Origin of the sequence: Sneathiella sp. HT1-7 (genome assembly GCF_020731145.1) — a bacterium.
Lineage (GTDB): Bacteria > Pseudomonadota > Alphaproteobacteria > Sneathiellales > Sneathiellaceae > Sneathiella.
In genome coordinates this window covers 344,069-573,013 of record NZ_JAJFZN010000001.1, presented here as the reverse complement: position 1 = coordinate 573,013, position 228,945 = coordinate 344,069, and the positions used below count along the sequence as shown (strand labels likewise).

The 228,945-nt window shown below is 51.1% G+C and carries 226 protein-coding genes, 3 tRNA genes, 1 other RNA gene and 1 riboswitch (1 of these 231 running past the window's edge); of the genes, 128 read left to right on the top strand and 102 right to left on the bottom strand.

Going from position 1 to position 228,945, the window contains the following annotated elements:
- From LKE13_RS02790 to LKE13_RS02745, 10 genes are all read right to left on the bottom strand, one after another.
- Window positions 1-849, bottom strand: the 5' portion of a protein-coding gene (locus tag LKE13_RS02790; protein WP_227948172.1) for an adenylate/guanylate cyclase domain-containing protein. 390 nt of this gene lie to the left of the window's left edge; 849 of the gene's 1,239 nt are visible here — the first part of the coding sequence; it begins with the start codon at window positions 847-849; its stop codon lies beyond the left edge, outside the window.
- Window positions 850-902: 53 nt separating this feature from the next.
- Window positions 903-1,715, bottom strand: a complete 813-nt coding sequence (xth, locus tag LKE13_RS02785) for an exodeoxyribonuclease III (protein WP_227948171.1) — start codon at window positions 1,713-1,715, stop codon at window positions 903-905.
- 22 nt (window positions 1,716-1,737) lie between these two features.
- Window positions 1,738-2,331 carry a hypothetical protein gene (locus tag LKE13_RS02780; RefSeq protein ID WP_227948170.1) on the bottom strand — a complete coding sequence of 198 codons (594 nt, stop codon included), beginning with the start codon at window positions 2,329-2,331 and terminating at the stop codon, window positions 1,738-1,740.
- Between the two features lie 63 nt (window positions 2,332-2,394).
- On the bottom strand, window positions 2,395-3,012 hold the full coding sequence (locus LKE13_RS02775) for a LolA family protein (RefSeq protein ID WP_227948169.1): 618 nt from the start codon (window positions 3,010-3,012) through the stop codon (window positions 2,395-2,397).
- A 91-nt stretch (window positions 3,013-3,103) separates the two neighbouring features.
- A complete protein-coding gene (locus LKE13_RS02770) occupies window positions 3,104-5,476 on the bottom strand; it encodes a DNA translocase FtsK (RefSeq protein ID WP_415776491.1) in 2,373 nt (790 codons plus the stop codon).
- A 12-nt stretch (window positions 5,477-5,488) separates the two neighbouring features.
- A complete protein-coding gene (locus LKE13_RS02765; protein ID WP_227948167.1) occupies window positions 5,489-6,682 on the bottom strand; it encodes an aminotransferase class I/II-fold pyridoxal phosphate-dependent enzyme in 1,194 nt (397 codons plus the stop codon).
- A gap of 147 nt (window positions 6,683-6,829) precedes the next feature.
- Window positions 6,830-8,059, bottom strand: coding sequence for an ammonium transporter (locus LKE13_RS02760; protein WP_227948166.1), 1,230 nt, complete (start codon window positions 8,057-8,059; stop codon window positions 6,830-6,832).
- A 213-nt stretch (window positions 8,060-8,272) separates the two neighbouring features.
- The gene (locus LKE13_RS02755; RefSeq protein WP_227948165.1) at window positions 8,273-9,598 is read right to left on the bottom strand and encodes an ammonium transporter; all 1,326 of its coding nucleotides are present in this window, start codon (window positions 9,596-9,598) and stop codon (window positions 8,273-8,275) included.
- 10 nt (window positions 9,599-9,608) lie between these two features.
- A complete protein-coding gene (locus LKE13_RS02750) occupies window positions 9,609-9,947 on the bottom strand; it encodes a P-II family nitrogen regulator (protein ID WP_207041894.1) in 339 nt (112 codons plus the stop codon).
- Between the two features lie 203 nt (window positions 9,948-10,150).
- On the bottom strand, window positions 10,151-11,497 hold the full coding sequence (locus tag LKE13_RS02745; protein WP_227948164.1) for an amidase: 1,347 nt from the start codon (window positions 11,495-11,497) through the stop codon (window positions 10,151-10,153).
- A gap of 91 nt (window positions 11,498-11,588) precedes the next feature.
- Here LKE13_RS02745 and LKE13_RS02740 point away from each other — a divergent pair, with 91 nt between their 5' ends.
- Entirely contained in the window at window positions 11,589-12,806 is a 1,218-nt protein-coding gene (locus LKE13_RS02740) for a UbiH/UbiF/VisC/COQ6 family ubiquinone biosynthesis hydroxylase (protein WP_227948163.1), read from the top strand.
- A gap of 7 nt (window positions 12,807-12,813) precedes the next feature.
- On the opposite strand, the gene LKE13_RS02735 is transcribed toward LKE13_RS02740, so the two are convergent.
- From LKE13_RS02735 to LKE13_RS02715, 5 genes are all read right to left on the bottom strand, one after another.
- Entirely contained in the window at window positions 12,814-13,197 is a 384-nt protein-coding gene (locus LKE13_RS02735; protein WP_227948162.1) for a gamma-butyrobetaine hydroxylase-like domain-containing protein, read from the bottom strand.
- Window positions 13,197-13,397, bottom strand: coding sequence for a Trm112 family protein (locus LKE13_RS02730; RefSeq protein WP_227948161.1), 201 nt, complete (start codon window positions 13,395-13,397; stop codon window positions 13,197-13,199). Before LKE13_RS02730 ends, LKE13_RS02735 begins: the two co-directional genes overlap by 1 nt.
- Window positions 13,398-13,418: 21 nt before the next feature.
- Window positions 13,419-14,078: an LON peptidase substrate-binding domain-containing protein gene (locus LKE13_RS02725; protein WP_227948160.1), complete on the bottom strand. Its 660-nt coding sequence runs from the start codon at window positions 14,076-14,078 to the stop codon at window positions 13,419-13,421.
- On the bottom strand, window positions 14,075-14,980 hold the full coding sequence (gene trxA / locus LKE13_RS02720; protein WP_227948159.1) for a thioredoxin: 906 nt from the start codon (window positions 14,978-14,980) through the stop codon (window positions 14,075-14,077). Before trxA ends, LKE13_RS02725 begins: the two co-directional genes overlap by 4 nt.
- 156 nt (window positions 14,981-15,136) lie before the next feature.
- A complete protein-coding gene (locus tag LKE13_RS02715) occupies window positions 15,137-15,637 on the bottom strand; it encodes a prolyl-tRNA synthetase associated domain-containing protein (RefSeq protein ID WP_227948158.1) in 501 nt (166 codons plus the stop codon).
- A 158-nt stretch (window positions 15,638-15,795) separates the two neighbouring features.
- Between LKE13_RS02715 and LKE13_RS02710 the strand changes: the two genes are divergently transcribed.
- A tRNA-Gly gene (locus LKE13_RS02710) sits at window positions 15,796-15,870 on the top strand.
- 289 nt (window positions 15,871-16,159) lie between these two features.
- Window positions 16,160-17,734, top strand: coding sequence for a hypothetical protein (locus LKE13_RS02705; protein ID WP_227948157.1), 1,575 nt, complete (start codon window positions 16,160-16,162; stop codon window positions 17,732-17,734).
- A gap of 193 nt (window positions 17,735-17,927) precedes the next feature.
- On the opposite strand, the gene LKE13_RS02700 is transcribed toward LKE13_RS02705, so the two are convergent.
- From LKE13_RS02700 to LKE13_RS02680, 5 genes are all read right to left on the bottom strand, one after another.
- A complete protein-coding gene (locus LKE13_RS02700) occupies window positions 17,928-19,385 on the bottom strand; it encodes a hypothetical protein (protein WP_227948156.1) in 1,458 nt (485 codons plus the stop codon).
- Between the two features lie 681 nt (window positions 19,386-20,066).
- Complete coding sequence (locus LKE13_RS02695) at window positions 20,067-22,487, bottom strand: DUF4062 domain-containing protein (RefSeq protein ID WP_227948155.1); 2,421 nt, start codon at window positions 22,485-22,487, stop codon at window positions 20,067-20,069.
- Window positions 22,488-22,690: 203 nt separating this feature from the next.
- On the bottom strand, window positions 22,691-23,668 hold the full coding sequence (locus LKE13_RS02690) for a tyrosine-type recombinase/integrase (RefSeq protein WP_227948154.1): 978 nt from the start codon (window positions 23,666-23,668) through the stop codon (window positions 22,691-22,693).
- A gap of 208 nt (window positions 23,669-23,876) precedes the next feature.
- Window positions 23,877-24,755 (bottom strand): amidohydrolase family protein, encoded by an 879-nt coding sequence (locus tag LKE13_RS02685; RefSeq protein ID WP_227948153.1) that lies wholly within the window; start codon window positions 24,753-24,755, stop codon window positions 23,877-23,879.
- Window positions 24,756-25,010: 255 nt separating this feature from the next.
- Window positions 25,011-25,436 (bottom strand): PaaI family thioesterase, encoded by a 426-nt coding sequence (locus LKE13_RS02680; RefSeq protein WP_227948152.1) that lies wholly within the window; start codon window positions 25,434-25,436, stop codon window positions 25,011-25,013.
- A gap of 120 nt (window positions 25,437-25,556) precedes the next feature.
- Here LKE13_RS02680 and LKE13_RS02675 point away from each other — a divergent pair, with 120 nt between their 5' ends.
- Both LKE13_RS02675 and LKE13_RS02670 read left to right on the top strand, forming a co-directional pair.
- On the top strand, window positions 25,557-26,351 hold the full coding sequence (locus LKE13_RS02675) for an enoyl-CoA hydratase/isomerase family protein (RefSeq protein ID WP_227948151.1): 795 nt from the start codon (window positions 25,557-25,559) through the stop codon (window positions 26,349-26,351).
- A gap of 56 nt (window positions 26,352-26,407) precedes the next feature.
- Complete coding sequence (locus LKE13_RS02670; RefSeq protein WP_227948150.1) at window positions 26,408-28,075, top strand: AMP-binding protein; 1,668 nt, start codon at window positions 26,408-26,410, stop codon at window positions 28,073-28,075.
- Here LKE13_RS02670 and LKE13_RS02665 read toward each other — a convergent pair.
- Complete coding sequence (locus LKE13_RS02665; RefSeq protein WP_227948149.1) at window positions 28,038-28,973, bottom strand: winged helix-turn-helix transcriptional regulator; 936 nt, start codon at window positions 28,971-28,973, stop codon at window positions 28,038-28,040. The genes LKE13_RS02670 and LKE13_RS02665 overlap by 38 nt on opposite strands.
- Before the next feature lie 108 nt (window positions 28,974-29,081).
- Here LKE13_RS02665 and LKE13_RS02660 point away from each other — a divergent pair, with 108 nt between their 5' ends.
- On the top strand, window positions 29,082-30,056 hold the full coding sequence (locus LKE13_RS02660; protein WP_227948148.1) for an NADPH:quinone oxidoreductase family protein: 975 nt from the start codon (window positions 29,082-29,084) through the stop codon (window positions 30,054-30,056).
- Here the strand turns inward: LKE13_RS02660 and LKE13_RS02655 are convergent.
- Complete coding sequence (locus tag LKE13_RS02655) at window positions 30,049-30,501, bottom strand: hypothetical protein (RefSeq protein WP_227948147.1); 453 nt, start codon at window positions 30,499-30,501, stop codon at window positions 30,049-30,051. The genes LKE13_RS02660 and LKE13_RS02655 overlap by 8 nt on opposite strands.
- A 226-nt stretch (window positions 30,502-30,727) precedes the next feature.
- Between LKE13_RS02655 and LKE13_RS02650 the strand changes: the two genes are divergently transcribed.
- Window positions 30,728-30,961 (top strand): YdcH family protein, encoded by a 234-nt coding sequence (locus LKE13_RS02650; RefSeq protein WP_227948146.1) that lies wholly within the window; start codon window positions 30,728-30,730, stop codon window positions 30,959-30,961.
- A gap of 12 nt (window positions 30,962-30,973) precedes the next feature.
- Here LKE13_RS02650 and LKE13_RS02645 read toward each other — a convergent pair whose 3' ends face one another.
- Window positions 30,974-31,777, bottom strand: a complete 804-nt coding sequence (locus LKE13_RS02645) for a formate/nitrite transporter family protein (RefSeq protein WP_227948145.1) — start codon at window positions 31,775-31,777, stop codon at window positions 30,974-30,976.
- Between the two features lie 133 nt (window positions 31,778-31,910).
- Between LKE13_RS02645 and arfB the strand changes: the two genes are divergently transcribed.
- Window positions 31,911-32,330 (top strand): alternative ribosome rescue aminoacyl-tRNA hydrolase ArfB, encoded by a 420-nt coding sequence (arfB, locus tag LKE13_RS02640; RefSeq protein ID WP_227948144.1) that lies wholly within the window; start codon window positions 31,911-31,913, stop codon window positions 32,328-32,330.
- Here the strand turns inward: arfB and LKE13_RS02635 are convergent.
- Window positions 32,327-32,770 carry a hypothetical protein gene (locus LKE13_RS02635; protein WP_227948143.1) on the bottom strand — a complete coding sequence of 148 codons (444 nt, stop codon included), beginning with the start codon at window positions 32,768-32,770 and terminating at the stop codon, window positions 32,327-32,329. The two genes, arfB and LKE13_RS02635, sit on opposite strands and share 4 nt — an antisense overlap.
- A gap of 373 nt (window positions 32,771-33,143) precedes the next feature.
- Here LKE13_RS02635 and LKE13_RS02630 point away from each other — a divergent pair, with 373 nt between their 5' ends.
- Window positions 33,144-33,350 carry a cold-shock protein gene (locus LKE13_RS02630; RefSeq protein ID WP_227948142.1) on the top strand — a complete coding sequence of 69 codons (207 nt, stop codon included), beginning with the start codon at window positions 33,144-33,146 and terminating at the stop codon, window positions 33,348-33,350.
- Window positions 33,351-33,432: 82 nt separating this feature from the next.
- Here LKE13_RS02630 and LKE13_RS02625 read toward each other — a convergent pair whose 3' ends face one another.
- Complete coding sequence (locus tag LKE13_RS02625) at window positions 33,433-34,743, bottom strand: alpha/beta hydrolase family protein (RefSeq protein WP_227948141.1); 1,311 nt, start codon at window positions 34,741-34,743, stop codon at window positions 33,433-33,435.
- Window positions 34,744-35,097: 354 nt separating this feature from the next.
- On the opposite strand from LKE13_RS02625, the gene urtA reads away from it, so the two are divergent.
- The 17 genes from urtA to LKE13_RS02540 all read left to right on the top strand — a co-directional run bounded on the left by urtA (window position 35,098) and on the right by LKE13_RS02540 (window position 49,944).
- Window positions 35,098-36,384, top strand: a complete 1,287-nt coding sequence (urtA, locus tag LKE13_RS02620; RefSeq protein ID WP_227948140.1) for an urea ABC transporter substrate-binding protein — start codon at window positions 35,098-35,100, stop codon at window positions 36,382-36,384.
- An 85-nt stretch (window positions 36,385-36,469) separates the two neighbouring features.
- Window positions 36,470-38,107: an urea ABC transporter permease subunit UrtB gene (urtB, locus tag LKE13_RS02615; protein WP_227948139.1), complete on the top strand. Its 1,638-nt coding sequence runs from the start codon at window positions 36,470-36,472 to the stop codon at window positions 38,105-38,107.
- 51 nt (window positions 38,108-38,158) lie between these two features.
- On the top strand, window positions 38,159-39,289 hold the full coding sequence (gene urtC / locus LKE13_RS02610; RefSeq protein ID WP_415776490.1) for an urea ABC transporter permease subunit UrtC: 1,131 nt from the start codon (window positions 38,159-38,161) through the stop codon (window positions 39,287-39,289).
- A complete protein-coding gene (urtD, locus tag LKE13_RS02605; RefSeq protein WP_227948137.1) occupies window positions 39,286-40,062 on the top strand; it encodes an urea ABC transporter ATP-binding protein UrtD in 777 nt (258 codons plus the stop codon). Before urtC ends, urtD begins: the two co-directional genes overlap by 4 nt.
- Window positions 40,063-40,064: 2 nt before the next feature.
- The gene (gene urtE, locus LKE13_RS02600) at window positions 40,065-40,760 is read left to right on the top strand and encodes an urea ABC transporter ATP-binding subunit UrtE (RefSeq protein ID WP_227948136.1); all 696 of its coding nucleotides are present in this window, start codon (window positions 40,065-40,067) and stop codon (window positions 40,758-40,760) included.
- Window positions 40,732-41,598, top strand: a complete 867-nt coding sequence (locus LKE13_RS02595) for an urease accessory protein UreD (protein ID WP_227948135.1) — start codon at window positions 40,732-40,734, stop codon at window positions 41,596-41,598. Before urtE ends, LKE13_RS02595 begins: the two co-directional genes overlap by 29 nt.
- A 12-nt stretch (window positions 41,599-41,610) precedes the next feature.
- Window positions 41,611-41,913, top strand: a complete 303-nt coding sequence (locus tag LKE13_RS02590) for an urease subunit gamma (protein WP_227948134.1) — start codon at window positions 41,611-41,613, stop codon at window positions 41,911-41,913.
- A 10-nt stretch (window positions 41,914-41,923) separates the two neighbouring features.
- Window positions 41,924-42,241 (top strand): urease subunit beta, encoded by a 318-nt coding sequence (locus LKE13_RS02585; protein WP_227948133.1) that lies wholly within the window; start codon window positions 41,924-41,926, stop codon window positions 42,239-42,241.
- Window position 42,242: 1 nt separating this feature from the next.
- The gene (ureC, locus tag LKE13_RS02580; RefSeq protein ID WP_227948132.1) at window positions 42,243-43,955 is read left to right on the top strand and encodes an urease subunit alpha; all 1,713 of its coding nucleotides are present in this window, start codon (window positions 42,243-42,245) and stop codon (window positions 43,953-43,955) included.
- A 3-nt stretch (window positions 43,956-43,958) separates the two neighbouring features.
- Window positions 43,959-44,432 (top strand): urease accessory protein UreE, encoded by a 474-nt coding sequence (gene ureE, locus LKE13_RS02575; protein ID WP_227948131.1) that lies wholly within the window; start codon window positions 43,959-43,961, stop codon window positions 44,430-44,432.
- A complete protein-coding gene (locus LKE13_RS02570) occupies window positions 44,389-45,108 on the top strand; it encodes an urease accessory protein UreF (protein WP_227948130.1) in 720 nt (239 codons plus the stop codon). The genes ureE and LKE13_RS02570 overlap by 44 nt, the downstream gene beginning before the upstream one ends.
- Window positions 45,105-45,719 (top strand): urease accessory protein UreG, encoded by a 615-nt coding sequence (ureG, locus tag LKE13_RS02565; RefSeq protein ID WP_227948129.1) that lies wholly within the window; start codon window positions 45,105-45,107, stop codon window positions 45,717-45,719. The genes LKE13_RS02570 and ureG overlap by 4 nt, the downstream gene beginning before the upstream one ends.
- Before the next feature lie 120 nt (window positions 45,720-45,839).
- Window positions 45,840-46,235, top strand: coding sequence for a type II toxin-antitoxin system MqsA family antitoxin (locus LKE13_RS02560; protein WP_227948128.1), 396 nt, complete (start codon window positions 45,840-45,842; stop codon window positions 46,233-46,235).
- A gap of 103 nt (window positions 46,236-46,338) precedes the next feature.
- The gene (locus LKE13_RS02555; RefSeq protein WP_227948127.1) at window positions 46,339-47,301 is read left to right on the top strand and encodes a mechanosensitive ion channel family protein; all 963 of its coding nucleotides are present in this window, start codon (window positions 46,339-46,341) and stop codon (window positions 47,299-47,301) included.
- Window positions 47,298-48,269 (top strand): zinc transporter ZntB, encoded by a 972-nt coding sequence (locus LKE13_RS02550; protein WP_227948126.1) that lies wholly within the window; start codon window positions 47,298-47,300, stop codon window positions 48,267-48,269. Before LKE13_RS02555 ends, LKE13_RS02550 begins: the two co-directional genes overlap by 4 nt.
- 68 nt (window positions 48,270-48,337) lie before the next feature.
- A complete protein-coding gene (locus LKE13_RS02545) occupies window positions 48,338-49,483 on the top strand; it encodes a M14-type cytosolic carboxypeptidase (RefSeq protein WP_227948125.1) in 1,146 nt (381 codons plus the stop codon).
- 98 nt (window positions 49,484-49,581) lie between these two features.
- Entirely contained in the window at window positions 49,582-49,944 is a 363-nt protein-coding gene (locus tag LKE13_RS02540) for a hypothetical protein (RefSeq protein WP_227948124.1), read from the top strand.
- 6 nt (window positions 49,945-49,950) lie between these two features.
- On the opposite strand, the gene LKE13_RS02535 is transcribed toward LKE13_RS02540, so the two are convergent.
- The gene (locus tag LKE13_RS02535; protein ID WP_227948123.1) at window positions 49,951-50,484 is read right to left on the bottom strand and encodes a glycine cleavage system protein R; all 534 of its coding nucleotides are present in this window, start codon (window positions 50,482-50,484) and stop codon (window positions 49,951-49,953) included.
- A gap of 274 nt (window positions 50,485-50,758) precedes the next feature.
- On the opposite strand from LKE13_RS02535, the gene LKE13_RS02530 reads away from it, so the two are divergent.
- Window positions 50,759-52,261 (top strand): AAA family ATPase, encoded by a 1,503-nt coding sequence (locus tag LKE13_RS02530; protein WP_227948122.1) that lies wholly within the window; start codon window positions 50,759-50,761, stop codon window positions 52,259-52,261.
- Window positions 52,262-52,281: 20 nt separating this feature from the next.
- On the opposite strand, the gene LKE13_RS02525 is transcribed toward LKE13_RS02530, so the two are convergent.
- Window positions 52,282-53,010 (bottom strand): UTRA domain-containing protein, encoded by a 729-nt coding sequence (locus tag LKE13_RS02525; protein ID WP_227948121.1) that lies wholly within the window; start codon window positions 53,008-53,010, stop codon window positions 52,282-52,284.
- 325 nt (window positions 53,011-53,335) lie between these two features.
- Between LKE13_RS02525 and htpG the strand changes: the two genes are divergently transcribed.
- The 3 genes from htpG to LKE13_RS02510 all read left to right on the top strand — a co-directional run bounded on the left by htpG (window position 53,336) and on the right by LKE13_RS02510 (window position 56,772).
- Window positions 53,336-55,213, top strand: a complete 1,878-nt coding sequence (gene htpG / locus LKE13_RS02520) for a molecular chaperone HtpG (RefSeq protein WP_227948120.1) — start codon at window positions 53,336-53,338, stop codon at window positions 55,211-55,213.
- Between the two features lie 214 nt (window positions 55,214-55,427).
- The gene (locus LKE13_RS02515) at window positions 55,428-56,456 is read left to right on the top strand and encodes a hypothetical protein (protein ID WP_227948119.1); all 1,029 of its coding nucleotides are present in this window, start codon (window positions 55,428-55,430) and stop codon (window positions 56,454-56,456) included.
- Window positions 56,446-56,772 carry a hypothetical protein gene (locus LKE13_RS02510; RefSeq protein WP_227948118.1) on the top strand — a complete coding sequence of 109 codons (327 nt, stop codon included), beginning with the start codon at window positions 56,446-56,448 and terminating at the stop codon, window positions 56,770-56,772. Before LKE13_RS02515 ends, LKE13_RS02510 begins: the two co-directional genes overlap by 11 nt.
- Here the strand turns inward: LKE13_RS02510 and LKE13_RS02505 are convergent, their stop codons facing one another.
- The 3 genes from LKE13_RS02505 to acnA form a co-directional block, all read right to left on the bottom strand.
- The gene (locus tag LKE13_RS02505) at window positions 56,773-57,582 is read right to left on the bottom strand and encodes an NUDIX hydrolase (RefSeq protein WP_227948117.1); all 810 of its coding nucleotides are present in this window, start codon (window positions 57,580-57,582) and stop codon (window positions 56,773-56,775) included.
- Between the two features lie 66 nt (window positions 57,583-57,648).
- Window positions 57,649-58,383 carry a DUF1223 domain-containing protein gene (locus LKE13_RS02500; protein WP_227948116.1) on the bottom strand — a complete coding sequence of 245 codons (735 nt, stop codon included), beginning with the start codon at window positions 58,381-58,383 and terminating at the stop codon, window positions 57,649-57,651.
- Window positions 58,384-58,502: 119 nt separating this feature from the next.
- A complete protein-coding gene (acnA, locus tag LKE13_RS02495; RefSeq protein WP_227948115.1) occupies window positions 58,503-61,196 on the bottom strand; it encodes an aconitate hydratase AcnA in 2,694 nt (897 codons plus the stop codon).
- A 266-nt stretch (window positions 61,197-61,462) separates the two neighbouring features.
- On the opposite strand from acnA, the gene ccmA reads away from it, so the two are divergent.
- From ccmA to LKE13_RS02440, 11 genes are all read left to right on the top strand, one after another.
- A complete protein-coding gene (gene ccmA, locus LKE13_RS02490) occupies window positions 61,463-62,074 on the top strand; it encodes a heme ABC exporter ATP-binding protein CcmA (RefSeq protein WP_227948114.1) in 612 nt (203 codons plus the stop codon).
- Window positions 62,071-62,736, top strand: a complete 666-nt coding sequence (ccmB, locus tag LKE13_RS02485) for a heme exporter protein CcmB (protein ID WP_227948113.1) — start codon at window positions 62,071-62,073, stop codon at window positions 62,734-62,736. Before ccmA ends, ccmB begins: the two co-directional genes overlap by 4 nt.
- 24 nt (window positions 62,737-62,760) lie before the next feature.
- On the top strand, window positions 62,761-63,495 hold the full coding sequence (locus LKE13_RS02480) for a heme ABC transporter permease (RefSeq protein WP_227948112.1): 735 nt from the start codon (window positions 62,761-62,763) through the stop codon (window positions 63,493-63,495).
- A 114-nt stretch (window positions 63,496-63,609) separates the two neighbouring features.
- Window positions 63,610-63,822: a heme exporter protein CcmD gene (gene ccmD, locus LKE13_RS02475; protein WP_227948111.1), complete on the top strand. Its 213-nt coding sequence runs from the start codon at window positions 63,610-63,612 to the stop codon at window positions 63,820-63,822.
- Window positions 63,819-64,259, top strand: a complete 441-nt coding sequence (ccmE, locus tag LKE13_RS02470; RefSeq protein ID WP_227948110.1) for a cytochrome c maturation protein CcmE — start codon at window positions 63,819-63,821, stop codon at window positions 64,257-64,259. Before ccmD ends, ccmE begins: the two co-directional genes overlap by 4 nt.
- Window positions 64,259-66,256 (top strand): heme lyase CcmF/NrfE family subunit, encoded by a 1,998-nt coding sequence (locus tag LKE13_RS02465; protein ID WP_227948109.1) that lies wholly within the window; start codon window positions 64,259-64,261, stop codon window positions 66,254-66,256. Before ccmE ends, LKE13_RS02465 begins: the two co-directional genes overlap by 1 nt.
- Window positions 66,257-66,260: 4 nt before the next feature.
- Complete coding sequence (locus LKE13_RS02460; protein WP_227948108.1) at window positions 66,261-66,794, top strand: DsbE family thiol:disulfide interchange protein; 534 nt, start codon at window positions 66,261-66,263, stop codon at window positions 66,792-66,794.
- Window positions 66,794-67,288, top strand: a complete 495-nt coding sequence (locus LKE13_RS02455; RefSeq protein ID WP_227948107.1) for a cytochrome c-type biogenesis protein CcmH — start codon at window positions 66,794-66,796, stop codon at window positions 67,286-67,288. The genes LKE13_RS02460 and LKE13_RS02455 overlap by 1 nt, the downstream gene beginning before the upstream one ends.
- Entirely contained in the window at window positions 67,285-68,673 is a 1,389-nt protein-coding gene (gene ccmI / locus LKE13_RS02450; RefSeq protein ID WP_227948106.1) for a c-type cytochrome biogenesis protein CcmI, read from the top strand. The genes LKE13_RS02455 and ccmI overlap by 4 nt, the downstream gene beginning before the upstream one ends.
- A gap of 37 nt (window positions 68,674-68,710) precedes the next feature.
- A complete protein-coding gene (locus tag LKE13_RS02445; protein ID WP_227948105.1) occupies window positions 68,711-69,274 on the top strand; it encodes an NUDIX hydrolase in 564 nt (187 codons plus the stop codon).
- Window positions 69,275-69,298: 24 nt separating this feature from the next.
- Window positions 69,299-70,057, top strand: a complete 759-nt coding sequence (locus LKE13_RS02440) for a DUF4197 domain-containing protein (protein ID WP_227948104.1) — start codon at window positions 69,299-69,301, stop codon at window positions 70,055-70,057.
- Here LKE13_RS02440 and LKE13_RS02435 read toward each other — a convergent pair.
- The 5 genes from LKE13_RS02435 to dapF are packed head-to-tail and all read right to left on the bottom strand — an operon-like array spanning window position 70,054 to window position 74,545.
- On the bottom strand, window positions 70,054-70,902 hold the full coding sequence (locus tag LKE13_RS02435; RefSeq protein ID WP_227948103.1) for a heme-dependent oxidative N-demethylase family protein: 849 nt from the start codon (window positions 70,900-70,902) through the stop codon (window positions 70,054-70,056). The two genes, LKE13_RS02440 and LKE13_RS02435, sit on opposite strands and share 4 nt — an antisense overlap.
- On the bottom strand, window positions 70,899-71,474 hold the full coding sequence (locus LKE13_RS02430) for a septation protein A (protein ID WP_227948102.1): 576 nt from the start codon (window positions 71,472-71,474) through the stop codon (window positions 70,899-70,901). The genes LKE13_RS02435 and LKE13_RS02430 overlap by 4 nt, the downstream gene beginning before the upstream one ends.
- 16 nt (window positions 71,475-71,490) lie before the next feature.
- Complete coding sequence (gene ftsY / locus LKE13_RS02425) at window positions 71,491-72,432, bottom strand: signal recognition particle-docking protein FtsY (RefSeq protein WP_227948101.1); 942 nt, start codon at window positions 72,430-72,432, stop codon at window positions 71,491-71,493.
- A complete protein-coding gene (gene mtaB / locus LKE13_RS02420) occupies window positions 72,429-73,706 on the bottom strand; it encodes a tRNA (N(6)-L-threonylcarbamoyladenosine(37)-C(2))-methylthiotransferase MtaB (RefSeq protein WP_227948100.1) in 1,278 nt (425 codons plus the stop codon). Before mtaB ends, ftsY begins: the two co-directional genes overlap by 4 nt.
- Entirely contained in the window at window positions 73,706-74,545 is an 840-nt protein-coding gene (gene dapF, locus LKE13_RS02415) for a diaminopimelate epimerase (RefSeq protein WP_227948099.1), read from the bottom strand. Before dapF ends, mtaB begins: the two co-directional genes overlap by 1 nt.
- Before the next feature lie 237 nt (window positions 74,546-74,782).
- Between dapF and ffh the strand changes: the two genes are divergently transcribed.
- From ffh to LKE13_RS02325, 18 genes are all read left to right on the top strand, one after another.
- Entirely contained in the window at window positions 74,783-76,144 is a 1,362-nt protein-coding gene (gene ffh, locus LKE13_RS02410) for a signal recognition particle protein (RefSeq protein WP_227948098.1), read from the top strand.
- Window positions 76,145-76,178: 34 nt separating this feature from the next.
- On the top strand, window positions 76,179-76,634 hold the full coding sequence (gene rpsP / locus LKE13_RS18845; protein ID WP_415776478.1) for a 30S ribosomal protein S16: 456 nt from the start codon (window positions 76,179-76,181) through the stop codon (window positions 76,632-76,634).
- Between the two features lie 12 nt (window positions 76,635-76,646).
- Complete coding sequence (gene rimM / locus LKE13_RS02400; RefSeq protein WP_227948097.1) at window positions 76,647-77,201, top strand: ribosome maturation factor RimM; 555 nt, start codon at window positions 76,647-76,649, stop codon at window positions 77,199-77,201.
- A 31-nt stretch (window positions 77,202-77,232) separates the two neighbouring features.
- Window positions 77,233-77,934 carry a tRNA (guanosine(37)-N1)-methyltransferase TrmD gene (gene trmD / locus LKE13_RS02395; protein ID WP_227948096.1) on the top strand — a complete coding sequence of 234 codons (702 nt, stop codon included), beginning with the start codon at window positions 77,233-77,235 and terminating at the stop codon, window positions 77,932-77,934.
- Between the two features lie 16 nt (window positions 77,935-77,950).
- Complete coding sequence (gene rplS / locus LKE13_RS02390; RefSeq protein WP_227948095.1) at window positions 77,951-78,337, top strand: 50S ribosomal protein L19; 387 nt, start codon at window positions 77,951-77,953, stop codon at window positions 78,335-78,337.
- A gap of 67 nt (window positions 78,338-78,404) precedes the next feature.
- A complete protein-coding gene (gene leuC, locus LKE13_RS02385) occupies window positions 78,405-79,811 on the top strand; it encodes a 3-isopropylmalate dehydratase large subunit (RefSeq protein WP_227948094.1) in 1,407 nt (468 codons plus the stop codon).
- A gap of 11 nt (window positions 79,812-79,822) precedes the next feature.
- On the top strand, window positions 79,823-80,428 hold the full coding sequence (gene leuD / locus LKE13_RS02380; RefSeq protein ID WP_227948093.1) for a 3-isopropylmalate dehydratase small subunit: 606 nt from the start codon (window positions 79,823-79,825) through the stop codon (window positions 80,426-80,428).
- A gap of 33 nt (window positions 80,429-80,461) precedes the next feature.
- Complete coding sequence (gene leuB / locus LKE13_RS02375) at window positions 80,462-81,574, top strand: 3-isopropylmalate dehydrogenase (RefSeq protein ID WP_227948092.1); 1,113 nt, start codon at window positions 80,462-80,464, stop codon at window positions 81,572-81,574.
- Window positions 81,575-81,644: 70 nt separating this feature from the next.
- Window positions 81,645-82,667 carry an aspartate-semialdehyde dehydrogenase gene (locus tag LKE13_RS02370; RefSeq protein ID WP_227948091.1) on the top strand — a complete coding sequence of 341 codons (1,023 nt, stop codon included), beginning with the start codon at window positions 81,645-81,647 and terminating at the stop codon, window positions 82,665-82,667.
- A 139-nt stretch (window positions 82,668-82,806) separates the two neighbouring features.
- Window positions 82,807-84,111, top strand: coding sequence for a right-handed parallel beta-helix repeat-containing protein (locus LKE13_RS02365; protein ID WP_227948090.1), 1,305 nt, complete (start codon window positions 82,807-82,809; stop codon window positions 84,109-84,111).
- 141 nt (window positions 84,112-84,252) lie between these two features.
- Complete coding sequence (locus LKE13_RS02360; protein ID WP_227948089.1) at window positions 84,253-85,128, top strand: HpcH/HpaI aldolase/citrate lyase family protein; 876 nt, start codon at window positions 84,253-84,255, stop codon at window positions 85,126-85,128.
- Window positions 85,129-85,143: 15 nt separating this feature from the next.
- Window positions 85,144-86,208 carry a MaoC family dehydratase gene (locus LKE13_RS02355; protein WP_227948088.1) on the top strand — a complete coding sequence of 355 codons (1,065 nt, stop codon included), beginning with the start codon at window positions 85,144-85,146 and terminating at the stop codon, window positions 86,206-86,208.
- A 100-nt stretch (window positions 86,209-86,308) separates the two neighbouring features.
- On the top strand, window positions 86,309-86,698 hold the full coding sequence (gene sdhC / locus LKE13_RS02350; protein ID WP_227948087.1) for a succinate dehydrogenase, cytochrome b556 subunit: 390 nt from the start codon (window positions 86,309-86,311) through the stop codon (window positions 86,696-86,698).
- Between the two features lie 3 nt (window positions 86,699-86,701).
- On the top strand, window positions 86,702-87,082 hold the full coding sequence (gene sdhD / locus LKE13_RS02345) for a succinate dehydrogenase, hydrophobic membrane anchor protein (protein ID WP_227948086.1): 381 nt from the start codon (window positions 86,702-86,704) through the stop codon (window positions 87,080-87,082).
- 10 nt (window positions 87,083-87,092) lie between these two features.
- On the top strand, window positions 87,093-88,886 hold the full coding sequence (gene sdhA / locus LKE13_RS02340) for a succinate dehydrogenase flavoprotein subunit (RefSeq protein WP_227948085.1): 1,794 nt from the start codon (window positions 87,093-87,095) through the stop codon (window positions 88,884-88,886).
- A gap of 18 nt (window positions 88,887-88,904) precedes the next feature.
- Window positions 88,905-89,681 carry a succinate dehydrogenase iron-sulfur subunit gene (locus LKE13_RS02335; protein ID WP_227948084.1) on the top strand — a complete coding sequence of 259 codons (777 nt, stop codon included), beginning with the start codon at window positions 88,905-88,907 and terminating at the stop codon, window positions 89,679-89,681.
- A gap of 84 nt (window positions 89,682-89,765) precedes the next feature.
- Window positions 89,766-90,320 (top strand): hypothetical protein, encoded by a 555-nt coding sequence (locus LKE13_RS02330; RefSeq protein ID WP_227948083.1) that lies wholly within the window; start codon window positions 89,766-89,768, stop codon window positions 90,318-90,320.
- Between the two features lie 99 nt (window positions 90,321-90,419).
- Window positions 90,420-90,995 (top strand): FMN-binding negative transcriptional regulator, encoded by a 576-nt coding sequence (locus LKE13_RS02325; RefSeq protein WP_227948082.1) that lies wholly within the window; start codon window positions 90,420-90,422, stop codon window positions 90,993-90,995.
- Between the two features lie 12 nt (window positions 90,996-91,007).
- Here the strand turns inward: LKE13_RS02325 and LKE13_RS02320 are convergent, their stop codons facing one another.
- Window positions 91,008-92,168 (bottom strand): iron-containing alcohol dehydrogenase, encoded by a 1,161-nt coding sequence (locus LKE13_RS02320; protein ID WP_227948081.1) that lies wholly within the window; start codon window positions 92,166-92,168, stop codon window positions 91,008-91,010.
- Between the two features lie 82 nt (window positions 92,169-92,250).
- Window positions 92,251-93,378 carry a cell division protein ZapE gene (zapE, locus tag LKE13_RS02315; RefSeq protein WP_227948080.1) on the bottom strand — a complete coding sequence of 376 codons (1,128 nt, stop codon included), beginning with the start codon at window positions 93,376-93,378 and terminating at the stop codon, window positions 92,251-92,253.
- Between the two features lie 352 nt (window positions 93,379-93,730).
- On the opposite strand from zapE, the gene mdh reads away from it, so the two are divergent.
- The 8 genes from mdh to LKE13_RS02275 all read left to right on the top strand — a co-directional run bounded on the left by mdh (window position 93,731) and on the right by LKE13_RS02275 (window position 104,448).
- Entirely contained in the window at window positions 93,731-94,696 is a 966-nt protein-coding gene (gene mdh, locus LKE13_RS02310) for a malate dehydrogenase (RefSeq protein WP_227948079.1), read from the top strand.
- Window positions 94,697-94,828: 132 nt separating this feature from the next.
- Window positions 94,829-95,998, top strand: coding sequence for an ADP-forming succinate--CoA ligase subunit beta (gene sucC, locus LKE13_RS02305; protein ID WP_227948078.1), 1,170 nt, complete (start codon window positions 94,829-94,831; stop codon window positions 95,996-95,998).
- A complete protein-coding gene (gene sucD, locus LKE13_RS02300; RefSeq protein ID WP_227948077.1) occupies window positions 95,998-96,873 on the top strand; it encodes a succinate--CoA ligase subunit alpha in 876 nt (291 codons plus the stop codon). Before sucC ends, sucD begins: the two co-directional genes overlap by 1 nt.
- 74 nt (window positions 96,874-96,947) lie before the next feature.
- A complete protein-coding gene (locus LKE13_RS02295; protein ID WP_227948076.1) occupies window positions 96,948-99,836 on the top strand; it encodes a 2-oxoglutarate dehydrogenase E1 component in 2,889 nt (962 codons plus the stop codon).
- Window positions 99,837-99,847: 11 nt separating this feature from the next.
- Complete coding sequence (gene odhB / locus LKE13_RS02290) at window positions 99,848-101,128, top strand: 2-oxoglutarate dehydrogenase complex dihydrolipoyllysine-residue succinyltransferase (RefSeq protein ID WP_227948075.1); 1,281 nt, start codon at window positions 99,848-99,850, stop codon at window positions 101,126-101,128.
- 28 nt (window positions 101,129-101,156) lie between these two features.
- Window positions 101,157-102,560: a dihydrolipoyl dehydrogenase gene (lpdA, locus tag LKE13_RS02285; protein WP_227948074.1), complete on the top strand. Its 1,404-nt coding sequence runs from the start codon at window positions 101,157-101,159 to the stop codon at window positions 102,558-102,560.
- Between the two features lie 85 nt (window positions 102,561-102,645).
- Window positions 102,646-103,245: a glutathione S-transferase family protein gene (locus LKE13_RS02280; protein ID WP_227948073.1), complete on the top strand. Its 600-nt coding sequence runs from the start codon at window positions 102,646-102,648 to the stop codon at window positions 103,243-103,245.
- Window positions 103,246-103,254: 9 nt separating this feature from the next.
- A complete protein-coding gene (locus LKE13_RS02275; RefSeq protein WP_227948072.1) occupies window positions 103,255-104,448 on the top strand; it encodes an MFS transporter in 1,194 nt (397 codons plus the stop codon).
- A gap of 6 nt (window positions 104,449-104,454) precedes the next feature.
- On the opposite strand, the gene LKE13_RS02270 is transcribed toward LKE13_RS02275, so the two are convergent.
- The 3 genes from LKE13_RS02270 to fsa are packed head-to-tail and all read right to left on the bottom strand — an operon-like array spanning window position 104,455 to window position 106,783.
- Entirely contained in the window at window positions 104,455-105,372 is a 918-nt protein-coding gene (locus LKE13_RS02270) for a tyrosine recombinase XerC (RefSeq protein ID WP_227948071.1), read from the bottom strand.
- Between the two features lie 2 nt (window positions 105,373-105,374).
- On the bottom strand, window positions 105,375-106,100 hold the full coding sequence (locus tag LKE13_RS02265; RefSeq protein WP_227948070.1) for a DUF484 family protein: 726 nt from the start codon (window positions 106,098-106,100) through the stop codon (window positions 105,375-105,377).
- 23 nt (window positions 106,101-106,123) lie between these two features.
- Window positions 106,124-106,783, bottom strand: a complete 660-nt coding sequence (gene fsa, locus LKE13_RS02260; protein ID WP_227948069.1) for a fructose-6-phosphate aldolase — start codon at window positions 106,781-106,783, stop codon at window positions 106,124-106,126.
- 65 nt (window positions 106,784-106,848) lie between these two features.
- Here fsa and LKE13_RS02255 point away from each other — a divergent pair, with 65 nt between their 5' ends.
- The 8 genes from LKE13_RS02255 to LKE13_RS02220 all read left to right on the top strand — a co-directional run bounded on the left by LKE13_RS02255 (window position 106,849) and on the right by LKE13_RS02220 (window position 117,244).
- A complete protein-coding gene (locus tag LKE13_RS02255; RefSeq protein ID WP_227948068.1) occupies window positions 106,849-109,029 on the top strand; it encodes a primosomal protein N' in 2,181 nt (726 codons plus the stop codon).
- A 202-nt stretch (window positions 109,030-109,231) separates the two neighbouring features.
- On the top strand, window positions 109,232-109,792 hold the full coding sequence (locus LKE13_RS02250; RefSeq protein WP_227948066.1) for a F0F1 ATP synthase subunit delta: 561 nt from the start codon (window positions 109,232-109,234) through the stop codon (window positions 109,790-109,792).
- Entirely contained in the window at window positions 109,792-111,321 is a 1,530-nt protein-coding gene (gene atpA, locus LKE13_RS02245) for a F0F1 ATP synthase subunit alpha (protein WP_227948065.1), read from the top strand. The genes LKE13_RS02250 and atpA overlap by 1 nt, the downstream gene beginning before the upstream one ends.
- A gap of 31 nt (window positions 111,322-111,352) precedes the next feature.
- Window positions 111,353-112,231: a F0F1 ATP synthase subunit gamma gene (locus LKE13_RS02240; RefSeq protein ID WP_227948064.1), complete on the top strand. Its 879-nt coding sequence runs from the start codon at window positions 111,353-111,355 to the stop codon at window positions 112,229-112,231.
- A 50-nt stretch (window positions 112,232-112,281) separates the two neighbouring features.
- Window positions 112,282-113,703 (top strand): F0F1 ATP synthase subunit beta, encoded by a 1,422-nt coding sequence (gene atpD, locus LKE13_RS02235; RefSeq protein ID WP_227948063.1) that lies wholly within the window; start codon window positions 112,282-112,284, stop codon window positions 113,701-113,703.
- Between the two features lie 26 nt (window positions 113,704-113,729).
- Window positions 113,730-114,131, top strand: a complete 402-nt coding sequence (locus LKE13_RS02230; RefSeq protein WP_227948062.1) for a F0F1 ATP synthase subunit epsilon — start codon at window positions 113,730-113,732, stop codon at window positions 114,129-114,131.
- A gap of 171 nt (window positions 114,132-114,302) precedes the next feature.
- The gene (locus LKE13_RS02225; protein ID WP_227948061.1) at window positions 114,303-115,643 is read left to right on the top strand and encodes an FAD-dependent oxidoreductase; all 1,341 of its coding nucleotides are present in this window, start codon (window positions 114,303-114,305) and stop codon (window positions 115,641-115,643) included.
- Window positions 115,644-115,798: 155 nt separating this feature from the next.
- A complete protein-coding gene (locus LKE13_RS02220) occupies window positions 115,799-117,244 on the top strand; it encodes a sensor histidine kinase (RefSeq protein ID WP_227948060.1) in 1,446 nt (481 codons plus the stop codon).
- Between the two features lie 46 nt (window positions 117,245-117,290).
- On the opposite strand, the gene LKE13_RS02215 is transcribed toward LKE13_RS02220, so the two are convergent.
- From LKE13_RS02215 to rplU, 14 genes are all read right to left on the bottom strand, one after another.
- Window positions 117,291-118,751: a PilZ domain-containing protein gene (locus LKE13_RS02215; protein WP_227948059.1), complete on the bottom strand. Its 1,461-nt coding sequence runs from the start codon at window positions 118,749-118,751 to the stop codon at window positions 117,291-117,293.
- Between the two features lie 336 nt (window positions 118,752-119,087).
- Window positions 119,088-119,567, bottom strand: a complete 480-nt coding sequence (locus tag LKE13_RS02210) for an RNA pyrophosphohydrolase (protein ID WP_227948058.1) — start codon at window positions 119,565-119,567, stop codon at window positions 119,088-119,090.
- A gap of 2 nt (window positions 119,568-119,569) precedes the next feature.
- Entirely contained in the window at window positions 119,570-121,222 is a 1,653-nt protein-coding gene (locus tag LKE13_RS02205) for a divergent polysaccharide deacetylase family protein (protein ID WP_227948057.1), read from the bottom strand.
- Between the two features lie 91 nt (window positions 121,223-121,313).
- Complete coding sequence (locus tag LKE13_RS02200; RefSeq protein ID WP_227948056.1) at window positions 121,314-122,606, bottom strand: S41 family peptidase; 1,293 nt, start codon at window positions 122,604-122,606, stop codon at window positions 121,314-121,316.
- The gene (locus LKE13_RS02195) at window positions 122,606-123,934 is read right to left on the bottom strand and encodes a murein hydrolase activator EnvC family protein (protein ID WP_227948055.1); all 1,329 of its coding nucleotides are present in this window, start codon (window positions 123,932-123,934) and stop codon (window positions 122,606-122,608) included. The genes LKE13_RS02200 and LKE13_RS02195 overlap by 1 nt, the downstream gene beginning before the upstream one ends.
- Window positions 123,921-125,504 (bottom strand): 2,3-bisphosphoglycerate-independent phosphoglycerate mutase, encoded by a 1,584-nt coding sequence (gpmI, locus tag LKE13_RS02190; RefSeq protein WP_227948054.1) that lies wholly within the window; start codon window positions 125,502-125,504, stop codon window positions 123,921-123,923. The genes LKE13_RS02195 and gpmI overlap by 14 nt, the downstream gene beginning before the upstream one ends.
- A 42-nt stretch (window positions 125,505-125,546) precedes the next feature.
- Complete coding sequence (gene rlmH, locus LKE13_RS02185) at window positions 125,547-126,005, bottom strand: 23S rRNA (pseudouridine(1915)-N(3))-methyltransferase RlmH (protein WP_227948053.1); 459 nt, start codon at window positions 126,003-126,005, stop codon at window positions 125,547-125,549.
- A gap of 41 nt (window positions 126,006-126,046) precedes the next feature.
- Window positions 126,047-126,406, bottom strand: coding sequence for a ribosome silencing factor (gene rsfS, locus LKE13_RS02180; RefSeq protein ID WP_227948052.1), 360 nt, complete (start codon window positions 126,404-126,406; stop codon window positions 126,047-126,049).
- A 75-nt stretch (window positions 126,407-126,481) separates the two neighbouring features.
- A complete protein-coding gene (locus LKE13_RS02175; protein WP_227948051.1) occupies window positions 126,482-127,087 on the bottom strand; it encodes a nicotinate-nucleotide adenylyltransferase in 606 nt (201 codons plus the stop codon).
- Window positions 127,088-127,094: 7 nt separating this feature from the next.
- A complete protein-coding gene (locus tag LKE13_RS02170) occupies window positions 127,095-128,381 on the bottom strand; it encodes a glutamate-5-semialdehyde dehydrogenase (protein WP_227948050.1) in 1,287 nt (428 codons plus the stop codon).
- A 21-nt stretch (window positions 128,382-128,402) separates the two neighbouring features.
- Window positions 128,403-129,527 (bottom strand): glutamate 5-kinase, encoded by a 1,125-nt coding sequence (gene proB, locus LKE13_RS02165; RefSeq protein ID WP_227948049.1) that lies wholly within the window; start codon window positions 129,525-129,527, stop codon window positions 128,403-128,405.
- Window positions 129,515-130,579: a GTPase ObgE gene (gene obgE, locus LKE13_RS02160; RefSeq protein ID WP_227948048.1), complete on the bottom strand. Its 1,065-nt coding sequence runs from the start codon at window positions 130,577-130,579 to the stop codon at window positions 129,515-129,517. Before obgE ends, proB begins: the two co-directional genes overlap by 13 nt.
- 116 nt (window positions 130,580-130,695) lie before the next feature.
- Window positions 130,696-130,953, bottom strand: coding sequence for a 50S ribosomal protein L27 (rpmA, locus tag LKE13_RS02155; RefSeq protein ID WP_227948047.1), 258 nt, complete (start codon window positions 130,951-130,953; stop codon window positions 130,696-130,698).
- Between the two features lie 5 nt (window positions 130,954-130,958).
- The gene (gene rplU / locus LKE13_RS18720) at window positions 130,959-131,495 is read right to left on the bottom strand and encodes a 50S ribosomal protein L21 (RefSeq protein ID WP_321576126.1); all 537 of its coding nucleotides are present in this window, start codon (window positions 131,493-131,495) and stop codon (window positions 130,959-130,961) included.
- A 239-nt stretch (window positions 131,496-131,734) separates the two neighbouring features.
- Between rplU and LKE13_RS02145 the strand changes: the two genes are divergently transcribed.
- The 9 genes from LKE13_RS02145 (at window position 131,735) to LKE13_RS02105 (ending at window position 140,135) form a co-directional block, all read left to right on the top strand.
- Window positions 131,735-131,824 (top strand) — tRNA-Ser (locus tag LKE13_RS02145).
- Window positions 131,825-131,947: 123 nt separating this feature from the next.
- A complete protein-coding gene (locus tag LKE13_RS02140; RefSeq protein ID WP_321576125.1) occupies window positions 131,948-133,345 on the top strand; it encodes a cytochrome ubiquinol oxidase subunit I in 1,398 nt (465 codons plus the stop codon).
- A 21-nt stretch (window positions 133,346-133,366) separates the two neighbouring features.
- Window positions 133,367-134,377: a cytochrome d ubiquinol oxidase subunit II gene (cydB, locus tag LKE13_RS02135; RefSeq protein WP_415776489.1), complete on the top strand. Its 1,011-nt coding sequence runs from the start codon at window positions 133,367-133,369 to the stop codon at window positions 134,375-134,377.
- 348 nt (window positions 134,378-134,725) lie between these two features.
- Window positions 134,726-135,652 (top strand): ABC transporter permease subunit, encoded by a 927-nt coding sequence (locus LKE13_RS02130; RefSeq protein ID WP_227948045.1) that lies wholly within the window; start codon window positions 134,726-134,728, stop codon window positions 135,650-135,652.
- Entirely contained in the window at window positions 135,652-136,989 is a 1,338-nt protein-coding gene (gene livM, locus LKE13_RS02125) for a high-affinity branched-chain amino acid ABC transporter permease LivM (protein WP_227948044.1), read from the top strand. Before LKE13_RS02130 ends, livM begins: the two co-directional genes overlap by 1 nt.
- 1 nt (window position 136,990) lies before the next feature.
- Window positions 136,991-137,848 (top strand): ABC transporter ATP-binding protein, encoded by an 858-nt coding sequence (locus LKE13_RS02120; RefSeq protein WP_227948043.1) that lies wholly within the window; start codon window positions 136,991-136,993, stop codon window positions 137,846-137,848.
- Window positions 137,845-138,573, top strand: a complete 729-nt coding sequence (locus LKE13_RS02115; protein WP_227948042.1) for an ABC transporter ATP-binding protein — start codon at window positions 137,845-137,847, stop codon at window positions 138,571-138,573. Before LKE13_RS02120 ends, LKE13_RS02115 begins: the two co-directional genes overlap by 4 nt.
- Window positions 138,573-138,926 carry a DUF6867 family protein gene (locus tag LKE13_RS02110; protein ID WP_227948041.1) on the top strand — a complete coding sequence of 118 codons (354 nt, stop codon included), beginning with the start codon at window positions 138,573-138,575 and terminating at the stop codon, window positions 138,924-138,926. The genes LKE13_RS02115 and LKE13_RS02110 overlap by 1 nt, the downstream gene beginning before the upstream one ends.
- Window positions 138,927-139,031: 105 nt before the next feature.
- The gene (locus LKE13_RS02105; RefSeq protein WP_227948040.1) at window positions 139,032-140,135 is read left to right on the top strand and encodes a branched-chain amino acid ABC transporter substrate-binding protein; all 1,104 of its coding nucleotides are present in this window, start codon (window positions 139,032-139,034) and stop codon (window positions 140,133-140,135) included.
- Between the two features lie 64 nt (window positions 140,136-140,199).
- Here LKE13_RS02105 and LKE13_RS02100 read toward each other — a convergent pair whose 3' ends face one another.
- Window positions 140,200-140,967: a phosphate/phosphite/phosphonate ABC transporter substrate-binding protein gene (locus tag LKE13_RS02100; RefSeq protein WP_227948039.1), complete on the bottom strand. Its 768-nt coding sequence runs from the start codon at window positions 140,965-140,967 to the stop codon at window positions 140,200-140,202.
- A 48-nt stretch (window positions 140,968-141,015) separates the two neighbouring features.
- Window positions 141,016-141,909: a fatty acid desaturase gene (locus LKE13_RS02095; RefSeq protein WP_227948038.1), complete on the bottom strand. Its 894-nt coding sequence runs from the start codon at window positions 141,907-141,909 to the stop codon at window positions 141,016-141,018.
- Between the two features lie 140 nt (window positions 141,910-142,049).
- Here LKE13_RS02095 and LKE13_RS02090 point away from each other — a divergent pair, with 140 nt between their 5' ends.
- A complete protein-coding gene (locus tag LKE13_RS02090) occupies window positions 142,050-142,925 on the top strand; it encodes a helix-turn-helix domain-containing protein (RefSeq protein WP_227948037.1) in 876 nt (291 codons plus the stop codon).
- On the opposite strand, the gene LKE13_RS02085 is transcribed toward LKE13_RS02090, so the two are convergent.
- The 4 genes from LKE13_RS02085 to LKE13_RS02070 are packed head-to-tail and all read right to left on the bottom strand — an operon-like array spanning window position 142,922 to window position 146,965.
- Window positions 142,922-143,962 carry an ABC transporter ATP-binding protein gene (locus LKE13_RS02085; RefSeq protein WP_227948036.1) on the bottom strand — a complete coding sequence of 347 codons (1,041 nt, stop codon included), beginning with the start codon at window positions 143,960-143,962 and terminating at the stop codon, window positions 142,922-142,924. The two genes, LKE13_RS02090 and LKE13_RS02085, sit on opposite strands and share 4 nt — an antisense overlap.
- The gene (locus LKE13_RS02080; protein ID WP_227948035.1) at window positions 143,959-144,807 is read right to left on the bottom strand and encodes an ABC transporter permease; all 849 of its coding nucleotides are present in this window, start codon (window positions 144,805-144,807) and stop codon (window positions 143,959-143,961) included. Before LKE13_RS02080 ends, LKE13_RS02085 begins: the two co-directional genes overlap by 4 nt.
- Window positions 144,804-145,661, bottom strand: coding sequence for an ABC transporter permease (locus LKE13_RS02075; RefSeq protein WP_227948034.1), 858 nt, complete (start codon window positions 145,659-145,661; stop codon window positions 144,804-144,806). Before LKE13_RS02075 ends, LKE13_RS02080 begins: the two co-directional genes overlap by 4 nt.
- 56 nt (window positions 145,662-145,717) lie before the next feature.
- Entirely contained in the window at window positions 145,718-146,965 is a 1,248-nt protein-coding gene (locus LKE13_RS02070; protein WP_227948033.1) for an ABC transporter substrate-binding protein, read from the bottom strand.
- Window positions 146,966-147,194: 229 nt separating this feature from the next.
- On the opposite strand from LKE13_RS02070, the gene LKE13_RS02065 reads away from it, so the two are divergent.
- Both LKE13_RS02065 and guaD read left to right on the top strand, forming a co-directional pair.
- Window positions 147,195-147,674, top strand: a complete 480-nt coding sequence (locus tag LKE13_RS02065) for an Lrp/AsnC ligand binding domain-containing protein (RefSeq protein WP_415776488.1) — start codon at window positions 147,195-147,197, stop codon at window positions 147,672-147,674.
- Entirely contained in the window at window positions 147,671-149,008 is a 1,338-nt protein-coding gene (gene guaD / locus LKE13_RS02060; RefSeq protein ID WP_227948031.1) for a guanine deaminase, read from the top strand. Before LKE13_RS02065 ends, guaD begins: the two co-directional genes overlap by 4 nt.
- Here the strand turns inward: guaD and LKE13_RS02055 are convergent.
- Window positions 149,005-149,808 carry an IclR family transcriptional regulator gene (locus tag LKE13_RS02055; protein WP_227948030.1) on the bottom strand — a complete coding sequence of 268 codons (804 nt, stop codon included), beginning with the start codon at window positions 149,806-149,808 and terminating at the stop codon, window positions 149,005-149,007. The two genes, guaD and LKE13_RS02055, sit on opposite strands and share 4 nt — an antisense overlap.
- A 141-nt stretch (window positions 149,809-149,949) precedes the next feature.
- Here LKE13_RS02055 and LKE13_RS02050 point away from each other — a divergent pair, with 141 nt between their 5' ends.
- The 10 genes from LKE13_RS02050 to LKE13_RS02005 all read left to right on the top strand — a co-directional run bounded on the left by LKE13_RS02050 (window position 149,950) and on the right by LKE13_RS02005 (window position 159,155).
- Complete coding sequence (locus LKE13_RS02050; RefSeq protein ID WP_227948029.1) at window positions 149,950-152,127, top strand: malate synthase G; 2,178 nt, start codon at window positions 149,950-149,952, stop codon at window positions 152,125-152,127.
- 33 nt (window positions 152,128-152,160) lie between these two features.
- Window positions 152,161-152,586, top strand: a complete 426-nt coding sequence (locus LKE13_RS02045) for a GlcG/HbpS family heme-binding protein (RefSeq protein ID WP_227948028.1) — start codon at window positions 152,161-152,163, stop codon at window positions 152,584-152,586.
- 101 nt (window positions 152,587-152,687) lie between these two features.
- A complete protein-coding gene (locus tag LKE13_RS02040) occupies window positions 152,688-153,155 on the top strand; it encodes a MarR family winged helix-turn-helix transcriptional regulator (RefSeq protein ID WP_227948027.1) in 468 nt (155 codons plus the stop codon).
- Between the two features lie 326 nt (window positions 153,156-153,481).
- Complete coding sequence (locus LKE13_RS02035) at window positions 153,482-153,664, top strand: hypothetical protein (protein WP_227948026.1); 183 nt, start codon at window positions 153,482-153,484, stop codon at window positions 153,662-153,664.
- A 133-nt stretch (window positions 153,665-153,797) separates the two neighbouring features.
- Window positions 153,798-154,328: a hypothetical protein gene (locus LKE13_RS02030; protein WP_227948025.1), complete on the top strand. Its 531-nt coding sequence runs from the start codon at window positions 153,798-153,800 to the stop codon at window positions 154,326-154,328.
- 24 nt (window positions 154,329-154,352) lie between these two features.
- Window positions 154,353-155,057, top strand: a complete 705-nt coding sequence (locus LKE13_RS02025) for a hypothetical protein (protein ID WP_227948024.1) — start codon at window positions 154,353-154,355, stop codon at window positions 155,055-155,057.
- Window positions 155,058-155,171: 114 nt separating this feature from the next.
- Window positions 155,172-155,573 carry a PilZ domain-containing protein gene (locus LKE13_RS02020; protein ID WP_227948023.1) on the top strand — a complete coding sequence of 134 codons (402 nt, stop codon included), beginning with the start codon at window positions 155,172-155,174 and terminating at the stop codon, window positions 155,571-155,573.
- The gene (locus LKE13_RS02015; RefSeq protein ID WP_227948022.1) at window positions 155,573-156,562 is read left to right on the top strand and encodes a response regulator; all 990 of its coding nucleotides are present in this window, start codon (window positions 155,573-155,575) and stop codon (window positions 156,560-156,562) included. The genes LKE13_RS02020 and LKE13_RS02015 overlap by 1 nt, the downstream gene beginning before the upstream one ends.
- 138 nt (window positions 156,563-156,700) lie before the next feature.
- Complete coding sequence (locus LKE13_RS02010; RefSeq protein ID WP_227948021.1) at window positions 156,701-157,666, top strand: TAXI family TRAP transporter solute-binding subunit; 966 nt, start codon at window positions 156,701-156,703, stop codon at window positions 157,664-157,666.
- 106 nt (window positions 157,667-157,772) lie between these two features.
- Complete coding sequence (locus LKE13_RS02005) at window positions 157,773-159,155, top strand: leucyl aminopeptidase family protein (RefSeq protein ID WP_227948020.1); 1,383 nt, start codon at window positions 157,773-157,775, stop codon at window positions 159,153-159,155.
- A gap of 3 nt (window positions 159,156-159,158) precedes the next feature.
- Here LKE13_RS02005 and LKE13_RS02000 read toward each other — a convergent pair whose 3' ends face one another.
- The 9 genes from LKE13_RS02000 to LKE13_RS01960 all read right to left on the bottom strand — a co-directional run bounded on the left by LKE13_RS02000 (window position 159,159) and on the right by LKE13_RS01960 (window position 169,714).
- Window positions 159,159-159,770, bottom strand: coding sequence for a LysE family translocator (locus LKE13_RS02000; protein ID WP_227948019.1), 612 nt, complete (start codon window positions 159,768-159,770; stop codon window positions 159,159-159,161).
- A gap of 30 nt (window positions 159,771-159,800) precedes the next feature.
- Entirely contained in the window at window positions 159,801-160,730 is a 930-nt protein-coding gene (locus LKE13_RS01995; protein ID WP_227948018.1) for a 2-hydroxyacid dehydrogenase, read from the bottom strand.
- Between the two features lie 30 nt (window positions 160,731-160,760).
- Window positions 160,761-162,383 (bottom strand): ABC transporter ATP-binding protein, encoded by a 1,623-nt coding sequence (locus LKE13_RS01990; RefSeq protein WP_227948017.1) that lies wholly within the window; start codon window positions 162,381-162,383, stop codon window positions 160,761-160,763.
- Window positions 162,383-163,408, bottom strand: a complete 1,026-nt coding sequence (locus tag LKE13_RS01985; protein ID WP_227948016.1) for an ABC transporter permease — start codon at window positions 163,406-163,408, stop codon at window positions 162,383-162,385. Before LKE13_RS01985 ends, LKE13_RS01990 begins: the two co-directional genes overlap by 1 nt.
- A gap of 3 nt (window positions 163,409-163,411) precedes the next feature.
- Complete coding sequence (locus LKE13_RS01980) at window positions 163,412-164,518, bottom strand: microcin C ABC transporter permease YejB (protein WP_227948015.1); 1,107 nt, start codon at window positions 164,516-164,518, stop codon at window positions 163,412-163,414.
- A 29-nt stretch (window positions 164,519-164,547) separates the two neighbouring features.
- Window positions 164,548-166,380, bottom strand: coding sequence for an extracellular solute-binding protein (locus tag LKE13_RS01975; protein ID WP_227948014.1), 1,833 nt, complete (start codon window positions 166,378-166,380; stop codon window positions 164,548-164,550).
- Window positions 166,381-166,425: 45 nt separating this feature from the next.
- Window positions 166,426-168,276: an extracellular solute-binding protein gene (locus LKE13_RS01970; protein WP_227948013.1), complete on the bottom strand. Its 1,851-nt coding sequence runs from the start codon at window positions 168,274-168,276 to the stop codon at window positions 166,426-166,428.
- A 101-nt stretch (window positions 168,277-168,377) separates the two neighbouring features.
- Window positions 168,378-169,151: a histidinol-phosphatase gene (hisN, locus tag LKE13_RS01965; RefSeq protein WP_227948012.1), complete on the bottom strand. Its 774-nt coding sequence runs from the start codon at window positions 169,149-169,151 to the stop codon at window positions 168,378-168,380.
- A gap of 17 nt (window positions 169,152-169,168) precedes the next feature.
- A complete protein-coding gene (locus LKE13_RS01960) occupies window positions 169,169-169,714 on the bottom strand; it encodes a c-type cytochrome (protein WP_227948011.1) in 546 nt (181 codons plus the stop codon).
- Window positions 169,715-169,856: 142 nt separating this feature from the next.
- Between LKE13_RS01960 and LKE13_RS01955 the strand changes: the two genes are divergently transcribed.
- The 3 genes from LKE13_RS01955 (at window position 169,857) to LKE13_RS01945 (ending at window position 172,156) form a co-directional block, all read left to right on the top strand.
- Window positions 169,857-170,603, top strand: coding sequence for a 3-deoxy-manno-octulosonate cytidylyltransferase (locus LKE13_RS01955; protein WP_227948010.1), 747 nt, complete (start codon window positions 169,857-169,859; stop codon window positions 170,601-170,603).
- An 18-nt stretch (window positions 170,604-170,621) separates the two neighbouring features.
- The gene (locus tag LKE13_RS01950) at window positions 170,622-171,482 is read left to right on the top strand and encodes a prephenate dehydratase (protein WP_227948009.1); all 861 of its coding nucleotides are present in this window, start codon (window positions 170,622-170,624) and stop codon (window positions 171,480-171,482) included.
- Between the two features lie 95 nt (window positions 171,483-171,577).
- A complete protein-coding gene (locus tag LKE13_RS01945) occupies window positions 171,578-172,156 on the top strand; it encodes a queuosine precursor transporter (protein ID WP_227948008.1) in 579 nt (192 codons plus the stop codon).
- On the opposite strand, the gene nudC is transcribed toward LKE13_RS01945, so the two are convergent.
- The gene (gene nudC, locus LKE13_RS01940; RefSeq protein ID WP_227948007.1) at window positions 172,153-173,088 is read right to left on the bottom strand and encodes an NAD(+) diphosphatase; all 936 of its coding nucleotides are present in this window, start codon (window positions 173,086-173,088) and stop codon (window positions 172,153-172,155) included. The two genes, LKE13_RS01945 and nudC, sit on opposite strands and share 4 nt — an antisense overlap.
- 136 nt (window positions 173,089-173,224) lie before the next feature.
- Here nudC and ffs point away from each other — a divergent pair.
- From ffs to recR, 4 genes are all read left to right on the top strand, one after another.
- An RNA gene (gene ffs / locus LKE13_RS01935) (signal recognition particle sRNA small type) lies at window positions 173,225-173,320 on the top strand.
- Window positions 173,321-173,405: 85 nt separating this feature from the next.
- The gene (locus tag LKE13_RS01930) at window positions 173,406-175,241 is read left to right on the top strand and encodes a DNA polymerase III subunit gamma/tau (RefSeq protein WP_265334746.1); all 1,836 of its coding nucleotides are present in this window, start codon (window positions 173,406-173,408) and stop codon (window positions 175,239-175,241) included.
- Complete coding sequence (locus tag LKE13_RS01925; RefSeq protein ID WP_227948005.1) at window positions 175,238-175,561, top strand: YbaB/EbfC family nucleoid-associated protein; 324 nt, start codon at window positions 175,238-175,240, stop codon at window positions 175,559-175,561. Before LKE13_RS01930 ends, LKE13_RS01925 begins: the two co-directional genes overlap by 4 nt.
- A 20-nt stretch (window positions 175,562-175,581) precedes the next feature.
- Complete coding sequence (gene recR / locus LKE13_RS01920; RefSeq protein ID WP_227948004.1) at window positions 175,582-176,178, top strand: recombination mediator RecR; 597 nt, start codon at window positions 175,582-175,584, stop codon at window positions 176,176-176,178.
- Here the strand turns inward: recR and LKE13_RS01915 are convergent.
- Entirely contained in the window at window positions 176,175-177,305 is a 1,131-nt protein-coding gene (locus tag LKE13_RS01915; protein ID WP_227948003.1) for a DNA recombination protein RmuC, read from the bottom strand. The genes recR and LKE13_RS01915 overlap by 4 nt on opposite strands.
- A gap of 112 nt (window positions 177,306-177,417) precedes the next feature.
- Between LKE13_RS01915 and def the strand changes: the two genes are divergently transcribed.
- Genes def through truA form a run of 3 tightly spaced genes read left to right on the top strand, consistent with a single transcriptional unit; the run spans window position 177,418 to window position 179,613 of the window.
- Window positions 177,418-177,939: a peptide deformylase gene (gene def / locus LKE13_RS01910; RefSeq protein ID WP_227948002.1), complete on the top strand. Its 522-nt coding sequence runs from the start codon at window positions 177,418-177,420 to the stop codon at window positions 177,937-177,939.
- Window positions 177,940-177,958: 19 nt separating this feature from the next.
- A complete protein-coding gene (gene fmt / locus LKE13_RS01905; RefSeq protein WP_415776487.1) occupies window positions 177,959-178,873 on the top strand; it encodes a methionyl-tRNA formyltransferase in 915 nt (304 codons plus the stop codon).
- Complete coding sequence (gene truA / locus LKE13_RS01900; protein ID WP_227948000.1) at window positions 178,873-179,613, top strand: tRNA pseudouridine(38-40) synthase TruA; 741 nt, start codon at window positions 178,873-178,875, stop codon at window positions 179,611-179,613. Before fmt ends, truA begins: the two co-directional genes overlap by 1 nt.
- Here truA and LKE13_RS01895 read toward each other — a convergent pair.
- Together LKE13_RS01895 and dapE are read right to left on the bottom strand one after the other, a co-directional pair.
- A complete protein-coding gene (locus LKE13_RS01895; protein ID WP_227947999.1) occupies window positions 179,610-180,188 on the bottom strand; it encodes a hypothetical protein in 579 nt (192 codons plus the stop codon). The genes truA and LKE13_RS01895 overlap by 4 nt on opposite strands.
- Complete coding sequence (dapE, locus tag LKE13_RS01890; protein WP_227947998.1) at window positions 180,185-181,366, bottom strand: succinyl-diaminopimelate desuccinylase; 1,182 nt, start codon at window positions 181,364-181,366, stop codon at window positions 180,185-180,187. The genes LKE13_RS01895 and dapE overlap by 4 nt, the downstream gene beginning before the upstream one ends.
- 132 nt (window positions 181,367-181,498) lie before the next feature.
- On the opposite strand from dapE, the gene LKE13_RS01885 reads away from it, so the two are divergent.
- On the top strand, window positions 181,499-182,377 hold the full coding sequence (locus LKE13_RS01885; RefSeq protein WP_227947997.1) for a DMT family transporter: 879 nt from the start codon (window positions 181,499-181,501) through the stop codon (window positions 182,375-182,377).
- Between the two features lie 38 nt (window positions 182,378-182,415).
- On the opposite strand, the gene dapD is transcribed toward LKE13_RS01885, so the two are convergent.
- Both dapD and LKE13_RS01875 read right to left on the bottom strand, forming a co-directional pair.
- Complete coding sequence (gene dapD, locus LKE13_RS01880; protein ID WP_227947996.1) at window positions 182,416-183,261, bottom strand: 2,3,4,5-tetrahydropyridine-2,6-dicarboxylate N-succinyltransferase; 846 nt, start codon at window positions 183,259-183,261, stop codon at window positions 182,416-182,418.
- An 84-nt stretch (window positions 183,262-183,345) separates the two neighbouring features.
- Window positions 183,346-184,041: a pyrimidine 5'-nucleotidase gene (locus tag LKE13_RS01875; protein WP_227947995.1), complete on the bottom strand. Its 696-nt coding sequence runs from the start codon at window positions 184,039-184,041 to the stop codon at window positions 183,346-183,348.
- 188 nt (window positions 184,042-184,229) lie between these two features.
- Between LKE13_RS01875 and LKE13_RS01870 the strand changes: the two genes are divergently transcribed.
- Window positions 184,230-185,453, top strand: a complete 1,224-nt coding sequence (locus LKE13_RS01870; protein ID WP_227947994.1) for a DUF2336 domain-containing protein — start codon at window positions 184,230-184,232, stop codon at window positions 185,451-185,453.
- A gap of 8 nt (window positions 185,454-185,461) precedes the next feature.
- On the opposite strand, the gene argB is transcribed toward LKE13_RS01870, so the two are convergent.
- The 6 genes from argB to rpmH are packed head-to-tail and all read right to left on the bottom strand — an operon-like array spanning window position 185,462 to window position 189,623.
- Window positions 185,462-186,373, bottom strand: a complete 912-nt coding sequence (gene argB / locus LKE13_RS01865; protein WP_227947993.1) for an acetylglutamate kinase — start codon at window positions 186,371-186,373, stop codon at window positions 185,462-185,464.
- Between the two features lie 5 nt (window positions 186,374-186,378).
- The gene (gene yihA / locus LKE13_RS01860; RefSeq protein ID WP_227947992.1) at window positions 186,379-187,041 is read right to left on the bottom strand and encodes a ribosome biogenesis GTP-binding protein YihA/YsxC; all 663 of its coding nucleotides are present in this window, start codon (window positions 187,039-187,041) and stop codon (window positions 186,379-186,381) included.
- 14 nt (window positions 187,042-187,055) lie between these two features.
- Window positions 187,056-188,807 (bottom strand): membrane protein insertase YidC, encoded by a 1,752-nt coding sequence (gene yidC, locus LKE13_RS01855; RefSeq protein ID WP_227947991.1) that lies wholly within the window; start codon window positions 188,805-188,807, stop codon window positions 187,056-187,058.
- A 21-nt stretch (window positions 188,808-188,828) separates the two neighbouring features.
- On the bottom strand, window positions 188,829-189,113 hold the full coding sequence (gene yidD, locus LKE13_RS01850; RefSeq protein ID WP_227947990.1) for a membrane protein insertion efficiency factor YidD: 285 nt from the start codon (window positions 189,111-189,113) through the stop codon (window positions 188,829-188,831).
- Window positions 189,110-189,484: a ribonuclease P protein component gene (gene rnpA / locus LKE13_RS01845; protein WP_227947989.1), complete on the bottom strand. Its 375-nt coding sequence runs from the start codon at window positions 189,482-189,484 to the stop codon at window positions 189,110-189,112. The genes yidD and rnpA overlap by 4 nt, the downstream gene beginning before the upstream one ends.
- A 4-nt stretch (window positions 189,485-189,488) precedes the next feature.
- Entirely contained in the window at window positions 189,489-189,623 is a 135-nt protein-coding gene (gene rpmH / locus LKE13_RS01840) for a 50S ribosomal protein L34 (protein WP_227947988.1), read from the bottom strand.
- Window positions 189,624-189,887: 264 nt separating this feature from the next.
- Here rpmH and LKE13_RS01835 point away from each other — a divergent pair, with 264 nt between their 5' ends.
- Window positions 189,888-190,724, top strand: a complete 837-nt coding sequence (locus LKE13_RS01835) for a TVP38/TMEM64 family protein (protein WP_227947987.1) — start codon at window positions 189,888-189,890, stop codon at window positions 190,722-190,724.
- Window positions 190,725-190,735: 11 nt separating this feature from the next.
- Window positions 190,736-192,166 (top strand): dihydrolipoyl dehydrogenase family protein, encoded by a 1,431-nt coding sequence (locus LKE13_RS01830; protein WP_227947986.1) that lies wholly within the window; start codon window positions 190,736-190,738, stop codon window positions 192,164-192,166.
- A 100-nt stretch (window positions 192,167-192,266) separates the two neighbouring features.
- Here LKE13_RS01830 and LKE13_RS01825 read toward each other — a convergent pair whose 3' ends face one another.
- Window positions 192,267-192,500 carry a hypothetical protein gene (locus tag LKE13_RS01825; RefSeq protein ID WP_227947985.1) on the bottom strand — a complete coding sequence of 78 codons (234 nt, stop codon included), beginning with the start codon at window positions 192,498-192,500 and terminating at the stop codon, window positions 192,267-192,269.
- Window positions 192,501-192,640: 140 nt separating this feature from the next.
- Between LKE13_RS01825 and LKE13_RS01820 the strand changes: the two genes are divergently transcribed.
- The 3 genes from LKE13_RS01820 to LKE13_RS01810 all read left to right on the top strand — a co-directional run bounded on the left by LKE13_RS01820 (window position 192,641) and on the right by LKE13_RS01810 (window position 195,338).
- On the top strand, window positions 192,641-194,023 hold the full coding sequence (locus tag LKE13_RS01820) for a sensor histidine kinase (RefSeq protein WP_227947984.1): 1,383 nt from the start codon (window positions 192,641-192,643) through the stop codon (window positions 194,021-194,023).
- 74 nt (window positions 194,024-194,097) lie between these two features.
- Window positions 194,098-194,475, top strand: coding sequence for a hypothetical protein (locus tag LKE13_RS01815; protein WP_227947983.1), 378 nt, complete (start codon window positions 194,098-194,100; stop codon window positions 194,473-194,475).
- A gap of 89 nt (window positions 194,476-194,564) precedes the next feature.
- Window positions 194,565-195,338, top strand: coding sequence for a methyltransferase domain-containing protein (locus LKE13_RS01810; protein WP_227947982.1), 774 nt, complete (start codon window positions 194,565-194,567; stop codon window positions 195,336-195,338).
- On the opposite strand, the gene ggt is transcribed toward LKE13_RS01810, so the two are convergent.
- Window positions 195,339-197,063: a gamma-glutamyltransferase gene (gene ggt / locus LKE13_RS01805; RefSeq protein WP_227947981.1), complete on the bottom strand. Its 1,725-nt coding sequence runs from the start codon at window positions 197,061-197,063 to the stop codon at window positions 195,339-195,341.
- A 103-nt stretch (window positions 197,064-197,166) separates the two neighbouring features.
- On the opposite strand from ggt, the gene LKE13_RS01800 reads away from it, so the two are divergent.
- Both LKE13_RS01800 and LKE13_RS01795 read left to right on the top strand, forming a co-directional pair.
- Entirely contained in the window at window positions 197,167-198,153 is a 987-nt protein-coding gene (locus LKE13_RS01800) for a P1 family peptidase (RefSeq protein WP_227947980.1), read from the top strand.
- Window positions 198,154-198,185: 32 nt separating this feature from the next.
- Window positions 198,186-199,664: an ABC transporter substrate-binding protein gene (locus LKE13_RS01795; RefSeq protein WP_227947979.1), complete on the top strand. Its 1,479-nt coding sequence runs from the start codon at window positions 198,186-198,188 to the stop codon at window positions 199,662-199,664.
- Window positions 199,665-199,771: 107 nt separating this feature from the next.
- Here LKE13_RS01795 and LKE13_RS01790 read toward each other — a convergent pair whose 3' ends face one another.
- Complete coding sequence (locus LKE13_RS01790; protein ID WP_227947978.1) at window positions 199,772-200,518, bottom strand: glutathione peroxidase; 747 nt, start codon at window positions 200,516-200,518, stop codon at window positions 199,772-199,774.
- 217 nt (window positions 200,519-200,735) lie between these two features.
- A riboswitch (cobalamin riboswitch) is annotated at window positions 200,736-200,941 on the top strand.
- A 35-nt stretch (window positions 200,942-200,976) separates the two neighbouring features.
- Here LKE13_RS01790 and LKE13_RS01785 point away from each other — a divergent pair.
- Window positions 200,977-201,606, top strand: coding sequence for a HupE/UreJ family protein (locus LKE13_RS01785; protein WP_227947977.1), 630 nt, complete (start codon window positions 200,977-200,979; stop codon window positions 201,604-201,606).
- A gap of 85 nt (window positions 201,607-201,691) precedes the next feature.
- On the opposite strand, the gene LKE13_RS01780 is transcribed toward LKE13_RS01785, so the two are convergent.
- On the bottom strand, window positions 201,692-202,861 hold the full coding sequence (locus LKE13_RS01780) for a hypothetical protein (protein WP_227947976.1): 1,170 nt from the start codon (window positions 202,859-202,861) through the stop codon (window positions 201,692-201,694).
- Window positions 202,862-203,138: 277 nt separating this feature from the next.
- Here LKE13_RS01780 and LKE13_RS01775 point away from each other — a divergent pair.
- Window positions 203,139-203,215 (top strand) — tRNA-Arg (locus LKE13_RS01775).
- Window positions 203,216-203,272: 57 nt separating this feature from the next.
- Here the strand turns inward: LKE13_RS01775 and LKE13_RS01770 are convergent.
- Window positions 203,273-203,644, bottom strand: a complete 372-nt coding sequence (locus LKE13_RS01770; RefSeq protein ID WP_227947975.1) for a winged helix-turn-helix transcriptional regulator — start codon at window positions 203,642-203,644, stop codon at window positions 203,273-203,275.
- 86 nt (window positions 203,645-203,730) lie between these two features.
- Between LKE13_RS01770 and LKE13_RS01765 the strand changes: the two genes are divergently transcribed.
- Window positions 203,731-204,480: an SDR family NAD(P)-dependent oxidoreductase gene (locus LKE13_RS01765; protein ID WP_227947974.1), complete on the top strand. Its 750-nt coding sequence runs from the start codon at window positions 203,731-203,733 to the stop codon at window positions 204,478-204,480.
- A gap of 104 nt (window positions 204,481-204,584) precedes the next feature.
- Here the strand turns inward: LKE13_RS01765 and LKE13_RS01760 are convergent, their stop codons facing one another.
- The 8 genes from LKE13_RS01760 to LKE13_RS01725 form a co-directional block, all read right to left on the bottom strand.
- Window positions 204,585-205,034, bottom strand: coding sequence for a YaiI/YqxD family protein (locus LKE13_RS01760; protein WP_227947973.1), 450 nt, complete (start codon window positions 205,032-205,034; stop codon window positions 204,585-204,587).
- Between the two features lie 12 nt (window positions 205,035-205,046).
- Window positions 205,047-207,377, bottom strand: coding sequence for a xanthine dehydrogenase family protein molybdopterin-binding subunit (locus tag LKE13_RS01755; protein WP_227947972.1), 2,331 nt, complete (start codon window positions 207,375-207,377; stop codon window positions 205,047-205,049).
- Window positions 207,378-207,491: 114 nt separating this feature from the next.
- Window positions 207,492-208,688 (bottom strand): CaiB/BaiF CoA transferase family protein, encoded by a 1,197-nt coding sequence (locus LKE13_RS01750; protein WP_227947971.1) that lies wholly within the window; start codon window positions 208,686-208,688, stop codon window positions 207,492-207,494.
- Window positions 208,689-208,724: 36 nt separating this feature from the next.
- Window positions 208,725-209,480, bottom strand: coding sequence for a CoA-transferase (locus LKE13_RS01745; protein WP_227947970.1), 756 nt, complete (start codon window positions 209,478-209,480; stop codon window positions 208,725-208,727).
- Window positions 209,477-210,307: a CoA transferase subunit A gene (locus LKE13_RS01740; RefSeq protein WP_227947969.1), complete on the bottom strand. Its 831-nt coding sequence runs from the start codon at window positions 210,305-210,307 to the stop codon at window positions 209,477-209,479. Before LKE13_RS01740 ends, LKE13_RS01745 begins: the two co-directional genes overlap by 4 nt.
- A 27-nt stretch (window positions 210,308-210,334) precedes the next feature.
- Window positions 210,335-211,570 carry an MFS transporter gene (locus tag LKE13_RS01735; RefSeq protein WP_227947968.1) on the bottom strand — a complete coding sequence of 412 codons (1,236 nt, stop codon included), beginning with the start codon at window positions 211,568-211,570 and terminating at the stop codon, window positions 210,335-210,337.
- Between the two features lie 111 nt (window positions 211,571-211,681).
- Window positions 211,682-212,461, bottom strand: coding sequence for a TIGR02186 family protein (locus LKE13_RS01730; RefSeq protein WP_227947967.1), 780 nt, complete (start codon window positions 212,459-212,461; stop codon window positions 211,682-211,684).
- Between the two features lie 4 nt (window positions 212,462-212,465).
- Window positions 212,466-213,383, bottom strand: coding sequence for a sulfite exporter TauE/SafE family protein (locus LKE13_RS01725; protein WP_227947966.1), 918 nt, complete (start codon window positions 213,381-213,383; stop codon window positions 212,466-212,468).
- Window positions 213,384-213,645: 262 nt separating this feature from the next.
- Between LKE13_RS01725 and LKE13_RS01720 the strand changes: the two genes are divergently transcribed.
- On the top strand, window positions 213,646-214,674 hold the full coding sequence (locus LKE13_RS01720; protein WP_227947965.1) for a glycosyltransferase: 1,029 nt from the start codon (window positions 213,646-213,648) through the stop codon (window positions 214,672-214,674).
- Window positions 214,675-214,678: 4 nt separating this feature from the next.
- On the opposite strand, the gene LKE13_RS01715 is transcribed toward LKE13_RS01720, so the two are convergent.
- Window positions 214,679-215,005, bottom strand: coding sequence for a DUF962 domain-containing protein (locus tag LKE13_RS01715; protein WP_227947964.1), 327 nt, complete (start codon window positions 215,003-215,005; stop codon window positions 214,679-214,681).
- A gap of 151 nt (window positions 215,006-215,156) precedes the next feature.
- On the opposite strand from LKE13_RS01715, the gene LKE13_RS01710 reads away from it, so the two are divergent.
- From LKE13_RS01710 to LKE13_RS01690, 5 genes are all read left to right on the top strand, one after another.
- Complete coding sequence (locus LKE13_RS01710) at window positions 215,157-215,597, top strand: MerR family transcriptional regulator (RefSeq protein WP_227947963.1); 441 nt, start codon at window positions 215,157-215,159, stop codon at window positions 215,595-215,597.
- 126 nt (window positions 215,598-215,723) lie between these two features.
- Window positions 215,724-216,860 (top strand): thiolase family protein, encoded by a 1,137-nt coding sequence (locus LKE13_RS01705; protein ID WP_227947962.1) that lies wholly within the window; start codon window positions 215,724-215,726, stop codon window positions 216,858-216,860.
- A 2-nt stretch (window positions 216,861-216,862) separates the two neighbouring features.
- The gene (locus LKE13_RS01700; RefSeq protein WP_227947961.1) at window positions 216,863-219,196 is read left to right on the top strand and encodes a 3-hydroxyacyl-CoA dehydrogenase/enoyl-CoA hydratase family protein; all 2,334 of its coding nucleotides are present in this window, start codon (window positions 216,863-216,865) and stop codon (window positions 219,194-219,196) included.
- Between the two features lie 12 nt (window positions 219,197-219,208).
- Window positions 219,209-220,999, top strand: a complete 1,791-nt coding sequence (locus tag LKE13_RS01695; RefSeq protein WP_227947960.1) for an acyl-CoA dehydrogenase C-terminal domain-containing protein — start codon at window positions 219,209-219,211, stop codon at window positions 220,997-220,999.
- A 178-nt stretch (window positions 221,000-221,177) separates the two neighbouring features.
- A complete protein-coding gene (locus LKE13_RS01690) occupies window positions 221,178-222,314 on the top strand; it encodes an acyl-CoA dehydrogenase family protein (protein WP_227947959.1) in 1,137 nt (378 codons plus the stop codon).
- A 140-nt stretch (window positions 222,315-222,454) separates the two neighbouring features.
- Here the strand turns inward: LKE13_RS01690 and LKE13_RS01685 are convergent, their stop codons facing one another.
- The 3 genes from LKE13_RS01685 to LKE13_RS01675 are packed head-to-tail and all read right to left on the bottom strand — an operon-like array spanning window position 222,455 to window position 224,455.
- Window positions 222,455-223,357, bottom strand: coding sequence for an acyl-CoA thioesterase (locus tag LKE13_RS01685; protein ID WP_227947957.1), 903 nt, complete (start codon window positions 223,355-223,357; stop codon window positions 222,455-222,457).
- On the bottom strand, window positions 223,354-223,788 hold the full coding sequence (locus tag LKE13_RS01680; RefSeq protein WP_227947956.1) for an acyl-CoA thioesterase: 435 nt from the start codon (window positions 223,786-223,788) through the stop codon (window positions 223,354-223,356). Before LKE13_RS01680 ends, LKE13_RS01685 begins: the two co-directional genes overlap by 4 nt.
- Before the next feature lie 37 nt (window positions 223,789-223,825).
- A complete protein-coding gene (locus tag LKE13_RS01675) occupies window positions 223,826-224,455 on the bottom strand; it encodes a TetR/AcrR family transcriptional regulator (protein WP_227947955.1) in 630 nt (209 codons plus the stop codon).
- 157 nt (window positions 224,456-224,612) lie between these two features.
- Here LKE13_RS01675 and LKE13_RS01670 point away from each other — a divergent pair, with 157 nt between their 5' ends.
- Window positions 224,613-225,137 carry an EF-hand domain-containing protein gene (locus LKE13_RS01670; RefSeq protein ID WP_227947953.1) on the top strand — a complete coding sequence of 175 codons (525 nt, stop codon included), beginning with the start codon at window positions 224,613-224,615 and terminating at the stop codon, window positions 225,135-225,137.
- 103 nt (window positions 225,138-225,240) lie between these two features.
- On the opposite strand, the gene LKE13_RS01665 is transcribed toward LKE13_RS01670, so the two are convergent.
- Both LKE13_RS01665 and LKE13_RS01660 read right to left on the bottom strand, forming a co-directional pair.
- Window positions 225,241-226,401, bottom strand: a complete 1,161-nt coding sequence (locus LKE13_RS01665) for an acyl-CoA dehydrogenase family protein (RefSeq protein ID WP_227947952.1) — start codon at window positions 226,399-226,401, stop codon at window positions 225,241-225,243.
- Window positions 226,398-227,273: an SDR family oxidoreductase gene (locus tag LKE13_RS01660; RefSeq protein ID WP_227947950.1), complete on the bottom strand. Its 876-nt coding sequence runs from the start codon at window positions 227,271-227,273 to the stop codon at window positions 226,398-226,400. Before LKE13_RS01660 ends, LKE13_RS01665 begins: the two co-directional genes overlap by 4 nt.
- A gap of 195 nt (window positions 227,274-227,468) precedes the next feature.
- On the opposite strand from LKE13_RS01660, the gene LKE13_RS01655 reads away from it, so the two are divergent.
- Complete coding sequence (locus LKE13_RS01655) at window positions 227,469-227,771, top strand: SCP2 sterol-binding domain-containing protein (protein WP_227947949.1); 303 nt, start codon at window positions 227,469-227,471, stop codon at window positions 227,769-227,771.
- 108 nt (window positions 227,772-227,879) lie between these two features.
- A complete protein-coding gene (locus LKE13_RS01650; RefSeq protein ID WP_227947948.1) occupies window positions 227,880-228,086 on the top strand; it encodes a hypothetical protein in 207 nt (68 codons plus the stop codon).
- Window positions 228,087-228,391: 305 nt separating this feature from the next.
- Here LKE13_RS01650 and LKE13_RS01645 read toward each other — a convergent pair whose 3' ends face one another.
- Window positions 228,392-228,943, bottom strand: coding sequence for a 3'-5' exonuclease (locus LKE13_RS01645; RefSeq protein WP_227947947.1), 552 nt, complete (start codon window positions 228,941-228,943; stop codon window positions 228,392-228,394).
- Window positions 228,944-228,945 lie beyond the last annotated feature (2 nt).

Below are 228,945 nucleotides of genomic sequence, written 5' to 3'. Positions count from 1 at the left end.
ACCGATGGTTTTGATTTTTTCCAAGCCGCGCCTGCTGAGGAGGTTGTCGAAATGAGAAAAGATCGTATCCAGCAGGGTGACTACTTCCTCCGGTGGACGGTTCATCGCATAGCTGGTAAAGCCGGAGATATCTGCAAACAGGATCGTAATGTTATCCAGCCTGTCGGCAATTGGTTGTTGATCCTTTTTTAGGCGCTCGCCAATCGCTTCGGGCAGCATATTGCGGATCAGATTTTCGCTGCGCTGCCGTTCTTCTGCCAGAAGCGAGAAAGTTTTCTCTTTCTGGCTGACAAAATAAACAAGCAGCACAAAAGCAACGATCGAAACGCCGCTTAAGTTCATCACGAAAAGAATATTAACCAGCTCCGGCGGAAGACCGTTTTCGGAGGATGGGGTTAAGAAATTGTGGGTGGCACCAATCAGGAGCAAGAGGATAAAGGCAACAAACCAGTATGTGGCAATTTTACGATTGGCGAATACCAGTGCGCCCATCGGGCTGATCAGCGACCAGACAATGACAGTTGAAGAATTGATAAATCCGCCGAGTTCAAGCATTACCAGAAAGGGCAGCATCAGGGTGAGAAATAGCTGACTTTCCCGGAGAAGCTGGAAGCCTCTTTCCTTTCGGAATAAAACCAGTGTGCAAATGGAAATGACGGTAAAGGCCCAGGCGATGACAGCGGCCCTGTACTCCCCGAAATAGGCATAGATGCCGCCCCAGAAAAACGCGGGTATCGCCATCATGACGGCGCAGAGTACCAGAAGCTGGTGTGAGAGTTCCGTATCTCTTTTGCTTGCTTCGCCTATGCTCAACCGAGGAATATCTTTGGTTTTTTCTTTCTGGCTCATCAAATAACTATCCTGTCAAACAGCAACATTGACAAGTCCAGATGATGCGTAATCTATTGCAGGTTAGAAAAATCAAAATCGACAACGACGGGTGCATGATCCGAGGGCTTTTCCCAGTCGCGTGCATTCAGAGTGATGTCCATTGCTTTTAAATGCGATTTGAGAGCAGGTGTTACCCAGACATGATCCAGACGGCGCCCCCGGTTTGACGCGCGCCAGTCCCGGGCGCGATAGCTCCACCAGGAATAAAGTGGCTCTGGCTCCGGCACGAAATGGCGCATCGCATCGACCCAGTCATGGGACTGATAAATACGTGCCATATGCTCCACCTCTATTGGTGTATGGCTGACGACTTTTAAAAGCTGCTTATGGTTCCAGACGTCAGTTTCAAACGGGGCGACGTTAAGATCCCCAACCAGAATCAGCTTGTTGCTGTCCGACCGCCGCTCTGTGAAACAGTTGGCCATTTCTGTCATGAAATCCAGCTTATGTGCAAACTTTTCATTTTGCGTTACATCCGCGACATCGCCGCCGGCCGGCACATAGAAATTATGTATCTCGACACCGTTTTCTAACGTAACGGCGAGGTGCCGCTTGTCATCCTTACCGCACCAGAGTCTGCTATCAGTGGGAACAAATGGCAATTTGGAAAAGATCGCCACGCCGTTATAGCTTTTTTGTCCAGCGATAGCATGATGCGCAAACCCCATTTTTGCAAAGGCTTTGAGAGGAAACTCGTTATCGGTCACCTTGGTTTCCTGAAGGCAGAGAACATCGGGTTGGTGTTCCGCCACGAATTTTTCCACATGGGCAAGGCGGGCGCGTACGGAATTGACGTTCCATGTGACAAGGCGCAAATCGTTCATTACGGATCTTTCTCGGAATTTCTCAGAATATATTAAAGCTACTGCCTGTAATGGCGATTGGCCAGTGCCCCTGTTCAAACAGCTTGTATTTTAGCGCAAACGGGTGCGCATCTTCCTCTCCTGCGGCAAGAACAAGCGCGGCCTGGTGGCAGCTTTGCAATGCGGAGCCAGTCGCGGCGCGGATAAGTTCCTGATCTTCGATGCCAGCCTCTTCCGCCATTGCGTCCACTGCCTTGGAAACAATATCGGATGCCGTTGCAGAGACTTGAGTGAGGGCGAGGTTTAAATCTTCCTCACTCATGAGTTCGAGCGCCATGGTTGTCAGGCCCATGCGAAGCTGTTCTTCAGCTTCCCACCAGTCGCTGTTAAATTCCGGATTGCTCGCGGCGAACGCCGCATCTTCCCAGTTTTCCACTTCGGCTACAAAGGCATCTGGAAAGCCGAGCATGTCCATATAATCGCGGGCCGTTGTCAGCGCCTCTTGAGGCAAAGGCTCACCGACATCTTCAAACCATGGAATTGACGGGATGAGCTTGTTAAAGCGAACAACGGATATCAGGGTCGGATAGTCTTCGATATCGGGCAGGTCTTCATCGAAATCGTCGTCATAATCCATGTTGGTCTCTCGGTTAATCAGCATGCCGAACTATGTACCATGGATTTACATGTCGCTTCATGTTTATTCGTAATCGCTATCGAAGAAGGTGAAGAGTTCTGGCTTTAGCTTGATGTTTTTTTCGACCTTACCGAGACTAATGCTCGTAACCTGACCTTGGGCGTCGGTCACCAACCATTGACGCAACTGCAACGGATTATCGCTGAAGATCAGGACAATATTCCCCTCATCAGGGTTATCCGTATCGACGATAGTTAAGCGCAGGGTATTGGCATCATGCTCTACCTTTGTCACGGTTACATCGCCGCTCAACTCGACGTCTTCTTCGAGTAGAATGCTAACCGGAGTGGCGGAAAGCGGCAAACGGGTTGTCTCTTTCAGTTCTTTATCGTGAAAAACAAGCCAAAGGCCATCCGCAACGACGAGAATTTGCGCGGGTGGCTTATATTCAAAGCGCATCCGGCCGGGCTTTCGCATAAACACCGCGCCTTCCGCGATACCGCCAGCAGAGTCAATCTGCAGGAAATCCGCCTGCATGGTTTTAATAGTATCTAGATAGGCTTCGACGCGCGCAATCTGGGCCTGATCCTCTGTCGTCGGTGCGGAAAGGGCAGGGGAGGACACCGCTGTCGCGATAAGTACCGCAAAAAGTATCTGGGCCGTATTTCGTATAAAACGCATAACGTCTCACTTCAGGTTAAATCTTATTAGCTGGGACTGCTCTTTCTGATATGGGAGAGGTGCAGAAAAATGCCAGCAAATTGACGTCGACTTACCGTTCGCGATCATCGATGTCGCGGGCCAGCACTTCGCGTTTCCCGACATGGTTGGCGGAGCCGATCACCCCCTCTTTCTCCATCTGATCGATGATGCGCGCGGCGCGGTTATATCCGATTTGCAAATGACGTTGCACGAAGCTGGTGGAGGCCTTGCGCTCCCGACAGACCAGTTCGACGGCGCGATCATAGAGCTCATCGCCCGAATTACCGCCGCCGCCGCCGGACATTCCGTCGAATTCACCTTGGCTCTCTTCGGTGACTTCCTGTTTATAATCCGGTTCGCCTTGCGCTTTCAGGAAATTTACGACTTGCTCGACTTCCTCATCGGAAACGAACGGTCCGTGGACGCGCTGTACGCGACCGGCACCTGGCATATAAAGCATGTCACCCTGTCCGAGGAGCTGTTCAGCACCCTGTTCGCCCAGCACGGTCCGGCTGTCGATCTTGGACGTTACCTGAAAGCTGATACGGGTCGGGAAGTTGGCCTTGATCGTACCAGTGATGACATCAACCGAAGGTCGCTGCGTTGCCATAACCACATGAAGTCCGGCAGCACGGGCCATCTGGGCGAGGCGTTGCACTGCCACCTCGATATCCTTGCCGGCCACCATCATTAGGTCCGCCATCTCATCGACGATGATCACGATCATCGGCAATGGCTCTGTATCTAGCGCGCGTTCCTCAAATACAGGTTCGCCGCTGGCGGCATCAAAGCCTGTCTGCACAGTACGCTTCAGCACTTCACCCTTTTTCTGTGCTTCACGGATGCGCTGGTTATAACCATCGACGTTTCGCACACCCAGTTCGGCCATCTTGCGATAGCGGTCCTCCATCTCCTTAACCGCCCATTTAAGTGCGACAACGGCTTTGCCAGGTTCCGTTACCACCGGCGCCAACAAATGCGGAATGCCGTCATAAACCGAGAGTTCCAGCATTTTTGGATCAATCATGATGAAACGGCACTCATTCGGTGACAGTCGATAAAGCAGCGACAGGATCATTGTGTTGACGGCGACAGACTTACCCGAACCGGTCGTACCGGCGATCAGAAGATGCGGCATTCGGGCCAGATCAGCGACGACCAAGTCGCCACCAATGTCCTTGCCAAGGGCGAGGGTCAGTTTGGAATTCGTACTCTCATAGGCTGCAGCGGAGAGCAGTTCGCGCAAGAAGACGGTTTCTCGGCGCTGATTGGGAAGCTCGATACCGATGGCGTTGCGACCGGGAATGACGGCAATACGGGTTGATATGGCGCTCATGGATCGGGCGATGTCATCCGCGAGGCCGATTACACGGGAACTTTTAAGGCCCGGTGCCGGTTCCAACTCATAAAGCGTGACAACCGGTCCCGGACGGACCCGGCTGATATCCCCCTTAATTCCATAATCATCCAGCACAGATTCCAACAGTCGTGCATTCTTAGAAAGAGCCTCCTCGCTAACTGGTTTGGAGACAAGTTTCGCATCAGGAAGCGCAAGCAGATCAAGCGGCGGAAGCTGATATTCCCCGGCCGGACCCAAATCGAGCGCGGGCTGTTTTTCTGCCGCAACGCGCTTGCCGACAGTGGTTCCGGTTTTTCGTTGTTCGATTTGTGGTTCTACCGCCTTGCGGACAACAGGGGCCTTTTCTTTTTTAATCCGGACTTTCTTCTTCTTGGCGGGAGCGCTTGTACCCAGTGGCTCATTATCATCTTCGTCTTCTATCTCGCGGCGGAAGCGGAAATCACGAAGATATCCCGGCGCAAGCAGAAGCGTTTGCACGACGGCTTTAAGCGACAGGCCGATAACACGCCATTCCTGCTTCGAGACGCCAAAGGATATTAAAAGGAGGGCAATTGCGATGATTGCCAAAATAGGGCCGAGGATTGCCGCATGAATATCAAGGCCGATCTGTTGACCGCCAACGATGATCGAATTGAAAATAACTTCGCCAACGATGCCACCATAGCCGGAGTTCAGCGGCCAGCTTTCTGCAACAGGAAGTGCGGCAAGCGCAGCGGAAGTGAATGACACGCCAAAGGGAAGCACGGCAAGATGCACCCAGCCCCACCGCAATCCCCGATGTGACATCACCCGCCATGACCAAGCGACAAGGCCGAGGACCAGGGCAATGGAACCAAACCCGATGGTTTGCAGCAATAAATCCGCAAGATGAGCGCCGCCAAGCCCGAGAAAATTACTCGCTGGGTTTGATGTCGCGTGATTGAAATTGGGATCATCCGGAGAATAGGAAACAAGTGCCAGTACGCAAATGAATGCCAGCAGCAATAACGCCAGTCCGCACAGTTCAACGAGCCGACGGTGGAGAAAATCTACACTTCCACTCGGCAATAGGGAAATCGATTTGGAACCTTTTGATCTAAACATCATACGGACATTCTATAAGCTATTGGCGAGTCTAGTTAAAGCCTCTTTACTGTCCTCTGGCGCCGAGACCAGAGCAATTCGAATATATGGATCACCGGGATTGATGCCATCTGAATCGGCAACACTCAAAAACTTTCCTGGCAGGACCCGGATTGCGGCCTTCGTCCAGAGACGTATTGCGGCCTCGACACCGTCGCCGACATCCAACCAGAGAAAAAATCCCCCTTCAGGACGGTAAAAGCCAAACTTTGATCCGAATATTTTTTCAGCAATATCAAATTTCTGGCGGTACAGAGCACGATTTTCCACTACATGAGTATCGTCATTCCAGAGTGCCGCTGCCGCTGCACAAACGGGGAGGGGGGACGCTGCGCCAGCAAAATTCCGTAAATTGAGAAAAGTCTTGATAATATCGCTTTCGCCAACGCAAAAGCCGGATCTCAGCCCTGCGGCGCTAGAGCGCTTTGAGAGAGAATGAAATGCAAGCACATGGTCAAGTGCGCCGCCAGCCTTCGCGCAGATTTCAAGAATACCAGTCGGCGGTGTTTTATCATAAATCTCTGAATAGCATTCATCGACGATCAGCATGAAATCATGCTTGCGAGCGAGGGCGAGGGCAGCCGTCAGATATTCCGCGCTTGCAACGGTTCCTTGTGGATTTGAAGGATTGCATAAGTAAAAGGCGGTTGCGCGATTGAGAAGTTCCGGTGTGAGCGCGTCCAGATCCGGAAAGAAATGAGTGTCCGGCCCTGCGGGCAGAAAAACAGGTTCCGCCCCGGCCATGACGGCGGCGGCATGATAGACATGGTAATAGGGCGTCGGTAGGAGAATAACTGGCTTTGGCTGATTGTGGCCCGCTCGCTCCGTAATCACGGATGCGATCATATAGAGAGCTTCTTTGGTTCCATTCACCGGCGCAATATTCTGATCGGCCTCGATCATTCCATCAGTTAGCGCGTATCGGCGGGTAAGCCATCCCGTGATTGCGCTTCGTAAGCCGGGGGTACCGCCAACAGGGGGATATTTTCCGTAAAGATGTTCATTGGCGCGCAACGCATCATTCATCAACTGCGGCGGCTTATGTTGCGGCTCGCCAATCGTTAGAAGGGTAGGCTCAAAACCTTGAGCCGGATTCAGAGGATCAAGAAGCGAGCGCAGAGCATCGAAGGGAGATCCGCGTAAATGGGATAGTTCGGAGTTAATCATATACCCAGGATACCGATGTCGAAGGGGATAAACGGCCTCCGAACTTAGTTAAATCACCCCGGGTATACAAGCGGCAACACGCCGAAAGGAGGTATAATTCGCGACTTCTTGCTTTTATACCACGCCTTTCGGGCGTCATGATGCCTATCAGCTCAAGTCTTGTTCCGGATAGGCACCGATTTTATGGATGCTGAGATCAGCGCCGATAAATTCATCCTCTTCCGATAATCGGATACCGCTGACCTTTTTTAGCAGGCCATAGACGAGGAAGCCTGCGAACAGTGCGTAACTACTCGCGAGAAGACTGACCAAAAGTTGAGCCATAAAGCTGACACCGCCGAGACCACCAAGTGCCTCCAGCCCGAAGATGCCGGCAGCGATGCCGCCCCACAGCCCGCAGAGTCCGTGCAATGGCCAAACGCCCAGCACGTCATCAATTTTCAGCTTGTTCTGACAATAGGTAAAGGCAAATACGAACAATCCACCCGCGATCCCACCTGTCAGGAGTGCCCCGATGGGATGCATGATATCCGAACCGGCGCAGACAGCGACAAGGCCGGCAAGCGCACCGTTATGCACAAATCCCGGGTCATTGCGTCCGGCGAAAAGCGCGGCGACGATCCCGCCGACCATGGCCATGAGGGAGTTCATGGCAACGAGGCCGGAAATCCCGCCAACTGTTTGCGCGCTCACGACGTTAAAGCCAAACCACCCGATGCACAGGATCCAGGAGCCAAGGGCGAGAAACGGGATATTTGATGGCGGGATACCATTTACGCGACCATCTTTTGTATAGCGTCCTTGCCGGGCCCCAAGTAGCAAAACGGCGCCAAGGGCGATCCATCCGCCAACAGCATGAACGACAATCGATCCGGCGAAATCGTGAAAACCCACCCCGAACATATCTTCGATATATCCCTGGATACCAAAATTGCCATTCCAGATGATCCCCTCCAAGAAGGGGTATATCAAGGCGGTCAGGATCGCGGTGGCCATAAGCTGCGGCCAGAATTTCGCACGTTCAGCGATACCGCCCGATATAATGGCCGGGATGGCAGCGGCAAATGTCAGCAGGAAAAAAAATTTGACCAGATCATATCCGTTGCTGGAAAAGGCATATCCATCTGCTTCTGACTCGCCGGAAAGAACGGCGGCATCCACCAGAAAATCAACGCCATAGGCAACTGCGTAGCCGACAAAGAAGTAACTGATTGTTGAAACGCCGAAATCGGTAATGATTTTAACCAGGGCATTAACCTGATTTTTTCGCCGGACCGTACCAACTTCTAAAAAAGCAAAACCGGCATGCATGGCAAAAACAAGAATAGCACCTATTAGCACGAACAGGACGTCCGTGCCTGTAATTCCCTCAGACATTCAACTTAGCTCCCTCATATTCTTTTGCCGCGTTGGGGCGCGGATTAGTCTTTGTTAATCAAGGAGCGTGCCAAGTTTGATCTTGCCCATTTTTGGTGCTTTTGGGCAAAGCTTGAGTAACCACAAACGAAAAATGCCCAATTTTTAACCATATTCAGGACTAAAAATTGGGCATTTGCGTAAGTACTGGGCGGCATTGCCGCCCAGTGTCGTTTAGAAGGATTGTGAGCCTTGCCCAAATTCAGGATAGGCTTCAAGCCCAAGTTCCGCCTTGTCGAGGCCTTCGACTTCGTCCTCTTCGCTCGCCCGGATACCCATCGTATATTTCAGGATCAGCCAGAAGATGCTGCTAAGGACAAGTACGAAGATACCGATTGAGACAATGCCGGTCAGCTGTGTAACGAGTGTCGCATCCGGATCGGAAATGACAACCGCAATCGTACCCCAGATACCACAGAAGAGATGGGCCGGGATGGCACCGACAACATCGTCGATTTTCAACTTGTCGAGCAGTGGAACCGCAAAGACCACAATTGCACCACCAATGGCGCCAATGATAATGGCCATTCCGATTGTTGGATCAGCAGGTTCAGCAGTGATTGATACAAGACCGCCGATCGCACCGTTCAAGGCCAGCGTTAGGTCGACTTTCTTGTACATGATCTGCGTAACGATCATGGCTGCGAGAACACCACCGGCTGCCGCCATGTTGGTATTGGCGAAGACATTTGCCATCTCGATGGCGCTGGCAGCAGATCCGAGCGCAAGTACGGAACCACCGTTAAAGCCGAACCAACCAAGCCACAGGACGAAAGTACCAAGTGTTGCAAGCGGCAGGTTTGCCCCGGGGATCGGGTGAACTTTGCCTTCGGCAGAATATTTGCCTTTACGGGCACCAAGGATGATCGCGCCAGTCAATGCAGCCCAGCCACCAACGGAATGCACAAGCGTTGAGCCGGCATAGTCGGAGAAGCCCATTTCTGCGAGCCAGCCGCCGCCCCATACCCAAGAACCCTGGATCGGATAGATAATAGCGGTCAACAGGACGACGAAGGCGAGGAATGACCAGAGCTTGATCCGCTCAGCCAATGTACCTGATACGATGGAAGCTGCCGTTGCAACAAAAACCATCTGGAAGAACCAATCGGAAGATGCGGAATAGCCGCCATCTGCGAAGGTGCCGGACAATGCTTCCGTATCATCTGGGCCCCAGAATGGGCTGAAGCTTCCAATATAGCCGGTCACATCCATATACATGAGGTTATAGCCGACGAGATAGAAGGTCAGTCCGGCAACCGAGTAAAGGGCGATATTCTTAAGGCAAATGGTCGCCGTATTCTTGGAACGAACAAGTCCGCTTTCGAGCATGGCAAAACCAGCAGCCATCCACATAACGAGCGCGCCGTTTACAAGGAATGAGAATGTGTTGAGAACATAGGCCGTTTCGCTATCAACTGCGGCAAAAGCGGGCGCCGCGCCAATAAGAGCGAATGCCGCAAAGGATGCGGCGGCAGTTTTTATATATTTCAAATTACGCATCATTAATCTCCTAGAGCGCGTCTGCGTCAGTTTCGCCCGTGCGAATACGGACGACATTCATCAAATCGAACACAAAAATTTTGCCATCGCCGATCTGTCCGGTTTTCGCAGCGCCAGCAATTGCTTCGACCACCTGTTCGGCAAGATCCTCTTTGACGGCAACCTCAATTTTAATTTTGGGGAGAAAAGAGATTGCATACTCCGCGCCGCGGTATATTTCTGTATGCCCTTTTTGTCGGCCATACCCCTTGACTTCTGTTGCAGTCAGCCCGTCGACACCGATGGATGTCAAGGCATCGCGCACTTCGTCCAGTTTGAAGGGCTTTATTACAGCCATTACCAGCTTCATGATGGTCACCTCATTGACTTGTCGTTTGACCGGGGCAAAAAACTCCGGTTTCGGCCTTCTTTTTTCAAGACCCGTGCCAACTGAGGTTCGATTTGAAATTTATAGTGTTATCAATGTATTAAGCATATGGTGCCAAAAAATTGAGCGCCGATAGCCTATAAAAATGCACAAAATTTAATCAAATATGACAAAAAGCCTAATTTTTAGGCATTTAGAGGTCTGAGGGCAACTTCCGCTGCGGTGGACAGACGCAGCAGCTTTCCTTCGGTATCACCTGGCGCCATCAGCATCAGGCCGACGGGAAAGCCGCTTTCAAGGCCGCAAGGGAGAGTTGTTGCGCACAACCGAAGTAAATTTGCCAGACGCGTGAGGCTGATCGACATCATTGTCGCTCTTAAGTAAGCATCGACACTTTGAAGGAGCGGCGCTATCGCGGGAGGATGCTCGGGCTGTGTTGGGCCGACCACCAGATCATAGCCAGCGGTTTGATCAATATAATCTGCGGTTAATGTTTCCAGCCCGTGGTAGAGTGCGGCGGCGTCGACCGCTGTGAGTTTGTCCGCAGCTAGGATTCGTTCTTCAATCGGTTCATACATGCAGCCGCGATTGGCGCGAATTTGATCGCCATACATCATGCAGGCCTCTATGGCAGCCGGGCTGCCATGCTTGGCCGTTAATGCGACAACGTCATCGAATGCCGGTACCGGCCCTTCTGTCACGATTGCGCCGGCGGCTGCTAAAAGGGAGAGGCCCTTTTTCACCTGTTCCGTAATGGCGGGATCGGACAGTTCATCGAACTGGCTTGTCGCGCGTAGGATCCGTACACCTTCTAATGAAGAGCCAGAAAGGTCGGCGGCTGGCCTGCCGGAAAGAATGCTGTAGAGAATATTCGCATCGGCTATGTCCTTGGTGAGAGGGCCGATGGTGTCCTGAGAATAGGAGAGCGGGACGGCTCCTTCCAGCGAAATCTGTCCATATGTTGTTTTGAGGCCAGTGACACCGCACCATGCCGCCGGGATCCGGACGGAGCCAGCTGTGTCTGATCCGATAGCCGCCGGCGCCAGCCCTTCTGCAATGGAGAGAGCTGCACCTGCCGACGATCCGCCTGGAACCCGATCAATTTCTCGATCAAAGGGATTAGCTCCGGTTCCTGTCCACGGGTTTACGCCGATACCAGAAAAGGCAATATCTGGCATATTCGTTTTGCCAAGACAGACAAGCCCGGCGCGGCTTGCCCGTGTCAGGCATTCTGCGTCCGTCGCCGGTATACGCCCTTCATAAAGCCGCGTACCGGCTTCCGTCTCGACGCCTGCCGTATCAAATAGGTCTTTCCAAGAAATCGGCACACCATCCAGCGGGCTGAGCCGTCTTCCAATCGCCGCCCGGATTGCAGCGGCTTTTGCTTCGCTTAAAGCGCGTTCTTCAGTTAGGCGGACATATATTTTATGTTCCGGATCGAGTTTTTTAATCCGTTCGAAAAAATATTGCGCAAGTTCGATTGGATCAATCGTCCCTTCGCCTATAAGGTGCCCAAGTTCCAGGGCTGTCATTTCGTGCCAATGCTTTGCCATGACAGCAAATTAGACATATATCTTAATTAGTGGCAAGTAATCTGGTGAATTTGTTCACATGGCGGAAATGATGACGGGAAAATTAAATAAAGTGGATGTGCTAGTGGTGGGTGGTGGCCTGAACGGGCTGCCATTCGCTATTGCTGTCGCGTCTGCTGGGCTGGACGTATTGGTTCTGGAGAGAGAGGAGCCGACACATCTTGTGGATGCGGAATTCGATGGTCGAGTTTCGGCAATTGCTCATGCATCGCGAAATCTTTTCCGTGCTTGCGGTATCTGGGATCACGTTAAAGCAGCAGAGCCGATGCTGGATATTCGGATTACAGACGGCCCCTCAAATTTCTTCCTTCATTACGATCATCGCCAACTTGGTGATGAGCCCTTTGGCCATATGGTGGAAAACCGGCATCTTCGCCAAGCGTTGTATGCGCGGGCAGCGGAAATCCCCACGCTTACCATTAAGGCTCCTGCGGAATATAGCGAGATTGTTCGAGATTGTTCAGGTGTTACGGCGCATCTTGTTTCAGGTGAGGCGGTAACCGCGCGTCTTATCGTTGCTGCGGATGGCCGCAATTCACCGATCAGGAAACAGGCCGGAATTAAATCCGTTGGCTGGTCCTATGATCAAATGGGTATTGTCTGCACCATCGCGCACGAGAAACCGCATCACGGTGTAGCGCAGGAGCGGTTTTTGAAGCCCGGACCCTTTGCAATTTTGCCAATGACGGGGAACCGGTCCTCTCTTGTCTGGACGGAACAAACGGAGCGTGCGAAAGTCATTATGGCGCTGCCGGAGCCTGAATTTCACCGGGAGATGACTAAACGCTTCGGCGATTATCTGGGTGATCTTAAAGTGGTTGGTCCGCGCTGGGGCTACCCTCTCAATCTGCATCAGGCGGAACGATATGCCGATTTACGGCTCGCGCTCATCGGGGATGCGGCGCATGGCATGCATCCGATTGCCGGGCAGGGACTAAACCTTGGCCTAAGGGATGTGGCGGCACTTGCGGAAGTGGTTATCGACGCGGCCCGGCTTGGGCAGGATATAGGGGGAGGCACGGTGCTGGAGGACTATCAGCGCTGGCGCAGGTTGGACAGTGTTGTCCTGCTGGCAATTACTGATGGATTAAACCGGCTCTTTACAAATAATGTTGTGCCGATCCGGATAGCCCGTGATGTGGGGCTTGCTGCGGTAAACCGGATGCCCAAGCTCAAAGGGTTGTTCATGGAACATGCGCGCGGTACGGTCGGAAAAATGCCACGTCTGCTGCGGGGCGAGGCGCTATAGTCGCAGTTTATGGATCCCGGCTAAGACCGGCTTTCGCAAGATTGTCGAGGTATGCCTCCCAGATAGTTTCCTGATTGAGGCCGAGTTCATAAAGATAGGCCCAGGAAAACAGGCCTGTATCATGCAAGTCATCGAAACTGATGCGCACCGCGTAGTTGCCAACCGGTTCCAGGCCCATAATCCCGACATGTCGCCGTCCTGCAACGGTCTGTTTTTGGCTTGCCCCGTGGCCCTGAACCTCCGCGGAGGGGCTTTCCACGCGTAAAAGCTCTGCCGGGAATTGGAATGAATGGCCATCTTCGAACGAAACAGCCAACGTTTTCTCAGCTTTTTTCAGGCGGACCTCGGTCGGTTTCGGGCGACCTGCCTCGTCATAAATTTCACCGCTCATTAGCCCGTCGTCTCGTCAATCTCGCGTGCTTCATCCACGAGCATGATGGGAATGCCGTTTCGTATCGGGTAGGCGAGATTTGCACTCTTACTGACTAGCTCATTATTCTCCCGATCAAAAATCAATGGTCCCTTGGTGAGGGGGCAGACAAGGATCTCTAGAAGTTTTGGATCAACGGCTAACGTCTTGTTGTCGGACATGGGTGTCTCTTTAAGTAGAGGTTATTGCACGGTGCGGTGTGTTTCTACCTGTTGGAGCATCATTTGCAGCAGGCTGATCAACAAATCTGATCTGGCTGAAATATCTACAGCTTCAAGCAGAGCCTGTTTTTCGACAGGGGAAAAGGGGCAGATCATGGAAAGGGAATTTACCAGGCTATCGTCGTCCAGATGGTCGAGAGTTTGCCAGTCGCTAGCCTCTTCTTCAAATTCCAGAAAATGATGCAATGCTTCGTGCAGGGCCAAGCGATCCACGCAATTTTGTTGTAGCGGTTCCATATCATGAATGAATTTGCGGTACGCCGCTTTAACTTGTCGGTAGGGCGTGGCCACATTGAGTTCTTCAATAACTTCGAATCTGCAAATGCCTTCCAGTGTAATGCGTAGCATTCCATTCGGTAGTTCGCCATATTCGCAGATCTTACCGGCGCAGCCAATTTGGTAGGTCTCTGGAGTCATATGGTTGGTTTCTGGGTCGCGCGGCTGGATCATGCCGATCAGGCGATGCGTTGCCATAGCGTCCTGCACCATGGCAAGGTAGCGCGGCTCGAAAATATTCAGCGGTAAATGTCCATTCGTCAACAGAAGGGCGCCGGTCAATGGAAAGATCGGCAGGGCAGTCGGAAGTTCTTCCAGTCCTGTATTTGCGCCCGTGTCCGTCATGCGAATAGGATCGATGACAGTTGCCGACGAAGGCTTTTGGTAAGCGGGTCAGCCGGCCCCATCACTTCCAGCATTTTGAGGAGTTCCTGCCGTCCTGCGGCCTCATTCCAGTCCCGGTCCCGGCGGATAATTTCCAGAAACTCTGCCCCGCCGGCTTCATAGTCGGCACTGCCCGCGAGCGCAATTCCGTATTCAAGTCGGGCTGCAAGGTCATCGGGGTTCTCCTCAACCTTTTGGCGGAGCGGTTCCAGTTCGCCGGCATCTGCCGCATTTTCAGCGATTGAGATAGCGGCGAGCGCGGCTGTAACGGCGGGGGTTTGCTTGACGTCTTCCGGAAGTGTAGCCATCAGGCTCTTGGCGGCGTCAAGTTCCCCGAGCTTGACATATACCCGGGCAAGCTGCGCTTTTGCATCAACATGGTCCGGGTCCAGTTCCAGTATTTTTGCGAAGGCGGTGAGTGCGACTTCCGTGTCCCCTGCCTCTAATGCTTCCGTGCCGGAGCCGTATGCTTCGTCGATTGGGGACGGCCCAATTGGACCCGCATGCTTCTCCACAAATTCCTTGATCTTGCTTTCCGGCAGCGCGCCCATGAAGCCGTCTACAGGCTGACCATCTTTAAAGGCGAATACCGCCGGGATGGATTGTACCTGGAGGCTCTGGGCGATCTGCGGGTGCTGGTCAATATCAATCTTGACGAGCTTAACGGTGCCTTTCGCGTCGGTGACTACCTTTTCAATCATTGGGCCAAGCTGTTTGCACGGGCCGCACCAAGGTGCCCAGAGATCAACAAGGACCAGAGTCTCCTTGCTCGCCTCGACCACGTCCTGCATAAAGCCCTCTGTAGAGCCATCCTTGATCAAGTCATCGCTTGTAACGGCACCGTCGCCAATCAGAGTTTCCATAAGTCCGGTTCACCAATGTTTTTTGTTTTCAAAGAAGAGCGAGCCATCAGAGCAGCCATTGCTCGGTCCATGGGATAGCACCATACGTTAGGTTTGTTAAGACTCCTGTGGATGATTTAGGCCATGGATAAAGACAATCAAGGTGCCTGTGAAATCTTATCCGCGTTCCGGTAGCTCAAGAATGCGGGGTTGATGTCCGCATCCAAGGATGAACTTCTCCAGATCCGGTGAGGTTATTTGCGTTGTCATTGTATTGCGAAGCGGATGATAGTTGAGCAGATCATGCGCCATCATCCGCTTTTCAAGTATCACTGAAACGCATTGGTTCGTATCATTGATGAGGGAAAATGGTGTCACCGAGCCCGGTTCCACACCGAGTGTTTCCCACAGGAGTTCCGGCTTTCCGAAACTCAGGTTTTTCGCGCCGACCAATTTGCGAAATTCTTTTAAATCAACTGCCGTCTCTTGAAGGCAGACGATCAGGTATAAATCTCCGGTCTTGTCTTTCAGGAACAGGTTCTTGCAATGCCCGCCGGGGATATGATCCGTATGCGCCTGCGCTTCATCGACCGTGAAAACCGGCGCATGGTGGTGGGTTTCATAGGTGATTCCCAGCGCATCTAGCGTCTCGAATAATTCCTCGGGTGTTGCGGGCATTCTCTCTCCTCTCTCCGGTTTGGATGCGAGAAAATTAGCGGCTCCATCCGCCAGAGGAAATAAAGAATTCACAAAAGCCGCATTTTTTGACAAAACGCGCTTGCATTCAGGGGCTATTTACGTATTATCCCGCCTCGCAACGGATGTTGCACGCTCGAGCGGGCGTAGCTCAGGGGTAGAGCATAACCTTGCCAAGGTTAGGGTCGTGAGTTCGAATCTCATCGCCCGCTCCAATTTTCAAAAAAGGCCCTGCAGGAATGCGGGGCTTTTTTGTGATTGTTTGCTTTTTCCTTCGAGAATCCTAGCAGTTTCTGTGCACAATTCAAGGCACTGTACACACTTCTGTACACATCTGCTTGGCAAGGTGCTCACAGCAAGCTGTGGCATGAAATAGCTCTACCCCTGAGCTACGCCCGCTCATAATGTACGTGCTTTGCACATAGAAACGGATTTGGTTATGTTCAAACAACTGGAATGACTGGGATTAACTAGCGTAATCCAACTTAGGTGAGGCTAGCTGCTATGGATAGTTTGGGGAACTCAAGGCGTAATAGGACAGACCTAGTTGTTAAATCCGAACAGTTTACTCAATTTGTTTCCGATATTAAAAATACGTATTTGGAATCCCGTAAAGAACAGGGAATCAGAGGATTGTCAGAGTCTGAGGCGGAAAGCTATTTTCGTCACTTTGAGATTGTACTGGCAGATTTAGCATCCGCTTGGAGTGCAGATCCAGAACTATATATCGGTTATAGCCGGTCGAAAAAATATTTTATTGAAGGGGGTTCTTACTGGGACTATGAAAATAGTAGCCCCTTCATATCTGAAAGAATATTTCTACGAGTTATCGATTTTCTGGAGCACCAACAGCTAATTGAAAATCATGTTGCTAAACAAGGGTTCAGTGATATTTCGTCGCGAATGCGAGCTGCGCCCGGCCTCCAAACTCTATTTGATGAATTTGAGGTAAATTGGGCTTGCATATTGACCGATCCCAACGCCCCAGTGATTTTTGTCAAGGATACAGAAAACAAAAATTTCATTTCATTTCCTAAACCGGGAAAGTTTGACTTAGAAGCTTCTCGAAAAAATATCAGGAGAATAAATGAGAATTTACAATCCAGCTTGATCAATCTGTCTATCTCTGATGACGATTTCGAACTGATAAGAAGACGTCTATCTCGTGTGGGGGAGCAGGGGATAGTCGAGACAACTGATAATGATGAGTTCAGAGAGCCTCTTGAGTTCTCAAATAGATCCCTTCGACGAATTTTCTCTTTAGGTAGCTTCAGTAATGGAGGAAGGTTTTACGGAGGCTGGTGGCAGGGATTGCCTAGTGAATACAGAAAATTTATCGAGATAGAAGGGTGTGTTACTCGGGAGATGGATTATGCAACCCTCCAACCCCATATGCTTTATGCGTTTGTGGATAGGGAGCCTCCTGAAGATTCTTATATACTGGAGGGATGGGACGTTAGTCTCAGGCCATTAATTAAAAAAGCTTTCAATCAACTTGTTAATAGTGATCCCTCCTCTAGAAATCCCAAACAATGGCATCGTTTTGGACCTGATCTGGATCCAGACCCTTTGCCGGTTGATTGGGGTGAAATGTCTCTTTCTCAAAAAATAAAATCTCGGCGACGGCAATTTGAGGAACTCACGGGGAGACCGTATTCCGATTTGTTGAGTGACTTAATAAAATTCCATGAGCCTATTGAAAACGATTTTTTCTCAAGTGCTTGGGGCGCAACCCAGAATTTAGATTCTCAGATTGCGGAACGTGTGATGATTAAACTATTGGACAATTCGCCACCAATAACAGCGCTTCCAATTCATGACTCCTTCATTGTACGTCGAGGTGGAGAAAAATTACTGCACAACGCCATGACTGAGTCATTCAGCGAAGTTATAGGAACGGAATGTAAGATAGATTTAGATGAAGCAGTATATGATCCGCCAGAAGGATATGATGGACCTTCCTTGGTCAATATGTCAGATATAGAGGCCGAGACGAAATCGTATATGGAAACGCATAGAACGTATCATATTCGTGATGAGCAATGGCGGAAAGTACATGGATTATATGGTTACGAATAACAGTCGTATTTGATCTCGCTAGTACATTGAACGCTAACGTCAAATTAGTTAATGAACGTAATAATATAACGAAATAATATTATAATGGAATGACGTCTTATCATTAGTTAATCGCGTTCTATTGCTTATAGTTCTATCTTGATAATTCCTCTCTCTATACTGGACCACGATAATTTATTTTAGGGCGTTCTCATCATTCGCTTTCTAGTAATGAGAAAAATTGAACAGGATTAGAGCACATTCCAAACATTAATAACCACGGCAGGGTAACCAAGTCTTCTGGGAGTTCCATTCTGCTCGTAAGTAAATAATCGTCATATTTCTTTGTTTCGAGATAACCCCCGTGCGCCAGATTTCTTAAGATACGGATATATTCGCCCCTTCTTTCTTCGGCACTTTCCGTGCCAAGATCATCTAATAGCTTGTCTTTAATATTTCTATACGTGGTTATTGTAGAACGTGACAATGCCTCGCCAAATTCGCTGTCAGAGCTTGAATAATTTTTTGACAGCATCGTAGCGAGCTTTTTCCCAAACTGCTCAGACATTAACAGTAGCGAAATGGCGGATTCATCTTTTGTGCGATCACCAGTGTATCCGCGATACAAATTAGCTAATCTGTCAAAAAAATTGAGGGTAAAAGCAAATCGACTATGCGGGCTTGAGGTATTTACAATTGCTTGTAGGTCTGCAAACAGAAAGTGGATTGATATTTCAAATTTATTTTGCCGCATAAGATCAATTGAATCGCTAGAATCAACAAAGTTAGTAAAGTTATTGATGAACGAAAAAATATTGTTAACCGCATTTACTGCTTCTCTTAAAACTCGCCATACTCCATTTTTTGTAGGTAGCTTGAATCCCCTTAACCCATTGGGATTTGGAACTGACGCTCTTATTGTAGATAAAGAAGTGAATTGGTCAGAAAAACTAGTTGTCAAATCATAAGGGAGGCCAAAAAGATCTCTTGAATAGAAATGCCAGGAACAGCCAGTTCTTTTGAATGGGAATGTGAATATGATAGGATATAGGCGAGTGAGCGCGTCAACATAGTCGGGAATTTGGAGTGACGCTTGTTTGAGCCCGGCCATCGCGTCGTCTGTTTTAGATTTGCCTTTTACCGCATCTAAGCCCAGTTTCTCAATCAATAGAGCAATTTTAGTAAAGGAAAATATACTTTCCTGTAGCTTTAAATCTACAGTAATTGGAGTTGCAAATTCTAATTGCGGAACGAATGAAAGCAAAATTCTTAATGCTTCTTCTCCGCATTCGGCGGCAGCTTCCGGATGCGGCTCTAAGTAAACACGGTTTAGTAGGGATATCAAATGTCCAAATGACTCTAAAGCTTGAGTTCTGTGTAATTCTTTAGGGGGTTTTATTTCTGGAGTAAGTTTTCGAAGAAAGTCTGTGTTGTCTTCTGTCACCTCTAGAAGACCCTGAATTGTTGATCGTAAGTCCAGATGGTTAATCGGTTGCTCATAGCCCATAGCCAATGGGGAGAGACCTTGTTTCGAAAGAACTTTATCTGCTGTACTTATCCCGATTTTGGATCCGTTAATTATAGGCGATAAACCAGTGCAATCTACTAACGTACTAACGGCAGATTCAGGCTGAAGCCATTCAGTCTTAAAGTAATATATCTTGTCACGCATATTATCAGGTTTCACATAAGTGGGCTTCTAGCAGCAAATTTTCTGAAAGAAATGCTCACAATATGTATCCCAAATTCATTTTCAGTTCGTTTAGACTTCTTTAGTTCTGCATGTAGCCTTGGCACCTTATCTGACCAATGGACAAAATTACACGAGTAAATTCAACCTAATCGTTTGATTCTGCAAGCATGACCCTAACCTAGTCGTAGTTAGGGTCAGGTCATTCGGTTAAAAAAGAATGTTATGATGGGCATCATTGAGAATATTTTTTTCTATTAGTTGAGGGGGTATCCCGGGGGTGCACGGGGTATACAAGCTAACTTCATTCGAGCCAAAAAATTTCTAACAAAAATGTAGGTATTCGGTATCACCTAATTGCAAAGATAAAGGTTGAGAATACTACCTACTAACGCTCCTATACGGGGGTGATGTAGGAGTAATTGCAGACTATATATCCCATGCTAATTAGGAACTGGAAATGTCAGAAATTAGCCATTTTGGTTTGAATAATTACATAAATTGCAATCCAGTTTCTCTTTAGCTGGAAAAAATAATAGCTTCATATGCTTAGATGTCATGGGGTTTGATAACTTGATCACCCGTACCTTATAAATGGACTCACGTTAATTTGTTTTATGTCGCTCTGAAACTCATGCGTTAACTTCGGGTTGTTCAATTGTGCTAAATTTTACTTCTAGCTATCGATTTTGCCAATTTAGAAGGGGTGCTAATGCCTAAATCCAACCAAAATATAGCATTATAATAGTGACTATCTTCCCCTTTATAGTATAGGTATAATATTTTTTCCAATCTTGACTTCGTTAAGCATAAAATTGATTTAAAAGCGACGGCTTGCCTAATATACTCGCTTTCATTTCTTAGCATTTGACATATTTGTTTGTCGTCAAATGAAATGAATTTTGGTTTGGAGAGAAGATGGATCATCCATTTTTTTACAGAAGATGAGATATCGAGCGCGAATAAATCAGCGATCCTTTCACCACCAAGCTTCAAAAGAGCAGTGGCAATTTCCTTATAGTCATTCATTTTATTTGGAGAAGGTAGTAATCCACCGCTAAATGATGCATCGTTAGTCAATTTTGCAATTCGCTCAGCATCTTCCCAGCTGCCATGTTTCGCTAAAAATGAGGCAATTGTATTCGATAACTGGATTTCGCTTTCGTCGATCAGGTTTCTGGCTAGTTGTAGGTCCTTAACTCCCCCTTTCTCACAAAGAATATCAAGCACCGATTTTAACATACTAAGTCGAAGGAAATTAGTAAGGCTGTCGGTCGGCGGTACATTAGGTTCACTAATTTTTTCGCGCTTATCTTCAAAATACGAGACAAATTTGTCTTCTAAATTGTTAATCATTTCGCTTCGCGCTGAAGAAAAGTAACGAGTATAGTATGCTTTAAGTGCATTAGAGTTATAAATAGAAGCCGACTTCACTTTCTGTCTGAGTTCTTCTACGGGCAGTTCACAAAAGACTGCGATCTCATATGAATCATAAACTGCTTCACCGTCGTGGTCTATTGAAGTAGTAGAAAACCATGAAATTAGTGTTCTGTTTTTTGTAGGTTTGACGAGTATCTTTTTTGCGTCGGACAAAGAGAATTCATCTCTGTGCCTCTGAAATGTTTGCGTACTAATGAGTCTAACTTGAGCATTGCCAGACTCCCCAAGTAATTTGGCGTCGTCTAATGAGAGTTTTTCGCGTTTATTGAGCTCTTTGGCCACCAAAATCAAAAACTCTGTGGATTGGTTTGATAGACAATTCTTAAGAAGCGTCGTTTCAATCATACTGGGCTTGGACAGGAGTTTTTGAGCTATCGCTGGAGATATATCTGCATCTTCCCGCGTAGCAATAAATTCGAGTGCCTCTGAAATGCTAAATTTTGATAGTATACCAATCGTGGCGCTAACTGCTGCAATTGAAATATTTGTTTCAGAGCTGTCATGGAAAGACGAAATTTGTGGCAAATCTTCTTCGCGGCCACATTCTTGTAAATAGGAAAACGCTGCCAAACGTAAATCATTTGATGTGTTATTATTCAACCAGATTTCGATTATGGATTTCCGGGTAAATAACTCACTGATATCTGCAATATCCCAAGAGCACAACCGCAGTATTTTTAACGCATTTTCCCGATGACGATTACTACCATATAATGTTCTAAAAGTAATTTCATACTGCGGGCTTTCTGTTGTCGAAAAAAGCCAATACCATATGGGTACGACTTCACTTTGGAAATTGCTTACACCCGTTTTAATAAGGAATTTAGTTTCTCTGCTTTCTAGGGTGATTGCGTCTTTATTCCGATAAATCAAATTGGAATCATGAACGCCAAGCGAAATATCATCATTTCCGGATTTATGCATTGAATTTGCTATAAGGCGGAACCTTGCTATTGACGTAGCATCAATCTCGCTATTTTCGAATAAGGATTCAATGAAGTGTATTGAGCTGGGATCAAAAAGTGATGTAGTAGAAGGCGCAATATCTTTTTGGGAGCCATCATTTGAAGTTTCCTTTATAGACTCCTCTGATACAATATCTTCGGCTTTTGAAGCATCTAATTGCATGTTTAGAATCAAGCTTATAATGGCACGAAACTTAGTAGCGAATTCGTCGAGTTTATCGAACTCCTGAAAGGTAAGTTCTTTGGCATCTACAATTTCTTTTTTGAATTTTAATACCTTCGTAATCTCGGGGCCCGGATCTGCCAATAACTCTTCAGTGGGTTTTTTAAATAACAAAGCAATTTCAGGCTTTTCAGTCGCTCGTTTTCTATCCATTGATCTCCGAAATTCTTCCTCAAATCCTGATGTATATGGATGACCTTCACCCCCAGGTGCAGTTCCCCACTTTTGCCACATCATTCCAATGAAGTACTCGCATTGATCAAGTTCTCTGTTTATCGTCGCTTGAGCGCGCCTTGCTTGAGCTACTGTGTCTTCCCACCCCACTAATTCAATTTGGTATCCGTGATTGTAAGCATGATTTTTATTCTCTTCTTCAACAATCGAACGGGCCCTTTCTCGTTCCTTCTGCAAGTCACCCGGCGAACCCAAAAATACTTTCAGAACTCTTCTTTCCATTGCCTATTATTCCAAGCCCTTATTCCATTAGATCCAAAACCAAATTATTTGTTGAAATCGCGGCTAAGTTACACCAAAGAGTATAAATATTCCATAGTGACCACTATTTATATCAGACTAAACGCATGCGTAACGGTAAGTTCAACAAAAGTTAGAATTTCTAAGCCGAATAGTTTATGAAATAATTCCCATTCCTAAGTTTTTCATAGCAAATCTACTACATCAACGGCGTTTAGGTGGGTGTAGCGTTGAACTGACCTTACATCTTTATGTCCAGAGACCGCCATTATCTGAGCGTTGTTAAAGCCCTTACGGGCTACAATGCTAATTCTTGAATGCCTCAATTGGTGTACACGTATGTCATCAGATAATCCTAGCTTTTGTCTTGCCCTTCTAAGGGCCTGAGAGACTCCGTAAGCGGATACTTGGAAAATATGGGCATCATCCTTAGAACAAGCCTTTACAGCCCCTGAGAGAAGCTCTGCGGCCCTTCTTGTAAGGGGTACTGTGCGGCTACCAGTCTTGCCGTCAATAACATCGAGAAGGCGTCTATCGAGGTGCAAGCAGGAGGGTGTTAGTTTGAGTATTTCTGATCTCCTCATGGCAGTCTCATAAGCAAGCTCAATGATAACAGCCATTCGAGGGGACATTGCTTTAAGTAGCATCTCCATTTCCTCCGGAGATACCACCTTGTCTCTCGGCTTTGACGATCTTGGTAGAGCTATATCTATGCAGGGATTGGGCAGATCAAGAAGAAGTTCACGGCTTATCCACTTAAACAGTCTGCTCAGCAAGACCAGTTCGTCTCGGCAAGTTGTGGGCGACACAGATTTCAATCGAGCAAGCCTGTAGTCGTTCACATTCCATTTGCTAATCTGGCCAAACGGTTGCGGAAAATACTTGGCCATGCGTTCAACACGCATCAAAGTTTGATATTGAGATGCTTTACCATTAAGGACGATAGAGCAATAGCGAGAGCCGACGTCTCTTAGAGTATCTTTGGAATCAAATTTTAATGTAGTATTTGAGAGGGATGCGTTGCTTCGAGCAATTTTCTCTCTTTCCTTCGCCCAGTTTTCTGCGTCTTGTAGTTGTGAGAATGTCTTGTAGACTGGTTTTGAGCCTTTCAGACGGACTTGGCAGTAATACTTTCCTGAGGGCAATTTTCTGATAGATGCCATTGTTTCCTCCGTGTTCAATAGAGGAAAAAGCAATTACAAATCAAATGCCTAAAGGTTATTTTGCTAGCTTGCCAAGGTTAGGGTCGTGAGTTCGAATCTCATCGCCCGCTCCAATTTTCAAAAAAGGCCCTGCAGGAATGCGGGGCTTTTTTGTGGGCTATTTGCTTTTTCTATATAGAATCTCCTAAATCTGGTTAACGAACTAACCCTATCCCAGTCGATAAGCTCTCTTTGCCGTTGCAAAGTGCAGGTTTTCCTTTTCTTCAGAAGTCAATTCAGAAAAAATTTCCCGATATGTGTCCCAAACAATTTCATATGTCGACGTTAGCTTCTCGATTGGAAAATTACTGCCGAGCATACATCGTTCCGGACCGAAGGCTTCTAAGACCTGATCAACCAAAGGCCTTATGCTATCGATGCTCCAGCGTGGATCCGCTTGAGACAAGCCGGAGATCTTCATGAATGTATTGGGCAAGGCGGCAAGCGCGTTGATACCATTAAGCCATACGTCCTGTGCGCCATCGTCATTTGCAATAGGTGAGCCCAAATGGTCGACGATGACTGGTATGGTGGGATGTTCAAATAGGAACGCTGCAAATGCGCTGAGTTGAGAGTGCCAGCAGGTCAGATCGAAGCTTGCGTTGACATCGGCCAGCGCGGTGAAACCCCGGCGCCAATCAGGGTTTGCCAGCAGATCCTCCTCCAGGATATCCGGGCGCGGGGAGGGTTTTTGCCACCAAATCTCCTGCCGAATACCGCGAAAAATCGGGTTCTGGGCGTGCCGTTCAAGAAGTGCCTTGACGTCTGGCTGAGAAAGATCCGCGTACGCAATAAAGCCCGTGATCCGGTCGCCGTTCGGGTGCTCGTCAGCGGTTCTCTGGAGCCATGCAGTCTCTTCGACCGGGTCATTCGCATGATCGACTTCGGCTTGGATAACGATGAAATCGGTTTCGGTTCCCTCTGCCTCGGCAATCGCGTCATCTAGCAGGTAAGTATCCGGTAGTTCGGGAAATGCACCGTTCTGAAACAAAGGGTAGTCAAGCTGCGTTGTGTCCCATAGGTGCAGGTGAGTGTCGATTCGCCGCATTTTCACTCTCTCTTCGCTTTTTGCTATGCGGCGCAACACAGTTCAATCGTCATGAAGCCTGACAATGTCTCTAGGCCAACCAGAATATCTTAGATCGAGTGTCCTCCGGAAACATTCGGCCAACTCCACCATTTGGGCATTGCGGCCCACAGTTTCGCCACTTTGGCAGTTTAGCGCCAAGGCATTAAATCGTCCATTGTCAAAAAAGACCCTGCAGGAATGCGGGGCTTTTTTGTGACCTAATTGCTTTTTCGCTCAACCCTTCCTTTCTAGCAATCGAAACACCCCGCTTGCGCTGAAGACAATTTTTTCGTCGACCCAGGCTCTGGCCTCAACAAAAGCGAAGCCGTCATTGAGGCCGGTTTGACGTGCGGTTCCTTCCAGCCAGTCGCCTATATCGGCGCCTGAGCATATGTCGCAGTTCAGGTTGATTGTAACGGCGGGGATTTTGTTGGCGCGGGCCACGGCGGTCGCAAGGAGGCCGTCGGCAAAGGTCGTCATCATGCCGCCATGCAGGCGTCCGCGCGAGTTGCAATGCAACGCGGTAACATAGAGGCCATGCCAGAACTTGTCGCCGTCTACCTTATGGAAAAACGGTCCGTTATGGGATGAGAAGGGGCCGCGGGTGCGGCTTTGAACGAAGCCTTCCGGCGGTGGTTTCATCTCGCTATTTTGCGCCATTTTTACGCCTTTTTCTTTCGCCAAATTTGTGCATTGACTTTCGTTATTAGACTTTCTATAAATCTTATAACGAAAGTAGTATCGCTAAACAAGAATTACCTAACGGGAAGGAAAACAATAATGAGCGACTATAAAAAACTGATCTTTGACCGCCAGGACACAGTGACGACCATAACATTGAACCGGCCGGAAGTGCATAACGCGTTGGATCGGGAGCTTTCCGCAGAGCTGAAAGCCGCCATCCTTGCCGTGCGCGCGGATCGGGAATGCCGGGTCATGATCCTGCGCGGTGCCGGGGATACTTTCTGCGCTGGTGACGATATCAAGGAATTCAACGAATGGAAGGGAGATGAATCCTATTGGCAGGTTCGTCTCTATCAGGAAACGGTACAGCTGATTGAGGATCTGACGCCGATCACCATTGCCGCCGTTGATGGTGTTTGCACGGGCGGCGGACTGGAGCTTACGCTCGTCTGCGATTTTGTTGTCGCGACGGACCGTTCGCGTTGGGGCATGCCCGAGATTGACTGGGATATCACGCCGGGTTGGGGTGGTCTGTCGCGTATTCCAAAATTTGCCGGCCGCCGTAAAGCAAAGGAATGGAACCTTATTGGTATGATGTTTACCGCGGAAAAAGCGGAGCGCTATGATCTCGTCAATCGCGTTGTCGCGCCGGAAGAGCTGGATGATCAGGTTGCGCAGTTGACACATATCATGCTGCAGAAACATCCCATTACAGTGCGCCGAACCAAATTTGCCCTGAACAAGAGTGCGGATCTGCCGGTTCAAGGTGCGTTAGCCTTCGAAGTGCCGATTATGCCTTATGCAAGAGGATCATCGGGCCTCAAGGATTTCAAGAGTGCGGACAGCCGAAAGAAGCGTCGGGAACTTTCGAAGGATTTCTGGGCTGACTAGAAGGGGTTGATTTTCGGGCCGCAGTGACAATCGCGGCCCGAAAGCATATAAACATTATGTTTCACTTACCACAGGTCCTTGATTGCGTCGCTGCCGCCGTCCCCGAAAGAACGGCAATTGTTTGTCGGGGCAAGCAATGGACATTTGCGGAATTCGCGGGGCGCTCCAATCGTCTTGCCAATGCATTTCTTGAGCTTGGGTTCGGGTGTCATAAAGAACGCAAAGATTTGCAGGACTGGGAGTCTGGTCAAGACCGTCTCGCAGTTTATCTCCATAACGGCAATGAATATCTTGAAGCCATGTTCGGTGCGTTCAAGGCGCGGCTCGCCCCGTTTAATGTAAATTACCGATATGTCGAGGAGGAGCTTGTCTATCTTCTCAATAATGCTGAGGCGCGCGTGATTGTGTATCAGCGGAGCTTCGGCAAAAAGCTCGCAGCCATACGCGATCAAGTGCCGAGCTTGACTTGCTTCATTGAAATTGATGACGGGGGGCCTCGTTTTATCAAGGAGGCGATTGACTATGAAAGTCTGATCGCGGCGGCTTCGCCAATCTCGCCGGATCTATCCTACAGCCTGGACGATCTTTATATCCTGTACACCGGAGGCACCACCGGTCGGCCGAAGGGCGTGCTCTGGCGGCAGGGGGATATTTGGATCTCGGTTCTGGGCGGGCGGCGACTTTCCGACAAAGGCATTATTAATAGCCTTGACGAAGTCGCCGCCATTGCATCAGAGGGGACAATGCCGGTCCTTCCAGCGCCACCGTTCATGCATGCGGCGGGACAGTGGAACGCGATCATGGGTCTTTTTGCCGGGAACACGGTGGTTATTCAGGATCGCGTTGACCTGTTGGATCCTGTGGATGTCCTGAACATAATTGATCGTGAAAATGTTGTCATGATCTCGATTGTCGGTGATGCGTTTGCTTTACCGTTGATCGAAGAAATAAAGAAGGGCGGGCATGAGTTAGGCTCACTGCGCTTTTTTTTGAACAGCGGTGCTCATCTGTCGGCCAAGTCCAAGCGTGCATTAACTGAACTGCTTCCCAAGACCCGCATCCTCGATTTTCTGGGCTCCTCTGAAGGGGGAAATCAAGGCCAGCATGTGGAGGATATTGATGACAATCAGCCCGGTACTTTCCGGATGTCACCGGGAAACGCTGTCTTGAACGATAGCCGAACCGCGCTTCTTGAGCCTGGACATGAGGGAACGGGCTGGTGGGCCCGAAAGAGTTATGTGCCCATTGGCTATCTCAATGATGAAGCTGCAACGAAGAAAACTTTCCTTGAGATGGATGGGGAACGTTTTGCAATCGCCGGTGATAGGGCGGAACTGCTTCCGGGAAATGTCGTCAGGCTACTTGGTCGTGATTCCCTTGTCATCAATAGTGGCGGTGAGAAAATCTTTACCGAGGAAGTGGAAGAGGCGATCAAAAATCACGCTGCAGTAAAGGATGTTTTGGTCGTGGGTCGGGACAGTGAACGATGGGGACGGGAAGTCACAGCCGTTGTCTCTTTTCATGCCGGTATGATGGTCACTAATGACGAATTGGTCGGCGAGGGCGCGCAACATATCGCCCGCTATAAATTACCTAAGGCGTTCTTTATCGTCGAAGAAGTAATGCGGCATGCTAACGGTAAGCCGGATTATAAATGGGCAGAAAGAATTGTCGCGGCGGGAAGCGTCAAGTCAGCGCCTGATACTCTACATCTTCAAGGGTGACGGTTATGTCGCAACTAAGGCAACGCAGCTCTGCTGAGAAAACATGGTCGCAGCGTTTATGCGTCAGTATCAGCGGAGGGCCATTCGCCCCGGCAAGCCATTTGTCGCCCCAGGCGATGATGGTAAGCGGGAGGGTATATAGCGCCATCCCCTTCTCAGTTAAACGGTATTCTGAAAGATGGGGTTGATCGATGATCGGCTGGGTCCGCAGAACACCTGCGGTGACCATTCTTTTCAAGCGAGCCGTCAGGATATTGCTGGCAATCGAAAGCCGTTGTTGAAAGGCGTCAAATCGCCGGACGCCGTAAAAACATTCCCGAATGATCAAAAAACTCCAAGGGTCGCCGATTGTCGCCATAGTGCGCGCGATGGAGCTTGGCTTTTGTCGTTCCAGCAGTTCCTGCTCCACATAGCGCATTTTTGCAAACTTTTCCCGGCCTTTACTCCGGTTTCTTATTCGGCTTGTGAAGCTGACGTCCCGCGGGTCAACTGTCGTATGACAATGAGAGCATACAACCGCCTGCTTAAGAGGGCATCCGCAGTTTTTGTGGATCAGGCGCTCGGGTGTGGGGCCATTACTGGCCCAAGCTTCGCCCCAGTTAAGCGCGGCCACCAGGACAGGCAACAGGTCCCGTCCCTGTTCCGTCAGAAAATATCCTTTTCGCAAGCCACCCGGTACAAGAGGTCGATGATCCATCACCCCATTGCGCACGAGACGGTTGAGCACACGTTTCAAGGATTCGCGGGCAATTCCGAGATTGGTCTGGAAACTATCGAATTGAGCGACATTTTCAAACAGGGCCTCCCTCAGTACCAAGAAGGTCCAGGCGCCACCCAGAATTTCGAAGGATCGTTCAACGGAACAACGGCTGTCCGGAAGGATTTCATGCTTTAACATATAGATTATATATCATTTATATGCTTTCAGTACGAGACTTTTATACTTGCAATATGAGACTTTTAAGAGTATCTTCCCTTAATAGAACAACAAGACGGAACAATAAAAATGAAAGCGATTGTTGTTAGTGAGATAACGGGCCTCGATGGCCTGAAATTAAGCGAATTTCCAAAACCAACTGTGCGCCGACGCGGACTGATTGTCGAAGTCAATACGGCGGCGCTGAATTTTCCCGATGTCCTGCAACCGAGAGGTCTGTATCAGGATCAACCGGAGCTTCCCTTTGTACTGGGCCTTGAATTTTCCGGCATCGTGCGCGAAACGGGAGAGGGTTGCCAAAGACTAAAAGCCGGTGATCGGATCGTCGGTATGGGGCAAGGCGCACTTGGACAGTTTGCTTCCGTTCGGGAGCAGATGTGCTTTAAATTACCCGACAGCATACCGTTTGATACCGGCGCGGCCATTCCGCTCGCTGGTGGAACGGCGATGTATGGTTTGAAATATTGCGGGCAATTGAAGGAAGGCGAAACGCTGGTTGTTCTCGGCGCGGCCGGTGGCACAGGTAATTATGCTGTACAAATTGGTAAGGCGCTTGGGGCGCGTGTTATCGCCGTTTGTTCCAGCAAAGAAAAAATGCATTCGGCGACGGTTGCTGGGGCCGATGAAGTGGTCAACTATACCGAAGAAGATTTGAATGAGCGGCTGAAGGAACTAACCGATAACAATGGGGTTGATGTTGTCTATGACCCTGTCGGAGGCGATCTTTTCGGAATTTGTTCGCGGCGTATGGCGCGGGGTGGGCGGATGCTCATCGTTGGTTTTGCCTCGGGTCGCATCCCGGAGCTTGGGGTGAATATGCCGCTGATCAAATCATATTCGGTGATGGGTGCGAACTGGTCAACAACGGCTTGGCATGAGCCGGAAATTTCAAACAAAGTGATGACTGATCTTTTTGATCTCTGCGTGCAAGGGCATGTGAAGCCCGCCATCGACCGGACATTTCCGCTCAAGCAGGCAAAAACGGCGCTGGCACGCCTTGAAAATCAACAGGCCATCGGCAAAACCCTTATTCAGGTTAGCTGAGATTTTCCCGTTTGCGTTGCTGTAGCCAGACATCAAGTGAAAAGTGATCCCGGTGTCGCAGCAGCCAAAGTGATGCAAAACCGGCAAGCGCCGCGAGAGCAATGGCGTTGTTGCGGTTTACAGGAAAGCCATCCTCAATAACGAACGGGGCGATCAGACTTGGAAAAATCACGACCACGGTGACGAGATGCATCAGGAATAGAAGGCCATAGGATAGGACGCGCCAAAGCCCCATAGCGGCCATCACACATATCACGATCTGTGCTGCACCCATAACATAGGGCGTGGTGGCACCGATATCTACGCCATGAAAATAACCCCAGATGCGCGTATATTGACCGGGTTCGATAATCTTGTTCACGGCCCAGACAAAAAGAAACCAGGCAAGGCCAAGACGCAAGATCAACAGGGCAACCGCGTCGCGCGTATCAGGGTTTTTTATCACCGTTACTCTCCCTCAATTTGAAGAACTATTCCGTTGGTGATAACAGAATCCGGCGCGTGTCGGGCACACGATGTCTCACTATTACGTGAGTGACGGAATCGGTAAATTAGGTCGGGTACCCAAACCCTAATTGCGTCAAATCAATGCCGACATCTTGCGCCTGTTCCTAAATGACCTAGTTCTTATAAGTATAATAAAACCTTAAATCCGTTTGGAGAGTATGACTATGTCACATGTCCCGCATGAACTTGCCGAAGAGTTTCCTGAATCAAAAGACCAGATCCATTCACTGACGCAGTCGGATGCCCATTTCGCAAAGCTTGCGGAAGAGTATCATTCGATCAATCGGGAAATTCACAGGATTGAGACAAATGTGGAGCCAGCGGATGAAGGGTTTGAAAAGCAACTTCGACGCCAGCGCCTTGCGCTCAAAGATCAGATAAGTGCATATCTGAGTTAGGCTTGGGAATGCTTATGAGCTTTTTCGGAGGTATATAAGCCAATAAACCAATGCGACGAGGGCACTACCGCCCAGAATATTCCCGATAGTTACGACGAGCAGGTTAGCTAAAAATCCACCGATCGTAACGGTTGCGGATCCCTCGAAAAAAGCAACTGGTATCAGGTACATATTGGCGACGGAATGTTCAAATCCGAGTGCGACGAAGGCAGAAATCGGAAAAATAATTGCTAGGATTTTTCCGCTGACACTATGTGCGGCAGAGCTTATCCAGACCGCGAGGCAAACAAGCGTATTGCATAGAATAGCCCGAAAGAAGGCTGTCTGCCAAGAAAGGGAGAGCTTGGCATTTGCAATATTAATCGCTGTTTCGGCGACAGCTCCGTCACCCATCGAAAGCACGCCTGAGAGGCTTATCATGACCGCCGTGCCGATAGCACCGATAAAGTTACCGATATAGACGATGAGCCAATTGCGGAGAAGTTCACGATGGGTCACTTCGCGGCTCGCCCAGGCCATGACGATGAGATTGTTGCCGGTGAAAAGCTCGGCGCCGCCAATCACGACTAAAATGAGGCCAAGTGAAAAGGCGATGCCGCCCAAAAACCGGGTTATGCCGAAACCAAGTTCGCTTCCAGTTACAGTCAGCGTGTAAAACGCTCCGCCCAGCGCAATAAATGCGCCTGCCAAGACGGCAAGCATTAGAACTTGCAAAAAGCCAAGCCGGGCTTTTGCAATACCGCTCGCTTGGACTCTTTGCGCTACTTCATTCGGGCTAAAAGCATCGATGCCCAGATCCACGGGATTGGCTGGCATAATTTATGACTCCGATTGAAGGAATTCATAGAAATTGTACGCATTACATTCAGTTATACAATGGCGGCTTCGGTAGGCGCGGTATGCAGCAGGTCTTGCCTTTATAACCATTTTTCTGTTTAACCGAAGCATTATGATCAGGATTAATGACAATATCACGCTGGATGACTCGGAAATCATCGAGAGCTTTATCCGGGCGTCTGGCCCTGGCGGGCAGAATGTCAACAAGGTCGAGACCGCAGTACAGCTGCGTTTCGATGCAAAAAACAGTCCAAACCTTCCGCCGCATATTTTTGCGCGGTTAAAGGAGCAGGCCGGGCAGCGGATGACGAAAGACGGGGTTCTCGTCCTCAGCGCTAGTGAATACCGGTCCCAAGATCGCAATCGGAAGGCCGCTCTGGAACGGCTTATTGGCTTGATACAGGAGGCCGCTATCGTTCCCAAATATCGGCGACCGACCAAACCGACTTACGCGTCCAAGCAGCGACGTCTTGAGAAGAAACAGAGGCGCGCCGGGCTTAAAAGGACTCGGGGAAAAGTTGGCTTGGACTAGCGATGGGAATCCACCATTGCAATTTTTTCAGCAATAAATTCTTCTGCTTCACTTATGCTGTCTGTGGCGACTATTTCTCCGTCCAGATTATTCAACACAGCATTCCCCTCCGCCATTTTAACGACTAATGGATATGCCGTATCGTTCGTGACAGTGGCGCCATAGAAATATTTTATCCCGGCGTCGATCAGTATGCTATCAAGATACTTAATGTCATCAAAGGACAGGATGTTTTCAAAATTTCCTCTGTTGTCAAGTATGCAAAAGAAGGAGCTTGATTTATTTAGGGCTAAAAGTTCGTTGTATAAGCCGATTCGTTCGCGTCTTCCAACTTTCTCGATAATCTGTATTTGATGCAGACGTTCATATCCAATTTGGTATGTTATATACTCAAAATTGGAAATTGTTCCGGATCCGATTATGGCTCTAGCGGTCTCCAAGTCATAACTCCTTTTTTGAAAATCTTATGCCCTAACCTCTATCGCTTCTACAAATAAGAAATACGGTGTTGCTCAAGTCCACATTCCATTCTGATTCGTTCGCCGCTCTTCGAGGCAATCGGCCCAATGTCTTCTTATGGATTTTCTTCAAGAAGTTGGAATAGTTGCTGCCGTCATCTTAATATATCTCACAAATCATTGACTTGTTGATAATAATCTATATGTAGGCATCACGTGTTACATTCGTTTTGACTTGCCTAAATAATCGGTACGCTGGTTACCTTAGTTATCCCTGACAATGTGATCGTTACGAAAACCGTAGGTCTGCAAGGTGCGGGCCGCGCGTTTCATGTTGCTATAAAGGAATAATACTATGGCTACAGGTACTGTAAAATGGTTCAACCCGACAAAAGGTTTTGGCTTTATTGAGCCTGAAGATGGTTCAAATGATGCATTTGTCCATATTTCGGCGGTTGAACGCGCCGGGCTTCAGAGCCTAAACGAAGGTCAGAAGGTTTCTTATGACCTCGAAGCTGGCAAGAACGGCAAATCTTCTGCAGAAAACATCACTCTGCTCTAGTTTGCGTTAATTGAAAGCCGCCGTCAGCTAATACTGACGGCGGCTTTTTTATGTCTGAACGTCTTTCAAGTCGTAGCTAACGTTATTTCGCCTTTTGTATATGTTCCAGCTTCAGACCTTTTGCCGTTCGGTTCTGGAAACCTTTCCAGTAAGTATGCTCGGGCTTTGGCGTGCCATCCTTTTCAATAGCGAAGACGCCATCGTTAGCCGTCTCGATAATATCGAGATAACTCTGTTTCGCGTCATCCCCTTTTAAGTGAGAATCGAAATAGGCTGTGACAAAATGCTGCGTAATATTATTCATGCGGAGCGTATCCCAAACAGCATCTGCATAATGATCAAAGGGAACAAAATCCAGATTTTCGACCGGATTCCATGATTCTGCTGGTGCGGGGATCGGCGCCGCAGCGTTATGATTAGCGTTTTCAAACGTCAGCAAGTAACGATCTGTATTCACGGCATTCTCGAATATTGCTTTTGTGCCCTTTTCGTATCCCGAAACATCATCGACGCTGCCCGCGATGAAGAACATCGGCACGCGCACCCCGGCTAGACCTTCTGCATCCCAGAAACCGTATGTCATGCCCCATGGCGCGATAGAAACGATCGCCTTGAAACGATTGTCCAGCATGGCTTCATGTTCCTTGCTGCCTGCCATCATCGGCTTTAGAGTGCCATTTGGCGCGCCCCAGGCGAGTTCGGTCGCGGCCTTCGTGACGCCACCACCCGCCGTTATAACGGACCCATAGGCGCCCATCGAATAACCGATCAGCCCCGTATCGTTTGCGTTTACCAGCCCGTGCAGGAAGCTGTTTGTATCCTTCCCAAGGCGGTCCATTTCTTCTAAAACGAATTTTTGATCAAGCGGCCTGTTGACCAATGTGCTGCCGAAGGCGGCCTTGTCATGATACATGCTGTCCGTATGATCTATGGACGCGACGACATATCCTTTGGAGGCCAAATTCTCCGCCAGATGGCTGAGTAAAAAGCGATTTCCCGGATAACCATGCGAGATAATGACTAAAGGATACGCTGTTGCGGGTGCTGCCGGTGCCGCGTCGCGGACGGCTTGGCCATAGAGCGTTACCTGTGTCTTTCCATCCCGCAAATAAACGTTGTTGTATTCGCCGCCCCGGTTTGTTCCGTCCGATGGATACCAAACCTCTACGGTTAGCGGTCGGTCATATTTGGGGAGTAGCTTGTCGGCCTCAACTTTCAGGATATCTACTTGATCTTTATTGGTGAGCTGAATTGTCCGGACACCAACAGCATAGTCGCCACGCTTTGCCAGCTCGGGCGCGTCGGGGCGTAATCCGTCAACCCTGTTTTCTGTCGCGAATGCCGTGCTGCTCATAATCAATCCCATCATCGCAATTTTTAATATCTTTCTCATTTTTCCCTCCCAGATCGTGGGCTGATGGCCCATTCCCGACGTCAATATTTTCATGCGGCAGGTGAAAAAACCACAGAAATAATATTAACCGCGATGGGGAATGCCTAAAAAATAAACAGAAATTGCGGTCGGCGCGCGAAAATCACGGGATTTGCTTAAATTATGAGCACAAATTTCTTTTTGATCAGTTTTTACTCAACCTAAAATCCTCTGTGAAGCGGATGCTAGTTAATAAATTCTTTACTTATCAGTCACTTACCACCATTCGGCGAAAAGACTTGAATTTCTGGCACGGCCTTTGCTTTTTGTACGGCACTACAAAAATGACAATGGGCTAATGGAGGCATCATTAAAATGTTAGGACTACGCAAAGTCGCAGGAGTGATTACGGGCGCAGCCATGTTGGCAACCAGCGCTTTCGGTCTGAGCTCCGCTCAGGCTGCGGACGACGTGATCAAGGTCGGGGTACTACACTCCCTATCCGGCACGATGGCTATTTCAGAAACCACCTTGAAGGATGCTGTCCTTATGATGGTGGACGATCTCAATAAGAAGGGCGGCCTTCTGGGTAAAAAGGTTGAGGCGGTCGTCGTTGATCCGGCATCTGACTGGCCTTTATTCGCAGAAAAAGCGCGTGAATTGATTGAGGTGGAAAAAGTTGATGTCGTTTTCGGGTGCTGGACGTCAGTGTCTCGCAAATCCGTCCTGCCGGTATTTGAAGAGCTGAACAGCATGCTTTTCTACCCGGTTCAGTATGAAGGCGAGGAAAGCTCCCGCAATGTATTCTACACCGGTGCTGCGCCGAACCAGCAGGCAATCCCGGCGGTTGAATATCTGATGAGCGAAGAAGGCGGTAACGTCGAGCGTTGGGTGCTGGCCGGTACCGACTATGTTTATCCGCGCACAACCAACAAGATTCTGGAAGCCTTCCTGAAATCGAAGGGTGTCGCAGAAGAGGACATCATGATCAACTACACGCCGTTCGGTCATTCCGATTGGCAGACGATCGTGTCTGACATCAAGAAGTTCGGTTCTGAAGGCAAGAAAACTGCTGTGGTTTCTACTATAAACGGTGATGCCAATGTTCCTTTCTATAAAGAACTCGGCAACCAGGGCATCGATGCAGCTGATATTCCAGTTGTGGCTTTCTCTGTTGGTGAAGAAGAACTCGCCGGTCTTGATACAGCACCGCTCGTTGGTCACCTCGCGGCATGGAACTACTTTATGAGCATGGAAAGCGAAGAAAATGATGCGTTCATCAAGCAGTGGAAAGCCTTTATTGGTGACGACAAGCGAGTTACCAACGACCCGATGGAAGCAACCTATATCGGCTTCAAAATGTGGACGCAGGCTGTAGAGCAGGCTGGTACCACTAATGTGGATGCGGTTCGTCAGGCAATGTACGGCCAGGAGGTTAAGAACCTCACAGGTGGTACAGCCGTTATGAACACAAACCATCACCTGTCCAAACCGGTTCTGATCGGTGAAATCCAGGACGATGGCCAGATCGAAACTGTCTGGCGGACGGAAGATGTCGTCGTTGGCGATGCCTGGAGCGATTTCATTCCGGAAAGCGCAAAACTGACAGCTGACTGGACATATCCTTATGTCTGTGGTGGCTGCGAAAAGCCGATGTACTAATCATCGCCTTGCTAAAGCTGAAGGGTCGGCAAGCGGCCGACCCTTCCTTCCCCTAACATAACTTTGCGAGAATCCGGTTACCCCCATGCGGATTACAATCAAAACCATAATCGCGGCTTTGCTTTTCCTGCTGGCGACCCAGGCCTCCGCTTCTGCGGATCTGGCGGACGCTGCGAAGGGCCTGCTCTCAAAAAAATATAGCGACAAAATTCAGGCGACAGAGGCGATTGCTGCGTCAGGCGGTGCCCGGTCTGCCTTTCTACTGGAAACGCTCCTCGAGGGGGACCTTTACGCCATAAAATCCGATGACCGGCTTGTCTCCCGTAAAAAAGTGAACGATGGCTATCAGATCACGGATATCATTACTGAAGAAAACCTCGGCGTGGTCAAAAGCAGCGATCTTTCCAAAATCCGTATCAACAACAAGATGCGCGGACTTATAAAGGATCTCCTCGGTCGCTTAACGCTCCTGAACGAAGACCCCGCATTGCGACTGAAGGCAGCCGACTCGGTATTCAAAAGCCGACCGAAAGAAATGATTGTTCCGTTAGGCGATGCGCTGGAGGCGGAGACCGATGCAACAGTAGCTGCGGCTATGCGACGCGCGCTGGCGGCGTTGAACTTTGTGCACGGCGATACTTCGGAAGTGCAGGCTGAAGCACTCCTTATACTAGAGGAGCAATCAAACCCGGAAGTTAAATCACTTCTAAGCGCCGAAGCGAACAGGCTCGCCGCCATTCAAAATCCGTCACCTGAAAATCAGGCCCTTGCGAAAGCTGTGGGTGACGCGCTGGCCAAAGTCGATGAAAAACTTGCCATGCTTGGCATCGTGGAAAATGTGTTTCAGGGCATTTCGCTCGGTTCCGTGCTTCTTCTTGCGGCCATCGGTCTTGCCATTACTTTCGGGGTGATGGGGGTTATCAACATGGCGCATGGCGAAATGGTGATGATTGGTGCCTATACGACCTATGTGGTGCAGGAACTTTGCCGCAACTTCGCGCCAGACCTACTTGTCTATTCGTTGGTTGCCGCTATACCGGCCGCATTTATTGTTTCCGGCCTATGCGGTGTTGCGATTGAGCGCAGTATTATCCGTTTCCTTTATGGACGCCCGCTTGAAACACTGCTTGCGACTTGGGGTTTGAGTCTGATCTTGCAACAATTTGTCCGGACAATTTTCGGCCCGACGAATAAAGAGGTTTCCTCTCCCGATTGGTTAAGCGGCACATGGGAAATTACTGGCGGTCTCGCGCTCACCTATAACCGGATCGCTATTATCTTTTTTGCAGCGGCAGTACTCTTAATGTTGATGCTGGTACTAAGAAAAACCGCCTTTGGTCTGCAGATGCGCGCCGTTACCCAGAACCGCAGGATGGCTTCCTCGATGGGAATCCGGACCGGTTGGGTGGACGCCATGACCTTTGGTCTGGGCTCTGGTGTTGCGGGTATGGCGGGCGTCGCCTTGAGCCAGATTGATAACGTCAGTCCCAACCTGGGTCAGGCCTATATTGTTGACAGCTTCATGGTCGTCGTTTTTGGCGGCGTCGGGAATTTGTGGGGCACGCTGGTCGGTGCGCTTAGCCTCGGCGTCACCAACAAGTTTCTCGAACCTTATACTGGGGCGGTTCTCGCCAAAATATTTATCCTGGTTTTCATCATTTTGTTTATCCAGAAACGACCAAGAGGGCTATTCGCCCTCAAGGGTCGGGCTGTGGAGAATTAAGCCATGGTTGACGCGATATACAAATCTCACAAAGGCCCGTTCGTATCCCTCATGACGGGTCTTCCGGGCGGCGGCAAGACGTTTTTGGGGATTCTTCTTGTTGCCGCCCTCCTTGTTCCTTTGAGCAATACTCTACTCCCCGAGAGCTCAGCTTTTTATGTGCCGACCTATCTGGTTAGTCTGATGGGAAAATACGTCTGCTTCGCGCTTCTTGCACTAAGTGTTGATCTTATCTGGGGCTTCGCTGGTATCTTGAGTTTGGGTCATGGCGCCTTTTTCGCACTGGGCGGTTATTCCATGGGCATGTATTTGATGCGCCAGATCGGGGATCGCGGCGTATATGGCAATCCGATCCTCCCTGATTTCATGGTCTTCCTCAACTGGACGGAACTTCCCTGGTATTGGTATGGCTTCGATATGTTTCCCTTTGCCATGCTGATGGTGATGTTGGTTCCGGGGTTACTTGCCTTTGTCTTTGGCTGGTTTGCCTTTCGTTCGCGCGTGACCGGTGTCTATCTCTCGATCATTACGCAGGCTATGACTTATGCCTTACTTCTGGCCTTCTTCCGCAATGACATGGGGTTCGGCGGCAACAACGGTCTCACGGATTTCAAGGACATTCTCGGCTTTGATTTACAGGCAACAGGAACGCGGCTGGGGCTATTCGTCGCCTCCCTGATTGCGCTCGCCTTCGGATATCTGGTGTGTAGCTTTATTACTCAATCCAAACTTGGCCGAGTGCTTGTCGCCATTCGCGACGCGGAAAGCCGGACCCGATTTTCGGGCTATAGGGTGGAGTATTACAAGCTTTTCGTGTTCGTAGTTTCAGCGGTTCTGGCAGGTATTGCGGGCGCGCTTTACGTACCGCAGGTCGGGATTATTAATCCATCCGAATTTTCACCGGCCAATTCGATTGAAGTCGTGATCTGGGTCGCGGTTGGAGGTCGTGGTACCCTTTGGGGCGCGGTTCTGGGTGCCTTTATTGTCAACTGGGGGAAAAGCTACTTCACCGGCAGCTTTCCGGAAGCCTGGCTTTATATGTTGGGTGGGCTGTTTGTCTTCGCGACATTATTCCTGCCGAAAGGGATTGTTGGGACCTCCGCTATCTGGATCGAAAAACTGAAGAATACACGGCAGGGAAGTCCTGATATTGGTATTCCCCTGCCTGTGAAAGAAGAATGATGACTACGCAAGCAAATGAATCTGTTCATCAGGGTTTGAGCTCAATCCTTTATCTTGATGGGGTGAGTGTCAGTTTTGATGGTTTCAAGGCTTTGAATAACCTCAGTTTAGTGATTGAACCGGGGGAAATGCGGGCGATTATCGGACCGAACGGTGCGGGTAAAACGACGATGATGGATGTTATTACCGGCAAGACAAAACCGGATACGGGGGAGATTTTCTTCAAAGGTGGTGTCGATCTTACCAAGCATGACGAAGCCTATATCGCCAATCTCGGCATTGGTCGTAAATTTCAGAAACCGACAGTGTTCGAAAGTCAGACCGTTTTTCATAATCTGGAGCTTTCCCTGAAGGGCGAGAAGGGGGTCATGACGACGCTCTTCGCGGCGCTTAACGATGCGGAAGTCGCGCGGATTATGGAAGTTCTCGGTGTCATCCGCCTCACGGAAAAAGCCGGCGATCTGGCGGGTAGCTTATCTCATGGCCAGAAACAGTGGCTGGAAATTGGCATGTTGCTGATGCAGGACCCGGACCTTCTGCTTGTAGATGAGCCTGTGGCGGGAATGACTGATGCGGAAACGGAACAGACCGCCATCTTGCTGCGCGAAATTTCGGCGACCCATTCGGTTGTTGTGGTTGAGCATGACATGGAATTTGTCCGTGCACTGAATTCAAAAGTGACCGTGTTGCATGAAGGATCAGTGCTTGCCGAAGGCAGCCTCGATACTGTTCAGAATAATCAACGCGTTATCGAAGTTTATCTGGGGCGCTGATCATGTTGATTGTTGAAAATGTCGATCTTTTTTATGGGGCGAGCCAGGCGTTGCGCCATGTATCATTGGAGGTAAAGAAGGGAGAGGTTACCTCTCTCCTCGGGCGTAATGGTGTCGGAAAGACCAGCACCTTGCGCGCCATTGTCGGACAGCATCCGGTTTCAAGCGGAAAAATCAGCTGGGATGGCAAGGACATTACCAATATGAGCGCACATCAGCGTGCCCGGGAGGGCATTGCGGTTATTCCGCAAGGGCGCGAAATATTCCCGCTTTTGACGGTACATGAAAATCTCAAGACGGGGTTCGCCGCGCTTCCTCTCAAGGAAAGATATATTCCCTCAGAGATCTTTGATTTGTTTCCTATCCTTCAGGATATGCTAAAAAGGAGAGGTGGCGATTTGTCCGGCGGACAACAACAACAATTAGCAATTGGCAGGGCACTGGTTATGCGACCGAAGCTTCTTGTTCTAGATGAACCAACTGAAGGAATTCAGCCATCGATTATCAAGGATATTGGCAATGTTATCGAAATATTGAGAGATCGCGGAGACATGGCCATCCTGCTTGTGGAACAATATTTCGAGTTTGCACGCGATCTCGCGAACCGGTTCGCTGTTATGGATCGCGGGGAGGTCGTTCTGGCCGGAGCGAAAGAGGATATGCTGGAAAGTGACGTTCGAAAATACCTTACAGTCTGATCACGCTCCTGCCGCGCTCGCCCGGTCAGAAGGGCGCGTGGAGTTAAGGTATCGCGTCAAAGAGTCCGGCTCGAAGCTTGCGCATCTGTATCAGCGCGGATGCGGACGGGTCCGGTTTCCTACCGTTGATCACGCCGACTATCCCGAAGCCGTTTTGATCAATACAGCGGGCGGTCTGACTGGCGGAGATCATATGTCCTATCAGATCACGCTAGATGAGGGCTCGGGGCTTACCATATCGGGGCAGGCGGCCGAAAAAATCTACCGTTCCGTTGGATCAATGGCAGTGATAGAGGCTGAGATACATGTTGCGCGCGGGGCAGTTCTTGAATGGTTGCCGCAAGAGACAATCCTTTTTGAGAAGGGCCGTCTTCGCCGGATGAACACTGTGTATCTGGAAGCGGGAAGTCGTTTAATAGCTCTTGAGGCGACCCTGTTTGGCCGAACGGCCCATGGAGAAACTCTGAGGGCCGCGAGTCTTCAGGACGGATGGAAGGTCTGGCGAAATGGAAAGCTTCTCTGGTTCGATAATTTCGTTCTGGAAGGTGACATTCACGCCAAATCTCTCCGCCCGGCAGTACTTGCCGGCGCAAAAGGGATGGCCACAATCCTGATCGCGGACGATCAGGCCGAGAGCTATCAAGACGTGGCGCGAGACTCAGTGCGTGAGAACTGCGTGCGGGCAGCAGTTACTTGCCGGGATGAATTGCTGATCATACGGGTGCTGGCGGATAGCGGTTATGAGCTACGGAAAAGTCTTGCACGTATTTTGACGCGAATGCGGACAGAACTTTCAGGGCATACCGTAGCGCTGCCAAAAGTGTGGGAAAATCAATAAGAAGGGCGAAAAATGCAATTTACACCGAGGGAAAAGGACAAATTGCTGGTGTCGCTAGCGGCCATGGTGGCGCGCGAGCGGCTGGCGCGGGGGGTGAAGCTGAACTATCCCGAATCCATCGCGCTCATTACAGATTTTGTTATTGAGGGTGCGCGTGACGGTAAATCCGTGGCGACCCTGATGAGTGAAGGCGGAACGGTCGTCAGCCGGGAGCAAGTCATGGACGGGATCGCCGAGATGATCGATGAAGTTCAGGTCGAGGCCACCTTCCCCGACGGGACCAAGCTGGTCACCGTGCATGATCCCATTCGATAAGGAGCACGAGATGAAACCAGGAGAAATCATTCCCGCCGCCGGCGAAATTGAGCTGAATGCCGGTCGTCAATCCATGACCCTCACGGTTTCCAACACTGGAGACCGACCCGTCCAGGTTGGCAGCCATTTTCATTTTGCCGAAGCAAACAGCGGCCTTGAATTTGATCGTGCAGCCGCAAAAGGGTTCCGTCTTGACATCCCGTCCGGCACGGCCATCCGATTTGAGCCTGGTCAGACACGGGATGTAAATCTCGTCGCCCTTTCGGGCACGCGTACCGTCTATGGATTTAATCAGGCCATTATGGGCCCGCTGGATAAGGGAGAGTAAAATGGCGGTAACCTTTTCACGGGGCGCCTATGCGGGCATGTTTGGCCCGACAACGGGGGATAAAGTCCGGCTTGCGGATACGGAACTATTTATCGAAGTTGAGAAGGACTTCACGACCTATGGCGAGGAGGTCAAGTTCGGCGGCGGAAAGGTCATCCGCGACGGCATGGGCCAGTCTCAGGTCACGCGGGCAAATGGCGCCGTCGATACGGTGATCACCAATGCGTTGATTGTTGATCACTGGGGAATCGTCAAGGCCGATGTTGGCTTGCGTGATGGCAAAATACATGCAATCGGAAAGGCCGGAAATCCCGATATCCAGTCTGGCGTCAATATTATTATTGGTCCGTCGACCGAGGTTATTGCAGGGGAGGGAAAGATCCTTACCGCGGGCGCGCTTGATGTTCATATCCACTTCATCTGCCCACAGCAGATCGATGACGCGCTCTATAGCGGTGTGACAACCATGATGGGTGGTGGCACGGGCCCGGCGACCGGAACGAACGCAACGACCTGTACCCCGGGGGCTTTTCATCTTGCGCGGATGATGCAGGCGGCAGAAGCTTTTCCGATGAACCTCGGGTTTTTTGGAAAAGGCAACGCGAGCCTTCCCGACGCTCTGGTGGAGCAGGTACAGGCGGGGGCCTGCGGCCTTAAGCTACACGAAGACTGGGGCACCACGCCTGCCGCAATTGATTGCTGTCTCTCCGTTGCTGATGACATGGATGTTCAAGTACTCATCCATACGGACACCCTGAATGAATCTGGATTTGTCGAGAATACGGTTGCTGCCTTCAAGAAGCGGACGATCCATGCGTTTCATACGGAAGGCGCAGGCGGGGGGCATGCCCCGGACATTATCAAGGTCGTCGGGGAGCCGAACGTGATTCCCTCCTCCACCAATCCAACGCGGCCATTCACGATCAATACGATTGATGAACATCTCGATATGTTGATGGTATGCCATCATCTGGACCCTAATATCCCCGAAGATGTGGCCTTCGCCGAGAGCCGTATTCGAAAAGAGACGATTGCCGCCGAAGATATCCTTCACGACATGGGCGCATTTTCCATTATTGCTTCAGACAGCCAGGCGATGGGACGGGTCGGCGAAGTCCTGATCCGCACCTGGCAAACGGCCGACAAGATGAAGAAACAGCGCGGACGGCTGGCGGAGGAAACGGGGGAGAATGATAACTTCCGCGTAAAGCGTTATATCGCTAAATACTCGATCAACCCGGCAATCGCACAGGGCATAGATACTTATGTTGGCTCGGTCGAGGCAGGCAAGCTTGCCGATCTGGTTCTCTGGTCCCCCGCATTTTTTGGGGTGAAGCCTGATCTGGTGTTAAAGTCCGGGACAATTGTCGCGGCGCCCATGGGAGACCCGAACGCTTCCATCCCGACACCGCAGCCCGTTCACTATCGCCCAATGTTCGGTGCGTTTGGCAAAAGCCTGACGGCAAGTTCGGTCACCTTCGTGAGCGAGGCGTCACTCCAATATGATCTGAAAGGCGAGCTGGGGTTGGAGCGAGATCTCTTGCCGGTGAAAAATACCCGCTCAGGTATTAGTAAAGCGTCGATGATTCATAACAGCGCGACACCGAAAATAGATGTTGATCCGGAGACCTATATGGTTCACGCGGACGGGGAGTTGCTCACCTGCGATCCGGCAACGGAGCTTCCCATGGCCCAACGCTATTTTATGTATTAGACCATGAAGCATGCACGCGCCATTTACAGCTCCTCCACGCCATTTGATGGCGTGGTGTGTGACACGGTCACGCTTGATTTTGATCACCGCTGTCGTCGCCGGCTGAAGCTTGAGACCGACAATGGTATGGCGTTCCTTCTGGATATGCCGGAACTGAAAACCCTGCGTGATGGCGACATCCTCCTGCTGGAAGACGGATCCGGTATTGGCGTGCGCGCTCGCAATGAGCCAGTTGTGGATATCCGCTGCAAGGATTTGGCGCATCTGGTACGCGTTGCCTGGCATTTGGGAAATCGCCATTTACCAACGGAGTTAATGGGGGATCGTCTGCGCATTCGGCAGGATCATGTGATTGAAGAGATGGCCGAAAAATTAGGGGCGACGGTCATGCGGTTGGATGCTCCCTTTAATCCCGAAGGCGGGGCTTATGGGCATGGTGAGACGCAAGGCCATAGCCACGGGCATCATCATGGATAATCGTGCGCTTTTTAACCTGATGTCCTGGATGTCGCCATCTTATCCGATTGGCTCCTATACCTACAGCCACGGTATTGAGTTCGCGGTTGAGGAAGGGCTCGTAACCAGCCTAAACAATCTGGTGCCTTGGATTACTGATATTCTGGAATATGGCAGCGGCAAATCCGATTGCGTTTTGCTGGCGGCGGCCTACTGGGCCACAATCGATCAGGATATGGAGGCTTTGAAGGAGGTCGCCGAGATTGGGAATGCCTTTGCACCGACAAAGGAAATAGCGCTTGAAACGACGCAACAGGGCCGCGCCTTCGTGGGCGTTATTGGCAATGTGAGCACAGAGGCAAAGACGCTGGCGGTATTGGCCGAATACTGGCAAGGTCAGCTAATTCATCCGATTGCCGTGGGTATTGTCGCCGCAGATCATGGGGTTCCCTTGAGCGAAACGCTCACCGCATATTTGCACGGTTTTGTTTCCAACCTTGTATCTGCTGCTGTTCGGCTTGTTCCGCTGGGCCAGACGGATGGGCAGCGCGCAATTGCCGCCATGGCAGATAAGGTGGAACGAATTACAGCTATCGCAATTAAAACACCCTTGGGCGAATTGGGCTCCGCCACCCTGATGGTTGACTGGTGCTCCGCTTCACATGAAACACAGTATACGAGGTTATTCAGGTCATGACGTCAGTACATAACGGACCTTTGCGCGTTGGCATTGGAGGACCGGTCGGCTCCGGCAAAACCGCGCTTACCGACGCACTTTGCAAGCATCTGCGTGAGGATTTTAATATAGCAGTAATCACCAATGATATTTACACTCGCGAGGATGCGGAATTCTTGACCCGGTCCGGGGCTCTCTCACCTGACCGGATTGTCGGGGTTGAAACGGGCGGCTGCCCGCATACGGCCATTCGTGAAGATGCGTCGATCAACCTTGCCGCTGTTGCGGATATCTCGGAAAAATTTGAAGGGCTAGAGCTCATCTTGATTGAATCCGGTGGGGATAACCTCGCCGCGACCTTCAGCCCGGAACTTGCCGATATCACAATTTATGTCATTGATGTTTCCGCTGGCGATAAAATTCCACGCAAAGGCGGACCCGGCATTACTCGATCCGATCTACTCGTCATAAACAAGATTGATCTGGCTCCTTATGTCGGTGCTGATCTAGGCGTGATGGATAGAGACTCAAAAAAGATGCGAGGTGAGCGGCCCTTTGTCTTCACGAATATCAAAGCAGGGGACGGCGTGGAGAGCGTAGCAAGTTTCATCATAGACAAGGGTGGATTGTGATGCCGTATCATTGAAAGAGAACTGTCATGAGTCGGCGCCATAATGGTGCCACAGTCTGTTGTTAGAGACGCAACTCTTTGATAGTTATTATTTCAGTGAATATATTTTTGAGGATTATTTATGGCCTGTCCACTTTGCGGCGGCGACGTTGAACGTCAAATTCGTACATATGAAATTAAATACAAGCATATGCAAAGCTATGCTGATCTGCCTGGCCTTTTTTGCAGTAATGCAGATTGCGGTGAAGGCATGGTGGAGGAAAGTGCGTGGAGTGACGTTGAGCGGATCAAGGCCGATTTAAAGGCAGAATATCTGGGGGTTATGCCGCCGGAGAAAATCCGTGAAATTCGCGTTGATCTTAATCTGTCGCAACGTCGTGCCGGACAAATTTTCGGTGGGGGTCCAAATGCTTTTCAAAAGTATGAAACGGGAAAGGTGACTATTTCAAAGCCGATGAATAATCTGCTGCGGCTGGTTTCTAAATATCCTGAATTGATGGTTGAGTTGCAACGCTGAGATCAGCCGTGAATCAGCGGGCTCGCGACCGCAGAAAACAATAGCCAAATGATGCATCTACAGTATTATTCCCCAAAGGAAATATGGGAGTAGCGCGTCGTTTATGGCTAAATTCTTGAGTTCGCTAATTAAACCACGCGCATGGGTAGCCAAGTTACTGCTGGCGTTTGCGGTTATTGGCTTCCTTGCCTTTGGATACCTCGGCTATCTCAATCCAATCCGCGAATTCCTTGATTCCGATACTTTTGCCTTTAATGTCGGCGACGTACGCTTCTCTGCTTATCTGCTGGTCAAGGCCCTTTTTATTATCATCCTTCTTTTTTGGTTGGTTGGTATCTTGTCGGAGATGTTGGAGAACCGGATCAAATCGCTTCGGCGCATCAAGTCGAGCAATAAGGCACTTATCATCAAGGCGATCCAGATCGTCATCTATTTTCTGGCATTCCTGTTCGTATTTGGAGTGCTGGGCATTGACCTGACCGCCTTGACTATATTCAGCGGCGCGGTCGGCATAGGTATTGGCTTTGGTCTACAGAAAATTGCATCAAACTTCATCAGCGGCATTATCCTTTTGTTTGAAAAATCTGTTGAGGAAGGTGATCTGATAGAGCTGAATGATGGTATTGTCGGTTATGTTCGGGAGACAGGCGCGAGATACACCCGCATAGAAACTTTTGAGGGACACGAAACCATGGTCCCAAATGAAGATTTTATAACTAACCGCGTCACGAACTGGACATTCAGTAATAGCCGCGCACGGGCAGAGATCAATATTGGCGTCGCCTATGGAACTGATCTAGATCTGGCTTCGACGTTGATTGTTGAGGCAGCGCGTGAACATCCGCGTTGTATGGAAACGCCTGCGCCCGAGTGCTTCCTTGTGGATTTTGCAGATAGTTCCATTAATTTCACGCTCTATTTCTGGATTGAAAATGTGACCGAGGGGAGAATGCGTCCTCGCAGTGATGTCTTGTTTGCGATCTGGCGGAAATTTGGGGAGAACAATATTGAAATCCCCTTCCCGCAGCGAGACCTGCATCTTAAAAATTCGGAGGCTTTAAAATGACCAGTCCGATCCTGCTTGCATACGATTTTGATGGTGTGGGCGGCGGAAAATCAGTCAGCGACAAGGCGATTGCCCGCGAATTAAAGAATGAAAAACTCGCTTGGGTACATTTGGATTTAAGTCATCCGGATACAAAACCATGGCTGCATAAAAAGATTTCCTACCTTGATCCGTTCGTTGTCGATGCCTTGGTCGCAGAAGAGACCCGACCGCGTGTCGCGGAAATCGGGGATGGCGCGTTGATTATTTTGCGCGGTGTTAACCTGAATGAGAATGCGGACCCGGAAGATATGGTCTCTATCCGGTTATGGATCGACGCTGAGCGGATCATCAGTGTTCAGAGACGACAATTAAAGGCGGTTCTGGAAATCGAAGAGCGAATATTGGCGGGCAGAGGTCCAAAAAACTCAGGTGATTTTATCAATATGCTTGTGGCGCGATTATCCGAAAAAATGGCACTTGTCCTGACCGAGCTGGACGATGCAACGGATGATGTTGAGGAGAAAATCCTTGAAAACCCCGATACGGCATTTCGAGAGAAAATCATCGATATTCGAAAAGAGGCTATCGTCCTGCGCCGATATATGGCACCGCAAAAAGATGCAATCGCGCAGTTGCGGTTATGCGAATTTTCATGGCTGGATGCTGGTCATAAGCGCCATTTGGTGGAAAACTATGATCATCTGATGCGCTATGTAGAGGATCTGGACGCCATACGCGAACGGGCTCAGATTGTTAAAGATGAACTTGCCAATATTATCGCGGACCGCTTGAACAAGAATCTTTATGTATTGTCTGTTATCGCGGCTGTCTTTCTACCACTCGGTTTCTTGACAGGGCTTCTTGGCATAAATGTTGGGGGAATTCCGGGTGTCGATAATCCATATGCCTTCTTCATTTTTTCCGGGATACTTATCCTCCTTGTAATCATTCAGATATTGCTTTTCAAAAAGCTCAAATGGTTCTGAAAATCACAGAATACGGTTGGTGGTTGCTTATGGCGCCGCTCGAAAAAAAATAAACCCGGAGTCACATTATGATCCAAATTAGTAGCAATTTTGATGGCGGGAACATTATTTGTGACTCCTCTGACGATCCTGCGAATATCAGTTTGCGCATTCGCCCTGATACAAAGGCTGATTTCTTTCAATGGTTTTATTTTCGACTGAATGGCGCAAAAGGCGTGGATTGTAAGATGCGGCTAACCAATGCCAAGGACGCATCATACCTCCGGGGATGGGAAGACTATCGGGCTGTTGCATCCTATGACCGGGAAAACTGGTTCCGCGTAGATACCGAATATAAGGATGGAAAGCTGATTTTAAATCATCGGCCAGAATTCGATTCTATCTATTTCGCGTATTTTGCCCCCTATTCCATGGAACGGCATGCGGATCTTATCGCCCGCGCCGGTCAGTCGCCGCGGGTAACGCATTCCGTGATGGGAAGGACAGTCGATGGGCAGGATATGGACCTCCTGACCATTGGAGAAGCACGGGGCAATAAGCGGAATTTTTGGCTGATTGCACGCCAGCATCCTGGGGAAACGATGGCCGAATGGTGGATGGACGGATTTCTGGGCCGTCTTCTGGACCCGAATGATGCCGTTGCGAATGCTTTACTGGACCGGGCAATTTTTCATGTCGTGCCGAATATGAATCCCGATGGTAGCCGGAGCGGGAACCTTCGTACGAATGCGACAGGCGCCAATCTGAACCGGGAGTGGCAGGACCCGGATATGAAAAGGAGCCCGGAGGTTTATCTAGTACGCGAAAAAATGCGGGAAACAGGCGTTGATTTCTGCCTCGATGTTCATGGGGACGAAGGGCTACCACATAATTTTATCGCGGGGCCCGAAGGGGTACCGAGTTGGGATGCGCAAAAAGACATGCTGCTTACTGATTTCAAACGAACTTGGCAGCAGGTTAATCCAGATTTTCAAACCCGCCATGGCTATCCAATTGCCAAGAAGGGACAAGGAAACATGACCATTTGCGTCAATCATGTTAGCGAATATTTCGGCTGTCTCGCAATGACTTTAGAAATGCCGTTCAAAGATACAGCGGACCGCCCGAACCATCAGTACGGCTGGTCTCCCGGCCGATCAGGCAAGCTTGGGGCCTCGGTTTTAGATGTTATATATAAGGAGTTCGATCGTCTTGAGGGAGAGGACGCGGAGTAGCTCCTCAAGATAAAATTCCGATTGCAAAATTAAGAAAATTAGACTTCTCTTAACCATCAGAAAAAAAGGTTTTGCGGCAATTTTGATGGGAGAGAGTAATGCTCGCAGAAAAATTTGTAAAATCCGCGGCGGTTTACATCATTCTTGGGATGATCCTCGGGATCTATATGTCCGCCACGCAGGATCATTCTCAAATGCCAACGCATGCGCATCTCAATTTATTGGGGTGGGTGACGATGGGCCTCATGGGTCTCATTTATAAAAACTGGCCCGCTGTTGCTGCGGCGAAGTTTGCCAAGCTGACATACTGGCTTGCGCATGTTAGCGTCATTGGCCTGACGATTGGAGTTGGGTTGCTCTATGCGGGCATGATGGAATATGAGCCTATTGCCATCATCTCGTCGCTGATCGCGCTCCTTAATATGATCCTGTTTGCGTTCCTGTTTTTCAAAAACGCCTGAACATTCTCAAATTTCGGAGCGCTCTGCTGTCAATGTTTGCCCAAGCGCACTTGCGGTGTTGTCGAGCGCGGCAAGGCAGTTGTCTGCCCGCGTGGCTGGGATATAGACTGAAAAGCGCGTGACGAAAATCGTCTGACCCTCCCGGTCGATCTGATCGGATTTTAGCCGAACAATATTGGCGTCAAAATCGATGAAAACTTCAGATAGTCGCGCCAGAACACCGGGCTGATCCGGTCCTTCACACCGAATATGATGGGTAATATCTGTGGGCGGGGTATCGCCACCGTTAAAAGCAAAGCGCCGAACGTCTATATCTGCGTCCTGCATCCCCTCCAGAGTACGGAGTTCCTCAATAAGTTCTGATTCCGGGACATCAGCAGGAATATCAATCACACTCGTAAATTCGCCGCCCTTGCCAAGAACGGCAAAGGAGGTGTCTCCAAGATTGATTCCTTTGTCGAAAAGATGCCCTGTAACAAGGGAAATCAGACCTACACGATCTTTCGAAAAGACAGATAATAGCGCTTTATAGTCTGACATAGCTTTGCCCGCGAAATTCAGCTTTGAATATACTTGATGCTACAGAATTACTACCTTTGCGCCATTTCAACAACCATTTAGCTGCATTCCCGTCGGTATTCCCAAAATCATCAATAGCAGAAGGGGAATATGGTGCACATTTTAACTTTTATAGCCTTGGATAACCTTGCGTTAACGAAAATCAGGTATGTCTTGGGGGCTAATTGGCGGAATGCCTGCCGTAAATCCGTGTTTTGAACACACTGTTTGGCGGAACTATAATTGGAGAAAACGAATGCTCATCGGTGATATCTTGTTGGCGCAAAATCTGGTCACGCCAGAGGATATAAAAATTGCCCTTCATCGCCAGAAGGAGAATGGGGGCCGACTTGGCGAGAACCTTGTTGCGCTTGGCGCGTTGACACAGGAACAGCTCGACCGGGCAATCTATGAAGCCCCACGGGCACCCAAAACCATTGAAGATACGGGCATTCCAAGTGGTAACTTGCTGCGAATCCTCCTGAAGCTGATGTATGCCAATACGCTGGAAACTGCCTCAGAGCTTTCTGCTGCGATCAAGCTCCCCATTGGCGTTGTTAATCGCCTTATACAGGAAGCAGGTGATCGGAAATTTCTTGAATCACTGGGAAATGCCGACCAATCGACCTTTTCTGAAACACGCTATGTTATGACAGAGGCAGGAAAGCGCTTCGCCATTGAAGCGCTGGAACAGAACCAATATGTCGGGCCAGCGCCGGTATCCCTTACAGATTATCAAGCGCGGATTAATCAACAGAAAATTACGAATGAGCGGGTTGAACAGGCGAAGATCGAAAAAAGCTTTGAAAATCTGGTCATTACGGAAGACTTTGTGCGCCGTCTCGGGCCGGGGGTGAATGCGGGTAAGAGCATTCTTCTTTACGGACCTCCCGGTAACGGGAAAACGACAGTCGCGGAGAAAGTTGCCGAGATTTTCGCAAATGTTATTTATGTTCCTTATTGTTTCGAAGTGGATGGGCAGATTGTTAAGGTCTTTGATCCTGCCATTCATAAACCAAAATTCGGTAGCGAAAACGACAAGAAGAAGAATTCCGGTTTGCGCCGAGAAGAGTTTGACGGTCGCTGGGTTCCATGCGAACGTCCGGTTGTTATTACCGGGGGTGAACTAACGCTGGAAATGCTTGATCTTAGCTTTAATGTCCACGCTAAGTATTATGAAGCACCTCTGCATGTGAAAGCTTCTAACGGTACCTTCATCATCGATGACTTCGGTCGCCAGTTGGTCAGTCCGGAAGATTTGTTAAACCGCTGGATCGTTCCGCTTGAAAGCCGTATTGATTATCTTAAGCTGCATACCGGTAAAAGTTTCTCGCTGCCGTTTGACGAGTTGGTGATCTTTTCGACCAACCTTTCACCAGATGATCTAATGGATCCTGCCTTTTTGCGGCGTATCCCCTATAAGCTGGAAACGGTTGGTCCTTCCCGAGAACAGTATTTCGAAATTTTCAAAATGGTTGGGGAATCCCGCGGGTTGAAAATATCGGAAGAGATCCTTGATACTGTTATCGAGGAATTGCAGGTGAACAACAGTTTCGATTTGGCCTGCTATCAGCCAAAGTTTATCGTGGATCAGATTATCTCGGCCTGCAAATATCAAGGCTCGGATCCCTATATCGATAAAGAACTCGTCGTCGATGCGCTTAAAAACCTCTACACTTCTTCTGCGAAGGGTGCCGGAAAGACTGCGGCAAAATCGACGAACAGGGATCAATCAAAGCCGGTAGTAGCAGCCGTCTGACGGCGTGGAAGCGATTTCTGCTATGTAAGCTGGATTCTGTTCCCAGGAAATACGAGGCGTGCGGCGGAAACGACGTCGTCACCGAGCCAGCTCTTGCGATTAATGACGATACAGGCGGTTGTGGCCTCCAGTTCGAGAAAATGATTAATCTCTGCATTGGACACAGCGGCCTGAATCACATGAGAGTGGGATAGCAGGGCGTATTTTCGGCTAAGATGAGTATCCGCGGTCGCATGGGTGAATTCTGTTTCCAGATATTCCGGCATGAATTTCGGGTGAACATAGCGGTCCTCCAGCATGACCGGCAACCCGTTTTCTCGGTGAACGAAGTAGGACCGATAGACTTTTTCGCCCGGCGTCATGGACATCATCGCAGCGGCATCTTTTTCAATCGGCTCTTCTTGCAAAAAGTGAACGTCGCATTGATGCCGCCCTCCATGGCCGCGAATAATGTCTTCAATTTCGCGGAGCTCCAGTACTTTTGGCTGTTTTTTCGGGGCGGCAACGAAAGTACCGACACCTTGAATGCGTTCCAGAAATCCGGCTTGTGTCAATTCGCGAAGAGCGCGATGAATTGTCATCCGGGAAATTCCCATTTCGCGAACCAGGGTATGTTCGGAGGGAAGCTGGAAATAGGCGGGCCATTCCCCGGATTCCATATTCTTTAACACATAGGATTTAACCTGTTCATACAGTGGCTTTGGTGGGGAATAGGGGCGGTCATCTTTTTGCGACTTAAAATGGGGCATCGGCGAAGTCCGTCTTCTCTGTTAGCATATACAGGAGGACGTCACATCTTGCGCGGATGTGAATTCACGACTTGGTCATTAAGAAAAAAATTAGAAAATAATACTTGAACGATCGTTCCAATTATATATATGATTGGGTACTGATCACCTCCATCTACGCAAATATGTTGTTGATCTGTGAATGGCCTGCCCCGATTTTCTGCGCCCCTCGGGGTGGGCCGACTTCACCTCCCAGCTTGATAAAGTCCTCCTTTTATCCTTGAATGAATTTGGCTCATTAGTCATATAGACGATAGAGGAAAATTTTTTGAGGTGTAATACACAGATGACAGAGCAAACACATGAATTTCAGGCGGAGGTCGCCAAGCTTTTAGATATTGTGACGCATTCCCTCTACAGTGAAAAGGAAATTTTCTTGAGGGAGCTGGTCTCTAACGCTTCAGATGCCTGTGACCGGTTACGCTATGAAGCGTTGACAAATCCGGACCTGATCAAAGATGATCCGGAATTCAAAATTACTATCTCGATAGACGAAAAAGCCCGCACTTTGACGATTGAAGACAATGGCATCGGCATGTCTGAGCAGGACATGATCGATAACCTTGGCACGATCGCTCGTTCGGGTACTTCCAGGTTCTCCGAACAGTTGACAGGCGACGCCTCCAAGGATGTGACCCTGATCGGGCAGTTCGGCGTTGGCTTCTATTCCGCTTTCATGGTGGCGGATAAGGTGACGGTGACAAGCCGCCGGGCCGGGGAAGAGACAGCAACTGTATGGTCATCCGAAGGGCATGGATCATTCGCCGTCGAGCCGGGCACTAAGGAAACGCGCGGCACACAAATTGTCTTGCATATGCGTAAAGAGGCAAAAGAATATTTGGAGAGCGCCCGGCTTCGCCAGATTATCAAGACTTACGCGGATCACATCGCAATTCCGGTTATCCTGAAATCGGCAGCGCAAGGTGAGGAAGACGAAACGCTTAATAGCGCAAGCGCCTTATGGACCCGCCAGAAATCAGAGATAACGCCCGAACAATATACCGAATTTTACCATCATGTCGGGCAGGCTTTTGATACGCCGTGGCTGACATTACATAGCCGAGCAGAAGGGCGTATCGAATATACGATGCTTTTGTTCGTGCCGGAGCAACCCCCGTTTGACTTGTTCAACCCCGAACGTAAATCTCAGCTTAAACTCTATGTGAAGCGGGTTTTTATCACGGATGATTGTGAAGAGCTGATCCCGGCTTATCTGCGCTTCCTGCGCGGGGTTGTGGATTCAGAAGATCTACCGCTTAACGTCAGCCGTGAAATGTTGCAGCATAATCCGGTCCTGCAGAAAATCCGCAGCGGGTTGATCAAGAAGGTGCTTGGCGAGCTTGAGAAGAAAGCAACCAAAGACACGGAGAATTTTGCTAAATTCTGGGGTAACTTTGGCGCCGTCCTGAAAGAAGGAATATATGAGGATACCGTCAATGGAGAGCGCATTCTCAAAATGTCGCTTTTCAATAGCACCGGACAAGAGGAGCGTACTAACCTCGCAGACTATATCGGCCGGATGAAAGAAGGCCAGGACGCGATCTACTATATTACCGGTGAAGATCTTGAGGCGTTGAAGTCGAGCCCGCAGCTTGAAGGATTCGCGGCGAAGGGGATTGAAGTTCTGTTGCTTGCCGATGCCGTGGATAGTTTCTGGCTGAGTAGGGTGAATGAATTTGATGGGAAGCCCTTCAAATCAGTGACCCGGGGCGGCTCCGATCTCGATAAGATTGCCGATGCGGAAGAAAAAGCTGAAGAAACAGACAAAACGCCTCCCGGAGATATGGACAGCCTGATCGCCTTGTTTAAAACTGTGCTTGAGAACAAGGTAAAGGATGTCAGGATTTCGTCCCGTTTGACTGGAAGCCCTGTCTGCCTCGTCGCGGATGAGGGGGATATGGACATCCATCTTGAAAAATTGCTTAAAGCCCACAAACAGTTCGGCGCAAGTGATAATTTGCGCATTCTGGAAATAAACCCCAAGCATCCGTTAATCAAGAAGCTGGCAAAGAATGCTCAGAAGAATGGGTCTTCGACGTCCTTAGAAGACGCGGCGCTTCTTCTTCTTGATCAGGCGCATATTGTTGAAGGTGATCCGGTTGCAAACCCTGTTGCCTTTTCAAAACGCATGGCCGATTTCATGGCGAACAGCATTTCCAATTAAACGAGGAGGAGGCGAAAGCCTCCCACTCGAATTTTTCTAATACCGTCACGAAATACACCCTATGGTATTTTTTGATTGTATTATATACGCGCGATATCCAAGTAAGCTGTGATTGATCCAATAAACATTGTGTTGGCACATGCAACGGCTGCTTCAAATCTTTATTCTTATTAGTTCCCTGCCCGGATTTACCGCTTGCAGTGTTATTGATGATGTGCTGCTGACCGAGGAAGTCGGCGATTTTTCCCGCGGGGTTGTGGCGCTTTCAGCCATTATCACCAAAGAGTTCGCACTTGCCGAAGAGATAAATACTCTTGGCTTTACTGATAACCTGAAATTTCAGTTTGAACTGGGTGGTAACCCGGACACTAACTTAAAGCCCCTCTTCAGTGCCTCGGATACTGCCGCAAGGCAGAGCGTTTTAACGGCTCTCAATGGATATGCTGAAACCCTGGCAGCCGTTGCCTCGGGAAAATCGCTTTCTTCGGAATACTCTAAACTGGTCGGTACGGGGGGAAACTTGAAGGAGCTAAGCTCGGGAAATTTTAACCTGGCGCACTCTCTTTCATTTCTGGATTCAAATGAGCTCGTCAATGACATCAGTCTCTTTGGCAAACTGTTTATCTTGCCCGAGCGGGATAAGAAGTTGTTTCCAATCGTTGAAAAGGGAGGGACGGCGCTAAAAAAAATTGCCCTCCTTCTTTATTTTGATATCGGAGCCGTTTCCGATCAGTCCAGCAAATGCAGCTATACCTACCCGAAAAATGATTTTGAGACGGATATGTCGAGTTTGCGACTGTGCAAAGGCGGATTGCGGTCGATTGCCAACAACGCCATAAGATTTGATACGCATATATGGAAGGACAAGCTGGCCTATCTGAAGGCATCGGAAAATGATAGTGCAGATGTGCGTAGTTCGGCGATTGAGCGGCTTGTGTCGATCCAGAAACTGGGTCAGAACTTAGATTTACTGTTAAGTGAAACGCAAGCTACCTTGATTGCCATGGTCAAAGCGCATGAAACGCTTGAAACGACGCTAAAGGACGCTGAAGAATCCGCCAGCCCGCCTATTACTGCGACATCCAAATCTCTTCTCTTTCATGAAAAATTGCGTGGGCTCCTGGAGACCGCTGCGAAAGTCAAGAGTGCTATGTCGGCACTTTCCAGCGACAGCGAGTCAACGCAGAGTTTCCACTTGAATGCTTCCACACAATCTCATATCGGAGGAAGTAATGGCAAATAGTTATCGTGACGCTTTCGCTAAGTTGGAAAAGGCGCAAGCGGCGTTGAATACTCAAGACGTTTCTCAATTACCATCTTCACAATTGGCGAACCTGGAAAGATCGAAAGCCGCCGTCTATGGTGAAATACAGGCACTACAGGTCAAACAGATCGCGGAACGTGATGGCGACTATGCTGCTCTCACCACCGCATTTCGTGAGTGTAAATCGGAGCTGTCGGATCTTTCAAGCTGGGTATCGGAGAAAGAAGCAAGAGACCGCGCAATTTTTTCAATGCTGATCAAGGGCGTCAGTATTGCACTGTCCCTGCTTGTATAGTTATTTATCCATAATTTCATCAATGCGGCGTCGGGTGACACTGTATCCGGCCTCTTTCGGGATGAGAAGGAACTTTCCTTCGTCTGTGACTTCCATCTGAGGAAGGACTGTGAAGGTATCGGTTCCATGCGCGTTCATGACGGCGTCTTCACTGGAACTGAATCGGCTCAGCGCCTCGACATTCATGCGGGTCGGAAAAATCACCGTGTAATTTCCTTTATCGGCCTCTTCCATAATTTCCTGAGGGCCAACCCAGACTGAATCCACAGATTCTTCGCCATCATGCGCTGCAAGTTGATGTGGCGGTGCCTTGGCGATAAAGAAATGAGTATCGAAGCGTTTCGGCATATGCGTTGGCGTGATCCAATGCGCAAAATGACCCATAAGATCGGTTGCAAGTTCCAGGTTTTCAGCGCGCACCATATCCAGGATTGGCAGTTCACCGCTTTGAAGAGGCATCCTGTATTTTGCAGCAAGAGATTCCAGGCGGTCATGGGTGACAAGAGCGCCGGTTTCCCGGTTGCGAGCGAGCAAGATGTTGGCTTCCTCAAAACTTTCTCGGATTGACGCAATTTTAAAGGCGCGCAAAGAATCTTCTCCGCGTTCGTTCTCAGGCAAGTGATCGAGCAGTGCCGGGTCCATATCCCCCTTATCCACCTTGCCGCCCGGAAAAACCAGCGCACCAGAGGCAAAGTCAATCTGGTGATGACGGACCACCATGAAGACTTCAATTTTGTCATTTTTTTTGACGCAGTCACGGATCAGCAAAACCGTGGCAGCAGGTTTTAGGGGAACTTCTTTATTAGTCATAGAGCACCATTCTTATTCTTTTCGAACATAGTGCCTGAGAGTGAAGGGAGGATCAACTAAATGCTTTTATAGCATGACTTCCAGTGCGGCGAGGATAGGCCCATAGCCTTTCTCCTGAACGATCAAAGCGCAGCCATCCCGGCCTTCCGCGCGCATTTCCGCGAGGTTGAGGGCAACGGTTCTTTCATCGCCTGTCCATTCCCCAAGGGAGCGGATTTTCCGGACCACGTTGTGATAGGTAATAATCCGTCCGGTATTCTCACCCCGCTGGATATCAACATCTTTTGTGCGGTCAATATCTATGAGCCATACAGTTGCGTTGCCGGATCCCGACGGGAGTTTCACCTCTAGCTCGTCTCCGTTAAAGACCCATTCAAGCGCAAGATTTTTCGCGTGATCCGCGTACTTTTCGATTAAAGCGTTTACACCGCTCTGGTCAGAGCCGACAACATGGGCTTCCCCGCCAACAACCATTTGCGGTGTATATACATAGCGTGAATTAAATCGACCGCGATATTCCACCTGACGATCATCGTTATCGGGATTGCCAAAAACATCCTTCCAGCCGATATAATCCCAATAGGTTATGGCGAAGGAGAGTCCCATAACCGCCTCATTCTTGATGAGGTCACCGAGCAATTTGTCTGCCGGCGGACAGGAGCTACATCCTTGTGATGTATATAATTCCACGACAGTTGAAGGTTGATGCGCACTCTGGGCAAATGCGGTCGTCGTGCTGACCATCGCCATAAGAGCGACAGCGCAGATTAAAGCCAGATAATTGACGCATAATTTCTTCATGAAACATAGTTAGCTTATTCCAGCTTCACAGACAAATCACCTGTGAGTGAGACGTAAGTGAACGAAAAACGGCGGCCCTTTCGAACCGCCGTTTTTAGGAACTACTTTACTGTCGGAAATTAGCTTGCCGTCAGATTTCTCAGCACATACTGCAAAATACCGTCATGGCGGTAATATTCGACCTCATCCAGCGTATCAATGCGGCAAAGAAGGTCAATCTCCTGCGAAGAACCGTCTGTCCGCGTGATCTTGCAGGCGACATTCATGCGTGGTGTGATGCCACTCTCGATTCCAACGAGGTCAACTACTTCGCTGCCATCTAGGTTAAGCGTCTTGCGGGTAACTCCCTCCGGGAACTGGAGCGGTAGAATGCCCATTCCTACGAGGTTTGAGCGATGAATACGTTCAAAGCTTTCGGCGATAACAGCCTTGATGCCCAGAAGTAACGTGCCTTTCGCGGCCCAGTCACGGCTGGACCCTGTGCCATATTCCTTGCCGGCAAAAACAACGAGAGGCGTGCCCTCTTCACGGTATTTCACGGCGGCATCATATATCCACATTTGCGTTCCATCCGGCATATGCTTCGTGACACCACCTTCGGTGCCCGGCGCCACTTCGTTACGAAGCCGAATATTGGCAAAGGTACCGCGGGTCATGACCTGATCGTTACCGCGACGGGAGCCGTAGGAGTTGAAATCCTTAGGCGCGACCTGATGCGATTTCAGATATTCGCCGGCCGGGCCATCGGCCTTGATAGCGCCCGCAGGCGAAATATGGTCTGTTGTTACCGAATCGCCGAGAAGCGCTAAAACCCGAGCGCCATTAATATCCTCGAACGCCCCCGGTTCTTTTTGCATCCCTTCGAAATAAGGCGGATGCTGAACATAGGTCGAGGTGCTATCCCATGTATATGTCTGGCCTTCCGCAGTCTTAATTGATTTCCAAGTGTCGTCACCTGAGAAAACATCCGCATATTGGGTTACAAACATATCGCGAGTCACGGCATCACGCACTGTCTGATGCACTTCCGCATTGCTCGGCCAGATATCTTTCAGATAAACCGGGTTACCATCCTTGTCGTCGCCCAGCGAATCCTTTGTGATGTCGATATTGAGCGATCCTGCTATTGCATAGGCAACAACCAGCGGCGGTGACGCAAGATAGTTTGCCTTTGCTTGCGGGCTGACCCGGCCTTCAAAGTTGCGGTTTCCGGAAAGAACAGAACAGGCGACAAGTTCGCCTTCTGCAATGGCATCGGCAATCGCTGGAGCCACGGGACCGGAGTTGCCGATACAGGTCGTACAGCCATAGCCGACAAGGTTAAACCCGAGTGCATCCAGGTCATCCTGAAGGCCCGCTTTTTCGAGATAATCCGTCACTACTTTTGAACCGGGAGCGAGAGATGTTTTCACCCATGGCTTAACAGTTAAGCCTTTCGCGAGCGCATTGCGTGCGACCAGACCGGCCGCGAGCATCACATTCGGATTGGAGGTATTGGTGCAAGAAGTAATTGCTGCAATGATGACGTTACCATGACCGATTTTGTAATCGGCACCTGCGACTTGGATCTGTTTGTCCAGATCGCTGCTCGTTCCGGCCAGTTCCGGAAGTGCACCCTGAAAAGCGTTGGCCGCGTCTGCTAGCAAAACGCGGTCTTGCGGCCGTTTCGGACCGGCAAGGCTTGGCTCAACTGTTGAAATATCGAGTTCCAGCGATGCCGTGAATTCTGGATCGGGTGTATCATTGTCGCGCCACATGCCCTGAGCCTTGGCATAGGCTTCCACCAACTTGACGCGCTTTGGATCGCGTGCCGTGAAATTGAGGTAGTTGATGGTTTCAGCATCGATCGGGAAGAAGCCACAAGTCGCGCCATATTCAGGCGCCATGTTGGAAATGGTTGCCCGATCGGCAAGTCCAAGTTCCGCAATGCCGGGGCCATAGAATTCCACAAACTTGCCGACAACTCCCTGTGCACGCAGCATCTGCGTTACAGTCAGGACAAGGTCAGTTGCCGTCGTGCCTTCCTTCAGTTTGCCGGTTAGCTTGAAGCCGACAACTTCCGGGATTAACATGGAAATCGGCTGGCCGAGCATAACGGCTTCTGCCTCGATACCACCGACGCCCCAGCCAAGAACCGCGAGGCCATTGACCATAGTTGTATGGCTGTCCGTGCCGACCAATGTATCAGGATAGGCGACCTCACTGCCATTCTGGTCTTTTGTCGTCCAGACAGTCTGCGCGAGATATTCCAGATTGACCTGATGGCAGATACCGGTTCCGGGCGGCACAACGCGGAAATTGTTAAAGGCCTTCTGACCCCAACGCAGGAAAGCGTAACGTTCGCCGTTCCGTTCCATTTCCAGCTCAACATTCTGGCCGAAGGAGGCCGCGGTGCCGAACTTGTCGACCATTACGGAATGGTCAATTACGAGATCGCATTGGGCAAGAGGGTTAATCTTTTCTGCGTCGCCACCCAGTGCCACCATGGCATCGCGCATTGCGGCAAGGTCGACAACAGCAGGTACGCCCGTGAAATCCTGCATCAGGACGCGGGCCGGGCGGTAAGCGATTTCGCGATCCGCCTTGCGGTCTTTTAACCAGCCGGCAATCGCGCTCACATCTTCCGATGTAACCGTGCGGCCATCTTCGTGGCGCAGCAGATTTTCCAGCAGGACTTTCAGGGAAAAGGGAAGGCGGGAAACATCGCCGAGACCGGCTTTTTCAGCTTCCGGGATGCTGTAGTAGTCATATTTGTCGCCGTCGACATCGAGTGTGCGGCGAATGTTAAGGCTGTCGTGACCAGTTGTTGTCAACGTATCGCTCCTTGAAGGTAGGGGGAACGGGAAATGCCGGAACTGCGGCACCGGTTCTACAATGTGCGTTATGTGCCTTAAATTTGAAAAATTCTCAAGTACAAAGCTTCGGAACCGGCGTTTCTGGCATCATTATGTTGTATGTGACGTGTGATTGGTCCGCAAAAAGACGGTTCTATATATTTGCGAATCCGACTTTCTTGCTGTAGTCAGGGAAACAGGGCGACGCCCTAATTTTTGTCCTTTCGGAGTGATATGCCGCGAAAATGAGTTTTATCGCCCAAAATCTTGCCTGTCAGCGCGCCAATCAGCTGATTTTCGAGGACGTTTCATTCACACTGTCCGCCGGTGAGGCGATATGGGTCAAAGGTCGAAATGGCGCCGGTAAATCTTCACTGCTTCGGATATGCGGTCGGCTTCTGACCCCTTTTCGCGGACATGCCGAATGGCAAGGCAAGGATATTTTCAAGGACTATGATGGCTATGTCGGGCAATATCATTATCTTGGTCATCTGGACGCTCTTAAACATGCGATGACAGTTCGCGAAAACGTTCGGTTTTGGGCAAGCTTTCACGGGACAGCGAATGTCGCGATGGCTCTGGAGAAGTTTGAGCTTCAAGCGCTGGCGGATACTCCGACAGGCATGTTATCTCAAGGACAGAAAAAACGGACCAACCTTTCTCGGCTGGTTGCGTCGCCTGCAAAGCTCTGGATATTGGATGAGCCTTTGAGTGCGCTGGACCGGCATTACATTACGCTTTTTAAGGAACGGCTCCTTCGTCACCTGGACGATGGCGGCATGGCGTTGTTCGCAACTCATCAGGATATGGAACTGGATCGGGTCAAAATACTTGATCTTGATGAGACTGCCTCATGAGTCGCTTTATCCAACTTGTTGGCCGGGATATCCGGTTGGCGTTTCGGCAGGGCAGTGCGGTTACCCTCAGTCTTTCTTTCTTTGTCATTATTGTCGTGCTGTTTCCGCTCGGCGTTGGGCCGGAACTTGCGGTGCTGGCGAGGATAGGTCCCGGCGTTCTCTGGGTCGCGGCTTTGCTTTCATGTCTCCTGACTCTCGACCGGATGTTTCAGGCGGATTTCGAAGATGGCTCTCTCGACCTTTTGATCATCGGGCCTTTACCCACGGAAATTCTGGTGCTTGCCAAAGTTATTGCGCATTGGCTGACCTCCGTTCTGCCGCTAATTGTAATCGCGCCGATTCTGGGGCTATCTCTTAATCTTCCGGGAGACGGTATTTTCGCTTTAACCTTAGCTCTCCTGATAGGCACACCGACGTTGAGCTTGATCGGGGCAATGGGTGCTGCGCTTACTGTTGGAATGCGACGCGGCGGTGTTTTGTTGTCACTTTTGGTACTTCCTCTATATATACCGATATTGATATTTGGTGTTGCGGCTGTCGATGCCGCAATCGCCCAGCTTACTGTGGTCCCTCATCTATTTTTGCTTGGCGGCGTTTCGCTGGGTGCGTTGGTTGTTGGACCGTTGGCAGCGGCGGCAGGGTTGAGATTGTCTCTGTCATGAGGAACTTAGGAACTGAATTAAGTCATGGCCATTGATTTACATAAATATGCCAACCCCAAACGGTTTCTGGCAATCACAGCAGCGATCTATCCGTGGAGTGTCTGGCTGACCGTTATTCTACTGCTTGGCGGGCTTTATCTCAGCCTGTTCGTTGCTCCGCCGGATTATCAGCAGGGGGATACCGTGCGCATTATGTTCGTCCATGTCCCTGCCGCCTGGATGGCTTTGATGATTTACACGTTGATGGCGGTTAGTTCTGCGGTCGGTCTTATCTGGAAGCACCCGGTTGCTGATCTTACGGCGAAGGCGGCCGCGCCGATTGGGGCCTGCTTTACCTTCCTCGCGCTGGTAACCGGGTCTTTGTGGGGGCAGCCCATGTGGGGTACATTCTGGGTTTGGGATGCGCGGCTGACAAGCATGCTGATCCTGTTGTTCCTGTATCTGGGCTATATGGCAATCTGGGAGAGTTTTGACGATCCAACGAAGGCTGCAAAGGCGGCTGCCATTCTCGCGCTGGTCGGGGTTGTGAATATTCCGATTATCCGTTTCTCGGTGGATTGGTGGAATACACTGCATCAACCGGCAAGCGTTGCGACGATGGATGGCCCGAAAATTCACAGCACCATTCTTATTCCGCTGTTGGTTATGGGGCTTGCCTATACAGCCTTTTTTGTCATGGTGTTGATCATTCGGGTGAAGGCTGAAATCCTGAAACGCCGTCTTCACGTCCTACAGATTGCAGAGCTACGGGAAAGCTAAGGGAAGTTCGACTTTTTCTGATCGCGGCATTGTGACGCAGAATAGTCGTTCCGTTATGTATTTTAGGTGGGAAACAACTATATTCCTCCGAAACAAAAGGCTTTGAGGATCATATTGGATCAGGTTGCAACATTTTTTGATATGGGTGGGTACGGGCTATTTATTTGGCCTTGCTTTGCAATCTCCGCTCTTGCGCTGTTGATGCTGTATTTTTTCAGTCGCCGCCGCCTGACAATCGTCGAGCGTGAGCTTGCGTTGATAGAAGGTCGCCGGCATAAACGGGGCGGCCGGAAAGCAACGGCACCCGCCGGAGAGAGTCTGCAATGACCCGAAAGAAACGTCGGCTATATTTTGTCCTTGCGGGAATGTGTGTTCTCGGTATCGCTGCGGCGCTCGTGCTCACGTCATTCGAAGACAGCCTCGTATTCTTCAGAAGCCCCTCCGATCTTGTCGAAAAACCTATCGAACCTGGCCGCAATTTCCGACTTGGCGGTCTGGTGGAGGAAGGTAGTGTTGAGAAAAACGGCGTCATCACGCGCTTTAGTGTGACAGACCTGAATGAGGTGGTGCCGGTTACTTTTAAAGGGTTGCTTCCCGATTTATTCCGGGAGGGACAGGGCGTGGTGACGGAAGGTGCCTTCAACGAAGAGGGAGTATTCGTCGCAACCAACGTCCTTGCCAAGCATGACGAAAATTATATGCCGCCGGAGGTTGCGGACGCGCTCAAAAAAGCCGGGCAGTGGCAACCGGAGGATGGTGGCTGATGGTTGCAGAAATTGGTCAGTTCGTCCTAATTTTGGCACTGATAACGGCGGTATTTCAAGGCATTTTTCCGCTTATCGGGGCAGCACGAAACAGTCAACCTATGATGCGGTTCGCGAATAATGCCGCTTTTGTTCAATTCGCGGCCATTGCCGGAGCTTTTATCTGTTTAACGATTGGTTATGTCGCCAGCGATTTTTCGATTTTGAATGTGGCGAACAATTCCCATTCCCTAAAACCCATGCTTTATAAAATAAGCGGCGTTTGGGGAAATCATGAGGGGTCGCTCCTGCTTTGGAGTTTGATTCTGGCGCTCTTTGGATTAGCCGTTGCGGCGTTTGGTCGTAACCTGCCTGATACCCTGAAGGCACGTGTTCTTTCTATTCAGGGGTTAATCGGCGTCGGCTTCCTGATGTTTATCCTGTTTACCTCCAATCCGTTTGAGAGGCTCGATCCGGCCCCGCTTGACGGAAGTGGTCTTAATCCGTTGTTGCAGGACCCCGGCCTCGCCTTTCATCCACCGTTTCTTTATCTTGGTTATGTTGGCCTGTCTGTCACCTTCTCTTTCGCCATTGCCGCTCTGATTGAGGGGAGGGTAGATCCCGCCTGGGCGCGTTGGGTGCGCCCTTGGACGCTTGCCGCTTGGGGGTTTTTGACGATCGGAATTGCTCTGGGATCTTGGTGGGCCTATTACGAGCTTGGCTGGGGCGGTTGGTGGTTCTGGGATCCGGTCGAAAACGCATCGTTTATGCCTTGGCTTGCGGCAACCGCATTGCTGCATTCCGCAATCGTCGTTGAAAAACGAGATGCCCTCAAAAACTGGACAATATTGCTGGCGATTGTCGCGTTCAGTTTAAGTCTGCTCGGCACTTTCCTTGTTCGTTCGGGCGTGTTGAATTCCGTACATGCCTTTGCATCCGATCCGGCGCGAGGGATCTTTATCTTGATCTTTCTGATCTTTGTGATTGGTGGATCGTTGCTGCTTTATGGAATTCGTGCGCCGCAAATGAAGGGCGGCGGTCTCTTTTCCCCAATTAGCCGGGAGGGGGCATTGGTTCTCAATAACCTGTTGCTTTCCACTGCGACAGCGACGATTTTATTGGGAACGCTTTACCCGATTTTTCTGGATGCCTTCACCGGTGCCAAGGTTTCCGTTGGACCGCCCTATTTTGAGGCTACTTTCCTTCCCCTTGCCATCCCGCTCGTAATCGCCATGGCGTTCGGTCCCTTCTTTGCCTGGAAGCGCGGAGATCTTGCCGGAGTCATTTCACGGCTTAAGTTTGCGCTTCTTGTTTCGTTTGTATTAGTTGGGTTTACCTGGTGGCAGCAGACGAATACGCCGGTTATGTCGCTTGTTGGTTTGGGGCTCTTTGCCTGGGTGTTTGTCGGATCGTTGCTTGAGTGGTCGGAGCGCATCAAGCTTTTCCGCGGACCTTTGGCAAGCAGCTGGCGGCGGATGAAACAACTTCCCAGAAGCGCCCACGGCATGACAGTTGCTCATATCGGCGTTGCTTTGGTTATTTTAGGGATCACCGCGTCAGAAACCTGGCAGTCGGAGCATCTCGGGGTAATGCGGCCGGGAGAAATTGTCTCCGTTGGCGGATATGATTTCCGCTTTGATGGCGCGGAAACGATTGCCGGGCCCAACTATGACGCCGTCCGTGGTACCTTCCTTGCCTCAACCGGGAGTAATAAGGGTGTTTACCTGTATCCGGAACAGCGGCGCTATACCACCCCGCCAATGGATACGACTGAGGCCGCCATCCGGCCCATGCTCAGTGCGGATCTTTATACGGTAATTGGAGAGGAAGATGGCACAGGCGGTTATGCTGTCCGCATATATCACAAGCCCTTTATCTCCTGGATATGGATAGGTTCTTTTGTCATGTTCCTTGGCGGGGCGCTGAGCCTGAGTGATCGGCGTTTGCGTCTTGGCGCGCCGCGCCGCGCTCGCCGTAAGGAAACCGCTAGCCCGGATTTGTCGGGCGCGAAAGGTTAGATTGATGCGGTTTCGGTTTCTTATCCCTGTACTGACTTTCTCCGGTATCGCCGCGGTGATGTGGTATGCACTTTTTAATTTGAACCCAACGGAAATTCCGACGGAGTTGGTCAGTAAACCAGCGCCCGAGTTTGCATTGGAACCTGTACCTGGCTACGGGCCGGGCTTGGCGCAAACGGATCTCGCGACGGGGAAAGTTGTCTTGCTGAATGTCTTCGCGTCCTGGTGTGTTGCTTGTATGGCGGAGCATCCCTTCTTCATGGAATTGAAGACGCAGGATACAGTCGATATCTACGGCTTGAACTATAAGGATACGCCCGAGGCCGCCGCGCAATGGCTCGCACGTCACGGAAATCCATATAAACGCACTGGCATGGATCTGAAAGGCCGGGTTGGTATTGATTTCGGCGTTTATGGGGTTCCGGAAACCTTTATCATCAGTCCTGATGGTAAAATTCTCGATAAAATTATTGGGCCGGTCAGCAGGGATATGTTTGAAAGCCGCATCCTCCCGCTTTTAAATGAGGCAGGATCGTGATGTCATTCCTCCGTCCGGTAATGCTGGCCATGGTGCTTGTGCCTTTAATCGTCATTTCTGCGTCGGCTGTCTTTATTGAGAAAAAACTGGAGGACCCGGCACAGGAGGCACGCGCAAGAGACATTTCTGGCGAAATCCGCTGTCTAGTATGCCAGAACCAGTCAATTCTCGATAGCAACGCGGACCTTGCGAAAGACCTTCGTCAGATTGTCAGGGAACGGATCGCCTTCGGGGAAACGGACGATGAGGTCAGAGCGTTCCTAGTCGCTCGCTTTGGGGATTGGGTTCTTCTCGACCCGCCATTTAAAATGACCACTCTATTTCTTTGGCTTGGTCCTGCGCTGATCTTCCTTCTTGGTGCTTTTGCAATGCTTGTTTTTCTGCGAAGCCGCAATCGCGAGGTTGATGGGGAGAAATCCATCAAGCTTTCCGCGGAGGAAGAAACGAAAATCAACGAGTTGTTGAATTCGGATGAGCCCGGGAAAAACGCATGATCTGGATCGTTTTTTCGATAATCCTGCTTGTCGTGATTATTATTCTTGTCTGGCCTTTCCTGCGCGAAGGCCGCGATTTGCGCGATCATGCGGATCAGGGGCTTGAGGTCTACAAACAGCAATTGGATGAACTCGCGTCCGATGTCTCACGCGGTATTGTTGGCAAGGCAGAGGCTGAGTCCATGGGAGTGGAAATCAAGCGGCGCATGCTCCGTATGGGACGGTTGGATGAAAAAGTGTCCTCCTACTCGGGGCGGCAGGTCGGTTGGCCGATCGCTTTGGTTCTTGCAATTTCAGTCCCGGCCATTTCATTTGCGCTTTATGCCGACCTTGGGTCGCCGAACACCTCCGCCCGACCTTTGATGGCCCGCAATATCGAGGCGGAGAGAGCGGCACTTGAAACACAGGACGTTAAAGTCTTGATCCAGCGGCTTGTTGATGCGCTGAAGGCGCAGCCGGATAATCTCGACGGCTGGGTTCTGCTGGCCCGGACGTTAACCCGTCTGGAGCGATATAATGAAGCCGCGGAAACTTATATGAAAGCGACCCTGCTTGCTCCGAACTCTGCAGAGCTTTTTATTGGGGCGGGTGAAAACTACTATTTTGCATCAGACGGGACAATCACGCCGGCCGCGGAAGAGGCGTTCGAGGCTGCGGCGACGCTGAACCCCAATAATCCGGGTGCGCGTTATTACCTTGCCCTTCGCGATGCGCAGGCTGGGGATCCGTCGGGCGCACTCAAAAGTTGGATCGCGCTTTATGAGGAAAGCCCGGCAGATGCCCCTTTCATGCCAGTTCTCGCGCGACGGATTGAACAGACCGCCGAAGAAACCAACACTGATATTGGTGATCTCTTCGATCAGAAGATCGCAGCGGTAGAACAAGCCGGTCCGAGTTCCGAGGATATTGAGGCAGCGGCAGAGATGTCGCCAGAAGATCGACAGGAAATGATAGCTTCAATGGTGGATCGACTGGCCACGCGCATGGAAGAGGCTCCGGATTATGAAGGACTTATGCGGCTAGGGCAGGCCTATCGCACGCTTCAGAATTATAAGAGTGCTGCCGATGCTTACGCTCGAGCCCGCGCTTTGAAACCTGACGATTTAGAGGCGCTTCAGGCAGAAGCACTCTCACATGTTCAGGCGGCAGGCGATACGGGTGTACCTCCTGCTTCTGCAGTTGAACTATACCGAATGGTTCTTGATCAAAACCCGGATCATCCCCAGGCTCTTTGGTATCTTGGTGTTGCCGAAGCCGCGAGCGGAAATAATGCCGAGGCAATCCATATATGGGCCCGGCTTCAGGCCGTGACAGAAACAGGAAGTGCCGTGAACACCGCCGCGGCGGAGGCAATAAAGAGCCTTTCCGGCGCGAACAAAAATTGATACCGTTACGCTTTAACGGATGGAAAGAAATTAGCCCGTGGCGTCTATAAATCCTGATGATTATGCCTTTGAGCGCAAGATCCCCGCTGACGACAATATGGAACGTCATGTCTGTGCTGATTGCGGCTGGATACATTACGATAATCCAAAGGTAGTTGTGGGCTCCGTTGTTACATTTGAAGATAAGTTTCTGCTCTGTAAGCGGGCGATCAATCCGCGTAAAGGCTTTTGGACGTTGCCCGCCGGATATCTTGAGCAAAATGAAACCACGGCCGATGGGGCGATGCGTGAGGCGTTCGAGGAGGCAAACGCCAAAATACGAATACGCGACCTTCTTGCTCTTTATAGCGTTACCCATATTAGCCAGGTTCAGGTTATGTATCGTGCGGTGCTGGATAGACCGGAGTTTTCTGCCGGGCCGGAATCGCTGGAAGTTCGTCTTTTTGATTGGGATGATATCCCTTGGAACGATCTTGCCTTTCCTACTGTTTATTGGGCACTACATCAGTATAGACAGATAAAAGATTCTAAGTATTTTGCGCCGTTCTCCAATGCGGAGGGGGAAATGCTTGAAAAATCATATGAGATTTTACGTCGCTAACAGGCTTATTTGAGGATTTCTAGAATGAACAAAACAATGGCAATCGTAGCGATGGGCGTCGCGTTTGTGCTCGCAGGCGCGACAAATTTGCAGGCAGGTCTGCTCGACAAGCTGCAAAAGACGATCACCGATACGACATCGTCTTCTTCGGGCGGATCCAGCAGCGGTGCGGCGAGTAATCTATCAACCAGCCAGATCACGGAGGGTTTGAAAGAGGCGCTCAAGGTCGGCACGGAAACGGTGGTTGGCCAGATTGGGACAACAGACGGATATAACGGCGATCCAGCGATCCATATCCCGTTGCCCGAGAAAATGCAGCAAGCACAGTCATTGTTAAAGAAATTTGGCCTCTCCGGCATGGCGGATGAGTTGGAGGAACGGCTGAACAGAGGTGCGGAAGCTGCGGCTCCCAAGACCAAGGAAATTATCTATAACGCCATTTCTGAAATGACCCTTGAAGACGCGCAAGGGATATATAGCGGCCCTGATGACGCGGCGACGCAGTATTTCCGCAAAGTCACCACAGCAGATTTGACAGAGACTGTCCGCCCGATTATCGAACAGTCATTGCAGGATGTTGGCGCGATTACGGCTTATGATAATCTTGTGTCACAATATAAAACCTACCCCCTTGTACCGGATATCAAGTCTGACCTGACGGGCCATGCGACGGAACAGGCGTTGGAAGGTTTGTTTTACTACCTTGCACAGGAAGAGGCAGCCATCCGCAATGATCCGGTCAAACGGACAACGGAAATTCTGACTACAGTATTCGGGAACTAGGTGAGCGCCTCTTTCAGGTAATCCGTGATCAGCGTTTCATAGCGGGGAAGTGATTTATAGTCGCGCATGTCTGTTTCCATAGTCTGAAGACCATGGAGCAGGCATTCAGCGCGATTGCGATCTACGCATATTTCGGCAAGGCTGTTGTTGAAAATGCGGATCGTAAAGAGGACATCCCCACTGTTACCGAGACGTTGGAGGGTTTGCCGCTCCACGCGGAAAAAAATCTTTTCGCCAATATTTTCTGGAGTTATTGAACAGTCAACAGGCCGTTCGTGACGCCACCAGCCGGGTTGAAAAAGAGCATTGCTGTCATAGAGGCCCCAGTTAAACCGCTCTACCTTCTTGCCAGGCTTCAGGTTACGAAAGAACCGGTCTATTGGACTCCCCAATCGGTCATTCAATCCGGGTACGGGCTGGTGAATAGTCTGCATAGGTCGGCCGACCTTTTCAGCAAGGTTCCAGCCAGTTGGAAAGCAAACACAGGCGGCAGCCAGGATATAGCCTTCTGGAGCTTCTCGCATCAGGACAAGATCTTCCTGAACCATCAAAGCCGCTTGGGCTAGCGGGCTTGGTTCTTCTCCCAACGTCTCAGCTGGAGTTACCCTTGAATGATGTGTGGCGAGATCTTCCGAGATCAGACGATATATATGCTGTTGCGCTTGATCAGTGCCAGCGGTCTCGGCAAAAACCTGATCACGATAGTCGCCTAATAGGCGGCGCTTTTCCGTAATATCCTTTGCATATTGGTTATCGATATCAAGGAAGGATCGGTCCCTTAACGCCTGCAATCCCATCGTCAGGCGGAAATCCGTGCCATCGAGAGGAAAGTAACGGAAGGTCATGTGTCCGTGTCGGCTTTTTCCTGATTCATGTGGCGTGTGATCATAGGTACCTGCGCGACGAAAAAGAGGAAGGTCGCGGCGGTGAAGCCGAATACCTTGATATTTACCCAAAGCTCCGTCGAAACGCTACGCCAGATAATTTCATTGGCGATAGCCATGAGAAGGAAGAAGGAAGCAAGGCGTATGGTCAGTTTTTTCCAGCCGTCATTATCAAGATCCCAGAAGTTGTCGAACAGGACTTTGACAAAGGATTTTCCAAGAATCAGCCCGGCGAATAGGATGACAGAAAAAATAGCGTAAATAATCGTCGGCTTCATCTTGATGAAGGTTTCATCATTCAAATAAAGCGTCAGCCCGCCGAAGACCATCACGACAACCGCTGTGACCAGGGGCATCATGGGGAGGCTTCGGGTATAGTAATATGATGTCGCGAGGGCGATCAGCGTCGTGATCATAATGGCGCCCGTCGCAATAAAAAGATCGCCAAAATAGTAGGCGGCGAAGAAAACCAGGATCGGCCCCAACTCCGTCGCCGGTTTCAGCCCCTTTGGCATTGCTCTTTCAGTCGCCATCTTTATATGGTCCTTTTTAAGTGTCTCCGGCACCTGACAGGGCGCGGGCAAAATCATTTGCGGCGAAGGGTTGCAGGTCGTCTTCGCTTTCGCCAACGCCAATGGCATGAACAGGCAGGCCGAATTTGTCGGCGATCGCGACCAGCACACCGCCCCGTGCCGTTCCATCAAGTTTTGTCATCACCAGACCGGTAACGTTACAGATTTTTCCAAAAATCTCCACCTGGCTCAAAGCATTCTGGCCCGTAGTGGCATCCAGCACGAGAAGACAAGAATGCGGCGCATCGGGTTCAAGCTTTTTTATAACCCGAAGAATTTTTTCAAGCTCGGCCATCAGGTCGGATTTATTCTGTAATCTTCCGGCAGTATCGATCAGTAACAGATCAGCGCCATCTGCTTTCGCTTTTTCAACCGCACTAAAGGCAAGGCCTGCTGCATCGCCGCCCACCTTCGTGGTGATCACGTCGCACCCTGTGCGCTGGCCCCAGATTTGAAGTTGTTCCACCGCGGCCGCGCGGAAGGTATCACCGGCCGCGAGAACTACTTTCTTGCCTGCCGCCCTATATTGCTTGGCGAACTTGCCGATAGTTGTTGTCTTGCCGGAGCCGTTGACACCAACGACCAAAACAACGTGAGGCTTGCGGCTTTCATCAAGGACGAAAGGCGCGGCCACTGGATCAAGAATGGCTGTGACTTCTTCCGCAAGCGCAGCGCGGATTTCCTCAGGAGCGATTTCCTTGTCATATCGGGTTTTAGCAATATTGGCCGAGATGCGGGCGGCTGTTGCGACGCCGAGGTCCGCGCTAATCAGTAGTTCCTCCAACTCCTCAATTACGTCATCGTCAAGCTTGCGCTTGGTGAAGATATCGGTGATCCCGCCTGAAATTGCAGAAGAGGAACGTTTTAGTCCGTCACGCAGGCGACTGAACCAGCCTTTTTTTTCTTTTGTTTCGCTCATTGGTCCTTATTCTCGGCAAGTTCTGCAAAAACTTTTTGACCGTTCGTGCCAGTAATTCTGACCGGGATAATTTCGCCACCGATTGCCGAGAAGTTAAACTCAACCGGTGCATAATGGCGTGTCCGTCCCGTCGTTTCATTCTCAACGAGGACGGATTGCTCGGTCCCGACGAGGCTCTTTAGAAATTGCGCAAGATTATGGTCGCCTGCGGTACGGAGATCAGCCGCACGCGCTTTTCGGATGTCTCCCGGAACCTGTGGCATTTTTGCGGCAGGTGTACCGGGGCGCGCTGAATAAGGGAAGACATGCATATAGGCGATGTCACATTCCTCAATCAGCTTGAGGCTGTTGACCGCCATCTCGTCAGTTTCGGTCGGGAAGCCCGCAATGATATCCGCGCCGAAAACAACTTCTGGGCGGAGCCGACGCGCCTTTTCAACAAAGGCATAGACGTCATCGCGAAGATGTCGCCGTTTCATTCTTTTAAGCACCATGTCATCGCCCGCCTGGAGACTAATATGCAGATGCGGCATCAGACGCGGTTCGGTCTCGATCAGTCGCCAAAGATCATCATCCACTTCCACAGGATCGAGGGAGGAAAGACGAAGCCGCTCCATTTCCGGCACTGCGGCAAGAAGGCGGCGGCACATCTGCCCGAGGGTTGGAGAGCCGGGTAAATCCTCGCCATAGGCGGTTATATCAACGCCGGTCAGGACAAATTCCTTGTATCCATTCCCGGTGAGGGAGCGAGCCTGGTCAACAATCGCGCCTATGGGCACGGACCGACTATTGCCGCGGCCATAAGGAATGATACAGAAGGTGCAGCGATGGTTGCAGCCATTCTGGATTTGCAGGAAGGCACGGGCGCGGCCATCGAATCCTTCGATAAGATGCCCCGCCGTTTCCTCGGCTGACATGATGTCATTGACCTGCATCCGCTCCGCCTGCTCCAGCCCGAAGGACTGCTGCTCCAGCTTCTCTATATTGCCGAGAATCTGGTCAACCTCCGGCATGGAGGCGAATTGTTCAGGAGTCGTCTGCGCGGCGCAGCCGGTGACGATAATTTTGGCGTCGGGATGCTCCCGGCGCGCTTTGCGCACAGCCTGTCGCGCTTGACGTTCTGCTTCGTTCGTCACGGCGCAGCTGTTGATGATGATCGCGTTTGTCAGCCCCGCTGACATTGCATGACCGCGCATCACTTCGGATTCGTAAGTATTCAGGCGGCAGCCGAAGGTGATGATTTCGGGCGCGGCAAGCGGCTTGATCTCACCCATTACGCTGCCCCTTTCAAAAGATCGGGGCCTAGGACGCCGCGATAGGATGTCGCGATGGGGCCGCCCATAAAAACATGTCCCTTGTCGCCAATCCGCATATCAAGCGGGCCACCGTTCAGGTGCAATGTTGCCTCTTTTCCTGCTATGCCTCTTTGATTTGCTGCCACCATTGTGGCGCAGGCCGCGGATCCGCAGGCGAGCGTAATGCCAACACCGCGTTCCCAAACGCGCAAGCGGATATCACCATTGGCCATCTTGCTGGCAATGCTGATATTGGCTTTCTCGGGAAAGAGCGGGTCTGTCTCAGCAATTGGTCCCCATTTTTCAAGGTCAACGACGTCGGCGTCCTCAACAAAGAATACCGCGTGGGGATTGCCCATGTTCACGCCAACCGGATCATTTAGCGGGCCGATGGTGAGGTTGATATGCGTCGTATCCTCCTCTCGGGAGAGGGGGATATCCCGCCAACCCAGATTCGGCGTTCCCATGTCGATCACAATGTGATGACGGTCCTCGGTCGTTCCGGCTAGAAATCCCGCCCTGGTCTCTATTGTGACGGCATTCTTATCCGCTTCCTCCATGAGGAGATGGGCGACGCAACGGGTGGCATTTCCGCATGCCTCGGCCTCGCTGCCATCGGAATTGTAGATACGCATAAAGATATCAGCATTCTTCGCTGTCGGTTCCATGACAATCAACTGGTCATATCCCACGCCCCGATGCCTATCCGCAATGGCACGGAGCGCTGGTCCTGAGAGGTCAGGCAGCGTCGCCCGTCCGTCAATGATGACGAAATCATTGCCAAGGCCATGCATCTTTATAAAGGGTATCTGTTCCATACCCCGCGATATAGGCGTTTCGGTGCCTTCGGTCCAGCACATTTATCATAGTGGATTGGTGGTTATGCTTGACTTATGATGGGGTCTATGGCTAATTCCAGCCAATCACGACAATCGAGTCGCAACATACAAGTGCCGTAATAGGCATCCGCCAGCCCGCGAGTTTCGCGCCCTGGCGTTTTTTGCGTTGTTTGGCTTAGTTGTCAGAATTAGGATTTTGAACGGGTTTAGAGCCGAATGTTTGAAAGTTTGACAGGCAGACTGGGTGATGTACTTGGGCGATTGACCAAGCGCGGCGCACTCACGGAAGCAGACGTCACGGAAGCGTTGCGCGAAGTCCGCGTTGCTCTCCTTGAGGCGGATGTTGCGCTGCCCGTTGTCAAAAGCTTTATCAAACGCGTAAAGACCAGAGCGGTGGGCACGGAAGTTCTGAAGTCCGTCAATCCAGCGCAGATGGTGATTAAGGTTGTCCATGACCAGCTGATCGAAATGCTGGGATCGGAACAGCAGGAGCTTAATCTCGTCGCGGTTCCGCCAGTTGTCTATATGATGGTCGGCCTGCAGGGTTCCGGTAAAACCACCTCTACAGCGAAAATCGCCAAATGGCTGACCGAAAAGCAGAGCAAAAAGGTCATGATGGCCTCTCTCGACGTGCGTCGCCCCGCCGCTCAGGAGCAGCTCAAGATTCTTGGCGAGCAAACAAATATTGCGACCCTGCCGATCATTGAAGGGCAAATGCCGGTCGATATTGCGAAGCGTGCCGTTCAGTCGGCGAAGCTGCAGGGCATTGATGTGGTTCTGCTCGATACTGCGGGCCGACTTCATGTAGACGAATCCCTGATGGCTGAAATGGACGCCGTCCATAAGGAAAGCCATCCGACGGAAACCCTGCTGGTTGTCGACAGCCTGACAGGTCAGGATGCGGTCAATGTGGCCGAACAGTTCAAGTCGCGTGTTGATGTTACCGGTATTGTCATGACCCGGATAGATGGCGACGGACGCGGTGGTGCGGCACTGTCCATGCGCGAAGTGACGGGCTGCCCGATCAAGCTTCTTGGTACTGGCGAAAAGCTGGATGAACTGGAGGCTTTTCATCCTGACCGTATTGCTAACCGCATTCTTGGTATGGGCGATATTGTCTCGCTGGTTGAAAAGGCCGCCGAGACGATCGAGAAGGACGAGGCTGAAAAACTTGCCCTTAAAATGCAGAAGGGCATGTTCGATCTTGATGATCTGGCGAGCCAACTGCGCCAGATGCGTAAAATGGGCGGCATGAACAGCCTTGTTGGCATGCTGCCGGGCGTCGGCAAAATGAAAAAACAACTGGATGCCGCCAATCTTGACGACAAGTTACTGGTTCGTCAGGAAGCGATGATCCAGTCGATGACGCCGAAGGAACGGCGCAACCCGCAAATTATTGCTGCGTCCCGCAAGAAGCGTATTGCGGCGGGATCAGGCATGTCAGTTCAGGATGTCAACCGTCTGCTCAAGCAACATAAGCAGATGGCAGGTATGATGAAAAAAGTGAAGAAGCTTGGCAAAAAAGGCATTGCACGCGGAGGCATGCAGGGGCTTTTGCCGCCAGGAATGAAGTTATAAATGAATTCGAGTTTGTTAAAGGAAAGAACGTAATATGGCACTTAAAATTCGCCTTACCCGTCAGGGCGCAAAAAAGCGTCCCTTCTATCGTGTCGTTGTTGCTGAAGCCAGCAGCCCGCGTGATGGACGGTATATTGAGCGTCTGGGCACATACAACCCGATGCTGCCGAAGGATGATGAAAACCGCGTGTCCCTGAATGGGGAGCGGATCCAGTACTGGATCGGCAATGGCGCAAAGGCAACTGATCGTGTAGCGCATTTGATGGCAACTGCAGGTCTAGGCGAGAAACCAGTTCGCAACAACCCGGAAAAAGCCAAGCCAAAAGCCAAGGCGCAGGAACGGCTGAAGGAGCAGGAAGAAGCACGTCAGACCGCAAAGGAAGCTGAGGCAGAAGCCGCAGCCGCCCCTGCCGAAGAGGCAGCACCGGTTGAGGAAGCTGCCGCTGAAGAGGCTCCTGCAGAGGAAGCGGATCAGAAGGCTGAGGCCTAAGGGCGTATTCTTGTGCCTGAGGTGGGAATGCTGCTGATGGGCGTAGTCGTCGGGGCCAAAGGCATCAAGGGCGAAGTGAAGATCAAAAGCTTCACTGAAAACCCGGAAGATGTTGGTGCTTATGGCCCTTTGATGGATGCATCCGGAAAAATGACCTTCAATCTGAAGATAGTTGGCCTAAGCAAAGGTTTGCCGGTGGCGCGGATTAAGGGTATATCAGATCGCAACGCGGCCGAGGCCCTGAAAGGGACGCAGCTTTACGTGTCGCGGGACAGATTGCCCGAAACGAAAGAAGAGGAAGAATACTATCATGCGGACCTGATCGGTTTGCCGGTATTCTTTCAGGACGGAACGAAATTTGGCATTATTCTACGCCTGCATGATTTTGGCGCAGGGGATATGCTGGAGATTGTGCCTGAGGGGAAAGGCGAAAAGGCGGCGGTCTTGGTTCCTTTCACCGTCGAGATGGTGCCGGAGGTTGATATTTCCGGGGGGCGGGTTGTCGTTGAGTTAGGTGAGGACTTTTTTGAAGTTCCGGAAAACCCGGAGAGTGCGGCGAAGCCGTAACGCGGATCGAGATGGGAAAAGGGAATAGCGGATGGTTTGGACCGCCCATATTTTAAGCCTTTTCCCGGAGATGTTTCCGGGGCCGTTGGGCCTAAGCCTGGCGGGCAAGGGACTTGAAGAGAAAGCCTGGGACCTGACGGTCAGAGATATTCGCGATTTTGCCATTGGCAAGCACCGCAATGTTGATGACAGTCCTTTTGGTGGCGGCGCCGGAATGGTGATGCGACCGGATGTATTAGGCCCGGCGATTGATGCGGCTCTTGCAGCGTCCGAAGATGTTACGCGGGTGATCTATTTTAGCCCCCGTGGCCGGGTCATGGATCAGGCCTTTGTTCGGGAACTGGCGGACGGGCCGGGCGCGGTTATGGTTTGCGGCCGCTTCGAAGGTGTGGATCAGAGGGTTTTGGAAACCCGCAACGTGGAAGAAGTCAGCCTTGGCGACTTCATCCTGTCCGGCGGCGAGATTGCGGCGTTGGCGTTATTGGATGCGGTGGTTCGCCTGCTGCCCGGTGTTACCGGGAACAGTGAGTCGCTGGAAGAAGAAAGTTTTGCGGATGGGTTATTGGAATATCCCCATTACACCCGTCCACCGGTCTGGGAAGACCGGGCGGTCCCGGAAGTTCTGCTTTCGGGACATCATGAGAAAATCAAGGAGTGGCGACTTCGCCAGTCCGAAGAGTTGACCAAGGAACGAAGGCGGGACCTGTGGGACCGTCGGAAGCGTAATTTTTGATAAAAGGGTGAAAGCCATGAATACGGTTGAAAAGCTAGAGCAAGAGCAAATCGAGAAACTCACCGCAGAACGTCCTGTGCCTGAGTTTCGCCCCGGGGATTCCCTTCGGGTGCATGTGAAGGTTGTCGAGGGCACGCGTGAGCGTATCCAAGCCTTTGAAGGTGTCTGTATTGCCCGTAACGGCGGCGGCATCAATGCGAACTTCACAGTTCGGAAAATTTCCTACGGTGAAGGTGTTGAGCGTATTTTTCCGCTCTATTCTCCGCGTATCGACCGTATTGAAGTGATCCGTCAGGGCGTTGTGCGTCGGGCGAAGCTTTATTACCTTCGCGAACTGCGTGGTAAGAAAGCCCGTATCCGCGAACGCCGTGAAGACCGTTACGCCAGCAAAAGTGGCGAATAGTTCGCCGATTGATGTGCCTGCGGAATATGAATGAATAAGAAAATTTGACGAATTGCGAGGATAGAAAATGGGAACCCCTAGAACCTTGTACGATAAAATCTGGGACAGTCACGTTGTGGATCAACTGGAAGACGAAGCCTATATTCTATACATCGACCGTCATCTTGTTCATGAAGTAACCAGCCCGCAGGCCTTTGAAGGGTTGCGTGTCGCGGGGCGCAAGGTTCGCCGCCCCGACGCAACTTTTGCGGTTGCCGACCATAATGTCCCGACCAAGGATATCGAAAAGGGAATAACCGACCCCGAAAGTAAGCTTCAGGTAGATACACTGGAAGCAAACACGGCGGAATTCGGCATTCCCTATTTCTCCATGACTGATGACCGGCGCGGGATTGTGCATATCATCGGGCCGGAGCAGGGATTGACCCTGCCGGGCATGACAATCGTATGTGGTGATTCCCATACCTCGACCCATGGTGCTTTTGGTTCTCTGGCGCATGGCATCGGAACCTCCGAAGTTGAGCATGTGCTGGCCACCCAGACACTGGTTCAGGAAAAAGCCAAGAACATGCGGGTAACCGTCAGTGGTGATTTACCTCCCGGTGTGACAGCGAAAGATATTGCCCTTGCCATTATTGGCAAGATTGGAACGGCGGGCGGCACCGGTCATGTGATCGAATATGCTGGTGATGCTATCCGCGCGCTTTCCATGGAAGGGCGGATGACGCTCTGTAATATGACGATCGAGGCGGGCGCCCGGGCCGGACTGATTGCGCCCGACGAAACCACTTTTGAATATATCAAGGGTCGCCCTTATGCCCCAAAGGCCGGCACGTACGAGCAGGCCGTCGCGTATTGGAAGACGCTGAATTCTGACGAGGGCGCGTATTTCGATACGGAGGTGGAACTCGACGCGAGTGAGTTGATTCCGTATGTGACATGGGGCACCAGCCCGGAAGACGCGCTGCCAATCACAGGCTCAGTCCCTGCGCCCAGTGATTTTGCGGATGAGGGCAAGCGCGGTGCGGCTGAGCGGGCGCTTAAATATATGGGCCTGACGGCCGGCATGAAGCTTTCCGATATCGAAGTCGATCACGTTTTTATCGGCTCCTGCACTAATGGCCGGATCGAAGACTTGCGTGCTGTCGCGAAAATTGTTGAGGGCAAGAAAGTCAAGGATACAGTGAACGCGATTATCGTTCCGGGATCCGGACTGGTCAAAATTCAGGCAGAAGACGAAGGTCTCGACAAGATATTCGAGGCCGCGGGATTTGAATGGCGTCAGCCGGGTTGTTCCATGTGTCTGGCCATGAACCCGGACAAGCTCGCGCCGGGTGATCGTTGTGCGTCAACGTCCAACCGGAACTTTGAGGGGCGTCAGGGACAAGGCGGACGGACCCATCTGGTGAGCCCTGCGATGGCCGCAGCTGCGGCCGTGACCGGTCATCTGACAGACGTGCGGGACCTGGGATAAGGAATAAGAAAATGGAAAAATTCAATAAGCTCACGGCGGTTGCCGCGCCAATGCCTTTGGTCAATATCGATACCGATATGATCATTCCCAAGCAGTATTTGAAAACCATTCAGCGAAAAGGCCTCGGGAAAAACCTGTTTGCTGAAATGCGCTATAATGATGATGGTACCGAAGTAGAGGATTTTGTCCTTAATCAGCCAGCCTATCGCAACGCTGAAATTCTTGTGGCAGGCGATAACTTTGGCTGTGGGTCTAGCCGCGAGCATGCACCGTGGGCATTACTAGATTTCGGAGTCCGCTGTGTGATTTCCACAAGTTTTGCCGATATCTTTCATAATAACTGCTTCCGCAATGGAATTTTGCCGATTGAGGTATCGCCTGAAGATCTCAGTAAACTAATGGAAGATGCGGAGCGCGGCGCCAATGCGACAATTTCTATCGATCTGGAGGCTCAGGAAATCCGGGGACCAGACGGCGGTGTCATTCATTTTGAGATCGACCATTTTAACAAGCATTGCCTGTTGACGGGCCTTGATGAAATTGGGTTGACCATGAAAAAGGAAGACAAAGTCGCGGAATATGAAGAAACCCGCAAAATGCAGCAGCCTTGGCTGTAATCTGAGATCCGGTTATTATGAGAGTGAATTGTTATGGCATCAAATAAATCCCTGTTGATCCTGCCCGGCGACGGCATTGGCCCTGAAGCGATGGGCGAAGTGCGCCGCATTGTTAGCTGGATGGAGGACAACCGCGCCGTTTCCTTCGATGTTGACGAAGATCTTGTCGGCGGTTCATCCATCGACAAGCACGGCATTCCGGTTACGGATGAAGTCGTTGAGAAGGCCCAGAATGTGGATGCGGTCTTGCTCGGAGCTGTTGGCGGCCCGAAATGGGATAACCTCGATTTTTCAATCAAGCCGGAGCGTGGTCTGTTGCGTCTGCGCAAAGATCTTGAGCTTTTTGCGAACCTCCGCCCGGCAGTCTGTTTCGATGCGCTGGTCGATGCGTCCAGCCTGAAGCCAGAACTGGTAAGTGGCCTTGACATTATGATCGTGCGCGAGTTGACGGGCGGTGTTTATTTTGGTGAACCACGTGGGATCGAAGATCTCGGTAACGGTATCCGCCGTGGTGTGAACACCCAAGTCTACACGACACCGGAAATTCAGCGGGTTGCCCGCGTTGCCTTTGAGCTGGCGAAGAAGCGCGATAACCGCGTGTGTTCCAGCGAAAAAGCCAATGTGATGGAATCAGGCGTTCTCTGGCGCGAGGAAGTCACGAAAATCGGCGAGACGGAATTCCCGGAAGTGGAACTTAGCCATATGTACGCGGATGCGGCGGCAATGGAACTCGTTCGTAAGCCCAAGCAGTTTGACGTGATCGTCACTGATAACCTTTTTGGTGACATTCTCTCCGATTGCGCGGCAATGCTGACCGGTTCCCTTGGTATGCTGCCGTCGGCGTCTATTGGCGATATCGATGAAACCGGACGGCGTAAAGCCCTCTATGAGCCAGTTCATGGCTCCGCTCCGGACATCGCGGGTCAGAATATCGCTAATCCGATCGCCACTATCCTCTCCTATGCCATGGCATTGCGTTATAGCTTCGATATGGACGGTGAAGCGGATCTTGTGGAAGAGGCAGTGCAAAAAGTGCTTGCAAGTGGCATTCGCACTGGCGATATCATGTCAGCGGGCATGACGCAGGTATCAACCACGGAAATGGGTGATGCCATTATCCGGGAGTTGGACAAGGCAAACGGTTAGTTCCTGCTATATTGCGCGTTTGATTTAACCCCCGGCGCAGAGATGCCGGGAAATAGAAGAGATTAAGATCATGGGATACAGAGTTGCGGTAGTCGGCGCCACTGGGAATGTGGGCCGTGAAATGCTGAATATTTTGCATGAAAGACAATTTCCGGTGACGGAAGTTATCGCGCTCGCGTCGAAACGTTCTGTTGGACGCGAAGTTTCCTTTGGCGATAAAACGCTGAAGGTGAAAGCTCTGGATGATTTTAACTTCACGGGAACGGATTTCGCTCTCTTTTCCGCAGGCGGTACGGTGTCGGCGAAATTCGCTCCGATTGCGGCTGCGCAGGGATGCATAGTCATTGATAACTCCTCGCACTTTCGTATGGACCCGGACGTGCCCTTGATTGTACCGGAGGTTAATCCGCAGGATGCCGCGGGATATACCCGAAAGAACATTATCGCGAACCCAAATTGCTCGACCGCACAGCTTGTCGTGGCGCTGAAGCCTTTGCATGATGCGGCCGTTATCAAGCGCGTCGTGGTTTCGACCTATCAGTCGACGTCCGGTGCGGGCAACGAGGCAATGGACGAATTGTTTACCCAGACCAAGGGCATCTATGTGAATGATACGCCGACCCCGTCAAAATTCACCAAGCAGATCGCGTTTAACGTGATCCCGCATATCGATGTCTTCATGGACGACCGTTATACCAAGGAAGAATGGAAGATGATGGTCGAAACCAAGAAGATTATCGATCCGAAGATCAAGTTGACGGCGACTTGTGTGCGGGTGCCAACATTCGTCGGCCATGCCGAAAGCATCAATATCGAGTTCGAAAACGAGTTGAGCGCGGATCGCGCGCGGGAAATCCTGCGCGAGTCACCGGGCATTATGGTTGTCGATAACCCTGAAGAAAACGGGTATGTAACACCAGTTGAATGTGTCGGGGACTACGCTACCTTTATCTCGCGTATTCGCGATGATGCCACGATTGAGAACGGTATCAACCTGTGGTGTGTCTCGGACAATCTTCGTAAGGGTGCGGCCTTGAATACAGTTCAGATTGCGGAACTGGTAGGACGCGAATATTTAAAAAAGGCGGCCTAGTCGCTCTAAAGACCTAAAACGAGCCGGGTTGACGCAGCTAAATTTTGCGTCAGCCCGGCTTGTTCATTTTTGGCGGTTGTCATAGTCTTTTGGAATGTTAAAACAGCTGTGCGGCTGTTTACAATCTCCGGAGGTCGTTATGACGGCACATACTCTGAAAATCAGCGGAACTCTCTTTGTCATTCTTGTGGTTACCCTATCATTGATCTCTCAAGCTCTGGCACGGGATCATTTCGTGAATCCGAGTTCGGCGGGAGGGGCGGCAGATGGAAGTGCCGTATCGCCATGGTCTGATTTGCAGGAGGTTTTGGATGAAAATACTATCCAGGCTGGCGATAGAGTGATTCTGGCGGGAGGAGTGTATGGCCGACTTCTCATTCAGAACAGGGAAATGTCCGAGATGACATCGGTCGTTGTCGCCGAAGGTCAGCAAGCAATATTCGAGAATGTAGAGATTAAAGGAAGCGCCAACTGGTCTTTGACAGGCTTCACCGTGACGTCGGAAGGCCTTCGAGAACCGGGCGAAAGATATCATGTCCGTATCGACAAGAATTCTCGTCATATCAAAATTGACAGCTTCACCATTTATACGGTTGAGGATATTTCTGATTGGTCAACGGACGACTGGAATGAAAAGGCGCTGGACGGAATATTTTCGGAGGCGGAGTATGCGGACATTCGCAATAACAAAATCAGCAATGTGAACTTCGGAATTTCTACGCTCGGTAAGCATAGCATTGTCGCAAACAACGAAGTGAAGAATTTCTCCGGCGACGGGTTGCGTGGTTTGGGCGATCATAGTCTGTTTGAAGAGAATGTGGTAAAAAACTGCTATCAGGTAAACTCGAACCATTCTGACGGGTTTCAGTCATGGTCAACCGGCGCGGACGGGCGGCCTGGGACCGGCGTAATCAAAGATGTGACCTTTCGCCGTAATCTAATTCTGAATTTTGAAGACTTTAATCAGCCCTTTGTTTGCAAACTTGAAGGGATAGGGATGTTTGATGGCGTCTATGAAGATTGGACCATCGAAAATAATATTATCGCCGTCGACAATTGGCATGGAATATCGGTTTTCGGTGCGCGGAATGTCCGGATAAAGAATAACACAGTGATGGATATCGACTATTTTCCACCCGGCCCCGCCACGATCACGATCATCTCCGTTTCGGAAGGTGATCCGGCGGACGCCAGTCTCGTTGCCAATAACGTCGCGAATGAAATAAAAATCGAAGGTGAAGGCGTTGAGCGTTTCGGCAATATTGAAATTGACGATTTGGATGATGTGTTTGTTGACATCGACGACGGAGATCTTCGTTTGCCAGAGGATAGTGAGGTTATTGACAACGGGGAGCCCGACCCGAAAATGACAGTCGATTATTTTGGCAACTCCCGACCGTCTGGAAAAGGGCTAGATGTAGGCGCCGTGGAGATGCAGCAATGACGCATCGATCCGTCGGTATGTGAAACGCAAGCATTTTTCTTCCTAATTGTTGCGTCGCAATAAAAACCCTTTATGATGCGGCCCGCATCACTTAATTTGCTGAAGATTTTTGAATAGGGCGTCGCGCCCGAGGGACTAACAATGACAAAAAACATTCGCCCCCGCCGTTCGGTTCTTTATATGCCGGGCTCCAACGCCCGCGCTCAGGAAAAAGCAAAGACACTTGTCGCAGATGCACTTATCCTTGATCTTGAAGACGCGGTGGCCCCCGACGCTAAGGGAGAGGCCCGCGACATCGTCTGCGCTAACGCGGCCTCAGGTGACTATGGCAATCGCGAAATCATCATTCGGGTCAACGGACTTGATACCCCTTGGGGGGAAGATGACATTATTGCGGCCGCCAAAGCAGGTCCCGACGCAATCCTGCTTCCCAAGGTTGAAAGTGCGGACCAAGTTCAGAAACTCGAAAAAATTATGACGGATGCTGGTGCACCGGAAAAGACGACAATCTGGTGCATGATGGAGACGCCGCTCGGTATTCTGAAAGCAGAAGAAATTGCTTCCGCCAGCCCGCGTGTTGACTGCTTCGTTATGGGCACTTCTGATCTTGTTAAGGAATTGCAGGCACAGCATACGCCGATGCGCCTTCCGGTGATTACTTCGTTCGGGCTTTGCCTTCTCACGGGGCGTGCCTATGGCCTTACGGTTCTGGACGGTGTTTATCTTGATCTTGCTGATGAGGATGGTTTTCGTGAGTCCTGTGAGCAGGGCGTGGAGCTTGGGTTTGATGGCAAAACATTGATCCACCCGAAGCAGCTCGCCCCGACAAATGAAGTCTTCGCTCCTTCCGAAGAGGAGGTGGCGCATTCCCGAAAAGTCATCGAGGCGTTTGAAGCCGCCGAAAAAGAAGGTAAGGGCGTTGTTCTGGTCGACGGTAAACTTGTCGAAAACCTTCATGTTGAAATCGCGAAAGCAAAAGTTGCCATGGCGGATGCCATTGCGGCCGCTGCCGAGTAAAGGGAGGGGAATTCGATGAGTAAAACCAATCCCGGAAATTACTTCGAAGACTTCAAAATCGGGCAAGTGCTTGATCATGCCACCCCGCGCACTATTACCGAAGGTGATGTATCGCTCTATACGGCGCTTTACGGCGGGCGTTTTGCGCTGCAATCGGCGGATAGCTTTGCCATGGATTGCGGGCTTGAAGCCGCTCCAGTTGATGATCTTCTGGTCTTTCATATCGTCTTTGGAAAGACAGTTCCCGATGTTTCCCTGAATGCAGTTGCCAACCTTGGCTATGCGGATGTGCAGTTCAAGACGCCGGTTTTTCCGGGCGATACGGTCAGGACAAGTTCAACGGTAATTGGCCTTAAGGAAAATTCCAATGGCAAGACTGGCGTTGTCTATGTCCGCTCCACGGGAACCAATCAGATGGGCGCGATCGTGCTTGATTATGTGCGATGGGTGATGGTCCGTAAAAAGGATGAAAATGCCCCCGCACCAGAAGACGTTGTGCCGGACTTGCCGGATCGAGTTGATCCCGCGCAGATTTCTTTGCCTCAGGGAATTGATTTCTCTGGCTATGACGCAACTCTTGCCGGGTCGCCACACTATTTCGAAGATTACGAAGTAGGTGAAAAAATCGACCATGTCGATGGCATGACGATTGAAGAAGCCGAGCATATGATGGCGACACGGCTCTACCAGAACACCGCCAAGGTCCATTTCAACCAGCATCAGATGCAGAATGATCGTTTTGGCCGCCGCCTGATTTACGGCGGTCATATTATCAGCCTGGCGCGCGCCCTTTCTTTCAATGGCCTCGGGAATGCCCAGCTAATCGGCGCGATCAATGGGGGATCCCATACAGCGCCAACATTTGCGGGTCACACCATCTACGCCTGGAGCGAAATTCTGGAAAAATCTGAGCTTGCCGATAGTCCAACGGCGGGCGCGCTTCGTATTCGAACAATCGCGACAAAAGACACTTCTTGTGAAGGTTTTCCTGATAAGCAAGATGACGGAAAGCGCGATCCCGCCGTTGTGCTTGATATTGATTATTGGGCGGTCTTGCCAAAAGGGACTCTCGAGGTGTAATAAGTATATAGTTCTATTGACTTGAGATGGTTGGGGATTAAACTCCTCGGCAAAAAACAATAAGAATATTCGGAATTTTATCAGCGAGAAAGACTTCCAAATGGCGAAAATTGAAAGACCATTGTCGCCACATCTGCAGATCTATAAGCCGCAGATCACGATGGTTACCTCAATAACACATCGCGCGACAGGTATCGCTCTCGGGGTGGGGACGTTATTGCTGGCATGGTGGCTGATTGCGGTTGCCGCAGGACCAGAGGCATACGCCACGGTTACGGCGTTTACGACCTCCTGGTTTGGACAGATCATTCTGTTTGGTTTTACTTGGTCGCTGTTCTATCACCTCTGCAATGGAATTCGCCATCTCTTCTGGGATATGGGTCAGGGATTTGAGCTGCCGACCATGCGGAAGTCTGGCATGGCGGCGATTATTGCCTCTATCGTTCTGACCCTGCTCACCTGGATTATCGCCTACGCTATGGGAGCTTGAGCTATGGGAATGAGAGCCCCTCTTAAAAATGTCCGCGGTTTAGGTTCTGCGAAAGAAGGCACGACACATTGGTGGCATCAAAAGGTGACTGCTATCGCCCTGATCCCGCTATTTCTGATCGCGATAGGCTGCTTTATCAGTCTGGTCGGTGCCGATTATACCCACGTGCGTTACGTGCTTGGGCAACCCTTTATATCAATTGTGATGTTATTGCTGATTGTGGCTATGTTTTACCACCTCAAGCTCGGCATGCAGGTTGTTATTGAAGATTATATTCATACAGAAAGCACGAAAGTTTTTCTGTTACTGCTTAACAGTTTTTTCTGCGCGATCGTCGGCCTGTCCGCAGCGCTCGCAATATTGAAACTGGCCCTCGGGGGATAAAGAAAAGATCATGTCAGAAGCCTATCCAATTACAGAACATAAATATGACGTGGTCGTCGTCGGCGCGGGCGGTGCAGGTTTGCGCGCGACTATGGGCATGGCCGCGGCCGGCCTCAAAACGGCTGCGATTACAAAAGTATTCCCGACCCGTAGCCATACAGTTGCCGCGCAGGGTGGGATCTCCGCCTCACTCGGAAATATGGGTGAAGATAATTGGCAGTGGCATATGTATGACACAGTCAAGGGGTCAGACTGGCTCGGCGATCAGGATGCTATTGAATATATGTGTCGTGAGGCACCTGCTTCAGTCCTGGAGCTGGAGCAATTCGGTATGCCTTTCAGTCGGACCGAGGAAGGCAAGATTTACCAGCGGGCCTTTGGCGGGATGACGACAGAATTTGGTGAGGGCCCTGCCGCGCAGCGCACCTGCGCTGCCGCCGACCGGACCGGTCACGCCATGCTGCATACGCTCTACAGTCAGAGTCTGAAGCATGACACAGAGTTCTTTATTGAATATTTTGCCCTTGATCTGATTATGGACAAGGATGGCTCTTGCAAAGGCGTTCTCTGTCTCTGCCTTGAAGACGGCACCTTACATCTGTTCCGGGCGCATATGGTGGTTCTGGCAACAGGCGGTTATGGCCGCACTTTCTTCTCTTGCACTTCTGCGCATACATGTACAGGTGATGGCGGCGGCATGGTGTTGCGCGCCGGACTACCACTTCAGGATATGGAGTTTATCCAGTTCCATCCAACCGGCATTTATGGCGCGGGTTGCCTGATCACTGAGGGTGTACGCGGTGAAGGCGGTTTCCTCGTCAATGGCGAAGGTGAGCGCTTTATGGAGCGCTATGCGCCTCATGCAAAGGATTTGGCCAGCCGCGATGTCGTGTCTCGGTCGATGACCATTGAAATCCGCGAAGGCAGAGGCGTTGGCCCGCGGAAAGATCATATCTATCTACATCTGGACCATCTTGATCCGGCAATGATTGATGAGCGCTTACCGGGCATTTCGGAAAGCGCGCGAATTTTTGCCGGCGTCGATGTGCATAAGGAGCCGATCCCCGTTCTGCCGACGGTTCATTACAACATGGGCGGTATCCCGACGAACTATCATGCGGAAGTTGTCGATCTGAAGGACGGCAACCCAGACTCGGTTGTGCCCGGCCTGATGGCTGTAGGTGAGGCGGCATGTGTTTCCGTTCACGGCGCAAACCGTTTGGGTTCCAACTCGCTGATCGACCTTGTGGTCTTCGGGCGTGCCGCTGCGCTTCGGGCAAAAGAAGTGGTAACACCAGGCGCTGCCCACGCACCGCTTCCCGCAGACGCTTGTGATGAGGCACTTGGCCGTCTTGATAAATTCCGCAACGCAAACGGCAGTAGCTCAACAGCAACTATTCGCGACAATATGCAGCGAGTGATGCAGGACGATTGCGCCGTATTCCGGACCAGCAAGACCCTTGCCGAAGGTGTTGAGAAGATCAACAAGGTGTGGGAACAGATGCCGGATATTAAGACGACCGATCGGTCACTTGTCTGGAACTCCGATCTTGTGGAAACATTGGAACTGGACAACCTGATCCGGCAGGCGGTCGTCTCAATGACGGCGGCGGAAAACCGTAAGGAAAGCCGCGGGGCGCATGCCCATGAGGATTTCCCTGATCGCGATGATAAAAATTGGATGAAGCATACTCTCACCTATCACAGTGATAAGGACGGGGTTAAGCTCGACTACCGTCCGGTGCATGATTATACGCTGACGGAAGAGATCGATTACATCAAACCAAAGGCACGTGTGTATTAAGCGCGTTAGGAATGAAATATGGTTGAACTGACATTACCAAAAAATTCAAGGGTCGGTACCGGCAAGACTCATCCAAAGACGGATGGGGCGACGAATACCAAGACATTTAATGTCTACCGCTGGTCGCCGGATGACAATCAGAACCCGGCCATTGATACATATTATGTCGATCTCGACACCTGCGGGCCGATGATTCTGGACGGGTTGATCAAGATAAAGAACGAGATCGACCCGACGCTGACGTTCCGTCGTTCCTGCCGGGAAGGGATTTGCGGCTCCTGCGCGATGAATATCAACGGGACCAATACGCTGGCCTGCACCACGGGCATGGACGAGGTGGATGGCGATATCAATATTTACCCACTTCCGCATCAGCCGGTCGTGAAAGACTTGGTGCCGGATCTTACGAATTTCTATGCACAGTATGCGTCGATCAAGCCTTGGCTTCAGGCGGAAACGCCGTCCCCCTCGAAAGAGCGGTTGCAATCGAAAGAGGATCGCGAAAAGCTCGATGGTCTCTATGAATGTATTCTTTGCGCATGTTGTTCGACTTCCTGCCCGAGCTACTGGTGGAATTCTGACCGGTTCCTTGGCCCAGCGATCCTCCTGCAGGCGTACCGCTGGATTATTGACAGTCGGGATGAGCATACCGGGGAACGCCTCGATAATCTTGAAGATCCGTTCCGGCTTTATCGTTGCCACACGATTATGAACTGCGCGAACACCTGCCCGAAGGGTCTTAATCCAGCGAAAGCGATCGCCGAGATTAAAAAGATGATGGTGGAGCGCCGATAACGCGATATAAAAGAAAATAGATAAAAGGCTGTTTTTTGAGCAGCCTTTTTTTGAAAGAGTCGATACTATTTTGGCGAGTTAGTTATGATTAAAAATGCAATCAAAAATAAATTCTCACTTGTTTTTGCTCTGCTCTTTCTGGTCAATTTAGCAGGCTGTGCCACAGAAAGAACAGCGACTGGCGACCCCATTGAAAAAGGTACTGTAGAATACGGCATATCTACTGAAGAACGTACTAAATTGGATAGCATTCCAATTTCTATTCGGTTTTGGCAGGATAGGCATATACGGGCATTCGGGCATGATCCAAACGACGCGCGTATTATAGACATCACATTAGATATGGATGCCCAAAGCGCTGCACTATTATTTGAGATTTCCTTTGAAGGGGTTGGAACTCTATCAAAACCTGAAAATATAGGTAATCTGAACTATATTGGGAAAATCGGATCTGGCGTTTTGAACTTGAACCCTGCTCTTTTTCTTGTGGAACTCAAGCAATCTAAAGATACAACAGTTATTTCAATTGTAGTTGTCGCTTTTGAGGGGCTGATTAAGCAATACACCGTCGGAAAGGCAATTGAACGGCTGATAATAAGCATGGAAGAAAATTCGGGCGGCAAGATTAGTTGGCGGTAATTGGTTCTCTGGAAATAAAAGGATTGGCTCTGTTGTGGAGCCAATTTGGCGATAAAGTAAGGCCGCTTTTTTTAGCGGCCTTTTTTATGGAATAAGCTAATGTATGTCCCTCCACATTTTTCTGTTCCGGGTAAGGAAACCCTGATCCGGCTTCTGCCCGAGGCAAGTTTTGGGCTTCTGGTCTCCACCGGAGAGGACGGTGTGCCTATCGCCACCCATCTTCCCTTTTCATATGACGCGGATCGCGGAGAGCACGGGACCTTGATTGCCCATATGGCCCGTGCCAACCCGCATGGACAATTGCTGAGCACAGGCGAGGCGCTGGCAATTTTTCAGGGGCCGCATGACTATATCTCGCCGAACTATTACGCGACGGATGTGAATGTGCCCACCTGGAACTATGTCGCGGTGCATGCCTACGGAACGCCGAAGATTATCGAAGATACAATGGAGGTTCGAAAGCTCCTCGACCAACTAACCGAGGATAACGAGAAAGATCAGGCAGAGCCATGGCGCACCGACATGCTGGACCAGAGGCGACTTGAAGGACTGATGCGGGGCATTATCGCCTTCGAAATGCCGATTGACCGGATCGAAGGGAAGGCCAAACTCGGGCAAAATAAATCGCCCGAGGATCAGGCGGCGATTGAGGCGGCCATCGGCAAGTTATGGTAGCCGTATATCGTATTAGCCCGAGAATTTCATAATCTCGGCGACATTTTCTACGCTCGAAATTGCCCTCGGGTTTGCCTGCACGACCGGATGAGTGAGGGCCGCCGCTTTGATTTCAGCGATTGCCTCTTCAGAGATATCAAGAGTGCTGAGCTGATTTGGCAGGCCAAGTCCGCCGATAAATTTCTTTAGTGCTGGAGATACTTCTTCGGCGGAAGATACGCCCAGTACCTTTGCAATTTTTGTCTGAGGGCCTTTAGTCTCCGGAAAGTTATATGCAAGAACCGCGGGGAGGAAAACGCAGGAAGTAATACCGTGCGGTACCTGCCCGATTACACCAAGCAGGTATCCGAGCCCATGGCTCGCACCCATGCGGTATCGCGAAATGCCCGCAGTTGCGTAATAGACACCGAGTTGGCTATTCTCCCGATGAGTGAGGCTTTCCGGATCATTCTTCGTCCCCTCCATACCTGTATAGAGTAAACCGAGACCTTTTGCGCAAAACGCAGCGATCTCCGGATCAACCCCGGGGGCACAAATGGTTTCTACTGCATGATCAACGGCGCGGATACCAGTTGAAAGCCAGAGCTTTTCCGGTGTGTACTTGCTGAGCGTTGAACTCAGAATAATATGGTCTGGAACAAGGTTGGCATGGGCGAAGCCAGTCTTTCGGCCCGTGATGCTGCTTGTCGCTCCGGCAATCGGGGTAAATTCTGCGCCGGATAAGGTCGTTGGAACAGCTATATGTTTTACAGGCCAAGACGTGAAATCAAGACTATTTCCACCTGTAGAAGACAGTTTTTCAAGACCGTCAGCGCCTTGAATATTCAGGTTTGAAACAAGCAGGGCGATTTTGCCGCCATCAATAACACTGCCACCGCCGATGGAGAGAAGATGGGTGGCGCCACTATCAGTAACTGCGCCCGCGAGCTTAAAAACGCTATCATACGGGGTATGTTCAGTCAGGATGCTCACCACGCCCGTGATCGTGTCACCAAAATTCTTCTTTAGCTCATCAACAATAGAAGAATTTGCTGCGAGGGAACGGGAAATAGAAACCAGAATGCGCGTGTTCGTCCCACTCGAAATAATGCCGGTTATTGCATTCGATATATTTTGGTTGATTGTCAGACGGCCTTTTATATTGGCCATGTCCGGAAATGCGGGTTCCGTCATGTTTCCTGCCCTTTTTGTTATGTTTATTAGCTCCCGGCGAAAATTATAGCGCATTTACCTGAAAAGGATATGGCGGGACTAACTATTTTCCCGTCCGGCCTTTTAAGTAATCCTCTGACCGCATTTCCATCAGGCGCGAGACAGTTCGGGCAAACTCGAATTTTCCGTCTCCTTCCGGATATAGATCTTCGGCCGCTACCTCTGCAGAAATTACAAGATTGGATCCTGCTTCATAAAGAATATCGACCAATGTAACGAACCGCTTGGATTCATTTCGTCGGTCGGCGCTAAGCTGTGGAACATTCTCAAGGAGCAAGGTGTGAACATGCTCGGTCAGGGTCAAATAGTCGGAAGCACCTAAGGGACGAGCGCAAAGCTCTTCAAAGGTAAGCCTGGCGACGCCATGGGCAGTTCTCTCTATCTCTAACTGTCGACCCTGAGTCGTCAAAACTTGCGGGGCGAGTTCATATCCTTCAGTCATTTCGGTGAAGATCCGATCCATCTCCGCCGCAGCAGTTTCATCCAGCGGGGTGAAGTAAACCGGATGCTCGGCCAACCGTTCCAGCCGATAGTCTCGTCCGCCTGCCAGATGGAGAATATCGAGTTGCTCCTTCAACAGTTCAATGAACGGCAGAAATAGTTGCCGGTTCAACCCGTCTTTATAGAGATCGTCCGGCACCCGGTTGGATGTTGCCACGACGACCACGCCTCGATCGAACAACAACTCAAACAGACGGCCTAGAATCATGGCATCTGCCACGTCCGTCACCTGGAATTCATCGAAACAAAGCAGCCAAGCGTTTTCCGTGATCGAATTGGCAAGCGCGATGACAGGATCATCACTGTCTTTATCTTTTTTCTGCCGCTTCTCATGCATGAAAGCGTGAACTTTCAGCATAAAGGCGTGAAAATGCACCCGTCTTTTATGGGCGACAGGCGCGGTTTCAAAGAAAAGATCCATCAGCATGGATTTTCCGCGCCCGACATCGCCGTATATATATAACCCCTGCGGTGGCTCGACACGGGGTTTGCGAGGCCCCAATCGGAATATATGGGTCCATTTTGCACTGGTATTTGGGTCGTAGTTCACAAGCCGCCGATGCAGGGTCTGGAGCTTTTCAACCGCCAGCAGTTGAATGGGGTCCTGCTGCAGTTGGTTTTCCGCAACCAGTTTGCGGTACGCGTCGAGGGGGCCGGTTACATCAGTCATGAAATGGAGAACATATCGATATTTGAACGTGAGAAAATTGGCTTCTATCCCTGATCTGTACAGACGTGAACTGTTTATGGCAACGGCCAGAGAGAGTTTTGATTCATTTTATCCAAATTTTCCTCAGATACGGCGTTTCATACAGGCTATTAATCATCGATAATGTAGTGAACAGAAAGTATTTTTACGTTCAGGAAAAGCGTATTTTAGCTTGCTACAAAAAATTGACGATAATTTTTCACCGCGATCTTGCTCTTGGTCGAGAAACGCGTTAGTACCCACAATAATATTCACAAGAGGACTTTCTGTCTTCTCAGAGAGCCCTCCAATCTTAAAGAATTCGGAGAATATAATGGCTCGTAAAAAAATTGCCCTGATAGGCAGTGGAAATATCGGCGGCACCCTTGCTCATCTTGCCGGTCTGAAAGAACTTGGCGACATCGTTCTTTTTGATATCGCAGAAGGTTTGCCGCAAGGTAAAGCGCTGGATATAGCATCTTCTTCTCCTGTTGACCGGTTCAACGCCAATATCACCGGTGCCAATGATTACAGCGCCATTGAAGGTGCGGATGTCTGCATTGTCACCGCCGGTATCGCCCGTAAGCCCGGTATGAGCCGAGATGACCTACTCGGCACAAACATCAAAGTTATGCAGTCCGTCGGCGAAGGCATTAAGAAGCATGCGCCGAACGCCTTTGTTATCTGCATCACCAACCCGCTGGATGCGATGGTCTGGGTGCTGCGTGAAAAATGTGGCCTGCCGCACAATATGGTTGTCGGTATGGCTGGTGTTCTGGACAGCGCGCGCTTCCGTCTTTTTCTGGCCGAGGAATTCAATGTCTCGGTTGAGGATGTAACAGCCTTCGTTCTTGGTGGTCACGGCGATACGATGGTACCGCTGATCCGTTATTCCACGGTCGCCGGTATTCCGGTTCCAGACTTGATCAAGATGGGATGGAGCACTCAGGAAAAAATCGATGCCATTATTGATCGCACACGCAACGGCGGTGCCGAAGTGGTTGCGCTTCTGAAAACCGGATCTGCGTTCTATGCGCCTGCATCAAGTGCGATTACGATGGCGGAAGCCTACCTAAAAGACAAAAAGCGGGTTCTTCCTTGCGCCGCCTACGTCGACGGTCAGTATGGACTTGACGGTATGTATGTGGGTGTTCCCACTGTGATTGGTGAGGGCGGGATCGAACGTGTCGTTGAAATTGACATGAACGCCGAAGAAAAGGCCATGTTTGATAATTCAGTAAATGCCGTTAAGGGGCTTGTTGAGGCCTGTGTGGGCATTGATCCAAGCCTCAAAGGATAGAGGCAAAAATAAAGGGCACACCAATAACCGGTTGTGCCCTTTTTTATGGTGCTATACCGTATGCCTATGCTTTGCGAATTAAGTGATCAGTGAAAAAATAGATGTCTTTGAATAGCAGCAAAACGGAAAACAATGAATATCCATGAATATCAGGCGAAAAGCCTGCTCGCAAAATATGGCGTGACCGTTCCCAAGGGCGGCGTTGCCTATACTTCCGAAGAAGCCAAGACAGTTGCACAGGAGTTGGGCGGACCGGTCTGGGTCGTAAAAGCCCAAATTCATGCAGGTGGCCGAGGCAAAGGTGGCGGCGTGAAAGTCGTGAAATCCACCGAAGAGGTCTCCTCAACGGCAAAAGCCATGATAGGCATGCAATTGATCACGCACCAGACTGGGCCGGAAGGCAAGGAAGTGAAGCGTGTCTATATCGAGGAAGGCTGCGACATTGCGCGCGAGCTTTATCTTGGTGCCATCATTGATCGTGCCAAAGACTGCATAACCTTCATGGCGTCGACAGAAGGCGGTATGGAGATTGAGGAAGTCGCAGCGAAAACGCCTGAAAAAATTCACATGGTCAGTATTGATCCGGCGACGGGGATTATGCCGTTTCACGCGCGCAAGATTGCGTTCGGCCTCGGTCTTGAGGGTAAGCAGGTAAGTGCTGCCGTCAAGTTCATCCTTGCGCTGTACCGGGCAATTGTCGATACCGATGCAAGCCTGGTCGAGATTAATCCGTTGGTCATTACCGGAAGCGGCAATGTCATCGCGCTGGATGCGAAGATGAACTTCGATGACAATGCTCTTTTCCGGCATAAAGATATTGCCGAGCTCCGTGATCCAGATGAAGAAGATCCGGCCGAGCTTGAAGCCGCGCAATATGACCTTAACTACATTAAGCTGGATGGAAACATCGGCTGCATGGTCAATGGTGCGGGTCTAGCCATGGCAACCATGGATATTATCCAACTCAACGGCGGTACGCCGGCCAACTTCCTTGACGTGGGTGGCGGTGCGACGAAGGAGAAAGTAACGGAAGCCTTCAAGATCATCCTGAAGGATGAGAATGTCGAAGGTATTCTCGTGAATATTTTTGGCGGAATCATGCGCTGTGATGTGATCGCTGAGGGCGTTGTTGCGGCCGCGAAAGAAGTCGCGCTCAGCGTGCCTTTGGTTGTACGCCTGGAAGGAACGAATGTGGAGTTGGGCAAGAAAATTCTAGCGGAATCAGGGCTACCTATTTTGTCAGCGGATGATCTTGGTGACGCCGCGGAGAAAATTGTTAAAGCAGTGAAGGAGGCAGCGTAATGGCCGTTCTCGTAAATAAGGACACGAAGGTCATCTGTCAGGGTTTCACGGGCTCTCAGGGGACATTCCATTCGGAGCAGGCAATCGCCTATGGTACGAAGATGGTTGGCGGTGTGACGCCAGGCAAAGGCGGCGAGAAGCATCTCGACCTACCTATTTTCAACACGGTTGGTGAAGCCAGAGAGACAACCGGTGCGAATGCAAGCGTGATTTATGTCCCGCCGCCGTTCGCTGCGGACGCTATTCTTGAAGCGATTGACGCTGAGATTGAGCTGATCGTTTGTATCACGGAAGGTATTCCCGTCCTTGACATGGTGAAGGTCAAGCGGGCGCTTAAAGATAGTGGCTCCCGACTGATTGGGCCGAACTGCCCCGGGATTATTACGCCGGATGAATGTAAAATTGGTATTATGCCTGGCCATATCCATCGCCGCGGTAATGTGGGGATCGTCTCTCGCTCCGGTACATTGACATACGAAGCAGTGGCGCAGACTACAGCGGCTGGCCTTGGTCAGACTACCTGTATTGGTATCGGTGGTGACCCGGTCAATGGCACCAACTTTATCGATTGTCTGGACCTGTTCCTTGGGGATGACGAGACTGAGTCGATCATCATGATTGGTGAAATCGGAGGTTCTGCCGAGGAAGAAGCCGCTGAGTTTCTCAAAGCATCGAAGACTAAAAAGCCAGTTGTCGGCTTTATTGCGGGCGTGACGGCACCTCCCGGCCGGAGAATGGGTCATGCGGGTGCCATTATTTCTGGTGGTAAAGGTGGTGCCGAAGACAAGATGGATGCAATGCGTAGCGCCGGCATTACGGTTTCCGACAGTCCGTCAGCATTGGGATCAACTTTGGTAAGGGTTTTGAAAGGTTGATCTCTTATGGTTAACCATTAACTCTTTGAATTGACTATTAAGGGGGCGGGGAAAGTCCCGCCCAATTATACAAAATGTCTCAGCAACTGGATAATTCTTCTTTCCTCTTTGGATCCAACGCCGGGTTCATTGAGCAACTTTACGCGCGCTATCTTGATGACCCTTCTTCTGTAGATGCTAGCTGGCAACAATATTTCGGCTCGCTGGGGGATGAGGCGGATACGGTCGTTGCGGAAACGCGCGGCGCCCCGTGGGCACCCTCGAATGGCATTGAGCCTGAAGATGAGTATGAAATTCTTGGGGATGCGGCCAATCGGGCGACAAACCGAGCGGTTGAAGCCGGCGCAAGTCAGGAAGACATTCGCGCGGCAGCCATCGATACCATTCGGGCTTTAATGCTGATCCGTTCATACCGTGTGCGGGGGCATCTGAAAGCTAATCTAGATCCGCTTGGCCTTGAAATCCCGAAGGAGCACCCAGAGCTTAATCCGGCGACTTATGGCTTCACGGAGAAGGACTGGGATCGTCAGATATTTCTTGATAATGTGCTGGGCCTCGAAACGGGTAGCATTCGCGATATTCTCGCGATCGTAAAGCGGACCTATTGTTCGACCATTGGCGTCGAGTTTATGCATATTCAAGAACCAGATCAGAAGGCTTGGATACAGGAACGCATTGAAGGCCGCCATAAGGAAATTTCCTTCACGAAGGAAGGCAAGATTGCGATCTTGCGCAAACTGATCGAAACTGAAGGGTTTGAGCACTTCCTGAACGTAAAATATACCGGCACCAAGCGTTTCGGTCTTGATGGCGGGGAATCGCTAATCCCTGCGATGGAAGGGATTATCAAGCGCGGCGGTCAGCTTGGGGTGAAGGAAATTGTTCTTGGCATGCCGCATCGTGGCCGCCTCAATGTGCTCACCAATGTGATGGCCAAGCCGTTCCGTGCCGTTTTCTCGGAATTCCAGGGAAATCCCGCAAATCCGGAAGATGTCGAAGGATCGGGCGACGTAAAGTACCATCTGGGAACTTCATCTGATCGGGAATTTGACGGCAATAATGTTCATATGTCTTTGACGGCAAACCCGTCGCATCTGGAAGCAGTGAACCCGGTTGTTCTTGGTAAGGCACGCGCCAAGCAGGCGCAGATTGGTCCCGATGTCGGCGGTCAGGTCATGCCGCTTTTGATGCATGGCGACGCAGCCTTTGCCGGTCAGGGTATCGTCGCTGAATGCTTTGGCTTGTCAGAACTCAAGGGGTACCGTACCTCCGGCACTATTCATTTTGTTGTGAATAATCAGATTGGTTTCACGACCAGCCCGAAATATTCGCGCTCCAGCCCTTATCCATCCGATGTCGGAAAGATGGTGCAGGCGCCGATTTTCCATGTGAACGGTGATGATCCGGAAGCGGTCTGTCATGTGGCAAAGATCGCGACTGAATTCCGCCAGCTGTTCCAGATTGACGTCGTTATCGATATGTTCTGCTATCGTCGCCATGGTCATAACGAAGGGGATGAGCCTGCCTTCACGCAGCCGCTGATGTACCGGACCATCGCCCAGCATCCGACGACAATGCAGATCTATGCCAAGAAGCTCATTGCGGAAGGTGTTGTAACCGAGAAGGAAGTAGAGGGCTTGATTGCTGAATTCAAGGATTACCTTGAAAAGCAATTTGAGACAGCGAATAGCTTCAAGCCGAACAAGGCGGACTGGTTTGAAGGCCGCTGGCAGGGTTTTGAACGCGCCGATGAAGGTGCGCGGCGCGGTAGTACAGCGATTTCGATCGAAGAACTTAAGGATATCGGCGGAAAACTGACCGAAGTTCCGGAAAGCCATAATGTTCACCGGACATTGCAGCGTGTCCTCAAGGCCAAGAAAAAGATGATCGATACCGGCGAAAATATCGATTGGGCAACGGCAGAGGCGCTCGCGTTCGGGTCGCTGCTTAAGGAAAAAGTTCCCGTTCGTCTCTCCGGGCAGGATTGCGGACGTGGTACTTTCTCTCAAAGGCACTCCGTGATTGTCGATCAGGTGTCGGAAGATCGCTATATTCCCTTGGATAATCTGAGTGAAGATCAAGCCCATTTTGAGGTGATCGACAGTCTATTGTCCGAGGCAGCAGTGCTCGGTTACGAATATGGGTATTCCCTTGCCGAACCAAAGGCGCTGGTTCTGTGGGAAGCTCAGTTCGGTGACTTCGCCAACGGGGCGCAGGTGATTATCGATCAGTTCATTTCAAGCGGTGAATCGAAATGGCTCCGTATGAGTGGTCTGGTTATGTTGTTGCCACATGGTTATGAGGGGCAGGGGCCGGAACATTCTTCCGCGCGGCTTGAACGTTATCTGCAGCAATCGGCGGAGGATAATTGGCAAGTTGTGAACTGCACAACACCTGCTAACTATTTCCATGTCTTGCGACGACAGATTCATCGCAAGTTCAGAAAGCCTCTTGTGATTATGACGCCTAAATCTCTTCTTCGTCATAAGCAGGCGGTATCAACACTGGAAGATATGGGCCCCGGTTCCACCTTTCATCGGGTACTTTATGACAATGAAAAGCTTTGCGCGGATAAGGATGTGAAACGGGTCGTTTTGTGCTCGGGTAAGGTCTACTATGACCTGCATGCCCGCCGTGAAGAACTTAACATCAAGGACACTTATTTTCTGAGACTGGAACAGCTCTATCCGTTCCCTTATCAGGCACTGGAACAGGAAATGAAAAATCTTACCCATGTGGAAGAGGTCGTCTGGTGTCAGGAAGAACCAAAGAATATGGGTGCCTGGACTTTTGTTGAACCGCATCTGGAAAAGGTGTTCCAGGATTTAAAAATGAAGAAAGTGTCGCGTCCGCGATATGCAGGCCGCAAAGAGTCTGCGTCGACGGCGACGGGACTTTTAAAGAAGCATAATCTGGAACAAAAAGCTTTGGTAGATGACGCACTTGGCGTCAAATCTGAATAGGAAGTCAAATTATGACGGTTGAAATTCGTGTTCCCGTGCTTGGGGAATCAGTAACTGAGGCGACAGTCGGTCAATGGTTCAAGAAAGTTGGCGAATCTGTCGCCAAAGATGAGCCACTTCTGGAACTTGAGACGGATAAAGTTACGCTTGAAGTAAATGCGACTGAGGCGGGCCGGTTGGACGAGATTGTTGTTGCTGAAGGCGAGGACGTCGAAGTCGGCGCCTTGCTCGGTCAAATCGCAGAAGGTGCCGCTGGAAGCGCACCAGAAAAAGCATCGGAAGCACCAAAAGAGGAAGCTGCGGAAAAACCAGCTGCCGCTCCAGCCGCGGCTCCCAAGGAAGAGGTTGCCCCTGCGGCGGCTTCGACAAGCGCAACCAAGGTTGAGGTTTTACCCGCGGCACAAAAGCTCATCGAAGAAAATAATCTCGATGCAGGCAAGCTCCGGGGTACAGGCAAAGATGGTCGGATTACCAAGGGTGACGTTCTGGAAGCTTTGGAGAATGGGGGGGCCTCTCCGGCGGCTCCTGCTCCAGCCACCGCGCCAGCTCCGGCACCGGCACCTGCCGCTCCCTCCGGGCCACGTGCAGAAGAGGCGCGCGAAGAACGTGTAAAAATGACGCGGCTTCGCAAGAGCATTGCGGCACGTTTGAAAGATGCACAAAACACCGCCGCTATGCTGACCACCTATAATGAGGTGGATATGTCGGGCATGCTGGACCTGCGGGCGGAATACAAGGAATTGTTCCTGAAAAAGCATGGCGTCAAGCTTGGCTTCATGTCCTTTTTCACGAAAGCATGTATCGCTGCGCTTCAGGAAACACCTGCGGTGAACGCGGAAATCGACGGCGATGACCTCGTATATAAAAATTACTACAACATGGGCATTGCCGTGGGCACGGATTCTGGCCTTGTAGTGCCAGTGTTGCGCGATGCGGATAAGCTCAGCTTTGCTGAAGTAGAAAAAGGAATCGGTGCACTCGGCAAGAAGGCTCGGGACGGAAAACTCAGCATGGCAGATCTGCAGGGCGGGACATTTACCATCACCAATGGTGGGGTTTATGGGTCCCTGATGTCGTCTCCAATCCTGAACCCGCCGCAGGCCGCAGTTCTCGGTATGCATAAGATTCAGGAACGACCGATGGTGATCAAGGGTGAAATCAAAATTCGCCCGATGATGTACCTCGCGCTGACCTATGATCACAGGATTATTGATGGCAAGGAAGCTGTCACATTCCTGGTTCGCGTAAAAGACGCACTGGAAGATCCGCAGCGGTTGCTGCTGGACCTGTAATCATTCCAAAAAGATACGAGGAATAATCATGAGCGACGAAACTTTCGATCTGGTCGTTGTGGGCGGGGGTCCGGGCGGCTATACGGCTGCTATCCGGGCGGCACAGCTTGGTATGAAGACAGCCTGCGTAGAAAAACGTGGCGCATTGGGGGGCGTTTGCCTGAATGTTGGATGTATTCCATCCAAGGCAATGCTGCAATCGTCCGAACTCTTCGAAGAGGCTCAACATAGCTTCGCGGATCGCGGTATTTCGGTTGGCTCTGTCAAGCTCGACCTGAAAAAGATGCTGGGCCAGAAGGAAGCAACGGTCACTGGGCTGACGCAAGGCATTGAGTTTCTCTTTAAAAAGAACAAGGTCACCTATGTCAAAGGAACGGCCACCCTGCAGGGCGGCGGCCGAATTGAAGTAACTGGTGACGATGCGAAGACGCTTAAAGCGAAGAACATCCTGATCGCGACGGGGTCCGAAGTAACACCTCTCCCTAACGTGGAGATCGATGAAAAGCAGATCGTTTCCTCTACCGGTGCCCTCGAACTTCCCAAAGTTCCAAAAAAGCTTGTCGTTATTGGGGCGGGTGTGATCGGATTGGAACTCGGTACAGTCTGGCGTCGTCTTGGCGCTGAAGTCACCGTCGTCGAGTTTTTGGATCGCATCCTTCCTGGCACAGATAACGAAGTTGCGAAAACGACGCAGCGGATTCTGAAAAAGCAGGGTATTAATTTTATGCTCGGCAAAAAGGTAACCGGCGCGAAAAAGACTAAGACCGCTGTTACCTTGACAATTGAGCCAGCGAAAGGCGGCGATGAGGAAACTCTGAAAGCGGATGTTGTATTGGTCGCGATTGGCCGCCGTCCCTACACAGAAGGGCTTGGCCTTGAAGATCTTGGGGTTGAGACGGATAAAGCAGGGCGTATCGTTGTGGACAATAATTTCAAGTCCAGCGTGGATGGAATCTACGCCATCGGCGACGTGATTGAAGGCCCGATGCTGGCGCATAAAGCCGAAGATGAAGGCGTTGTCTGTGTTGAAAAACTCGCCGGACAGAAGCCGCATATTGATTACAATTTGATTCCCGGTGTGATCTACACTTGGCCGGAAGTTGCGACCGTTGGCAAGACGGAAGAACAGCTGAAAGAAGACGGGGTCGAGTATAACGTTGGTAAGGTACCGTTTATGGCTAACAGCCGGGCCCGTGCCAATGGGTTTACGGACGGCTTCGTTAAAATTCTCGCCGATAAGAAAACCGATAAAGTCCTCGGCGTTCATATTATCGGTCCGGATGCCGGAACCGTGATCCATGAATGCGTTCTGGCTATGGAATTCGGTGCCTCTTCAGAAGACATTGCCCGGACCTGCCATGCACACCCAACACTTAACGAGGCGGTGAAGGAAGCGGCTCTTGCCGTGGACGGGCGTACAATAAATAGTTGACCTTTTTCTAAATAGGTTACCAAAATGAGGGGCTGATATTTTCAGCCTCTCTTTTTTTGAACACCACTTTCCCCAAGGAGACGTCATGAAGCTCTGCTATAGCGCCCTCTCTCCCTTTGTTCGCAAGGTCAGAGCTACGGCCATTGAACATAACCTTCTGGACAAAATCGAAATTGTTGATTCAGACCATAGTGATATGTTTAAGGGCATCAATCCAGCGAACCCACTTGGCAAAGTTCCCAGCCTGACGCTGGAGAATGGCGATGTTCTGTTTGATTCTTTCGTCATCTGTGAATATCTCGACAGTATCGGGAGTGGTCCGTCATTGTTTCCGGCTGCCGGGCGCGATCGGTGGCAGGTGCTAACGCTCCATGCGATGGCGAATGGGATGACCGATGCGGCCTATCAGCGTCGGGTTGATAGCATCCTGCCGGAAGGAGAAGGGTCTCCCAGCTGGAATGGACGCCTGAAACTGTCCATGGAAAGCTGCTTGAACGAAATGGAAAAGCAAGCGGAAGGGTACGGTGACACAGTCAATATCGGTACCATCGCAGTTGGTTGTGCGCTCGGTTACCACGATTTCCGGTTTGGTGATGAGCAGTGGCGCAATGGCCGCCCGAAACTGGCTAAATGGTATGAGAAATTCGCCGCCCGACCTTCATTGGCGCAAACAGCTCCGGCCTAGAATATGAGCATGGCCGTTTCTGGGCCCCGGTTGACCTTGGCACTTTGCATTGCAGAAATCGTGGCAATGTCGTCTTTTGCCACCTTCCCCGCACTCACCCCCTTCTTCTTTGACCACTGGCAATTGTCAGGGCAGGACGCGGGCTGGATAAATGCCGCCTTTTTCTTTGGCTTCACAATTGTAGGCCCGTTTTCTACATCTCTGACGGACCGCTTGGACGCACGTCAGGTCTTCCTCACTGGCTGTGTTTTGGCGCTCATCGGTGCCTATGGTTTTGCTTTTCATGCGGATGGATTTTATTCATCATTGCCATGGCGATTTATCTCTGGTGCCGGGCTTGGCTGTACCTATATGCCGGGATTAAAGCTGCTCACGGATCGATTGCCACCCGGAGATCAATCGCGGGCCATTGCCTTTTATACGGCGAGTTTTTCGACGGGCTCGGCTGTTTCCTTTCTGCTCGTTGGGCAAGCAGAACTATGGCTTGGTTGGGAAATGGCTTTGATTTCCGTCATCATTGGGCCCCCGATCGCCATGGCGATTATTTTTATGATGACATCGCCCAAGCCGCTCTTGACGCCCCGGCCATGGTCGCAGATTTTCAATTATGCGCCGGTGGTGACCAACCGCTTCAGTATGGGATATATACTAGCCTATGTCTGCCATACATGGGAACTGGTGGCGATGCGGTCCTTTATGCTCGCGTTCCTTGCCTACTCTCATGCCCTGACGGATGCGCCCGGCTGGATGGATGTCTCTGTTATTACCGCGGCTGCAGTTTTCCTTGGCCTCCCGTCCAGTGTGCTCGGGAATGAACTATCTCTCAAGATAGGGCGGCAACGCTCCATTACGCTGGTCATGATCTGTTGTCTCGCCTTTTCCTTTACCATCGGGTTTACGGCGAACATGCCGTTTCTTTTTGTTGTTGCGATGGCGGCTCTTTATGGCGTGATGATTACCGCCGATTCCTCCTCCATTACCGCAGGCGCGGTTGGTAGTGCTCCTGCTGATCTTCGCGGCGCGACCATGGCGGTGCATAGTTTCCTCGGGTTCGGGGGCGGTATGATCGGACCGATTGTCGCAGGTATCGTTCTTGATGAGGCGGGCGGGCCGGATTCCACAATGGGCTGGGGTTTGATGTTTATTTCCATGGGGGCGATTACATTACTGGGACCCTTTGCCCTTCGCCTCACGAAAAAGTAGTCTGCTTCAGGCTTTGGGATGTGCCTTGTCATATACGGCGAGCAGTTTTTCCGTATCAAGATCGGTATAGCGTTGTGTGGAAGAGAGCGACGCATGACCAAGCAAATCTTGAATTGATCGTAAATCACCTCCGCCCGCGAGTAGATGGCTCGCGAAGCTGTGCCTTAGTGCATGGGGCGTCGCTGTTTCCGGGAGACCAAGATTTCTGCGCAGGTCCTGCATTTTCAACTGTATATTCCGCGCATTGAGCCTTTTGCCTTGGCGTCCAACAAAGAGCGGGTCGGACCCTTTCAAGGGAAAAGGACATTCCTTGATATACAGGGAGAGTGCATCACGGACAGCAGGTAAAACCGGGACCATGCGTTCCTTGTTTCCTTTTCCGATAACCCGTATGAAATCGGAAGTTGGCCGGTCGTTGAAGCTAAGGGATAAGGCCTCTCCTATGCGCAATCCACATCCATAAAGCAATGTGAGGACCGCCAAGTCCCGATAACGTACCCAGTTCGCTTCCCGCGGATTAGGGGTATCCTCAAGCAGTTTTTTTGTATCGATTGCAGAAAGCGGCCGGGGAAGTTTTGTACCAGCTTTCGGTGTACGCAAAGTTTTCAGATACGGGTTATGGATATGCCCATCTCGTTCCTGTCGTTTGAAAAAGCTCCGGATTGAGGAAAGGACCCGCCGCAGGGATGTTGCCGTCAGTCCTTCCTGTCGCCGATGCGCGAGATAGGCGCGAAAATCCGCAGCGCGCAGATTTTCAAGGTCGGATAAATCTGCTTCCTTGCCGATATGGCCGGTGATAAACGCCAGAAAATCCCGCATATCCCGTTCATAGGCCTCTACGGTGTGGGGGCTTGCGCGTCTCTCATGAACAAGCCAATCGATCCAGTTTCCAAAGGCATTAATGATAGAGGGACGAGAAGACATGGCTAAGCCGGTTTTTGCTCCAGCCACATTTGCAGGCAAGATTGAATGACAATTGCCAGAAACCGGAGGAGGTCCGTGGCTTGATCTTCCTGGAAATGACCGTCTTGCCGACTACCGAAGGCAATCATTGCTTTGGCATGCAGCGACGGCACATCGAGCTTAATCAGGGCATCTGAATGGACAAGATCCTTGGCCGGGCCATAAATAGCCTTTGATTTCGGAGCTTCCGAGCGCAAAAGTATAATCTGCCCCCGCCATGGCGCGCGCTTGATGCTGCCTGCCTTGAGACGTTGCAAGCCAGTCATATCAGGAAGCGGGATTGGTCCGTCTTCAACGCAAAGCGTAATGACGTCAATTTCCAGAAGCTCCGGTAGGTCTTGAGTTAGAATATGGACAAAATGCGCAAGATTGGATGCTCCCAAGACGGCCTGAATAGAGGCGTGGACCATATCCTGAGTATGAATATTGTTTCGCGCGGCTTCGACAAAATCATCCTGCAGAGCGGTCAGATGAATAACTTCTTTTTGCAGGCGGCTTACAAGAAAAGACTGCATATCCACAACACCATCACCGGAAACGCGTTCCGGCGGGATCACTGTTGTTAGCAGGTCTGCGTTATGCGCCAGGAAGTCAGGGTGATCGATCAGCCAGTTTCGTACCTCCTCTTCTGTTACATGAGGGGCCGCTACAGCTTTGTTCCTGGCTTTCTTGTCAGTTTTTTCCGTCACGAAACTTGTTCACCTTTTACCTGTTACCCAAGGATAGTCTGGCCCGTTTTCTCCCAATCCGCAAGGAAAGCGGCGAGCCCTTTGTCCGTTAAAGGGTGCGAGACAAGCTGTTTCAGAACGGCGGGCGGTATGGTGCAAACATCTGCCCCCATCAGGGCTGCATCTACGATATGCGTCGGATTGCGGATAGAGGCGACCAGAACTTCTGTTTTCAGGTCGGCGTAGTTGTCGTAAATCTGGACGATATCCGCAATGAGATCCATACCGGTCTGTCCGATATCATCCAAACGTCCAACAAAGGGTGAGACGAAGGCGGCGCCGGCCTTCGCGGCGAGAATGGCCTGAGCAGCGGAAAAGCAGAGAGTAACATTCACTTGGGTGCCTGCGCGGCTGAGCTCGGCGCAGGTTTTAAGGCCATTCATGGTTAGTGGCACTTTAACGGCGATATTTTCCGCCAGCCCGGCAAGTTTTTTGCCTTCTTCCAGCATCGCCGGAAATTCGGTCGCGGCGACTTCGGCGCTTACCGGTCCATCGATCAGGCCGCAAATTTCCTGTATGACTTCGAAGAAATCACGGCCGGTTTTTGCAACAAGTGATGGGTTGGTTGTTACACCATCCAGAAGGCCGGTATCGGCAAGCTCGCGGATTTCTTCCGTATCCGCTGTATCAACAAAAAATTTCATGGGTAATTTTTAAATCCTGATGCTAATCACTGGTTCGAAATGCCAGAATAGTCTATCGCATAGATATGAGCAGCACAATTAAACATCGTCGCGTTCGTGTTCTTCTGCCTCTCTCGATTGGAGATGTCTACGACTACCGCGCGCCCACCTCTCTTGACGTTGAAATCGGGCATTTTGTGACTGTTCCTCTAGGCAGGAGAGAAGTAACAGGCGTGGTCTGGGAAGAGGCGGCCAATTCTGATCTCGCCGAGGACCGGATGAAGGATATAATAGGCGTTCTGCCTTGTGAAAAACTGCCACCGGAAAGCCTGAAGTTTATCGACTGGGTTGCGCAATATACCATGCAGCGGCGCGGTAAAGTACTCCGTATGGCGATGAGTGTGCCCGATGGCCTTTATCCGAAAGCACCGCGCATCGGGTATCGGTTTACTGGCGAGATGCCAGAAAAACTTACGGCCGCGCGACAGCGGGTTCTTGATGTGGTATCTGAGGGCGGAGCGCAAACGGCGACAGATTTGGCGGCAATCGCTGGGGTGAGCACATCTGTTATCAAAGGACTTGCCGACAAGGGGACTTTGGAAACTGTTGATCTACCGGCGGAGAGCCCGCTTCAGTCAGCAAACTGGCAACATGCCGCCTTCGATCTGTCTCCGGATCAATTGACAGCAGCGAAAGCACTTACTGCAAATGTTTCGGATGACAACTTTCATGTTGCCCTTCTGGAAGGTGTGACTGGATCTGGCAAGACAGAGGTCTATTTTGAGGCCATTGCCACCTGTCTGAAGGAAGGCCGACAGGCGTTGGTCCTGCTTCCGGAGATTGCGCTGACGGCACAATGGCTTTCCCGATTCGAAGATCGCTTTGGATCCAAACCAGTGGAGTGGCATTCAGATCTGAGCCAGTCGATGCGACGGCGCAACTGGCGCGCGGTAATCGATGGGCGAGCTGATATTGTCGTTGGCGCGAGATCGGCGCTATTTCTGCCTTTTGCAAAGCTTGGTCTCATCATAGTGGATGAGGAGCATGAATCCTCCTTCAAGCAGGATGAAGGCGTTCCTTATAATGCACGGGATATGGCGGTGGTGCGTGGCAAAATAGGAAGCTGCCCTGTTGTCTTGGCGTCGGCGACGCCGTCGCTAGAAAGTCTGATAAATGCTCGTTCCGGAAAATATGAGCATCTCCTGCTGCCCTCCCGTTACGGCGGAGCGACGCTTCCGGACGTAAATATAGTAGATCTCAAGCAGCATAAGTTGGGATCACAGCGCTGGATATCAGATCCGCTCCGCGTGGCGATGGAAGAAACACTTACTAAGGGGCAACAGGTGATGTTGTTCCTGAACCGGCGCGGCTATGCGCCCCTTACCCTTTGCGATACATGTGGTCATCGGCTCCAATGTCCGCATTGCAGCGCGTGGCTGGTAGAGCATCGCCTGATGAAGCGTTTGCAATGCCATCACTGTGGCTTTACAACCGCGCTTCCGAAAAACTGTAGTGAATGTGGCGCTGAGGAAAGTTTCAAGGCCTGCGGTCCTGGTATTGAGCGACTGGTTGAAGAGGCGGAGGCCCTGTTTCCGGATCGGCGGATCGCTATGATGGCGAGTGATACAATTTCAAGCCCGCGTGCGGCGGCGGAATTTGTCGCGGCGATGGATCGCGGGGAGATTGAAATCCTGATCGGGACTCAAATCGTTGCGAAGGGGTATCATTTCCCAAACCTGACATTGGTCGGAATTGTCGATGCGGATTTGGGACTTGCGGGTGGCGACCTCCGCGCAGCGGAGCGAACTTATCAGCTGTTGTCTCAGGTTACCGGGCGCGCCGGGCGCGAATCCATTACCGGTAAAGTGTATTTACAGTCCTATCTACCGGAGCATCCGGTTATCGAGGCGATCGCCAAACAGGAAAGCGAGGCATTTTTCAAGCTTGAGGCTGAAGGACGGAAAAGTGCCGGGATGCCACCGTATGGTCGCTTGGCGGCACTGATTTTGTCTGGTCCTAATGCCGAATCAGTCGCTAATTTTGCGTCCGATCTTGCAAGACAGGCTCCTATGGGTGAGAAAATTAGGGTGCTGGGGCCTGCGCCTGCGCCTCTGTCCATGATCCGGGGGCGGCATCGCTACCGATTTTTGGTGAAATGCACAAAAGATATTCAAATTCAGTCTGTCCTTGGAAAATGGCTGCAAGGGCGCAAAGTTCCGAATAATATCCGGCTGCAGATTGATATAGACCCGTATAATTTCATGTAAAAATGGGATTTATCGGGTAGTCGGGTCGCAAAATAGAAAATTTGGTGAATAAACTGGTGTGCAGCATATTGCCACCCGGAATTCCCTGTGCTAATAACCCCGTGCCTTGACGTTGGGGACCTGAAAGGGTGTCTATTCGGGAGGGGGATTTCAATTTTGTCGGACGTAATTCACGTCTTTTTTCAGTCCTGGGGATCGTTTCTTGTCAGCTGAGAACATAACAGTTTCCGGTATCGCGGGTCGTTATGCAACGGCTCTGTTTGATTTGGCTGTTTCGGCCAAAGAACTTGATGCCGTCGCCGGTGATCTGGCGACACTTAATTCAATGATGGATGAGAATAAAGATCTCGCCCGTCTTGTTAAAAGCCCGATTATCAGCCGCGCTGATCAGGCCCGTGCGATGGGCGCCGTCCTTGAAAAGCTGGATGTTGGCGATCTGGTCCGCCGGTTCATCGGAACCGTTGCGCAGAACCGTCGGCTTTTTGCGCTACCTGGCATGATCGGGGCTTATAATCAATTGCTTGCAGCTGAGCGTGGTGAGGTTGTTGCCCGTGTCAGTTCTGCCAAGAAACTCAGTGAAAGTCAGCTAAACGCTGTGTCATCGGCCCTTAAATCTGCCATCGGCAGTGATGTTAGTCTCGAATCGGATGTCGATGAGAGCCTGATTGGGGGCCTGGTAATAAAGGTTGGTTCACGAATGGTCGATAACTCGATCCGGACTAAACTTCAGAATCTTAAGTTTGCGATGAAAGGGGTTGGGTGATGGACATCCGCGCCGCAGAAATTTCCGAAATTCTTAAACAACAGATTGCGGGTTTTGACACGCAAGCTGAAGTCTCAGAAGTTGGCCAGGTGCTTTCCGTCGGTGACGGTGTGGCACGCGTATATGGTCTGGACAATATTCAGGCCGGTGAAATGGTCGAATTTCCAGGTGGTATTAAGGGGCTGGCCCTGAACCTTGAAACCGATAACGTCGGTGTCGTGATTTTCGGTTCTGACCGGGACATCCGCGAAGGCGACACGGTGAAGCGGACGGGCGCGATTGTTGAAACCGGCGTTGGCAAAGGGTTGCTGGGTCGGGTTGTTGATGGTCTTGGTAACCCCATCGATGGCAAGGGTCCGATCGACGCCACTGAAACCCGCCGGGTTGACGTTAAGGCACCGGGCATCATGCCACGTAAATCTGTGCATGAGCCGATGATGACAGGCCTTAAGGCTATTGACAGTCTCGTGCCGGTTGGACGTGGGCAGCGTGAGCTGATCATTGGTGACCGCCAGACGGGTAAGACGGCTGTTGCCGTTGACGCCATCCTCAATCAGAAATCGGTAAATGCCGGAGACGATGAAGGCAAGAAGCTCTATTGCGTTTATGTCGTGATTGGGCAGAAGCGCTCTACTGTTGCGCAAGTTGTGAAAACACTTGAAGAAAACGGGGCGCTTGAATATTCCATCGTTGTTGCGGCTACGGCTTCCGATCCGGCGCCGTTGCAGTATCTCGCGCCTTTCACAGGCTGCGCGATGGCTGAATATTTCCGCGATAACGGTATGCACTCACTGATCATCTATGATGATTTGTCGAAGCAGGCTGTTGCGTATCGTCAAATGTCCTTGTTGCTTCGCCGTCCGCCAGGACGTGAAGCTTATCCGGGGGATGTTTTCTATCTTCATTCTCGCCTGCTGGAACGCTCGGCGAAGCTGAACGAAGACAATGGCTCCGGTTCCATGACAGCTTTGCCTGTTATTGAAACTCAGGCAGGTGACGTGTCAGCCTATATCCCGACTAACGTGATCTCCATTACCGACGGTCAGATCTTCCTGGAAACGGAGCTGTTCTATCAAGGTATTCGCCCGGCCATTAACGTTGGTCTGTCGGTCTCTCGTGTGGGTTCATCTGCACAGACGAAAGCCATGAAGCAGGTCTCCGGGTCTATCAAGTTGGAACTCGCGCAGTATCGTGAAATGGCGGCTTTCGCGCAGTTCGGTTCTGATCTTGACGCCGCGACACAGCGCTTGTTGGCGCGCGGTGCACGCCTGACTGAGTTGTTGAAGCAGCCGCAGTACAGCCCGCTGACTATGGAAGAGCAGGTCGTCGTGATCTTCGCCGGTGTGCGGGGTTATCTTGACGGTATCGCAGTTGGTCAGATTGGAGACTTTGAAAAGCAGCTTCTCTCTGAAATGCACGCCAAACATCAGGATCTTCTGGATACCATCCTGAAAGAAAGCGCGCTGTCCAGTGAAAGCGAAGCGAAGTTGAATGACATTCTTGACGGCTTCTCGAAGACGTTTGCGTAAAAGTTGAGCTTAGGAAAGGGATAGCCGTAACATGGCGAACCTTAAGGAACTCAAAAATCGGATCGGTAGCGTTAAATCGACGCAAAAGATCACTAAAGCCATGAAAATGGTGGCGGCGGCGAAACTCCGTCATGCGGAAGAAGCCGCGAATGCTGCACGTCCCTATGCTGAGCGTATGGACAGCATGATGGCGTCACTCGCGAGTGGAATGGCTGGTCGTGATGATGCGCCGAAGCTTTTGTCTGGAACGGGTAGTGATCAGCGGCACCTGATCATTGCGGCAACCGGTGAACGTGGCCTTTGCGGTGGTTTCAATAACTCGATCGCCAAAGCAGTTTCGCAGCGGGTCGACAAGCTTATCGCGTCGGGCAAGGAAGTCAAAATCCTCTGTGTCGGTAAGAAGGGGCGTGATGCCCTCAAGCGGAAGTATGGTCATCTGATCATTGATCTGGTCGATCTTTCCGGTTCCAAGCGGATCGGGTTCAGCGACGCTTTGCCGATTGCTCATCGTGTGCTGGGAATGTTCGATGCTGGTGAATTTGATGTCTGCACGATTTTTTATGCGAAGTTTGTTTCGGTCATGACACAGGAGGTTCAGGGGCAGCAGATCATTCCTGCACCTGTAACTGAAAATGCTACGACAGAGACAAGTGATGTTGTTTACGAATATGAGCCGGATGAGGAAGAAATTCTCGCAGAATTGCTGCCTCGGAATCTGTCTGTGCAGATTTTCCGGGCGCTTCTCGAAAACTCCGCCTCTGAACAAGGCGCGCGTATGTCGGCAATGGAAAATGCAACACGAAATGCTGGGGAAATGATCGATAAATTGACCCTGCAATATAACCGTGAACGTCAGGCTGCGATCACGAGCGAACTAATTGAAATTATATCCGGTGCGGAAGCTCTGTAGCTTCTCAATCGATTGTTAAGAACTGAAGTGACCCTGTAGGGAGCATGAAAATGGCAAAGAATGTCGGCAAAATTACCCAGGTATTGGGCGCCGTCGTAGACGTACAATTTGAGGGAGAACTGCCCTATATCTTGAACGCTCTGCATTGTGAAAATAATGGCCAACGGCTGGTGCTGGAAGTAGCGCAGCATCTTGGCGAAAATACTGTCCGTACGATCGCCATGGACGCGACCGAAGGTTTGGTTCGTGGTCAGGAAGTGACAGATACGGGTGATGCCATCCGCATGCCTGTCGGGCCGGAAACGCTGGGCCGCATCATGAATGTTGTGGGTGAAGCTGTGGATGAGCGCGGGCCGGTTAAAACCGATAAATCAGCGCCGATTCATGCACCTGCTCCTGACTTTGCTGATCAGTCAACGGAATCGGAAATCCTAGTGACCGGGATTAAGGTCGTTGACCTTCTCGCACCATACGCAAAGGGCGGTAAGATTGGCCTCTTCGGTGGCGCGGGTGTTGGTAAGACGGTTCTGATTATGGAACTGATCAACAACGTTGCCATGGGCCATGGTGGATATTCGGTGTTTGCTGGTGTGGGTGAGCGTACCCGTGAAGGTAATGACCTCTACTATGAAATGATTGAAGGCGGCATTATTGACCTTGAAGGCGACAAATCGAAAGTGGCGCTTGTTTATGGTCAGATGAACGAACCTCCTGGAGCGCGTATGCGTGTTGCTCTGTCAGGTCTGACACAAGCGGAATATTTCCGTGATGTTGAAGGTCAAGACGTTTTGTTCTTTATCGATAACATTTTCCGCTTTACGCAGGCAGGTTCTGAAGTGTCAGCTCTGCTGGGTCGTATCCCGTCTGCTGTGGGTTATCAGCCGACGCTTGCAACCGACATGGGTGCACTGCAGGAACGGATTACGTCCACAAACAAAGGATCAATCACTTCGGTGCAGGCCATTTATGTTCCGGCCGACGATTTGACTGACCCGGCGCCTGCTACCTCTTTTGCCCATCTGGACGCGACAACCGTTCTTTCTCGTCAGATTGCAGAACTTGGTATTTATCCGGCTGTTGATCCGCTCGATTCAACTTCCCGCATGCTTGATCCGGCTGTTGTTGGTGACCGGCATTATGCGATTGCGCGTGAAGTTCAGGAAACACTGCAAACATATAAGTCGCTGCAGGATATTATCGCAATTCTGGGCATGGATGAGTTGTCGGAAGAAGATAAGCTAATCGTTGCCCGCGCCCGTAAGATCCAGCGTTTCCTCAGCCAGCCTTTCCATGTGGCTGAAGTGTTTACCGGTTCACCCGGTAAATTCGTGAAGCTTGAAGAAACACTCGACGCATTCGAAAAAATCGTTGCTGGTGAGTATGACGAGCTTCCAGAGGCTGCCTTTTACATGTGCGGTGGTATCGAAGAAGTGCTTGAGAAGGCGAAGAAAATGGCAGCGGAAGCTGCTTAATCATCGCCGCCTGAAGGAGTATTGAGATGGCTGACATGATCACCATGGATTTGGTGTCTCCCGAAAAGCTTTTGCTTTCGGATGAGTTTGAAATGGTTGTGCTGCCAGGCGCCGAAGGAGATTTCGGCGTTTTGGCGGGTCATTCACCGATTACGTCATCGCTGCGGCCCGGTGTAATCAGCATCTATGAAGGCGATAAGGAAAAAGAGCGCATTTTCGTTAATGGCGGATTTGCTGAAGTTTCCAATGATAAATTGACCGTTCTCGCAGAAGAGGCCGTTTACGTTGCCGATCTTGACCAAGCTAATCTGGAACAGCGCATCCAGAATGCTCGCGAGGATGAAGAAGATGCGAAGGATGATGAAACTCGTCGCCGCGCCGCGGAAAACCGGGACCACTTGCAGCAACTGCTGGATGCGATGAATTAAGCAAATATTGTCATAGTTAATATAAAAGGGGCCTATTCGGGCCTCTTTTTTTATTGCCTGACTTTATTTTCGGGCGGCATTTCAAGAGTTAGCAGTCGCTGAGCCGGTTGCGGAGAGTCGCCAGAAAAAGTTGAGAGTAGCTGCCTATCATGACGGAGGTTTTGTAGTTTAATGCCGCATCGGGAACTTGGGAAAAGGGCAATTGTTATTGGTAGCGGCTTTGCCGGATTGTTGTCTGGCCGCGTTTTGGCGGACTATTTTACAGAAGTCACGATAATTGAAAGGGACGCCGAGCCAAAAGAGCCGGGTCCGCGCAAAGGGGTTCCTCAAGGCCATCATATTCACGTCCTGCTGAAGGCCGGAGAGAAGGCGCTGTCGGATCTGGTTCCGGGAATAGTGGATGACCTGCTTCAAAAAGGGGCGACGAATGCTGTTCTTGGCAAGGACGTTCGTTGGCATCTGGCAGGTAATTGGTTGCCCCCCTTTAAAAATGGAATGACCACTTTCTTTCAGTCTCGACCGATGTTGGAGCATGTATTGCGCTCCCAGGTTTCACGTATTGACAACATCAACATTCAGTATGGACGGCGCAGTCTGCATTACGGGCTCGACCCAACTGGAAAGAAAGTTGAATCTGTAACAGTTCAGGATATTGCAACTGGCGAGGAGAGCGAGCAAAAAGCGGATCTAGTACTTGATGCCTCAGGCGCGGGAACGGATTTGTTGAAACAACTTTCTGCCTTTAACTTTCCAATCCCGAGGGAGAGTGTCGTCGAGCCTGATTTTGCCTATTCGAGCGGTTTCTTTGAAATACCCGAGAATTGGCAAGATAAATGGAAGAGTATTCTCATATACCCAAAAGCCCCGGAGGGAACCCGTGGTGGGGCATTTGTGCCCGTTGAGGGTGGCAAATGGATGGTGACGGCTGCGGGTTACTGCGGCGATTATCCGCCAACGGAAATCGATGGTTTCCTAGGATTCTTGAAATCATTACCGGAACCGGATGTGTTCAATGCCGTATCCCAAGCGAGCCTTATTGGTGACCTGCATTCATTCAAGTTCAAGAAAGCTGTGCGCCGGCACTTCGAAGAATTAAAACATTTCCCAAAGGGTCTGCTCGTGATGGGGGACGCAGTATGCCGGGCCAACCCTTTCTTTGGTCAGGGAATTACGGTTGCGGCGCTGGAGGCGCAGGCTCTTCAGAAACTTTTGGAACAAAAGGTCTCTAAAGGCGATCCGTATATAGATAACCTGGCGGGCGGCTTTTTTAAGGAGATAGCCAAGGTACTCGACATTTCCTGGGGTATGGCAGTGGGTGAGGATTTCAAGTACCCAGCCACAAAGGGAAAACGACCGGGAAGTTTTGCGATTACCCGCTGGTTTAAAGATAAAATTATGTCTGCGAATGACCCGGATGTCGCAAATCAGTTCTACAAGGTTATGCATTTTGTTGACAAGCCGATCAAGTTGGCTAAGCCGAACATACTGTATCGGGCATTCATCAAACGCTAGGAAATCCGGGGTATATTGTATATTTTAAATTGCTAAAATATGAGCAAAAGTAGGCCGTTTAACGCCTCATTAACCTTTATATTCTATGTTTTTAAAGTGGAAAAGAGTATTGGGTGAAAGAAAAATTACCCATAAAAACAGGTTAGAAAATATACATGATGTCCTTCGGACGAATTGCTAAGCATTTTGGCGACGGCAAATTCAAAATTGATATATTTTCTCTTCACTTTAAAGAAAAGGAAGTGGAGAAGCTCCATAATGCGCTAGAGCTAGAAAAAGCTTTGCCTGTGATGCGTTTATCTTTAGCCGGCGCTGTTCTTATCTATGTAACTTTTGCATTACTGGACGCTTACGCAATTCCCGAGGTGCTTTATGAGGCCTGGGCAATTCGGTTTTTGATCATCTGCCCGATATTCATTCTTGCCGCTGTTGCAACATTCTGGGCGCCAACAAAACCTTATGCCCAGCCAATCTCTGCTGTCTGTGTTCTAGCAAGCGGGTCAGGCGTTATAGCTATGATCGCGATTGCAGATCCGATTGGCGGCTCCATCTATTTCGCGGGCCTAGTACCGGTTTTCATATATACCTGCTGCGTGCCACCTGTTCGGTTCCTTTATGCGACGGCCGTAATAATTATTTTGTTGTTTCTGTATTTTACAGTGACATTATTCATCAATCCTGTGCCGTTTCTGGAATTATTCGAAAATGGCTTTTTCCTTGTTTGTGCCGCCGCGATGAGTGTTTTCGCAAGTTACATTCAGGAGCTTGCACGGCGAAAAGATTTCATCAATATGCAGATGCTCGATAAAGAGCGGGTGAAGAGTGATGTTCTGGCGGAAAAAGCACAGGCCGCCAATCATTCGAAATCTGAGTTTCTGGCTATTATGTCTCATGAACTTCGGACACCGCTCAATGCAATTATCGGCTTTTCCGAAATTCTCGAAAAAGAGATGTTTGGTCCGCTTGGCAAGGATCAATATAAGGAATACTCCAAGGACATTAATGTCAGTGGTCAGCATCTTTTAAGCATAATCAACGATATTCTCGATCTTTCGAAAGCAGAAGCTGGCAAGCTGATCTTGCAAGAGGAAGAAGTATCCATCGTTGATGTCGTCAATTCTACGCTTCGGATTATTCGCGATCACGCGGCGGAACGCGGCGTGCGTCTTGCTTTCGATGTACCGGTGCATGGCTATCAGATGGTTGGTGATCCACGCTTGCTGGCGCAGGTGTTTCTCAATCTCTTTTCCAACGCTGTGAAGTTTACTCACAAAGGCGGTTCCGTGGCGATCAGCTTTGAGGAAAAGGCATCAGGTAATCTTGCTATCCGGATAAAGGATACCGGTATTGGTATTGATCCGGAGAATATTGAAAAAGTCTTTGCACCGTTCGTGCAGATTGAAAGTTCAATGGCGCGGAATTATGAGGGAACAGGCCTCGGATTACCACTAACCAAGAACATTATGGAACTGCATAACGGCACCATCTCACTGGATAGCGAACTCGGAGAAGGTACCGTCGCCATCGTTGAATTCCCGAAAGAAAGATTGATCTATCAGCATTCGGGTGGTGAAAACAAAAAGCTAATGGCGCAGGTCTAATAATTGGCCGGCGACAGTGCAGCCTTTGTTTTCAACAGCAAAGGTTTTACAGCGGTTTGGTAACGATCAATAAATGGCAGTGACCTGTTGAATCAACTGAAATTTCCCGTGTCGCATTACCATCGAGATTACGTGCAAGGTCTAGCATTTCGTCTTCTGTCCGATGCACCAATGTCCAGTCAACAGCATATTCGACCTGCCACTCCAGACTTGTGTCTGAAGTCCTCATGCAGCCAATCATCAGCGTTCCGCCGGGGACAAGATTAGCGTAAAGGTCGTCGACCATTCTTGTCGCCCTTTTCTTGCCAAGGTAATCGGCAAGACCAACCGCATAGATCATATCCTGCTTTTCCAGCTTTCTGAACAGCTTGCCAGTAGCGAGGAACTCAAGGAACGTCGCGTGCAAGCATTTGACGGAAGCTTTTCCTTCCAGCCTGGCAACTTGCGGGTATGTACTGTTATAGGCATATGAAAGGGCATCATGGTCCTGATCGATCAGGGTAAATTCCATGTTCAACGGTGGAGTCATTGATTTAAGGAAATTTGCGACTTCCTGCGCCGGTCCGCACCCAAGACTGGCCACTCTGAAGGTTTTCTGGCCTCTTGCCGCCGCGCCGTTGCTCAATTTGGCGATGGCCTGCTTAGTCATGGTCATGCGCGTCGTGATAAATTCACCGGTGGAAGTGCCTAGCCTGTGGCAAAATTTTGCGTAGGCTGTATCTCCTTCCAGGGAGAGATTATAAGCGTAATTCATGACTTGATAATCTCCCGGATAGCCGAGAGGTTTCATATAAGCCCTGTTCCAGCTCGCGCCAGGTAATAATTCCGGCGTTAACACCAATTCGGTATATGTTTTGGTCGCTGCAATGGCCGCCTCATCATCGCCGAGATCTTTAGTGATCTGCAGGCATCTTTTGGAAATTTCTTCCCAGCGGGACAGCGCCTTTGTCTCGCAGGCAAGGATAATGTCCTTTATCCGTTCGTCACGCCGGGAATCTTCCGGGTTGAGATCTTTCTCGACTTTATCCAGTACCTTGTGAATGGAGCGGAGCATATAGACCGCGTCGCCGATTGCTTCCTTGTAACTTGCCGGCACTAGATGCGATTGATCGGCCAGTCCGATGGTAACGGCCTCTTGGAGAGCGAGGTCATCATGCTGATCCAGGATTTTCTGTATGTCGAGAAATCCCTTAGTAAGCTCAATGGCTACCTTATGTTGGCTCTCGTGTGGTTCGATGCGGCGGATTTTGCCGTTTCCGACAAAAATCTCCGTTGATCCTAGCTTCAGCTTGAGTGGAACATCCTTGTTCATCTCTTCAAGCCAAGAAAAATTCTGCGGACTGACAAAGCTTATTCCGCTCATGCTGATATCGAAAAGATCGAAAGCTTTATCGTCGACTTTAACAACAGGCGAAATGCTGCTCATCAGGGTCTTCGCGTTAAATCGTTCGGCGCGATAAAAAACGCGTCTCCCTTCGCCCCCGGTAAGCTCTTCATAATGTTTCATATTACGCTCACTAAACGATTACTAGACATTTTTTAAATAAGCTACTGGTAGTATATGTATTTTGCAACCAGTTAAACTCTGAATTAACGATACAAGTAAATAACGAACAGTATGTTTTCTACCTGATCAAAAAATTAACCATAATGGTTAACTATAAAAAATTAAATACAGTTAACAATTGGTTAATATTATAATCGTATCTTAAATGGAAAGACAACCAGATAACACGCGAATTCTTTGTTAAGAATATAAATACTATATCTGGGGAATTATCGGCATATATTTAGTTTATTGCCCACAATTTGTGGCTGATGGTTGCCGATTTCACGCCGAAAATCAGATGTATGGAGAAAATTTATGTAAAATTGTCTCATAAAGATCACGCTTGAACGGCACAATCAGGCTTGGGAGTTCTGAAAATTCTGCCCATTTCCATTCGGCGAATTCAGGGTGATGCGTTTCAATATTGATGTCATGATCCTCGCCTAGATAGCGGAACAGGAACCATTTTTGCTGCTGGCCGCGATATTTCCCCTTCCAGACTTTACCGATCAGGTTCTTCGGTAAGTCATATGTGAGCCACTCATCCAGACCATGGATAAGCTCGACATTCCGCGTGCCAATTTCTTCATCAAGTTCACGAAGGGCGGCCTGAAAAGGGTCTTCTCCCGGATCGATCCCGCCTTGCGGCATTTGCCAGTGTTCTGTGACCATATCGATCCGCCGGCCAACAAACACCTGTCCCTTTGGGTTTAATACCATCATGCCTGCACAAGGCCGGTAGGGTAGATTTTCTCGTGATGCAGTTTCAGTCATGACTATTCTTTACCTTTTATGATGGCTGACACTGGCGCAAGAACCAGCTCTTTTTGATCCAGCGTATCGGCCCACTCAGACAAATGCCGAAATGTTACGCTGTGAGGATAGGCAATTCCGATGGCTGACCCCGTTCTTTTGGCGATAGCTTCCAGCTCGGCAAGGCGCGCATCGATAACAGCGCCATCGGCTTTATGATCCAGAAAACGGTCATTGCTGGCAACAGGAATATCCAGTCCATCGGCGATTTTTGCGGCTACACTATTGCTGGCCGTCCGACTATCCAGATAGAAAACGTCCTTATTCTTAAGAATTGCCAAAACGGGTCGAATGCTGTCGGCAGTCGCCGTAAATTTTGACCCCATTTGGTTGGTTACACCAGCATATCCCGTAAACCGGTCGAGAGCCCAATCAAGGCGCGTGAGGTTCTCGTTTTCATCCAAATCGGTCCTCATAGCTTGCGGCCCCGGATCAATTCGCGGATAGCCCACAGGCTCCATCGGCAGTTGGAGGAGCACTTCATGGCCTGCTTTGCGTGCTTGATCGACCAGTTCTTGCAGGTTCTGGCCATATGGATTGAACCCCAGCGTCACAGCAGCAGGTAGCTGTTTAATCGCCTCTCTCGTGCGGGAGGAATTTACACCGACCTCGCTGACCACGATCGCGATACGGGGGCGATTATCCGCACTATCAAAAGCGGCTGCATTTGCCTGCCAGAGTGGGGTTATCACCTTAGCCGCGATTTCTTTTGGCTCTGTCTCGCTTGCTTCGGCTTGAGATGCGGAAAAAGTAGGGGGCGAGAAATTTTCCGGCGCTTCTTTCGATGCGTCGGTTTCATTTTTGACCGGCACATCTGCGGGCGTTAGCCTTTGCTCCGCAAATTCAGGCTTGGCAGATGGTGCGGTAAGTTCGGGTTGCAGGATACTCAAGGCCTCAGTCTCGACGAGTGCTTCTGAGGCGGCTTCGCCCGCCCTTTCCGGTAAATCCGGTGTTGCTTCCAATGTTATTTCATCGGGGGCCTCTTCATCTGCAGCAGGCTGATGCGGAGAAATACCTGTTGGCGATGGCGCTATCTCCTGTGTGTCAACAATCGCATCACCTTCCTCCTCTGTACCTGAGGGAGTTTCTTCTTGCTGTGTACTGGGGGCATCTGTCTCGGAAGGAGTGTATAAATCTTCGGCCAGTTCTTCCGGATCTGCCGCGCGTGCGGTAACTTGCGGGGAGGCGGATACTGGCGCGACAGGGTCAGGGGCAATGCTTGCTCGGGTTTCCGTTGGAATATTTGCAGGCTTATCTGAACTTTCGTTCTCTGGCTTAGGTTCATTCTCTAACTCCGGCAACTTGTCCGCTTTTGGAGCCAGGGTGTTTTTAGAAGGGGCCGACGATATCTCTGGTGTAGGAGGCCCATCCGGGAGGGGTGCCGTATCATCATTTGCCGCCTCTGACGGCGGCTGCGGCATAGCTTCAATCGGTGCATCAATTGCTGTGCTGGCTGTTATAACAGGGGCGATGTGCTTGTCGTTATGTTTGCCAAAAAAGCTCCAGCTACTGACGCCGATAACAGCAAGAATAACGGCCAGAGAAAGTATAAATAAAACCGACACCTTGTTTTTCGGTGTCGGTTTTGAAGTATCGTCTGATTTCAGCTTTACCACAGTAATCCGCCGGTGTTTTCAATCCTGCCGGCGCAAGCAATGTTGCCGGACCTTATCTAAATTCGCCGGGAGGATTAAGATATACAGCTGCTTATTTGGCATCCTTTTTGGCAAAAAGCCAGACACCTTTTAACAGATCTTTCGCACGAAGCAGTTGATAGTCGAGAATTTCCTCTTCTACCACGGCTTCCACTGTCCCATCTCCTGAGGAGTCTGCTTCATCACCATTTTCCAGATGATTTCGCAAATCAGCCTCCGACCGTCCGCTCGCAGTTTCCAGAACCTCGAGCTTCGCCTGTGCCACTTCGATGTCCGGAACAATACCCTTGGCCTGGATGGAATTTCCAGACGGCGTGTAATAGCGCGCCGTTGTCATCCGCATAGCCCCGTTCCCTTGCAATGGAACGATAGTCTGTACAGACCCTTTACCGAAACTTTTAGTGCCAAGGATAACCGCCCGACCATGATCCTGAAGGGCGCCGGCCACAATTTCAGAGGCACTAGCGGAGCCGCCGTTAATCAGGACAACAATCGGTTTTCCGTCGACGATGTCATCTGGTTTCGCATTATACCGTTGCGCGTCATCTGCCTCGCGGCCTCGGGTCGAGACAATCTCACCTTTTTCAAGGAAGTCATCCGACACTGAGATAGCCTGATCGAGCAGCCCACCCGGATTGTTCCGAAGATCAAGAATGAGGCCCTTGAAATCGCCGTCCGCTTCTTCTTTCAGGCGGCTAATCGTCTTACGCAAGCCATCATCTGTTTGTTCGGTGAAGCTGGAAATTCGAACATAGAGGATGTCGTCGTCCTCAAGCCGACCACGAACGGACTGCACGGTTATAATGGCACGGGTCAAGGTAATCTCAAGCGGTTCCTTCTCACCGGTGCGGCGGATGGTGAGTTTGAGATCTGTGTCGACCAACCCACGCATTTTCTCAACTGCTTCGGCAAGTGTGAGGCCGAGCACTGCCTCATCATCAAGATGCGTAATATAGTCGCCTGCAAGAACGCCTGCTTTGGCCGCGGGTGTATCGTCGATTGGCGCAACAACCTTGACCAAGCCGTTTTCCATGGTCACTTCAATGCCAAGTCCGCCGAACTTACCGCGGGTTTGTACTTTCATGCCGTCATAGTTTTTAGGATTGAGATAGCTTGAATGCGGATCGAGAGAGCTGAGCATGCCATTAATTGCGGCCTCAATCAGCTTTTCGTCATCGACCTCTTCAACATAGTCTTCGCGGATTTTTGCAAATACATCGCCAAACAGATTCAGTTGGCGGTAAGTTTCGGAACTGGCCTCAACGCGGTCATCAGGCGTCGCAATAATGGCGACCGACAATATGAGTACCGACGCGGCCAATACTCCTGTTACAAACTGTCTCATTATCCGCTAACCTTTCTATTCTCCGCCATTAACCAGGGGACAGGGTCAATGGGCGCACCGTTGTTTCTAAGCTCCATATAGAGCTTTGGGTTTTCTTTACTACTTTTTTTCATTTGCCCGACCGGTTCCCCGGCAAGCAATAATTGTCCGACTGTTCCGTCAATAGATCCCATGCCAGACAGCAGTGTATGGTATCCGTCACCATGGTCAATGATCAGCAATAATCCATAGTGCCGGAAAGGACCGGCAAAGGCAATCTGACCATCGAATGGAGAGATAACAGCCGCCTCGGGCCGGGTTTCGATAACAATTCCCTTTTTGTGACCCGCCGGGTCACTTTCATCATATTTAGTAACGATCCGGCCGCCAACCGGGAAAGGAAGGAGGCCCTTTGCCTCCGTGAAATGGCGTGCCGTTCCGATGCTTGCCAATTTTGGAGAAATCTTCGGTTGCGTGATTACTATACTGTCTTCGGATTTCTGCGCTTCTGCAATCGCTTTCGCAGCAATGGCTTTCTTCTCTTTTTCTTTCTCGGCAATTTCCCGCTGAAGTCGGGCTTGCTCGTCGGCTCTTTGTCTTACCTTGTCATCTTCCAGCCGCTGCATAAGTGCTTCTGTATCGCGTACGTCAGACGTTAGTTTTTGAAGCCTTTGCTGTTCGGTTACGCTGGCGACAGAGATTTTTTCCTGTGCGGCACGTTTCTCGGCGAGCAGTTGATCGAGTTTCCCCTGTTCGGCTATACGCTTTTCGCGCAGTGTGACAAATTCCTCTCTCTCGGTAGCATATTGCGCGCGAAGGCTTGCCAGGGCGTCAAGCTGACCAGAGAGTTGATCCGCTTCTCCTTTCAATTTTGGCAATATGGATTGTAACAGGGACGATGCACGCAAGCTATCTACCAGTCCGCTCGGATTCCCCATCAGTGTTCCTTCCGGCTGGCGGCTAAGATTAACAAGGGCCGAAAGCATGACGGCAAGGTCGCTATTTCTTCTGGAAAGATTTTGGAGCGTTTCATCCTCAACCTGCCGGATTTGATCAAGCCGTTCTTCCACGTCAACGAGATCTTGATCAAGCTGCGTAAGGTTGCGGCCAGCCGTAACCAGCCTTTGCTTGAGAACCTTGATTTCACCGCCAAGATTATCGAGCTGGCCGGAGAAATTTTCCTGACGGGCTTCCGCATCCACCAGTGCCTGTCGCAATTTCTCGAGATCGTTATCCTGAGACGCCGCCCAAGAGGCAACGGGCAGCAGGAATGACAACCCGAGAAACCCACAGGTGATACGCCACAAAATCCGGCGCAAACGAAAGGAACTGAACTCAGGACGCAACACGGTCTTTTTCCAGCTCCTCCCTCATATGTATGAGATTTGTACCGGTCATTTCCGAGGGGATATCCAAACCCATAAGATTCAGAACCGTCGGCGCAAGATCCGCCAGTGTTCCATCTTTGACGGATGCACGCTGCGGCCCAACGGCGAGCACGAAAGGTACAAGGTTTGTCGTATGCGACGTGTAAGGCGCCTGTGTTTTTGGATCGCGCATAACCTCTATATTACCGTGATCAGCGGTAATCATCATCGCCCCGCCTACGTCTTCGATGGTCTTGGCCAGTTTGCCGATACAATCGTCGATCACTTCCACTGCCTTGATCGCAGCCTCCATCACGCCTGTATGGCCAACCATATCGGGATTGGCGAAATTGACGACAATGAGGTCAAATTTTTCAGATTGAATGGCTTCTATGAGATTGTCACGGACTTCAAATGCCGACATTTCCGGCTTTAAGTCATAAGTTGCAACCTTCGGGCTCGGTACCAATAGGCGTTCTTCACCGTCGTAAACCTTCTCCTCCCCTCCATTCAGGAAGAATGTGACATGGGCGTATTTCTCGGTTTCCGCAATTCGAAGCTGCGTCTTACCCGCATTTGCTACCACTTCACCCAGCGTATGTTTGACCTCGACTGGTGGGAACAGAGCAGGGATAGAGTTTGAAAGCTCCGCCGAATACTCAACCATTCCCTTGATAGCCGCTAAACTCGGCCGCTTCTCCCGTTTAAATCCGCTAAAACCGTCATCAGTGATAGCAGTCAGAATTTCGCGTGCGCGATCGGCGCGGAAATTTGCCATGATGAAGGCATCTCCGTCCTGCAGACCTTCGTATCCATCTGCAATGTGCGGCTGGAAAAATTCATCTGTTTCTCCAGCATCATAAGCGCGCTTAAGCGCAGCGACAGGGTCAGTGAACTTCTCGCCGGATGCGGAAAAAATAGCGTTATAAGCCTTCTCAACACGATCCCAATTGGTGTCGCGGTCCATGGAAAAATAACGCCCGACGAGAGTGGCAATTCTAGCGTGATTGAGAGCGCCAAACTGTTTCACAATGTCTCTTGTGTAGTCAGCGCCGCTTGTCGGCGGCGTGTCGCGGCCATCCATGAAGCCGTGGAGGTAAACGCCAATGCCAGCGTCATCCATGATCTTTGCAAGCGCCACCACATGATCCTGATGTGAATGCACGCCGCCCGGGGACAGCAGTCCCGCAATATGACAGCGGCCGCCGGATATTTTCAGTTTGGCAATAACGTCCAGAAGTCCCGGGTTTTGTGACAGAGCGCCGGTTTCAATCTCGTGATTGATGCGGGGCAGGTCCTGAAGGATAATCCGACCACTCCCGATAGTCATATGCCCGACTTCGGAATTACCCATTTGGCCATCCGGCAGACCAACATCGGCGCCAGACGTGCCCAGCAAGCTATGCGGCTGGGTCGCTACCATGCGGTCCCAATTGGGTGTATTGCCTGCGGCAATCGCATTGTCGACGTCCGTTTCGCTATGGCCCCAGCCGTCAAGAATACAGAGCATAACGGGACGTGGGATAGTTGTAGAATTACTATGGCTTTTCATAGTCGCCTTTATAGTCCCGTTAAAATTAAGATTCCATTATAATCATGCGCGATGATACGGATGATTTGCCAAAATCGAGGAGGCCCGATAAAGCTGCTCCGCCAGCAGCCCCCGCACCATAAGATGTGGCCATGTCATGGTGCCAAGGGAGAGTAACTTGTCGGCTTTTGCCAGTGTTTCCTTGCTATGGCCATCCGCCCCACCGATCAGGAACGACACTGTTTGCACGCCATCATCGGCATATTGTCCAAGCATTCTGGCGAATTCGGGGCTGGTTATGCTTTTGCCCTTTTCATCAAGGGCGATAAGGGTTGAGCCGTTCGGTACGGCCCCCATTAGCAATGCCGCTTCGCGGGTTTTGCGTTTTTCCCCTTTAAGTGGCTTCTTTTCCTCAACTTCTTTCAAATCGAGGGGCCAAGGCAGGCGGCCTGCATATTCAGAATACATCGCCTGCAATGGACCGCCCCGAAACCTGCCGACACTGGCAATAACAAGGCGCATCCATTTATCCTTCAAGCGTATAAACCGAGCCCGAAAAGGCGCTAGTTGACCATTTCCATCGGTATGTCGGGTGCCCAGATTTTCTCCAGGTTATAGAAATCCCGAACTTCCGGTCTAAACAAATGAACGATGACATCACCAGCATCAACCAGTATCCAGTCACCGCCGGTTTGTCCCTCCATCCGGACTGAACCGAAACCTTCCTCCTTGATACGCTCTTTTAAATGATTAGCCATCGCCGCCACTTGACGGGTGGAGCGGCCATTGGCAATAACCATGTAATCAGCGAAGGAGGTTTTTCCGGCAAGGTCGATAGAGACGAGATCTTCCGCTTTGTCGTCGCTCAGTGTTTTTTCAACGAGATCGCGGAGTTTAGCAACTACAGCTTTGTTAGCTTTCATAATAGGGATCAATTATTCTCCAAAAAGTAATGATCATATTTCGTCCTTACACACCTAATTTGGGAATTTTTTGACTCAAGAGCAAGTATTTCCTGCAGTGTCATCATAATTTCTTATTTGCGTACTGCTAAGATTGATCACTGTTTCAGGGATGAACGCCCAGGCTGGCGGAGGCAAATCCGCCAGTTGGCGTCGGTAATCGCCGTGAAAAGAGTTCGGAACGCGCCTCTTTCGGTACATAGAAGCAACCTTTCCGTTCAACGCCTTGTATGTATGCCCAGGTCGGTTGAAAATTGCGACTGGAACCGTCTCCATTATCCGTTGCCACTGCTGCCACTCGGGAAGCTGAACCATGTTATCAGCGCCCATAAGCCAGACAAATTTATGTTGCGGATAAGTCACTTTCAGGGCGGCGATGGTGCGCGCGGTTCTTTGTTCGTTAATGCGGGCTTCAAAATCGGAAACATGGATTCTCGGATGGCGTGCCACTTTTTTTGCCGCCTTCAGCCGTTCCTCAAATTCCGCCATGCCTTTTGATGACTTTAACGGATTTTGCGGGGAGACGAGCCACCATATCTGATCGAGATTGAGAAGGCGAAGCGCCGCCAGGCTGATCTGCCGATGTCCTTCGTGTGCGGGATTGAACGATCCACCCAGCAATCCGATTTTTTGTGCCCTCATAAAACTGTCAGGGCCGGGTCTGGCCGGAGCCCTTGACGATATACTTAAAGCTGGTGAGCTGCTCGACGCCGACCGGGCCGCGCGCATGCATTTTCCCGGTGGATATCCCAATTTCTGCGCCCATGCCAAACTCTCCGCCATCGGCAAACTGTGTCGAGGCATTTTGCAGGACAATCGCACTATCGACTTTCCGCATAAACTCCGCTGCCGCGGACTCGTCTTCGGTGATGATGCAGTCCGTGTGATGGGAACCATATGTCTCGATATGCTGGATAGCGGCAGCTAGATCGTCGACAATACGAACAGAGAGGATCGGTTCCAGATACTCTGTTTGCCAGTCTTCTTCAGTTGCAGGAACGATGTTACTGTTCAATTTCTGAACTTCAGTATCGCCCCGCACTTCGCAGCCCGATGCAATGAGATCATTCAAGATAGCAGGAAGAAGGTCCTTGGCAACGCTACGATTAACAAGCAGAGTTTCAAGGGCGCCACACACGCTCACCCGCCGCATCTTAGAATTTAGGACTATGTCATGTGCCTTGGCGGGGTCTGCTTTTCCATCGATGTATATATGAACCAGTCCCTCAAGATGGGAGAAAACGGGAATACGGCTTTCTTTCTGCACCCGCTCAATCAGATTGCGGCCACCCCGCGGAACAATGACGTCTACAAAGTCGGACATTGTCAGCAGTTCGCCGACCGCCGCGCGATCAGTTGTCGGGATCATCTGGATCGCTTCCACGGGAAGCTCGGCAGCGGCCAGACCTTCCTGAAGGCAGGACCAGATAGCGCGGCTGGAATGATAACTTTCCGACCCTCCACGCAAGATACAGGCATTCCCGGATTTGAGGCAGAGGCTGCCTGCGTCTGCTGTAACATTGGGGCGGGATTCATAGATGATCCCGATGACACCCAAGGGCACGCGCACCCGTGAAATGTGCAAACCGTTGGGTCGATCCCATTCGGCAATGATATCACCAACGGGGTCAGTTAGTTCTGCAATGGCCTCTAGACCCGCGGCCATGGCCTCAATCCGTGCGTCATTAAGCTCCAGACGGTCGAGAAGCGCAGCAGAAATTCCTTTTCCGCTGGCGGCGGCCATGTCTTTTGCATTTGCGGTCATGATCTCGCTTTTTCGGGCACGTAGGGCGTTTGCCGCTTCACGAAGGGCCTTGTTCTTCGTCTCCGTTGGGGCAAGGGACAGCTCACTTGCGGCCTTTCGTGCGCCGCGACCCAACTCTTCCATCATGCGGGCGATGTCGCCGCTATTGCTGATTTGAGGCAGTGCTGTCATTTTTTCTTCCCGTTTATCGGATTAGTTTAAAGCAAGTTCATCCCGGTGAATCATTTCATCCCGGCCAGAATAACCGAGAATTTCTGCAATCTCACTACTTTTATGCCCAATAATACATTGAGCATCTTCGGAGGAATAGGCGACAAGGCCGCGTCCGAGTTCCTGTCCGTCTAAATTCATTACCATCACAAGATCGCCCCGCTCGAACGGACCTTCCACTTTGGAAACCCCCGCAGGGAGCAGGCTTTTGCCGGATTTGAGAGCTCTTTCCGCGCCTTTGTCTATAATCAATTGACCGCGTGAGGACAGGCTGGCCGCGATCCATTTCTTTCGGGCATTGCGGGGCGTTTCATGGGCAATAAAGCAGGTCGACAATGCACCGTCTTCCAATGCTTTTAACGGGTGCATAACCGTACCGCTTGTAATGAACATGTTGCAGCCTGCCGCCATTGCGATTTGTGCGGCTTTCAGTTTGGTTTCCATGCCGCCGCGACCTACATCGGTTTTTGTCTTGCTGGCCATGGCAAGTATCTCTCCGTCGAGATCTTTTACTTCACGAATGAATTTTGCGTTCGCATCACCCTTAGGATCGGCAGTATAAAGACCATCGACATCGCTCAACAAAACCAGGCAATCGGCGGATATCATCTGTGCTACGCGGGCGGCAAGGCGGTCGTTATCGCCATATCGAATTTCACTCGTCGCGACGGTGTCATTCTCGTTCACAACGGGTAGCGCGCCAAGTGAGAGAAGTGTTGTAATCGTGCTCCGCGCATTGAGGTAGCGACGGCGTTCCTCTGTGTCTCCAGGTGTAAGGAGAATTTGTGCGACCTGTATTTTTTCAAGCCCGAGAATTTCCTGATACGCATGTGCGAGTTGAATCTGGCCGGTTGCTGCCGCGGCCTGACTTTCCTCCAGACGAAGAGGGGTGTTCTTAAGGCCCAGCACATGCCGACCCATGGCAATAGAGCCGCTGGAAACGATCAGCACTTCCTGACCCCGGCGTTTCATTTGTGCGATATCCTGACCGAGTGCAGTCAACCAGTCCCGACGCAGCCGTCCGGTAGTGCCATCTACGAGGAGGGAAGAACCTATCTTGATGACAACACGTTTTGCACGGATAAATCTGTTAATCAGGGGCGCCATGTTGTCGGCTCTTCCCCGGCCAGCAATTTTTCTTCAGCCTCTTGCTCTGCCTTTTCTTTTGCCGTGCTCTCATCCACGACTTTCAACAGCGCGAAAAGCAAGGGTTCGACATTTTCGCCTATCACGGCGGAAATGATATGAACGGGCTTTCCTGAAATATCCTTGATCGCGTTGACTTTTTCATCCAGTTCGTCCTCGCTCACCGAATCCATCTTATTGAGCGCGATAATCTCCGGTTTATTCGCAAGCCCCTCATCATATGCGGCGAGTTCTCCTCGGATTGTCTTGTACGAACCGACAACGTCCTCCTCTGTCGCGTCGATTAGATGCAGGAGAACTCGGCATCGTTCCACATGCCCGAGGAAGCGGTGGCCGAGCCCAATGCCTTCCGATGCGCCCTCAATCAGGCCCGGGATATCGGCAAGGACAAACTCCCGCTCCCCGGCGGCAACAACGCCAAGCTGGGGAACCAGCGTCGTAAACGGGTAATCTGCAATTTTGGGCTTGGCGCGGCTGGTAACGCTCAAGAAGGTTGATTTGCCGGCATTGGGTAAACCCACGAGCCCAACGTCGGCAATTAGTTTAAGACGCAGCCAGATCCATCTCTCTTCACCGGGCCAACCGGGTTCGATTTTTCTCGGTGCGCGGTTTGTTGACGTCTTGAAGGCGGCATTGCCGCGACCGCCGTCACCGCCCTTACAGAGGACAATTTTCTGACCGATTTCCGTCAGGTCAGCAATCAGGGTTTCATTGTCTTCTTCAAAAACTTGTGTCCCGACCGGAACTTTCATGATCATATCTGCGGCCGCAGCACCGGTTCGGTCACGCCCCATGCCATGGCCGCCACTCTTCGCCTTGAAATGTTGCTGATAACGGTAGTCGATAAGTGTGTTAAGCCCTTCGACGCATTCAACTATGACAGAGCCGCCACGGCCACCATCGCCGCCGTTCGGGCCGCCGAACTCGATAAATTTTTCGCGCCGGAAACTCAGCGCACCGGGCCCCCCGTTACCAGAGCGAAGAAAAACTTTTGCTTGATCGAGAAATTTCATAACGCTGTTGCTTGCCTTTTCTCAACGCCGGATATAATCCGCGCGTCATTAAAACAAAAAAGGGGAATGGTTGGACCATTCCCCTTCTTCAATCTTTTAGCCGTTAGAAGCGGGCGTTATGCCTGCTGTTCTACGGATACATAGATCTTTCCGCCACTTTTCTTGGTAAATTTTACATTACCATCGATAACGGCGAAGATGGTGTGGTCCTTGCCCATTCCTACATTGGTGCCAGGATACCATTTGGTACCACGCTGGCGCAGAATGATGTTGCCTGGAATAACTTTCTCGCCACCATATTTCTTGATGCCGAGGCGGCGACCAGCTGAGTCGCGACCGTTGCGGGATGAACCGCCAGCTTTTTTATGTGCCATCTAGCTTACTCCTCGGTTTTCTTTGCAGCAGCCTTTTTGGGCGCTGCTTTTTTCGCAGGTGCTTTCTTTTCAGCAGCGGCCTTTGGAGCTGCCTTTTTGGCAGGTGCCTTTTTCGGAGCTGCTTTTTTCGGTGCGGCTTCGGCCTTCTCTTCCTTTGCAGGAGCAGCGGCTTTTGCCTCAGCTTCCCCCTTAGGAGCGGCTTTCTTAGCAGTTGCCTTCTTTGCGCCCTTAGCGGCAATATCGGTGATTCTCAGAACTGACAAATCCTGACGGTGGCCAGCCTTGCGGCGGTAGTTCTGGCGACGTTTCTTCTTGAAGACAACGATCTTGTCGGCACGTGCCTGCTCCAGCAGGGTTGCCGAAACAACAGCGCCGTCGAGAAGCGGTGCACCAACAGTAAGGGCGCCGTCATCACCAGAAATGGCCAGAACTTCATCGAGTTGAACGCTATCACCGGCTTCACCTGCCAGGCGCTCTACCTTGATAACATCGTCTTTGGCGACTTTATATTGCTTGCCGCCGGTTTTGATCACTGCAAACATGGCTGATCCGTTTCGAACATGTTGAATGGGCCGCCAAGACTGAATTCCTAGCGCACCACAATTGAAGGGCGCAATATATCCATGGGGAGGGCGAAGTCAACCTGATTCAGGCATAGATTTGAAGTTTTTGGCGCATTCTGCACTTGCGCCGTCAAATCCCATGCGTTACAAGCCGCTTTCCTCGGATTTTGAGCGCTTACGGGCCTGTTATCAGGCTCTCTCGTACAAAATACGAACGCGGTCGGTTGGCAGAGTGGTTGAATGCGCCGGTCTCGAAAACCGGTAAGGGTGAATGCCCTTCGAGAGTTCGAATCTCTCACCGACCGCCAAATCTTCTGAGCTGAAGCGTCAACCAATTTGCAGCAATTTGTCGCAGCGCGTGCAAAAACACCTGACAACGCCTGAAGAAATGTTAGTCTATCCTTATCTTGGAGTATGCGGAGTAAGGCAGCATGTTTGGCATTGACGCAATCGATCTCGCCCGAATGCAATTCGCCTTTACGGTGTCGTTTCATATTATTTTTCCGGCGTTTTCTATCGGATTGGCCAGCTATCTCGCCGTTCTTGAGGGATTGTGGCTCTGGAAAAAGGAAGAGCGATACTTAGAGGTCTTCAACTATTGGAAGACAATTTTTGCCGTCGGTTTTGGCATGGGAGTCGTATCCGGCATTGTTATGGCCTACCAATTTGGGACGAATTGGTCCGTCTTCTCTGATAAAGCAGGGCCGGTGATCGGGCCACTGATGGGCTATGAGGTCATGTCAGCCTTTTTCCTCGAAGCTGGTTTCCTTGGCATCATGCTGTTTGGTCAGAAGCGGGTCGGGCCGGGGCTTCATTTCTTTGCAACGCTGATGGTGGCGGCGGGCACTCTTTTTTCCGCCTTCTGGATTCTTTCTGTGAATTCCTGGATGCAGACCCCAACAGGTCATATCATTAATGCGGCGGGACAGTTTGTACCGGATGACTGGTTTAACGTGGTTTTCAATCCGTCGTTCCCGTACCGGTTTGTCCATATGGTGCTGGCGGCTTATTTGACAACAGCCTTCGTTGTCGGTGCGGTCGGCGCCTTTCACCTGCTTAAAGACAAGACATCCAGGAACGCAAGGCTGATGTTTTCGATGGCAATGTGGATGGCGGCAATTGTGACGCCAATCCAGATCATCGCGGGTGATCAGCACGGATTAAATACGCTTGAACATCAACCGGCAAAAATTGCGGCGATTGAGGGCCATTATAAGAATGTGAAAGGGGCGCCGCTCCTCCTTTTTGGAATTCCGGATAATGAAGAAGCGAAGACACTTTATACAGTTGAGGTGCCAAGGCTCGGATCGCTTATTCTCACCCACAGTTGGGACGGAGAGCTACAGGGTCTTGAATCATTTCCGAGAGAAGACTGGCCAAACACGTTTCTTATTTTTTGGGCTTTCAGGATTATGGTTGGAATGGGAATGATCATGCTGCTCATTGGGCTTTGGAGTCTGCTTCGGCGTTATCAGGGGCGCCTTTATGAAGATCGATGGCTCACGCGTGCTGCGGTAGCTGCCGGACCGATCGGCTTTGTGGCGGTACTCTGCGGCTGGATCACGACGGAAGCTGGGCGGCAGCCCTGGACAGTCTACGGGTTGTTACGAACCGCAGATAGTGCCTCTCCGCTAAATGGAATTGAAGTTGGCGGAACGTTAATTGCCTTTATCGTTGTCTACTTTGTCCTGTTTGGTACTGGTGTGTATTATATGCTGCGGCTAATGGCGAAAACGCCGGTTTCTGTTTCTGGGAAGGAAACTACCAGCCTGAAGAGAGCGTCCGGGATGACGGGCGCTCCCTCAACCCTTGATCGCACCAAATCTTGACGCGGGGGAGGAAAAAATATGCTGGAATTTGACCTACCACTAATCTGGGCCGCGATCATTGCCTTCGCGATCCTGGCTTATGTGTCTCTCGACGGATTTGATCTCGGGGTTGGTATCCTGTTTCCGCTGGTTGCAGAAAAAACAGGTCACCGCGATGTAATGATGAATTCTGTTGCGCCGATTTGGGACGGGAACGAAACCTGGCTCGTCCTTGGTGGCGGGGGATTGCTTGCTGTCTTTCCGCTTGCGTATGCGGTTGTTTTGCCCGCCCTTTATATCCCGATTATTATCATGTTGCTGGGTCTCATATTCCGGGGGGTCGCTTTCGAATTTCGCTGGCGCGCGTCCAAGAAGAACCGTATCTGGTGGGATCGATCCTTCGCCTTTGGGTCCATTATGGCCACTTTGGCGCAAGGGATATGCCTCGGTGCGCTGATTCAGGGAATTGACGTCGTTGACCGAAGCTATGCCGGCGGTCGTCTCGACTGGCTGACGCCTTTTTCATTGCTGACCGGCGTGTCTCTTGTCATGGGGTATGCGCTGCTGGGGGCGACTTGGCTGGTGATGAAAACCGAGGGAGAGCTGCAGGGCATTGCCCGTAAGTTTGCCATGATTTCCGGTATGGGAACTCTCGCACTTATTGGCATTGTCAGTCTTGCAACGCCGTTTCTTGATGCGCAATATCACCACCGATGGTTTGACGGGGCTAACCTTGCTTTCAGTATAATCGTTCCGTTCTTGCTCGCTATTTGTGCAGGGGTGTTGTTTCTGGGGTTGAAGCGTCATCATGACATTCGTCCGTTTTTCGCGGCGCACGGGATATTCTTACTTTGCTATATCGGTATTGGAATCAGTTTCTATCCACATATGGTGCCGCCTGATCTGACCATCTGGGCAGCCGCAGCTCCCGAAAAAAGCCTGTATTTTCTTATTGTAGGAACGATATTTCTAGTGCCGACAATCCTAGCCTACACGGTTTACAGCTATTGGGTATTCAGAGGTAAAGTAGATAAGGAAGGTGGATATCACTGATGTCCTCTCGGTGGCGGCAGTATCTCTGGTTTATTGCCTTGTGGGTGCTGGGCGTTTTGGCGGTTGGCAGCGTTGCTTTCCTAATTCGACTTATACTCATGCCTTGATCTAGATGACGGTTTGCTTCTATCGGACCGGGTTGTGTCGAAAATAGCTAATATACTATATCTATAAAACAAATCTCTCTTGCGTCTGTCATATGTCTGTCATACGGTAACGTCGCCGGATGTTTAGATCAGCTTTTTGGAAGGGAGATGATCAAGATCCGCAACGGCGGTGGTAACTGTCGATTTAGGATATGGAAGAGCTGTCCGGCATTGTGGCAGGTTTTTTCTCCGGGGGAGCTTGATGGAATATTTTTTACAGCAATTGATCAATGGAATCACGCTGGGATCGATTTATGGTCTTATCGCGATCGGGTATACGATGGTTTATGGTATCATCGGCATGATCAATTTTGCGCATGGCGACATTTTTATGGTGAGTTCGTTTATCGCACTTATTGTCATCACAGCGCTTGGTCTAACGGTTTCGACCGGGCTTGGTCTGACTATTCTGGCGCTGATTCTCGTTCTTGTAACCTCCATGGTGATCGCTTCCGTATTTGGATGGACGACGGAACGACTGGCCTATCGTCCGCTTCGCGGCTCTTTCCGGCTTGCACCGCTGATTACGGCCATTGGCATTTCCATTGTCCTGCAAAACTATATCCAGATCACGCAGGGCGCACGTGTGAAACCCCTGCAGCCACTTATTGAAGACGGCTATACTCTGATGACGCGGGCCGATGGGTTCACCGTTCAGTTGTCCAATATGCAGATTCTGATCATCACCGTGACCATCGTTCTGATGACGGTTTTCTCTCTCATCATTGCCAAGACATCTTTGGGCCGGGCACAGCGTGCCTGTGAACAGGATCGCAAGATGGCCTCACTCCTTGGTATCAATGTCGACAGGACAATTTCCATGACATTTGTTATGGGCGCAGCGCTGGCCGCTGTCGCGGGCCTGATGTTCTTGCTTTACTATGGTGTTATTGACTTTTTTATCGGCTTCGTTGCAGGTGTGAAGGCTTTTACTGCTGCTGTGCTTGGCGGAATCGGATCATTGCCCGGGGCCATGCTGGGGGGGCTGGTAATTGGGCTGATTGAAACTTTTTGGTCCGCTTATTTCTCGATTGAGTATAAGGACGTCGCCGCCTTCTCCATGCTTGCGATTGTACTGATCTTTCTGCCGCAAGGTTTACTTGGTAAGCCAGAGGTGGAAAAAGTATAATGGCAGACACTTCAAACAGCGCCTCGCGCCCCGGAAGGCATCTGGATTTTAGCAAGGTGGCCAAAGACCTTATCGTCACAGCGCTGATCGCGACAGCAATTTTTGGCTCAACAATTGCGTTTCGCACTGTGTCTGCCGCAGGCGGCCTTCGGTTGGAAGTTCGATATGATATTGCCTTCTATGTGATCGCCGCGGTGGTTTTCGGTCGATTGTTGCTCTGGATATTTTTCTGGAGCAAACCGCCGGGCACTTCGGCCATTGAGGTGCCAACGGGCATCAAGTCTGGAATTGCGAAAATAACAGCTAAGGTTGGCAAGGGTTTTGGGCCGACAATGTTGTTATTCGCGTTGGTTTTCCCCTTTCTCCCTTTTACCGATCGTTATCTCCTCGACCTCAGCATATTGATTTTGACATATGTCATGCTTGGTTGGGGCTTGAACATTGTGGTCGGGCTGGCAGGATTGCTCGATCTTGGCTATGTGGCCTTTTATGCGATTGGGGCCTATTCCTATGCTTTGCTCGCGCAATATTTCGGGTTTTCATTCTGGATGTGTCTTCCGCTTGCCGGCATTCTTGCGGCGTTCTGGGGGATTATTCTCGGGTTTCCGGTTCTCCGGCTCCGCGGGGACTACCTCGCGATTGTAACCCTAGCCTTTGGGGAAATTATTCGCATCGTCCTACTCAACTGGTATCAGTTCACAGGCGGCCCCGATGGACTATCCGGTATTCCACGGCCAAGCTTTTTCGGTCTGGAATTTACACGCAGGGAAGGCGGTTTCGCAGACTTTTTCGGTCTCGATTACTCCTCTATCCATCGTATTATGTTTATGTATTTCCTGATCCTCGCGCTGGCGCTGCTCACTAACTTCGTAACCAACCGTCTTCGCCGTCTACCGATTGGTCGCGCGTGGGAGGCTTTGCGGGAAGATGAGATTGCCTGCCGGTCGCTTGGCCTTAATACAACATCCGTAAAGCTGACGGCTTTTGCCATCGGCGGCATGTTCGCGGGTTTTGCCGGATCGTTTTTCGCGACCCGGCAGGGGTTTATCTCGCCAGAAAGTTTCACATTTATCGAATCAGCCCTGATTTTGGCAATCGTGGTTCTGGGCGGCATGGGATCGCAGGTCGGTGTGGTGATTGCCTCTATCGCCATGATCGGCGGATTTGAGGTCTTCCGGGAGGCAGAGCAATTCCGGATGCTGATATTTGGCCTTGCCATGGTGGTTATCATGATCTGGCGTCCGCGTGGCCTGATCTCCACGCGTATTCCTTCAATCTTCCTGAAAGAGAAAAAAGCGGTGTCGGCGGATATGGTCGCGCAAGGGGAGGGACACTGACATGATAAATATTGTCGAAGATCCCGTACTAACTGTTGAGCATCTGAACATGCGCTTTGGCGGCTTGCTTGCCGTTGATGACCTTTCCTTCGATGTTGACCGGCGCGATATCACTGCGCTGATCGGTCCGAATGGTGCGGGCAAGACCACGGTGTTCAACTGCATTACTGGTTTTTACAAGCCGACAGAAGGACGGATTACAGCGCGGCACGAAGACGGAGCGAAATTCCTTCTTGAACGAATGGACGATTTTAAAATTCCGAAAGTGGCGAAGGTTGCGCGGACTTTCCAGAATATCAGGCTGTTCGGCGGGATGACAGTACTCGAAAATTTGATGGTGGGTCAGCATAACCCTCTGATGATTGCCTCCAGTTATACATTTGGCGGGATATTCGGACTAAGCGGTTATAAAAAAGCCGAAAAGGAAGCGGTAGAGTTGGCCAAATACTGGATGGAGCAAACAGGTCTGACGGCCCGTGCAGATGATGCGGCGGGAGATCTGCCATACGGAGAGCAACGCAAGCTTGAGATTGCCCGCGCCATGTGCACGAAACCGAAATTGCTATGCCTTGATGAACCGGCAGCGGGCCTGAACCCGCGAGAATCGGAAGAGCTGAACAAACTGCTTCTCTTTATCCGCAAGGAGCGCGATACCGGGGTTCTCTTGATCGAGCATGATATGAATGTGGTTATGGGAATTTCTGATCATATTATAGTACTCGACTATGGCAAGAAAATCGCTGACGGCACGCCGGAGGAAATACGCAATGATCCAAGCGTCATTGCTGCCTATCTCGGAGTGGCGGATGATGAGGTGGAAGAAGTGGAGCATGAAATTGAGGAAGGAGTATCCTCATGAGCGATCAACACCTTCTTGCAGTGAAAGACGTTGAAACCTATTACGGGAAGATCCAGGCTCTAAAAGGTGTCACAATGGAGGTGAACTCCGGCGAGATCGTGACCCTTATTGGCGCGAATGGAGCTGGAAAATCCACCCTGATGATGACTATTTGCGGGGACCCTCGCGCGGCGGCAGGGCAGATAATTTTCGACGGGCAGGATATTACTAATCTGCCGACCCACGAAATCACCCGTATGAATATTGCCCAATCACCAGAAGGGCGACGGATATTTTCCCGCATGACGGTTTATGAAAATCTGATCATGGGGGCGACGACTTCCAATCCTGCCTATTTTGAGGAAGATCTAGCCCACGCGTTTTCTCTGTTCCCAAGACTGAAGGAGCGAAAAGATCAGCGCGGCGGTACTCTTTCGGGCGGGGAGCAGCAAATGCTTGCGATTGCCAGAGCTTTGATGGCTCGGCCTCGACTTTTGTTGCTTGATGAGCCGTCACTTGGTTTGGCGCCGCTCGTCGTGAAACAGATATTCGAAGCGATAAAGGAGCTCAATGAAAAGGATGGGCTGACCGTCTTTCTGGTAGAGCAGAACGCGTATCATGCGCTTAAACTGGCGCATCGCGGCTATGTTATGGTCAATGGCAATATTACCCTGAGTGGAACCGGTAAGGAATTACTGGCGAGCGAAGAGGTTCGTGCCGCTTATCTGGAAGGAGGGGCGCACTGATGGGAATTATTTGGGAAAACAGTTTTGTCACCTTCCTGTTTGTCACGGTCATTATCGGGGGCGGTGCGGGATATCTTTCCGGGCGGTCGCTCGCGTCAAATTGGCGCCCCATTTCGCATTTAATCTTCTTTATGATGTTGTTGGCGTTTGCTGTGAGGTTTTTCCATTTTGCTTTATTCGAGGGGACGTTGCTATCCCTCCATTATTATGTCGTTGATGCCTTGGTATTGATCGGCATTTCTCTATTGGGTTACCGTTTGACCCGGGTGCGGCAAATGGTGACACAGTACCGCTGGCTTTATGAACGGGCAGGCCCTTTTTCCTGGCGCGAGAAAAAAGGTGCGGCGGGCTGAGACCCTCCACTCGATTTCGCTTTCAAGTTTCTTTAAAAGTTTGATATAATTGCGAAAAAGTAGCGTATTTATTTGAGTTACATTTTACCAACTGGGAGTACGAAGATGAAAAAAATGTTACTTGCCGTGTCGGCTATGTCGATGGGCGTGATGATCAGCTCAGGCGCCGCCTGGGCGGATATTGCGATTGCAACGGCAGGCCCGATGACGGGGCAGTATGCGAGCTTTGGTCAGCAGATGAAGGCTGGTGCAGAGCAGGCTGTCGCGGACATTAATGCCGCTGGCGGTGTGAATGGCGAAATGCTGACACTTGAGATTGGTGATGACGCTTGCGATCCGAAGCAGGCTGTGGCTGTTGCCAACCAGATGGTGTCAAAAGGCGTTGTCTTTATGGCTGGCCATTTCTGTTCCGGTTCTTCCATTCCGGCATCCGCCGTATATGAAGAAGAAGGGATCATTCAGATTTCACCCGCTTCCACCAACCCGAAGCTGACCGATGAAGGCGGCCCGAACGTATATCGCGTCTGCGGCCGTGACGATCAGCAGGGCAAGGTTGCTGGCGCTTATCTTGCTGATGAAACCAAAGCAGGCAAGAAAGTAGCCATCCTGCATGACAAGACTGCCTATGGTAAAGGTCTTGCTGATGAAACCAAAGCTTCCATGGAAGCCGCTGGTGGCAAGGCAACCATGTATGAAGCCTATACTGCTGGTGAAAAAGACTACACGGCACTTGTCTCCAAAATGAAACAGGAAGGCATCGATATCGCGTATGTTGGCGGTTATCACACAGAAGCTGGCCTGATTGTTCGCCAGATGCGCGATCAGGGCATGAAAACCCAGCTCGTATCTGGTGACGCACTGGTGACTGACGAATATTGGTCAATCACGGGCGATGCTGGTGAAGGCACACTGATGACTTTCTCGCCGGACCCACGTAAAAACCCGGGCGTTACTGAACTGGTTGCAAAGTTCCGTGCCAAAGGCATTGAGCCAGAAGGTTACGTTCTTTACACCTATGCTGCAGTGCAGGCTTGGGCGGACGCGGCTAAAGCTGCCAAGTCCGTTGATCTGGAGCCCGTTATGGATGCCTTGAATGAGGGTACGTTTGAAACGGTCCTCGGATCATTGTCTTTCGATGATAAAGGCGACGTGACCCTGCCGGGTTATGTCTGGTACGAATGGAAAGACGGCAAATACGACTATAAATAAGTCACCTTGACGTTTGATATTAAGCCCGGAAGTTTCGGCTTCCGGGTTTTTTTATTGTGTTTCTCTATAAGAGATTTTCCAGATCAGGGCTGATTTTTTCAAAGTTGCGTTTGATAATTTGATAATCTGCCTCCTCTGTTGCGGCGAAGCCCGTCAAAAGAAGTGTATCCTGTATCTCGCAAGACAGAGATGCCATTGCTTCAACAACCGCGTGATGGATCCGGTCAATCTCACTTTTGGGGCGTCGCGCGGTTATAATGGGAAGTCCAGGTGTTGGGTGAGTGCGCGCGATAACGGAGAGATTATTCGTTGCCACCTCAAATCGTTTTGCAAGTTCCCATGTCACGGCGTCGATTGAGGCTATGTCAATTTGCCGTTCCGCTAAGTGCTGTATGACATTCCGATGAGACATCAACCGCTCACACCGGCGAATTTTCTGAAAGGAAATTCCTTCCTCCGCCAGATAGGAGAAAAAGGCCGAGACGCCGGACTGTGAAAGCGGATCGTTATAGCCGAGGGTCGCGGCATTAAGGTCCGAAAGCTTTTCAATATCACTCTCTTTATGAACAACAATCACACTGAAATAGCTGCCGGCCCCACAGTCAATGTCATAGGCGGGTGTTCCGACGAGGGAGACATCGCTTGCTAGCTTTTCGACAAAGGGGAGGCCGCAAGTCTGGCCAAGCAAAAGGGCCGGATCTATCCAGCATTCGAACGGATCGTCTGTCCGGGTAAGAAGTTTTGGTGGTTTAAATCCGGCATCCCCAAGGCTCTCTTGAAGGGCCGCCCAATAGGTATCCGTCGCGCGGCGGATTTCAGGCCAGTCATACATAGGGAGAAGCGCCACAGAGGGTGCTATCGAGGATATCATCTTCAAAAATTAAACCGGGTCCAATGGAAAGGCGACAGGTTCTTTTCGTTTAAACGCATGCGCGCGAATGACGTCGGTATAGCTTTTGTAAAAATAACCTTTGTTCATTTCGACGAAGCGCTCCTGATGGAGGCGGAATAAGCCCGGCAACCGGTACCAAGCGACGGACGGATAGGCATGATGAACGGCATGTAGATTATTGTTCAGAAACAAAAACCGCAATGGCCCTTTGTCATTGATCAGGACAGAACGCGCTCGACGATCCGGGTGCGCCTGATGTTCAAGAAAGGTGCGGATCATCAGAAGTGACATGCCAAAATAGGCGGCAATACAGTAGCCAAGAATGGAAATGTTAGAAAAATAACCGATAAAGATAAAAAGCAAACCACAAAGCGTAGAATGAAGCGCCCAGTCGCCAAGCAATCGACGGTCCCCATTTCGAATTCTCTGAATATCTGCACGAAGGAGACTGGATACCCCGATTGCGGGGCCAATAAGCATGCGCCCTATGAGAAAGTTATTGGCAGTCCATATCAGCTTCTGTATGCGATTGAATTTCGCCCATTGCTCGTCTGTGACATACCAACTTTCCGGATCTTCTGTCGGATCAGTGATCCGCGCCCGTTGATGGTGGGTCAGGTGAACTTCTTTAAATCGTGGATAGGGCATGAACAAGCCGATCGGCAAATAGATAAACAGGTCATTCAGGCGACGATCAACGAAGGGATGGCCATGGATGCATTCATGTTGAAGTGAGGAGTGAAAAGTAATCACCGGGACGAGCATCAAAACTGTAAGCCAAAGAGGGAAGTCTACCGGTCCAAAAAGGATAAACCCCCAAATCCCATAGCACAGCATAATCAATGCAAGGGTTCTGATTTCCAGCCGTTCACGCAACAACACAGTTCATCAACTCCATAAGTCATTATTAGAAGAAGAGAATTATGAGCTACCAGACAGGGAATATACAATGCGATATTTCGCTAATTTTTATGTTAATATAAAACTTAAGTTCAATATTGTTACTTAAATAGGAAAATGGTGTGAAATCACTGCATTTAGATAAGGAAAATCCGGATAAGCGGGATGTTGCCGAAATATTTCGCGACCGAATGGCGCTGCTGCTGGCGCGAAAAGGATTTAATCTAAGCCAGTTTGCGAACAGCGTCGGCATCGACAGGTCGGCTCTCAGTCAGTTTCTTGCGCCGGGATCCACCCGGTTGCCACGCGCTGAAACCTTGTGCGCTATTTCCCGAACTTATGGCGTATCTGTCGATTGGCTCATGGGCTTGATCGCAAATGATGAAAGCGCCAGCGAAGCTGTGCCGATGATTGAGATTGAGCGAGTCACCGAAGCCTCAGCCAGTGTTAAGCTCGCGAAATGGCATCGGGAGGCAATGGGATATAAAATTCGTTATGTACCAAGTACATTGCCGGATCTCCTCCGGACTGAAGAAATTGGCGCATATGAATTTGGTGATTTCACGACAGTCGAGCGAGAAGCGAAAGAACGGCAAATGCAGGATCAGCTAAGCTATTCCCGGCGCCCGGAAACGGATATGGAGGTATGCATGCCGCTTCAGGCAATTGAACAGCTTGCACAGGGGGAAGGAATTTGGCGTCAGGTTCCAATTTCCATCCGTCGTGATCAGATGAAAAACATGATCCGGCTGACTGAAGAACTCTACCCCACCTTTCGGCTGTTCCTGTTTGATGCGCGGAAGATTTACTCTGCAGCCTATACCCTTTTCGGGCCGCTTCGTGCTGCCATTTATATCGGAAACATGTATCTTCTTGTAAATTCCGTCGAGCATATCCGTGCGCTGACGGTGCATTTCGACGGACTTATCCGGAGTGCAGAGGTCGCGCCGGATAAGGCGCCGGAAACAATCACGGAATATCTAAAGGCGTTGAGTTAGCTCAACACCCAAAGGGATCGACGCGGAAAATGGACAGCTACTGTTGTTCCTTCCTCGAACGGTTCCGCAATATGGGGGGGCAGCAATGCCTCAAAGGAGATGCTTTCTTTGCGCATTTCTATGCGGGTTTGGTTACCGAGAAATTGCTTTGAAACGATTGTTGCTTGAACGCTGTTTTCAGTATTCCCGTCAGCTCCAATAACGAAATTTTCCGGGCGAATAGTTAGTATGTTGCCGGTATCAGGAGCACCATCTGGCAGAGCAAATCGACCAAGAGAGCAATCGAAATATCCAGAAGCACATTCACCCGGAATAAAATTTTTCGCACCGAAGAATTTCGCTACTTCCTGATTTTGCGGCTTCTGATAGAGGGAGACGGCAGGTGCATATTGCCGAAGTGTTCCGCCAAGGATAAGGGCAATTTTGCTAGAAAGAGCGACCGCTTCTTCCTGATCATGGGTAACGAATAGCATCGTCGTCTTAAGCTCTTGATGGAGGGAATTAAGTAGTTGCTGCATTTCCAGGCGCAAATTAGCATCTAGATTGGAAAAAGGCTCATCCAGTAGCAATATTTTAGGGCGAAGGACCAAAGCACGCGCGAGGGCGACTCGTTGCTGTTGCCCACCCGAAAGCTGGCTGGGTTTGCGCTTTTCCATGCTATCCAGCTGCACGAATTCCAATGTTCTGCCAACCGCGTCGGCAATCTCTTTTTTCGGCAGGCGACGCATCTTAAGGCCAAAGCCGACGTTCTCGCCAACGGTCATATATGGAAAGAGGAGATGGTTCTGGAACACCATAACGGCGTCGCGCCGGTTCGGCGGTAAATGGAGAATGGATTGTCCGGCAAAACGGATATCGCCCGATGTTGGCGCGAGAAGACCGGCAATCATTTTCAGGATTGTTGATTTACCGCAAGCTGACGGGCCAAGAAGCGCTGTAAGCGATCCTCCCTCAATGCGCATGGAAACATCGTTCACAGCGGGAATGGTTTCGCCCGGATAGGTTTTGGTGAGATTTTCTAGAGTAACGTCAGTCATATCTGGCGCAAACTTTCTGTCGCGCTGTTTCGCCCCGTTAGATGACGCGCACCAAGGAGAAGGAGAACAACACCCGGCAGGATATAAATCATACTGATGGCGCCTGTAATGTCGTTTCGTCCCGCGCTGGCAAAATTAAAGAGAAGAAGCGGCAGCGTTACTACACGCCCACCGCCGATCAGGAGCGTGAGGATATACTGGCTCCAGGAAACGAGAAAAGTAAATAGCGACCCGATCAACAGGCCCGGCAGGATGGCAGGCAAGGTTACATAATAGAATGTCTGGATCGGGCCGGCGCCGAGGCTACGGGCCTGTGCCTCTATTTCCGGGTTATAGTTTGCAAATACCCCCGCCATGACCAGCACCATATAGGGCAATGTGGGGATGAGATGAATAATCAGGACACCGGAAAAGGAACCGGCAAGGCCAAGATTGAGAAACACGACATGAAGGCCGAGCGCGACCGCAATTCCAGGCACAATTGTGGGCGCGAGAATCAAAAGCTCTATTACTGCCTTTCCTCGAAACTGATAGAGCCCGAGCGCACGGCCCGCTGGCAGGCCGATGATCGCGGACAAAAGTGTCGCACAAAGTGCGATGAATGTTGTCATGCCAAGGGCGGGGAGAACCTCGGATGTGGTTGAAAAAACATAGGTCCAGGCGCGTAGGCTGTAAGCAGACGGAGTAATATCGGGGAAGAACCAGCTTCGGCTGATGGACCAAATGCCAAGGGGTATTAGTGGAAGGACTAACCAGCTAATCAGCAATATAAGTGCAAACCAGGCCGGCCCTGACAATCCATCGTGAGAAATGTCTTCTTGTCTTGTTACCGTGCCATTACTCATGAGCGAACATATCTGCGCGTCAGGCGGGCGTACCCGAGTATCATAACCGCACTTAAGACTGCGATAATCATCCCCATGGCCAACGCCTCTGGCCGGGCGTTTAGGTCCACATCGGTGAAGGACTGATAGGCCAGAACGGGGAGGGAGGCCGGATAGTTTTGTCCAAGCAAGGCCGGAATCTCATAGGCGCCGAAGGTGAAGGCAAAGACTATCAGCGCAGCGGCAAGAAGACCGGGGGTGAGAAGCGGCAACAGGACGTAGCGGAAACCCTGCCAGCGGTTTGCGCCGAGGGAGCGGGCTGCGGCTTCGTAGTCCTGCCCAAATGTTTGCATATTGGCGAGAAGGATCATCCCGATGAAGGGAACTTCTTTCCAGACATATTGCAGGATAATTCCGATCGCAAGCGGATCGTAAATCATCGCCGGAAAGTCAGAAGGCCTCGCAATTAGCTCAAACTCATAGGCGAGGCGTGAGAAAAAGCCCGACTGAGAGAATAGATACAGAATGCCGACCGCGCCCACCAGATGCGGCACGGTTAGGTTAATTTGAAATAGGAAGTTAATGACGGAGCGGCCAAAAAAATGCCGACGTAAAATCAATGCCGCCCCGACGGCCAGAATGGAGGCGATAATTGTGGAGGTGAAAGAGATATAGAAGGTCATTAGAAAAGAGTGATAAAATCGATCCGATGCCAGTATTTTGCGATAAGCGTCGAGACTTATCTCTTCCCGGCCGAGTAGCGGCATATACCCCAAGCTACCGATCAAGCCAAGGAAAAGGCCGCCCAGAAACAATCCCACAATGAGGAGGAGAGCAGGGGAGAGTAATATCAGAACTTTCCAGCGATCAGCCAAGCGGAGCCTCATGAATGGCGGTAATTATGATTGAGCTTACTCTAAATTCCTCCGCATTACTTGGCGACATTTTCCTGCCAGCCCTTTTCAATGGCGCTGATCCAGTCAGGATGCAGCTCCGGCAACGCCTTTTTGGAAAGTGCCGCCGGATCGATAACGGCGGGGTGGCGAGGTAGGCTCAAAAAACGCAGTTTGTCCTCTTCCGGTAGGCGGCTTATATCGATTGCTGGCGCGGTACCCCAGACATCTGCTTTTGCTTTTTCATATTGGGCATTCGCCGACAGGATAAAATTGGCGGCGACCATCGCAGCGGCCTTGTTGGGTGAATTATAAGGAATAGCAACATAATTTGTATTGCCAATGGTGCCGTCTTCCAGGCCATAGGATCGGGTTGTCTCTGGGAAGATACCGTTTTCAACATTAATTCCGAATATCGCCGGATCATAATCGAAATAGAGCGCAACCTCCCTATTTGCGAAAAGCTGCGCGAGATTTGCGATTGCATTGGGATAGGTTTCCCCCTCCCGCCAGAGATACGGTTTCATTTCATTGAGAATGGCCCAGGCTTTTGGTGCGATGACGTCAAACTTCTCTTGATCAAAATCCCCCAGAAGAGCGTCCGGTCCCCCTGCGGCGTGATAAAAAACATGGCGTATGAAGACGCTGCCATTGAAGTCCGTCGCCGCCGGATAGGTAAACTCGCCCGGATTTTTCTTCACCCAGTCAATAAGTTCTGAAATACTTTTCGGCGGGTTTTTTGTAAGTGCACTGTCATAGGCAAAGGCGAACTGCGCTCGGTTCCAGGGTACCTCACATTCATCCACTGCAAGGCCGAAATCATTCGCGATGGACGGGTTTTGCCAGTTTACGAGATTATTATTGGGGAGTAGGGAATGATATCCGCAGAATAGCAGGTCCCCTTGCTTCATCGTTCGGAAGTTACCGCCATTAATCCAGATCATGTCGACGGAACCCTTGTCGTCGATTCCGGCCTGTTTCTCGCCAAGGACGATATTGACGGCCTCCGCCGTATCATTGATGCCGATCCGCTTTAAAGTGATGTCATAGCGCTTTTTGAGTTCTCCGCCGATATAGTCGGAGACATAATGATTGATATTGTCCGCCCCGCCCCACATAAACCAGTTGACTGTACCGCCCTTGGCGGCACTAGTGACGTCTTCCCAGTTTTTGTAGTCAACCTTGGTCTCAGCAACAGCGGAAAGGGGAAAGACAAGCGCAAAAAAGATGCACAAAAAACGGAAGTTTTTCCATACAGAAATCTCTAATGACAGGTTAAGTGGCATATTTTCTAGTTCCGTTGAGTGAAGTGAAGACCAAATAGGCACGTATTTTAGCCAAAAGCTTCCTGCGCGTCCGCCTAAGATTGGTCAAATGACTACAACTTTTCGAGACCATTCGATTTTCCCCGATTGAGCGGTATAGCAAAAATGCTAGGCGATGAAGTGTGAATTGGCATACAGTAAGATGTTGTTCGCACAAGTTTGATGGGCATTTCGTATGGTGAGTCCCCCTTTGGACCGGATAGATTATCGTATCTTGCGGGAAATTCAGGCGAATGGCCGGATTTCTATGGTCGAGCTTTCGCGCCGGGTGAATTTGACCAAAACCCCCTGTGCAGAGCGGGTGAAGCGGCTGGAGAATGCGGGTGTGATCAAGGGCTATTTCGCGGCGCTTGATCCAGAGGCCGCCGCCGCTGCCCATGTCGTCATGGTGCAGGTGCAACTTTCGCGGACGACTGAAACAGAACTGAGAGAGTTTAACGATGCCGTCCAACGCATCCCCGAAATTCAATCCTGCATGATGATGGCGGGCGGATTTGATTACCTCTTGAAGATCCGGACGCGTGATATAGCTTCATATCGGAAATTGCTGGGAACGGCTATATCGCTTCTCCCTCATGTCATGCAAACCCATACCTATGTGGTGATGGAAGTGGTGAAGGATGAGGTGACGCTGCCATTGGCGAGCATTTCGGGAAAACGCAGCAAATGAAAAAAGCAATTCGGGGCCGCTGCCTATCCTACCGGGATAATCCCTTCACAAAGCCAATCAAAGAATGTCTCTGCTATGAGGATGATGGCCTTATTGTCATTGAGGATGGAAAAATCGGTGCCTTTGGGTCTGCGCATGAGTTACTGCCCCATCTTGACAAAACGGTGCCGGTCACCCGCTATGAAGACGCTCTGATCTGCCCCGGCTTTATTGACTGCCATGTCCATTATCCGCAAACAGAAATAATAGGTGCCTTTGGCAAGCAGCTTATTGACTGGCTGAATAATTATACCTTTGTTGCGGAACAGAAGTTTGCTGATAAGGAGTATGCATCCGCTGCGGCGGACGTTTTCCTAAAAGAAATTTTACGCTCGGGAACTACAACCGCCGCTGTGTTTTGCACCGTTCATCCCGTCTCTGTTGATGCCTTTTTCGAGCAATCAGCGAGAATCAATATGCGCAATATCGCGGGCAAGGTGCTGATGGATCGTCATGCGCCCCCTGCGCTGACCGATACGGCGCAAAGCGGATATGACGAAACTAAGCGACTCATCCAGAAATGGCACGGTAATGGCCGGGCGCTTTATGCCGTAACACCGCGTTTCGCGCCAACAAGCACTGAAGAGCAGATGGAGATGGCAGGTGCCGTCTGGAAGGAGCATCCCGGCACCTATCTACAATCGCACATTTCAGAGAACAGGAAGGAAATAGAGTGGGTGAAAACGCTATTCCCCGACCGGAAAAACTACGTGGATGTCTATCAGCATTATGGTCAGCTTGGCCCGCGCGCCATATATGGCCATGGCGTTCATTTTACAAAAGAAGATTTCCGTGCTTTTTCTGAGACGGGAGCAGCATTAGCCCATTGCCCAACATCAAATCTTTTTCTGGGAAGCGGCCTATTTAGCCTTGATCAGGCAATGCAAGGGTCTTTCCCTGTGCGGACCGGACTTGCGACAGACCTGGGCGGGGGAACGAATTTCTCGCAACTCGTCAGTATGAATGAGGCCTACAAGATTGCTCAGTTGAATGGCTTTGCACTTGATGCACATAAGGCGTTTTATCTTGCCACGCGCGGGGCGGCTGCCTCCCTCTATCTGGACGAAACCCTTGGAAGTATTGAACCCGGATATGAAGCGGACCTCACCATTTTGGATTTAAAGGCGACGCCTCTAATTGCTCATCGTTTGGCTTATGCCGACAGTCTGGAAGAGCAGATATTTGCCCTGATGACAGTGGGGGATGATCGGGCCGCGAAGGCGACTTATATCGCGGGTAACCTCATATACAGCCGGGATTCCGAGACGAATGAGGAGCAATTTTACGGTATCTAATCGGGCTTCCGCCCGCCAAGCGCTGCGGTTACTTCGCTCGCTATCTCCACGGTTACTTGACCAAGTTCCAGCAGCCGTTCTTTCGATATGCGGGCCGTCGGGCCGGAGATGGAAAGGCCAGCCAGCGGCTCCGTATGTTCATCATAAATGAGGGCAGCAGCGCAGCGAAGGCCTATGGCATGTTCTTCTTCATCTAGGGCAAAGCCACGGGCGCGCGACGCAGCAAGCTCTTCATGTAACTTTGCCGGTTCTGTAATTGTTCTGTCCGTCAGCTTAACCAGGCCCTGATTTTCAATGATCCGCGTCACATCCCTTTTGCTCATGGCCATCAGGATGGCTTTGCCAACGCCAGAGCAATGCATGGGCACGCTGTTTCCGGGCTTGGAAAAGACTCGCATCATTTCCCTGCTTTCGACCTGCGCCAGATAGATGACCTTGTCGCTATCGGCGATCGCAAGATTTACTGTTTCACCGCTGAGTTCCATCAGGCGCCGCATATAGGGTCGCGCGACAGTAGCGAGATCGCGAGAAACGAGAAAGCCGTTTCCCGTGACGAAAGCCTGCATGGCAATCTGCCATCGGCTCGTATCCCGATCATATTGTACATAGCGTTCTTCCTGCAGGGTGGTGAGCAGGCGGTGGGTGGTCGATGGGGCAAGGGAGAGGGACTTGGCAATGCCGGTGAGTGACAGGCCCGGTGGATTCCTGGCGATTATATTCAGAATGGAAAGAGCACGCGTCAGCGATTGTACTTGTCCTGTTCGGACGGGCTTTGTGCTGATCGAATCCGTCATCGTCATTTCAGTGAATTCCATAATGTGAAAATAGTTCCATTTTAGTGTATTCTCTTTGTCGGACCTGTCAATGTCATGCTGAAATTCGCTGGCGACCGATTTTATCGGACGTCGATTTCTCTTATGAATGAGGATGAGAATAAGCAGATGACAAAGCATATAGTAAAAGCAGGGCTTCAGGTGGCACCGGAAATTGTGGATCTCGTCGAGAAGGAGATTCTGCTGGGCCTTGATGTAACTGCAGACACAGTTTGGAACCTACTTGCCAATCTTGTTGCGAGTTTTGGGCCTCGAAACAAGCAGTTGCTGGAAAAACGTGAAGAGTTACAAGCCAAAATTGATGCTTGGCATCTTGCCGCAAAGGGAAACCCCCGTGATGCCGCAGCGTATAAATCCTTTCTTGAGGAAATCGGTTATCTGGTGCCCGAAGGTCCTGATTTTAAGGTGACGACTGCGAACATTGATCCGGAAATTTCGGATGTTGCCGGTCCGCAGCTTGTCGTGCCGGTCATGAATGCCCGCTATGCCCTCAACGCAGCGAATGCTCGCTGGGGAAGCCTTTACGACGCGCTTTATGGCACAGATATACTGCCCGAGACGAATGGCTGTGAGAAAGGTAGTGGGTATAACCCGACCCGCGGTTTGAGGGTCATCGAATATGGCTTCGGCGTTCTTGATCGCGCGGCACCGCTTGCCAAGGGAAGCCATAAGGATGCACGCGCCTATCTACTGAAGGATGACGGTGGCCGCAAAAAGCTGGAGGTGGAGCTTGCGGATGGTTCATCCACAGCTCTTTCTAACCCTAGGCAGTTTGTCGGTTATATTGGTGAAGTTACACCATCATCTATTCTGTTCATGAAAAACGGCCTTCATCTGGATGTGCAGATCGATCCATCGCATCCTGTCGGGAAAGACCATCCGGCAGGTGTGAAGGATATTTTAATGGAATCGGCTCTCTCCACCATTCAGGACTGCGAAGATTCAATCGCGGCGGTGGATGCGGAAGATAAGGCCCTCGTTTATCGAAACTGGCTTGGCCTGATGAAAGGTGATCTTGAGGATCGTTTTGATAAAGGCGGAAAGACAGTGGCCCGGACGCTGAATCCCGACAGAACTTATCTTGACCCAACAGGATCGGAAATAACCCTGCATGGACGTAGCTTGCTGTTGGTCCGCAATGTGGGTCATTTGATGACGATAAATGCAGTACTTGACGCCGACGGGAATGAAATTCCGGAGGGGATTCTCGACGGGGTTATGACCACAGCAGGGGCGCTTCATGATCTTAAAAAAACAGGGAAACATTCTAACAGTCGCGCGGGCAGTCTTTATATTGTGAAGCCGAAAATGCACGGACCGGAAGAAGTGGCCTTCACGAATGATCTCTTCTCGGCGATCGAAGAGGGCTTCGGCCTTCCCCGAAACACTTTGAAAGTCGGAGTCATGGATGAGGAGCGGCGCACAACCGTCAATCTGAAAGAGTGCATCCGGGCTGTATCAGAAAGAATATTCTTCATCAATACGGGCTTCCTTGATCGCACGGGCGATGAAATCCATACCAGCATGGAAGCTGGCCCCTTCATGCGGAAAGACGCCGCGAAGGGCGAGCCCTGGATTGCGGCCTATGAAGACTGGAACGTCGATATCGGCTTGGAAACAGGCCTTCCCGGACATGCCCAAATTGGTAAGGGAATGTGGGCAATGCCGGATGAAATGGCGAAGATGATGACTGCAAAAATCGGCCATCCTTTGGCGGGTGCCAATTGTGCCTGGGTCCCTTCTCCAACGGCGGCAACCTTGCACGCGATGCATTATCATGAAGTATCGGTGAAGGATCGCCAGAAAGATATAGCGTCGCGCGGGCGGGCGAGCCTCAACAGTATTCTGACGCCGCCGTTGTTAAAGGGCGAAAACCTGTCAGAAAAGGAAATTCAGGCGGAACTGGACAACAATGTGCAAGGAATTCTCGGTTATGTGGTGCGCTGGATCGATCAGGGCGTCGGTTGTTCGAAAGTGCCGGATATTAATAATGTTGGTCTGATGGAAGACCGGGCAACTTTGCGTATCTCCAGCCAACATATTGCGAATTGGCTGCATCATGGTATCTGTTCTGAGGACCAAGTCACCGAGACCCTGAAGCGGATGGCGGCGATTGTCGATGAACAAAACGCGGGCGATCCGCTTTACAAACTAATGGCAGGAAATTTTGATACTTCGATTGCGTTCAAGGCGGCCTGTGACCTTGTTTTTAAGGGCCGGACGCAGCCGAGCGGTTATACCGAACCGATTCTTCATGCCCGACGTATCGAGGCAAAGGCACGCTAGTAATTGACGAAACAATATCAACAGGAGGGCGGCATGCTCACAGTAAAGCGATTGTCCCACGCGGAAGCACTTATCCTTATTCAGGGTGCGCGGGAAAAGGCCACAGAGATTGGTGTGCCGATGTGTATTTCCATAGTGGATGAAAGCGGTAATTTGATCGCATTTGAACGCATGGATGGAGGAAAGGTGACAAGCATTACGATCTCCGCCGACAAAGCCTTTACCGCGGCGGCTGCCCGCAAGGCAACCCACGACTATAACGCGGTAAACGTGCCGGGCAGCCTGGCATTCGGCATTCATACGGAAGTAGGGGGGCGTATTTCCTCTGTTGGTGGCGGCTTGCCGGTTTTTGTAAATGATGAAGTAGTCGGTGGGATTGGCCTCAGTTCAGGAACGCCTGCACAGGACATGGAATGCGCGGAAGCCGGACTCAACCACTTCTACCAGACACTGGAATAACGTCGCGTTCTCTTGTGCTACACGGGCTTCTATGGCTATAAGAAGCTATTAGGCAGACTGGTTGTTTGCTCAAGTATGTAGAAGGGGCCTGAGACAGCGCAATGGCTCATGATAAAGCCAAAAACAGCAAGAAAGTTTTGGATGCAATTCGTACGACGGCACTCGATGAGGTCGTCGGCTTTCATATGCGTAAGGCTATCTTGCGGGCACAGAGTACGTTCGCAACGGTCGCCGGTAAAAAGTTAATGACGGGACAATACTCTGTCATGGCGATCATCAATGAAAACCCCGGCCGCACTCAGAGCGCAATCGCGGAAGCCGCGGGCCTTGATCGCTCGTCTCTTGTTCCCATTCTCAATAAATTCGAGGACGAAGGGCTGATCCTGCGCGCGCCTGTCAAGGGGGACAAGAGGGCCTATGCTGTTCGTCTGACGAAGAAGGGGGAGCGGGAATTGGCTGAACTCGAAAGTAAAGTGCGGGAAATTGAAGCAAAAGTGATTTCTGGTCTGGGGACGAAAGATCATCAGACTTTGATAGATCTGCTTAAAAGGTTTCACGAAATCATCTAGCAGAAAACTTCAAGAATTACTTAGGAAGACTTCATACAGCTCTTTTTGTTGAGTTGGTGCGTTCGCTTGCCCGTCGATTCGCCCCGCAATGATGGGATTTGTGCTTTCGGCAATTTAAAGGCTTAGCGGCATTGGGTCTAAACGGTAGAGGATCGACTATATCTTGTGGTCGAATTAATACAATGTTGAACACTTATTAATATGCGTCTTAAAAAGTGCATAAAATAAACTAACAGCAACTAAAGCGCTGGTTATGGACGGATCAAATCCTTATACTTTTCCTTCAACAGGGCGTTCCTCCGGAACGCGGCAAAAAGGGGGGTGACATGGGGATGATGTTTAGGGATATGAACAAGGCGCTTTCTGTTAAGATCTGTTATTCAAATTTTCTGCTCTCATCCGCTGTCTTCATGTTGATTCTGCTTCTTTCCGCTGCCCTGTTTATCCATGATTTTCCACCTGATGATCAAGGCGAGACTCACGCCGCAGAGACCGCGTTCCTCAATTAATATCGCTATTTGAACGTGATATGCGGAAACTTGCGGGTTTGCTTATGCAAACACTTCCTTAATTATATTACTGTTTAGTTCATCATTTGGCCCCGACATTAGTATCAATGGAGAAGGTGAAACGCGACTTAGCATGAGTATTGAGACAAGCGCCCAGGCGGCGTATCGCGCCCGCGCCCGCAATACAAACGTAAATGATGTCACCTTATTGGCGACGGATTATCTCAATCATTTTAATGAAGCCTTGATGCTGGCCGAATTGGTGATTGATATGCCGGACATGTTGGATGACTTGATAGATTGGCTGCCCGTTACGTATGAAGATCATTTTCGTTTCAGCGGGATAGCTGACAAAGAGTTGGCGATCGAGGCTTATGCGTTTTCCCCAACGGAATATAAAGCACCATTTGCAGCAATCACAATGAGGTTAGATGAAGAAATCCAGGAAATGCAGACTAACTTAAGTTTAGTGGACAATATGGAAGACGTTGCAACGAGGGGGATGGCAGAGCGGCAGTGCGCCGTTATCCGAGAACTTATCGAACAGGCGGGCGCAATCATCAACGGTCATATTTGCAATGTGAATACGCAAGGTCCATCCGAAGACGGCATGGAGGATGAAGGCACACTGGATCAGGACGAAATCAATGCGATGTTTGGTTAGAGGCATTTTAAAGGAGGAGGACGCTTGAAAAATCTAATCCGATTTTTCCGCTCAACTTTATGCTTGCTCTTAACCGCCATTCCGATAAATCTCGCGGTTAACAATGTAGCTTGGGCAAACACGGATAAAGAATGCCTCGCCAGTTGGGAGGAGCCCCAGATAGCAATTGAGATTGTTAATACGAAGCCCGCTCTTGATCATGGAAAATCTTCTAATCAAATAGAGATGGTAGCCAAGAAAAGCGGGTATGCGAAGTCCACGCGCCATGCCAGTTTACTTGGTCTGACTTACTCTTTTATCACGCCCAGACTCGGTGCAGCGACGAAGTACAAACGTGTGAAATCCGGTAAATATTGTTTACGCCTTGATCGTGTATCGCTTAAATTCGGAGCTCAGAAAACCAGTATCTATATTGATCGAAAGTATAAAAAGGGAACCTGTGCCTATAAGGCCATCATGGCGCATGAACTTGAGCACGTCCGTATCAACGAACGGGTCATTGCCGATTATGTGCCGAAAATAAAACGTGAACTGACGGAGCGCGCGGCGAGCATCCGCCCCTTCTATACAAAGAGCCCGAAAACAGCCGGGAAATCGATTGCGAACCGGTTACTGCTTGAGTTGGACCCTCTCATTGATGAATTCAATGTAATACGAATGGAGGCGAACGACGTTATCGATACGCAGGAATCATATGCGGCCACTCAGGCCAAATGCAGTGATTGGTAAGATTCTATCTAATAGTTTGCGAAGTATTAACAATTTCTTGATTAACTGGACCTTGGTTCAAGGAGCAGGGTAGTTCCAGCACAGAATTCAGCCAGCAGGTTACAGAGAAGCAAGATGATCATTGCCAAAGACATCAAGAAAATGTTGAGATCTCTTGAGGTGGAGTGTGATCATAAGAAATCGGGCACTGCAGCGGATCGCCGCTACCGGCGTGCCGATGTAACATGGCCCGCGACCATCCGCGCGGAGCGAGGGCACGCTTGCCTTCATGAAGAAGAGCGCGAAGTTAGCGGCATCATCAAGGACATATCGGCTAACGGTGCGAGAATTGATGTCGACGGTCTATTCTTCGAAAAGAACAACCTTCTTTTGCAGGCGTCACAACTGGGGGCCATTCGCTGCGATTTGGTGTGGCGGCGTGGCAATAAAATTGGGTTGCAGTTTTCTGAAGACCCAAAAAAGATACAGGAAAAACTTCAGGAACTTATTCCTGGGTTTAACGATATACTTCCCTGATGTTGGATCCCCGTTTTAAGGCGGCAACAGCGCTTCTTTTCGACCCGGAACCATCATTGCGCCAAAACACAAGAAGCGCCCTTCTTAACCTCGGATTTGGTGAGGTTATAGCCTGCTCCGACCTTTATCAATTTACAGCGCTGGCGGAACGTGAGGAATATGACCTCATCCTCGCGGACACAGCCGATGCTGGTGCGGGCATACATCAAGTCATTCGGGAAATCCGTAATCACAAAATGGGGCTTGATCCCTTTATCAATGTCATTCTGTTTTTGTGGAATTCGGAATCCAACATGGTTGGCGAGATAATTAATGCTGGCGCGGATGACCTGATAACCCGGCCAATGTCCCGCACGCAGATATTCTCGCGATTAAAGCGGTTGGTTGAGACGCGCAAACCCTTTGTTGTGACGGCGGATTACTTCGGTCCAGATCGGCGCAATGTCTTGAGAAGCAGATCGAACGTTCCAACAATGATTGTCCCGAATTCGCTACAGGCGAAAGTTGAGAACCGACCCGAGCTTGCCGCTACACCGGAAGCGATTAAACGCGCGATGAAGGTCGTGAGAGAACGCAGGATTTCAACTTATTCAGAACAATTGATGCGTCTTTCCTCCGCCGTTATTTTGCTCTCCGGTTCGTCCGATAGCTTTGGAGACCGCAAGGACGTGATTAGTGTCATGCAGCAGAGAAATAGTGCGCTGATCGACAGTGTTGAGGGAACTGATCATGTGCATGTCATCTCTTTGTGTCAGGCATTGGGAGATATTATGAATTCTATCGTTAAGGAGAATGCATTGCTTAAAGACAACGACCGTGAGTTATTGTCACAAATTCCTTATGCAATTCACAAGGCCTGCGGGGAACTTCACCAAACTGCGGGGCTGGCCTTTGATATACGGGAGGTGTCCGCGAAGGTGAGCGATACCCGGAAACGTTCGGAAGTCGATGCCTGTCGGGCCCACGGCGAAATTAGTCACACATTTTGATAAATCTTACTTTGTTCTGCCCGACACCACCCTATTATTAATAATAGGGTGGTGATATCGGAATGTCAGGAGGATGGGATCATTATAAACGTAAAGTCTATAAAACGCGCGACCGTGATAGGGTTCAGTTTGACGCTGATGATGCTTTATGTTGGAAGTGCCCTTGCCCAGAATGTCTACTTCCTGCGCATTGGGACGGGGTCCACTGCCGGAACATATTACCCCATTGGAACACTACTGGCTTCAGTTATCTCCAACCCGCCGGGAAGCCGGGGGTGTGAAGACGGAGGTTCCTGTGGCGTTCCGGGCCTGATTGCAACGGCACAGACGACTCATGGGTCCGTGGACAATATTTATGGTGTCACAAGAGGCTATTTTGATACTGCACTTGCCCAGTCGGATACAGTTGCCGCCGCATATAATGGCACTGGTGTTTATAGTGAGAAAGAACCTGTCACCTCTCTTCGGGTGATTGCTAATCTGTATCCCGAGGATGTTCACCTTGTTGTCCGCCGCGGCGCTGACATAAAAAGCGTGAAGGACTTAAAAGGAAAACGTGTGTCGATTGACGTGCCGGGCTCGGGAACCCGTGAAAATGCCAAGGAAATTTTGAAGGCGTATGGTCTTTCGGTAAAAGATATTGATGCTGTTTCTGCCAATCCGGATAAATCCGTCACCCTGATGAAAACGGATAAGTTGGACGCGTTTTTTCTGGTCGCCGGGTATCCGGTTACGGCGGTGTCGGAGCTTGCCGATGTTGAAAAAATTGAATTATTGCCCATCAATGGGGAAATTGCGGATAAGTTTGTCGCCGATCATGGTTATTACTCGGTTTCCCAGATTCCAGCCGGTACGTATCGGGATATTGAGAGCGTACCAACCCTTGCCGTCAGCACCCAATGGATCGTGAATGAGAATGTATCGGAAGACCTGGTCTATGAAATTTCTCGTGCACTTTGGCATTCGAAAAACCGACATCTTCTTGACCGCGGACATGCGAAGGGTTTGCTGATACATCTCGATACGGCCCTTAAGGGAGTTTCAACACCGCTACATCCCGGAGCAGAACGCTATTATAAGGAAATAGGTATTATTACTGACTAGGATGACGCGGGGGTCTTTTGTATGCTCTTTGACTGGCGCGACGCGATAGATGTTGTCGCCCGAATACGGCTTTGATAAGGTCGCCTAAAATCATCAGGAGAGCATTGTGATACCATTTGTCGCCGCAACGTCCAATTCCGACCCCAAGCCGATAATCATTGTCGAGAAAGAAAATTTCGCTGAATGGCTTACGGCGCAATCTGACTTTCATAAAGGTTGGATTGACTCTCAAGATTATGAGGCCGTTGGAGGTAAGACGCTGCTGTTGCCAGGGGCCGCAGGCGATATCGAGGCGGTTATCTATGTAAAAGATGGCGACTGGAATATCTGGTCACTCGCGGATTTGCCGTCAACGCTCCCGAAGGGAACCTATGCCGTCACAGCAGAATTTACAGACAAAGAAGCGACGGACGTTGCCATCGGCTGGTCTCTCGGCACCTATTCGTTCGACCGGTATAAAAAAGACGATAAGAAATATGCGACGCTGATGCTGCCGGATGGGGCGGATAAAGACATGGTCGCGCGTACGGTCAAGGCCGTTACTCTGGTGCGTGATCTGGTCAACCTACCCGCCGGAGATCTCGGTCCCTCCGCGCTTGAGGCCGCGGCATCACAAGTCGCCGGAGAGTTTGAGGCTGAACAAGAAAATATCGTCGGTGAAGATTTGCTCACCTATCATTTTCCCATGGTTCATGCCGTTGGGCGCGCGGCGGCGGACGCACCGCGCCTGATTGACATAAACTGGGGCGATAAAGATGCGCCGAAAGTAACCTTGGTTGGTAAGGGTGTTTGTTTTGACACCGGCGGTCTCGATATCAAATCAGCGGCCGGTATGCTGATGATGAAGAAGGATATGGGTGGCGCGGCAACAGTGCTGGGTCTTGCGCATATGATTATGGACGCAAACCTGCCCATACGGTTGCGCGTAATAATTCCGGCAGTTGAAAACTCCATTTCCGGAAATGCTTTCCACCCCGGCGATATCCTGATCAGCCGAAAGGGTAAAACCGTAGAAATTGGTAACACGGATGCGGAAGGACGGCTTATACTCGCCGATGCACTTGCCGCCGCCGATGAAGAGGAACCCGATCTCCTGATCGATATGGCGACGCTGACGGGGGCTGCAAGAGTTGCAGTTGGAACTGAAATTGCCGCGACTTTCACGGATGACGATGCGCTTTTTGCGGATATAGCCAACCATAGCGAAAAGGAAAAAGATCCGGTCTGGCGGTTGCCACTATGGGATGACTATCGGCATTTGATCGACAGCAAGTTTGCAGATATGAATAATGCAGGCGCTGGCGGGTACGGGGGTGCGATTACCGCAGGACTTTTCCTCAAAGAGTTTGTTGAGAAAGCCAAGAGCTGGGTTCATTTCGATGTTATGGCTTATAATGTAAGAAGCCGTCCCGGTCGCCCTGTCGGCGGGGAGGCTTTTGCTATGCGCGCGCTGTTCGCTCTGATCAAGGAACGCTACGGTAAGTCGTGAGTTTTATCGATCGGTAAGTGCCAGCTTCAACCCGAGTCCCGCAAATGTTGCTGCAATGCCGTACTGTATCCCGCGAACGACCTTGGGCGTACTCTGTAAATAGCGACGTATTTTCGACGCGAAAAGGCCGTAAAGCACAAATACTAAAAAAGTAATGACCATGAATACTGCGCCATGCACGGCGATGATCAAACTTGGATTGCCGGCTGATGCCGGGATAAACTGAGGCAGGAAGGCGAGAAAGAAAATCGTCAGCTTTGGATTCAGGATATTAATCAGTGTGCCTTTGCGGGCAATCCGCCAATAATCGGCGTTTTTCTCTTTAATCGTCACGTCCAGACTTTCGGAATTCTTTATGGTTTGCCAGGCGAGATAGAGCAGGTATGCAACACCGGCGTATTTCAGAATTTGAAAGGCCAGCGCACTCGTATGGAGGAGTGCTGCAACACCAAACATGCAGGCCAAGATACTGGGTAAAATACCGAGGGTGCAGCCAAACGCTGCCGCGATGCCTGCCTTGGCGCCATCTGTCAGGCCGACTGCCAAGGTGTAAAGAACGCCGGTTCCTGGCGCGATGGTAACGATCAGGGTCGTGAGAAGAAATTCAATGCTCATTCCTTATCTCCGACCTTGATCAGTCATTTCTTAGTATCCTTTTTCAACGTCCACGGCATGGAGCAGATCTTCGCCTTTATCCGTGCGGATGATATTTTCGGCAACCAGCTTCGCGACGCTTGCCGGGTCTGAAATGCTTGCGACATGCGGCGTGATGCGGATTTTCGGATGATCCCAGAAAGGGTGATCCTCCGCCATAGGTTCCACGTGAAACACATCAAGGGTTGCGGCAGAGAGCTGACCGCTATCGAGTGCTGGAATCAGGTCTTCTTCCAAGAGATGAGGGCCGCGCCCCGCATTGATAATGCCTGCACCCTTCGGCAGTTTAGCAAACAGGTCGGCATTCAGGATGTCTTTGGTCTGTGGTGTTAGAGGAAGTAGACAGACCAGAATCTCTGTACGGGCAAGGAAGGCATCGAGTTGGTCGTCACCAAAGAAGCTCTCTACTCCGTCTAGTTTCTTTTCTGACCGACTCCAGCCTGCGACATCAAATTTTAGGAAGCTGAGCGCTTCTGCTGCGCCGCCACCAAGCTCTCCCATCCCGAGTATACCAACTTTCCGATCACTGGCGAACGGTGCAAAATGTTCTTTCCAGACATGGTCACGCTGCTGCGCGTCATAAGCGTGGCAGAAGCGGTGGTGATTAAGAACATGTTGGGCAACATACTCGGTCATCCGGCCGGTCAGGTTTGGATCAACAGTCCGAGAAAAGGGCAGATGGCGCGGAAAATCAGGATCAGCCAGCAAATGATCGACACCGGCGCCAAGGGAATACACGGCTTGTAAATTTTTCAATTTTGCCAATTCCCCGTGCGGCATTTTCCAGCAAAGTGCGTATTTGATTTCATCCGGATTGCCGATATCTGGCCAGATACGAACGTCTAGATCCGGGATATATTTGCCGAGTTCACGCCGCCACCAGTCTGCACGATCAATATTACTTTTAAACAATAGGGCCATATTTCTTCTCCGGTATCTTGTATCGACACCTTAACTGTTAACTACACCGGCGGAGGCCGTTTCCAAATCAAACGCCGCCTTCATCAAGGCCTTTGTATAGTCTGTTTCAGGATTGTCAAAGATTTGTGCCGCAGGACCCTGTTCAACAATTTTACCACCACGCATCACAAGGACGCTATCGGCGATGGCGCGGACGACTTTAAGGTCGTGGCTGATGAACAGATAGGTCAGATTATGGCGATTCTGCAGGTCCCGCAACAGATCGACAATTTGCGCCTGGACGGACATATCCAGCGCTGAGGTCGGCTCGTCCAGAACGATAAACTTTGGCTTGAGGATAAGCGCGCGGGCGATGGCGATCCGTTGACGCTGTCCACCCGAAAATTCATGGGGGTAGCGATCCTGCGCATCTGGCGGAATGCCGACTTCTTTCAAAACCTCGGATATTCTATCTCGCCGTTCCAGCCGGTTGCCATGCCCTTCATGGACAATCACGCCCTCCTCAATTATCTGCCCGACCGAAAGCCGAGGGCTAAGGCTTGAGTAGGGATCCTGAAAAACAATCTGCATTTCCGCACGCAACGGTCGGAGATCCTTCCAGCTTGCGTCCTCGATTGATTGTCCATTGAACTTAATTTCACCTTCCGAAGAAATGAGTCGAAGCATGGCAAGGCCCAATGTCGACTTGCCTGAACCGCTTTCCCCGACAATACCAACCGTATGTCCCTGTTTTACATTGACAGAAATATTATCAACTGCGCGGACATAATCTGCAACTCGCTTGAGCAGACCTTTTTTGATCGGAAAATAGACTTTTAGGTTTTTGCAGGATATCACGTCGGGCAAAGCGTCATTCTTGCGAAGGGGAAGGCCCTTGGGCTCCGCCTCCAGCAGCATTTGCGTATATTCATGACGCGGACGGGAGAATAATTCCTTCGCGTTATTGGCTTCGACAATTTCGCCCTGTGTCATGACACACACGTCTTTTGCCATCTTCCGGACAATGCCGAGATCATGGGTGATCAGCAAAATCGCCATGCCAAGCCTTTTTTGCAAATCCATCAGGAGCTCAAGTATTTGCGCTTGGATTGTCACGTCGAGGGCGGTGGTCGGCTCGTCTGCGATCAACAAGTCTGGCTCATTGGCGAGCGCCATGGCAATCATCACGCGCTGGCGCTGACCACCAGAAAGCTGATGGGGATAAGCATTGAGCCGTTCGTCTATGGCGTCCAATCCGACCATCTCCAGAAGTTCCCGCACGCGCACGGCGGCTTCCTTCTGGCTCATCCCCTTATGGACGAGAAGGGTCTCGTTAATTTGTTTTTCTATCGTATGCAGCGGATTGAGGGAGGTCATTGGCTCCTGAAAAATCATGGAAACATGATTTCCCCGGAAATTTCGCATCTCTTTCTGCGGTCGTCCGACAACTTCCTCCCCGTTTATCTTGATGGACCCCTTCGGGTGCTTGGCGAGGGGATAGGGCAGAAGTTGCAGGATGCTGAGTGCGGTGACCGACTTGCCCGAGCCGCTTTCTCCAACAAGGGCGAGGGTCTCCCCTTTTTCGATATTGAAGGAGACGCCTTTTACAGCCGGCACATCCTTGCCGTCAGATTTGAAAGTGACCCATAGATCGTTAATTTCAACAAGTACCATTACTGAAACGTCTTTCTTGGATCAAAGGCATCGCGAATGCCTTCCTGCATAAAGAAGGCAAGGGTCAACATGATTGACAGGGTCAGGAATGCCGTAATGCCGAGCCAGGGTGCCTGTAGATTGGCTTTGCCCTGAGCTAGTAGTTCACCGAGGGAAGGGGAGCCCGGCGGCAGGCCTAGGCCAAGAAAATCGAGAGAGGTCAGGCTGACAATGGAACCCGTCAGGATGAAGGGCAGGAAGGTGAGCGCCGATACCATGGAGTTCGGCAACAGATGTTTGAACATGATCACCCTGTCACGCACGCCAAGCGCCCGTGCCGCCCGGACATAGTCGAAATTGCGAGAGCGCAGGAATTCCGCCCGTACCACACCAACAAGGCTGGGCCAGCTGAACAGAAGCAGTAGCGCAAGCAGGATCAGGAAGCTTGGTTCTATCAGAGCGGCGAGAATTATAAGGATATAGAGACTCGGCATACCACCCCATATCTCCAGCAGTCGCTGGAATATCAGGTCCGTCCATCCGCCGAAATATCCCTGCACGGCCCCGGCAGTAACGCCGATGATTGAACTGAAAATCGTGAGGATCACGCCAAAGGCAACAGAAATACGATAGCCATAAATCACCCGCGCAAGCACATCGCGGCCCTGATCATCGGTTCCGAGCCAGTTCTCCGCATCCGGGGGTGAGGGGGCAGGGGACGTTAGATCGTAATTGATCGTTGTGTAGCTATATCGGATCAACGGCCAGATTTGCCATCCATCTTCATTGATGAGATCGGCGACGAAAGGGTCGCGATAATCCGCTTCTGTTTCAAAGTCGCCACCAAACGCTGTTTCCGGATAGGCGATGAGAAAGGGGAAATATAGCTGGTCTTGGTAGGAAACAACGAGAGGTTTGTCATTTGCAATCAGTTCCGCGAATAAAGAAATCACAAACAGCAAAACGAAAAAGATCATCGACCAATAGCCGCGACGATTGGCCTTAAAGTTATTCAGACGGCGCCGATTGATGGCGGAGAGGGTCATGGTCTATGCCTCCCTAGCTTCGAAATCAATTCGGGGGTCGACGAGGGTGTAGGTCAAATCGCCCACTAGATTCATGATCAGGCCGAGAAGTGCGAACACATAGACCGTTGCAAATATCACTGGATAGTCGCGGTTGATTGCCGCCTCGAACCCGAGTAGGCCAAGCCCGTCGAGACTGAAAATCACCTCAATCAATAAAGATCCGGTAAAGAGGATGCCAATAAAGGCGCTTGGGAACCCCGCAATCACGATCAGCATGGCGTTGCGGAAAACATGCCCGTAGAGCACGCGACGTTCACTCAAACCCTTCGCACGGGCAGTAAGCACATATTGCTGGCCGATCTGGTCGAGAAATGAGTTTTTGGTAAGCTGGGTCAGGGCTGCAAAACCGCCGATCACCAATGCCGTCACCGGCAGAGCGATATGCCAGAGATAGTCCGTTATCTTGCCGAATGTACTGAGCTGTTCCCAATTATCAGATGTTAGGCCTCGTAACGGGAACCAGTTGAAATAGGAGCCACCCGCGAAAAGGACGATCAGCGCGACGGCAAACAGAAAACTCGGGATCGCATTGCCGACAATCACCAGGCTGCTCGTCCAGATGTCGAATTTTGTGCCATCACGGACCGCTTTCGCAATTCCAAGCGGAATAGAGATCAGATAAACCAGAAGTGTTGTCCAGAGTCCGATAGAGATGGATACGGGGAGTTTTTCAATCACCAGATTAACGACAGTTTCATCGCGGAAATAGCTCGTGCCGAAATCGAACATCAGGTAATTCTTCATCATTAAGAAGAACCGCTCATAAGCGGGTTTGTCGAAGCCGAACTGAACCTCCAACTCCTTGATAAACTCCGGATCTAGCCCTTGCGCACCGCGATAGCTGCTCTCTGATCCCAAGCCAGCGGACGCACTGCCGCCACCGCCCGTATCGCCTGTGCCGCTGCCGCCGATGCGCGCCGTGGCGCCAACGGCCGTTCCTTGAATTTCTGCGATGATTTGTTCGATCGGCCCGCCGGGAGCGAACTGGATAACCACAAAATTGAGAACCATGATGCCAAATAATGTCGGTATCATGAGAAGGATACGTCTCAAAATATAGGCAAACAACGACTACTCCTCTGTCCGCAGGTTAAACTTTACTGACCCTGTCGGGCGGCAAGCTCTTCGGCTTTGGCCTGATCATACCACCAGCTTTGCAGAACCGCACGGTCAAAACCCGGCTTTTTCGACTCTGGCCGGCCGAATTTGTCCCAATAGGCGATAAAGTAGCTGTTCTTATGCCATTGCGGAATAAAATAATAATTCCACATCAGCACCCGATCAAGTGCCCGCGTGGCTGTGATCACTTCACCGCTGGTTTGTGCTTCGATGATTTTTTCAATAATCGCATCAACGGCAGGATTTTTAACACCTGCAATATTGAGCCCGCCGGTGACGTCCGCGGACGCCGATCCCCACCAGTCGCGCTGCTCCACGCCCGGCACTTGCGGTTGCGGAAAACGCCGGACGACGATATCGAAATCAAATTCCCGGACCCGATTTTGCCAGCTGGCGCTGTCGATCACACGGACGGATGCGTCAATCCCCACACGGCGTAAATTGGCGACATAGGGATTGATGATGCGGGTGAAGGATTGTTCATAAAGGAGGAAGCCGACCTGCATTTGCTGCCCTGCTATATTCACAAGCTTTTTGTCTTGAATGGTCCATCCAGCCGATTTGAAAAGCATTATAGCGGCGCTAATCTGTTTGCGGATGTTGCCCGAGCCGTCTGTTATGGGCGGTTTAAATTCTTTCGTGAAGACTTCCTCCGGCAGGATGTCCTTATAGGGGGTCAAGAGTTCAAGCTCTGCCGGGGAGGGAAGTCCCATCGCCTTCATGTCGGAGTTTTCAAAAACCGATCCTAGCCGATCATATGCGCCATAGAAAAGGTTCTTATTAGTCCATTCATAATCAAATAGCAGGCCGAACGCCTCACGCACTTTGATATTATCGAAGGGTGCACGGCGGCTGTTCAGGAAGAACGCCTGCATCCCGGTGAGCGTGGCATCTTCCAAAACGTCGCGCTTGATAAAGCCCTTTTCGACCGCTGGTTTGGTGTCATATTCGGTCGCCCATGAGCGGGAAGTAAATTCTTCGCGGAAATCATACTCACCTGCGAAAAACGCTTCCAATGCGATGGTCCGGTCCCGGTAATAATCGACCTGGATTACATCAAAATTGAACCGCCCCTTATGAACCGGGAGGTTTTCAGCCCAATGATCCTTCACCCTTTCATAGATAAGAGTGCGGCCGGGACTCACCTTCGCCAGCTTATAGGGGCCGGACCCCAAAAGGGGCGTCATTGTTGTGACGGCAAAATCACGGTTCTCAAATGATGCTTTGGACAGGATCGGCATGGTTGCCACCTGATAGGGTAGGTCCCTGGTCAGCGCCCCTTTCTGAAACTCAAAACGGATTTTATGCGGACCCAAAACCTTTGCCGCGACAATATCCCGGTAACGAATGCCGTATCTTGGGTGGCCTTTTTCTTTTAGAGTATTGAAGGTGAACACCACATCTTCGGCAGTGATGGGAGTGTCGTTATGAAAGCGCGCCTCAGGGCGGAGGATGAACTCTACCCATTGACGAGTCTCATCCATCGCGATGCTTTTTGCCAACAGTCCGTATACCGCGTCCGGCTCGTCATAAGATGGTGTCATCAACTGTGTAAAGTTGAAATAGAGGTCGCCTCCCTTGTCGCCATTGATCAGCGCGGGTTTTCCTTTAAGAAGGAATGGGTTGACCGTATCGAAGCTGTCCAGATCACGGAGCTTGATCCTGCCCCCCTTGGGAGCCTCAGGATTGACATAATCAAAATGCGGAAAGTCAGGACCGTATTTCAGATTGCCGAATGTTGAAAATCCGTAGCTTGTACGGGACTCGGCAGCAGCATTTGAGCCAAAGCCCAGAAGGACAGCGAAAAGCAATATAAGTGGCTTTTTAATCTCAAGTCTCCCGTTTGGCGGATGGCATTATTGTTTCTGACGTATGTTCTTCAGCCCTTCTTCCAATTGCCGCTCTTTCTCCGGATCGATCCACCAGCTCAGTATATCCGGCCCTTGGCCCGGATTGATGTCGGTATGACCGAACTTGTTCCAATAGGCGATGCGATCATAGGCGGCATGGAATTGTGGGATAACATAAAAACTCCATGTCAGAACACGATCAAGCGCGCGAACGGCCGGGATCAATTCGTCATAAGTTGGTGCCGCGATCAGGTTTTCAATCAACGCATCGACTACCGGATCGTTAATTCCCATGACATTCCGGCTTCCCGGGCGCTTACCTGCAGCGCTGCCCCAAAACTCTCGCTGCTCATTACCAGGGCTGATGGATTGTCCGAAACCTGCGGTGGTGACATCAAATTCGTAGTTGCGAAGCCGTTCCGTAAATTGCGCGGAGTCAACAACGCGAGAAGAGGCATCGATGCCCAGCTTCTTCAGGTTTTTGATCAGAGGGCCTGTAATCCTGAGGCTGTTGGGATCATACATCAGAAACTCGATGGTCAACGGCTTGCCTGTTGTTGGATCGATCAGCTTCCCGCCTTCAACTTTGTAACCCGCTTCCTTCAGGATATTTTTTGCTGTGCGAAGCGGGGTCCGATCCTGCCCGGAACCGTCTGTTACCGGCGCTTTATAGGCGGGACCAAATACGCGAGGGGGCAATTGATCGCGATAGGGCTCCAGAATGGCGAGTTCCTCTTTAGTCGGTTCGCCTGTCGCGGCCATGACGGAATTTTCGAAAAAGCTGTTTGTCCGGCTGTATTGGTCATAGAAGATATTCTTGTTCAGCCATTCAAAATCGAAGGCATAAGTAAGCGCCTCTCGCAAGGCCGGGTCTTGGAACTTCTCTCGCCGGAGGTTGAACGCATATCCCTGCATTCCGGCGGAGCGTTCGTTCGGAACTTCCTCCAGAATGACAAGACCCGCCTTTACAGCTGGAAAATCATAACCGGTGGCCCAGTTCTTCGCACTGTTTTCCGACCGGTAATCATATTCCCCGGCCTTGAACGCTTCCAGCAGGACAGCCGTGTCCCGGTAGAAATCATAGCGGATCGTATCATAATTATTACGCCCGACATTAATCGGAAGATCTGCGCCCCAGTAATCTGGCACACGTTCAAAGGTAATAAAGCGATTTGCTTCAAAATCCTTCACGCGATAAGGGCCGGAGCCGAGGATCGGCGTGAGAGTTGTCTCATCAAAATTATGGGATTCGAAATATTTCTTAGGAAGAATTGGCAGGAGTTGGCCAACAATTTGCGGTAGTTCCCGGTTGGGAGGGCCGGAGAAATGAAATTTGATGCGGTGATCGCTCAGTTTCTCAGCCGATTCGACATCTGCATAATAATAGCGGAACAGGGGCGTTCCCTTTTCCTTGACTGCTTGCAGGCTGAAGATCACGTCATCCGCCGTCATTGGCGAACCATCATGGAATCTTGCTTCCGGATGCATATTAAAAATTGCAAAAGAAAGATCTTCCGCGACTTCCACACTTTCGGCGACAAGGCCATATTCCGCACTTGGATCGTCATAGGATTGTGTCAGCAAAGTCTCGAACGTCAGGTTCAGGCCGTTTGCGGCCTGTCCCTTGGAAATAAACGGATTGAGATTATCGAAGCCACCAACCGCCGAGAGTTTGAGGTTGCCGCCTTTCGGGGCGTCAGGGTTGACATAGTCGAGATGCTTGAAATCGGGACCGTATTTTAACGGACCAGCCAGAGATAACCCGTGACTTTTGATTGTTTTAATGTCTTCTGCGGCCGACGGAAAGGCGAATAGCAGCAAGAGAAGTGCGGTGGTGGTTGATTTTAATAATCCCATAAATATCCTCACTTGACGGCGCATGTCTAAAACTTTTAATTCAAGATGGGGAGTTTGCCTCATAACATCAAGTAGAAAAGGCGACCGATGCCTCGCCTTAATTACGCCAATATTTCAAGCGCTTGATGATGTGACGAGAGATCACCAGCCGCCAAAACGAACCCCGGATTGGCGAGGGTCATTGGGTTGCCCTTCCAATCGGTGATTTTCCCGCCAGCGTTTTCGACAATCGGGACAAGGGCAGCATAGTCATAGGGCTTCATGTCGCAATCCGCGACAATATCGACGAAGCCAAGCGCCAGCAAAGCATAGGCGTAGCAATCATAGCCAAATCGCTTACGTTTTACCGCGTCGTGCAAACGGCAAAAGGCGGGACCGTGTTCCCCCTCCATCAACTCGGTACCATAGGCGAACAAGGTCGCATTGGAGAGGTCGGGGCAGGCGCGGGTTGTAATGATCGCGCCGTTCAGTGTCGTTCGGTCATTCGCTCCAACCCATCTTTCACCAGATATGGGTTGATCGAGAATGCCCATAATAGGCACACCGTTGCGAGTGAGCGCGATCAGGCTACCGAAGGTCGGGCTGCCGGAAATAAAGGAAAGCGTGCCGTCGATCGGGTCGAGAACCCAGATATATTCCGCATCTGTCCGCACACTGCCATGTTCTTCGCCGATGATACCATGTGACGGGAATTCGGCGTCAATAAGAGTCCGCATGGCAGCCTCTGCATCACGATCAGCAATGGTGACGGGACTGTTATCATCCTTGCCGATAATATCTATTTTTTGCCGGAAATATTTGCGGATAACCTCACCGGCGACATCCGCCATCCGGTGAGCGAGGGTAATAAGCTCTTGCGGGCATTCTTTGTTCACGACGCCCGCAAGCTCAATTATTCAGCGGGTGGAAGAGGAACGTCGCTCTTACCAAGAGTTCTGAGGTAGGCGATAAGATCTGCTCGCTGTTCAGGCTTTTTCACACCGGCAAAGGACATCTTGGTGCCTTTGATGTAGGTGCTTGGTTTTGTCAGGAAGAGGTCCAGATCTTCATATCCCCACGCGCCGCCTTTTTCGATAAGGGCGCCGGAATAACTGAACCCGCTATGGGTGCCTTTGTCGCGGTTAAGGATGCCGTGGAGGTTAGGACCAATCTTGTTTGGGCCGCCTTCTTCTACCGTGTGGCATGCGCCGCATTTCTTGAATATTTTCTCGCCCTTGGCAACATCTGCGGAGGCAAGCAGTACGCCGAGCGACGGACCAGCAACTTCATCATTCGAGGCCACTTCAGAGGATGCAACCGCGCCTGTATCAATTGCGTACGCAGGTTCCTCCGGATAAGTCGGGTGAATTGCGAGCGTGGCAATTTCATTGATGACCATTATTATTAATACGCCAGCCAGAACGGCAGCGGCAATTTTATTAAACTCGAAAGTATTCATTGCTGACCTCAGCTATCAAACCTGCGGGTACATTTACCAGCCGCGATAAAAAAAAGCGAGGGGAAATTAACTGCTTTCTCATGCCGAGTGCAAGACGTATATATGCCAATGTTAATTAAAATAGACGTTTTGGATCATAATCATGGACTCTTTGCCCAAAAATCCCCTCATTGTCATACCGGCCCGTATGGCATCAAGCAGGCTTCCGGGAAAACCGCTTGCCGATATTGACGGCATGCCGATGATAGTCCAGGTCATGCGTCGGGCGGAAGAAGCAGATATCGGCCCTGTCCTTGTCGCCTGCGCAGAAGAGGAGATTGCAGAGGCCATTCGCACGGCAGGCGGAACCGCCTTGATGACGCGGGCCGATCACCCGTCAGGCTCGGATCGGGTGTTTGAGGCGGTGGAGGCGTTCGATCCTGACGGAGCCTATGACGCGATTATCAATCTGCAAGGTGACTTGCCCGCTCTCGAGCCTTCAGCGATCGCTGCCGTGTTTCAACCGCTACAAAATGTCGCAGTCGATATCGCAACGCTAGTTGCCGAAATCAAGGATGAGGAAGAGCTGGAAGATGAAAATGCCGTCAAGGCGGTTGTCTCGCTGGCAGAAGGAGAGAGTGTCGGCAGAGCCCTCTGGTTCAGTCGTTTGAAATCACCTTGGGGAAGCGGGCCGCATTATCATCATATCGGACTCTATGCCTACCGGCGGGGGGCGCTGGCGCGGTTCGTTACGCTTTCGCCTGCCCCGTTGGAACAGCGAGAGCGGCTTGAGCAGTTGCGAGCGCTTGAAAATGGGATGCGTATCGACGCGGCGGTCGTTGACACAGTGCCGCTTGGTGTTGATACTCCCGAGGATTTGGCGCGTATCCGCCGCATGTTTCGTTCCTGAGAAATTGAGAAGTTAGAAATGTCAGACATTGATCCCGACAACCGCATTGCCTTTCAGGGCGTGCCGGGGGCTTATGGCCATTTATCCTGCAGCACCGTTTATCCGGATATGGAAGCGATTGCCTGCGATACCTTTGCCGATGCATTGGCAATGGTGCGCAATGGGGACGCGGCGCTCGCCATGATCCCAGTTGAAAATTCGCTCGGTGGTCGGGTTGCGGACATACATCATCTACTGCCCGATTCCGGGCTTTATATCATCGGGGAGCATTTCCAACCGGTTATGCACCAGCTTCTCGGAGTGCCGGGATCGACCTTATCAGATATTAAGGCCGTTCATAGTCATGAGCAGGCGCTCTCCCAATGTCGTGGTTTGACCCGCGATCTTGGAATTGAGCCCATTATTCATGCGGATACAGCAGGCTCTGCGAAAATGATCGCTGAGCTTGGCGACAAGACCCAGGCGTCCATTGCTTCCAGCCTTGCGGGAGAAATCTATGGCCTGGACGTTTTGCGTGACCGGGTTGAGGATCGTATTGGTAATACGACGCGGTTCATTATCATGTCACGACAGCGGCAGGACCCCGATCCGAAAGATGGCAGTTGTATGATGAGTTTCGTCTTTCAAGTACGGAGCCAGCCGGCGGCACTTTATAAGGCGCTGGGTGGATTTGCGACTAACGGCATCAATGTGACAAAGCTTGAAAGCTATATTACGGACGCAAGTTTTGAGGCGGCGCAGTTCTATATCGATATCGAAGGCCACCCCGATGAAGCACGGGTTGCTCGGGCGATTGAGGAATTGCAGTTCTTCTCTGCTAAACTGAAGATTCTCGGTGTTTATCCAATGAATGCCTATCGTCGGCAATACGGGACGTAAAACCGGTTGCCTCATTGGGGTCGATTGAATATAAGCTGTCGGAAATTTAATACTCTTACAGGCGGAAAGCCTGTGCATTGTAATCGAGATTGAAAATGCTCAAAGATTATATCCATGACGTGGTAAAACTCAGTCGCGCGCAGAAACTATTCCTGCTTGCTGGTGTTGTCGCGATGGCTGTCGTTGTCACGGCCTCCAATATACTCGTTGAGATGCCGGTGAATGATTGGTTTACCTGGGGGGCGCTGTCTTACCCGATTGCATTTCTGGTGACAGACATTACTAACCGGACGCTTGGTGTGCGGCTTGCGCGTGATGTCGTTTTCGTCGGCTTTATTGTGGCCGTTGTCATGTCGCTGCTTCTGGCAAATCCGCGCATCGCAATCGCGTCCGGCTCAGCGTTTTTCATCGCTCAAATGCTGGACGTTACCATTTTTGACAAGCTGCGGCGTCAGTCTTGGTGGAAAGCGCCGGTGGCATCTTCTGTCATCGCGTCTTTTGTTGATACAGTGATCTTTTTCGTGCTTGCCTTCGCAGGCACAGGGCTTCCCTGGCATACCTGGGCGCTGGGCGATTATGCGGCCAAGCTAATTATGGTAGCGGTGCTGATCTTGCCGTTCCGAGGACTGATCAAAATTACCGACCCACTCACGCTCTCGCCGGTCTCGCGTTAGGCTGTGGGCTCGCTTCCCTCAATCCAGGCTTTCGCGAGTTGATGGGCGAGGGCAATGGGCCCGCCTATCCGTAAACCAGTCGGTTTGGTGCTCTGCTCCAGCATCATGCGAACCTCTTCACGGCTGAACCATCTGGCGTCGTTGAGTTCTGTCTTGTCCACGGTGATTTCCTCAGTGAGTGCTTCGGCAAAGCAGCCGATCATGAGGGAAGAGGGGAACGGCCAGGGTTGTGATTGGTGATAACGGACGTTGTCGACTTTAATGGCCGATTCTTCCATCACCTCGCGCATAACGCCTTGTTCGATCGTTTCGCCCGGTTCGATAAAGCCCGCGAGGCAGGAATAGAAATCACCCGGAAAGTTTATGCCCTGACCAAGAAGGCATTTATCACCACGGGTCACCATCATGATTGCGACCGGGTCAGTGCGCGGAAAATGCGTCGCTTTGCAGGTGGTATCTTCACATTTTCGCGAATACCCGGCCTCCTGAGAATAAGTGGGGGCACCGCAAACAGCGCAGAAACCATGCCGATTATGCCAGTCGATCATCGAGCGGGCCTGCGCCAGTGCGCCGGCTTCACCGGAACTCAGTTGCGGCGCGACTGAACGGACATCAATAAATTTCCCCCAATCTTCGCTCGGCGGTCTTTTGGGGTTTTCAATTTCCGACACATCTACTGCGAAATGACAGATGTCTTCCGCGGTGCCTAAAAATATCAATGCGGCATCCGCGGTAACAAATTCCTGTACTTCCAGATATCCACGCCAGTCGATGCGCGCACCTTCCTTCAGGCTGATCAAGGCCTTCAACTGATGCATCGGAAGGAACCGGCTACTCGGATCTTTTAATTTTTGTTCTATCCAATTTGGATCTGTCCGCAGATGGGACGCGCGGTCGAAGTCACCGCCAGCAAAGACAATCGGTTTTTTCATGGGCGGCAGATTGTCACAACTTATCCGTTCCTGCAATCGCCAAGACGCTATATTTTGAATGATTGTTCTAGATCGGGATCAAAAAACAGGAAAAAAGGGCTTGCTTCTCTTCGTTAACTGCATGATATAGACGGTGGAAGGCTGGCGATGGGCGTGCTCCTCGCGAACCCGGTCAGATCCGGAAGGAAGCAGCCGTAACGAGTTTCGGTGCGGGTCGTTGTCAGTCTTCTACTTTCCCATGTCATTGTTGCATGCAAGCGAACAAATCCTGTTCCTTTGACTGGTATTTAGCTGAAGTTCTCTGCTATGATTGCGCCATGACAAGTGATCAATCCAATAGCCCCTATCGAGTGCTGGCCCGTAAATATCGACCGTCGACCTTCGACGAGCTGATCGGCCATGAGGCGATGGTGAAAACGCTCTCCAATGCGTTGGAAGCGGGACGTCTTGCCCATGCATTTATTCTGACGGGAACACGCGGGATAGGCAAGACGACAACAGCGCGCATTATCGCCCGGGGCCTTAACTGTACAGGGCCGGACGGGAACGGGGGGCCAACTGTCACCCCTTGTGGAGTGTGCCAGAACTGCGTTGCCATTGCCGAGGATCGCCATCAGGATGTTCTGGAAATGGACGCGGCAAGCCGAACCGGTGTGGATGATATCCGCGAATTGATTGACGGTGTGCGGTATCTGCCTGTTGCCGCGCGGTTTAAGATCTACATCATCGACGAAGTGCATATGCTCTCCAAGAACGCTTTCAATGCGTTACTGAAAACGCTGGAGGAGCCGCCCGAGCATGTAAAATTCATTTTCGCGACAACAGAGATTCGAAAAATCCCGGTTACCGTCCTGTCCCGTTGCCAGCGGTTCGATCTGAAGCGGGTCGACGGGGATGCGCTTGCCGCTTATTTTGCGACGATCGCCCAAAAGGAACAGGCCGAAATTGAGGGGGATGCCCTTGCTCTGATCGCTCGCGCGGCTGAAGGGTCGGTGCGCGACGGCCTGTCGCTACTTGACCAAGCGATAGCGCATGGGGACGGAACAGTAACGGCGCTGCAAGTACGTGATATGCTTGGCCTAGCGGACCGGACCCGTATCCTTGATCTGCTAGGTCTCTTGATGGAAGGGAATATCAAGGACGCGCTCGCGCTCCTGCGAAACCAATATGACAGCGGCGCCGATCCAGTGGTTATTATTCAGGATTTGCTGGAACTAACGCATTGGTTGACGTCCCTTAAAGTCACGCCAGAGGCCGCCAATAATATTGCCATGGCAGGCGGCGAAATTACGCGGGGCGAGGAACTGGCAAAGAAGCTTTCAATGCCCGTGCTCGCCCGCACGTGGCAAATGCTGTTGAAAGGTCTGGACGAAGTCAGCCATGCACCGATGCCGCTCGCTGCAGCGGAGATGGTTCTGGTCCGACTTGCCTATGTAAGCGAATTGCCAACACCGAACGACCTTGCGCGGCAGATTGCGGATAACCCAAAAGAAGGCAGTGTAGCCTCCGCAACAAATGATGGAAGCCGCCCGGTATCTGCGCCGCAAGGCGGCCCGGCGATGGGTCACTCAGGAGGGCGCGCTGCCGCAGTCGCGATTTCAGCCTCTCCGGCCCCGCAGCAGGGAACCGATCCACGCGGGCATTTGTCGCTGGTTGCGCGCAATGACGATCTGCCGGAACGTGAGCCGGTTAAGGTGGAGTTGGTGCCTGAAAAACAACCGCTTCAATCCATGGAGGATGTGGTCAACCTCTTGACCGATCGTCAGGATATCAAGCTCAAAGGAGAGGTTCTTAACTTCGTCCGACCTGTGGCGTTTGAACATGGAATGATAGAATTCAGCCCGGCAGCGGGCGCTGCAGCGGACCTCGCCGCTCGGCTTGGTAGGCGTCTGCGTGAAATTACCGGCGATCAATGGGACGTGCGAATGACCGCCCAAGCGGAAGGGACTGCAACCGTCGCAGAGAAACGCCAAAGCGATAAAGCGGCCGAGATTGAAGCGATGGAGGCCCATCCCATGGTGCAAAATATCAAATCTCTTTTCCCCAATGCAACAATCCGGGAGATCCGGCACCTCGGTCCCTCCCTTGACATAATGCTTCCCGATGACATATCCGGTGAAGACGAAATTGATGACGGAGATACATTCGAATGAAGAACCTTGGCAACCTGATGAAACAGGCCAAAGAGATGCAAAGTAAAATGGCCGAAATGCAGGCTGAACTGGAACATCATGAGGTTATGGGCCAGTCTGGAGCTGGCATGGTCAAGGTGACACTTAATTGCAAGGGCGAGATGCGCAAGCTTGAGGTAGATTCTTCTCTTGTCGATCCTGAAGACAAGGAAGTCATGGAAGATCTGATAATTGCCGCACATGCGGACGCGCGCGGCAAAGTAGAGGCTTATTCTGCAGAGAAAATGAAGGAAATGACCGGCGGATTGGAACTGCCACCCGGTATGCAGATGCCCTTTTAGGGCGGCGGTAAAATACGCTTATGAGCCAGTCCGAAATTGAACATCTGATACAGCTTCTCTCCAAGCTTCCGGGACTGGGTCCCCGCTCTGCGCGCCGGGCGACGCTCTATCTTATTAGCCGGCGAGAGAGCTTATTGACGCCATTATCCGCCGCCATGCAGGCCGCCGCAGATAATGTAAAAGTCTGCAGTCAATGCTGGAACCTGGATGTGACTGATCCTTGCGATATCTGCCGGGATGTTAAGCGGGATCAAAGCCTTCTTTGTGTGGTGGAAGATGTGTCTGACCTTTGGGCGCTGGAACGTTCAGAGGCGTTTCGCGGGCGCTATCATGTGTTGGGTGGCACGCTATCCGCTCTCGACGGGATTGGCCCGGATGAACTTAATATGGAGCCCCTGATCCACCGCGTCGGGGAAGGGGGAATCACTGAGGTTATTCTTGCCCTCAACGCGACAGTCGATGGCCAGACAACTTCTCACTATCTATCTGACCGTCTTTCCGATTTCGGCGTTCAGGTCACGCGGCTTGCGCATGGTGTTCCCGTTGGAGGGGAACTTGACTATCTTGACGATGGAACCTTGTCGGCGGCGCTGAAATCTCGACGTTCGATGGGTTAATCCCGCTCTTCCATCAGATGCGGCTGATCTGGCGGCCCGGCCAGAAGATCACTTTCTTCCTCCCCCAGTTGCAGCTCTTCAATTTTTTCCGCGCGGCTGCTGATTTTCCGGCTTGAAGTTTCGATAAGTTCAATATCCTTACTGGCCTGCAAAAAATGTTTTCCGAGATTCTCAACTCGGGCATCAAGCCGCAAAACATCCTTTAACAAAACCCCGACTTCCTTCTGGATCACCCCCGCCTGTGCCCGCATCTGGCTATCCTTCAGCACCGCACGTACGGTATTGAGGGTCGCCATCAGAGTTGTCGGGGAGACAATCCAGACCCTTGCTTTGTAGGATCTTTCCAGTATCGCAGGGAAATTGGCATGAAGCTCCGCATAGACAGCTTCGGACGGCAGGAAAAGAAGCGCCGATTCGGCGGTCTCTCCTTCCAGAATATACTTCTCGCTGATATCTGCGATATGCTTCTGCATGGCGCCAGTAAAGGCGCGCGATGCCAGAACTTTATCACTGTCGGTTTCGGCCTGCCTCAGCATGTGATAGCTCTCTAGTGGGAATTTCGCGTCCACGACGATTGAGCCAGGAGGGTTGGGAAGTTTGATCAGGCAGTCCGCACGCTTCTGATTGCTAAGCGTTACCTGAAATTCATAGGCCGACGGCGGTAGAGCCGATTTCACCAGATCATTAAGCTGAATTTCACCGAAGGCGCCACGTGCCTGCTTATTCGCGAGAATATCCTGTAGCCCGACAACTTGGTTGGAAAGCTCCGTCAGGTTGTTCTGCGCCTTGTCGATCACTGCGAGCCGGGTCTGTAGTTCGGTCAGGCTTTGGCCGGTTTTCTCCGCTGACTGGGTAAGGCTGTCTCCTAAACGTTTGGAAACAGTATCCAGGCGCTCGCTCAGGGTTTGGTTGATCTCCTGACGACTTTGGGCGCTGTCCGTTGAAATTTGCTTGAGTTGCCCTTCGAGCTGAGCCTGCTGGTTAATCAGGCTCTCGGTCAGGCGGGTCAAATTCTCGCTATTTGTGGAGGCTGTTTCCGCAAGTTTTGCCGCCTTCGACATCTTGAAGAACAGAACCAGCGTGATAACCGCCAGAAACGCAATGACCGCAATCAGGGCAATTTCCATTAATAACTCTCCCAAACGCACTATATTCTGGCCGTCAATGGCCTTGACGAACGCAAACAGGCATAATACCTACACTTTGGATATATCGTAACGCGAACAACAACGGAACACCATGGCCCTTTTGCCCATATATACAGCGCCGGACCCGCTTTTGAAAACTATCTCCCAACCAGTGGAAAAGGTGGATGCGGAAATTCGCAAGCTGGTCGATGATATGTTCGATACCATGTATGCCGCGCCCGGAATTGGCTTGGCGGCAATACAGGTTGGTGTGCAAAAGCGCCTGCTGGTTATGGATGTAGTCGGCAAAGGAAACGAGAATGAGGACCCGCAACCGATCGCGCTGATCAATCCGGAAATCACCTGGGTTTCGGATCATGATGTCACCTACGAAGAAGGCTGCCTGTCCGTGCCGGAGCACTATGCCGATGTGGTACGCCCCGCCGAAGTAGAGATCAGCTATCTGGATGTAGATGGAAAGCAACAGACATTGCGGGCGGAAGGTTTGCTGGCTACCTGTGTTCAGCATGAAATGGATCATTTGGATGGAATCCTGTTCCTCGATCATATTTCTGCCCTCAAACGCAACATGATCTTGAGAAAATTGCTTAAACTGAAAAAACTGGCGAGCTAAAGGAGCCATTATGGCGGGATTGCGACTTGCCTTTATGGGAACGCCGGAGTTCTCCGCCCATATCCTGAGAGCGTTGATTGGCTCACCGCATGAGGTGGTGTGCGTTTATTCTCAGCCCCCGCGCCGGGCGGGCCGGGGAAAGAAACTGATGCCATCTGCCGTCCATCAGCTGGCGGAGGCAGAGGGTTTACCGGTCCGCACGCCAGCCTCCCTAAAATCACCGGAAGTTCAGGCAGAGTTTGCAGAGCTAAATCTCGACGCTGCCATTGTCGTTGCCTATGGGCTCATTCTGCCTCAGGCAATTCTTGATGCACCGAAGTACGGATGCCTTAATTTGCATGCGTCTTTGCTTCCGCGCTGGCGCGGGGCCGCCCCGATCCAGCGGGCGATCATGGCGGGGGATGAAGAAACCGGTATTGCTGTTATGCAAATGGAGGCAGGGTTGGACACAGGCCCGGTTTTGAGCGAAGCACGGGTGCCAATCACAGCTGAGACGACGGCGGGCGTTCTTCATGATGCGCTTGCCGATGTTGGGGGGACTTTGATGCTTGGGACCTTGGGGAAGCTTGGAAGTCCGGATGTTGTTGCAACGCCGCAGGCGGCCGACGGCATTACTTACGCCGAGAAAATTTCAAAATCCGAGGCCGAGATCGACTGGGGCCGTAGCGCCATCGAACTTGATCGTCATATTCGCGGCCTGAACCCGGCACCGGGCGCGTATTTTGAATATCAAGGGCAGCGGATCAAGCTGTTGTCAGCGATGCCGGTAGACGGAGACGGCGCACCCGGCGAAGCGCTGGATGATCAGTTGACAATTGCTTGCGGAGAGGGAGCATTGAGGCTCATCACCCTGCAACCCGCCGGTAAAAGCGCAATGAATGCCGCGGCCTTCCTCAATGGTCGACCTATCGCAAAAGGCGAGGTGTTGGGCTGATGCCCTGTTATCGCATAAAAATTGAATATGATGGGCGCGATCTCGTGGGCTGGCAGCGTCAGAATAATGGCCCCTCTGTTCAGCAGCATATTGAGGAGGCCATATTCGATTTTTGCGGGGAAGATGTGCGTATTCAGGGCGCGGGTCGTACGGACGCCGGGGTTCATGCTCTCGGGCAGGTCGCGAATTTTGAACTTGCCAGGAACAGAGAACCACAGGTCGTCATGAACGCGCTGAACCAGCATCTGAAGCCGGCGCCGATTGCGGTTCTCGACTGCGAAGAAGTAAACGAAGACTTCAGCGCGCGCTTTTCTGCGAAGAAGCGGCATTATCTTTACAGGATCATCAATCGTCGAGCCCCCTTGACCGTGGATGCTGGTCTTGCGTGGCTTGTTAAACGAGAGCTTGATGCAGATGCGATGAATGAAGCGGCACAGATTTTGATCGGCCGTCATGATTTTACCAGTTTTCGCGCCGCCGCCTGTCAGGCGAGTTCGCCAGTCCGGACACTTGAAAAGCTTTCCGTGTGTCGTAAAGGAGAGGAAATACAAATCCGGGCCTCGGCTATTTCCTTCCTGCATAATCAGGTCCGATCAATGGTCGGTAGCCTCTCCCTTATTGGGACAGATCAATGGACAAAGGAAGATTTGACGGATGCGCTGGAGGCAAAAGACCGTCAGCGCGCAGGTCCAAATGCGCCGCCTTACGGCCTATATTTGACGCAGGTAGACTATGATTAGGCCGGCACGGTAAAAATCCACTCTAGAAAAATTGACTGCACCAATATCACGATCAAAAACTCTAAAAAAGCCAAGCCGACCGCTGTCATTCCTGTCAGGTTGAGTGTAACTTTCAACATGTACCAGAGAAGGGCATATGTCGCAGCAATGAAAAGCAGAGTCATCGTAGCGGCAATATTTTCTGGAAATATCCCCGTTGCGATAATGGAGATTGGGAACCAGACAAGGATGATCCCGAATTGCATCCAATTGTATACGACGACAAAAATGCTATAGCGATCCGAGAAGCCCATATAGCGCGCGAGCACGGCGACAATTGCCAGATATGAGCCCCAACTAATCAGTAAGGCGAGGCAGAGGTAGAGCAAGAACGGAACAATCGACGTATCTGTTGGAACTTTCCGGTAGTCGATCGAATTTTCAATTGCGAACAGAGGTAACGCGAGGATCATCGCCAGGAATGAGCGATAAAATCCTTCCATCGACATATTGAAATAGGCGAGTGCGTGGGGATCCCGCCGCGCGAGAAGATAGACGCCAAAAAGTGAATTGACGATTTCCCGAATACTGGTCATCTGTCTTTCGCAAAATAACTTCTTAGAATATCCGCATAGATATCGGTCAGTGCCTCGACATCTGCCACATCGGCCCGTTCGTCTATTTTATGCATGGTCTGGCTGATCAGGCCGAATTCCACAACAGGGCAGTGATCCTTGATAAAGCGGGCATCTGACGTGCCGCCGGTGGTTGAAAGCTCGGGCTTTCGGCCTAGACGTTTTTCGATTGCCTCAACAATAAGCGCACTGAATTCCCCTTCCGGTGTGAGGAAGGGTGACGAGTTTTTTCGGATATCGAGCTCATATTGGCAGTGACGCTCCTTGGCGACGCGATCAAGCACCTTAATAATTGTTTGTTCAAGTGAGTCGAGACTATGATGTGTATTGAACCGGATGTTGAACGTACCGTGTGCCGACTTAGGGATGACATTTGTCGCCGGGTTACCGACATCAACCGTTGTGAATTCCAGATTGCTTGGCTGAAAATGCTCCGTCCCGTTATCAAGAACCAACTCGTCTAGGGCCACGACCATTGCCGCGAGATGTGGCACGGGATTATCGGCAAGGTGAGGATAGGCAATATGCCCTTCCGTTCCGATTACATTGAGATAGCCGGTGAAGGAGCCGCGCCTGCCGATCTTGACCATATCCCCAAGCTCATGGGGATTTGTTGGTTCGCCAACGATGCAATGGTCTATCTTTTCGCCATTTTCAACCATCCAGTCGAGGACTTTGCGGGTGCCGTTGATGGCTGGGCCTTCTTCATCGCCGGTAATCAAAAGGCTTAGGGAACCTGCAAACTTACCACCGGTTTCATTGATTAGCCGGTTTGAGGCTGTGGCGAAGGCCGCAACCGCTGCTTTCATGTCGGCAGCGCCACGGCCAATAATCACTCCGTCCTTAATAGTGCCATTGAAGGGATCGACACTCCAGGCTTCTGCATTGCCAATGGGCACGACGTCCGTATGACCGGCAAAACACAAATTCGGTGCTTCTGTGCCAAAACGTGCGTAAAGGTTTTCCACATCTGGTGTGCCCTCTTCGCCAAAGGTGAGCCGGTGGCAGACAAAGCCAATTTCTTCCAGACTCTTCTGAAGCACGTCAAGGGCGCCGGCATCTTCCGGTGTAACACTCGGGCATCGCAACAACGCCTGAGTAAGGGCGATGACTTCCGATATTTGCAAGTTCTTATCCATGAATGACCTTTACCGTTCGGTGGGCCGTTCGGTCAATGGGGAAGGTGGATGTAGTAAATAATTCTATCACTGTCATTGCAGTTTCTACGGGCACAGGATAAGACTGCTCCGCTTAAATAAGAAAGTCGTACTATGTCTCTCACCTCACTTACAGAATCGGGAAATATCCGCGGAATTATATTCATCGTCGTTGGTATGCTTTTTATGACGTCTATGGATGCGGTCGCGAAGCTTTTGGTTGAGGCGAACTATTCAGTCGTTCAAATGCTGGCGATCCGCGGCGCTATTCTTTTGCCGCTTCTGCTGATTTGGGCAGCCGCGCGCGGGGAATCCCATATGATTAAAACTCGGCAAATCCGTGGCCATGCCCTTCGGATTGCTTTTGGCATCTTCGCGCCACTTCTGTTTTTTCAGTCATTGAAAGAACTTCCGCTTGCCGATGCGACGGTCATCTTCTTTATTTCGCCATTTGTAATGACGGCGCTTTCGGTGCCGCTGTTCAAAGAAAAGGTCGGTATCCACCGCTGGAGCGCGATCTTCGTTGGTTTCGCGGGTGTCTTGTTCGTCCTGCAACCCACGTCCGGTCTGCTGAAGCCGGAGGCCTTTATGGTGCTCGCCGCGAGTCTCTGTTATTGCGGCGTCATGCTGACCGGGCGGGTTTTGAGCCGTACCGAGACGACGTTCACGATTATTTTCTATAGCAATCTCGGTCTTTTGGTTGCTTCCGGAATTGCGTCAATTTTCGCCTGGCAGCCTATGCCGATGGACGATCTGGGCCTTGTGGTGTTGATGGCGTTGTTGTCGCTCGCGGGGAATATCTGTCTTGTAAGGTCATTCGCCATTGGTGAGGTTGGCGTGATTACACCATTTGAATATACGGCGCTTCTTTGGGCGGTTTTACTGGGATATTTCGTTTTTGCTGATTTTCCGGCGCTTAACGTTTGGATCGGCGTTGTTATAATTGCCGGCAGTGGACTTTATATGATCTATCGCGAAAATTTGCGCCGATAAGAGAACCGGCGGAGATATATCTCCGCCGGTTGGTTTTATCAGTCTCTCAACAAATCATTGATCGATGTTTTGGAGCGGGTCTGCGCGTCCACTGTCTTGACGATGACGGCGCAATAGAGGCTCGGACCCGGGGTTCCATCCGGAAGCGGTTTGCCGGGAAGGCTGCCCGGGACAACGACGGAATAGGCAGGTACGCGACCGATATGGATCTCGCCGGTATCGCGGTTGATGATCTTGGTGGAGGCGCTGATAAAGACGCCCATGGAAAGGACTGAGCCTTCCTCAACAATAACACCCTCCACAATCTCGGAGCGGGCGCCGATGAAGCAGTTATCTTCGATGATAACCGGATCAGCCTGCAAAGGTTCAAGTACGCCGCCAATTCCGACGCCGCCAGACAGATGTACATTCTTGCCGATCTGGGCGCAGGAACCGACCGTCACCCAAGTATCTACCATCGTGCCGCTATCGACATAGGCACCAAGATTGACAAAGCTCGGCATCAGGATGGCGCCGGGGGCAATATAGGCGCTTCTGCGAACGATACAGTTTGGTACGGCACGGAAACCGGCTTCGCGAAAGCGGTTTTCTCCCCAACCTTCAAACTTGCTCGGCACCTTGTCCCACCAGTTTGAATTGTTGCCTGGGCCACCAGCAATCATTTCCATGTCGTTGAGGCGGAAGGAGAGCAGGACCGCTTTCTTGGCCCATTGATTGACAACCCAGCCATCACTTCCTTTTTCGGCGACACGGAGCTCTCCGCTGTCGAGAGCATTCAACGTTGCCTCAACGGCATCGCGGACTTCGCCCGTTGTTGTGGTCGAAATATTGTCCCGGCTTTCCCAAGCGGCCTCAACAACCGGCTGCAATTCGGCTAATGTCATAGTGGTTTGTCCCTGAAGTCTGGTAAATCTATGTTCGCGAGAACATACCCCGCCACCGGCAGATGTCAATCTGCGCGGCAGGTTTTATGTAATTTGTGGGCGATCCGTTAGCAGGTCGCTCAGCCATCGAGGGAGATCGTCTGTTTGATAATGAATATGCGGTCCTTCGGCACCATGACTCGACCAATGTTCTTCATTTGGAATCCAGACGGTCGTCATTCCCATTTCATGCGCGGGCGCCAGATTGACGGCCATATCCTCGAAAAGAACAGCTTTTTCGGGATTAATATCAAATTCCCGTACCAGTTTCTCATACACAGGCTTATGCGGTTTGGGTTTGAAATCAGCGGCAACGATATCGAAGATATGATCAAAATGATGATCGATCCCGAGTTGGGTTGATACGTTGGTTGCGTGATAGTGCGATCCGTTGGTGAAGATAATTTTGCGACCCGGTAATTGTTCCAGAGCATCGCTCAATTCCGGTGCTGCTAAAAGATCAGAGACATCGATATCATGCACATAATCGAGGAAATCGGCAGGATTTATATCATAATTCTGCATCAGCCCACTCAGGGTTGTCCCATGTTCGTGAAAATACTTTTTCTGAACATTCTTTGCCTCGATAAGATCCACTTTAAGAAAATCTGAAATAAACTCTCCCATTTTCTTATCAATTTTCGCGAACAGGTTCGATTTTGATGGATAGAGCGTGTTATCCAGATCGAATATCCAGCAATCGATATGGTCAAAACTTTTCCAGCGAGGATTTTCTGTCATGGATCAGACTTTGCCGCGTCATCCTGGTCACGACAAGAACTAATTGTAGGCGGGCGAAAAATAGGCGTAGCTTTTAAAAAAAGGGTCCCTTTTTAAGAGCCTATTAAGCTTAAAACCCTATTGTATCCGTCTATGAAGCGACTATTGGTAAACCGGCGAGTGGTACTGGTGTGAGTGGGCAATCGAATTTGAAAAAGACCGGATCCTCCTATGAGGACAATAAGGCCCGGGCCTTGAGTACGGATGTTGCCGTACGGGCTGATCTTGCCGCATATGAAGATGCTGAGCCGGAAATCCTCTATTACCTTACAGATGATTCGTCTGGCAAAGTTCGAAAGAACCTTGCCCTTAATCCATGTACGCCGGTCAAAGCCAACCTCATTCTTGCGCAGGATGAGGATGAAGAAGTACGGATGGATCTGGCGCGAAAAATCTGCCGTCTCCTGCCGGATCTCTCGGGCGAACAAACGGCAATCATTCTTGAAAAAACGATCGAGGTTCTGGAAATTCTCGCCAAAGATCAGGTAACAGCTGTTCGGGTGATTATTTCGGAAACCTTGAAGGAAAGTGTCGAGGCGCCAAAGAATATTATACTGAACCTCGCGAAAGACGTTGAAGAAATCGTCGCTAGCCCGATCCTAGAATATTCCCCTTTACTCTCCGACAATGACCTTTTGGAAATTATGGCGAGCGGAATCGCTGCAGGCGCGCTTCCTGCCGTTGCCCGCAGACCAGATCTCAGTGAAGATGTTTCTGATGCCGTTGTCGCGCAACTAGAGGTGCCTGCAATCTCCTCGCTGCTCGCTAATCCGTCAGCGAAAATACGTGAAGACACTCTCGATCAGATCATGGATCAGGCGGAGAGCGTCGAGCCGCTTCACGAGCATCTGGTTATGCGGCTAAACCTATCGCTCCGGGCGATGCGTCGAATATCTGGTTTTGTCGCCTCCTCCCTCGTTGAAAAACTGGTCCACCGGAACAACCTTCCTCCCGCTACGGAGAAAGAACTTAAAAGCATCGTCAGGGACCGTATTGAGCAAACCCGTGAATTTATGCCTACAGGCGAAGGCGGGGGAAAGACCCGTGCAGAAAAGATGTTTGCGGAAAGTCGGCTTGATGAAGAGGCCATTGCTGACGCAGTTGATCTCAAAGATCAGGAGTTCGTTGTGGCGTCTCTTTCCCTGCTTGGTAAATATAGTTCAAAGAAAGTTAGCGCCATGCTGGCGTCCCGCAACGGCAAGGTTGTGACCTCGCTTTGCTGGAAAGCGGGCCTTTCCATGCGCCTTGCCTTTAAAATCCAGACGGCCATTGCGCATGTACCGCGCGGCGATATTGTCAATGCCCGGAATGGAATTGAATTTCCCTTTACGGATAAGGAAATGGAATGGCAACTATCCTTCTATGAGGGGTAGCGCGTAGCTCAAGTGGTTGCTTCGGTAATCATTGTCCCGACGCCATGCTCGGTGAAGGTTTCCAACAGCAGGACATGCGGGATACGGCCATCAAGTATAGTTGCGGCCTCCACTCCTTCTTCAAGCGCGAAAAGACAGGTTTCTAGTTTCGGGATCATGCCGCCAACGATGGTGCCATCTTTCTGCAACTTCCGCACTTCATCCGGACTTAACCGATTGATCAGCTTTTTGTTCTTGTCCAGAACCCCCTCAACATCAGTCATCATGATGAGCTTCGTCGCACCGATCGCGGCTGCGATATGGCCTGCGGCCGTATCGGCATTGATATTATAGGTCTGGCCGTTTGATCCGACCCCGATGGGGGCAATCACTGGAATGAGGTTGTTTTCCTCAAAGCTTTCAAGAATTTCCGGGTTTATACGCCGTGGCTCACCGACGAAACCAAGATCAAGTATCCGTTCGATATTGCTGTCCGGATCGCGCTTGGTGCGGTTCAGCTTCTGGGCCTCGATCAGGTTACCGTCCTTGCCCGAAAGACCGATAGCGAGACCGCCAGCAGAGTTAATTGAGGTAACAATCTTTTTGTTCAATGATCCGGACAGGACCATTTCAGCGATTTCCACTGTTTCTTTGTCGGTGACCCTAAGACCGTCAATGAAAGAACTCTGGATTTTCAGCCGTTCCAGCATGCTCCCGATTTGCGGGCCGCCGCCATGGACGATCACCGGGTTAATGCCGACCTGCTTCATCAGGGCGACATCCCGTGCAAAATAATGAGAAAGCTGCTCATCTCCCATGGCGTGACCACCATACTTGATAACGAAAGTCTGACCGCTGAACCGGTGCATATAGGGCAGGGCTTCGGACAGTGTCCGGGCCTTGGCAAGTTGCTCCTCGACTGACAGGGGTTTATCACTCATTTCTATCATCCAGCCTCTTCTGCCAATGAAGCAATTTCCGCCCGGAGGGTCTCTATCCCGGTTCCTTTGACAGAACTTGTGAGCATGATCTCCGGATGGGCAGCTGGCCGCTTGGCAAGCTCTGCCTCAATTTTTTTTGTGATCGATTTCACGTCACTTTGATTGCTCTTGTCAACCTTTGTGAGAATGATCTGATAGCTGACTGCGGCAACGTCTAGCATGTCCATGACCTCCCGATCGGTCACCTTCAGCCCATGGCGCGCATCAATCAGCAAGAGAACCCGCCGCAAGGTGGAACGCCCCTTGAGATAACTGTTTACAAGGTCCGTCCAAATACTGATTTTTTGTTTCGATGCCTTGGCATAACCATGGCCCGGCAAATCGACAAGATGAATCTGGTCGCCTAAATTGAAGAAATTGATTTGCTGCGTGCGCCCTGGTGTGTTGGACGTCCGGGCAAGCGTGTTGCGGTTAGTCAGCGCGTTAATCAGGCTGGATTTTCCGACATTTGACCGACCAGCGAAGGCGACCTCTGTCAGGTCCAGCTCCGGCAGCATTTCCTCCGTCGCAGCGCCCGCGACGAACTGGCATTCCTTCGCAAAGAGCAAACGCCCCGCTTCTATACGTCTTGCTTCATTCTCGTCGCGGGGGTCCGTTGCATCGGTCATGACATCTCCGTTCGTCAGCTTTTTCCGCCTGTGCCAGAAATGGAGACCCCCATCCGCTTCATGATGAACCACTGCTGAGCCATGCTGAGAATGTTGTTCCATGTCCAGTAAATCACCAGGCCAGCGGGGAAACTTGCCAACAGATAGGTGAAGAAGATCGGCATGAACAAGAAGATCTTCGCCTGCACCGGATCAGCTGGTTGCGGGTTAAGCCTCTGTTGTAAGAACATGCTGAGACCCATCAGGAGCGGGAGAAAACCAATCATCAGGAACTGCGGCGGATCCCAAGGGATCAACCCAAAGAGATTGAAGATGGTCGTAGGATCTGGTGCCGCCAGATCCTTGATATAGCCGTAAAAAGGCTGATGCCGCATCAACAGGGTCACGAACAGCACTTTATAGAGCGCAAAGAATATCGGGATCTGCAGCACAATAGGCAAGCACCCGGCGGCAGGGTTTGCTTTTTCCCGCTTATACAGCGCCATCATTTCCTGATTGAGTTTTTGTTTGTCTTCGCCATATTTCTCGCGAAGCTTCACCATCTCCGGCTGCAGGCGTTTCATCTTGCTCATTGATACATATGATTTGTGGGCAAGCGGCAGCAGGATGATTTTGATGATGACCGTCAAAGCCATAATGGCGAGGCCGAGGTTACCAATCCAGCCATTGAGGAATTCAAGCGCAAAATATATCGGCTTGGTCAGGAAGTAGAACCAGCCCCAGTCAATCGCAAGATCGAAGCGGTCGATCTTATATTCTTCCTCATAGGTATCGAGAACCGAAACGACCTTGGCACCTGCGAACAAATGATTGGTCAGGCCGACTGTTTCGCCGTTCGGGACATTGATACCTTCTTGATTTAGAAAGTCCGTCTGGTATCTCTGGCCCTGCGCGGCATAGGAAAAGCGGGCCTTGATATTGGTTTCCTGATTGGGAACCAGTGCTGTCAGCCAGAACTTATCGGTAATTCCGAGCCAGCCGCCAACGGAGGAAAAGCTTTCGTTATTTCCTTCTTGAAGGTCGTCATAGTCGATTTCTTCCAGCGTTTCATTAAGAACGCCGATTGGACCTTCGTGGAGAATATAGAAGTTGGTTGTCTCGGGCGTGCCATGACGGGAAATCAGGCCATAGGGATAGAGCGTGACGGGCGCACCGGTATTATTCTCAACCATCTGTTCAATCGCGAACATATAGTTGTTGTCAACCGAAATGGTCCGGTGAAATACTATGCCTTCGCCATTATCCCAGGTCAGTGCTAATGGACTTTCCGGGGTAAGTTCTGTGTTTTCCGTTGTCCAAACCGTTTGTGCGCCGGGAAGCTTGATATTCGCGCCAGGCGCGGGGCTCCAACCAAACTCCGCATAATAAGGATGCGGGCTGCCGGCCGGTGACAAGAGCTTGATTTCAGGGCTCGTCGGGCTAACTGTTTCGCGATAGTCGATGAGAGTAAGGTCGTCAAGGCGCGCACCGGTCAGGGAAACGGAGCCATGAAGCGCGGGCGTATTGATTTTAATCCGGTCAGCTTTTTGAAGGCTTTGCGCCCGAGTCATGCCGCTCTGACCTGAAGCCCCTTGTATGCTTGGCGCACTTGCGCCATCAACCGCAGCAGACGGAATTTGGGACGGGGTATCGCCGTTGGCCGTTGAGGTTTCAGTTTGCTGCTGCTCGGCCTGCTCCATCTGCGGGCCTTCAACGAAATATTGGAACCCGAAAATAATCAGGAAACAAAGAACGATCGCAATGACCAGGTTTTTCTGATCCGACATTATTTTTACAGCCCTTACGTTTTATTCAATGCGGGCGCGACCCGAGAGGTCCGTTGCGCCATGATGACATTTTCCATGTTTATGTGGTACCGGATCGTATCCCTCTCCGCCGAACGGATGGCACCGCGCCAGTCGCCGCAGGGTCAGCCAGCCACCCGTCAAGGGGCCATGCACTAACAACGCTTCCATCGCGTAGGAAGAGCAACTGGGAGAATAGCGGCAGCTTGTTGGCAACATAGGCGAAATGAAATAGCGGTAAAACCGTATTGGCAGGATGAGAGCCACGGAGAGAATCTTTCCGATCATGATTTGCTCCGCCGATGTGATGTGTCCGCGCCGACCTTGCCAATTGCTGTGCGCAGGTCTGACTTCAGTTCATCAAACTGCCGATCTGTTGTTTTGGCCCGGCCAATCAGAACAAAATCCCATCCCGCCTCAGCGTGATTTGGAATAATCTCCCGTGCGACAGCGCGAAGGCGGCGTTTAATACGATTCCGGACGACCGCGTTGCCAACTTTTTTGGTCACAGTAAAGCCCACGCGCGCGACGTCGGCCTTTTGGGGGCTTGGGTCACGGGCGGCCTGAAGCACCATCCCCGGTGCAGCCCATTTGCGGCGAACGGACGCAACACGGAGGAATTCCGCGCGTTTTTTTAGCCGTTCAACGCCTATCGGCATGGGATTAGGCTGAAAGGCTCTTACGGCCTTTAGTGCGGCGATTAGCAAGAACGCGGCGTCCGCCGACCGTTGCCCGGCGGGCACGGAATCCATGGCGGCGAGCGCGCACAAGTTTGCTCGGTTGATATGTACGTTTCAAGAGACTTCTCCGTCGATCATCCGCGCGATCTGCGCGAAGGGAAAACAAGCCCCGCTGTATAAGGTTTCTCCCCGGTTAAGTCAATGCGGGAGATAAATTTTGCAGCTTTGCAGGGCGGGGCGGTTCAATTCGGCTCACTTTTGGGTGAAAGGGCCTTTCGAAACTATCGAGGAACCATAAGTTTCGATAAGTTTCAAGGCGGACCGTTTGTTATTTTAAAGGAATTGCCGGTGTACGCTAAATTTTGTCCCGAAGGAGGGATTTATGTTAGGTTTCGACAAACAGATGCCGGTAGCGCGGGCAGGGGGCGAATCAGCCATGGGTAAGGCCACGGATCAAAACGGTGACGGCGGGAATGGCTTCTCTCTCAAGAAAATGTTGCCGTTGCTGCTCATTGCGGTGGCCATTGGTACATTTTTTATTCTGGGCCTTGATGATTATCTGACGTTCCGGGCGCTCAGCGATAATCGCGACCGCTTGATTGATTTTGTATCGGCAAATTTCCTGCTGGCTGCGCTTCTCTATATGGGGCTCTACATTGTCGTTGTTGCATTCTCGCTACCGGGCGGCTTACTGATGACAGTAACCGGCGGGTTTCTCTTCGGATGGGTTGCTGCGGGATTCATGACAGTTTTTGCGGCGACCTTCGGTGCGACACTCCTGTTCCTGATCGCGGCAACTTCCCTTGGTGAACCTCTTCGCAAGAAAGCGGGTCCGAAACTGAAAAAGCTCGAAGACGGGTTTGCAGAAAACGCACTCAGCTATTTGTTGTTCCTGCGTTTGGTTCCGTTATTTCCGTTTTGGCTCGTCAATATCGCGCCAGCGTTTTTGGGGGTGAAACTCAGCACCTACATCATTGGGACATTTATCGGCATCGTTCCGGGAACCTTTGTCTTTGCCTTTCTTGGCGGGGGGCTCGACAGTATTATTCGTGAACAGCAAGCCAAGTATCAGGCTTGCATGGATAGTGGGCAGAGCGGTTGCGTGCTGGATTTCCAGATTACGTCCCTTGTGACGACGGAGATACTATTTTCATTCTTTGCGCTTGGTGTCATTGCTCTTTTGCCGATCGTCCTGAAGAAATTCCGAAATAAAGCGTAGGAGCATTCCTTATGGCAAACCAGGTCAAGACAGATATTTGTGTGATTGGCGGCGGTTCTGGCGGTCTTTCTGTTGCAGCAGGCGCGAGCCAGATGGGGGCGAAAACAGTTCTTATCGAAGGGAGCAAGATGGGCGGCGATTGCCTGAACTACGGCTGTGTCCCGTCAAAGGCGCTGATCGCTGCGGCAAAAAAGGCGTCGTGCCTGAAGAATGCCAGCGACTTCGGTATAACAGGACAGGCGCCAAGCGTTGATTTTCCGAAAGTCATGGATCATGTACAGGAGGTTATTGGGTCTATCGCACCCCATGATTCGGTTGAGCGTTTCGAAGAGCTGGGCGTTGAGGTGATTCAGGGCTATGGCCGTTTTGTTTCAGAAAATGAACTCGAAGTTGGCGATACGCGGGTAACTGCCCGCCGTTTTGTGATTGCAACAGGATCGAGCGCGACGGCCCCACCCATCCCGGGCCTGGAAGACGCCGGATATCTGACTAATGAAACGATTTTTGAAAATCGTGTGCAACCTGATCACCTGATCGTTATTGGTGGCGGGCCGATCGGCCTTGAAATGGCGCAGGCTCACGCCCGGCTCGGGTCGAAAGTAACAGTGCTAGAGGCGTTCAAGGCATTCGGCCGGGATGATCCTGGTTTAAGCGCTGTCGTCCTTAAAACCCTCCGGGAGGAAGGGGTCGATATTCGTGAAGGAGTAAAAATATCCGACGTAAAAAAAGATGCGGGCGGTGCCTATCAGGTCTCACTGGGTGAAGACTCATCGGCGGAAGTGCTGGTCGGATCGCATTTGCTTGTCGCCGCCGGGCGCAAGGCAAATGTTGAAGGCCTTAATCTTGAGGCAGCAGGTGTGGAATACTCCCCCAAAGGTGTAACTGTTGATTCTCGCCTGCGCAGTACAAATAAGAAGATCTATGCCATTGGCGATGCCGCCGGTAGCTATCAGTTCACTCACATAGCCGGGTATCACGCCGGAATCTTTATTCGAAACGCGCTCTTCCGTCTTCCTGCAAAGGTCGATTACAGTGCTGTGCCCTGGGTCACCTTTACCGATCCGGAGCTAGCCAATGTCGGCCTGAGTGAAGATGCTGCGCGCGAACAATACGGGGATAAGATAAAAGTCCTCTCCTTTCCTTTTGCTGATATCGATCGGGCAAGGGCGGAACGGCAAACGGACGGTATGATCAAGGCGATTACCACTGATAAAGGGCGTATATTGGGTGCAGGTATCGTTGGCCCACATGCGGGCGAGTTGATTCATCCCTGGGGCGTCGCGATCACCGGGAAGCTCAAAATTGGGACAATGGCGAGCTATATAGCGCCTTATCCCACACTCGGTGAAATCAGCAAACGGGCAGCGGGTAGCTACTATACACCCAGCCTTTTCAGTTCTCGCACCCGCGCGGTGGTGAAGTTTCTCTCTTTCTTTGGATAGCCTTTTCGATAACGCGTTCGTTATCGCAGTTGATTCGGAATCCAGCCTCAAAAGAGGCATTGTTCCGTTAAGCAATAATTGCTTGACGGGATATCAGAAATTAACAGGAGAGACTTATGTTCAAGGAAGTATTAACCGCCGCCGCGATCGCCTCTATGGCTGCAACTGCGGCAATGCCAACTGCAATGGCCGGCTGTGCACCGAAAAAAGCGTGTAACGCCTGCGCCGCTAAGAAGGCCTGCAATCCCTGTAACCCTTGCGCCGCAAAGAAAGCTTGTAACCCGTGCAACCCTTGCGCTGCGAAAAAGACCTGTAATCCTTGTAACCCCTGCAAGGCTAATCCATGCGCTGCCAAAAAGAGCTAATGCGCAGGAACAGAAGTATTTCGAGTATTTAAGCGTTTGCATCGGATCGGCCGGTATCATTAAGTTGATACCGGCCCACTTTTTTGATCTATTCTGAAGAATGGCTTTATTGCGAAAAATAGTTGCGCCCTTCCGCAGTCTCTCCGCGCGGCTGCTGATCTTGACGCTTGTTTTTGTCATGCTGGCAGAAGTTTTGATTTTCGTGCCGTCCATCGCCTTTTTTCGGCTGAACTACCTCGTCAAGAAAACAGACTTTGCCCATCTCGCAACCCTTTCACTGCTGGCGTCGCCAGATAATATGGTGTCTGAGGAACTGCGGGAGGAATTACTGTTCCGTGTCGGCGCCCGAAGTGTTGTGCTGCATGGCGCGAATTCGCGGCTCCTGATCCTGAGTGAGAATATGCCGCCCGCCATCGATGCGGAATTCGATCTCGCCCACCAAAGCCCATTTACCCTGATCGAGCATGCGTTTATGAGCCTGATGGTCGGGCCGGGGCGGATAATCCGGATTATCAGCCCGATCGAGAACGAGCCAAATTCCATGCTAGAAGTGGTTATTGACGAGGCTCCCCTGATAGATGCCATGTATGATTATGCATGGAATATTTTCTGGTTGTCCCTGATTATCTCGACCCTGACGGCAATCCTTGTCTATTTGACGCTTCATTGGCTTATGGTGCGACCGATGCGACGTTTAAGCGAAAGTATGATCGCCTTTCGCCGCGCACCGGAAGATATCAGTACTGCCGTTGTCCCCTCCGGTCGGCGCGATGAAATCGGTGTTGCCGAGCACGAACTTGAAATCATGCAGACGCGCCTTCGGGCGGCCCTGAAGCAGAAGCAACATCTTGTCGCGCTTGGTACAGCCGTCACCAAGATTAGCCATGACCTTCGAAACATCCTCTCCACCTCCCAGATTGTCAGTGACAGTCTGTCCGAGGTGAAGGACCCGAAAGTGCAGAAGGTGGTTCCCCGGTTGATGACAAGTATTGATCGGGCGATAGATCTTTGTACGCAGACTTTAAAGTACGGCCGGGCCGATGAGCAGGAGCCAAAAAAAGAGCGGTTCCTTTTGGAGCCACTGGTGAATGAGGTAAAAACATCTGTGGGGCTGCGGGAAAATAATGGCATTACTTGGCGGAATAAAATTCCGGCGGGGTTAATGTTGAACGCTGATCGCGACCAGTTCTATCGGATCCTGCTCAATCTCTGCCGGAATGCGGTGCAAGCGATGGAGGGGGATGGCACCATTGATATCCACGCCTTGCGCGCGGGTTCGCGGACCTTGATCCGAATATGCGATTCTGGACCGGGCTTGCATGCAAAGGCGAGGGAGCATTTGTTCGAACCCTTCTCTGGTTCCGCGCGTGCAGGCGGCACAGGGCTCGGCCTTTCCATCGCGCGCGAGCTAATTGTTGCTCATGGTGGAGAGGTCACGCTTGAGCGGACCGGTAGCTCGGGCACAATTTTTTGCATCGAAATACCTGATTAACGCAATGTAAACGCTCCTTCGATAGGCTGGCCGGGTAAACTTGGGCCAGTTTGTTCGGATGATAGGTATTCTGCATGACGACTATGCGGGCTATGACAATAATGGGGTTAATTGGGGCTGCCGTCACGATAAGCGGTTGTTCCAGTGATATTTTCAAAACGGTCGACAAAAATGTCGCCGGCATCTTTGGCGATTCCTGTTCTTTCACCAATCTTTCTTCTGGGGATGACTTCTGCCCAAGCAAGAAAGAGACATTCGTCCAGCCGCCACTTTACTGTTATAAAACGCTCGGCAGTGTTAATTGCTACCGCGAAGAAAACCCCTATGTAACGGAAAAGTCGCTTAGGGTGCGTAAAGTACCGGCACTGGTGTCCGGTGGCGTGGAAAATATCTCCGTTGAAGAATTCGAACGTTTGCAAGCCGCAAAGGCAGATACGGTCTCTGCTGACTAGCCGCGTTGATTTTTTCTCGAAACGCCGCTGTATTTGCCGCATAAAATTGCTACCTTATAGATAATTGACAACAAGGAGGCAACGCGGAGATGGCATGGAACCCGGAACAATATACTCTTTTCTCCGATCATCGGCTGCGTCCAGCGCTGGATCTGTTGTCGCAGGTGCCGCTTATTTCGCCTTCCGTTATCTATGATCTTGGTTGTGGTACGGGAAATGTCACGGCGCTCCTCTCGCAACATTGGAATGAGTCGATTATTACCGGCATCGACAGTTCCGAGGAAATGCTCGCCAAGGCACGTCGCGATCACCCGTCCATCGAATGGAAGCTCACGGACATCGGTCGATTTTCCCCGACCAGCAAGGGTAATCTGATCTTCAGCAATGCGGCACTTCACTGGCTGGACGATCATGAAAATCTATTTCCCAACCTTCTGAAGCAACTGCGCCCAGGTGGTGTGCTGGCCGTGCAGATGCCGAATAACTTTTCCGCCCCGTCTCATCAGAATTTGTATGATCTCGCCCAGTCCCCGGAATGGATCGACAGGCTGGGGCATCTGGTTCGGCCCGCACCGGTACACAACATCAACTGGTATTTCGATCTATTGTCGCCACTGGCAGAAAAAGTCAATATCTGGGAGACTACCTACTTTCAGGTCCTGAAAGGTAAGGACGCCGTTCTGGAATGGACAAGGGGCACCGCGCTTCGACCATTCCTCGCGGCTCTGGGCACAGAAGAAGCAGAGTTGTTCGAAAGCCAGTATGCCGAAATGCTTCTGGATTCCTATCCTGTCAGTCAGGATGATTCGACCCTGTATCCATTTTCCCGTCTCTTTATTGTCGTACAATTGCCCGAAGACTAATTAATGCGCATCACCGGTAAGCACAACGCCTTCGCGCCGCGGGTCTGCGCCGCCTTCAAGACCACTATTCGTAATCCGGATGCCATGAAGCCCGCTGTTGAGAGCGCGGACTTTGACGTCGTGGCCCATGGCTTCCAGCTCAGATTGGAGGTCTTCAAGGGGCGTGTCTGCTTCAATGTCGAGAGAGCCATTCCGGTTTATGAAATGAGGCAACGCGATAGCCGACTGCATGTCCATATTCCAGTCGAGTGAGGCAACAATTGTTTTCAGGACATAGCCGATAATCCGGCTACCGCCGGGAGACCCAATAACCATCTGCAGATTTCCGTCCCTGTCGAACACCATTGTTGGGGACATGGAACTGCGCGGCCGTTTGTTGGGCTCAATCCGGTTGGCGACGGGTCCGTCTTCCGTGGCGGGGTAGAAGGAAAAATCGGTCAGCTGGTTATTGAGAATGAACCCGTTGGTCATGAGGCGGGAACCGAACACATTCTCAACGGATGTGGTCATGGAGACGGCATTGCCCGCGCTATCCATAATGCTGAAATGGCTGGTGGAGGGAAGTTCGATCGCGTTATCCAAGCCGAGGGAGCCTTGTTTCTCAACCGGGTTACCCGCAGAAAAGGGCAAAGGTGATTCGCCGGGTTTGACTAGCTTGACCCTATTTTCAACATATTCCTCGCCCAGTAACCCCTTGATCGGTATATCGATAAAGTCTCCATCGCCAAGATATTTCCCGCGATCGGCGAAGGCAAGGGCGCTTGCTTGCGCGATAAGATCGATTGCCTCAGCGCTACTCGGGCTGATTGTGGGCATATCCCATGTCTCAAGGACGCGCAAAGCTTGTAACAGCGTAATTCCGCCGGACGTTGGCGGCCCCATGCCACATACATGATGCAGGCGATAAGGCGCACAAACCGGCTTTCTTTTTATCGCCTGATAATTTGCCATATCGTCGAGTGTGAGCAGACCTGGATTCTGGTTATCGCTGCGGACTGTCTCGACAATCGCTTTCGCTATATCACCGCGATAAAATGCCTCCGCTCCGCCCCTGGCGATTTTTTTTAAAGTTGCTGCAAGGGCGGGATTTTTGAGGCGGGTGCCTTCGGGTTTCGCAGTCCCGTCGGCGTTATAGAAGTAAGTGGCAGCTGCAGCCTTGGTTTTCAGGTATTTATCCCGGTCGAGCAGGTAATGAAGACGTGGGGAAATAAGAAAGCCTTCATCTGCCAGCTTGATCGCCGGGTCGAACAGGTCCTTCCAGGGCAGGATCCCATATTCCTTATGTGCTTTTGCCAGCATGGCGACAACCCCGGGAACGCCAACTGATCCGCCTCCGACGACCGCCTCATAAAATTTCTTGCGGGTACCGTCTGTTTTCAGGAAATGTGTTTCTGTCACAGCGGCGGGCGCAGTCTCCCGCCCGTCATAAGTTTCAAGCTCCTTTGTTTCGCCATTGAAATGGAGTAAAAACGCGCCGCCGCCGATGCCGGAGGATTGTGGCTCTACTAGGGTCAGCACCATCTGAGTGGCAATCGCCGCATCGACCGCACTACCGCCGCGCGCGAGCATATCCCGTCCGGCTTCAGCTGCGAGCGGGTTGGCAGCGGCTATCATGAATTTATTGCCGGTTTCTGCCCGAGTTGGTGAGGAGAGTACCACGCAAAACAACGCAAACGTCAGCATTCGGCAACACGGAGACATCTGGAACAGGGAAAGGGCGGTCATGAAAAAGAACTCCTTGTTAGAAATTTTTGCGGCCGCGAAGATAAGTTGACCGATTGTTTGGCCAAGGCTAACGTTACGGAAACAAAAGCAAAAGATAAATATCATGAACAAACCTGGCACCAAAAATCTTATAACAGATGTTGATGGCGTAAAAATTGGCAATGCCGAAGATGCACGGGCAATGACGGGTGTCACGGCGATTATACCTGATACGCCTGCGGTTGCCGGGGTCGATGTCCGTGGCGGCGGCCCCGGGACCCGTGAAACTGAGGCGCTTAACCCTGACTGTCTGGTGGAACGGGTGGAAGGTATCGTTCTAAGCGGTGGATCTGTCTTCGGACTGGAGGCGGCGGCCGGTGCCGTTATGGCGCTCGCGAAACAAGGGCGCGGCTTCGATGTGAGAGGCATTCGTGTCCCGATTGTTCCGTCGGCTATTTTATTCGATCTGGCCAATGCCGGTAGTAAGGATTGGGGGGATATGCCTCCCTATCGTCAACTCGGAATGGAAGCCGTGGAAAATGTGACGGATGATTTTCCTCTTGGCAATATTGGCGCAGGGTACGGCGCCGCCGCCGGTAAGATGAAAGGCGGATTGGGGAGCGCCTCTCTGATCAGTGAGGACGGTGTGCAGGTCGGGGCGATTTTCGCTGTAAACCCGGTCGGCAGTGTTGTTATGCCCGGAACGCGTCATTTTTGGGCTTGGCCGTTCGAGCAGAAATCGGAATTTGGTGGCATGGGGTCACCCGATCTTGCCGGGGATATATCATTGGATATGCCGACCGAGTCGCGCCTTGCCGAAAATACAACTATTGGTGTTGTCGCAACGAATATTGCCCTAACAAAATCAGAAGCCAAGCGAGTCGCCATCATGGCCCATGATGGCCTTGCGCGTGCAATTAGGCCTGTACATACCCCCTTTGACGGCGATAGTATTTTTGCAATATCGACGGAAAAAGAAGAGTTATCAGGCCCAAGACCATTCGGTGTGGCGAAGATCGGCACAATGGCTGCCGATTGTGTCGCAAGATCCATTGCCCGGGCTGTTTATAACGCCAGAAGTTTAGGCGGATTGCCGGGATATATGTCCTAAATATTGAGGTTTTATACAAGGGAGAGAAGTCTATGAAGAGAATACTTATTGCCGCCGCCCTTGCTGGTGCCGTGTTGGCGCCGCTATCGGCTCAGGCAGCGAATGACACTGTTACTTTCGCCCAGCGGTTGGAGCCGCCTGGGCTTGACCCGAGAACTGGCGCAGCCGCAGCGATTTCGCTTACCACACTTTATAATGTCTATGAGGGCCTGACCCGCATGGATGAAAAAAGCATGATCCATCCGGCTCTTGCGGAAAGTTGGACCATCAGTGATGACGGCCTTACCTATACCTTTAAGTTGGTCGAGGGAGCGAAATTCCACGACGGTGCGGATTTCGACAGCTCCGACGTTAAATACACGTTTGAGGCCAACGCCGCTGAAGACAGCCAAAATAAGCGTAAAGATCGCTTTGCCAATATGGAAAGCATTGAGACGCCAGATGCTAATACTGTGGTTATCAAGCTTAAAGAGCGCCGCCCGGCCCTACTTGAGCAGTTGAGCGAATCTACAGCCGTGATTGTCGATCCGGCATCGGATGCGACCAACGCAACCAATCCGGTTGGCACGGGTCCGTATAAAGTTGCAAGTTGGACGAAAGGCGATAGCCTGAAGCTGACGGCGGCTGATACCTATCGTGCCAAAGACGACGTTGCGATCAAGAATGTCACGATCCGCTTTATCAGTGATGGTCCGGCGCGTCTTGCTGCGCTGCTCGCTGGCGATGTGGATGTTGCGGATATCCCGAAGGAGCTGATCGGCAGTGACGCCCTGAAGGACGATTTCAATGTTGTGGTCGGAAACACAAACGGTGAAACCATTCTCAGCACCAACAATGCGGATGAAGCACTTTCAAAGTTGAAAGTCCGTCAGGCAATCGCACATGCGATCAATCGTCAGGAACTGATTGATGGTGCGATGTTTGGTTTTGGAACGCCAATCGGAACGCATTTCGCACCACATCATCCGGATTATCTCGATCTGACTGGAACTTATCCATTTGACCCTGAAAAATCCAAGCAGCTTCTTGCCGAGGCAGGATATCCGGACGGATTGGAGCTTTCATTGAAGCTACCGCCAGTGGATGACTACGCCCGTAAAGGTGGACAGATTGTTGCAGCACAGCTTGAAAAAGCCGGCTTCAAAATCAAAATTGAGAATGTTGACTGGCCGAAATGGCTTGATGAAGTCTACAAAAAGAAAAACTATGACCTGTCAATTGTCTCGCATGTAGAACCAATGGATATTGGCATTTACGCTCGTGAAAACTACTACTTCAATTATAATAATCCGAAGTTCAACGAAGTGGTTGCCGCAGCTGAATCTGCAGCTTCACCAGCTGAACGCACAGAACTTTTGCAGACCGCGCAGAAGATTCTGGCTGAAGATGCCGTAAACGGCTTTATGTTCCAGTTGCCGCGTGTGGTTGTGGTTCGCAATGGGCTGAACGGTGTATGGAACGATCTGCCATTCTTCGTCACCGATGCGTCACGGATGTCCTGGAGTGATTAACGTCCTTTAGGTCTATCAAACGCTGTAAAAAAAACCCGCTGGCTCTCACCAGCGGGTTTTTTTGAAGAAGGAAAATTGACGAAACCTTCTTCGCGGTATTTGGAAATTTATGCGGCGGCGGATTTGCCGGCGCCAAGATAGTTTTCCAACTCGTCAGCACCACCGATTTTCTGGCCGTCGATAAAAATCTGCGGTGTGGTCAGGACGCCAGAAACGGCTCTCAGGGAGCGCATTGTTGCATCGCTACCGAGAATGATTTCCTCATATCCAAGACCGGCTTTCTCCAATGCAGCTTTGGCCCTTGTACAATGGCCACAGCCCGGCTTTGAAAAGACCGTAATCGCCTTTGGCTTCTCTGCGCTCGGGCTCAGATATTCGAGCATTGTGTCCGCATCTGAAACTTCAAACGGATCGCCTTCGACATCAGGCTCAATGAACATTTTTTCTATGACGCCGTCATTGACCAGCATTGAATAGCGCCAGCTCCGGTTACCAAAGCCAAGATCATCCTTATTTACAAGCATGCCCATGCCTTCGGAGAAAGCGCCTGTCCCATCCGGGAGGAAGGTAATGTTCTCAGCTTTCTGGTCTTTCTTCCACTCGTTCATGACAAATGTATCGTTGACCGAAAGACAGATGACTCTGTCGACGCCAGCTTTCTCGAGAGTCGGAACAAGCTCGTTGTATCGGGGGAGATGCGACGAAGAGCATGTTGGTGTAAAGGCTCCGGGAAGAGCAAACAGGACAACTTTCTGGCCTTTGAAAAGCTCATCCGTTGTCACATCGCACCAGCTATCGCCGTCACGTGTCTTGAAGGTGACATTCGGGACTTTCTGTCCTTCCATATTTTTCATCTTTTTAACTCCATCAGTATGCAAATTCTTGTCGTGAGCCATATATATTCAGCTCAGAAATTTATGCAAGTAGTTTTTAGAATTATTTTAATATATGAGATGTGAGACCTAAAAATACCCGATAACATCTCGTCGAAACTATCATTTCAGTCTGCTCTCTGCCTGCAAAAGATTTCAATTGGCAGTAATTGCCGCTGGTCATCATCGATGGCAGTTGATAGAGTTTGCCGAAGGCGGTTCTATCGATTTTATCGGTCAGTTAAAAGGGAATATAGTGAGGACGGTTTAGCGTCCAATTCTATGGCTGCCCCCGCAACTGTTAGCGCGAAGGGGCTTTCAAAGATGCCACTGGATCATTCTGGGAAGGTAGAAAGCACCGTGATAGCGCAAGCCAGGAGACCTGCCGCTGACAGGACGTAAAGACAATTCGTCGGGTGAGACGAAAACAGGAGAATGACATGCGATATAGAATAGCGGCGACGACAGTGCTTGCTGCACTGATGGTTCCAACACTGGCTTTTGCGCATCATCCAATGGGTGGCGCGACACCTAGTAATTTCACGGAAGGTCTTTTGTCAGGCATTGGGCACCCAATTATCGGGATCGATCACTTGGCCTTCGTGGTTCTGGTCGGCTTGGCAGCGGTCTTTCTGACACGAAAATATATTGCGCCTCTTGCCTTTATTCTGGGAACAATTGCCGGATGTTTGCTGATCACAAATGGAGTGGCGCTTCCCTTCGCTGAACTGGTGATCACCGGATCGGTTATTCTTCTGGGCGCATTGGTGGTGTCGGGTAAGAAAATCCCTGCGGCCCTTCATATGGCGATCTTTGCTATTGCCGGCCTGTTTCATGGCGGCGCCTATGGTGAGGCAATTGTTGGTGCAGAAAATACGCCGCTTGTTGCCTATCTCATCGGGTTCGCGGCTATTCAATATTCAATTGCCATCGGCGCTGGATTTATTGCTGAAAAAGTCTGGCACGCTACTGAGACCGCAGCGGCAAAGCCACGCATTGCTGGTGCTGTTGCCGCCGGTGTCGGCATTGCCTTTTTCGTTGAGAATGTCGAAGGCATGATCTTCGGATAAAGAATATTCGGTCGCGGAGGCGGCTCTAGAAAAGAAAAAGCGACGGATTTACCGTCGCTTTTTTTATTGCCGTAATAGTCAGATTTTACCGGACGTATACATGTACCTCGTTAGAGGCAACATTTGCATTCGCTGTGCTGGCAAGTTTAACGCGCGACGCAGGCAGGCCCATGTCAATGAGAGACCTAAGGACCCGTTCAGCATTTTGCACTGACTTCACCTGATTGTTAGCCAGATTGCTGTTCAGCGGTGCAATGGAGACCACATCGAAAGAAGATTGCGGCCGTTCCTGCATGGTGCGGCTGATCGCATCATAGAGAGCCTGTTCATAGGCGACATCGTCCCGGTCGAAGCGGATAATTACCAACGCCTGACGTTCCCCAGATGTCGTATCCGCCGCCTTGGCCGTTTCAAGGTAATTACGCGTGCCAGCGCTTGATCCCAAGAATCCACCGTTCTTGATTGCGATCGACGTGTTGGTGAGGTTCATCCGCTCAGTACCCACATAGGCTGTCTGGCGGTTAATATCATTGGTGAGCTGGTTAAGGAGACGGTTTGTCAGGACGGAAGTCCGGCTTGTTTCATCCTCCAACACCGTCAACTGGCGGTGATCTTCTTCTATCGCGCCGCTAAGCTCAAAGGCGGACTGTACCGATTCGAGCAAGAAACCAACCTCACCCGCGTCCCCTGCGACTGTATTCGCAAGGTTGTTCATCTCCGAAACATCCGCCGCAATTTTTTCCAGGTCGCTTTGGGCTTCATTCCACTGGCTGATCAGGATCGGGTTACCCTTGGTCGTGCCGATCTGAAGGCGTGCATTGATGGCGGCCATGGTTCCGTGATAGCGCTGCGACGTTGCGGTGGTCGAGGCTTCCATTGCCTCGAATTGGGCGCTGCTCTGGTTGACGCGTGCCTGCAGAGCCCGGAGGCTGTCACGCAACGTTTCAACCCGCTGTCCAACGACAGTGCCCGTACTTGGCGCTGTGGTGACCTCCGGCAGTTGGAACCGGCTTGCTGTGGTAGCCTGTGGTGCGGGCGCAGCTCCGGCTGAAGAGGCAGATGCCAAGGCCGCTTGTGTCGCTGTGGGATCTGCGGACATTGCCGCCTTCTCTGCGCTGGCAACGGCTTCCTGGCCCGATTTCGTGGGCGCCGGATCGCCCGCCAGGGGCGGTAGCAGTTTTTCATCAACAAAAGAGCAACTCGCGACGAGTAACACGGCGCTGACTGCAACGGGACGGGTAAGGTTGAGTACCATGGTTGTAAAACACTCTTAGTTTCTGTGCGCGCAAAAACCCGGTAGCGGGAGGGCAATTTCGCCGTTCCATGCCGAGCGGTTATTGTAACCGGAAATCAGTGGCAGATAGTATCTAATGAAAAGCGTGGCGACAAGAAGCGATTTCGACACAACTTTTTAAGAAAATCTGGTTTAATCGCTTGCATTGCCTCCCCCTTTTGATTAATTTCCCGATCCTCAGGCAGGCGCCACATGCAATTCGCGCCTTGCTGTCGGTCAAAGACAGGCTGGCAAATAAGCACCGGTAGCTCAGCTGGATAGAGCACTAGACTACGAATCTAGGGGTCGGGAGTTCGAATCTTCCCCGGTGCGCCACTTTCTTTTTGTCACTCTATACCGATGCGGCCTGACATGTCTCGCATAGTAGATGCGTTAGGACGACGCCCCTTCTTTCCGTTTAGAGATCACTTTCTCGATAACCTCCGAGTTTCTTTCGCCCCAGCCGCACAGCGGGACCATAGCTTCGATGAGGCTCTCGCCAAATGGCGTCAACGTATAGTCGACACGTGGCGGGACTTCTTTGTAATCCGTGCGTAAAACGACACCATGCGCCTCGAGTTCCTTTAATTGCTGGATTAGCATCTTGTGGCTGACGCCGCGCACTTCCCGCTTTAACTCGCCGTACCGCTTTGGTCCATGGCCGAGGAAAAAGAGGATCAACGGCTTCCACTTTCCGCCAATGATACGCAGGGATGCGTCGAGACCGCAGATAAAGGGGGATGGTTCTGTGGATTCTGTATTCATTCCTTATACTTACCAAAAGGTGCATACTTGTCAAAAAGAAACTATCCCATATCTCCAGATTAGTTTCAAATAAAGGAGATCAAATCATGGGTAAGCTTGAAGGAAAAACAGCTGTCATCACCGGTGGCGCAAGCGGGATCGGCCTGGCGACAGCTAAGCGGTTTTTGGCCGAAGGCGCATTTGTCTATATTTTCGGGCGTCGGCAGGATGCTCTGGACGCTGCATTGGACGAACTTGGCACAAACGCACGCGCAATTCGTGGCGACATCACGAACCTGGCGGATCTGGATAATCTGTTCGAAACGGTGAAAACTGAGAAGGGCGGTGTCGATATTTTGTTCGCCAATGCCGGGATTGGTGAGTTTTCCTCCCTTGGCGAGATTTCCCCGGACCATTACGCTCAAACATTTGAGATAAACGTCAAAGGCACGCTATTTACGGTTCAAAAGGCGCTTCCGCTGCTTGAGTCTGGCAGCTCAATTATCCTGACAGGGTCGACTGTGGGGGTGACGGGTACGCCCGCTATGAGCGTTTACAGTGCATCAAAAGCAGCAGTTCGTAACTTCGCCCGAAGCTGGGCTCTCGATCTCAAGGGCACGGGTGTCAGGGTCAATGTCCTCTCCCCTGGGGCAACGGAAACGCAAAAGCTCAAGGATATTTTTGCAACAACCGGGGTGGAAGATGAAATTGTCGCAGGCTTCATTGAAAAGACGCCCTTGGGCCGGATCGGCGATCCTTCCGAAACGGCAGCTGTTGCAGCGTTCCTCGCCTCTGACGATAGCAGCTTTATGACTGGTAGCGAAGTATTCGTCGACGGCGGGTATGCCCAGATTTGATGCTTCGAATGTAGAGATAACAAGAGAATAATCCCTTATTATCTGCCGCCAAGAAAATAAGTATTGGCGGCAGATAAGATCTTGGAGATGAGTGGGGAGTAACCCTATCCCTTCTGCAGTTTCTGCAGAGTGTTCTCCAATACATTCAGGAACTGGCTGCGGTCTTTTTTACTGAACGGGGCGTTGCCGCCTGAGATATCGCCGGTTTCGCGAAGATGCGCGTTAAGGTCGCGCATGGCGAGGGACATGCCGATGGATTGTTCGGTAAAGGCCTTACCAGACGGGCCGAGGACGACAGCAGATTTCTTGAGAGCTCTATCCGCAAGCGGTATATCCGATGTAATAACGACATCACCCGAATTCGCATTTTCGGCAATCCAGTTATCTGCCGCATCAAAGCCATCATCGACGACAATTTGCTCGATAAGCTGGCTTTGCGGAATGCGCATCCAGCTATTGCTGACCACATAGGTCGTCAATTGGTGCCGCCCGGCGACGCGATAAATTTCGTCCTTTACCGGGCAGGCATCTGCATCAATGAAAATCCTGGTCAAGCGGCAGACCGTCTAACTTGCTTGCTGGATGATATTCCACACCCGCTGCGGCGTTGCGGGCATGTCGACATGACGGACACCAAGATCGGCAAGGCCGTCTATAATCGCGTTTATGACGGCGGGCGGCGCGCCAATACACCCAGCTTCCCCACAGCCTTTAACGCCCATCGGGTTCATGGTACAGGGGACCTCGATCGTTTCATAGAGTAGATCAAGCGGGATATTGTCCGCGCGTGGCATGCCATAATCCATGTAGGATCCGGTCAGGAGCTGCCCATCGTCGCTATAGACCGTATGTTCGGTAAGAGCCTGGCCAATTCCCTGACCGACGCCGCCAATGACCTGATTGCGGACCAGAGCTGGATTGACGATTGTGCCGAAGTCATCGACGATGACATAGCGGACAACCTCTGTCGCGCCGGTGAGTTCATCGATTTCGACCTCTGCAATATGGCAGCCGTTGGGATAGGTGAATGCCTCGACCGTGAAGCTTGCTTCTGAATCCAGACCCTCCGCGAGGTTCTCCGGAAGTTGTCCCAGACCTCGGGCGCGATGGGCCAGTTCAAGAATGCCGATCTTGCGGTCCGTTCCGGCGATTGCAAATTCGCCCTCCTCGGCTGAGAACTCGATATCCACAGCCGCCGCTTCAAGGAAGTGGCCTGCAAGCTCTTTCCCTTTATTGATCACCTCGTCACTCGCCGCATGGATGGCCGGTCCTTGCGTTGTGAGGGACCGGGAGCCGCCTGTGCCGCCACCTGACTTGATCTTGTCCGTATCGCCCTGAACAATCTCAATATTCTCAAAAGGGACACCCAGCCGCTCTGCGACAATCTGTGCATAGGCGGTCGAATGGCCCTGTCCGGAGGATTGAGTGCCGACCGCAACTGTTACATGATCATCGTCCTCGAAACGGATAGTGGCAGTCTCAGTTGGGTTGCCGGCAGTTGCCTCGATATAATAACACATGCCGATACCTCGACGTTTTCCGTTCGCGGCGGAGGCGTCGCGGCGATCAGCGAAATTCGCCCAGTCGGATGTTACGAGCGCCCGATCCATAATTCGCTCAAATTCCCCACTGTCATAAACGCAGCCGGTAGAGGTTGTATAAGGGATAGCAGAAACGGGAATGAAGTTCTTGCGCCGGATCTCATCTTGCCCGAGGCCAAGTTCTCGCGCAGCTGTATCCATCAGCCGTTCGATCACATAAATGGCTTCTGGCCGGCCCGCGCCGCGATAGGCATCTACTGGCACTGTATTAGTGAAGACGCCGATGCTGCGGTAATAGAAATTTGGGATGTCATAGACGCCCGGCAGAACTTTTACTGCCGCCATAGTCGGGATCAACGGGCCGAAAGTGGATAGATAAGCGCCGAGGTTGGCATTGGTTTCCACCATCATGCCGGTAATTTTGTGATCGGCATCGAAAGCGAGCTTGGCGCGGGTCACATGATCGCGCCCTTGCGTATCGGAAAGAAACGCGTCGCTTCGTTCCCCAATCCATTTGATCGGTCGTCCTAGCTTGCGGGAAGCCCAGACCGTGACGGCGCATTCAGAATAGAAGAAAAGCTTCATGCCAAAGGCACCGCCGACATCTGGCGTAATCACCCGAATATCTTCTTCGGGAACATGCAAAATCGCGTTGGCAAGCAGGGAGCGGAGGACCCAGCCACCTTGCGTACCCATACTCACGGTCATTTTTCCCGCAGTGCCGTCCCAATCCGCGATCAGGCCGCGGGGCTCCATTGAATTTACGACAACCCGGTTGTTAATCAGTTCAATCTCGGTGACATGGTCCGCCTTGGCAAAGACGTCCTGAATGTTCTTCTCATCCCCCTGATCCCAGTCGAAGGCAACATTGTTCGGGACATTGTCATGGACCAGCGGCTGACCCGGCGCGTTCGCTGTTTTCGTATCAACGACGACGTCCTCTTCTTCGAAATCGACATAGATCAATTCTGCGGCGTCTTTTGCCTGAGTAAGAGTTTCCGCAATAACATAGGCGATATTATCACCCACGTAGCGAACCTTTTCCGTGGCGAGCACCTGATGGCCGGGGTCCGCACGATCACTGCCGTCCCGATTTTTAAGCGGAATCATGCAGGGGAGCTGGTTTGCCTTGTCGGCTTCCAGTTCCTGTCCGAGGATGATGTCTACGACACCCGGGGCCTGTTTCGCCTCGTCAATGTCGATGGAGAGGATTTTTCCGTGGGCGACCGGCGACCGCAGCATATATCCATAAAGCTGCCCATCCAGTGAGATGTCGTCGGTATATTCGCCCGTTCCGGTGATAAGACGAAAATCCTCTTTACGCTCCACTGACTGATTTACACCAAATTTCACCATTTTTCTGTCCACCTTCGTTTATGTGGTGCGCCCACCGTGGTTATCTCACTTTATACTATCAGACGGGGACGAACCGACTTCAACCCCCGAATTGAAAATTTAGGATTCAGACAGTCATTTGGGCTGTTCCCATAAAACACCGTCACTTACAAAATTCTCGATTTCATCATCGCCGAAGCCATGTTCCTTAAGGATGTCACGACCCTGCGCGCCAAAGGCAGGCGGGATCGACTTTGCGGATCCCGGAGTCCGGCTCAGTTTAACGGCAACCCCTGTGCCTTTATAGCCATCCATTTCGACGACCATATTACGATGGCGGGTATGTGGATGATTGATCGCCTCAGGGACAGACATGGCGGCACCCGCGGGAACGCCCGCCGCCAGTAGCTGTGTCGCCACTTCCACTCCGTCTTTGTCAGCAAAAAGCCTGTTCAGAGCCTCATTCAAGGCATTGCGATTTTTCACACGAAGTGAGTTGTCTGCAAATCGTGGGTCGTTCGCGAGTTCCGGCTCACCCAGAGATGCGCAGAGTTTTGTGAACTGGCCGTGATTGCCGACACCAAGGAAGACAGGTGTCGTACGTGTTGGATAAAGATCATACGGAGCAATATTTGGATGCGAATTCCCTGTCAGTTTAGGCGCATTACCAGACATCAGATAGTTTGCGGCATGCGGATGCTGCAGCTGTATCCCCGTGTCGAACAGGGATGCCTCTACCGATTGTCCCTTGCCGGAGACATGCCGTTCGTTCACCGCCATCAGAATCCCGATAACCGCATTCATGCCGGTTCCAAGATCAACCAGTGGGATGCCAAGGCGAACCTGACCGGAATCGGGAGATCCATTGATGCTGATGAGACCTGCCCAGGCCTGAATAACAGCGTCATATCCAGGATATCCACCAAACGGGCCATCTGCGCCAAAGCCGGTAACACGGCAATGGATGAGCCGTGGGAACTTTTCAGAAAGAACCTCGTCATAGCCAAGGCCCCATTTTTCAAGGCTGCCTGTCTTGAAATTCTCAACGATAACATCCGCGTCTTCGAGCAGCTTGAGAAGGATCTTCTTGCCTTCGTCATGGCGGATGTCGAGTGCGATGGACCGTTTGTTACGGTTAGTTCCAGAGAAATAGGCCGCAATTCCGGCATCATTATAGGGCGGGCCCCAGCCGCGTGTCTCATCGCCCTGCGGGGGTTCAATCTTGATGACTTCGGCACCGTGATCCCCCAGCATCTGGGTACAGAATGGCCCCCCGAGAACACGGGAAAGATCAATCACTTTCAAGCCCGAGAGGGCACCTTTACTAGACATGTTGGTCCTACTTCTTATTTTGTTTTTCGTGAAGGGTTAAATATCCTGTGCGGCGTGGGAAGTCACCGGAAATATCGTATCTGCAAAATTCGGGTAGACTTCCGCTACTTTCTCCCGAACGTCCCGGTTGAGCAATTCGAGCAGTGCCGGATCCGGCGGTGAGGTCAGAGGTGTATCTTCTGCATAATCAAAGGAGAATCCTGTATTATCAAGGATATCCTCCAGCGAACTGGTCGGATGAATGGATTCCAGGCGAAAGCGTTTCTTGTCCTTGTCAAAATGAAAGAATGCCTTGCTGGTCAGCAAACCGAAAGGGCCGCCTTTGCGATAGGTCTTTTCATCGGAAATGCCAGGCGCGCTGATGAAATCTACTTTCTCCACCAGAGTTCGCCGGGAATGTTCCTCTCTGAACAGGATCACTTTCGGTATTAGAAAATAAAGATAAGCGGAGCCGAACGTGCCCGGCCATCTCGGGCTGCAATTCGGATAGTTACCGCGCCCCATGAGATTGATATTCGCCTGTCCGTCGATCTGCCCACCGCCAAGGAAAAAGGCATCAATCCGTCCTTGTGCTGCGCAATCAAACAGCTCCCCGCCGCCGCCGGTGAAGAAATTGTTGGCGACGGACCCAAGGATATTGACGAACCTTGGCTTGCCCCAAGCGGCCTTGGCAAGCAGGGCTGCTGCGCCAGGGATCGGAGAGGCGGCACCCACAGCGACGTGATTGCAATCGCGCAGGAGATTGGCAATAAGGCAGATAAGTGCCTTCTTTTCCTCTGCTGTATTCGTCATGCCGGGACCGTCTCCTGTAGAATAAATTCATTGAGATAATCCTGAAAGCCTTCGTCACTCTTGGCCATATCCATATAGCGGCGCATATGGGCGTCATCGACTTCTGCTCCATTCCAGAACGGAAGTGGCCAGCTGCCGTTCGGGGCGACGCTAACTTTGCCAACATAGAGAGCGGGGAGCACTCCGGCTGCCTTTTCCTCCGTCTCGAACAAGCTGGTTTCTGAAATAGCATCGACAGTGACGAATGCGGCCTTTGACGCATGGGCCATATTTACCAACTCCCGCTTGCGTCCGATCCAGACATTGCCATCCCGATCCGCGAGGGGCGCATGAAAGAGGGCAATATCCGGTTGTATCGCGGGAATGGCAACAATCGGATCCTCTTCGTTTGCGAATGGATTTTGTATTACTTTCCAGCCCGGATGGTTTTTCAGGACATCACTTCCCAAGATACCGCGGAGGGGCATAAAAGGTATGCCCTTCTGTGACGCTTGCAGCCCCGTATGAATGGCCGGGCATGTGGCGTCAATGAGGTCAATACTGCCTTCACGCACCGCCTTTGTAAAGCGGGGTGCAGGGCCATATTCACCGAGCGTAAGCGCGGAACTTTCGAATATCTTAACACAACCGGCACCGATCAGCAGTTCGGCTTGTAGCCCGCTGGTTGGAACGCCGACAAGGTGAAGGTTTTTCACGCGACGCCGGATAAGGGCGCGGGTCGCCTCCATGGAAACGCCGGCATAATCCGCCGGAATTGCAACCTTTGCGCCATCTGGAATGGCCATTGCAAAATCTTCGATGGAAACGTCTTCAAAGCCCATGGGCATTTTTTGCTCCTTCTGGTCCGTCCAAACTTACCATGATTGATTTCTAATTTCTTTTATCAGGATAAACGGGGCAGCGCCGATGACAAGGCAAATAATTGAATAGGTGAATACCGCATCATAGCTTCCTGTCAGGTCAAAAATAAGGCCTGAGAAATAGGATCCGCTGGCCATGCCAAATCCGCCCCCGACGGCAATCCCGCCATAAATGGTTCCAAAATTGCGTCCATGAAAGAGAAGTGACGAGATGGAACCAATCATCGGCCCACGCGATCCCATTGAAAGGCCAAAGCAGATAATGAAACCGTAAAGCGGTAACAGGTGATCCGATCGATCTAGCAACCATATAAAAATCACCGCCGCGATTGTTATGACATAGCTGATCATGGCCGTTTTGAAGAGCCCAATTTTTAAGGCGATATATCCCGCGCCGAGCATGCCGACAGGAATAAGCAACCCTGACAAGCCATAATTCACCGACGCCTCAATTGGGGTAAACCCAGCTTCTATAAGGTACGTAACTGCCTGAATAACCACCGAGAACATGCCATTCCCGGTGAAAAAGAAGACGGATGCCAAGCCCCAGAATGGTAGTGTGCGGACCGCCTTGGACATAGTCCATTCTATTTCCGGTTTCTTGACATCGGTAGCCTGCGGACGGGTAAGTTCTGTACTGCCCGCGGCAATGCGACGCCATGGAAGAAATACAACGACAAGAAGGCTAAGAACACAGAAGCCGAGTAGGAGTTCCGCCTGTCGCCAGCCATAATTCTCGATGAAAATCTGCGAAAGGGATAGCCCGATGAGAGTGCCGGCACCCATTGAAGAATAGATGATGGCGAGAGCGAGCGGGATTTGTGTCCTGAACCATCGGCTGGCCATGGCGGCGTTGGGCACATTGCCGCAGCAGGAAGCGGAAAAACCGACGAGCAGGCTGATCGTCAAATAGAACTGCCAGATGTTTGTTGCAAAGCTGGCAAGCATCAGTCCGACGCCAGCAGACAAAATACCAATTCCATAAACGCTGCGCGGGCCAAGCCGGTCAAACAGGATACCGACAAGAGGTCCAGTAAGTCCTGTGATAACTGCACCAAATGAGTAGATGGAGGCCACTGTGCCGCGCGGCCATTGGAATTCGTTACTAAGCGGTGAAACAAGGTTGGGAAAATTTTCGAATGCGAAACGACCGGCTAGCCCCATCAAAAAGCACAGCACGAGAACGCCAATAGCAATTGGAACAAATTCAGTCTTGTTGGGTTGGCTCAAATGCCCCGCTCCATTCTTTTTGTTTTTCCGGGATATCAGGGTGGTTACTATTAGTGCAGTTTATTTTAATCGAACTGCGGCCAAAATAAAATGCCCTTTATTTAAAAGACTTTAATCCTTGCGGAAGATGGCAGAGGCGATCCAGCCCGCGAGCAACGCTAAGAGGATTGCTGCGATACCGTAAAGCGCTGGGTAATCATAGGCGAAATCATAGATTTGCCGCCCGAGCCCTGATTTTTTGATGAACAACGGAGACGACTGGGCACCCAATAGCTCTCCGTCTTTGAAGAGATAAAATTCGGCAATATAGTCTCCGACCGGCACATTCGTCGGGATAGCAATCGTTGTCCGGAAAAGGGTATCACCAAGAAAATAGACCGCTGTTTCCTGGTCTGAATAGAGATTTGCCAGAGATTTCTGTCGGACAATGGCTTCCTCGAATGGGAGCTTTTCTTGCTCAGATTCGGCCGCGCGAAAGTTCAGACGTGAAGGCCCGATACGGAGACGCTTAAGGACATCCGGTGGCGCGATTTCTTGCACTGGCCGATTGCTCGCTAAGGCGTAGAAACTTGGTACGCGGGCAAATTCTATTGCTTTAGTATTGACCCAAATACCGGCAACTCGCTCTTTTCGCCGGACAATGACGTCGTTTTCCGGGCCACGGACGACAACCAGTACATCACCGCGGTTCGGTCCTTCTTCATCGTCGTCGATATTAATTGCGCCAAAGAGAAGCAATTCTGTACCTGTGAAATCGGACGTCACCGAGACTAAATGTGAAGAAATATCAGTGACTAATGATGACTGAGCATGGCTTTGAGGTGCCCATGTCAAAGCAAGCGCGTAAAAGATGGCAAAGGTTTTTATTTGCAGTCTCGTGGAAAAGAACATTCGATCAATGCCCCCCCGCGCCAATCGAATATAGATCATCCGGCGTGATCACGAGGTCGAAGGCCAGTTTCAGGCAGACAATGATGACCAGCAGGGCAAGGAGGCTGCGAAGCTGTTCTCCGCGCAATTTGGTGCCGAAGCGAGTGCCAATCTGGGCCCCAACAACCGAACTGCTCATCAGGAGAAGGGCCAGCATGACATCTACCGTCTGCGTATTGATGGCATGTAACAACGTAACGTTTGCCGTCACAAATATAATCTGAAAGAGGGAGGTGCCAATCACAACGCTGGTCGGCATGCCAAGAAGATAGATCATCGCCGGAACCATAACGAATCCACCACCTACACCCATGATAGCCGAAAGGATACCCACCAGGGCACCAATGCCAAGCGGCATCAGAGCGCTGATATAGAGCTTTGATTTTCGAAACCGCATTTTGAAAGGGAGGCCGTGGATCCAATAATGCTGATGAAGTTTCTTGCGCTTTACTGTGCCTCGCCGTGTGTTGATCAATGCGTTTACGCTTTCAAACAACATCAAGAAGCCAATTGTTCCGAGAAAAATAACGTAAGACAGAGAAATCATCAGGTCGAGCTGGCCGACCGAATTAAGGATTGTGAATATCCATGCACCGGCGACAGACCCAACGATACCGCCAATTAGGAGAACCAAGCCCATTTTGAAGTCAACATTTCCACGTCGCCAATGGGCGAGAACGCCGGACACACTCGCGGCCGTAATCTGGTTGGAAACTGTGGCAACGGACACTGCCGGTGGGATGCCGACAAATATCAGCAGTGGTGTCATTAGAAAGCCGCCGCCAACGCCAAACATTCCTGAGAGTAGCCCGATTGCGCCGCCCATGCCCAAGATCAGAAACAGATTGACTGAAATTTCGGCAATGGGCAGATAAACAGTCATTCGACAGCTTTGGCCTTCTTTTTTTGAGTGGCTTCGGCGGGGAGTGACGCCGATTCTGTTGGCTATACATTAAAAGGCCTTGGAAGGGAAGGGGACCTAGGGAAAACTTCTAATTCAGAGCCAATTTTTACCTTCAATTTGCTGTTATCGTCATGCTTGCTGATTGTCGACGAGACAAACTTTGAGAATTTTCTTGTGAAGTGCGCGACCACCAAGGTATCTAGGCGACTATTGTCTGCGACGAAGATGTTCAGGAGTTAGCATGCGTGTCCTTTATGTTGGAAATTTCAACGAGAAATCCAACGGTGCCCGCTTTTATGATTCAAACAGGAAGCTGGCAAACGGATTCATTCGGAATGGCCATCAAATATACCAGTTCAGCGACCGCGATATCGCGCGTGCATCAACCTGGTTCGGTTCTCGTAAGTTCGGGATTGTTCCGGCAAATTTCCGCCTCTTGGAAACCGCAAAGAATTTCTGGCCGGACCTGCTTGTCATCGGCCATGCGGACCCCATTTTTGCGACTACGCTGAAACAGATACGTAAGGCCGTCCCGCATATCAAAATTGCGACCTATAATTTTGATGCACTCTGGCATCCCGATAATGTCAACAGAATTACGGCGCATGCGGATGAATCCGATGCGATTTTTATCACGACTGCGGGCGATCAACTCAATCAGTTCGCCCGTAAGAATAACGTCGTTTCCTATTTTCCGAACCTCGTTGATAAGTCGATAGATACGGTTCGAGCGTTTGAGAATGACGACCCTCAATTCCGACTGTTTTATGGCATGGGTAACGCGCTGCCGGAGAGTGAGCGGTTTAATATTGCCAGCCGAATTCTTGACAGGTTCGGCGATGAGGTAATTGAAATTCTTGGTATGCGCGGCAAGATCCCACTTGCGAGCATTGTCTATCAGCGGCACCTTGGGAATGCCCGAATGGGCTTGAATCTCAGTCAGGGAGAGGGGGATCCGCTGTATAGCTCGGACCGGATGGCACAATATATCGGCAACGGTCTGATGACCTTTATCCACCGCCGGACAGGCTATGACCGGATTTTCAAAGAGGATGAATTGGCCTTTTACGATGATTTCGATCAACTACTTGAAAGAATTGCCTATTTCAATGAGCATGATGACGAAGCGCGGACTATTGCCAAAAATGGCTGGAAACGTATTCACGAGATATTCAACGAGCAGCTAGTTGCCAAATACATTACCGAGGTAACTTTCCGTTTGGAACTGAGCGAGGATTATCAGTGGCCGATAGTGCTGCATCGAATATAATTTGTCAAACTCCAGCTTTTTTGAGTTCTTCGGGCAATTTTCCGGCCAGCCAATAAAAAAACATACGAAAATCGCTGAAGAGTGACCAGAACGGGTAGGTAAAAGTCGCTGGCCGGTTCTTTTGAACGAAGAAATGCGCGATCCATGCAGGTCCATACCCGGCGACGAGTGCAAAGAGGATCAGCCAGGGCATCATAAAAATAATCGCGGCGATCAGGCATAGCAAAGCGAGCGTGGAACCGAGATAATGCAATCGGCGGCAATTCACGTTGGAATGTTCCCGCAGATAGTAGGGCCAGAAATCCGTGTATTCAGTAATTTTCGCCGCCATTTCTTGCATCTCCCTTTATATTTGTTTTACATTATACCAAATAATACCCTGCCCAATCCAATAACTCCAAGCTGTCCGCCCAAGGTTGACGTTTACGTAAACGTAAAGTATAATCGTTTCCGTAAAACAGGATTGGGACTCTATACATATAATGAATGCCAGAGCAGAAATTGACAAAGAAGGTCGTGTCAGCTTCTCCATCACGGAGCTTGCTGAGGAATTCGGTGTAACCTCCCGCACAATTCGTTTTTACGAGGACAAAGGGCTTGTGAATCCCGCGCGGGAAGGCACAACACGTATTTATTCCCGTAAAGACCGCGGGCGGCTAAAGATTATCCTGCGGGGTCGTCGCCTCGGCTTTAGTCTGCAAGATATCAAGAAGATGCTGGATATGTACTCGCCGGAGAGCGGTAGTACAGGGCAACTCACCTTCACCCTGAATAAATGCGAAGAGCAGCTCGAAAAGCTAATCACGCAAAGGGCTGATATAAATGAGGCCATCTCAGAACTGGAAGACGGTATCTCCCAGTTGAAGGAACATTTAGCGTCCGGCGACTTAGCGGCGGACGGCTGCAGAAAAACCATTGCCTGAAACCCTGTTTAAAGGGTCAGCTAAAGTAGATTTCGTCAAAATCGAGCCCTATATTCTGGGGTAAAACTATAGAAAACGACCGGGAGTAGCCGGTTCATTTATACGATCTGAAAGGAAGTCGAGACAATGAGAAATGTCGTAATCGCGGGATATGCACGCTCTCCCTTCACCCTCGCAAATAAGGGGGAGATGATCAAGATCCGACCTGATGAGATGACGGGACAGGTGGTCAAGGGGCTGATTGCTACGACTGGTGTCAATGTCGAGGATATTGAGGATGTGATTATCGGCTGTGCCTTTCCGGAAGCAGAGCAGGGCCTGAATGTAGCGCGCATCATCAGCTTTCTGGCGGGCATTCCGAAATCGACGGCGGCAACGACGGTTAACCGTTTCTGCGGTTCTTCCATGCAGGCGATCCATATGGCCGCTGGTGCGATCCAGATGGGCGCAGGCGAAGTTTTTGTTTGCGGCGGTATTGAAAGCATGACCCGCGTGCCGATGGGCGGTTTCAATCCCGCTCCGCATCCCGGGCTCTATAAATCTTATCCCGAGGCTTATGTTTCCATGGGGATAACGGCAGAAAACCTCGCAAAAAAATATGGCATCTCCCGCCAAGAGCAGGAAGAGGTGGCCGTTGAAAGTCACGCTCGTGCGACAGCTGCCCGTGAAGCAGGCAAGTTCAGTGATGAGATCGTCCCGATTGTTGACGGCAACATCCGTGTGGAGCAGGACGGGTGTATCCGGCCTGACACTACGATGGAAACTCTTGCAGGATTGAAGCCTGCGTTCGATGAGAATGGTACTGTTACGGCGGCGACATCTTCACCGCTTACCGACGGTGCCTCGGCAACGCTGGTCTGTTCTGAGGAATATGCCGATGCGAACGGGCTGAAAAAACTTGCACGGATCAAGTCGATTGCCGTTGCGGGCTGCGCGCCAGAACTGATGGGTATCGGTCCGGTTCCGGCCACCAAGAAGGCGCTGGAGCGTGCGGGCGTCACTCTCGCAGATATTGATATCATTGAACTGAATGAGGCGTTTGCGGCGCAAGCCTTGGCGGTCTTGAAGGAATCCGGTATGGACTTCGCCAAAACCAATCTCGATGGTGGCGCCATCGCGCTCGGTCATCCGATGGGTGCAACGGGCGCGCGCATCACCGGCAAGGTCGCGAGCCTTCTGCAACGCGAAGGTAAGGCGCTTGGTCTAGCAACTCAGTGCATCGGCGGCGGACAGGGCATCGCCACGGTTCTGGAGGCCTGCTAATCATGGCTATTGAAAAAGTCGCTGTAATAGGCGCCGGCGTTATGGGCGCAGCGATTGCCGCCCATGTCACCAATGCGGGCGTTCCGGTTGTGCTGCTGGATATCGTTCCGAAGGACGCGAAAAACAAGAATATGCTGGCCGAGGGCGCGGTTGCGACCATGCTGAAAACCAAGCCGGCGCCGTTCATGCACAAAAAGAATGCCCGGCTGGTTACGACAGGAAACTTGGAAGATAACCTCGACCTTGTTGCTGATTGCGATTGGATCTGCGAGGCGATTATCGAGAATACCGGCCTCAAGCAGGACCTCTACAAACGCCTCGATGGCGTTCGAAAAGATGGCTCAATCGTAACTTCCAACACCTCTACCATTCCACTTAAAACCTTGATGGAGGGGTTGCCCGAAAGCCTGCAGAAAGATTTCGCCATTACTCATTTCTTCAACCCGCCGCGCTACATGCGGCTGTTTGAGCTAGTTGGTGGGGAGCATACGCGAAAAGAAGCGCTGAAAGATTTGCGCAACTTCGCGGATATCTCGCTTGGAAAGGAAGTCGTTGATTGCTATGACACCCCGGGCTTTGTCGGCAATCGCATTGGTATTTACTGGTCGTCCGTCGCTACAAGTTCAGCTTATGACCTTGGCCTTACGGTTGAAGAGGCGGACGCAGTTTGCGGTAAACCGATGGGCATTCCCTCCACCGGGATCTTCGGCCTTGGTGACCTGACGGGGATCGACCTGGGTCCGAAAGTCATCGCTTCTATGCTATCGGAACTCCCTGCGAGTGACGCTTTTTCGAAGGAGTATGATCCCAACCATCCTCTGGTCGCGATGACCGCCAAGATGATTGAGGACGGTTATACTGGTCGTAAGGGCAAGGGTGGCTTCTACCGCATGAATAAAGAAGGCGGAAAAAAAGTAAAGGAAGCCCGCAACCTCAAGACCGGTGAATATGCCAAGGCGCAAAAGCCACAACTTGGTTCCGTGAAGGCGGCGAAAAAGGGCCTCCGCGCTCTTGTCGAATATGACGACAAGGGTGGGCAATATGCCTGGGCGATCCTCTCCAAAACGATTTCCTATGCTGCGTCGCTAGTGGGTGAGATCGCCGATGACATCATTGCTATCGATACAGCCATGAAAACCGGTTATGCTTGGAAATATGGACCTTTTGAACAACTCAACCAACTCGGCAATCAGTATTTCATTGACCGGCTGGAGGCCGAAGGCCTGCCCGTTCCGGAATTTCTCAAAAAGGTCGGCGATCGTCCGCTTTACAAGGAAGAAGGCAAGGACGCTTACTTCATGACGGTTGACGGCGATTATGCTGTCGTGCCCGTTGCGGAAGGCGCGTGGATGCTCGCCGATATCAAGCGAGGCGGTGAGCCTGTGGTTTCCAACAAGGGCGCCAGCATCTGGGATCTTGGTGATGGCGTTGCTTGCCTTGAAATCCACACTAAGATGAACTCCATCGATCAGGACGTGGTCGCCATGCTGGTGGAAGCTGGCAAGATCGACAAGAAAGGCTTCAAGGCGCTTATTATAGGCAACGACGCGGATAACTTCTCAGTTGGTGCGAATGTCGGCCTTGCGCTTTTTGCTGCAAATGCGGCGATGTGGCCGGTGATCGAAAACTCGATCTCCGAAGGTCAGAACGCATTGATGAAACTGAAGTATGCGCCCTTCCCGGTGGTTGCGGCGCCTGCGGGTATGGCCCTTGGTGGTGGATGTGAGATTGTTCTTGCGGCGGCGGCTGTTCAGGCGCATGCGGAAAGCTATATGGGCCTTGTCGAGGTTGGTGTCGGTGTTATCCCCGGCTTCGGCGGATGCAAGGAACTGGTGATCCGCGCGATGCTAAACAAGAAACGCCCGGGTGGTGCAATGCCTGCGCTTTCTGGTGTATTCGAAGCCATCTCCACCGCCAAGGTCGCGACCAGCGCAGCAGAGGCCCGTGATATGATGATCTTGCGCGATGGTGACCGGGTCACCATGAACCGCAAGCGTGTGCTCGCCGATGCGAAGGCGCGTGCGCTTGAAATGGTAGATGGCTACACTAAACCCGAACCGGTGGAAGTCAACCTCCCTGGCGCGACAGCGGCTGCCGCTTTCGACATGGCGGTTTCCGGTTTTGTCGAAATGGGTAGGGCCACGGCCTACGATGGTGTCGTCAGCGAGCAGGTTGCACGAGTGCTAACCGGTGGTGACACTGACATTACAGAACCAGTGACGGAAAAGAAGCTGCTTCAGTTGGAACGCGAAGGCTTCATGACCCTCATCCATAATCATAAGACGCTCGACCGGATTGAGCATATGCTCACCACCGGCAAGCCGCTCAGGAATTAAGGGAGTATCGAGATGCCTGTTTATAACGCACCGGTAAAAGACTTCAAATTTGTCCTCAACGACCTTTTGGGTCTCGACAAGATGACCAACATGCCGGGGTTCGAAGACGCGACGCCCGATATGATCGATGCTATCCTCGAGGAGGGCGGTAAATTGATGAGCGAGGTTATCCAGCCGCTCAATCTGGTTGGTGACAAGGAAGGTTGCACTTGGAAAGATGGCGAAGTAACAACCCCGACCGGTTTCAAGGAAGCCTATGACGAATATCGCGCTGCGGGCTGGATGGGGCTTGATGCCGATCCGGAATATGGTGGGCAGGGGTTGCCCCATGTTGTCGGCATTGCCTTCGCCGAGATGATGAGCGCTGCCAATATGGCGTTCGGCATGTATCCGGGCCTGACCCATGGGGCGTATGCCGCGATCCATAAGCACGGCACTGATGAGCAGAAGCAGACATGGCTTCCGAAAATGGTGAGCGGCGACTGGACCGGCACCATGAACCTGACCGAGCCGCATTGCGGGACGGACTTGGGCCTTATGCGTACCAAGGCAGTGCCTCAAGACGATGGCAGCTACAAGGTAACCGGTACGAAGATCTTTATTTCCGCCGGTGAGCATGACATGGCGGACAATATCGTCCATCTCGTGCTTGCCAAAATTCCGGGAGGACCGGATGGGATCAAAGGCGTCTCTCTTTTTATTGTACCGAAGTTCTTGTTGGACGAAAATGGAAACCCGGCGACGCGCAACGGGGTTGAATGTGGCTCAATTGAGCACAAGATGGGTATCCACGGCAACTCCACCTGTGTCATGAACTATGATGATGCGACAGGTTGGTTGCTGGGCGAGAAGCATAAAGGTATGCGGGCCATGTTCACCATGATGAATGCCGCCCGGCTGGGCGTTGGGATTCAGGGTCTCAGCCAAGCTGAAGTTGCCTATCAGAATGCGGTTATTTATGCGAAAGATCGTTTGCAGGGCCGCTCCATCTCGGGCGTCAAAGCACCGGATAAATCCGCTGATCCGATTATCGTACATCCCGACATCCGCCGGAACCTTTTGATGATCCGCGCCTTTACAGAAGGCGCGCGTGCCCTCGGTCTCTGGGCCGGGTTGCAGGTCGATATGGTGGAAAAACACCCCGATGAAGAGGGACGCCGCGCAGCCGACGAGGCACTTGGACTCTTAACGCCGGTTATCAAGGCCTACTTCACCGACATGGGGTTCGAACTCGCCGCGACCGCAATGCAGTGTTATGGCGGTCATGGCTATATTCATGAATGGGGGATGGAGCAGTTTGTTCGCGATGCTCGCATTACCCAGATTTATGAAGGAGCGAACGGCATTCAGGCGCTGGATCTTGTGGGGCGTAAGTTGCCTCAGAATTTGGGCCGAAACCTCCGCCAGTTCTTCCATCCGGTGGACGCCTTCATCCAGGAAAATATGATGGATCCTGAACAGAAGGAATTTGTCATGCCGTTGGCCAAAGCCTTTGCGAAGTTGCAGCAAGGTACAGCGCTTATCGGCGAGAAGGGGATGAAAAACCCCGATGAAGCCGGCGCAGCTTCAACCGAGTATCTCCGGATGTTTGGTCTTGTTGCGCTTGGCTTTATGTGGGCGCAGATGGCGAAGATCGCTAAAGCGAAACTTGCGGAAGGAACAGATGATCCGGAATTCTATAACACCAAGCTGGTCACCGCGCGTTTCTTCTTTGAGCGCATGATCCCGGATGTTTCCTCCCTCCTCGTGAAGATGAGCGCCGGATCAAAAACCATGATGGAACTGGATGCGGAAGCTTTCTAGTTTAAGGAATCTGAAGGCGGGGCTTGATCCCGCCTTTATTTCGTGAGGTACAAAACGCGGCTGGCTATCTACTTTTTAGTGGTATCTGACAGGGCAGCTCGTTAAACTTCATGATCAAATTGACAAAATGTCAATTGCAGGGAAAAATCGCACTAAAATTAAAAACAAAGGTGGCGAGATGATCGAAAGAAGCATTTTCAGCGAAGAACACAATATTTTCCGGGAATCAGTTCGCCGGTTTTACGAGGAACATATCACTCCGCATCACGCCCAGTGGGAGAAAGACGGTCAGGTGAGCCGCGATGCTTGGCGGGAAGCGGGTAAGCAGGGTCTTCTGTGCATGCCAATCCCTGAGGAGTATGGTGGTGCCGGTGCAGATAAACTCTATAGCATTATCATGATGGAAGAGCAGGCGCGCGCCGGTACAACTGGCCCCGGGTTTGGCCTGCATTCCGAGATTGTTGCGCCCTATATTTTTAATTACGGCACTGAGGAGCAGAAAAAGAAGTACCTCCCAAAATTGGCGACCGGAGAGATGATTGGCGCGATTGCCATGACGGAACCTGGCGCAGGCTCCGATTTGCAGGGCGTGAAAACCCGTGCCGTAAAGGACGGTGATGATTATATTATAAACGGCTCTAAAACCTTTATTACCAATGGCTATATGTGCGATTTGGTGATCGTTGTGACTAAGACTGACCCAACCGCGGGCGCGAAGGGCACGTCTTTGTTTCTGGTCGAAGCGGATACACCCGGTTTTGAGAAGGGTCGTAATCTCGATAAGCTGGGCCTCAAGGCGCAGGACACAGCGGAGCTTTTCTTCGATGATGTCCGCGTTCCGGCCAGCAATATGCTTGGTGGGGAAGGCAAGGGCTTCTTCTGCCTGATGCAGGAACTCGCATGGGAGCGGCTTCAGATCGCCATCGGTGCCACAGCGACAATGGAGGCGGTTCTCGAAGAAACGATCGAATATACCAAGGACCGCAGCGCCTTCGGCAAGAATATTATAGAGTTCCAGAATTCCCGATTTAAACTGGCCGAACAGAAGACACAGGTTCAGATCGCACGGGTCTTCGTCGATAAATGTATTGAGGAGTTGCTGAAAGGTCAGCTGGACGTTGCGACGGCGGCCATGGCGAAATACTGGTGCTCCGATATTGAAAACAAGGTTATCGATGAGTGCCTGCAACTTCATGGCGGTTATGGCTTTATGTGGGAATTCCGTGTCGCCAGGTCCTATGCCGATGCCCGTGTGCAACGCATCTATGGCGGTACTAATGAAATCATGAAAGAGCTTATCGCCCGAAGTCTATAAGGGCGATAAGGTCTGACAATATAAGATGTTTCAGCATCGTACGCGTCGGGGAGTTTTACGTAAAACTCCCCGTTTCGTTATGTGTAGTCGCCGAAGCTTCGAATAGGTCTCGGTGCTTTTTATTTTCCTTAAGAAGTGCTTTACATCTGCTCTTTAAGCAGTTTACCCGCAGGGTAATCCGTAAATTCTTTTGGAATGGGAACGGATTTTCGCGTTGCCATATCAAAATAGCAACCAATGACAGTGGTTGTGACTGCCAATTTGCCTGTGTCCATATCAAATAGGTTATGGCCAAAACGGAATAACTTTCCCTCCGCGTCGATAAGCCCGCTTTTAAGCAAGATCGCGGTGGACTTCCTGATCGGTGCGTGGAATTCCGAATGGTAGTCTAGTGCCGCTGACCCGAGATTGCGGCTACGGATAACTTCCCGTGTGAGACCGACTTCGTTTATAATATGAGTTGCTGCATCAGAGAAATAGCCTACGATATGCCGCATCTCCATATGGTCAAACTGATCACATTCCCAAACATCCACGGAACCGCGCGCGCTGTCAAACATATGATTGAGCGGACGGTCCGGCATGAAAGTGCCGGCGAAGGGTTTTAGCTGAAAACTCTCCGTATGCGGATCTACAAGCTCCTCTGCGGCTGTCCTAACCTCATCAGGCAGGGGCAGAGATGCGTCCGTGTCATAGTCCGCATAGTCGGCGGTAAATTCATAAACCGCCGATAGCCCGTCATTGATCGCATTGAAAATATGGATAAAGCCGACAATCAGATCGCCCGATACCTCCCGCACACCGCCGAGGCCATAGAGCGGCGTGCCCACATGCACCTCTGATTTATACTGCGTACGAATGGTTTTGAATCGAAGGCCCTTGCGGGTAGAGCGGATAAGCGCAGGGGAGAGACCAAGCGTATTTTGTAGATGGGCAAAGGCGTCGGAGGCTTTCGACATATAAAACTGCACATTCATATGGCGCATCTGGTCGCATTCCCAGGCCTCGACACCGCCGCGATAGAGAGAAAGAAGCTTGTTCATGCTGCATCCTCCCCATTGGTCATTAGATCATTGACCTTTTGTCGGATCGCGTTGCTTAAGGAGATAGCCTTGCGGCTTTCAAGATCCATATAGGCTGATGTCATCCTGCTCGAAAATACAAGAGCACCGGTTGCACTGTCATAGAGACGGTGATCGAAGGTAACAGTCTTTTCCGAACTTCCAACAACCGCGCTTTCCATATGAATGATGTCGCCTGCATGGAGCTCTGCGACATAGCGGGAGTCCTGCTGCACAACAGCGAGGCCTCGCTTGCCGTTTTTCAAGTCCTCAGGGTCCAGGCCGATGACATAAAACATATTGCACATCGCCACACTGATGCGGGAACCGTAATATTGAATATTCATATGTCCCAGAAGATCGCATTCTCGCGTCAGTACCTGACCGCGATAGCTCTCCATATAACCGCTCATTAAGGGGGGCTCCTGTCCATACACTTACTTGTTGTTCTTATTGTTGGGTCACTCTTAATAGCATCCGTTTACCATGGCGGTCGACCATTTCTTGACTGTTTTGGTTCAGCAATTTAAGGCAATTGCCGCTTTCGAGTATCATCAGTCCCAGCAGATAAGTGACGAAATCTGTTGTTTCCTCCTGAGCGTGGGCGGCAGAGGCCGGAGTCCGTTGATGCAAATCATTTGCCAGCAGGCCCATCAGGCTAAGCAGACGGCTGTTCAGCTCTTTCCGAGTGGAGGCAGGGATGTCGTCTGATTTCTCACCTAACCCGGCGATAGATACAAGGAAGAGCCTGCGAGTTTCCGGCCGCTCCCGAAAATAGGTCGAAAAAATTGAGAATGCCTGCGTGCCTCTGTTGCCGGATTGGTGCGGAAGGGTTGCTTTGATATGGCGTGTCACCTCGCCAAGAATGACGGCTAGTAATTCAACTTCGATTTCTTCCTTGGTGCGGAAATAGCTGTAGGCTGCCCCTAGTGAATAGCCGGCTTCCTTTGCAATGGCCCGCATATTGAGGCCGCTTGTTCCTTCTGCGTCGAAAATCCGGCGCGCTGCGGCAAGAATATGCTGCCGCTTGAACTTCGCCAGACTTTCAGCGCGCCTTCGCTTTTTTTGCACGTCATTCATAACTGTGCCTCCGAATAATAAACATTATCCATATAAATGAACTATGTTCAATATATTTTTCTCAGATATCCTGAAAAATTAATTTTCTTTTTCCGACGGAAACATATTTCGGAGTTCGTTGAATAGGTAAGTCAAACCAATGAAGGAGACTTGAGTAATGAAACGTAAGATTATTATTGGTTCTGTGATTGCCGCCTTGGCAATTCCCGCTCTTGCCTATGCCGCAACGGACGATGCACCGAAAGGCCCGCATAAGGGCGGGATTTTTGAACGGCTGGACACGAACAAGGATGGTGAAATCACGTTCGAAGAAATGACCGCGAAATCCACAGAGCGGTTTTCAAAGCTGGATAAAGATGGGAACGGCACCATCAGTGTTGAAGAAATGACTGTTCAAAAGAAGGAATTCTTCGACAAGATTGATGCGGATGGAAACGGCACCATCAACAAGGAAGAAGCTCGCGCCTTTCACGAAATGAAGCGTGAAGAGCGTAAGGAGCGCCATTCTTCCCGGATGCTTGAAATCCTCGATAAGGATAAAGATGGTACGGTAACCAAGGAAGAGTTTGCCGCGGCATCAGAAGCACGTTTCGAGGCTGCCGACAGCAACAATGACGGCGTCCTTTCCGGGGATGAACTCCAGAAAATGGGGTCGAAAAAACACGGTAAGAAAAAAAGTTGATTTTTAGACGCGATACCCTTGTCATCGCGTAAGCGAGGCCCGCTCTTCTTTACTCCATTGGAAGAGCGGGTCTTTTGATTTCTGCCGTCAGAATGTATCTGCGCTAACCTCGCCGCTGCTTGGGCAGGGTATCCATATATTTGCAGATAATGCCGAGCATTACTTCATCCGCACCGCCACCGATGGAGGAAAGGCGACCGTCTCGATAGAGCCGTGTGATAGGCGTTTCGTTCATGAATCCCATGCCACCGTAATATTGGAGGCAGGCATCGGCAATTTCGCGCGTCAGGCGTCCGACTTTCAGTTTCGCCATCGAGGCCAGCATTGTCACATCCTCCCCGCGCACGTAATTATATACCGCCCGATAGGCGAGGGAGCGCAGCTGTTCCACTTCCGTCAGCAACTCCGCAAGACGGAAATGGATATACTGATTATCGATTAGCGGTTTGCCGAACGCCTCGCGGCTCTGGGCATAGTCGATAACGTCACTAATAGCCTTTTCTAGGGGCTTCAGGCCTGCGCCTGCGGCCCAGAGACGCTCTTCCTGGAACTGCATCATTTGGTAGGTGAAGCCTTTGCCTTCTTCCCCGATCAGGTTCCGTTGCGGTACGCGAACATCCTCGAAAAAAAGCTGCGCCGTATCTGATGAGCGCATGCCCAGCTTGTCGAGCTTTCGGGCGAGAGTGATGCCGGGGCTGTCCATCGGCACAACTATCAATGACTTGCTTTCATGCATGGGGCCATCGCTGGTGTTGACCAGCATGCACATAAAGTCAGCCTGCGCGCCGTTGGTGATCCACATTTTCTGTCCGTTGATGATGTAATCATCGCCATCTTTGCGGGCATTGCTTTTAATGGCGGCAACGTCGGATCCTGCGCCGGGTTCCGAGACCCCGATACAAGCAACATAATCGCCGGTGATGGCGGGTTTGAGGTAAGTCTCCCTTACATAGTCGGAGCCGAAACGGGCAATCGCTGGGGTTGCCATATCGGTTTGCACGCCGATAGCCATGGGAACGCCACCGCAATTTATATGGCCGAGGGTTTCGGAGACGGCAAGGCTGTAGGAATAATCTAAGCCAAGCCCGCCATATTCCTCCGGTTTGCAAACACCAAGAAATCCCTGCTGCCCGAGCTTCTTGAAAAGCTCATGGGCGGGGAAGGCGCCGTCTTTCTCCCACTCATCGACATATGGGTTGATTTCATGATCAATAAACTTAGTGAGAGAGCGGATCAACTCCTGATGCTCCGTTCCGTAAATCACTCTTCATTCTCCCGCAAAAAAGCCGGTATGTCGGTCAGATGAAAGCCATTGAAGGCTTTATTATTCTTGTGGTCCGGCATGTCCCAGTTCATGCGGATATTTGGTGCGCCACCATCAATGCGGAGGCAGCTCCCAGTTATGAAAGAGGCCGCTTCAGACAACAGGTAGATGATGCCAGCGGAAACTTCCGATTCGGTTCCCATTCGCTTCACGGGGTGGGAGGCAATGCGGGCCGTCACCCTTTCTTTCCACCAATCCGGATAGGTATCCATGCCGGAGGAGACAATCATGCCGGGGGCGATAGCGTTGACTCGAACGCCTGCCGAGGCCCATTCAAGTGCCGCCGTTTCGGTGAAGCTCACCATGCCTTTGCGCGCGGCGCCAGAATGGCCCATGCCCGGCATGGAATTCCACATGTCCGCAACCATATTGACGATTGGGCCGCCGCCGTTTTCCTTCATCCACTGGACATAGCATTCCCGCGCGAACAGGAATCCACCGGTGAGATTGGTCTTGATGACTGCATCCCACCCTTTGAGCGTGATTTCTTCAAGCTTGGCGGGGAACTGTCCTCCGGCATTATTGACAAGGCCATGAATGGCGCCCTGTTGTGCGATGATTTCCGCAACAGTCGCTTTGACGGCCTCCTCATCGCGGATATCGCAGGTATGAATAGTGGCCTCACCACCAGCTTCGGACAATTCAGCCTGCACCGTTTCCAGCTTTTCCAGCGAGCGCCCGACCAACGCAACCTTTGCCCCGAGTGAGACAAGTTCATGCGCAGTGCAGCGACCGATCCCGCTGCCGCCACCGGTGATGACAATGGATTGACCGTCAAACAGTCCCGGCCGATAAATTGATCGATAACTCATCTACTTCTCCCGCGCTTCTTTTTATTATTATTGCGTTTCATTTGGTCCCCGACGTTGCAGCCTCACACTGGATCAGCATTTGACAGACCTTGGGTTGACGTTTACGTTAACGTCAATTTTATTGTAGAGGACCCAGGTAGGTCTTATACCCTAATTTATAGACAGTTTTGGTCTAATGCTGAAAGGAAAAGAAAGATGGCGACGCTAGAAGAGATTACTGAAGGCATGCGGGAACGTGTTGGGGAGGATAGTGGCCTGGATGCGACGCTGAAATTCGATTTTGGTGATGACGGGATCGTTTTCGTCGATGCGGCGTCTGTGCCAAACACTATCTCTAATGAAGATGAAGAGGCCGATTGCACCATTACAATTACGAAAGAGAATTTCGAAGCTTTGGCAAAAGGTGAACTGGACCCCACAACCGCCTTTATGATGGGTAAGCTGAAAATCGCTGGTAATATGGGGATTGCTATGAAGCTACAGAGCGTTTTTTCCTGATATTTGGAAAATTTGCGCCTGTAGGTGAAATTTTTTCTGTACCTTTCGGCCATGAGCCATTATGTAAGGCGCTTCGAATTTTAGTTTGAAGCGAGTGGAGCTAGTCACATGACAGCGAGATCAGCACGGAATGGCCGCAATCAGGGCGGCAAGAGCCGTAAAAAAGGCGGCGGCGGAAGCGGGAGCGGACTGACCAAGAGCAGCCGGTCCAATCAGCAGCGCGCAGCCCGTAAAATGAATTTGAAAGCCCATGGTCGTCACGCGGCCCGGCGTCAGTTGAAGAAAGTCCAGGCCGCGACACGCGCTGCAGCCTGAATATAGCGTATTGAAAAGTTAAGGGCGGTTCCGGGTTTACCGGGACCGCCCTTCTTTTTGTGCCTTGGCATAATATAAAATATGCGGATCTCCAAATCCTTCATTTAAATGTTTGCAAGGCTGTCTGCCGGCAGCACGTTGTTCTTCTGCGGTCTTTGTGAGAAGAGAAGCCATTGCAGCGGGTGAGAGGCATCTGATTCGGATCATCGGGCATTTCCATATTGCAAATGATTTGCATTATTAAATATTAGCCGAACGATCCCGTCAATAGATATTGAGAACGATTCGCAATAATTTCGAGAAATTTAGATCTGATCAATGGCAATATAGCGCTCGCCGACATTGTCATACCCTGTATCAAACGACCATCCGTCCCGCTCTGCGGCGAGGACAATATTCGCGCAGGCCCGACTATCGGAAAGGGCGTCATGGTGATTGAGGTCCAGCCCCAGAAAATGTGCAACATTGGGAAGTTTTGTAGGCCGCACCTCCCACATGCCCCGGGCGAGCTTAACCGTGCAGGTGAATTCCTGATGGGGCATTGTGAGATCATGGAGGGAGCAGCAGCTTTTAAGCACACGCGAATCAAAGCCTGCATTATGTGCAGCGAGAAAATCCACACCTTCGAATAGAGGCGCAATGTCCGGCCAGAGCAATCCGAAATCAGGCGCATCCATTACATGTTCCCATGTCAGTCCATGGATATGAGTGAAAAAGAATTCCGGGCTCGGCGGGCGGATCAGGAAAGATTCTTCTTGAACAATTTTTCCATTTTCCCCCCGAACAAGACCGATGGCGCAGGCGCTATCTGGCGCGTTATTCGCCGTTTCAAAATCAATCGCAAGAAATTTACTCATAC

Excerpts from the sequence above, each read along its gene's own strand:
- xth (WP_227948171.1), bottom strand. The coding sequence starts at position 1,715 with ATGAACGATTTGCGCCTTGTCACATGGAACGTCAATTCCGTACGCGCC.
- LKE13_RS02780 (WP_227948170.1), bottom strand. The coding sequence starts at position 2,331 with ATGGATTATGACGACGATTTCGATGAAGACCTGCCCGATATCGAAGAC.
- LKE13_RS02775 (WP_227948169.1), bottom strand. The coding sequence starts at position 3,012 with ATGCGTTTTATACGAAATACGGCCCAGATACTTTTTGCGGTACTTATC.
- LKE13_RS02770 (WP_415776491.1), bottom strand. The coding sequence starts at position 5,476 with ATGTTTAGATCAAAAGGTTCCAAATCGATTTCCCTATTGCCGAGTGGA.
- LKE13_RS02765 (WP_227948167.1), bottom strand. The coding sequence starts at position 6,682 with ATGATTAACTCCGAACTATCCCATTTACGCGGATCTCCCTTCGATGCT.
- LKE13_RS02760 (WP_227948166.1), bottom strand. The coding sequence starts at position 8,059 with ATGTCTGAGGGAATTACAGGCACGGACGTCCTGTTCGTGCTAATAGGT.
- LKE13_RS02755 (WP_227948165.1), bottom strand. The coding sequence starts at position 9,598 with ATGCGTAATTTGAAATATATAAAAACTGCCGCCGCATCCTTTGCGGCA.
- LKE13_RS02750 (WP_207041894.1), bottom strand. The coding sequence starts at position 9,947 with ATGAAGCTGGTAATGGCTGTAATAAAGCCCTTCAAACTGGACGAAGTG.
- LKE13_RS02745 (WP_227948164.1), bottom strand. The coding sequence starts at position 11,497 with ATGACAGCCCTGGAACTTGGGCACCTTATAGGCGAAGGGACGATTGAT.
- LKE13_RS02740 (WP_227948163.1), top strand. The coding sequence starts at position 11,589 with ATGACGGGAAAATTAAATAAAGTGGATGTGCTAGTGGTGGGTGGTGGC.
- LKE13_RS02735 (WP_227948162.1), bottom strand. The coding sequence starts at position 13,197 with ATGAGCGGTGAAATTTATGACGAGGCAGGTCGCCCGAAACCGACCGAG.
- LKE13_RS02730 (WP_227948161.1), bottom strand. The coding sequence starts at position 13,397 with ATGTCCGACAACAAGACGTTAGCCGTTGATCCAAAACTTCTAGAGATC.
- LKE13_RS02725 (WP_227948160.1), bottom strand. The coding sequence starts at position 14,078 with ATGACGGACACGGGCGCAAATACAGGACTGGAAGAACTTCCGACTGCC.
- trxA (WP_227948159.1), bottom strand. The coding sequence starts at position 14,980 with ATGGAAACTCTGATTGGCGACGGTGCCGTTACAAGCGATGACTTGATC.
- LKE13_RS02715 (WP_227948158.1), bottom strand. The coding sequence starts at position 15,637 with ATGCCCGCAACACCCGAGGAATTATTCGAGACGCTAGATGCGCTGGGA.
- LKE13_RS02705 (WP_227948157.1), top strand. The coding sequence starts at position 16,160 with ATGGATAGTTTGGGGAACTCAAGGCGTAATAGGACAGACCTAGTTGTT.
- LKE13_RS02700 (WP_227948156.1), bottom strand. The coding sequence starts at position 19,385 with ATGCGTGACAAGATATATTACTTTAAGACTGAATGGCTTCAGCCTGAA.
- LKE13_RS02695 (WP_227948155.1), bottom strand. The coding sequence starts at position 22,487 with ATGGAAAGAAGAGTTCTGAAAGTATTTTTGGGTTCGCCGGGTGACTTG.
- LKE13_RS02690 (WP_227948154.1), bottom strand. The coding sequence starts at position 23,668 with ATGGCATCTATCAGAAAATTGCCCTCAGGAAAGTATTACTGCCAAGTC.
- LKE13_RS02685 (WP_227948153.1), bottom strand. The coding sequence starts at position 24,755 with ATGCGGCGAATCGACACTCACCTGCACCTATGGGACACAACGCAGCTT.
- LKE13_RS02680 (WP_227948152.1), bottom strand. The coding sequence starts at position 25,436 with ATGGCGCAAAATAGCGAGATGAAACCACCGCCGGAAGGCTTCGTTCAA.
- LKE13_RS02675 (WP_227948151.1), top strand. The coding sequence starts at position 25,557 with ATGAGCGACTATAAAAAACTGATCTTTGACCGCCAGGACACAGTGACG.
- LKE13_RS02670 (WP_227948150.1), top strand. The coding sequence starts at position 26,408 with ATGTTTCACTTACCACAGGTCCTTGATTGCGTCGCTGCCGCCGTCCCC.
- LKE13_RS02665 (WP_227948149.1), bottom strand. The coding sequence starts at position 28,973 with ATGTTAAAGCATGAAATCCTTCCGGACAGCCGTTGTTCCGTTGAACGA.
- LKE13_RS02660 (WP_227948148.1), top strand. The coding sequence starts at position 29,082 with ATGAAAGCGATTGTTGTTAGTGAGATAACGGGCCTCGATGGCCTGAAA.
- LKE13_RS02650 (WP_227948146.1), top strand. The coding sequence starts at position 30,728 with ATGTCACATGTCCCGCATGAACTTGCCGAAGAGTTTCCTGAATCAAAA.
- LKE13_RS02645 (WP_227948145.1), bottom strand. The coding sequence starts at position 31,777 with ATGCCAGCCAATCCCGTGGATCTGGGCATCGATGCTTTTAGCCCGAAT.
- arfB (WP_227948144.1), top strand. The coding sequence starts at position 31,911 with ATGATCAGGATTAATGACAATATCACGCTGGATGACTCGGAAATCATC.
- LKE13_RS02630 (WP_227948142.1), top strand. The coding sequence starts at position 33,144 with ATGGCTACAGGTACTGTAAAATGGTTCAACCCGACAAAAGGTTTTGGC.
- LKE13_RS02625 (WP_227948141.1), bottom strand. The coding sequence starts at position 34,743 with ATGAGAAAGATATTAAAAATTGCGATGATGGGATTGATTATGAGCAGC.
- urtA (WP_227948140.1), top strand. The coding sequence starts at position 35,098 with ATGTTAGGACTACGCAAAGTCGCAGGAGTGATTACGGGCGCAGCCATG.
- urtB (WP_227948139.1), top strand. The coding sequence starts at position 36,470 with ATGCGGATTACAATCAAAACCATAATCGCGGCTTTGCTTTTCCTGCTG.
- urtC (WP_415776490.1), top strand. The coding sequence starts at position 38,159 with ATGACGGGTCTTCCGGGCGGCGGCAAGACGTTTTTGGGGATTCTTCTT.
- urtD (WP_227948137.1), top strand. The coding sequence starts at position 39,286 with ATGATGACTACGCAAGCAAATGAATCTGTTCATCAGGGTTTGAGCTCA.
- urtE (WP_227948136.1), top strand. The coding sequence starts at position 40,065 with ATGTTGATTGTTGAAAATGTCGATCTTTTTTATGGGGCGAGCCAGGCG.
- LKE13_RS02590 (WP_227948134.1), top strand. The coding sequence starts at position 41,611 with ATGCAATTTACACCGAGGGAAAAGGACAAATTGCTGGTGTCGCTAGCG.
- LKE13_RS02585 (WP_227948133.1), top strand. The coding sequence starts at position 41,924 with ATGAAACCAGGAGAAATCATTCCCGCCGCCGGCGAAATTGAGCTGAAT.
- ureC (WP_227948132.1), top strand. The coding sequence starts at position 42,243 with ATGGCGGTAACCTTTTCACGGGGCGCCTATGCGGGCATGTTTGGCCCG.
- ureE (WP_227948131.1), top strand. The coding sequence starts at position 43,959 with ATGAAGCATGCACGCGCCATTTACAGCTCCTCCACGCCATTTGATGGC.
- LKE13_RS02570 (WP_227948130.1), top strand. The coding sequence starts at position 44,389 with ATGGTGAGACGCAAGGCCATAGCCACGGGCATCATCATGGATAATCGT.
- ureG (WP_227948129.1), top strand. The coding sequence starts at position 45,105 with ATGACGTCAGTACATAACGGACCTTTGCGCGTTGGCATTGGAGGACCG.
- LKE13_RS02560 (WP_227948128.1), top strand. The coding sequence starts at position 45,840 with ATGGCCTGTCCACTTTGCGGCGGCGACGTTGAACGTCAAATTCGTACA.
- LKE13_RS02555 (WP_227948127.1), top strand. The coding sequence starts at position 46,339 with ATGGCTAAATTCTTGAGTTCGCTAATTAAACCACGCGCATGGGTAGCC.
- LKE13_RS02550 (WP_227948126.1), top strand. The coding sequence starts at position 47,298 with ATGACCAGTCCGATCCTGCTTGCATACGATTTTGATGGTGTGGGCGGC.
- LKE13_RS02545 (WP_227948125.1), top strand. The coding sequence starts at position 48,338 with ATGATCCAAATTAGTAGCAATTTTGATGGCGGGAACATTATTTGTGAC.
- LKE13_RS02540 (WP_227948124.1), top strand. The coding sequence starts at position 49,582 with ATGCTCGCAGAAAAATTTGTAAAATCCGCGGCGGTTTACATCATTCTT.
- LKE13_RS02535 (WP_227948123.1), bottom strand. The coding sequence starts at position 50,484 with ATGTCAGACTATAAAGCGCTATTATCTGTCTTTTCGAAAGATCGTGTA.
- LKE13_RS02530 (WP_227948122.1), top strand. The coding sequence starts at position 50,759 with ATGCTCATCGGTGATATCTTGTTGGCGCAAAATCTGGTCACGCCAGAG.
- LKE13_RS02525 (WP_227948121.1), bottom strand. The coding sequence starts at position 53,010 with ATGCCCCATTTTAAGTCGCAAAAAGATGACCGCCCCTATTCCCCACCA.
- htpG (WP_227948120.1), top strand. The coding sequence starts at position 53,336 with ATGACAGAGCAAACACATGAATTTCAGGCGGAGGTCGCCAAGCTTTTA.
- LKE13_RS02510 (WP_227948118.1), top strand. The coding sequence starts at position 56,446 with ATGGCAAATAGTTATCGTGACGCTTTCGCTAAGTTGGAAAAGGCGCAA.
- LKE13_RS02505 (WP_227948117.1), bottom strand. The coding sequence starts at position 57,582 with ATGACTAATAAAGAAGTTCCCCTAAAACCTGCTGCCACGGTTTTGCTG.
- LKE13_RS02500 (WP_227948116.1), bottom strand. The coding sequence starts at position 58,383 with ATGAAGAAATTATGCGTCAATTATCTGGCTTTAATCTGCGCTGTCGCT.
- ccmA (WP_227948114.1), top strand. The coding sequence starts at position 61,463 with ATGAGTTTTATCGCCCAAAATCTTGCCTGTCAGCGCGCCAATCAGCTG.
- ccmB (WP_227948113.1), top strand. The coding sequence starts at position 62,071 with ATGAGTCGCTTTATCCAACTTGTTGGCCGGGATATCCGGTTGGCGTTT.
- LKE13_RS02480 (WP_227948112.1), top strand. The coding sequence starts at position 62,761 with ATGGCCATTGATTTACATAAATATGCCAACCCCAAACGGTTTCTGGCA.
- ccmE (WP_227948110.1), top strand. The coding sequence starts at position 63,819 with ATGACCCGAAAGAAACGTCGGCTATATTTTGTCCTTGCGGGAATGTGT.
- LKE13_RS02465 (WP_227948109.1), top strand. The coding sequence starts at position 64,259 with ATGGTTGCAGAAATTGGTCAGTTCGTCCTAATTTTGGCACTGATAACG.
- LKE13_RS02460 (WP_227948108.1), top strand. The coding sequence starts at position 66,261 with ATGCGGTTTCGGTTTCTTATCCCTGTACTGACTTTCTCCGGTATCGCC.
- LKE13_RS02455 (WP_227948107.1), top strand. The coding sequence starts at position 66,794 with ATGTCATTCCTCCGTCCGGTAATGCTGGCCATGGTGCTTGTGCCTTTA.
- ccmI (WP_227948106.1), top strand. The coding sequence starts at position 67,285 with ATGATCTGGATCGTTTTTTCGATAATCCTGCTTGTCGTGATTATTATT.
- LKE13_RS02440 (WP_227948104.1), top strand. The coding sequence starts at position 69,299 with ATGAACAAAACAATGGCAATCGTAGCGATGGGCGTCGCGTTTGTGCTC.
- LKE13_RS02435 (WP_227948103.1), bottom strand. The coding sequence starts at position 70,902 with ATGACCTTCCGTTACTTTCCTCTCGATGGCACGGATTTCCGCCTGACG.
- LKE13_RS02430 (WP_227948102.1), bottom strand. The coding sequence starts at position 71,474 with ATGGCGACTGAAAGAGCAATGCCAAAGGGGCTGAAACCGGCGACGGAG.
- ftsY (WP_227948101.1), bottom strand. The coding sequence starts at position 72,432 with ATGAGCGAAACAAAAGAAAAAAAAGGCTGGTTCAGTCGCCTGCGTGAC.
- mtaB (WP_227948100.1), bottom strand. The coding sequence starts at position 73,706 with ATGGGTGAGATCAAGCCGCTTGCCGCGCCCGAAATCATCACCTTCGGC.
- dapF (WP_227948099.1), bottom strand. The coding sequence starts at position 74,545 with ATGGAACAGATACCCTTTATAAAGATGCATGGCCTTGGCAATGATTTC.
- ffh (WP_227948098.1), top strand. The coding sequence starts at position 74,783 with ATGTTTGAAAGTTTGACAGGCAGACTGGGTGATGTACTTGGGCGATTG.
- rpsP (WP_415776478.1), top strand. The coding sequence starts at position 76,179 with ATGGCACTTAAAATTCGCCTTACCCGTCAGGGCGCAAAAAAGCGTCCC.
- trmD (WP_227948096.1), top strand. The coding sequence starts at position 77,233 with ATGGTTTGGACCGCCCATATTTTAAGCCTTTTCCCGGAGATGTTTCCG.
- rplS (WP_227948095.1), top strand. The coding sequence starts at position 77,951 with ATGAATACGGTTGAAAAGCTAGAGCAAGAGCAAATCGAGAAACTCACC.
- leuC (WP_227948094.1), top strand. The coding sequence starts at position 78,405 with ATGGGAACCCCTAGAACCTTGTACGATAAAATCTGGGACAGTCACGTT.
- leuD (WP_227948093.1), top strand. The coding sequence starts at position 79,823 with ATGGAAAAATTCAATAAGCTCACGGCGGTTGCCGCGCCAATGCCTTTG.
- leuB (WP_227948092.1), top strand. The coding sequence starts at position 80,462 with ATGGCATCAAATAAATCCCTGTTGATCCTGCCCGGCGACGGCATTGGC.
- LKE13_RS02370 (WP_227948091.1), top strand. The coding sequence starts at position 81,645 with ATGGGATACAGAGTTGCGGTAGTCGGCGCCACTGGGAATGTGGGCCGT.
- LKE13_RS02365 (WP_227948090.1), top strand. The coding sequence starts at position 82,807 with ATGACGGCACATACTCTGAAAATCAGCGGAACTCTCTTTGTCATTCTT.
- LKE13_RS02360 (WP_227948089.1), top strand. The coding sequence starts at position 84,253 with ATGACAAAAAACATTCGCCCCCGCCGTTCGGTTCTTTATATGCCGGGC.
- LKE13_RS02355 (WP_227948088.1), top strand. The coding sequence starts at position 85,144 with ATGAGTAAAACCAATCCCGGAAATTACTTCGAAGACTTCAAAATCGGG.
- sdhC (WP_227948087.1), top strand. The coding sequence starts at position 86,309 with ATGGCGAAAATTGAAAGACCATTGTCGCCACATCTGCAGATCTATAAG.
- sdhD (WP_227948086.1), top strand. The coding sequence starts at position 86,702 with ATGGGAATGAGAGCCCCTCTTAAAAATGTCCGCGGTTTAGGTTCTGCG.
- sdhA (WP_227948085.1), top strand. The coding sequence starts at position 87,093 with ATGTCAGAAGCCTATCCAATTACAGAACATAAATATGACGTGGTCGTC.
- LKE13_RS02335 (WP_227948084.1), top strand. The coding sequence starts at position 88,905 with ATGGTTGAACTGACATTACCAAAAAATTCAAGGGTCGGTACCGGCAAG.
- LKE13_RS02330 (WP_227948083.1), top strand. The coding sequence starts at position 89,766 with ATGATTAAAAATGCAATCAAAAATAAATTCTCACTTGTTTTTGCTCTG.
- LKE13_RS02325 (WP_227948082.1), top strand. The coding sequence starts at position 90,420 with ATGTATGTCCCTCCACATTTTTCTGTTCCGGGTAAGGAAACCCTGATC.
- LKE13_RS02320 (WP_227948081.1), bottom strand. The coding sequence starts at position 92,168 with ATGACGGAACCCGCATTTCCGGACATGGCCAATATAAAAGGCCGTCTG.
- zapE (WP_227948080.1), bottom strand. The coding sequence starts at position 93,378 with ATGACTGATGTAACCGGCCCCCTCGACGCGTACCGCAAACTGGTTGCG.
- mdh (WP_227948079.1), top strand. The coding sequence starts at position 93,731 with ATGGCTCGTAAAAAAATTGCCCTGATAGGCAGTGGAAATATCGGCGGC.
- sucC (WP_227948078.1), top strand. The coding sequence starts at position 94,829 with ATGAATATCCATGAATATCAGGCGAAAAGCCTGCTCGCAAAATATGGC.
- sucD (WP_227948077.1), top strand. The coding sequence starts at position 95,998 with ATGGCCGTTCTCGTAAATAAGGACACGAAGGTCATCTGTCAGGGTTTC.
- LKE13_RS02295 (WP_227948076.1), top strand. The coding sequence starts at position 96,948 with ATGTCTCAGCAACTGGATAATTCTTCTTTCCTCTTTGGATCCAACGCC.
- odhB (WP_227948075.1), top strand. The coding sequence starts at position 99,848 with ATGACGGTTGAAATTCGTGTTCCCGTGCTTGGGGAATCAGTAACTGAG.
- lpdA (WP_227948074.1), top strand. The coding sequence starts at position 101,157 with ATGAGCGACGAAACTTTCGATCTGGTCGTTGTGGGCGGGGGTCCGGGC.
- LKE13_RS02280 (WP_227948073.1), top strand. The coding sequence starts at position 102,646 with ATGAAGCTCTGCTATAGCGCCCTCTCTCCCTTTGTTCGCAAGGTCAGA.
- LKE13_RS02275 (WP_227948072.1), top strand. The coding sequence starts at position 103,255 with ATGGCCGTTTCTGGGCCCCGGTTGACCTTGGCACTTTGCATTGCAGAA.
- LKE13_RS02270 (WP_227948071.1), bottom strand. The coding sequence starts at position 105,372 with ATGTCTTCTCGTCCCTCTATCATTAATGCCTTTGGAAACTGGATCGAT.
- fsa (WP_227948069.1), bottom strand. The coding sequence starts at position 106,783 with ATGAAATTTTTTGTTGATACAGCGGATACGGAAGAAATCCGCGAGCTT.
- LKE13_RS02255 (WP_227948068.1), top strand. The coding sequence starts at position 106,849 with ATGAGCAGCACAATTAAACATCGTCGCGTTCGTGTTCTTCTGCCTCTC.
- atpA (WP_227948065.1), top strand. The coding sequence starts at position 109,792 with ATGGACATCCGCGCCGCAGAAATTTCCGAAATTCTTAAACAACAGATT.
- LKE13_RS02240 (WP_227948064.1), top strand. The coding sequence starts at position 111,353 with ATGGCGAACCTTAAGGAACTCAAAAATCGGATCGGTAGCGTTAAATCG.
- atpD (WP_227948063.1), top strand. The coding sequence starts at position 112,282 with ATGGCAAAGAATGTCGGCAAAATTACCCAGGTATTGGGCGCCGTCGTA.
- LKE13_RS02230 (WP_227948062.1), top strand. The coding sequence starts at position 113,730 with ATGGCTGACATGATCACCATGGATTTGGTGTCTCCCGAAAAGCTTTTG.
- LKE13_RS02225 (WP_227948061.1), top strand. The coding sequence starts at position 114,303 with ATGCCGCATCGGGAACTTGGGAAAAGGGCAATTGTTATTGGTAGCGGC.
- LKE13_RS02220 (WP_227948060.1), top strand. The coding sequence starts at position 115,799 with ATGATGTCCTTCGGACGAATTGCTAAGCATTTTGGCGACGGCAAATTC.
- LKE13_RS02215 (WP_227948059.1), bottom strand. The coding sequence starts at position 118,751 with ATGAAACATTATGAAGAGCTTACCGGGGGCGAAGGGAGACGCGTTTTT.
- LKE13_RS02210 (WP_227948058.1), bottom strand. The coding sequence starts at position 119,567 with ATGACTGAAACTGCATCACGAGAAAATCTACCCTACCGGCCTTGTGCA.
- LKE13_RS02200 (WP_227948056.1), bottom strand. The coding sequence starts at position 122,606 with ATGAGACAGTTTGTAACAGGAGTATTGGCCGCGTCGGTACTCATATTG.
- gpmI (WP_227948054.1), bottom strand. The coding sequence starts at position 125,504 with ATGAAAAGCCATAGTAATTCTACAACTATCCCACGTCCCGTTATGCTC.
- rlmH (WP_227948053.1), bottom strand. The coding sequence starts at position 126,005 with ATGCGCCTTGTTATTGCCAGTGTCGGCAGGTTTCGGGGCGGTCCATTG.
- rsfS (WP_227948052.1), bottom strand. The coding sequence starts at position 126,406 with ATGAAAGCTAACAAAGCTGTAGTTGCTAAACTCCGCGATCTCGTTGAA.
- LKE13_RS02175 (WP_227948051.1), bottom strand. The coding sequence starts at position 127,087 with ATGAGGGCACAAAAAATCGGATTGCTGGGTGGATCGTTCAATCCCGCA.
- LKE13_RS02170 (WP_227948050.1), bottom strand. The coding sequence starts at position 128,381 with ATGACAGCACTGCCTCAAATCAGCAATAGCGGCGACATCGCCCGCATG.
- proB (WP_227948049.1), bottom strand. The coding sequence starts at position 129,527 with ATGGCGCCCCTGATTAACAGATTTATCCGTGCAAAACGTGTTGTCATC.
- obgE (WP_227948048.1), bottom strand. The coding sequence starts at position 130,579 with ATGAAATTTCTCGATCAAGCAAAAGTTTTTCTTCGCTCTGGTAACGGG.
- rpmA (WP_227948047.1), bottom strand. The coding sequence starts at position 130,953 with ATGGCACATAAAAAAGCTGGCGGTTCATCCCGCAACGGTCGCGACTCA.
- rplU (WP_321576126.1), bottom strand. The coding sequence starts at position 131,495 with ATGTTTGCAGTGATCAAAACCGGCGGCAAGCAATATAAAGTCGCCAAA.
- LKE13_RS02140 (WP_321576125.1), top strand. The coding sequence starts at position 131,948 with ATGTTTGGCATTGACGCAATCGATCTCGCCCGAATGCAATTCGCCTTT.
- LKE13_RS02130 (WP_227948045.1), top strand. The coding sequence starts at position 134,726 with ATGGAATATTTTTTACAGCAATTGATCAATGGAATCACGCTGGGATCG.
- livM (WP_227948044.1), top strand. The coding sequence starts at position 135,652 with ATGGCAGACACTTCAAACAGCGCCTCGCGCCCCGGAAGGCATCTGGAT.
- LKE13_RS02120 (WP_227948043.1), top strand. The coding sequence starts at position 136,991 with ATGATAAATATTGTCGAAGATCCCGTACTAACTGTTGAGCATCTGAAC.
- LKE13_RS02115 (WP_227948042.1), top strand. The coding sequence starts at position 137,845 with ATGAGCGATCAACACCTTCTTGCAGTGAAAGACGTTGAAACCTATTAC.
- LKE13_RS02110 (WP_227948041.1), top strand. The coding sequence starts at position 138,573 with ATGGGAATTATTTGGGAAAACAGTTTTGTCACCTTCCTGTTTGTCACG.
- LKE13_RS02105 (WP_227948040.1), top strand. The coding sequence starts at position 139,032 with ATGAAAAAAATGTTACTTGCCGTGTCGGCTATGTCGATGGGCGTGATG.
- LKE13_RS02100 (WP_227948039.1), bottom strand. The coding sequence starts at position 140,967 with ATGTATGACTGGCCTGAAATCCGCCGCGCGACGGATACCTATTGGGCG.
- LKE13_RS02085 (WP_227948036.1), bottom strand. The coding sequence starts at position 143,962 with ATGACTGACGTTACTCTAGAAAATCTCACCAAAACCTATCCGGGCGAA.
- LKE13_RS02080 (WP_227948035.1), bottom strand. The coding sequence starts at position 144,807 with ATGAGTAATGGCACGGTAACAAGACAAGAAGACATTTCTCACGATGGA.
- LKE13_RS02070 (WP_227948033.1), bottom strand. The coding sequence starts at position 146,965 with ATGCCACTTAACCTGTCATTAGAGATTTCTGTATGGAAAAACTTCCGT.
- guaD (WP_227948031.1), top strand. The coding sequence starts at position 147,671 with ATGAAAAAAGCAATTCGGGGCCGCTGCCTATCCTACCGGGATAATCCC.
- LKE13_RS02055 (WP_227948030.1), bottom strand. The coding sequence starts at position 149,808 with ATGACGATGACGGATTCGATCAGCACAAAGCCCGTCCGAACAGGACAA.
- LKE13_RS02050 (WP_227948029.1), top strand. The coding sequence starts at position 149,950 with ATGACAAAGCATATAGTAAAAGCAGGGCTTCAGGTGGCACCGGAAATT.
- LKE13_RS02045 (WP_227948028.1), top strand. The coding sequence starts at position 152,161 with ATGCTCACAGTAAAGCGATTGTCCCACGCGGAAGCACTTATCCTTATT.
- LKE13_RS02040 (WP_227948027.1), top strand. The coding sequence starts at position 152,688 with ATGGCTCATGATAAAGCCAAAAACAGCAAGAAAGTTTTGGATGCAATT.
- LKE13_RS02035 (WP_227948026.1), top strand. The coding sequence starts at position 153,482 with ATGGGGATGATGTTTAGGGATATGAACAAGGCGCTTTCTGTTAAGATC.
- LKE13_RS02030 (WP_227948025.1), top strand. The coding sequence starts at position 153,798 with ATGAGTATTGAGACAAGCGCCCAGGCGGCGTATCGCGCCCGCGCCCGC.
- LKE13_RS02020 (WP_227948023.1), top strand. The coding sequence starts at position 155,172 with ATGATCATTGCCAAAGACATCAAGAAAATGTTGAGATCTCTTGAGGTG.
- LKE13_RS02015 (WP_227948022.1), top strand. The coding sequence starts at position 155,573 with ATGTTGGATCCCCGTTTTAAGGCGGCAACAGCGCTTCTTTTCGACCCG.
- LKE13_RS02010 (WP_227948021.1), top strand. The coding sequence starts at position 156,701 with ATGATGCTTTATGTTGGAAGTGCCCTTGCCCAGAATGTCTACTTCCTG.
- LKE13_RS02000 (WP_227948019.1), bottom strand. The coding sequence starts at position 159,770 with ATGAGCATTGAATTTCTTCTCACGACCCTGATCGTTACCATCGCGCCA.
- LKE13_RS01995 (WP_227948018.1), bottom strand. The coding sequence starts at position 160,730 with ATGGCCCTATTGTTTAAAAGTAATATTGATCGTGCAGACTGGTGGCGG.
- LKE13_RS01990 (WP_227948017.1), bottom strand. The coding sequence starts at position 162,383 with ATGGTACTTGTTGAAATTAACGATCTATGGGTCACTTTCAAATCTGAC.
- LKE13_RS01985 (WP_227948016.1), bottom strand. The coding sequence starts at position 163,408 with ATGACCCTCTCCGCCATCAATCGGCGCCGTCTGAATAACTTTAAGGCC.
- LKE13_RS01970 (WP_227948013.1), bottom strand. The coding sequence starts at position 168,276 with ATGGGATTATTAAAATCAACCACCACCGCACTTCTCTTGCTGCTATTC.
- LKE13_RS01960 (WP_227948011.1), bottom strand. The coding sequence starts at position 169,714 with ATGAATACTTTCGAGTTTAATAAAATTGCCGCTGCCGTTCTGGCTGGC.
- LKE13_RS01955 (WP_227948010.1), top strand. The coding sequence starts at position 169,857 with ATGGACTCTTTGCCCAAAAATCCCCTCATTGTCATACCGGCCCGTATG.
- LKE13_RS01950 (WP_227948009.1), top strand. The coding sequence starts at position 170,622 with ATGTCAGACATTGATCCCGACAACCGCATTGCCTTTCAGGGCGTGCCG.
- LKE13_RS01945 (WP_227948008.1), top strand. The coding sequence starts at position 171,578 with ATGCTCAAAGATTATATCCATGACGTGGTAAAACTCAGTCGCGCGCAG.
- nudC (WP_227948007.1), bottom strand. The coding sequence starts at position 173,088 with ATGAAAAAACCGATTGTCTTTGCTGGCGGTGACTTCGACCGCGCGTCC.
- LKE13_RS01930 (WP_265334746.1), top strand. The coding sequence starts at position 173,406 with ATGACAAGTGATCAATCCAATAGCCCCTATCGAGTGCTGGCCCGTAAA.
- LKE13_RS01925 (WP_227948005.1), top strand. The coding sequence starts at position 175,238 with ATGAAGAACCTTGGCAACCTGATGAAACAGGCCAAAGAGATGCAAAGT.
- recR (WP_227948004.1), top strand. The coding sequence starts at position 175,582 with ATGAGCCAGTCCGAAATTGAACATCTGATACAGCTTCTCTCCAAGCTT.
- LKE13_RS01915 (WP_227948003.1), bottom strand. The coding sequence starts at position 177,305 with ATGGAAATTGCCCTGATTGCGGTCATTGCGTTTCTGGCGGTTATCACG.
- def (WP_227948002.1), top strand. The coding sequence starts at position 177,418 with ATGGCCCTTTTGCCCATATATACAGCGCCGGACCCGCTTTTGAAAACT.
- truA (WP_227948000.1), top strand. The coding sequence starts at position 178,873 with ATGCCCTGTTATCGCATAAAAATTGAATATGATGGGCGCGATCTCGTG.
- LKE13_RS01895 (WP_227947999.1), bottom strand. The coding sequence starts at position 180,188 with ATGACCAGTATTCGGGAAATCGTCAATTCACTTTTTGGCGTCTATCTT.
- dapE (WP_227947998.1), bottom strand. The coding sequence starts at position 181,366 with ATGGATAAGAACTTGCAAATATCGGAAGTCATCGCCCTTACTCAGGCG.
- LKE13_RS01885 (WP_227947997.1), top strand. The coding sequence starts at position 181,499 with ATGTCTCTCACCTCACTTACAGAATCGGGAAATATCCGCGGAATTATA.
- dapD (WP_227947996.1), bottom strand. The coding sequence starts at position 183,261 with ATGACATTAGCCGAATTGCAGCCGGTTGTTGAGGCCGCTTGGGAAAGC.
- LKE13_RS01875 (WP_227947995.1), bottom strand. The coding sequence starts at position 184,041 with ATGACAGAAAATCCTCGCTGGAAAAGTTTTGACCATATCGATTGCTGG.
- argB (WP_227947993.1), bottom strand. The coding sequence starts at position 186,373 with ATGAGTGATAAACCCCTGTCAGTCGAGGAGCAACTTGCCAAGGCCCGG.
- yihA (WP_227947992.1), bottom strand. The coding sequence starts at position 187,041 with ATGACCGATGCAACGGACCCCCGCGACGAGAATGAAGCAAGACGTATA.
- yidC (WP_227947991.1), bottom strand. The coding sequence starts at position 188,807 with ATGTCGGATCAGAAAAACCTGGTCATTGCGATCGTTCTTTGTTTCCTG.
- yidD (WP_227947990.1), bottom strand. The coding sequence starts at position 189,113 with ATGATCGGAAAGATTCTCTCCGTGGCTCTCATCCTGCCAATACGGTTT.
- rnpA (WP_227947989.1), bottom strand. The coding sequence starts at position 189,484 with ATGCCGATAGGCGTTGAACGGCTAAAAAAACGCGCGGAATTCCTCCGT.
- LKE13_RS01835 (WP_227947987.1), top strand. The coding sequence starts at position 189,888 with ATGTTAGGTTTCGACAAACAGATGCCGGTAGCGCGGGCAGGGGGCGAA.
- LKE13_RS01830 (WP_227947986.1), top strand. The coding sequence starts at position 190,736 with ATGGCAAACCAGGTCAAGACAGATATTTGTGTGATTGGCGGCGGTTCT.
- LKE13_RS01815 (WP_227947983.1), top strand. The coding sequence starts at position 194,098 with ATGACGACTATGCGGGCTATGACAATAATGGGGTTAATTGGGGCTGCC.
- LKE13_RS01810 (WP_227947982.1), top strand. The coding sequence starts at position 194,565 with ATGGCATGGAACCCGGAACAATATACTCTTTTCTCCGATCATCGGCTG.
- ggt (WP_227947981.1), bottom strand. The coding sequence starts at position 197,063 with ATGACCGCCCTTTCCCTGTTCCAGATGTCTCCGTGTTGCCGAATGCTG.
- LKE13_RS01800 (WP_227947980.1), top strand. The coding sequence starts at position 197,167 with ATGAACAAACCTGGCACCAAAAATCTTATAACAGATGTTGATGGCGTA.
- LKE13_RS01795 (WP_227947979.1), top strand. The coding sequence starts at position 198,186 with ATGAAGAGAATACTTATTGCCGCCGCCCTTGCTGGTGCCGTGTTGGCG.
- LKE13_RS01790 (WP_227947978.1), bottom strand. The coding sequence starts at position 200,518 with ATGAAAAATATGGAAGGACAGAAAGTCCCGAATGTCACCTTCAAGACA.
- LKE13_RS01785 (WP_227947977.1), top strand. The coding sequence starts at position 200,977 with ATGCGATATAGAATAGCGGCGACGACAGTGCTTGCTGCACTGATGGTT.
- LKE13_RS01780 (WP_227947976.1), bottom strand. The coding sequence starts at position 202,861 with ATGGTACTCAACCTTACCCGTCCCGTTGCAGTCAGCGCCGTGTTACTC.
- LKE13_RS01770 (WP_227947975.1), bottom strand. The coding sequence starts at position 203,644 with ATGAATACAGAATCCACAGAACCATCCCCCTTTATCTGCGGTCTCGAC.
- LKE13_RS01765 (WP_227947974.1), top strand. The coding sequence starts at position 203,731 with ATGGGTAAGCTTGAAGGAAAAACAGCTGTCATCACCGGTGGCGCAAGC.
- LKE13_RS01755 (WP_227947972.1), bottom strand. The coding sequence starts at position 207,377 with ATGGTGAAATTTGGTGTAAATCAGTCAGTGGAGCGTAAAGAGGATTTT.
- LKE13_RS01750 (WP_227947971.1), bottom strand. The coding sequence starts at position 208,688 with ATGTCTAGTAAAGGTGCCCTCTCGGGCTTGAAAGTGATTGATCTTTCC.
- LKE13_RS01745 (WP_227947970.1), bottom strand. The coding sequence starts at position 209,480 with ATGACGAATACAGCAGAGGAAAAGAAGGCACTTATCTGCCTTATTGCC.
- LKE13_RS01740 (WP_227947969.1), bottom strand. The coding sequence starts at position 210,307 with ATGCCCATGGGCTTTGAAGACGTTTCCATCGAAGATTTTGCAATGGCC.
- LKE13_RS01730 (WP_227947967.1), bottom strand. The coding sequence starts at position 212,461 with ATGTTCTTTTCCACGAGACTGCAAATAAAAACCTTTGCCATCTTTTAC.
- LKE13_RS01725 (WP_227947966.1), bottom strand. The coding sequence starts at position 213,383 with ATGACTGTTTATCTGCCCATTGCCGAAATTTCAGTCAATCTGTTTCTG.
- LKE13_RS01720 (WP_227947965.1), top strand. The coding sequence starts at position 213,646 with ATGCGTGTCCTTTATGTTGGAAATTTCAACGAGAAATCCAACGGTGCC.
- LKE13_RS01715 (WP_227947964.1), bottom strand. The coding sequence starts at position 215,005 with ATGGCGGCGAAAATTACTGAATACACGGATTTCTGGCCCTACTATCTG.
- LKE13_RS01710 (WP_227947963.1), top strand. The coding sequence starts at position 215,157 with ATGAATGCCAGAGCAGAAATTGACAAAGAAGGTCGTGTCAGCTTCTCC.
- LKE13_RS01705 (WP_227947962.1), top strand. The coding sequence starts at position 215,724 with ATGAGAAATGTCGTAATCGCGGGATATGCACGCTCTCCCTTCACCCTC.
- LKE13_RS01700 (WP_227947961.1), top strand. The coding sequence starts at position 216,863 with ATGGCTATTGAAAAAGTCGCTGTAATAGGCGCCGGCGTTATGGGCGCA.
- LKE13_RS01695 (WP_227947960.1), top strand. The coding sequence starts at position 219,209 with ATGCCTGTTTATAACGCACCGGTAAAAGACTTCAAATTTGTCCTCAAC.
- LKE13_RS01690 (WP_227947959.1), top strand. The coding sequence starts at position 221,178 with ATGATCGAAAGAAGCATTTTCAGCGAAGAACACAATATTTTCCGGGAA.
- LKE13_RS01685 (WP_227947957.1), bottom strand. The coding sequence starts at position 223,357 with ATGAACAAGCTTCTTTCTCTCTATCGCGGCGGTGTCGAGGCCTGGGAA.
- LKE13_RS01680 (WP_227947956.1), bottom strand. The coding sequence starts at position 223,788 with ATGAGCGGTTATATGGAGAGCTATCGCGGTCAGGTACTGACGCGAGAA.
- LKE13_RS01675 (WP_227947955.1), bottom strand. The coding sequence starts at position 224,455 with ATGAATGACGTGCAAAAAAAGCGAAGGCGCGCTGAAAGTCTGGCGAAG.
- LKE13_RS01670 (WP_227947953.1), top strand. The coding sequence starts at position 224,613 with ATGAAACGTAAGATTATTATTGGTTCTGTGATTGCCGCCTTGGCAATT.
- LKE13_RS01660 (WP_227947950.1), bottom strand. The coding sequence starts at position 227,273 with ATGAGTTATCGATCAATTTATCGGCCGGGACTGTTTGACGGTCAATCC.
- LKE13_RS01655 (WP_227947949.1), top strand. The coding sequence starts at position 227,469 with ATGGCGACGCTAGAAGAGATTACTGAAGGCATGCGGGAACGTGTTGGG.
- LKE13_RS01650 (WP_227947948.1), top strand. The coding sequence starts at position 227,880 with ATGACAGCGAGATCAGCACGGAATGGCCGCAATCAGGGCGGCAAGAGC.
- LKE13_RS01645 (WP_227947947.1), bottom strand. The coding sequence starts at position 228,943 with ATGAGTAAATTTCTTGCGATTGATTTTGAAACGGCGAATAACGCGCCA.